This is a genomic window from Pantoea sp. PSNIH1, assembly GCF_007680655.1.
GTDB lineage: Bacteria > Pseudomonadota > Gammaproteobacteria > Enterobacterales > Enterobacteriaceae > Pantoea > Pantoea eucrina.
The window spans coordinates 342,922-568,094 of record NZ_VEIP01000001.1 but is presented as its reverse complement, the minus strand read 5'-3'; the positions used below and the strand labels follow the sequence as shown (position 1 = coordinate 568,094).

The following is a 225,173-nucleotide window of genomic DNA, read 5'->3' as shown; positions in this document are numbered from 1 at the left end:
ATCAAATACCTCTCTTAATAGGCCGCTCAAGTTAATACTTGATATGTCGGTTTAAAAAACGAAATGAGTATATCAGTTAGTATCAGGCGGAATTATCCTGGATAAAGTTAATCCATGGAATTTAAGACTTTTACCCAAGTGTAAAGGATAGGTCTGGCGCTGTCGCTTAACTGATTTAACCCGCTGTTTAACTGCTTATTCTTCACCCGATAACATCAGACGTAGCCTGCCGCCGGCACCCCAGACGTGGCACTGCCAGGCACCGGTATGCTGAGAAATCTGATTAAGATGGGTCCCCCCCATCGTACCCAGCGGTACACCGCTGTTTAACTGCAGCTGCTGCGTTTCCAGGTGCAGCGTGGCATTAAGCCCTGCTGAAACCAGAATCAATTTACGCAATTCGCGATGATAATATCCCACCAGAAGCGGGAACTGCCCGGTAAGGTTTGCCTGACGCAGCAGCATATTCACCTGACGCAGCAGACCGTTGAGCTCCGGCAGCCGATGATGCTGTCCGGACAGCTGCTCCTGCAGTAAACCGTTGAATAGCGCCCGCAGCAGCAGCGCGGCCAGCACGCCGTTGTCGCCCGCCCGGGTAACATCGAGACAGTAAAAGGCGAGATCTTTATCGGAGAGCGCAGCGATATCCAGAACCAGCCCTGGCTGTTCCGCCATGGTGAGCTGTCGGTAATTGATGCGGCAGTGCGCAATGGTTTGCTGCACCGGCGGCTGCAGCTGCTTCAGCAGTTTTGCCGCGGCGATCGGATCGCGGGCCAGCGCATCCCAGTCCTGAAACAGCTGCTCATCCTCTTCCACTTTCGAGGTGAACATCGAGGGATAAAGACACTCAAAAACAGCCTCGCGGAAGCGTTCGATATTTTTCAGGGGTTTCAGTAATACATCCTGCACGCCAAGCCGCAGCACATGCGCGATATCAGCCATATTCTGGGTAGCAGATATGACCAGTACAGGCACCGTATTCCCCTGACTGCGCAGATGCTCAACAAACGCAATACCGCCCATCCGGGGCATTTCCAGATCGCAAATCACCAGATCGGCGCTGTGCGACGACAGAATGTCGAGGCCTTCCAGCCCATCGCCGGCCTGCAGGGCTGTTGCCCCCAGACTGGTCAGTACATTTTCCAGCAATGAACGGAAAACGACCTCATCTTCGACAATGAGTATCTTTTTGCCGAGTAGTGGTTTTTCCATTCTCTCCCCCTGCGTACCAGATATTGCAATAGTGGTTCATAAAATGCAGTTGCGCCTTTAATTATTGTCATCAGCGACAACCCCCCTGAATGAACAACTGACTATCTGCTACGGACCAGTGGTAATAGTTCATCCATTTTTTTCTCTACGGCCGCCTTACCGGCAGCCATCGCCTCTTCAGCACGATGAAAATCCAGCGTTGAAATCTGCGGACAAAACGGCTGAATCAGCACATCCGGCGGATCGCCCGCCATACGGTTACGTTTCAGGCGGTTTTCCAGCACCTGAATTGAGGTCGACATGATCTCCATTGCGCCAGGTGAATGCGCCGCGCGCTGGCGGGAAAATCCCATCAGACGCTGACGTAATTTTTTACCCCACGAGAGCGCCTCTGCCGCGTCATCGCCGTTTTCCGGCGTTACCGACAGCAGATCCTGCTGCATCAGATGCGCATCATGCTGAAGATCGACCGCAATAACAATGTCGGCGCCAAGTGCGCGCGTCAGGGAGATGGGCACCGGGTTTACCACCGCGCCATCCACCAGCCAGTATCCATTGTAGCCAACAGGTGGTAATAAGCCTGGCATACTACAGGAAGCGCGCACGGCCTGATGCAGATCGCCTTCAGTCAGCCAGAGCTCACGGCCGGTACTCAGGTTGGTGGCAACCACGCCAAACGGTTTCAGGCCGCCGTCAATCTGGTCATGCGGGATCAGCTGGCGAATATGACTGAAAACGCGATCGCCGCGCAACAGTCCCCCGCGCTGCCAGGAGAGATCCATCAGGCGTATAACATCCCAGTAGCGAAACGCGCTGACCCACTTCTCCATCTTTGCCAGGTGACCATTGGTGTAAGCGGCACCAACAAGCGCGCCGACTGAGCAGCCCGCTACCACATCAATTTCAATACCGGCACGCTCCAGCGCATTGATGACGCCGATATGCGCCCAGCCCTTCGCGGCGCCCGACCCCAGAGCCAGTCCAATCTTGACCTTTCTCATCTTACCTCGTGATGCTGCTGGTACGTAGCATCATGCCACGCAGTCGGCTACCATAGCGCACGCCTATGATAACGTTAACCACTCTCAGGAGATGATGTGTCCGAAAAGTGCCCCTGCTGCAGCGGGAAGCAGTATAGCGTATGTTGTCAGCCCTTTTTAAACGGCGAGGCCATCCCGCTAAGTGCTGAACAGCTGATGCGATCTCGCTATACGGCCTACGCCACGGGTAATGCAGTTTATCTGACAGAAACCTGGCACGCCAGCCAGCGCAGCGTCGATCTGACGGCGCGTTTATCTGAAAGTTTTGCCGGTACAACGTGGCTCGGACTAAATGTAACCTGTTGTAATCATGGCATCCATGAGAACGAAGCCTTTGTGACCTTTTTTGCGCGCTACCGCGAAAAAGAGCGCGAGTCAGCGATCGCTGAACGTTCACGCTTTCTTCGGGAGGAGGGTCGCTGGTACTATGTGGATGGAACAGCGCCAGCAATCGGGCGTAACGATCGCTGCCCCTGCGGCTCTGGCAAAAAATACAAAAAATGTTGTGGCTGATATCCGCTTCGCCGCAATGGTAATACCCTTATCGCTTTGACAGGACCTTGACTGAGATGCAAGCGCAAACACTGCAACGAAAAGTTTTACGGACCATTTGCCCTGATGCTAAAGGTCTGATCGCCAAGATCACCAACATTTGCTACAAGCATGAACTCAACATTGTGCAAAACAATGAGTTTGTCGATCACCGCACCGGCCGCTTTTTTATGCGCACCGAGCTGGAAGGCATTTTTAACGACAATACGCTGCTGGCCGATCTGGATAGCGCTCTGCCGACCGGTTCGGTGCGTGAGCTGCACACTGCCGGTCGCCGCCGCGTCGTTATTCTGGTCACAAAAGAGGCGCACTGCCTGGGTGACCTGCTGATGAAAAGCGCGTTTGGCGGTCTGGATATGGAGATCGCTGCGGTGATCGGCAATCACGATACGCTGCGCTCGCTGGTAGAACGTTTTGATATTCCTTTTGTGCTGGTCAGCCATGAAGGCAAAACGCGCGAAGAGCATGACAACCGCATGGCGGAAGAGATCGATCGCTATCAGCCTGATTACGTGGTGCTGGCAAAATATATGCGCGTGCTGACGCCTGCTTTTGTGCAGCGCTACCCTAACCAGATCATCAATATTCACCACTCGTTCCTGCCAGCTTTTATCGGCGCGCGTCCTTATCATCAGGCGTATGAACGCGGCGTTAAAATCATTGGCGCAACGGCGCATTACGTCAATGACAACCTGGACGAAGGTCCAATCATTATGCAGGATGTCATTAACGTGGATCACAGCTATACCGCTGAAGAGATGATGCGCGCCGGACGCGATGTGGAAAAAAACGTGCTGAGTCGCGCGCTCTATAAAGTGCTCGGCCAGCGCGTGTTTGTTTATGGCAACCGCACGATTATTCTTTAAGCGCGGCGTTTTGGCGCCAGGGCGCTGAATTGTCTAACTCTTCAGCGCTACGCGTAAAAAACGGGCAAACAGGTTTTATTTTTACATCCGGTGCTTTACAGGCGGAACGCATTTGATATGATGCGCCCCGCCTTCAGGCACAAAGATTCAGGCAAGTGGCGGGATTCCCGAGCGGCCAAAGGGAGCAGACTGTAAATCTGCCGTCATCGACTTCGAAGGTTCGAATCCTTCTCCCGCCACCATCTGAATCACTCTGCAGTGCCTGAATCTGAGCTTTATATCCCAGGCGGGATTCCCGAGCGGCCAAAGGGAGCAGACTGTAAATCTGCCGTCATCGACTTCGAAGGTTCGAATCCTTCTCCCGCCACCATCTCCTGTTCCGTTCGCTACATCCTGAAAAAACTCAGTTTGCTCTTCCCCTCTGATACTGTGCTGCCTGCTCCGCTTCGGGCATGACTTTTTGCCAAAAAGCCGTTACCATCGCGCCGCATACAGGTTATTAAAATGGCAGCGATATGAAATTTGTTTCATTCAACATCAACGGGTTGCGCGCCCGCCCTCATCAGCTGGCCGCGCTGGTGGAACAGCATCAGCCTGAGGTTATCGGCCTGCAGGAAACCAAGGTTCACGATGAGATGTTCCCACTGGAAGAGGTCAGCCAGCTCGGCTACCACGTCTTCTATCATGGGCAAAAAGGTCACTACGGCGTCGCGCTACTTACCAAAAACGCACCGGTACGGGTCATGCGCGGTTTTCCGGGCGATGACGCTGACGCCCAGCGACGCCTGATTATGGCGGAGATACCGAGCCCGGCAGGTAACATCACCGTTATCAACGGCTATTTCCCGCAGGGTGAAAGCCGCGACCACCCGCTTAAATTCCCGGCTAAAGAGAAATTCTACCGCGATCTGCAGAGCTATCTGATGGAGCACGCTGCCGCTGACAAGCCGGTGCTGATCATGGGCGACATGAATATCAGCGCCACTGACCTGGATATCGGGATTGGTGAGGAGAGCCGCAAGCGCTGGCTGCGTACCGGAAAATGCTCGTTTCTGCCGGAAGAGCGTGAGTGGATGGATCGGCTGCTGCAGTGGGGTCTTACCGATACCTGGCGCGCCAGAAACCCGACGACAAACGATCGCTTTTCCTGGTTCGACTACCGCTCGCGCGGATTTGATGACAACCGCGGACTGCGCATCGATCTGCTGCTGGCCAGTCAGCCGCTGGCCGCGCGCTGCGTCGATGCCGGTATCGATTACGCCATTCGCGGCATGGAAAAACCTTCTGACCATGCTCCCGTCTGGGCGACGTTCGATCTGTAAACGTCAGGCGTGGCGCCGGCGCGCCACGCTTAACTATTTAATGATTTTCCACAGCAGCGGATTGGTCCCCAGCACCTTTTCATCCCGCGAGCACTGCAGCAGTACCCCTTCGGCCTTAACCACTGCGCCTTCTGAATAGCTGCGGTTTTCATAAATGCAGCACTGAAGGCAGCTGTTTTGCTGACGATTCTGGCCCTGCGTCCAGACTTCCGCCGGCATATCCACCACCACATCCGTATTACCCGTCCGCCCCGGCTCCGGCATCCGGTTTGCCAGCGCCGTAGTGCTGCAGACCAGCAGTGCCAGCGCCACTCCTGTTGTATACCCGCTCATTGCGTCTCCTTTGGCTTTCGCCGCTGTTTTTTGGCTTTCGCGCGCGCTGGCGAAGCGGCCGCCAGCCCTTTGAACGCCTGCAAAGAAGGCCGCTGCCGCGCCTCGCCAATCAGCGTGGTCAGCGTTGACACCAGCGGCTGCATAAACTCATCATAGCGGCAGCTTTTTTCGCTGATGCGCGTCAGGGTTGACTCCCACTGCGCCGTCATATCCGGCCGCGCCGCCATTTCCGGCAGCGCATGGATCAGGGCTCTGCCCGCCTCCGTTGAGTGGATATAGCGCCCTTTTTTAACCAGGAAGGTGCGGCGAAACAGCAGTTCAATAATGCCGGCCCGCGTCGCCTCCGTTCCTAAACCATCGGTCGCACGCAGCACTTTCTTTAATTCTTTATCCTGCACAAAGCGCGCAATGCCGGTCATGGCGGATAACAGCGTGGCATCAGTAAACGGCCGCGGCGGCTGGGTCTGCTTCTCCAGCAGTTCACCGCGCTCGCACAGCAGGGTATCGCCTTTAGCGACGACCGGCAGCGGCGTGCCGTCATTCTCTTCGTCACGCTCTTTATTCCCGAGCAGCGCGCGCCACCCCGCTTCCGCCAGAAACCGCGCTTTTGCAACAAACCGGCCACCACCGATCTCCAGATCGATAACGCATTTGCGGAACTGCGCATCCGGGCAGAACTGCATCAGATATTGCCGGGCAATCAGCGCATAGATCCGGGCCTCATTGTCGCTGAGTGCGACTTTGCCGGTACGCGCGGTGGGAATGATAGCGTGATGCGCATCGACCTTTTTATCGTCCCAGCAGCGGTTTTTCTGTTCCGTATTGAAGTCAGCAGGTGGCGTGAGATCGGGCTGATGCACAGCGATCGCTTTCAGCACGGCATGACGACCGGCGTAGTGCTCATCAGGGAGATAGCGGCTATCCGAACGCGGATAAGTAATAAGCTTATGCGTCTCATAGAGGCGCTGACAGCAGTCCAGCACGCTCTGCGCGCTCAGCCCGTAACGCTTTGCGGCTTCAATCTGCAGGCTGGAGAGCGAAAACGGCAGCGGTGCGGTTTCCGATTCACGCCTGTCGTTATAGCCGGTCACCTGTGCGGGCTGTCCCTGAATACGCGCCAGCACATGCTCTGCCAGCGGCCGGTGCAGGACGCGCCCCTCTTCATCCTGCCAGGGCTCACAGGCGTCGCTTGGCACCCAGCTGGCAACGAAGCGCTCCTCTTTTGGCGTGACGACATGCGCTTTCACTTCAAAATAGTCTTTGGGCACAAAGTGCTCAATCTCTTCATCCCGCCGCACAACCAGCCCGAGCACCGGCGTCTGCACGCGTCCCACCGACAGAACGCCATCATAGCCGGCGTTACGCCCCAGCAGGGTCCAGGCGCGCGTCATATTGATGCCATACAGCCAGTCAGCGCGTGAACGCGCCAGCGCTGAGACGCAAAGCGGGATGAATTCGCGGTTTTCGCGCAGCCGGCTCACCGCACGCTCAACGGCCGCCGGATTAAGATCGTTGATCAGGCAGCGCTGCACCCGCTGGCGCTTACCAGCCGGCAGCTGCAGATATTCCAGCACCTCATCCACCAGCAGCTGACCTTCGCGATCCGGATCGCCGGCGTGCACAATTTCGCTGGCCTGCTGCAGTAAGCCTTCTATGGCTTTCAGCTGTTTCGCTACCGAGGGGCGCGGCTGCAGACGCCACTTTTCAGGAATAATAGGCAGATCGGCCAGGTTCCAGCGGGCATAGCGGCTGTCGTAGCTATCAGGCTGCGCCTGCTCCAGCAAATGCCCGACGCACCAGGTCACCACCTGATCGTTGCCGCAGGCGATATAGCCCTCTCCGCGGCGATGCGGCTTTGGCAAAACATCTGCGATGGCGCGCGCCAGGCTCGGTTTTTCAGCAATAAATAGACGCATGGAAGGCGCAAATCCTTTCTTTTAGCTTTAACGAAAACAGTGAAACGATGGTAGCCTGGCGGCCTGCTGGAGGTAAGCTTTCTCTGCACGGATGCGGCGCTTTTGCGCACGACGCCTGCAATTCTGCCAGATTGCAGGCGAGAGAATCAAAACCAGGAGACAAACTCTGTGGTATCCGGTGCGACAACCGTGGTGCTGGCTTTAAGCTGCGGCGTGCCGAGATAGAGAAAGCCCACAATGGCATCTTTTTCTTTGCAGTTGAACGCCGCCCGCACGTGAGGATGGTCGGTCCAGGGGCCACTGCGCCAGATGCCGTTATACCCCTGAGCCAGCGCGGCCATCTGCATCGCCATAACGGCACAGCCCGCAGAGACAACCTGCTCCCACTGCGGCACTTTTTCAGAGGGCTTGTAGTCTGCAATTACCGTTATCACCATGGGCGCACGAAACGGCGCCGCCGCCGCTTTCGCGATGGCTTTTTCATCCAGCGCGCTCTCGCGGGCGGCCTGCTCCAGCACGCGGCTTAGCCGGTCCCGTCCCTCATTCTCCGCAATAACGAAACGCCACGGGCGCAGCGTACCGTGGTCGGGTGCCCGCATACCGGCATGCAGAATATTTTGCAGCACCTCACCTGCCGGAGCGGGTTCAGTCAGTCGCGAAGCTGAGCGGCGATTGGTTAATAACTCCAGTGCATCCATAAGGGTTCTCCTGTGCCTTTTGATGATGTGCTAATCCTGGCACAGCGCGATCTTTTGTAACAGTCTGGTGCGAATTCCTGCTGACTTTTCAGCCGCTGCTCTTTAGGATGATGCCGATATCGGGGTCCGCACGCCTGCTGCCGGCCCTGGCTACGTGAATATGGAGAGTTTATGCGCACATTGTGGCGAATGATTACCGGTCTGTTCCGCTGGAGCTGGCGGGTTCTGAATTTTATCCGGGAATTTATCCTTAACCTGTTTCTCATTGTCCTGATCCTGGCCGGTGTCGGCATCTGGCTGCAGCTGTCGAGCGCCGGCAACAGTGAACCTGTCCAGCAGGGAGCATTAAAAGTCGATCTTAGCGGTATGCTGGTGGATAAACCTTCAGTGAGTAACCGTCTGAGCCGCATCAGCCGTCAGCTGCTGGGCGCGAACAGCGATCGCCTGCAGGAAAACTCCTTGTTTGATGTGGTTGATGCGATTCGTCAGGCTAAAACTGACAGCAATATCACCGGTATCGTGCTGGATCTGCGCGATTTTGCCGGTGGCGATCAGCCCTCTCTGCAGTATGTCGGTAAAGCGCTGCGGGAGTTTCGCGACAGCGGTAAACCGGTTTATGCGCTGGGTGACAGCTACAGTCAGGCGCAGTATTACCTGGCCAGCTTCGCGAATAAAATCTGGCTCTCCCCTCAGGGTACGGTTGACCTGCACGGCTTTGCGACCAACGGCCTCTATTACAAAACGCTGCTGGAAAAGCTGAAGGTCTCTTCCCACGTTTTCCGCGTAGGCACCTATAAGTCAGCCGTTGAACCGTTCCTGCGCGACAATATGTCACCGGATGCACGCGATGCGGACAGCCGCTGGATCACTCAGCTATGGCAAAATTATCTCAATACGGTGTCGGCCAACCGTCAGATTACGCCAGAGCAGCTCTTTCCCGGTGCGGCAGGCGTGATCAGCGGACTGGAGGCGGTACAGGGTGACACCGCTAAATATGCGCTGAATAACAAACTGGTGGATACGCTGAGCTCACGCGCGGCGGCTGACCAGGCGCTGGCGAAAACCTTTGGCTGGGACAAAGCGAATAATGACTACCGCTATGTCAGCATCTATGACTACCGTCTGAAACAGCCAGCGCAGCAAAAAGGCAACATCGCGGTGATCCTCGCCAGCGGTGCGATCATGGATGGAGAAGAGAGCGCAGGCAATGTCGGCGGTGATACGACGGCCGCACAGATCCGTGAAGCACGCCTCGACCCCGCCATTAAAGCTATCGTGCTGCGGGTAAACAGCCCGGGCGGCAGCGTCACCGCATCGGAAGCGATTCGTGAAGAGCTGGCCGCCGCGCATGAAGCCGGTAAGCCGGTGGTGGTCTCCATGGGAGGCATGGCCGCATCGGGAGGTTACTGGATTTCAACGCCGGCAGATTACATCATCGCCGCGCCTTCTACGCTGACCGGTTCAATTGGCATTTTTGGCGTGATTAATACGGTCGAAAACAGCCTGGACGCAATCGGTGTACATACGGATGGCGTAGCCACCTCACCGCTCGCTGATGTGGCTACCACCAAAACGCTGCCTGCAGAGGTACAGCAGCTGATGCAGCTGACGATTGAGAATGGCTATCGCAATTTCATCGGTCTGGTTGCTGCGTCGCGCCATAAGACGCCTGAGCAGATTGATGCGATTGCACAGGGCCATGTCTGGACCGGCAGCGATGCCAAAGGCAATGGTCTGGTTGACGCGCTGGGTGATTTTGATGACGCCGTGGCGAAAGCTGCCTCGCTGGCCAGCGTGAAACAGCCTGTGCTGAACTGGTATCAGGATGAACCCGGTATGCTTGATCTGCTGCTTAATCAGATGAACGCCTCGGCGCAGGCGGTACTGCCCGACGCGCTGAAAATCTGGCTGCCCGCACCGGTGCAGGATGTTGTCAGCGCCATGCAGTCGCAGCCGGGCCTGCTCGGTAAGCTTGACGATCCGCAAAATCGTTACGCCTTTTGTCTGAATTGCGGCAGCGTTCGCTAATTTTACAGCCCGGCCGCTGGTCGGGCTGCTTTTCCCTGTCAATCCCCTTATACTGCGCGTTTTACGGCAAGTCTGAGTACACTCATGCAAAAGAAAAATATCTATGTAGCCTACACGGGCGGTACTATCGGGATGCAGCGCTCTGCGCAGGGCTATGTACCGGTATCAGGCCACCTTCAGCAGCAGCTGGCCAATATGCCTGAGTTTCACCGGCCGGAGATGCCGGATTTTACGATTCATGAATACGCCCCGCTTATCGACTCCTCTGATATGACGCCGCAGGACTGGCAGGCAATCGCAGATGATATCCGCCAGAATTATGACGCCTATGACGGTTTTGTTATTCTGCATGGAACCGATACCATGGCTTTCACCGCATCGGCTCTCTCCTTCATGCTGGAAAATCTGGCAAAACCGGTCATCGTCACCGGATCGCAGATCCCGCTGGCGGAACTGCGCTCTGACGGTCAGCAAAATCTGCTGAACTCCCTCTACGTGGCGGCTAACTATCCGATCAATGAAGTGGCACTGTTTTTCAATAACACCCTGTTCCGCGGCAACCGTACCACCAAAGCGCACGCCGACGGCTTTAACGCCTTCGCCTCGCCAAATCTGTCGCCGCTGCTGGAAGCGGGTATCCATATCCGCCGTCTGAACACCTCTCCCGCGCCACAGCAGACGGGCGAGCTGGTGGTTCATCCCATTACCCCGCAGCCTATTGGCGTGGTCACCATTTATCCGGGCATCTCTGCAGACGTGGTGCGCAACTTCCTGCGCCAGCCGGTTAAGGCGCTGATTCTGCGCTCTTATGGCGTGGGCAATGCGCCGCAAAATGCGGAGTTCCTGCATGAGCTGCAGCAGGCGAGCGAACGCGGGATTATCGTGGTTAACCTGACGCAGTGCATGTCCGGCAAAGTGAATATGGGCGGCTATGCCACTGGCAATGCGCTGGAGCATGCTGGCGTGATCAGCGGTTTTGACCTCACCGTTGAGGCCACGTTAACAAAACTGCACTATTTATTGAGTCAGGACCTTAGCCCCGATGAAATTCGTGCCAGAATGCAGCAGAACTTACGTGGCGAACTGACTGAAGATTGAACGGAGCAAAATGATATGAAGCGGGCATTGGTAATTATCGATATCCAGAATGACTTTTGCCCCGGCGGTCCGATGGCCGTGCGCGAAGGTGATCAGACTGTGGCGGTAGCGAATCGCTATGCGCGTGAGTTTCGCCAGCGCGGCGAATGTGTTGTGGCCCTGCAGGACTGGCATCCGGCAAATCATGGCAGCTTTGCCTCAGTGTCCGGTGAGCCTGTCTACACGCTGGGTGAGCTTAACGGGCTGGCGCAAATCTGGTGGCCGGACCACGGTATCGAAAACAGCCCGGGCGCAGATTTTCATCCCGACCTCGATCGCTCCCTGATTGACGCCGTATTTCACAAAGGTGGAGACGTTGATGTCGACAGTTACAGCGCCTTTTTCGATAACGGACACCGGCGCAAAACTGAACTGGATAACTGGCTGCGCGAACGCGATATTACGCATCTGGTTATGCTGGGAATTGCGACTGACTACTGTGTGAAATATAGCGTGCTGGATGCGCTGGAGCTCGGGTATCACGTTCAGGTCGTTAAAGAGGGCTGCCGCGGCGTGAATCTCAATCCGGAAGACAGTGACATTGCGCTGACGCAAATGCAGGCGCAGGGTGCGGAAATAATCTGAAAAACAGGCTGGGTATTCCAGCCTGTTTTCTTAGTGCAGATTGATGCGCGTGACATCCGGCTCGATGCCAAACTCTTCTTTCAGCTGCTTTTTAGATTTCGTCACAATATCTCCCCCTTTGGCAATGCTCATATGCTGAGGTGAGTCGTTATGACGCGCCTGCCACAGCATGACCAGCTGCAGACAGTGCTCGCGCTGCTCCTGCGTTAATGCAACACCATCAGGCCATTTACCCGTCTCAACGGCGGTTGCCAGACGTGCATAGATCTCAGGCGTCATCGCATCCAGCATCGCATTCAGTTCCTGATTCATTCTATCCCTCCTGCTGTTTGCCCTGTTCGTCAGTAAAGCTCAGCGAGGCGGAGTTAACGCAATAGCGCTCACCGGTAGGCTGCGGGCCATCCGGAAAAACATGCCCCAGATGCGCGTCACAGCTGCCGCAGCGGATCTCAACCCGGTGCATGCCGTGCGAGTCGTCTTCAAGGTAGCGTATCGCCTCATCGCTGACCGGCTGGTAGAAACTGGGCCAGCCACAGCCTGAATCATATTTGCTTTCTGACAGAAACAGCGGTGCCTGACAGACCAGACAGTGATAAATGCCATCCTGCTTGTTGTGCAACAGCGCGCCGGTAAAGGGTGGTTCGGTACCCCGATGCTGCGTGACGTAGCGCTGCATTTCCGACAGCTGGCCGATTTTTGCTTCAGATGCGGTATCTTTTGCCATTTTTGCTTCCAGAGTATCTTTCTGTAGAAATCAGCTACTATTCTAACAAACGGACAACATTGCCCGACGTTTTTTTTGTGCGAACTTTTCTGCCCTGGTCGCTGCAACGTGGTTTTGTGATGACGATCACTCTTTGTGACAAACTTCCCTTTTCACACGCTAATCAGCGTAAGATAGACGCGCTGTAAAATCGGCGCGCAAGCGGTTGCAATACAGATTATTCCTGGCGTTGGAATTGACCTGTCGCAACAATTGACACGATTCCGCTTGACGCCTGGTAAGGTTTTTGTAATTTTACAGCCAACCTTTTATTCACTAACAAATAGCTGGTGGAATATATGACTATCAAAGTAGGTATCAACGGTTTTGGCCGTATCGGTCGCATCGTTTTCCGTGCTGCTCAGCAGCGTTCAGACATCGAAATCGTCGCGATCAACGATCTGCTCGACGCCGATTACATGGCTTACATGCTGAAGTACGATTCTACCCATGGTCGTTTTGACGGCACCGTAGAAGTACAGGATGGCGCGCTGATTGTTAACGGCAAAAAAATCCGTGTTACCGCTGAGAGAGACCCGGCTAACCTCAAGTGGGACGAAGCAGGCGTTGACGTTGTTGCTGAAGCAACCGGGATCTTCCTGACTGACGAAACCGCACGTAAGCATATCTCTGCCGGTGCAAAGAAAGTGGTTCTGACCGGTCCATCTAAAGATGACACCCCGATGTTTGTACGCGGTGCCAACTTTGATAAATATGCTGGCCAGGATATCGTGTCTAACGCATCCTGCACCACCAACTGCCTGGCACCGCTGGCAAAAGTCATCAACGATAAATTCGGTATCGTTGAAGGCCTGATGACCACCGTTCACGCCACCACTGCTACCCAGAAAACCGTTGATGGTCCGTCACATAAAGACTGGCGCGGCGGCCGTGGTGCAGCACAGAACATCATCCCATCGTCTACTGGCGCAGCAAAAGCGGTTGGTAAAGTACTGCCAGAGCTGAACGGTAAACTGACCGGTATGGCTTTCCGCGTTCCTACGCCTAACGTCTCTGTGGTTGACCTGACCGTTCGTCTGGAAAAAGCAGCGACCTACAAAGAGATCTGTGAAGCTATCAAAGCGGCTTCAGAAGGCGAAATGAAAGATGTACTGGGCTATGTTGAAGATGACGTGGTTTCTACTGACTTCAACGGCGAAGTACTGACTTCAGTATTCGATGCCAAAGCAGGTATCGCGCTGAATGATAACTTTGTGAAACTGGTTTCCTGGTACGATAACGAAACCGGTTATTCCAACAAGGTTCTCGACCTGATTGCTCTGGTTGCTGCTAAATAAGCGACCAGGCTATATCAATAAGGGTGACTTCGGTCGCCCTTTTTTTTCGACCAGATAAACAGAGGCTGAACGATGCCAAATACGCTTTTTACACTGCCTGTGACAGAGCAGATAACCCCTTACCTGTCGCTGCGTCAGCAGGATGACCTGCCGGTCGTGATTATCAGTCATCCGAAAGTTCGTGCGGCTATCGCGCTTCAGGGCGCGCATCTGCTCGCCTGGCAGCCCAGCGGTCAGCAGCCTGTTCTCTGGCTGAGTGATAAAAGTGCGTTTAAAGCAGGTAAAGCGATTCGCGGCGGCGTGCCGATCTGCTGGCCGTGGTTTGGCCCTGCCGGTGAACCGGCTCACGGATTTGCCCGCACCCAGCCATGGACGCTGACAGCACACGATGAAAATGACGATGCCGTCATGCTGACCTTTACGCTGGAAAGTAACAGCCAGACGAAAAAGCTCTGGCCTCACGACTTTACGCTGCTGGCCCGTTTCCGGCTGGCCGATCAGTGCGAGATTGAACTTGAAGCCTGGGGCGATTTCGACGCGACAGCCGCGCTGCATGCTTATTTTAGCGTAGCGGATATCGCTGAGACCGCAGTCAGCGGGCTGGGTAAGACGTTTATCGATAAAGTGGCGGATGACTCACCGGGTGAAAACAGTAGCGGCGTACAGCGCTACCCGGGACGGATTGACCGTATTTATACTGCGCCTGACGAGTGCAGCGTGATCAAAGACAGCAGCGGCGGCAGGCAGATTGAAGTTTATCATCACTATCAAAGTGACGTTGTCACCTGGAACCCGGGTCCTGAACTCTCCTGCAGCATGGCGGATATGCCGAATGATGGCTACAAGCGCATGGTCTGCGTCGAGACGGCGCGCATCACTAAGCCGCTAAAAAGCGCGGGCGAAACACCTGCCCGCCTGGGGACAACCTTACGCGTGCGCAGCGCTAAGCCAGCTTAAACCACATCCAGCGGCACGCGCTGCTGCGGAGCAGGAAACAGCTGGTCGAGCAACGCGATCTCTTCGGCGCTGAGCGTGATGTTCAGCGCCGCAGCGTTTTCCTGAACGTGCGCGACGCTGCCTGCTTTAGGTATCGCTATGAGACCCTCATGCCGGATCGCCCAGCTCAGCAGCAGCTGCGCCACACTAATCTGCTTATCCCGTGCCAGCGCCAGCAGCTGCGCATTATCAAACAGCGCCTGTCGCAGCCGCCCCGCCTGGGCCAGCGGGCAATAAGCCATTACCGGCATGGCGCGCTGCTGGCAGAGCGGCAGCAGCGTATGCTCAATGCCGCGGGATGCAAGATGATACAGCACCTGGTTCGTCGCGCAGGAGAAGCCGCCCTCTTCTGCCCACAGCTCTTCCATATCATCGCTGTCAAAATTTGATACGCCCCAGCTGCGTATCTTTCCCTGCGCCACCAGTTTCTCCATGCCGCGAAGGGTCTCCTCCAGCGGGATATTACCGCGCCAGTGCAGCAGATAAAGATCGAGGTAGTCGGTTTTAAGTCGCTGCAGGCTGCGCTCACAGGCTCCGGTGATATCAGCTTCGCTGGCGTTCCACGGATAGACTTTGGAAACCAGCCAGGCGCTATCACGTCGTCCCTGCAGCGCTTCACCCACCACTCTCTCAGCTTCCCCGTCAGCGTACATTTCGGCCGTATCTATCACCTGTAATCCGGCAGCAAGCCCCGCCTGCAGCGCAGCGATCTCCTGAGCACGCAGCGCGGGGTTTTCCCCCATATACCAGGTTCCCTGCCCGATAGCGGGCAGCGAAGCACCATTGATCCAGACGTTTTGCATCATCCCTCCTGCGCGGTACGGCTATAAAAAAACAACGCCTGATATCAGGCGTTGCGATAGTGCATCAGAAGCTGTAGCTGAGGCCGGTCCAGAGCGTGACCTGGCCGTTTTTATCGACCATCGGGCTGTCTTTAACCTCATCATCAAAGCGGGTGTAGCGCCCGGAAAAACTGGCGTTCCAGTTTTGGGTAAGCTGGTAGCTGGCGTTCAGCTCGACATAGGGCGACCAGCTGTCATCGGGCCGGTAGGTGGCGATACCGCTACGGGCACTCTCATGCGAAGAGACGCCGTAGTAGTAACGGTTTTGATTTGCGCTGTTCCACAGGGCCCCGATACCGGGCGTCAGGCTGAATGCGCCAAACTCAAAGCGGTAGAGATACGTCAGATCCCAGATGATGCCATTACTGTTATTCAGCACATCACCCAGTAATGCCGTGCGCAGGATGCCCCACTCTGCAACATGACGATAAGTGCCACCCGCCATTAGCGTCATCCGGCGCTTATCCAGAGATTTCATATCGCCAAGATCGTTATCATCCGGGTCATACTGCTGTGGCGAACCGAGCAGCGTCAGCGACAGCTGATTCTGCGGGTCTTTCCACAGGTAATAGCCGCCCTGCAGGCTGCGAAACCAGAAGTTTTCGCCTTCATAGTTGATAACCGGTACGGGCAGATAGCGATCCTGTCCGCCACGATAAGGCGATTGAGCATAGATAACAGAGGCGCCCAGCGACAGCGGGTCAGCATGAGCAGTAAATGCGGTCACCAGCGCGGGAGACAGCAGCATAAACGCAGAAAGTTTAAAGGTGTTCACTATATATTTTGCCTGTTAAGTCACTAATTGCTTTTGCAGTCTAGCGAATATTTTGCAACAGAGGCAATCTGCTGTTAACCGTAATGGCTAATTCTGCCGCTCTTCACATCTTGCAGAAATTTACGCAGCTTATACCGAACAGAGTTGTTGGCATCTTTACAGGCCGTCTCCCATCCTCACAGGCGAATATTTCGCAAAACGATCGTGGCTTAAAACAATATGCGGAAATTTGCGCGTTTTTTGTGCGCTAATCGTTTAATCCTGCGCCACTTACTACTTGATCTTTATCCGATACACGCTCATAACAATAGAGAAGCAGAGAGATTTATATCCTTAAAATTGAGAGGTTGGCACCACTGTTTGTAAGGTTACGCTTATTGTTCCCAACAATTCTAACAGGACGGGCATCGCTATGAATATATTCGATCACTATCGTCAGCGTTATGAAGCTGCCAAGGACGAAGAGTTCACACTGCAGGAATTTCTTACTATCTGTAAGCAGGATCGCAGTGCATACGCCAATGCGGCAGAACGACTGTTAACGGCTATTGGTGAGCCCGTTATGGTTGATACCGCTCAGGAGCCACGCCTTTCCCGTATCTTCTCGAATCGTGTTATTGGCCGTTACCCGGCGTTTGAAGAGTTCTACGGTATGGAGGAAGCGATTGAACAGATCGTCTCCTACCTGAAACATGCGGCGCAGGGGCTGGAGGAGAAGAAGCAGATCCTCTATTTACTCGGTCCGGTGGGCGGCGGTAAATCCTCTCTCGCTGAACGTTTAAAAGCGCTAATGCAGCGCGTGCCTATTTATGTACTGAGTGCCGATGGCGAACGCAGCCCGGTTAACGATCATCCGCTGTGCCTGTTTAATCCGCAGGAAGATGCCAATATTCTGGAGAAAGAGTATGGCGTACCTCGGCGTTACCTTGGCACCATTATGTCGCCGTGGGCAGCAAAACGTCTGCATGAGTTTGGTGGCGATATCACCCGCTTTAAAGTGGTAAAAGTGTGGCCATCAATTCTGGAACAGCTGGCTATCGCTAAAACTGAACCCGGTGATGAAAACAACCAGGATATCTCCGCGCTGGTAGGTAAGGTTGATATTCGCAAGCTTGAGAATCATGCGCAAAACGATCCGGATGCCTATGGTTACTCTGGTGCGCTCTGCCGCGCGAACCAGGGCATCATGGAATTCGTAGAGATGTTCAAAGCGCCGATTAAGGTGCTGCACCCGCTGCTGACTGCTACGCAGGAAGGCAACTACAACGGTACTGAAGGCATTTCCGCTCTGCCTTTTAACGGCATTATTCTGGCGCACTCCAACGAATCGGAGTGGGTCACCTTCCGCAACAATAAGAATAATGAAGCCTTCCTCGACCGTGTCTATATCGTTAAGGTGCCCTACTGCCTGCGCGTTTCAGAAGAGATCAAGATTTACGAGAAGCTGCTTAACCATAGCGATCTCACCACTGCGCCCTGCGCCCCTGGCACACTTGAAACGCTGGCCCGTTTCACTATCCTGTCGCGCATGAAAGAGCCGGAAAACTCCAGCATCTACTCGAAAATGCGGGTGTATGACGGTGAAAGCCTGAAGGATACCGATCCCAAAGCAAAATCCTGGCAGGAGTATCACGACTACGCGGGCGTCGACGAAGGGATGAATGGCCTCTCAACCCGTTTTGCCTTCAAAATTCTGTCGCGCGTGTTCAACTTTGATCACACTGAAGTGGCGGCTAACCCGGTTCATCTTTTTTACGTGCTGGAGCAGCAGATTGAGCGGGAGCAGTTTCCGCAGGATCAGGCAGAGAAATATCTGGAGCATCTGAAGGGTTATTTAATTCCGAAATATGCGGAGTTTATCGGTAAAGAGATCCAGACCGCTTATCTGGAGTCCTATTCAGAATATGGTCAGAATATCTTTGACCGCTATGTCACTTATGCCGACTTCTGGATCCAGGATCAGGAGTATCGCGATCCGGATACCGGACAACTGTTTGACCGTGAGTCGCTTAATGCGGAACTGGAGAAGATAGAGAAACCAGCCGGCATCAGTAATCCAAAAGATTTCCGTAATGAAATCGTCAACTTTGTTCTTCGCGCCCGGGCGCAAAATAGCGGCCGTAATCCAAACTGGACCAGCTATGAGAAACTGCGCACGGTCATTGAGAAAAAAATGTTCTCCAATACTGAGGAGCTGCTGCCGGTTATCTCGTTCAATACTAAAACGTCTACCGATGAGCAGAAAAAACATGATGATTTTGTCGACCGTATGATGGAGAAAGGCTATACCCGCAAACAGGTGCGTCTGCTCTGCGAGTGGTATCTCCGCGTGCGTAAATCGTCATAATCGATCCGTAAGCCCGGCGCCTTGCGTGCCGTTAATCAGGCCGGAGAACCCTTTCCGGCCTGGCTTACACTGCAGTTGAGGGGAAACCATGGCCTATTTTATCGATCGGCGTCTCAACGGTAAAAACAAGAGTGCGGTCAACCGGCAGCGCTTTCTGCGCCGTTATAAGTCGCAAATCAAGCAGTCGATTTCCGAGGCCATCAACAAGCGTTCGGTAACCGATACAGAGAGTGGTGAGTCGGTGTCGATCCCGATTGATGACATCAATGAACCCGTATTTCATCAGGGTCGCGGCGGAAGCCGCCATCGTGTTCATCCCGGCAACGATCACTTTGTACAAAATGACCGTGTCGAGCGGCCTCAGGGCGGCGCGGGCGGCAGCGGCAGTGGTCAGGGCAACGCCAGCCAGGATGGTGAGGGGCAGGATGAGTTTGTTTTTCAGATATCGAAAGATGAGTATCTCGACTTACTGTTTGAAGACCTGGCGCTGCCGAACCTGCGCAAAAATCAGCATCGCCAGCTCAATGAGTTTAAAACGCACCGTGCCGGGTTTACCTCAAACGGCGTCCCGGCCAATATCAGCGTGGTACGCTCATTACAGAACTCGCTCGCCCGGCGTACGGCTATGACAGCAGGCAAGCGCCGTATGCTGCATGAGCTGGAAGCTGCCCTGCATGAAGTTGAAAACAGCGAGCCGGCCCAGCTGCTTGAAGAGGATCGACTGCGTCATGAGATTGCTGAACTGCGCGCGCGTATCGAACGGGTGCCGTTTATTGACACCTTCGATCTGCGCTACAAAAACTTTGAAAAACGTCCTGAACCCTCCAGTCAGGCGGTGATGTTCTGCCTGATGGACGTCTCAGGCTCTATGGATCAGGCCACCAAAGATATGGCCAAACGGTTCTATATTCTGCTTTACCTGTTCCTGAGTCGTACCTATAAAAACGTTGAAGTGGTGTATATCCGTCACCATACGCAGGCAAAAGAGGTGGATGAACAGGAGTTCTTCTACTCACAGGAAACCGGCGGCACCATTGTTTCCAGCGCGCTGAAGCTGATGGATGAGGTGGTCAAAGAACGTTATGACCCGTCCCAGTGGAATATTTATGCGGCGCAGGCATCAGACGGAGATAACTGGGCAGATGATTCGCCGTTATGCCACGAGATCCTGGCGAAGCATATTTTGCCGGTGGTACGCTATTACAGCTATATCGAGATCACCCGGCGGGCCCACCAGACTCTGTGGCGCGAATATGAACACTTACAGGCTATGTTTGACAATTTTGCTATCCAGCATATTCGTGAACCTGAAGATATCTACCCGGTATTCCGGGAGCTTTTCCACAAGCAGGCTGCCGAGGCCTGAATCGTAAGCCGGTCACTGACCGGCTTTTTTATATCTGATTACGACCTGTTTACCCGCAAAACGACCCGCCTGTTGCAGGATTTTCCTGTTTAATGTCATCATAGCTCGCATAAACAAAAAACAGGAAATTAAGCGCTGACAAGCCGTTGATAAGGCATTATCTTTTGAACTTATTTGTACGAATTGTTCGTGCTTGTCAGTTTTGCCCCGGTTGCAGGAGAATGCTATTGAATACCAGCATGATTTACAGTCTTTTTATTATTGGTTCCGTGCTGGTCGCTGCAAGCATTTTACTGAGCTCATTTTCCTCGCGTCTTGGCATCCCCATTCTGGTGATCTTTCTCGCGCTCGGTATGCTGACCGGTGTGGATGGCATCGGCGGTATCGCCTTCGATAACTACCCGGTAGCCTATCTGGTCTCCAACCTTGCGCTGGCGGTTATTCTGCTGGACGGCGGCATGCGCACGAAAGCCAGCTCGCTGAAAGTCGCGCTCGGTCCGGCGCTGTCGCTGGCAACAGTCGGCGTCATGATCACCGCCGGCCTGACCGGTTTGATTGCAGCCTGGCTGTTTAAACTCGACCTGATGCAGGGATTTTTGATTGGCGCCATTATCGGCTCAACGGACGCAGCAGCGGTTTTTTCTCTGCTGGGTGATAAAGGCCTCAACGAACGCGTCAGCTCTACGCTGGAGATTGAATCGGGCAGCAACGACCCGATGGCGGTATTTCTGACTATCACGCTGATTGATATGATCCAGCAGGGTCAGAGCGGCCTGAGCTGGATGTTTGTGGTACATCTGGTACAGCAGTTTGGTCTGGGCATCGTCTTTGGCCTCGGCGGCGGGTGGGCGCTGCAGCAGCTGGTTAACCGTATCAGCCTGGCTCAGGGGCTTTATCCGCTGCTGGCGCTTAGCGGTGGCATTATCGTATTCGCGCTGACCACGGTGATGGAGGGCAGCGGGATCCTCGCGGTCTATCTGTGTGGCTTTTTACTGGGCAACAGCCCTATCCGCAATCGCCACGGCATTCTGCAAACGTTTGATGGCATGGCCTGGCTCAGCCAGATCGGCATGTTTATTGTGCTGGGGCTGCTGGTGACGCCATCCGATTTGTGGCACATCGCCCTGCCGGCCATGATCCTCTCACTCTGGCTGATTCTGGTGGCCCGCCCGCTTTCGGTACTGGTCGGACTGCTGCCTTTCAAAGGATTCACCGGTCGGGAACGTATTTTTATCAGCTGGGTCGGCCTGCGCGGCGCCGTGCCGATCATCCTGGCCGTGTTTCCGATGATGGCGGGACTGGAGAATGCCAGACTCTATTTTAATATCGCTTTCTTTGTGGTGCTGGTATCACTGATGCTGCAGGGAACGTCGCTGGGTTACGCAGCGAAACGCGCCAGAGTGGTTGTTCCGCCGCTCGCCTCGCCTGTCAGCCGTATCGGGCTTGATATCCATCCGGAAAATCCGTGGGAGCAGTTTGTCTACCAGCTCAATGCCGACAAATGGTGTGTGGGCGCGGCGCTGCGCGATCTCAAAATGCCGCGTGAAACGCGCATTGCGGCGCTGTTCCGCGATAACACGCTGATGCATCCCAGCGGCGCTACCCGGCTAAAAGAGGGTGATGTACTGTGCGTCATAGGCCGCGAGCGCGATTTACCGGCGCTGGGTAAAATGTTCAGTCAGACGCCGCCGGTGGCCCTTGACCAGCGCTTTTTCGGCGACTTTATTCTCGACGCTGATGCACGCCTGCGGGACGTGGCACAGATTTATGGCCTGGAGCTGGATGATGAAACCAGCGATCAACAGTCGCTGGGGCAGCTGGTGATGAGCCTGCTCGGCAGCACGCCGGTGGTAGGTGACCAGGTGGAGTGGAAGCAGCTGACCTGGACCGTCGCGGAAAAAGAGGATAATAAAATCATGAAAGTCGGCGTGCGCGTCAGCGAAGAGCGAGAATAATCTGAGGTTTTAGCGCCCCTGAAGCGGTCAGCAGCGACTATGATTTTACTTATCAGTCAGCAAACGGGAGCAAAAAATGGGAACGGTAGTCAAAATTGGTCGCTATGAAATTGTTGATGCGGAGATGGGAGGCGATAAACCTGATACCGTCTCTATCCCCTGCCAGACTAACCCGGGCCTGAGCTATCAGCTTGATGGCTGGGATCATGAGACCAGCGTGCCGGCGTGGATTGATGGCGAGCCTGTCGATTTGAAAATTGGCCACTACGATAAAGAGCAGGATCGCTGGGTACTCAATCGCCCCGCCTGATCTCACTACACCGTCATGCCTGCGTATGGCGGTGATTCCTAAAAATTGCTGAAAAAAAACGCTGTTTTTGTCCTCTTTTTCATCACCATCTCTCTGTTTTCAATAACATAGCTGATAGTCCCTCAGGTCAATAATTTCCTTTTAAGAGTAATTCCATATTAACTCCGTCAGATTCCTCTTGCATACTCGTAAACGTTGCTGCTGTTTTCGTGACTTGTATCACGTCTTATCCGGCCCTTGCCGTGCAGCGCTTGAGTGATCACTAATGGTTAGTGTGCTGATAACAAACGTTATTTTTCCTGTCAGCCATTAACCCTGAGCGCGTACTTGATTCTGGTCAGGCCATCTTTTACTTAAGAAAAGAGAGCGGGTGTTATGGCAAGTACAATTGTAATGAATGACGCAAGCCGCTCATGGAGCGGCCTGCGCAAAAATCTCATTGCTAAAGTCGCATTAAGTCTTTCCGATCTTATTGCACTTAATCTGGCGCTGTTTTTATCCGCGGCTACCGTCCAGGGGATTTGGGGAGAGCTGGACAGCTTTATTCCGCCGCAGCAGATTGAGTACCGGTTTATCGCGCAGCTTGGCCTCTCGGTACTCTGCACCGCCTGGTTCTGGGTCCGGATGCGGCACTACACCTACCGCAAACCTTTCTGGTTTGAGCTGAAAGAAGTGGTTAAAACGCTGTTTGTTTTTTCACTGCTGGATCTGGCGCTGATTGCCTTTTCAAAATGGGACTTTTCACGCATGGTCTGGGTGTTCAGCTGGAGCTGGGCGCTGCTGCTGCTGCCGCTGATGCGCGCAATGGTAAAACGGGCGATCAGCCGTGCAGGACAGTGGCAGAAAGAGACCATTATCATCGGCTCAGGCAAAAATGCCCTGGAAGCCTATGCCGCGCTGCAGAGTGAAGAGATCCTTGGTTATAACGTGCAGGCGTTTATCTCACTGGATGATGAAAACACCCCGGATAAACTCAACGGCGTGCCGGTTATCACCCGCAAGGATATTAACTGGCAGACCATGGATCGCGATAACACGCAGTTTATCGTGGCGACCGAATATGAACAGCAGGCGGTGCGCGATCACTGGCTGAAGTTTCTCTCCAGAATGAAATGCCGCTCTGTCTCAGTGATCCCGACGCTGCGTGGCGTACCGCTTTACGGTACCGATATGTCATTTATCTTCAGTCACGAAGTGATGATTCTGCGCGTCAGCAATAATCTGGCCAAGCGCTCATCGCGCTTCCTGAAGCGCACCTTTGATATTGTGGTAGCGTCGCTGCTGCTGCTGTTTCTCGCACCGATATTTGGCCTGCTCTGCTGGATGGTGAAACGCGATGGCGGTAACGCTATCTACGGTCATGAGCGCGTAGGTCAGGATGGCGCAAAGTTTAAATGCCTGAAGTTTCGCTCTATGGTTACCAATTCGCAGGACGTCCTGCAGGCGCTGCTGGCCACCAGCGAAGAGGCGCGGGCCGAATGGGATCGTGACTTTAAGCTGAAAAACGATCCGCGCGTTACCCGCATCGGCGGCTTCCTGCGTAAAACCAGCCTCGATGAGCTGCCGCAGCTCTGGAACGTGATCCGCGGAGAGATGAGCCTGGTGGGGCCGCGTCCGGTTATCGAAGCTGAACTGGAGCGCTATGCCGGTGACGTTGATTACTACCTGATGGCCAAACCGGGTATGACCGGTTTATGGCAGGTAAGCGGTCGTAATGATATCGATTATGACACCCGCGTCTATTTTGATTCCTGGTATGTAAAAAACTGGGCGCTGTGGACCGATATTGCCATTCTGTTTAAAACCGCCGGCGTGGTACTGCGCCGCGACGGTGCCTACTGACCGCTCTCTGTGCGATGCCTGCCGTCCGGCAGGCATCGCCTTTTCACTTTAGCGCTTTCTTTTTATCCGCAGACTCATTACCCTTCTCGCCTGTTTAACAGGACGTTTCTGGTTCTTCATGCAAAAATTTACGCTTATTCTGCTGAGTCTGGTGCTGCTGGCTCCGCTCGGTATTGATCTCTACCTGCCTGTTCTGCCGCAGATTGCCGATGGCCTTAACGCCCCGGTGAGCCTGATCCAGCTTACCATCCCGCTGTTCCTGCTGGTGATGGGCATAGGTCAGCTGGTGACGGGTCCGCTGGTGGACAACTTTGGCCGCAAGCCCGTGGCGCTGGCTGGCCTGCTGCTCTATATCGTGGGCAGCGCCGTTGCGGCAACCGCCACGCTCTGGCCGGTATTTTTCCTGGCCCGCATTATTCAGGGCTGCGGCGTCTGCTGCAGCGCGGTGGTGGCATTCAGCGGCGTACGCGATCGCCTGAGCGGCGATGAGGCGGCACGCGCTTACGGATTTCTGAATGGCGCGCTAAACATCGTTCCGGCTCTGGCACCGCTGCTGGGCGGCCTTCTGGCGGAAGCCTATGGCTGGCGTGCACCTTTCTGGTTCCTGTGCAGCTATGCGCTGGCGATTGGCCTGCTGGTGATCGTGGCCTTACCGGAAACCCGGCCGGCGGATACGCTGCGGGTGAAGGGATTGCCGCTGGCGCAATATGGCGCGATTCTGCGCCAGCCGCGCTTTCTCGCTTTTGCGTTTGCCAATGCAGGCGCGCTGGGCATGGTGCTGACCTACGTCTCTCTGGCTCCGCATGTGCTGATGACTGAAGGCGGCCTGACGCCGCTGCAATTCTCATTTGCCTTTGGGGCCAACGGCTTCTGGATCATGCTGGTCAGCGCCTTTGTGAATAAAACGATCCGCAAAGCGGGCCGGCCATTTTGTCTGGCGATGGGCTTTATTACGATGCTGCTGGGGGCAATACTGCTGCTGGCGGGCGCTCACCTTCTGCCTGCTGAATGGCAGCCTCACTGGGCGCTCTATATGATCCCTGTGGCGGTCTCGGTGGCAGGCCTTGCCTTTACCGTTGGCCCGGCCACCAGCTATGCGCTGGAACCCTATCAGCAGCAGGCGGGCGTAGCCGCAGCGCTGCAGGGCTTTATTCAGATGGCGGGAGGCGCTGGCGGCAGCATGCTGATTGTTGCCCTGCCGGTCGCGGAAAAATCGTCACTGGCCCTGATGATGCTGACTGGCGCAGCGCTGGCACTGATTGCCTGGCGCTGCAGCCGTAAAATACGCGGCAGCGTGACCGCGCTTAAATAACCTCAACCGGCACGCGCGGGGCAAGCGCGCACATCAGCTCGTACCCGACCGTGCCGGCCGCTGCAGCAACGTCATCAATCTTCACGTCATTACCCCACAGCTCAACGGCGGTGCCGATACCCGCCTGCGGACAGGGTTCGAGATCGATCATCATCATATCCATCGACACCGTTCCCAGGGTGCGGGTGCGTACGCCGCCAACGGATACCGGTGTGCCGGTAGGTGCATGGCGCGGATAACCATCTGCATAGCCGCAGGCCACAATACCAATCCGCTGCGCTCCGCTGGCCCGGTAGCGATAGCCGTAGCCGACGCCGTCGCCCGCTGTCAGCTGCTGCACGCCGATAATTTCACTGCTCAGCGTCATAGCCGGCTGCAGCCCGGTACCGGCGATATCCTGCCAGCGACCGCTGGGTGAGGCGCCATACAGCACGATGCCGGGGCGAACCCAGTCATAATGCGTAAGCGGGTGCCACAACGTGGCGGCGGAGTTAGCGAGCGAACGCGGACAGTTCAGGCCTTCAGCTGCCTGCTCAATGCGCTGAAGTGGCCCGGCTACCCCCTCGGGATTATCGGCATCAGCGAAATGTGCCATCAGCGTGATCTCACCTACCCCCGGCAGCGCACGCAGTTTTTGCCAGGCGTTATGCACCTGTTCAGGGCGAAAACCGAGCCGGTTCATACCGCTGTTCATTTTCAGGTAAACATCCACGGGAGCAGAGAGCTGTGCGGTCGCCAGCGCTTTGATTTGCCAGTTACTGTGCACGCTGGTGGTCAGCCGGTAGCGATCGATAAGCTTCAGATCGTCTGCGTGGAAAAAACCTTCCAGCAGCAGAATCGGTTTTTTCCATCCCTGCTCGCGCAGCAGAATAGCCTCTTCGAGATTGAGTAACGCAAAACCGTCGGTGCTCTCCAGCGCCTGCCAGACGCGGGCAATGCCGTGTCCGTAGGCGTTAGCTTTGACCACTGACCATACGTGTGACTGCGGCGCGGCCTGACGCACCACAGACAGATTATGACGCAGCGCCTGTCGGTTAACCGACGCGCGCACAGGACGTGACATAGTGTTAACTCTCCGTGAGTGTTAGCGTGCGATATCCGCGCGGCGTAAAGGCGATGCGTGCGAGGCAAAACCCGGCAGATAGCGCAATACAGAGAGATCGTCTGCGGCAATCGCGGGTTTCTGACCCGATACAATATCAGCCAGTAGCTGGCCGGAACCACAGGCCATGGTCCATCCCAGCGTACCGTGTCCGGTATTGAGATAGAGATTTGTCAGCGGGGTACGTCCCACAATTGGCGTACCGTCTGGCGTCATCGGACGCAGCCCCGTCCAGAAAGAGGCCTGTTCGATAAACCCGCCTTCAGGATAGAGATCGCGCACCACCATCTCCAGCGTTTCCCGCCGTGCCGGCAACAGTTTGGTGTTAAAACCAACAATTTCAGCCATGCCGCCTACCCGGATACGGTTATCAAAGCGGGTCACAGCGACTTTATAGGTCTCATCAAGGATCGTAGAGCGTGGCGCAGCGTCAGCATCTTTTACCGGAATAGTCAGCGAATAGCCTTTCAGCGGATAAACCGGAATGGCGAGGATATCTTTCAGCAGCGCGGTCGAATAGGAGCCAAATGCCACGACGTAAGCATCCGCTTTAATCACTTCATCTCCGCACTTCACACCATAGATGCGGTTGCCTTCACGCAGTAACCGATCAACCGGCGTATTGAAGCGAAACGTGACGCCTGCCGCCATAGCCATTTCTGCCAGGCGTTGGGTAAAGAGCTGACAATCACCGGTTTCATCATTAGGCAACCGCAGGCCACCGGTCAGCTTGTGCGCGGTAGCTGCCAGCGCCGGCTCGGCACGCTGCAGCTCATGAGCCTGCAGCAGCTCATAGGGCACGCCCGCCTCTTTCAACACGGCGATATCTTTACTGGCGCTGTCGAACTGCTGCTGAGTACGAAACAGCTGCAGCGTTCCGCCCTGCCGCTCTTCATAGGCAATTCCGGTTTCCGCCCGCAGCGTTTTCAGGCAGTCGCGACTGTATTCAGCGATACGTACCATGCGGGCTTTGTTTTCCTGATAGTGGCGCATATCGCAATTACGCAGCATCTGCCACATCCACTCAAGCTGAAACCGGCTGCCGTCTGGCCGCATCGCCAGCGGTGCGTGGCGCTGAAACATCCATTTAATCGCTTTCAGCGGCACGCCAGGCGCGGCCCACGGCGCCGCATAGCCAGGCGAGATCTGACCGGCGTTACCGGCACTGGTTTCCAGCGCGGCGGCAGGCTGTCGATCGATGACGGTAACCTCATGTCCGGCCTGCGCCAGATACCAGGCACTTGCCACTCCCACCACCCCACTACCCAGAATCACGACACGCATAGGCCCCTCGAGACAAAAGCATAATTAACTGGTATGAGCACCTGAGTCAGAATAATCAGGCTGCTCTGTTTATCTTAGAATTGACCCGGCTATTTCACATCTTTTTTAACATTCTGCACACTTAAATCCTTCCTGATAGCAAAGATCAGAGTTTTACCGCTTCTGAAGCGCTGACCGGAGCGCTTTGTCAGAAAAAAATCAGGGCTTTTTCCCTTTTTCAGCAGAATCACCCGCTGCTGCCTGACTGCGGTTTTCCCAGTTTATTATTCTGCCTTTTGATTTGCAGCCGGATTAATATCTCATAGCATGGTGTAATCGCGCTATCCGGATGATTTTCTGCCAAAAGAATTCGTTTGAGTTCCGTTATCGGATGCGAGACAGTGAACTATCCTTGATCTGTTCGCTCAGTTTTTGGGCGCTCTTTCTCAGGACGAAGCCTTCACCCGTGTGGCAGGGTCTTCCTGCCGCCTGCAAAACAGAGGTGCGCTATGACGACAATGTTTGACGAGCCAACCCGCAGCAGTAAACGACTCAGTGACGGGCCCGACTGGACATTTGAACTGCTTGATGTCTACCTGGCTGAAATCGACCGCGTGGCGAAAAGCTACGGGCTTGATACCTACCCGCATCAGATTGAAGTTATTACCTCCGAACAGATGATGGATGCCTACTCCAGCGTGGGGATGCCGATCAATTATGCGCACTGGTCGTTCGGTAAAAAGTTTATCGAAACCGAGCAGCGCTATAAGCATGGGCAGCAGGGGCTCGCCTATGAGATCGTCATCAACTCTAACCCCTGTATCGCCTATCTGATGGAAGAGAATACGATGACCATGCAGGCGCTGGTGATGGCCCACGCCTGCTACGGACACAACTCTTTCTTTAAAAATAATTATCTGTTCCGCAGCTGGACGGATGCGAGTTCAATCGTCGATTACCTGCTGTTTGCCCGTAACTATATTGCCGACTGTGAGGAGCGCTTTGGTGTCGAAGAGGTTGAGCGTCTGGTTGACTCCTGCCACGCCCTGATGAACTACGGCGTTGACCGCTATAAGCGCCCGCAGAAAATTTCACTGCAGGAGGAGAAAGCGCGGCAAAAGAGCCGCGAAGAGTATCTGCAGAGTCAGGTAAATACGCTATGGCGTACGCTGCCGCGTAAAGAGAAAGAGGCGTCACACATAGAAGCCGCGCGCTATCCCTCTGAACCGCAGGAGAATCTGCTCTACTTTATGGAAAAAAATGCCCCTTTACTGGAGCCGTGGCAGCGCGAAGTGCTGCGCATCGTGCGTAAAGTAAGCCAGTATTTCTATCCGCAGAAACAGACGCAGGTGATGAATGAGGGCTGGGCAACCTTCTGGCACTACACGATCCTCAATCATCTCTATGACGAGGGCAAAGTATCAGAACGCTTTATGATGGAGTTTTTGCACAGTCATACCAACGTTATCTATCAGCCGCCTTATAACAGCCAGTGGTATAACGGTATTAACCCCTATGCCCTGGGGTTCGCTATGTTCCAGGATATCAAACGCATCTGTCAGGCGCCGACAGAAGAAGATCGCCACTGGTTCCCCGATATTGCCGGCTCCGACTGGCTTAAAACGCTGCATTTTGCGATGCGCGAGTTTAAAGATGAGAGCTTTATCAGCCAGTTCCTGTCGCCGAAAGTGATGCGCGATTTCCGTCTGTTCACCGTGATGGATGACGATCGCAATAACTATCTGGAAATTGCGGCGATTCATGATGAGGCTGGCTATCGCGCCATTCGCCAGCAGCTCTCTGCCCAGTATAATCTCAGCAATCTGGAACCCAATATTCAGGTCTATAACGTGGATCTGCGCGGCGACCGCTCGCTGACGCTGCGCTATGTTCCTCAGCAGCGTGCGCCGCTGGATAAAAGCCGGCGCGATGTGCTGAAACATGTTCACCGGCTCTGGGGATTTGATATTCATCTGGAGCAGCAAAACGAAGATGGCAGCATAGAACTGCTCGACCGATGTCCGCCGCGTGCGCCCGGACTCTGAGCATAAAAAACCGGACTGAAGAGTCCGGTTTTCTTTAGCGCTTATTACCGAGATCGTCCGGCAGATTTTTCTGCATACTGTGCCAGATCTCCCCGCTGCGGCGTCCATACACCCGCACGCACTCAACCACCCGCTCCTGCGTCGGCTGCTGCGAACACATATCCGCCAGCTGCTGATAAAAGCTGCGTGCCAGCTCGCGCGCTTCGGAATCAGAGAAATAGTGGCGTCCGACCCGCGTATAGAGCCCTTTCAGTCCGTTGAGGATCAGACCGTAAATCGGATTACCGGAAGCAAACGCCAGACCGCGGAATACCCGGTAATCAAGCTCAGCATAGGCATCAGCCTGATCCTGCTCATTCAGCGCGCTCTCCAGCACTTCGCGGGCTTTTTCCGGATGGTGACGCAGCGCACGGCTGATAAAAATAGAGGCGATGTTGCTGCGTACTGAGAGCAAATTATCAATCAGCTGCGGCACGCTGTCGTGATCGAGCCGGGCCAGCGTCTCAAGGATGTTGAGACCTGAGGTTTCCCAGAAATCATTTACGCGCGTCGGCTTGCCGTGCTGAATAGTGAGCCAGCCATCACGCGCCAGACGCTGCAGCACTTCGCGCAGGGTGGTGCGGGTAACGCCAATCAGTTCAGACAATTCACGTTCAGCAGGCAGAATCGACCCGGGGGGGAAACGACTGTTCCAGATACTCTCAATTATGTACTCTTCTGCGAATCCTGCAGGGCTCTGCGCCTTGATAACCATAGCGTTACGTTCTCATTGCGTTCTTAATCGTCATTACACTCATCATACCAGAGGGGCTATAGCGGAAATAGTCTGCCGGCGGATTAAAAGCATGGCCTGGCGCAAATTTCAGCATGCGGGCTGAATGCTTTCACCTGGCCCGGGCCGGGCAAGTGGCTATCGGGTCAGACAACCTGCCACATAAACGATCTGCGTCATTTTTATCGCTGAATTCCTGTTTGCAGGCTGGCAGCGTCAGGCTTTTGGTTTACACTGCCAGGCACTGATAGCTAAGGGAAATCCACTATGTTGCGATATCTGAATCTCTGCTCGCGCGGGCGTGGCGCCTGGCTGCTGCTGGCATTGACCGCGCTGGCGCTGGAGCTGGTGGCGCTGTTCTTCCAGCACGGTATGGGGCTTAAGCCCTGCGTGATGTGTATCTACGAGCGGTGTGCGCTGTTTGGCGTAATGGCGGCAGGCGTGGTGGGCGCTATTGCGCCGCAGACCCCGCTGCGCTGGGCCAGCCTGGCCATCTGGATCTACAGCGCCGCTGAGGGCCTGCGCTTATCCTGGGAGCATACCATGCTGCAGCTGCACCCTAACCCGTTTGTCACCTGCGACTTTGCCGCACGCTTTCCGGCATGGCTGCCGCTGGACAAATGGCTGCCCGCGGTATTTGTTGCCAGCGGCGACTGCGCTGAGCGCGGCTGGACGCTCCTCGGCTGGAGCATGCCGCAGTGGATGATCGCCATTTTTGCCGCCTACCTGCTGGTGGCGATAGTGGTACTTGTTGCTCAGATATTCAGGCCGCGTCAGCGCAACCTGTTTGGCCGCTGAGGGACGCAGAATCAGCCATTCCGATCGGGTCGGTCAATAATGTGATCTTCCCAGTCGCGTACTTCACTTTCGCGTACAGCGATGTAGCGCACCGAGATCCGCTGGGCATGCATCGCTTTTTTTGATCCCGCCAGCAGCGGATGCCAGGCGGGCAGCGCTTTGCCTTCGCCAAGCAGCCGGTAGGCGCAGGTGCGCGGCAGCCAGTTAAAAGTTGTGAGGTTTTCACGCGTGAGCTTGATACAATCTTCTTCATACTCAAACCGGCGTTCGTAGTTGCGGCACTGGCAGGTTTTAATATTCAGCTGGTTGCAGGCGACATTGGTGAAATAGATCTCATCCGTATCGGCGTCCTGCAGCTTATTCAGACAGCACTGTCCGCAGCCGTCACACAGCGATTCCCACTCAGCGTCGTCCATTTGTTCCAGACGTTTGGTCTGCCAGAAAGGTTGGTCACTCATCATTGCGGTCCGGGTTGTTCAGCAAAACCGCACCTTATAAAGGTTAAGATGCGGTGATGCAAGTATTACAGCACGCGCGTGCTGATACCGTGACCCGCCAGCGATATCTCAAGTTTATCCCCTGAGCGCAGCGGGCCTACGCCCTGTGGCGTGCCGGTCAGGATCACATCGCCCGCGCGCAGCGTAAAAAACTGGCTCATATAGGCGATGAGCGGCTTGATTTTGTGGATCATATCGGACGTAGAACCATGCTGACGCCGCTCTCCGTTCACCACCAGCTGCAGCTCGCTGTTTTGCGGATCGCCCGTGTACTCACCGACCGGAATAAAGCCGGAAAGCGGACAGGCGTTGTCGAACCCTTTCGCGCGCTCCCAGGGCTGACCCGCTTTTTTGAACCCCGCCTGCAGATCGCGCAGCGTAAGGTCCAGCGCTACGCCGTAACCCGCAATCGCTTTTGCCACATGCTCTTCGCTGGCCTGCTTTAACGTGGCGCCGATCAGGACAGCGAGTTCCACTTCATGATGTACGTCGCCTGACGCGGTCGGGATAGAGAGCGGCTGCCGCAAATCGCATAAGGCTGTCTCAGGTTTGATAAACAGCACCGGCTCATCCGGCGTTGCGCTTCCCATTTCTTTAATATGTTTTGCATAATTACTGCCTACGCATACCACTTTGCTGACCGGAAAATCCAGCAGAGCACCCTGCCAGTTACGATGCTGATACATATTTTTCACCTGCCTGAGTTATGTCTGCGCTCTGTCGGGATGACAGAGGCTCTGTGAGTAGCGGCCGGAACGGGGCGCCAGTAAAGATAATATTAACGGTTATCGCGACAGGTGTAACAGAAATTGTCAAAAGAGATTTATCTTTCTTACGACGGCGGGCAAACAAATTAATTGCCCACGACAGAATGGAACATGGGCAATTAATTAATCAATGAACACTGAATATATTTACAGGCTATATTTTTTACAGATGAATCTGAATTAAACTTCTTTACCCTGCTCAAGATGGACGTTGAGCAAACTTTCTACAGGCGGGGGGATCTGCAAATAAAAACCCTGCTCACGCAGCCCCTGCTTTACCTTTTCAATGTCGGCGTTAGCCAGTCTCTCACGCTTGTCCAGCGACAGCACCATCGCTAACTGCGGCTTGCCAAAACCTTTAAGCAGCGCTTCCGGCACGCGGGAGAAATCGTCCTTTTTTTCTACATAAAGATAAGTCTGGTCGCGTTGCGGGCTTCTATAGATCACACAAAACATATTTTTTACTCGAATTAACTGTTAGCGTCACTTGCCTGAATATTACAGTAACTATAACATGCTTGCAGAACTTCGAATATTGACCCGACGATGTTAATGGCGATTTTATCGACGTTCATCTCCGGGTCAAAAAAAACAGGACTGAGCCAGGACAGATGCCGCAATCGCCAATCGAATTCAAGGGAAGCAGTTTTACCCTGTCAGTTGTTCATCTGCACCATTCACAACCCGACGTGATTCGTCAGGCGCTGCAGGAGAAGATCGATCAGGCGCCGGCCTTTTTACAGAACGCTCCGGTCGTCCTGAACATCTCAGCGCTATCCGGCGATATTAACTGGAAGCAGATGCAGCAGGCGATCAGCGCGACCGGGCTGCGTATCGTTGGCGTCAGTGGTTGCAAAGATGACGTCCAGAAAAAAATGGTGGCCCGCGCGGGCTTACCGGTGCTGTCAGAAGGCAAAGAGAACCGCAAACCGGCTGAAGCGCCGCCTGCGGAAGAAGCGACTGCACCCGCTGTTGTTACCGAGAGCATCAACAAAACGCGCGTGGTGAATACGCCCGTGCGTTCCGGCCAGCAGATTTATGCCCGTAACGCCGACCTGATTGTGACCAGCAGCGTTAGCGCCGGAGCAGAACTGGTTGCCGATGGCAATATACATATTTACGGCATGATGCGCGGCCGGGCGCTGGCAGGCGCCAGTGGCGATCGTGACTGCCAGATTTTTTGTACTCACCTTGCCGCTGAGCTGGTCTCAATCGCCGGTGAGTACTGGATCATGGATCAGATTCCGGCGGAATTTTTTGGTAAAGCGGCGCGCCTCTGTCTGAAAGAGGGCGCGCTTACCATCCAGACACTTAATTAGGCCCCTTTTCTTTCGTTAAGGAAATCAACATTTATGGCACGCATTATTGTAGTAACATCGGGCAAAGGGGGCGTTGGCAAGACCACGTCAAGCGCGGCCATCGCGACAGGGTTAGCGCAAAAGGGCAAAAAAACCGTTGTTATCGACTTCGATATCGGTCTGCGTAATCTCGATTTGATTATGGGCTGTGAACGTCGCGTCGTGTATGACTTTGTGAATGTTATTCAGGGTGATGCCACCCTGAATCAGGCGCTGATCCGCGATAAACGCACCGAGCAGCTCTACATTCTGCCGGCATCACAGACGCGTGATAAAGACGCTCTGACGCGCGAAGGCGTAGAGAAAGTGCTGAACGATTTAGCCGCTATGGAGTTCGATTTTATCGTCTGTGACTCCCCGGCGGGTATCGAAACCGGCGCGCTGATGGCGCTTTACTTCGCTGATGAAGCGATCATCACAACCAATCCGGAAGTCTCATCCGTACGCGACTCTGACCGTATTCTGGGCATTATCTCCTCTAAATCGCGCCGTGCTGAAAACAGCCAGGACCCGGTCAAAGAGCATCTGCTGCTGACCCGTTACAACCCAGGCCGTGTGACCCGTGGCGATATGCTCAGCATGGAAGATGTGCTGGAAATCCTGCGTATTCCGCTGGTCGGTGTTATTCCGGAAGATCAGTCTGTGCTGCGCGCCTCAAACCAGGGCGAACCGGTGATCCTCGACATCAATTCTGACGCCGGTAAAGCTTATGCTGATACCGTAGAACGCCTGCTTGGCGAAGAACGCCCCTTCCGCTTTATTGAAGAAGAGAAGAAGGGTTTCCTGAAACGCCTGTTCGGGGGATAACCAATGGCCTTACTCGATTTCTTTTTATCCCGTAAAAAGAGCACAGCCAATATAGCCAAGGAGCGGCTGCAGATCATCGTTGCTGAACGCAGGAGGGGCGACAGTGAGCCCCACTATTTGCCTCAGCTTAAACGCGATATCCTGGAAGTGATCTGCAAATATGTCAAAATCGATCCCGATATGGTGACAGTACAGCTCGATCAGAAAGGCGACGATATTTCGATTCTGGAGCTGAACGTGACGCTGCCGGAAACGGAAGACGCGCCGAAATGAGTGTAGCGGATCGCAGCGTTTCCCCTGCGTAATAGCGCAGGGGAAAACAGCGCGCTTAAAGTGCCTGCAGAATCTTGTCGATTCCCGGCTTCAGCAGCTCGCCACGCCAGCCGTTCAGCAGTTCGGGTGGACGGTTTGCTGATTTCAGCCCCCAGAACACGCTGAGAACCTGATTAATCTGACGGCGTGAAGCCAGCAGTTCCTGACCATATCCCGTTTCTTCGCTTACCTGCTGTACCAGCGCTTTAATCGCTTTAAAAACCTGCTTATAGTGCGGATGCTCAATAAGATTGGGCAGCGGTGCCGGTAGCGTTGCCTCATCCTGTGCCTGCGCCTCAGCGACCTGATCAATCATCGCTTTACCGTGAAAACGGATTTCATGGCCGTTGAGTCCCAGGTGATCCAGTTCACCGAGGCTGCCGGGCAGATAGCGAGCGACCTTCCACAAATTTTCTTCACGTACCACAAAATTAACCGCCATATCTTTCTGACGCGCGACCTTCAGGCGCCAGGCCGCCAGGCGCTGCAGTGCGGCCAGCTGGCGCGGACGCAGCTGCCAGGCGTTGGTAATATCGCGCCACGCCTCTTCAGGCTGCAATATATCGAGCCGGCGCTGACACAGCATGTCGCACTCGCTCAGGGCGGCTTTTATGTTGCCGGCGGCTTCAGTCTGCGCCATCAGCTCACGGGCAATAGGCAGCAGGTAGGCGACATCCGCTGCGGCATACTGGCACTGACGCTCGGTCAGCGGGCGCGCAAGCCAGTCGGTGCGGGCCTCACTTTTATCCAGTTCAATCTGGTTAAAGTGATTAACCATCGCTGCAAATCCCCAGGAGAGCGGCTGGCCGGAAAAGGCGGCCAGAATCTGCGTATCGATCATCGGCTGCGGCAGGCAACCAAAGCGATGCAGAAAGACTTCCAGATCTTCGCCTCCGGCGTGCAGGAATTTAGTCACCTGCGTATCCTGCAGCAGGGCGATAAACGGCGTCCAGTCACCAATCGGCAGTGGATCGATCAGAACCAGCTGTTCGCCATCAAACAGCTGAATCAGCCCGAGCTGAGGATAGTAGGTCCGGGTACGTACAAATTCAGTATCCAGAGCAACAGCATCATGCTGGCGAGCCAGGCGGCACACGTCAGCCAGCTGGTGGTCTTGGTCGATCAGGGTGTAATTCACGTATTTATTCCCGCTGCGCAAACCCCGCGCAGCGCTCCATGTTAAAAACAATAAAAACGCCGGTCGTAGCCGGCGTTAACCTGGGGAAGCATGGCGACACTACTGCCCTTCCCGCTTCGCCTCATCGCGCAGTTCGCGGCGTAAAATTTTGCCCACGTTTGTCTTTGGCAGCTCTTCACGAAACTCGATAATTTTCGGCACCTTGTAGCCGGTCAGCTGACGACGGCAGTGATCCAGCACCTCTTCTTTAGTCAGCCCGGGATCCTTTTTAACGATACAGACCTTCACCGCTTCACCCGAGAGTTCGCTTGGCACGCCAATCGCTGCAGCTTCACGAATTTTTGGATGCTGCATCAGCACATCTTCAATTTCGTTAGGATAGACGTTGAAGCCGGATACCAGAATCATATCTTTTTTACGATCGACAATCCGGATAAACCCTTCACTGTCCACGGTAACAATATCGCCGGTATGCAGCCAGCCATTTTTCAGCACTTCCAGCGTGGCATCAGGACGCTGCCAGTAGCCCGCCATCACCTGCGGGCCGCGGATACAGAGCTCACCCGGCTCACCCGGCGTCACATCATTATCCTGATCGTCAATAACCCGGATATCAGTAGAGGGCACCGGCAGGCCGATACTGCCGGTATGGCAGGTAATATCGTAAGGGTTAACCGATACCAGCGGGGAGCATTCGGTGAGGCCGTAGCCTTCAAGCAGGTAATGCCCGGTAAGCTTTTCCCAGCGCTCCGCTACCGCTTTCTGAACCGACATGCCTCCGCCAGCGGAGAGCCGCAGCGTGGAGAAATCGAGTTTATTAAAGTTTTCATCATTCAGCAGCGCATTGAACAGCGTGTTTACGCCGGTAATGGCGGTAAAAGGAAACTTAGCCAGCTCTTTAACGAATCCGGGTATGTCGCGCGGATTGGTAATCAGCAGATTAGTGCCGCCCAGATCGAGGAACAGCAGACAGTTAACCGTCAGCGCAAAAATATGGTAGAGCGGCAGCGCCGTTACCACCTGCTCCTGCCCGGCGCGCAGCAGTTTGCCGTAGGTGGCTTTTGTCTGCTCCAGGTTTGCCTGCATGTTGCCATGGGTGAGCATCGCGCCTTTGGCAACGCCAGTGGTGCCACCGGTATACTGCAGAAATGCCAGATCGTCATTGCTGAGCGCCGGACGCTGATAAGCCATGCGTGCGCCCTGCTGCAGCGCATGCCGCAGCGGTACAGCTCCGGGCAAATGGTATTTCGGCACCAGCTTTTTGACATATTTGACCACAAAGTTCACCAGCGTCGCTTTGACCGGTGCCAGGTGATCGCCCATCCGCGTCAGCATCACGTGCTTTACCGCCGTCTCTGCCACAACTTTTTCCAGCGTGTGAGCAAAATTGGAAACGATAACAATGGCGCTGGCACCGCTGTCATTGAGCTGATGTTTCAGCTCGCGCGGGGTATAGAGCGGGTTAACATTTACCACCACCATACCGGCACGCAGTACGCCAAACAGCGCCACCGGATACTGCAGCAGATTAGGCATCATCAGCGCCACGCGATCGCCCTGCTGCAGTCCCAGCCCCTGCTGCAGCCAGGCGGCAAAGTCGCGGCTCTGCGCGTCGAGCTGGCGATAGGTCAGCGGCTGCCCCATATTGATAAAGGCAACGTTGTCGGCATAGTGCAACACCGCATGTTCAAAGAGATCGACCAGAGAGGGATAACGGTCGGCATTTATTTCTGCTGGCACATCTGGCGGATAGCGTTTCAGCCAAACTTTGGTCAAAGAGTCACCCCGATATTCTTGTTGCGTAGCCATCGCCGCCTCTGCAATCAGTGTTATTAACAATACTTTAACTGATTGTACCAGTTTGCCGGTTACGGCATTTTCAGGTTGCGAAGCCCATCACTAAATTTCGCGCGCCGGTTACGCGCCCAATAAAAAAGCCCGGCTGCGTGCACCGCAACCGGGCCGGAAAAGTATGTGGCGGCTACTCGGTCAGAATAGTCTGTACCTGAGCCGGCCCCCCCAGGTTCATCCCCCAGTAAGGGTTTGGCCCCCAGTAACCCGGATGATGCCGCGTCGGGCCATATCCGATCCAGGGATCGATTGGCTGCGGCGGCGTCATTACCTGCTGAGTCAGATGCCAGCGCTGATAGCCGCGCACATCAATCACAACAAAGTTATAACTGGCCTTGCCAATTTCACCTTTTTCGGTGCCTTTGATGGTACCCAGCACCGTAACATATTGGTTATTCACATCAACCGGATCGACAAATCCTTTGAGATCGGCATATATCCGTCCGATTGAGGCAGCCCCCAGCCGGGGCCGTGCGCTCTCATCCAGCGGCTGCGTGGCTATCTCCAGCCGCGTCAGTCCGTTGAGGTTTGTAACGTGAACCACTTTACCGCCAAAGCGTGACTCCTGCCCGGTATAGAGCTGAGGAGCATTCATCACGCGCAATAAATCCTGCTGCGGAAGCGCCGAGCTTCCTTTAATAGAATCGGGTACGCTGACGCAGCCGCTCAGCAGCCATACACACGCCAGTACGCCACCAGCGATTCCAGCACGATAACCTGGCATAAGCACATCTCCTGTAATTTTTAATTTAGACTGGAGGTGCAAAAATAAGTTGCGTGGCGACTCAGCGTCCGGGCAACTTTTTCCACGCCACTTCGTTGCGCAGATAAACCGGCTCTGCATGCTCCACCGCTACGGTATCGCCTCGCTGCCACGCCTGCAGCGCCAGCGGCAGCATATCTTCAGCCGCGGGCAGCGTAACCGGGGTGGCCAGTAGCGTTGCGCCCGGCGTGGTCATCAGCTCAGGCCATGCCTGCCAGCCGGTACCTGCGGTCGCCCATTCGCCGCTCAGCGCCGCGATGCGAGCGGCGGCAGCCTCAGGCTTCAGCACCGCTTCGCTGTCGGCGCCGTGCCAGTGACCCGCATCATCGCGCTGATATTCAGCCCAGTAGACTTCACCCATGCGTGCATCAATCGCCACCAGCACACGAGTGGCACCGGTCAGCCGCCAGGCCCCCTGCGCCATCGTTGCCAGCGAAGAGACGCCAATCATGGGTAAGTTTGCGCCCAGCGCCAGCCCCTGCGCAATGCCAATACCAATGCGAACGCCGGTAAAACTGCCCGGCCCGCGCCCAAACGCCAGCGCATCAAGCGCGGTCAGGTCCAGCTGCTGCGCCTGCAGCAGCGACTGCACCAGCGGCAGAATGCGCTGCGTGTGATCGCGCGGAGCAATTTCAAAACGGGCATCGATCTGCTGCTGATTCAGCAGCGCGGCAGAACAGGCTTCTGTCGCCGTGTCCAGTGCTAAAATTCGGGCGGACATAACAACCTCAGAGAATCAAAATGGCGCGCATCTTATCACAAAGCGGCATAAATTAGTGTTCCTCAGCCTGCCGGACAAAGTCGATCGCACGCGCCAGATCGCGGGTCCGCGGCGTGGGTGGCAGGCTGTTGAGAAAGAGTTCGCCGTAGGGGCGGGAGACCAGACGCTGATCGCAAATCACCAGTACGCCGCGATCGGCGGTGTCGCGGATCAAACGCCCCACCCCCTGTTTGAGGGTGATTACTGCATCCGGCAGCTGCACATCACTGAACGGATCGCCGCCGCGCAGCCGGCAATCCTCCATGCGCGCCTTCAGCAGCGGATCGTCTGGCGAGGTAAACGGCAGTTTATCAATAATGACCAGCGACAGGGCATTGCCGCGCACGTCGACACCTTCCCAGAAGCTGTTGGTGGCAACCAGCAGCGCATTACCCGCCTCCAGGAACTGCTTCAGCAGCTGCCCTTTGCTGGTCTCGCCCTGCAGCAGCACCGGCAGAGTCATTGATGCACGAAACTCGGCCGCCAGCTCACGCATCATCTTGTGTGAGGTGCAGAGAAAAAAGCAGCGTCCTTTATTGGCATCAATCAGCGGCTTCATCATCCGCGCCAGCTGCCGGGCCCCGCCAGGCGCATTTGGCTCCGGCATATTGCGCGGCACGCACAGGAGCGCCTGCCGGGCGTAGTCAAACGGACTGTCGAGGATCAGCGTCTGCGCCTGCTCAACCCCGAGCCGACTGGCGAAATGCCCGACCTGTTCATTCACCGCCAGCGTGGCGGACGTAAACACCCAGGCCGCTTTACGCGTATCCATCACTTCGCGAAAGCGCTCCGCAACTGAAAGCGGCGTCAGCGCCAGCGTAAAGTGCCGGCTGGTACATTCATACCAGTAGCTGAAACCGGGTTCGCTGATGGCACGTAAACGCTTCAGGCGGGTGCGATAGAGCGCCGCGCGCTCAAAGGCCGCGTCAAGCAGCGCTGAGCGTCCCAGGGAGAGTTTAATGACGTCGTAACAGAGTTCCAGCGCATCATCCAGCAGAGTAAACATGCGCATGACGTTGTTATCACTGAGCAGATCGCGCAGATTACCGCGAAAGCCGGGTTCGCCAAGCGTCAGGCGAAAATCCTGCGCACACTGCGCCAGACGATCGGCAGATTTCTGCAGCTGCTGCACATCACGCACCTCGGTGCGATAGGCAAGAATGATATCTTTGGCGAGATCCTGCAGCTGACGGCTGGAGAGCTGCTGGCCAAAATACTGGCTGGCAATATCGGGCAGCTGATGTGCCTCATCGAAGATCATTACGTCCGCTTCCGGGATCAGCTCGCCAAACCCGCCCTCTTTGACCACCAGGTCAGCCAGAAACAGATGATGGTTGACCACCACAACGTCAGCATCCATCGCTTTTTTACGCGCTTTTACGACAAAACACTCTTTATAGAGCGGGCAGTCGCTGCCAAGACAGTTGTCATTGGTGCTGGTGACGTAAGGCCAGACAGGGCTATCTTCAGCGACGCCGGCGCAGTTGCTGATATCGCCATCTTTGGTTTCCGATGACCAGCTGCGCACGTGGATAAGATCGCCCAGCGCCTGTACGGTAAGATCGCCGCCGCTCTGGTTTTGCTGCTCCATACGTTCGAGACAAAGATAGTTAGAGCGGCCTTTCAGCAGCGCAGTTTTTCCGCTGAATTTGAGCGCCCGGGCAATGGTGGGCAAATCGCGATTGTAGAGCTGATCCTGCAGCGCTTTGGAGCCGGTAGAGACAATGACTTTCTTTTTTGCGCGCAGTGCAGGCGCCAGATAGGCGTAGGTTTTACCGGTTCCGGTGCCCGCCTCCACCACCAGCTCACCGCCGTGCGTTACCGCTGCCGTGACCGCCTGTGCCATCTCATGCTGGGCCGCACGCGGTTTAAAACCCGGAATTGCCTGCGCTAACGCGCCATCTGCTGCAAAATCGTCTGCCACACATCCTCACCTGTAACCTGAAAAACACTGTAATTATGTCAGGATTCCGCAGACGCGACCACAACAGATGACATCGCAGCCCGGTTATGGCAGGCTGGCGCAGCAAAAAACAGAGGAGAACAGCATGTCTATTACGCGTATCGATCCCGAACATCGTATGTCCGAAGCCGTAATACACGACAATACGATCTACTACACCAGCGTCCCGGAAAATCTGGATGCCGATGCGGAGGCGCAGACGGCCGACGCGCTGGCAGTTATCGATCGTATTCTGACGCGTGCCGGATCGGACAAGAGCAATATTCTCGACGCCACGATTTTTTTGGTGGATAAAGCGGATTTTGCGGCGATGAATCGCGCCTGGGACGCATGGGTATCACCGGGCAACGCGCCGGTACGCTGCACCGTACAGGCCGGACTGATGAACCCGAAATATAAAGTAGAAATAAAAATTATCGCCGCACGTTAAGCGGCACGGGCACTATTCGTTTTCATCTTCATCTTCGAAGCGTGCCCGAATCGCCTCTCCGGTAAAGGTTTCACGAATTTCCTGCGCCACCTGCGCAATCGCCTGGCCGCTGGCCATGCCGCCCGCCATCAGTTCCTGAATTCGCTCAACCGCCTGCTGCTGCTGCTCATGAGATAGTGCCGGAAGCCCTGTAAACATACGTTACTCCAGATTAAATCGGACGGGCATTATCCCACGCGGAACAAACAGGTGCCAGTGGCAAAAAAATATGCCAGGCTACGTCTCTGCCTGTTGAATGCTGCTGAACCCATGATCGCGAAAACCCTCACGCTTACCTATAGTCCCGATGCACTGCTGAACCGCTTTGCCACGCTGGCGCATCGCCCGTGGGCCATGCTGCTGACCTCAGGTCAGGCCGATCACGCCGATAACCGCTTTGATATTCTGACCGCCGATCCGCGCATCACGCTCATCACGCGCGGCGGGTATACCGAAACCGATGATGGCACCGGCATTCAGCGCTCTGAGGAGGATCCGCTACAGCTGCTGCAGCGACAGATTGACCGGCTGGGCCTGCAGCCCGCCTCCCATCCCGACCTGCCTTTTCAGGGCGGTGCGCTGGGGCTGTTTGGCTACGATCTCGGCCGCCGGTTTGAACAGCTGCCGGCGGTGGCGCAGCAGGATCTGCAGACGCCTGACATGGCGGTGGGCCTTTATGACTGGGCGCTGATTGCCGATCATCACCTGCAGCGGCTTACGCTGGTCTCTCTCAGCGATGCTGATGCGCGCTGGCGCTGGCTGCAGGCGCAGGCGGTTCCGCTGCCGCGTGCGTTTCACTTAACCAGCGCGTGGCGCTCTGACCTGACGCGCGAAGCCTATGCAGCACGCTTCAATGCTGTACAGGCGTATATTCAGGCAGGTGACTGCTATCAGGTCAATCTTGCTCAGCGTTTCGAGGCGCGCTATAGCGGGGATGAGTGGCAGGCGTTTCTGCGCCTTACGCGCGCCAATCGCGCGCCCTTTAGCGCCTTTCTGCGTCTGCCGGACAGCGCGCTGCTCAGCCTGTCGCCGGAACGTTTTCTCTCTCTGCAGCAAAACGTTATTGAAACGCGTCCGATCAAAGGCACGCTGCCGCGTCTGGCCGATGCAGAGGCCGATCGTCTGCAGGCGGAAAAGCTGGCGCACTCCGCGAAAGATCGTGCGGAGAATCTGATGATTGTTGATCTGATGCGTAATGATATTGGTCGGGTGGCTGAACCCGGCAGCGTGAGCGTGCCTGAGCTGTTTGTGGTTGAACCCTTTCCGGCAGTGCATCATCTGGTGAGCACCGTGCGGGCCCGTCTGCCCGACAGGCTGCGCGCCACCGATCTGCTGCGCGCCTGCTTTCCGGGCGGCTCAATCACCGGAGCGCCAAAAATCCGTGCGATGGAGATTATCGAAGAGCTGGAGCCGCATCGTCGCAACGCCTGGTGCGGCAGCATAGGCTATATCAGCCTGTGTGGCCGTATGGACAGCAGTATTACCATTCGTACGCTGATCGCTGAAAACAATACCCTCTACTGCGCCGCCGGTGGCGGACTGGTGGCTGACAGCGATCTGCAATCTGAATATGAAGAGACCTTCCATAAGGTTAACCGCATTCTGCCCTGCCTCAGCGATGAGAAGTAATATGACTGCCGAACTCAGCCAGTTTCTGACGCGTTTTATGCTGCAGCCTCCGCCACCCGCACGCCTGCCGGCCCCTGCCGGACGTCATGCGGCAGTGCTGGTGCCGATTATCAACAGCGCCGAGCCGGCACTGCTGCTGACGCGGCGATCGGCGCTGCTGCGTAAACATGCCGGCCAGGTCGCTTTTCCGGGCGGCATGCAGGATGCCAGCGATACGTCATTGATCGATACCGCGCTGCGTGAAGCGCAGGAAGAGATCGGGATCGATCCCCGTCAGGTGCAGATAGCCGGTGTACTGCCGGCGGTCACCAGCAGTACCGGTTTTGCCGTCACGCCGGTGGTGGGGATCCTGCCAGCCATGCCGCTCCGTCTGAACCCGGATGAAGTGGAAAGCGCGTTTACCATGCCGCTGCGTGAAGCACTGCATCTGGCCCGCTATCATCCGCTGACGTTATATCGCGGCCAGCGTCAGCACCGGATATGGCTCTCCTGGTATAACGATTATTTTATCTGGGGCATGACGGCCGGAATTATTCGTGCGCTTGGTCAGCAGATCGCGCTGCCCTGAATGCCGTGTGTAAACTCATAGCTGAAAAATCGATCCACTTCACAAAGGTATGGATTGATAACTATTTCTGCGGTTTATAATTAGATTATTTCATGCGAAAAGCTGTTCTTTCGCCCGCCGTGGCGATTACTATTAGCCGCAATTACGGCTCAGGCCGCAGAACCCCGTATTTGTGAGGAGCGTTACCGTTGATTAGTGTTTTTGACATGTTCAAAGTGGGCATCGGCCCATCCAGTTCACATACCGTAGGTCCGATGAAAGCGGGCAAACAGTTTGTGGATCTGCTGGCTGAGCAGGGCAAACTGCAGGATGTCACGCGCGTAGCGGTGGATGTGTATGGCTCTCTCTCGCTGACCGGCAAAGGTCACCATACGGATATCGCTATCATTATGGGTCTGGCGGGTTATGAACCTGCCACCGTGGATATTGATGCGATCCCGGCATTTATTAAAGATACGGAAACGCGTGAGCGCCTGCTGCTGGCTAAAAGCGCGCATGAGGTCGACTTTCCACGCGAAGGCGGCATGGTGTTCCGCAGTGAGAATCTTTCGCTGCATGAAAACGGTATGACGCTGTATGCGTTTGCCGGCGATCTGCTGATTCTGACGAAAACCTACTACTCAATTGGCGGCGGGTTTATCGTGGATGAAGCGCATTTTGGCCAGCCGGTGCTGGATGAAGTCGCGGTACCTTATGCGTTTCACTCGGCAAAAGAGCTGCTCAGCCACTGCAGCGAGACCGGCATGTCGCTTTCAGGACTGGTGATGCAAAATGAGCTGGCGCTGCACAGCCGTGAAGAGATCACCCGCTATTTTACCGATGTCTGGCAGACCATGCAGGCGTGTATTGACCGCGGTCTGAACACCGAAGGCGTGCTGCCGGGGCCGCTGCGCGTTCCGCGCCGTGCCGCCTCTTTGCGTCGCCTGCTGGTCTCATCGACCAAGCACTCCAATGATCCAATGAACGTTATCGACTGGGTCAATATGTTTGCCCTGGCGGTAAACGAAGAGAATGCGGCAGGCGGACGCGTGGTAACGGCCCCGACTAACGGAGCCTGCGGCATCGTGCCGGCGGTGCTTGCCTATTACGATCACTTTATCGAAAGCGTCACGCCCGATATCTTTATCCGTTATTTTCTCGCGTCAGGCGCTATCGGTATTCTCTATAAAATGAACGCCTCTATCTCCGGTGCCGAAGTAGGCTGTCAGGGTGAAGTGGGCGTGGCCTGCTCTATGGCGGCGGCGGGTCTGGCGGAGCTGCTGGGCGCCAGCCCGGAGCAGGTCTGCGTGGCCGCGGAAATTGGTATGGAGCATAACCTGGGTCTGACCTGCGATCCGGTTGCCGGTCAGGTGCAGGTGCCCTGCATTGAGCGCAATGCTATTGCATCGGTCAAAGCCATCAACTCAGCGCGCATGGCGCTGCGCCGGACCAGCGCCCCGCGCGTCTCGCTGGATAAAGTCATTGAGACCATGTATGAGACCGGTAAAGATATGAACGCTAAATATCGCGAAACCTCGCGTGGCGGTCTGGCCATCAAAGTTCAGTGTGACTGATACCTGTCCGGAGTGCGCTGGTTAAAATCAGCGCACTCATACTGATTTCTGCTTTTTTACCTACCTCGGCGTTGCCAAACCAGATATTGTAATTTTCCTGCGCGGATCCGGCAGGACGCAATTTTTATTGCCTGCTTTTTTAACGGGCAGCGCTAAACCTGGCCGTCCCGATGCCGATAACCTTCACGTTAATTTGCTCCTGGTCTGTGTCTTAACAAGGTGGTTACTGATGCTCATTCCCCAGCAATTTGTGGGTCAATTTCGCCGTAAGCGGCTGCTTATTGCGTTAGTGATCGCGACGCTGGTTTTGATCCTTACCCTGACTTTTCGTTATATCGAAGAGAAGTCACGTATTGAGCAGCAGTCTCTTAACTTTGCCAGCCGCGCCATTGAGCGCTTTGACCGTATGTTCTCGCCGCTGGACGTCTCCGCCAATAACACGCTGGGCCTGGTGGGCCTGCCCTGTTCGCTGGTGCGTTATCCGCTGATTGAAAAGATCGCTGCGCTGCAGACGGTACGCACCGTGCTGCTGGTGCAAAATGACACTATCTACTGCTCCAGCATCTATGGCGCCCGCGATATCTCTTTTAGTCAGACCTATCCGGAGCTGGCGCTCAATAATCAGCGCATGCTGCTGACCACAGATGATTATCTGCTTAAAGGCTCGCCGGTGCTGCTGCTCTGGACGCCAAAGTCGCTGGATAATCGCGATGGCTTGCTGCAGGTGGTGAATGTTGAACTGATGAGCAATTATCTGCTTGAGCCTCAGCTGCCGTGGGTAGAGCGGGCTATTTTCAACGTGGGCGGTCAGAGCCTTGAGTATGGTAATCCGATGATTGAACACACGGTGCCCTCGGATGACGAGGTCGCTTACGATCAGGCATCTTTACGCTACCCGTTCACCATTACGCTCTACGGCCCTTCTCCGGCGCGCCTGGCGTTAAATACGCTGCCTTCCCAGCTGCCGCTGGCGGTGATGCTGAGCCTGCTGATTGGCTATATTGTCTGGCTGGCAACGGCCAATCGCATGAGCCTCAGCTGGCAGATCAGCTACGGCATCACCGCCAGTGAGTTTATGGTTTATTGTCAGCCGCTGATCAATGCCCGCAGCGAACAGTGTGAGGGTATTGAGCTTCTGCTGCGCTGGCATAATCCGCGTCAGGGATGGATTGCACCTGACGTCTTTATCCCTCTGGCGGAACGGCAAAACCTGATCGCTCCCCTTACCCGCTTCGTGATTGCCCGGGCCGTAGAAGCGCTGCCGCAGCTGCCGCAAAGCAGCGCGTTCCATATTGCGATTAACGTCGCCGCCAGCCATTTTCACGATCGCGCCATTGTGGAAGATCTGCAGCAGATCTGGTGGCCTGCTAACCCCCATCCGCAGCTGGTTGTGGAGCTGACAGAGCGTGACGCCTTGCCGGTTATCGATCAGTCGGTCGTGGCGCAGCTGCATAACATTGGCGTACGCCTGGCGATAGACGATTTCGGCACCGGGCACAGTTCGCTGGCCTACCTGAAAGATCTGCAGCCGGATGTGCTGAAAATTGACAAGATTTTTACCGCGGCGATCGGCACTGACGCGATCAACGCCACGGTAACCGATATGGTGATTTCACTGGCGCAGCGGCTGAAGATTGCGCTGGTGGCCGAAGGCGTGGAGACCGCTGAACAGGCCTCCTATCTGCGCGAGCGCGGGGTAGATCATTTGCAGGGTTACTTCTATGCGCGCCCCATGCCGATCGAAGATTTTCCGGCATGGCTGGCTCAGCATCAGGAAACAGCGGGTTAAAAAAAGGGCCGTCTTCACGACGGCCCTGATTGAACAGCTACGCGCGATTACGCGTTTTCTTCATCTTCATCGTGAGGCGCATCTTTGGTCACCCGTACCAGGTCGATACGGTAATCTGTCGCCTCAACAATTTCAAAGTGCAGCGGCGGCAGATCGATTACCTCACCAGGCTGCGGCAGCTGACCTTTCTGCTCAATCAGCAGGCCCGCCAGCGAAGCGTGATCGTCCTCCTGTTTAACCAGTTCATGGTAGTCGAGCAGCTGCTGAAGCGAATGCAGGTCGGTGCCGCCTTTGACCAGCCAGCCATCACCATCGGCGATCACATCCGGCGTCTCATCTTCATCCGGGAACTCACCGGCAATCGCTTCCAGCACGTCCAGCGGCGTAATCAGACCCTGCACCATACCAAATTCGTTGGTTACGATAACAAAGCTGCCTTTCGCCCGGCGCAGCACGCCCAGCAGATTAATAGGATCCAGCGTCTCAGGGACAACAATCGCCGGCGAGCCTGATGCGAACGTGGTCACATCCATACCGTGCTCCAGCGCCACCAGCAGCTCTTTTGCGCGCACCACGCCAATAATCTCATCCAGCTCACCGCGGCACACCGGAAACAGACTGTGTGGCGTATCCAGCAGCTGCATACGGATCTCATCCAGCGGACGCGTCACATCAACCCATGAGATATCGCCACGCGGCGTCATGATGCTGCGAATAGAGCGCTGCGACAGCGTCAGTACGCCGTTAATCATATAGCGCTCTTCATCCTTAAACGCTTCCTGCGGCATAGCGTTATTCAGCGTATGCTCATCCGTTGAAGGCTGCTGCTGACGATTGCGCCCGCCCATCAGGCGTAAAATAGCTTCTGCCGTGCGCTCACGCATTGGCCGGCGCGCCTGATGGCGCATAAAATTACGGCGCGCGATCTGATTAAACAGCTCAATCAAAATTGAGAAGCCGATCGCCGCATAGAGATAACCTTTCGGAATATGGAAACCGAACCCTTCCGCTACCAGCGACAAACCGATCATCAGCAGGAAGCTCAGGCAGAGCACGACAACCGTCGGATGAGCGTTGACAAAATTAGTCAGCGGCTTCGATGCCAGCAGCATTACGCCCATTGCGATCACTACCGCAGTCATCATCACCGGCAGGTGGTTAACCATACCCACTGCGGTAATCACGGCATCCAGTGAGAAGACGGCATCCAGCACCACGATTTGTGCGACCACTGCCCAGAAGCTGGCATAGTTGCGATTACCCTGCTGCTCCATGCCTTTATTTTCCAGACGCTCATGCAGCTCCATCGTGGCCTTGAAAAGCAGGAACAGGCCACCAAACAGCAGGATCAGATCGCGACCGGAAAAGCTGAAATCCATCACGCTGAACAGCGGACGGGTCAGCGTGACCATCCACGAGATCAGGGAGAGCAGGCCGAGGCGCATCACCAGCGCCAGCGACAGACCGATCAGTCGCGCTTTATCGCGCTGCTTTGGCGGCAGTTTGTCAGCAAGAATGGCGATAAAGACCAGGTTATCGATACCCAGCACAATTTCCAGCACGATCAGCGTTAACAGCCCCGCCCAGATCGAGGGATCCAAGAGAAACTCCATTAGTGACTCCTTGCTAAAAAAGTAGACGCACGAAAATCAGCCTGCACCGGTAAGTGAGACAGCTGAAGAGTCGAAGGCGAAATAACGCTGAACGGCGTGGCGATCTGCGCCGGCTGGCACAGTAAGGATAAGAAGCGACGTCGGTGACGGTCCATAAAGGTGAGCTTGAGCCCGGTACTCCTGAGTAATAAACAGAAAGTTAATGTATCAGTTACCTCAACAAGATCAAAAAATTTTCTTACATTTACACATAGCTGCGCTGGCGCATAAAAACGGCATAAAAAAGTCCGCTGAACCGCCGTTACACCAGATAACCGACAGGCGTCACACTCTTTCTTCTTTCGCTAACTAAAATAAACGGCGACCTTAACGCAAACCGATGGGGGCTCCATCGTAGCGGCTCAGGCTTATATTGCCTGACGGGCCCGGCCGTATCCTTTATTCCTGTCAACGTCCTTTAATGACAGGGTTTCGTCATAAACGGAGGTAGCAGGTGACCATCGCATTAGTCATTGGTACACACGGCTGGGCAGCAGAGCCGCTCCTGAAAACAGCAGAGATGCTGCTGGGCGAACAGCACAATGTCGCCTGTATCGATTTTGCACCCGGTGAAAACGCCGAAACCCTGATGGATAAGTATCGTGCCCGGCTGGCAGAGCTTGATACCGCTCAGGGAGTCCTGTTTCTGGTCGATACATGGGGAGGCAGCCCGTTTAATGCCGCCAGCCGTCTCGTCACGGATCGCCCGGATCAGGAGGTCATTGCTGGCGTGAATATTCCGATGCTGGTCGAAACGCTGATGGCCCGCGATGACAATCCTGAACTGGCGGCGCTGGTGCAGGTCGCAACCGATGCCGGCCGTGAGGGCATTAAAGCGCTAAAGGCGAACCCGGTTTCCGCTGCCGCAGCGTCGGCTAAATCTGCTGCGCCGCCGCCACCGCTGGCGCCGGGCCAGCATATGAAAATCGGGCTGGCGCGCATAGACGATCGTCTGATCCATGGCCAGGTAGCGACCCGCTGGACTAAAGAGACCGGCGTCAGTCGCATTATTGTGATCAGTGATGAAGTGGCAAACGATCACGTGCGTAAAACCCTGCTGACCCAGGTGGCGCCGCCGGGCGTAACCGCACACGTGGTCGATATCGCAAAAATGATCCGCGTCTGGAATAACCCCAAATATGCGGGCGAACGCGTCATGCTGCTGTTTACTAATCCCACCGACGTTGAGCGCGTGGTTGCGCAGGGCGTCAATATTACCTCTGTGAATATCGGCGGCATGGCGTTTCGTCAGGGTAAGACGCAGGTCAATAATGCGGTTTCAGTAGATGAAAAAGATATTGCCGCTTTTCGTCAGCTTAACGCCCACGGGATTGAGCTTGAGGTACGCAAAGTCTCCACCGATCAAAAGCTTAATATGATGGACCTGATTGCGAAGGCCACCGCCTGACTTGTTGCCGCCCGGCAATAATGGCGGGCGTGCTGAGGAGATGCAAAATGGAAATAACCACGTTACAGATTGTGCTGATATTTATCGTGGCCTGTATTGCCGGTATGGGTTCTATCCTGGATGAATTTCAGTTTCACCGTCCGCTGGTGGCCTGTACCCTGATTGGTGCCGTGCTGGGTGACATGAAAACCGGCATTATTATCGGCGGCACGCTGGAGATGATCGCGCTGGGCTGGATGAATATCGGGGCGGCGGTAGCACCCGATGCGGCTCTCGCCTCCATTATATCCACCATCCTGGTGATTGCCGGCGGACAGAGCGTCGGTGCCGGTATCGCTCTGGCGATCCCGCTGGCCGCAGCGGGTCAGGTGCTGACCATTATCGTGCGAACGCTGACCGTGGCGTTTCAGCATGCGGCAGATAACGCGGCCGCGAAAGGTAACCTCACCGCTATCTCCTGGATCCATGTCTCTGCCCTGCTGCTGCAGGCGATGCGCATTGCCATCCCGGCGCTGATTGTCGCTATCTCTGTCGGCACCAGCGCCGTGCATACGCTACTGAGTTCCATTCCGGAGGTAGTCACCAACGGCCTTAACATCGCCGGCGGCATGATTGTGGTAGTGGGATACGCAATGGTCATCAATATGATGCGCGCCGGTTATCTGATGCCGTTCTTCTATCTCGGGTTTGTCACCGCCGCGTTTACTGACTTCAATCTGGTTGCGCTGGGCGTTATCGGCGTCGTGATGGCGATTCTCTATATCCAGCTCGCCCCGAAATATAACCGGGTCGCAGGCGCAGCGCCGGCAGGTGCCTCGCAAAACGACCTTGATAATGAACTTGACTAGGAGCAGGTGCCACTATGGTTGACAGCACGCGAATGGCTAAAAAGCTCACCTCCGGTGATGTCCGCGCCGTGTTCATACGATCTAACCTGCTTCAGGGGTCATGGAACTTTGAACGTATGCAGGCGCTCGGTTTCTGTTTTTCCATGGTGCCGGTGATCCGTCGCCTCTACCCGGAAAACGACGACGCACGTAAACAGGCGATCCGGCGTCATCTGGAGTTTTTCAACACGCAGCCCTATGTCGCCGCGCCGGTACTGGGCGTCACTATGGCGATGGAGGAGCAGCGGGCAAACGGCGCCGCCATTGATGATGGTGCTATTAACGGCATTAAAGTGGGTCTGATGGGGCCGCTGGCAGGCGTAGGCGATCCCATCTTCTGGGGCACCGTACGGCCGGTGTTTGCCGCGCTTGGTGCAGGGATTGCCATGAGCGGCAGCCTGCTGGGCCCGCTGCTGTTTTTTGTGCTGTTTAACGTTGTGCGCCTGCTGACCCGCTATTACGGCGTTGCTTACGGCTATCGCAAAGGCGTTGATATCGTCAGCGATATGGGCGGCGGTTTTCTGCAGAAGCTCACCGAAGGCGCCTCGATCCTCGGCCTGTTTGTGATGGGCGCACTGGTCAATAAATGGACCCACGTTAACGTGCCGCTGGTGGTATCGAGTATTACCGACCAGACCGGTAAAACCACGGTAACCACCGTTCAGTCTATTCTTGACCAGCTTATGCCCGGCCTGATCCCGCTGCTGCTGACATTTGGCTGTATGTGGCTGCTGCGTCGTAAAGTTAACGCGCTGTGGATCATCATCGGTTTCTTTGCGATCGGGATTATTGGTTACTCGATTGGCCTGCTGGGACTGTAAGCCGCTTTCCGGCCGGACGCGTAATATGGGCAGAGTGTAAAAAGGAGCGATAATGGCGCTGACCGATCTGCTGCTGATGTTCTGCATCGCCGCTCTGCTGCTGTTTGCTATTTACCATGATGTAGTGTTGCCGCGCCGTAAAGGCGTCACCCTGCTGCGGGTCGCACTGCGACGACGTCACCTGCCCGATAGCGCGATTTTTATCGGACTGCTGCTGATTCTGCTGTGGAAAAATATCAGCAATGCAGGGCCGGTGCTGACGACAACGCTTATCATGGTGCTGTGCGCCCTGACGCTCTGGGTATTCTGGCTGCGCCGTCCGGTGCTGCTGATGAAGCAGGAGGGCCTGTTTGATAACGGGATCTGGATCCGCTATGCGCGCATTGCCGCGATTAACCTCTCGCCGGAGGGGGTTTTAATGATGCAGCTGGAGCGGCGCCGGCTGCTTATTGCTGTTCATACGCTGGATGACCTGGAGCGTATCTGGCATACGCTCCTCACCGCTCGCTAATCGCGCTGCCACAGAGAGAGGGTAAAGTCCGCGTCACAGCGGAACTGCTCTGCCGCTGCCAGCGTCTGCCATACCGCTTCCGATGCACGCCAGGCAAAGGGTGTCATCTGCAGCAGGCTTACCGCTTCAGCGCCGCTTAGCGTCAGGTCATAGCTGAGAGACTGCGACTCGCAGAGCGTAAAGCCGGTATAGGTTTTCTCTTCTGCAGCATGCAGCTGCACCTGCGAATAGATTAGCGCCTTGAACTGCTGCAGATGGTGCGGACCCGGCGTAACGGTCAGCAGATAACCGCCTGACTTTACCACCCGGCTAAGCTCCTCTTCATTACAGGGCGCATAGATGCGTACCACCGCATCCAGCACCGCGCTGGCAAACGGCAGCCGCTGGCTGGAGGCAACGCAAAAGCGTACCTGCGTATAGCGTTTTGCCGCCATCCGGATAGCCGGTTTGGCAACATCAAGCCCATAGATTTCGGCGTCAGGCAGCGCGCTGGTCAGGGCGCTGGTGTAATACCCCTCACCGCAGCCGATATCCAGAACCTGAGCCGCAGGCTGCGTCAGGCGTTGCGCCAGTATCGCCGCCACGCGATCGCGCAGCGGCTGATAGTGCCCGGCATCCAGGAAAGCACGGCGCGCCTGCAGCATCTCCAGGCTGTCACCCGGCTCTCGCGACCCCTTGTGCTGCACCGGCAGAAGATTGACATACCCTTCTCTGGCCCGATCAAACTGATGACCAGCGTCACAGCGAAACACGCCCGGCTGCTGGGTTAATGGCTGGCGGCACAGGGGACAGATCAGGGACATAGCGGACTCCGGTTCAACGATAAGCGGCGCAGTTTACCCTGAAGCAGGAGTAACAAAAAGCATAAAGAAAAGCCCCGCTCAGAGAGCAGGGCTTACGATTCGTTTCAGCAGGTACAGTGACCCGGGCTGAGCGGAAAATCAGATAGCGGTAACGTTAACCGCTGCAGGACCTTTCTGGCCATCCTGAATTTCAAACTCAACCTGCTGGCCTTCAGCCAGAGTTTTGAAGCCGTTACCCTGGATAGCAGAGAAGTGTACGAACACATCTTTGCTGCCGTCAGCAGGAGTAATGAAACCAAAACCTTTAGACTCGTTGAACCACTTAACCTGACCTTTAATCTTTGCCATTTTGCAAATTCCTTTAAATGTTTATTTTGCCCGAAGGCAGTATTGCAGAGAAACAGAGACGTTACTGAATGAGGCACTAATTTAAGGTTCGGCAAGGAAGCGGTATTCAACGTCAACGTCTTTACTCAAAACTTCTTTACTGAAGATGCCATGCATAAACAGAACTGTACCTCGTTTGACCCGCTGATGGTTATCACATATCCGCTAAATAATGGCAAGCCATTTTTAAACAGTGGTCGACTTGTCGCACATTATTATCCGGGACCCCTGCTCCTTCGTGGTGAAACAGGAACCGCAAACACCTGATGGCGCACAAAATCCTTGATGACCAGCGTTTTTCTGCAGCAACGTCAAGCGCAGCGGCAGGACATGAATTTGCGTTAAGTGCCAGACGCTACGTTAAACGTGTTGCACTATTATGGCAGACAAAGATTATTTCTCTCTGCAGTGTAAAATAACAGCGCCTGCTTCTCTTAATGCACAAGGTGTACAATTAAACCCGCGGAGTACAGGTTATAAAACGCTTTTGCACCAAAACCGGGAAAATTATTATCCGGCTGCTCCGGATATAATCATTAACCTGCTGAACTTATCTGTTATTTTTATAAGCACGCTAATCCGGACAGGTTAAGAAAACTGTACACCTTATTCATTACCGGTGAGAAAAATCTCATTCAATATCCGCCAGCGTCCGGCTCTCCCCTATCCGCCACGGGCTGAACCGTCCGGCCAGAGGCGTCCCGGCTGCGTCCAGCACACGCTGCAGTTCAGCAGGAGGCGCATCCAGCGACTCATCAGCCAGTTCATAAACACCCCAGTGTATAGGTATTGTTAATGGATGCCCGGCATACTGCCATAAGTCTGCGGCGTGCTGCGGGTTCATGTGCTGGCTGCCCATGAACCATTCTGGTGCATACGCGCCAACCGGCAGGGCGGCCAGATTAAACGGCCCCAGCCGTTGCACAATCTGCAGCAGGTTATCGCTGTAACCGCTGTCGCCGGAAAACCAGAAGTTGAGCGTGCCGCAGCGCACTACCCAGCCACACCATAGCGAGCGATTGCGATCCCACAGCGTGCGCATACTCCAGTGGCGCGCCGGCACAGCGGTAATGCTCAAATCCTGACTATCCGCTGACTCCCACCAGTCCATCTCGGTGACGTTGCGGACCCCCCGCTTCCGGCACCATGCGCCCAGGCCAAGCGGTACTATCATCTTTACCTCCGGAAAACAGCGCAGCAGGCGCTTTATCGTGCCCCGGTCAAGATGATCGTAGTGGTTATGTGAAATCAGTACATAGTCGAGCTGCGGCAGCCGGGTCACATCAAGCGGTGAGGGTACCCGGCGTTCAGGACCGGCAAAGGGCAGCGGCGAAGCGCGCGGTGATAAAGCCGGGTCAATCAGGATATAGCGCTGCTTAAGGCGCAGCAGCAGCGCGGCGTGACCCAGCCACCAGATGCGATCGTCACTGCCGCTCAGGTCGGCGGGCTGATACCAGCGAGCGCTGAAATCAGCATAGCCGCTGGCAGGCGGCAGCGGGAGATGCTGCGCTTTACGTTCACGACGCCAGCGCTGTAAATCACCCGGCTTGCGCTGTTCCCCTTCAGGATTGCAAAACCCGTCAGGGGTATGGTGTGCTTTTGAAGCGTCGTACCAGGGATTTCTGCGGCTCATTCCCTCTCCATTTTACTCTCAGCGCTCCGGGATCAGCCGGATAAAATCGCGTGAAGCCGTGCCTTCGTCATCCTGCACAGCGGACGACGTTTCTCCCTGCGCCTCCGCAATACGGCGCAGCAGCGCGGTCTGTTTTTTCTGCTCTTCCACCAGCATTTCCAGCAGCTGCAGATGCTCGCTGGCACGCACGCTGGCGCGATTAACAAAAAACCAGACGATAAAGGCCACAAGAATAATGAGCGCCACGATACCATAGTGCAGCAGCGGGCTGGAGTTTGCGGCTAATTCGTTCATAACTGCCTCGGGTAACTATCAGTAAGGATTTAACGGCGCTAATTCTACCTGTTGCGCCAGGAAAAGATATCTTCTGCAACCAAAGCAGTTGCCTGCCGCAGCGCTTTCAGCTATCTCCGATCGTATTAACGTGTAAAGCACGGCATGGTACGCCTGTCGCGCTTATTGCCAAACGGATGCGGCGCGTTTTCAATTTCGGGAGATAATAATGAAATATTTTATTCGTCTGGTGATGCTGTTCGCCCTGCTGTGGCTGGCGCTGCTCTTCACCGGCTATGGTGTTCTGACCGGCAGCGCTAAGAAAGCAGCCGGTCTTGGCCTGGAGTGTAACTACCTGACCGCACGCGGCATGATGACCGCCCGTTATCTGCATAGCGACAGCGGAATTGTCGGTGTAATGGCCTGTCCGCTGCTGAAAAAAAGCGGCGATGTCATTGATAACCAGTAACCCTTCCGGGCTCAGCGTGAGCCCATTTTGATTTTCGCTATGCCGGCATCAGCGAAATAGAGGTTTTTCACGCCTGCGGCGATGCTTTCCGGCGCTAAATTGATTAGCATGATGATATTTACTCCCTTTACTTACCACTATTATGCCTTCAATTGCCCCTCAGGATGGACTTCCGCTACCGCAGCGCTATGGCGCAATCATCACGATTGCGCTGGGTATTATGATGGCGGTACTCGATGGCGCTATCGCTAACGTAGCGCTGCCGACGATAGCCCGCGATCTCAGCGCCAGCCCGGCTGAATCAATCTGGATAGTTAACGCGTATCAGATCGCAATCGTGATCTCGCTGCTGTCGCTCTCCTTTCTGGGAGATATGCTGGGATACCGCCGTATCTTTCAGGCCGGCCTGATCCTGTTTATCGCGACATCGCTGTTCTGCGCCCTCTCCTCCACGCTGACGACGCTAATCGTGGCGCGCGTACTGCAGGGATTTGGCGGCGCCGCGCTGATGAGCGTCAACACCGCGCTAATCCGGATTATTTATCCGCAGCGCTTTCTTGGACGCGGCATGGCAATCAACTCACTCATTGTGGCGGTCTCCAGCGCCGCCGGCCCCACTATTGCCGCGGCTATTCTGGCCGTGGCCAGCTGGCAGTGGCTCTTTTTAATCAATATCCCGTTTGGCCTTGCCGCACTCTGGCTGGCACTGCGCTTCCTGCCTGACAATCCGCAAAAAGCGCGCCAGCAGAAGTTTGATATTCCAAGTGCGGTGATGAACGCGCTCTTTTTTGGGTTACTCATCACTGCACTGAGCGGCTTTTCGCAGGGGCAGCCAGCCAGCCTTATCGTGGCCGAACTGGCGGCGCTGATCGTTACCGGTATTATCTTTGTGCGGCGTCAGCTAACCCTGCCGGTACCCTTGTTACCGGTTGATCTGCTACGTCTGCCGCTGTTCTCGCTCTCCATTGGCACCTCCGTCTGCTCTTTCTGCGCGCAGATGCTGGCGATGGTATCGCTGCCGTTTTACCTGCAGAACGTGCTTGGCCGGGATGAAGTGGCAACCGGGCTGCTGCTGACGCCGTGGCCGCTGGCAACAATGGTGATGGCGCCGATTGCCGGACGTCTGATTGAGAAGTATCACGCCGGCCTGCTGGGTGGACTGGGGCTGGCGCTGTTTGCCGCCGGGCTGTTTCTGCTGGCCATGCTCCCGGCGCAGCCTGCTGATGCAGATATCATCTGGCGTATGATGCTGTGCGGTGCCGGTTTTGGCCTGTTTCAGTCACCCAATAATCACACCATTATCTCTGCTGCCCCGCGCAACCGCAGCGGCGGAGCCAGCGGCATGCTGGGCACCGCCCGGCTGACAGGACAGAGTGCCGGTGCCGCGCTGGTGGCTCTGATGTTTAACCTGTTCAGCGACAGCGGCACGCACGCTTCTTTGATCCTTGCCGGTGGCTTTGCTTCCGCTGCTGCTGCGATAAGTCTGGTGCGGATGACCCAGTCACGCGCGCCAGCCTGACGCTATCCGCACGCAAATAAAAAAGGCATCACCAGGGTGATGCCTTTTTTTTTTCGTCGCCTGAGCGGATTATTTCAGATACTGCCCGCTGCGCAGCGCTTCGATGCGCTTATCAAGCGGCGGGTGAGACATAAACAGCTCGCTGAACGACTTGTTTTTACCGTTGATGCAGAACGCCATCATGCTGCCTGGCTCCTGCGGCTCGTAGCTGGTTTTCAGACGTTGCAGCGCGGCGATCATTTTTTCACGGCCAACCAGTTTTGCCGATCCTGCATCAGCGTGAAACTCACGGTGGCGTGAGAACCACATGGTAATGATGCTGGCGAGGATACCAAAAAGCAGTTCCAGCACCGTTGCAACCGCAAAATAGACCAGCGGATTACCGTTGCTGCTCTCTTCACCATCGCGGTTGCCGGACAGAAAGCCCGACGCAACCTGCGCAATAATGCGCGAGATAAAGATAACAAAGGTGTTCACAATGCCCTGAATCAGGGTCATGGTGACCATATCTCCGTTGGCGATATGCGCGATCTCATGCGCCAGCACGGCTTCAGCCTCATCGCGGCTCATGTTTTGCAGCAGACCGGTTGAGACAGCGACAAGGGACGCATCACGGCGCGCACCGGTCGCAAAGGCATTGATATCGGGCGCATGATAAATCGCGACCTGCGGCATCGCAATGCCAGCCTGCTGCGCCTGGCGACCCACGGTCTCCATCAGCCAGCGCTCGGTCTCATTACGGGGCTGTGCAATCACCTCCCCGCCAACGGAGCGTAGCGCCATCCATTTGGACATCAGCAGTGAAACGAACGCACCGCCAAAGCCAAACAGACCCGCCATAATCATCAGGCCCTGAACACTGCTTGACTGGATTCCTGTCAGACTCAGAATGAGTCCGAATACCAACATCACCGCCAGGTTGGTGATCAGGAAAAGAGCAATACGCATCATAAATGTTAATCTTCCTCAGTTGTTCACGCGCTTGTACGCGGATATATATCCTATGTTCATTGCGCGGCTTTTCAAGCGACCTTAATCTTTAAGTGCCTAAAAAAACAAAACTTTACATTCCACTCTGGCGATCGATTGCAAACTGCTCAGACCACTTATTTAGCGAGTATAGTGTAAAAAAAAACACCGCCGTAGCGGTGTTTTGTGACCGGCTTCAGGATTACTTCGCCGGAGTGGCAGCGGGCTGAGAGGAGGCCAGCTGAGCCAGATCGTTAGCGATCTTCACCGTCTCATCCAGATAGGGATCGGGCTCTTTATAATCTTTTGGCAGCGCCTCAAGATTCTTAAGCGGCTTTTTACCTTCCATCTGATAACGCGCGTTAATACGCTCCAGACGCAGCGCGTCCTCTTCGTGACTCTCTTTCTCACGCTGGGCAAGATTGAGCGACACGATATTGCGTTTATCTTTCATCGCATTGAAACGCGCAATATCTTTCATGATGTACTGAAACTCACGATCCTGCGCAATGCGATCGGCATGAGACTGCGTCAGCTTCGGCACCAGCGCGGTGATATCACCGGTTTTGGTATAGGTTGCCGCATTAATGCTGTCCCACGGCAGCGCGTTATCTTCAAATTTTTCGCCGGTCTCTGCCGCTTCAACGCCGGTTGGCATCAGCAGATCGGGGGTTACCCCTTTACGCTGCGTGCTGCCGCCGTTGATACGATAAAATTTCTGAATGGTATATTGTACGGAACCCAGCGCAGGCCACTCCGGACGCAGCATCTGATCGTAAATGCGGTTCAGAGAACGATACTGCTGTACGGTTCCCTTGCCGAAGGTCGGTTCGCCAACAATCAGAGCCCGGCCATAGTCCTGCATCGCCGCGGCAAAGATTTCCGAAGCTGACGCGCTGAACCGGTCGACCAGCACTACCAGCGGACCTTTGTAGTAAACAATGCCGTCGGTATCGCTGTCTTCACGCACCCGTCCATTGTTATCCCTGACTTGAACCACCGGGCCACCCGGAATAAAGAGTCCGGAGAGAGAGACCGCTTCAGTCAGTGCACCGCCGCCGTTGGTTCGAAGGTCGATAACGACGCTGTCCACATTTTGCTTTTGCAGTTTCTGCAGCTGCACTTTGACATCGTCAGTCAGACCGACATAGAAGCCCGGAATATCCAGCACGCCCACTTTTTCTTTGCCGACGTTATGCACCGTGCCTTTAACTGCCCGATCTTCCAGACGGATCTTTTCACGCGTGAGCGTTACGGTCCGGGTTTTGGTGCCTTTACCGGCAGGCAGGATCTCAAGACGCACTTTGCTGCCTTTAGGTCCTTTGATTTTCGATACCACATCATCCAGCCGCCAGCCGATAACATCCTCAACAGGCTTGCCTGGCTGACCGACGCCGACAATGCGATCGCCAACGGTAATCGATTTGCTTTTTGCTGCCGGACCGCCAGCGACCATAGAGTTGATGACCGTGTAGTCATCATCCATCTGCAGCACGGCACCAATCCCCTCAAGCGACAGGCTCATCTCGGTATTGAACTGCTCAGTATTGCGCGGGGAAAGGTAGTTGGTATGGGGATCGATCTCATGAGCGAAGGCGGTCATTGCCAGCTGGAAGACATCTTCACTGTTGCTCTGAGCCAGGCGACGGATGGCAAAGTTGTAGCGCTTGGTCAGCGTTTCACGGATCTCTTTGTCATCTTTGCCCGCCAGCTTCAGGCTGAGCTCATCATATTTAACTTTGGCGTCCCAGAGCGCGTTCAGCTCTGCGGTGCTCTTTGGCCATGGTGCTTTCGCCCGGTCAATATCAATGGTGTCATTGCCACTGAAATCCATCGGACGATCCAGCACCGTCAGCGCATATTGATAGCGCTCAAAACGGCGTTTTTGTGCCAGGTTATAGAGCGCGTAAAACAGATCCAGCTTGCCGCTGCGCAGCTCGTCGCCGAGCGTGGTTTTTTTGTCCGCATATTGCGCAACGTCTGATGCCAGCAGCACGTTATGGCTGTAATCCAGCAGGTTCAGATAGCGATCAAAAATCTTTGCTGAGAAATCCTGATTCAGATCGAACTGACGGTAGTGAGAGCGGGTAAAGCGCGATGTAACCCGCTCACTGACCGTGGGATGCTGCGCTTCTTCATGTAACTGCGGGATCTGGTCTGCACGCGTGATATTGTCTGCGGCAACGGAGGGGCCTGCCAGCAGCAGGCCCGCGATCATACCGATCTTAAAAAAGCTGTTCATGCCAGGGTCGGGCCTCCGTTTCAGAACTGCAAGTGTTCTGCGCGCACAATCATTGCCAGGCCTGAAGCAAGCTGTACCCGAACGCCATCTTTAGTGATTTCAAGAATGGTGGCGTCCATAGCACTTTTGCCTGCTTTGACTTTAATATTCTGGCCTGGCTGCAAAGCTGAGGTGTCGGTAACGGGTTTTGCCCGCGGCGGACGTGGTGCGGCGTTGCGTTCTGCAGCACCGGTGCGTGGCGTCTGAGGGCGCGGCTTGCGCGGCGTATCACCTTCAGCCGCTTTACGCGGTGCTGGCTTACGCGGACGACGCTCTGCACTCTCCTCTCCTGCCTCGCGCTTCTTCGCCCGCTGCTGCTCACGCTGCGCCTGAACGCGTGCCTTTGCCTCTTCCAGCTGCTTCCGCGCATGCTCTACGTGCTGCTCATCCAGTACGCCACAGGCGTTGCCATCGAGATCGACACGCGTTGCGCCGGCTTTGATACCGTAAAGATAACGCCAGCTGGAGGTATAAAGACGCAGAGCTGAACGCAGCTGCGTTTTGCTCGGACTATTTTCGCCCTGAACGCGCTCGACCAGATCCTGAAAGATACCGATTTTGAGCGGACGCGCTTCACCTTCGGCGCTAAAGCAGTGCGGAAAACGTTCCGCCAGAAAGGCGATGACTTCTTTACTGCTATTCAACTTAGGTTGATTTTCCATGAAATTTCCTGATTACAACGGATTTGCCGACCAGAGCGGGCATGAACAGGCGACATTATAATGACAACATCGCCAAATGCCATGCAATCCAGACGATTAGCTATGCGACAGCGCAATAAATTTTTCGATGTTGCTGTTCGCCAGCACCTCACAAAGCCCGTCGGCAAGGGCTACCAGCCCTGCTTCATCCTCACTGTCAAAGCGGGAATAAAGCGTACTGTCGATATCAAGAACGCCTGCCAGCAGGCCGTTCACTTTCAGAGGAATCACGATTTCTGCGTTACTGGCGGCGTCGCAGGCGATATGACCGGGAAACGCATGAACGTCATCCACGCGCTGCACGCGCTCTTCAGCCACTGCCGTACCGCAAACGCCTTTACCTGCCGGAATACGCACGCAGGCAATCTTGCCCTGGAACGGACCCAGGACCAGCGTATTCTCTTCAGTCAGCAGATAGAAGCCTGCCCAGTTAACCCCCTCCAGACGCTCAAACAGCAGCGCACTGCAGTTAGCCAGCGCGGCAAGAAAAGAGGTTTCGCCCGCCAGCAGCGCCCGGGCATCACGATTTAATTCCTCGTAAAAGGCTTTTTTGTTCATTGATCAACCATAATTCATCACTGAGAGGTATCAGTTTTCCCTCAGTTGTTAAAATAAGCACTAATAATCCAGCCCAACAAGGTGAATCATTGAATAAGTTGCTATACCCTTAGCACGCTATGATTGAGACTGATCTCGTCCCACAAGATAGTGCAGGCTGCACGTTCTGTTCAGACTGCCGGCAACCGTAACGAATGATGGGCCACTCGCGTCACTTATGAAAATTCACGCTATCAGCCAGAGCTTGCCCCACGCACGTTATCAGCGTTGCCCCCAATGCGATACCCTTTTTTCCTTACCGGATGTGAAATCGCATCAAACGGCTTATTGCCCGCGCTGTCATGCCAAAATCCAGAATGGCCGTGACTGGTCAATGCGTCGTCTGACCGCGATGGCAGTGACAATGCTGGTGCTGATGCCCTTTGCTTTCAGCCTGCCACTGGTTGAAATTCGCTTACTTGGCATGCGCATAAACGCCAGTCTGCTGGAAGGCGTATTGCAGATGGCGCAGCAGGGCAACGTGCTGACGGCCGCCATGGTCGCGTTTTGTACAATCGGGGCTCCGGTGACGCTGGTTGCCGGCATCAGCTATCTGTGGATTGGCAACCGGCTGGGCATGAATCTGCGACCGGTGCTGCTAATGCTTGAGCGGCTGAAAGAGTGGGTGATGCTGGATATCTACCTGGTAGGTATTGGCGTCGCCTCTATCAAAGTTCAGGATTACGCCTCGCTGGCGTTGGGTTATGGTCTGGTCGCTTACGTAGCTCTGACCCTGTTAAGCCTGCTCACTATTATTCATCTTAATGTGGAAGAGCTCTGGGAGCATTACTATCCCCAGTCCATCCCAACCGCGCCGCCAGAGCGCTGGCAGGTGTGCCTCAACTGTCATCACACCGGCATGCCCGATGAGCGTGGTCGCTGTACCCGCTGCCACACGCCGCTTGATTTTCGCCGTCGCCACAGCCTGCAAAAATCCTGGGCGGCGTTAATTGCGTCGATCGTGATGCTGATACCCGCCAACCTGCTGCCGATTTCCGTGGTGTTTGTAAACGGTTCGCGGCGTGAAGACACTATCTTTTCCGGTATCCTCGGGCTGGGCTCAGGCAATATTCCCATTGCTGCGGTGGTGTTTATCGCCAGTATCCTGGTGCCTTTCACTAAAGTGCTGGTGATGCTGACGCTGCTGCTCAGTATTCACTTCAAATGTGAACAGGGGCTGAAAACCCGCATCCGGCTGCTGCGCGTGGTGACCTGGGTGGGACGCTGGTCGATGCTGGATCTGTTTGTTATTGCTTTAACCATGTCGCTGGTCAATCGCGATCAGCTGCTGGCTTTTACCATGGGACCTGCCGCGCTTTACTTCGGCGCAGCGGTAATCCTGACTATTATGGCTGTTGAGTGGCTGGATAGCCGCCTGATCTGGGATGCACATGCAACAGGAAACGCCGACTACACCGACTAGCGCAACCGTGCGTAACAAACGCAAGTTGTCGCCATTCTGGCTTTTGCCCATTATCGCCCTGCTGATTGCCGGCTGGCTTTTATGGACCAATTATCAGGAGCGCGGTACCACCATTACCATCAACTTCCAGACGGCGGACGGCATAGTGCCGGGCCGCACGCCGATTCGTTATCAGGGCGTGGAGGTCGGTACTGTGCAGGGTATTGAGCTGAGTGATGATTATCGCAGCATTCGTATCAAAGCGAGCATCAAAAGCGATATGCGCGACGCCCTGCGCGAGAATACGCAATTCTGGCTGGTGACGCCAAAAGCCTCCCTGGCCGGCGTCTCCGGGCTTGATGCGCTCGTGGGCGGTAACTACATCGGTATGATGCCTGGCGATGGTAAAGAGCGCGACCATTTCACCGCGCTTGATACGCAGCCTAAATACCGGGTCAATACCGGCGAGCTGCTCATCCATCTGCATGCGCCCGATCTCGGCTCGCTTAATACCGGCTCGCTGGTCTACTACCGGAAAATTCCGGTGGGTCACGTCTATGACTACAGCCTTAATAGCAATACTGATGGCGTCACCATTGATGTGCTGATCGAGCGGCGCTTTATCAATCTCATCAAAAAGCAGAGCCGCTTCTGGAATGTTTCCGGTATTGATGCAGATGTCAGCCTGAGCGGCGCGAAAGTGAAGCTGGAGAGTCTGGCCGCGCTGGTAAACGGCGCTATCGCGTTTGATTCACCCGATAAAGGCGAACCGGCTGAGAGCGAGCAGAACTATCAGCTCTATCCGGATCTGGCACACAGCCAGCGCGGCGTGCTGATTAACCTCGATCTGCCTGATGGTAACAACCTCAAAGCCAACAGTACGCCTCTGATGTATCAGGGGCTGGAAGTAGGCACCCTGACAAAACTTACGCTGCTGCCTGACGGCAAAGTCTCTGGCGAACTGACGATTGATCCCTCAGTGACCGGCCTGATGCGCAGCGGAACACGTATTGAGATGCGCGCACCGAAACTCAGCCTCACTGACACCAGCCTGAGCAGCCTGCTCACCGGTAACACGCTGGAGCTGGTGCCCGGTGAGGGCGAACCGCAGGACCATTTCAGCGTGCTGCCCGCCAGCGAAACGCTGCTGCAGAAACCGGATGTCCTGACGGTACAGCTTAGCGCGCCGGAAACCTACGGTATCGATGCCGGCCAGCCCCTGGTGATCTATGGCATGAAGATTGGTCAGGTGATCTCGCGCAAACTGGATGAGAACGGCATCAATTTCGTGGTCGCGATTAACCCTGAATATCGTCAGCTGGTGCACGCTGACAGCAAGTTTATCGTCAACAGTCGCCTGAACGTAAAATTTGGCCTTGATGGTATGCAGGTGCTGGGTGCCAGCGCACGTGAATGGGTGGATGGCGGTATTCGTCTCGATCCCGGCGCAAAAGGGAAAGCCTCCAGCCGCTACCCGCTCTATGCAGACGCCGAGCGTGCTGCTGAAGGGATCACCGGCGATCAGCCGCCTGCCACGCTGACGCTGACGGCAACCAGCCTGCCGGACGTACAGGCAGGTTCCGTAGTGCTCTACCGTAAGTTTGAAGTCGGTGAAGTGGTCGACGTGGTGCCGCGTGCGGATGCGTTTGATATCTCAGTGCATATCCAGCCGCAGTATCGCAAGCTGCTGACCAGCGAAAGCGTATTCTGGGCCGAAGGTGGCGCAAAAGTGCAGCTCAACGGCAGCGGTCTGACCGTGCAGGCGTCGCCGATTAACCGGGCGCTGAAAGGCGCCATCAGCTTTGACAATCTGACCGGTGCACAGGCGAAAAAAGGCGTTAAGCGCGTGCTCTATGCGTCAGAAACCGCAGCGCGCGCCGTCGGCAGCCAGATCACCCTGCACACCTACGACGGCAGCAAGCTGGCGGCAGGCATGCCGGTGCGCTATCTCGGTATTAATGTCGGTCAGGTGGAGTCGCTGGCGCTGAGTAAGGATAACAATCAGGTGGTCGCTAAAGCCGTGCTCTATCCGGAGTATGTGCAGGACTTTGCCCGCACGGGCAGCCGTTTCTCAGTGGTATCGCCGGAAATTTCTGCGGCAGGCGTTAACCATCTGGAGACGATTCTGCAGCCCTATGTCAACGTCGATCCCGGCAAAGGTGCGATGGCGCGCAGCTTTGAGCTGCAGGAAAGCACAATCACCGACTCGCGTTACCTGAACGGCCTGAACATTTATGTCGATGCCGCCGAGGCGGGATCGCTCTCCCTGGGTACGCCGGTTCTGTTCCGCGGCGTTGAGGTCGGTACGGTCACCGGCACCTCGCTGGGTAATATGGCCGATCGGGTGCAGATTGCGCTGCGCATCAGTAAAAAGTATCAGCATCTGGTGCGGAATAACTCAGTATTCTGGCTGGCATCCGGCTATAACCTCGATTTTGGCCTGATTGGCGGCGTGGTGAAAACCGGCACCTTCCAGCAGTTTATTCGCGGCGGCATTCAGTTCGCTACGCCACCAACCGTGCCGCTGGCACCGCAGGCAGGCGCCAACAAACATTTCCTGCTGCAGGATGAAGCGCCGAAAGCGTGGCGTGACTGGGGTACCGCTATCCCTGCTCCGCGCTAAACAACCGGGCAGCCAGCAGGCTGCCCGTTCTCTTTGCGCGTGTTACACTGCGCCCATCATTTGTCAGCGCGGTAAATTGTTGTGTCCAGTCGTTTTCCTGAAGAGTTCATTACCCTCATGCGTGCCAGCCTCCCTGATGAGGCTGAACTGCAACGCTTTCTTGCTATCAGCCAGCAGCCGCTGCGCAAAAGTGTACGCGTCAACACGCTGAAGATCAGCGTGGCTGATTTTCTTACCCGCACGGCGCAGTATGGCTGGCGGCTGACGCCGGTTCCCTGGTGCGCAGAGGGATTCTGGATCGAGCGCGATGATGAGAGCCTGCCGCTTGGCAGCGTGGCTGAACATCTCAGCGGTCTGTTCTACATTCAGGAAGCGAGCTCGATGCTGCCGGTGACGGCGCTGTTTGCCGCCACGCCGGACGCACAGCAGGTTATGGATATGGCGGCGGCACCGGGATCCAAAACCACGCAGCTGGCGGCGCTGATGCATAATCGCGGCGCGATCCTCGCCAATGAATACTCCGCCAGCCGGGTCAAAGTCCTTCATGCCAATATCAGCCGCTGCGGCGTCAGCAACGTGGCGCTGACGCATTTCGATGGCCGGGTGTTTGGCGCAGCGCTGCCGGAACAGTTCGACGCCATCCTGCTTGATGCCCCCTGCTCAGGCGAAGGCGTGGTGCGTAAAGATGCAGATGCGCTGCGCAACTGGACGCTGGCCAGCACCGAGGCGATTGCGGCCACCCAGCGCGATCTTATCGACAGCGCTTTTCACGCGCTCAGGCCCGGTGGCGTGCTGATCTACTCAACCTGTACCCTTAACACCATCGAGAATCAGCAGGTCATAGCCTGGTTGCTGACACGCTATCCCGACGCCATTGAGATCCTGTCGCTGCAGGATTTGTTTGCCGGCGCAGAGGCTGCCCTGACGCCGGAAGGCTATCTGCACGTGTTTCCTCACTGCTTCGACAGCGAAGGATTTTTCGTCGCGCGTCTGCGTAAAACCGCCAGCGTGCCGGCACTGCCGGCGCCGGGCTATAAACTCGGGAAACTGCCGTTTGCGCCCGCCAGCCGAAAACTCAGCGCGGAGGTGATGCAGGCAGCGGCTAAGGTGGGCCTGCAGTGGGATGAGAGCCTGACGCTCTGGCAGCGCGATAAAGAGCTGTGGCTGTTTCCGGCCAGCGCAGAGCAGTGGCTGAATAAGGTACGCTTCTCACGCATTGGTCTGAAACTGGCTGAAACCTTTCCCAAAGGCTACCGCTGGCAGCATGAGGCGGTGATGGCACTGGCCAGGCCTGATGCATCGCTGGCGTTTGCGCTGAATGAAGCGGAAGCGGAAAGCTGGTATCGCGGACAGGATATCCATCCGGAGACACTGCCTGACCGGGATGAAGTCATCGTCACCTGGCAGCAGCAGCCGCTTGGACTGGCTAAAAAAGTGGGCAACCGCATTAAAAACAGCTATCCGCGCGAGCTGGTGCGTGACGGCCGGCTGTTTCGCTAGCAGGCTGCGGCTCATAATCTGATGGTTGAGCGTTAGTTTAACCCAACCGGCATAGTGTAATGCCGGTATGGCGTCGCCATGGAGAGCACAGCATGAAAGGCCGTAAGCAGTTTATCATTGTGTTGATTATGCTGGTGACCGGCAGCCTGCTGCTGCTGGAATCGCTGGCCCGGCTGGTGCATCTGCTGATAGTGGGTTAGCGGGTTATCAAAAATATTGCCAGCATAAAAAATGCCCAGAGACCGGTAAAGGTCATCATACCCAGCCGGCGGGTTTTTGCCTGTCCGACAATTGCACCAATAAACAGGCTGAGGATGGTCAGCGTCCCTGTCATTACCCAAAGTAAATAGTGTGTATCTGCCATTAATGATCTGTCCTGAAATATACGAAACCAGGGCATTTTATACCATTTCAGGCAGTATAACGCTGCTTTACTCTTTCCCGATCTCAGGTACAGCCAGAGAAGCGCTCATTAAAAAACCCGTATAGCGTCAGGCCATACGGGTTAACTGAGTGGTAAATACATCCCGATCAGATTCTGCGCGTGTCATCCACAGGAAGCGCGTCATCATTGGGCACAGCACCGTCATCCATGGGCAAATCTTCATCTGCACCGGGTGCCTGTCCATCATCGGGGATAGGCTGAATATCTTCTGGACGTTCTGACATATTTACCTCCTGACCCTGGGTTGGGTATTTTCAGTATAGGCACTGCTGTCTGACGCTCTGCGGCAGCCTGAGGGATATGTGCGCCAGCCGCAGAAAAAAAGATAAATGTCACACCACTCTTATTTAGCGTCTACGCGTTATTTCCCTTTATCTTCCCAGGGATCTTTCTTTTCATCTTCACTGCTGTCACGCGTACGAGGAATTTCGCCATGCTCATCCGGCGCGTCCTGAACCGGATGGTCATCCTCTTCATACGCATTTCCGGCAGAGGGGGCCGCTTCAGGCAATCCTTTGGCTACATCGCCCTCATGTTTACGCTCTTCATTACTGTTATGTTTGAACATGTTCGCCTCCTGTCATCAAGAACCTAAGTATAGGCAACAGAAGCAATGACGCCATGAATGGCGACGTCTGAGATAAAAATCTGGCCTTACAGCTGTTTTAATCAGGACGATAAAATTAAGCCAGCCGCTGCCGTCAGCGCACAGATTTATCAGCTAGGGTTAATGTGCAACGCCGGGTTGCCTGTTAATCAAGGAGTCTCTGATGAAGCTGTTTTTTAGTGGATTAATTATCTCTGCCAGCCTGCTGATGCTGGCCGGTTGTCAGCAGCCGGAACGCCCGCTGGGTCCGGATGGCCGCCCTGCTCCGCCGATGGAGCATCCGGTGCCCGGCGGGCCGATGAGTAAAGGCCCGGCAGGCCAGCCTGAAGCCTGAGCGCCTGCCAGGCGCTGGATTATTCTGTAGCCATCGGGGTAGATGCTGTCGTCCGCAACAAGTAAAAAGGCCACCCTGAGGTGGCCTTTTGCGTGGCAGAGATCGGTTATCTGTGAAGCATATCGTTATTCATTTTAAGCTTAGCTAACGTATTCATCGCCGCAGGGTTAAGAGCAACCATCGCTGTTTTACAGAATATGCACTTAGCACCCGCCGGATTCTTCTCAGAAACGTCAAATGCGGATTTGCGATACTGCGAGCCCAGACAGTGAGGGCAACGCATAGAAATTGAAACTGAAATAATTTTTATATCCTTTGGTTTAAAACGGCCTTTCGCGGCCTGTCTGTTTATTGTTAAGGGTACAGCATGACTCTTTTTTACAAAACTCACCCTTTGCTATAACAATATAGTACAAAAAAAGAGTTTTGCTGTGTTTTTAAGATCGATACGGACTAAAACATCTGTAACTGAGACAGCGCAACCTGAAGTTAGTGCGGCAGGTAAACCACTTTATTCTCTGAACTTAATCAGTTAGCGGTCTGTCAGCGTCACCGCCGTCACGCTGAATTCAGACAAAACGCAGGGCGATAATGCTGTTTCAGAATAATCACCCGGCATGATTAAATTTGACGAAGTGTGATATCCGTCCTTGACTTTGTCTGTACATATCCGGGAGGGCGAACCATGACTGAGCTACTGCACATTATTTCTGTAGGCACACTCGTTGCAGGTATTTATCTGCTGGAGTGAGCGCTTTACCCGCTGCTGCGCGCGCTTTGCGGGCAGCAGCGGGCAAAGGAAAGGCCCTGCCGAAGCAGAGCCCTGAATTGGTGCGCCTGTTGATCATCATTGATTAGCAAACAGTCCGTCGTTAGATGCGGCGCATTGAGTTGTCACCCTTTAAGCGTAGCCTGTTTCAGCAATAAGGCAAACTTTTAACCTGTTTTGTCCGGCTTACAACCTGCAGAACGCAGCCTGTTACCAACTGAGGCCATATACTCAGCAAGATTGTTTATATGATAATATCTGCATTATTCAGGTCAGGAATGTAAAGGAACCGCACATCGCGCACGGCAGATAATGAAAATTTTTATTGTAAACTTAAAAAGATCGGTCGAAAGACGGAATAAAATTGCATCCCAGCTTGATGCACTTAATCTTGATTATGAATTTGTCGAAGCGGTCGATGGCACGCTCATGACAGCCGATGAACGAGCTGCCGCAAGCGCAACCATTAATTATGCGTTTTTACCCGGAGAGATTGGGTGTGCATTAAGTCATCAAAAAATTTACCAGAAAATCGTCGACAGCAATATTGAAGCGGCAATGATTCTGGAAGATGACATTATTTTCACTCGCGAAGCCAGGGACGTACTGGAAAAAATAAAGCCCGCCAGCCACAGACCAGAAGTGATCCTTTTTAGCCGTGCAAACAGTTATTTATTATCGCCTGTCTCTCATTTAACCCATAAACATACTCTGCATAAAACGCTGCAGGCCACCACCACTCACTCATACGTAATTAACCACAAAGCCGCGCAATCTCTCTTAAAAAACCTGCATCCTGTCTGGATCACTGCAGATAAGTGGACGCTTTTTGAAGAGCACGCTTTTGTAAGCGTTTTTTCAGTGATTCCGCATCCGGTTCAACTCTCTGAAGAAGCCAGCCAGTCTACAATAAACGGTAATAATGATATGAGTGAGATTGCCCGGCAAAAAAAGGCTATCTGGAATCAACTTATGTCATCACGACCGCTAAAAGCCAGGTTAAAACACCGTTACCGGCGAGCGCTCGTTCCACTGTTTTATAAAATAGTGGATCAGGGAAAGGGATAACGCTTCACTCCTGTCAGGTAGCTTACTGGCTATCTGATAGCGCCTTGACTTACGTATTCAGAATAGGTGAGAGTGCCGTCCGGAGTGAGATGTCGGGTAAATGCTGGGAAACCCCTGAGTTATCTTTCAATAACAACCAGTTAAAAAAAGACCCAATACGATTCCTGTATCGGGTCCAGGGAAATGGCTCGTAGTGAGCCGTGCGCTAAAAGTTGGCATTTTTGAAGGCGAGGTGCCTTGCCTTTTAAAGGTAGTCCAACGGCGAACATTGTCCAGCAAGCAGCCTGAGGCGAGCCGGAAAGCTGCCAACTCTGTGATCGCGCTGGCACTACCAGACGCCTGCAACGCTTTTTGACGGCGGCGTCTGCCGGCTTTTACTTAACGCACAGCTGCTGCGCGCGATCGATAATCGGCTGTAGCGACATTTTACTGCCGTGATGCGCCTTATCATCTGCCAGGATAGTATTAATCGACTGCAGCGTGCCCTGCCCCGCATCGGCACGCGCCAGCGCTTTTTCATTCAGCGGGTACTGCAGTAGCGTGCTGGGGTTAATGGCAAACAGTGCGCCATCCTTTTCACAGGTCAGCATCACCTCTTCACGCGTGAAGGGCCACTTTGCCTTACCGATTTCAAAACGACTGACCGTAATAATTTCGCCCGCCAGCGCCTGGCTGCAGAGCGCCAGCAGCAGGCAGGCAGGAATCACTTTTTTCAGCAAAATATTGACCTCATTTCATCTTCACTGACACGGCAGGCAGACAGATTACCCGGCGGGTTTTCCGGCGCTGCCGCTGATGTGGCAGCAGGATACGCCGCCCGATTCAGCGTGTCGAGACCTGCAGTGCGATCCGGTTGCCCTTGATCCTGCTGCATGAAACCATTATTTTTGCCGCTGATTATCAGGAGAAAAGCATGCGTTATAATCTTGCACAGCTGTCGCAGGAAGAGAAAGACAAGGTCAACGTTGAGCTGGCGGCGGCAGGCGTCGCGTTCAAAGAGCGCTACAATATGCCGGTCGTGGCGGAGATGGTTGAACGCGAGCAGCCGGAAGCGCTGCGCGACTGGTTCCGTCAGCGCCTGATGCACTATCGCCAGGCTTCGCTCAGCCTCTCCCGCCTGCCCTACGAACCTAAGCAGAAATAACCTATGTTACGCGTGATAGATACAGAAACCTGCGGCCTGCAGGGCGGCGTGGTAGAGATCGCCTCGGTGGATGTCATTGACGGGCAGATTGTCAATCCGATGAGCGATCTGGTCTGCCCGGATCGCCCTATCAGTCGTCAGGCAATGATGGTGCATCGCATCACAGAAGCGATGGTGGCGGATAAACCTCCGATAGAAGCGATCATCAGCCGCTATCACGGCAGCCCGCACTATGTGGCTCATAACGCCAGCTTTGACCGCCGCATGCTGCCCGCCATGCCGGGTGAATGGATCTGTACCATGACGCTGGCGCGCAAACTGTGGCCCGGCATTAAATATGGTAATCAGGCGCTGCGGCACAGCCTGAAACTTGAGGTGACGCCGCCTGCAGACCTGCATGCACACCGCGCGCTTTATGACTGCTACGTTACCGCCGCGCTGCTGATCCGTATTATGGAGATCTCCGGCTGGAGTCCGGCGGAGATGGTAAGCCGGACTGAACCGGCTGCGCTCTCCGGCGATATCTTTCCGTTTGGCAAATATCGCGGACAGAGTATCAGCGCTATTGCGCGCCGCGATCCGGGTTATCTGCGCTGGGTACTGGACAATGTCCGCGATCTGCGCCCGCCGCTGCGGCAGGCGCTGCGTAAATATGTCAAAGACGATCAGTAATCCACCCGATCCGGCAGGCTGCCCTGCGCCAGCGCAATCAGGAACGTAAACTCCTGCGCAACGCCCTCATAGGATTTGAAGCGTCCCGACTTGCCACCGTGGCCGGAATCCATGTCGGTACAGAGCAGCAGCAGCGCGTCACTGGTTTTATATTCGCGCAGCTTTGCCACCCACTTGGCGGGCTCCCAGTACTGCACCTGTGAATCGTGCAACCCCGTGGTGATCAGCAGATGCGGATACGCCTGCGCGGTCACATTATCATAGGGGCTGTAACGGCTGATGTAGTGATAGGCGTCGGGCTGTTCCGGATTGCCCCACTCATCATACTCGCCGGTGGTTAACGGGATAGTGGGATCGAGCATGGTTGTCACCACATCCACAAACGGCACCTGCGCTACCACGCCGTGGAACAGGGTCGGTGCCATATTGACAACCGCGCCCATCAGCAGCCCGCCCGCGCTACCGCCCATGGCGTAGAGACGCTGCGGATCGCCATAGCCTTTGGCCACCAGTCCCTGCGTCACGTCGATAAAATCGGTGAAGCTGTTCATCTTATGCATCAGACGGCCGCTGTCATACCACTGCTGGCCCAGCTCGCCCCCGCCGCGGACGTGCACAATGGCATAGATAAAACCGCGCTGCAGCAGGCTGACGCGGCTGGCGCTAAAGTTCGCCTCCATTGTGCTGCCGTAGGCGCCATAGCCATAGACCAGCAGCGGATTTTTACCGCGCTGAAAATATTTCCGATGATAAACCAGCGATACCGGCACTTCGGTACCGTCGCGCGTTTTGATCCACTGGTGCTCACTTCTGTACTCATCCGGATCAAAGCCTGGTATCGGCGTCTGTTTGAGGATGCGCCGCTCCCCGGTCTCCATATTCAGTTCAAACAGCGTATCGGGCGTGGTCATCGAGGAGTAGCCGTAGCGCAGCGTATCGCTCTCCGGCGTGGGGTTAAACGCCAGCCAGGTCACATAGGCGGGATCGTCAAACGCGATACCATAGCTCTCGCCGCTGGCGCGGTTAATCTGCCGCAAAGTACTGACGCCGCGCTGGCGCTCTTCTACTACCAGCCAGCTGCGAAACAGCTGGAAATCCTCCAGAACGACGTGCTCGCGCGCCGGTATCAGCGTCTCCCAGCGCTGCTCCGCCAGCCAGGCGCTGCGGTAGAGACCGAAGTTCTTGCCGTCGCGGTTCGAGCGGATATAAAAATTGTGGTTATAGTGGTCGATGCTGTATTCGTGATCGCGCCGGCGCGGGCAGAATACCTGCGGCTGCGCGTCAGGATACTCCGCGTCCAGCAGCAGGATCTCGCTGGTGGTGGTGCTGAAGAGCGCAATCAGAATAAAGTGCTCTGACGTGGTTTTATGCACGCTAAGATGAAAGCTCTCATCCTTCTCTTCATATACCAGCTGGTCATCACTCTGCGGATGGCCCAGCTCATGGCGCCATATCTGATACGCCAGCAGCGTTTTCGGATGTTTGCGCACATAGTAAAGCGTACGCGAGTCGTTTGCCCAGGCTACGCTGGATGAGGCGTTATGTAATACTTCAGGATACCAGCTGCCGCTCTGCAGGTTACGAAAGCGGATACCATACTGACGGCGCGATAAAAAATCTTCCGCCAGTGCCATAACCTGATTGTCCGGGCTGATATCCAGCGCTCCCATGGTGTAGAAGTCGCTGTGCGCAGCGCGCCGGTTGCCGTCAAGCAGCAGCTGCCAGGGTGCGTCCGCTCCGCCCTCAACCGGCTGCCGATAAAACGCTGCATATTCGTTGCCAGCCTCATAGCGGCGCTGATAGCGAAAGCCGTTTTTCGTATAGGGCACGGAATAGTCCTGACCCGGAATACGATCGACAATCTCTTTCAGCACCTTCTCCTGCAGCGCATTCTGCGACGCCATCATCGCCCTGCCGTAGCGGTTCTCCTCCTGCAGATAGGCGAGCACGCTGGGGTCTTCACGATCGTCATCGCGCAGCCAGAAATAATCATCGGTGCGCGTATCGCCATGCAAAGTCATGACTTGCGGAATTTTTTTTGCCTGCGGCTGTTTCATAACGCGGTTTCTCCCGGAGAAATCGTTTTATGCAAGCGTGGCACCAATCAGGCGGGAATGCCAGAACTGCCGCAGGCGCAGCTGTTTCCGACCTCTCAGCCAGCAGATTCTGCGGCGATGTCTCGCTGGATCCCGTCACGAACATCCTCCGGAATATTCAGCGCATCGCCCAGCGCGGTGAGATAACTGCGCTCCATAAAGTGGTCGATATCGACAGCTGCACAGCTGAGCACGTATAGCTCCAGCGCCTCCTCTTCATTTTTTACTCCAGCCGCCAGCCACTGCGGATCGAGCGGACGCGCCATCGCCTGCTTAATCAGGCTTTCCGCCTGCGCGCCATAGCCCGCCTGCTGAATCTGTTTCTCAATTGCAGCCTGTTCAGCCTCATCGATATGACCATCACTTTTGGCAGCAAATACCAGCGCAGCGATCAGCCGTTCTGCGCGCTGGTCAGGCGGCGTTTGCTGCCCGTCAGTGCCGGATGCGGACGAATACGCTGTGCGGATACGATCTTTATATTTATTCCATAACAGCGCACCGGCTGCCGCACCGCCGCCCAGCAGCAGCGCCTTGCCGCCAAATTTTGTCAGCAGTTTACGTGACGATTTGCTGCCCGCCAGCACGCCTGCCAGTCCACCCAGTGCCCCGGGCCCCAGGAGGTCACCCAACCCGGAAGTCCCGCCCTTTTTCTTTGCCAGAACCGTCTGAAGCTGCTGCAGCCACTGATTCATTGTTTAACTCCCGTTTAAGTTAGCCCGCTTTATCCTGGCGCAACCTGCGTCAGAAAATGTCAGAGCGGGCAAAGTACGGAAAATCTTTACCGGCGTAAAACGTGAGCGCGCAAACGTTTTCGTATATACTGCCGGCGCTTTTTTGACTGCTAAGGTGACAGGTATGACAACTCTCGGAACGGCACTGCGACCCGGTGCCACGCGCGTTATGCTGCTGGGCTCAGGCGAGCTGGGTAAAGAGGTCGCGCTGGAGTGCCAGCGTTTAGGTGTGGAAGTGATCGCTGTTGATCGCTATGCCGATGCGCCGGCGATGCAGGTTGCGCATCGCAGCCACGTAATCAATATGCTGGATGGCGAGGCGCTGGCTGCACTGATCGCCCGTGAACAGCCGCACTTTGTGGTGCCGGAAATTGAGGCGATTGCCACCGATACGCTGGTTGAGCTTGAAGCCCGGGGGCAGAAAGTGGTGCCGACTGCTCGCGCTGCACGCCTGACCATGAACCGGGAGGGGATCCGTCGTCTGGCCGCCGAAGAACTGAACCTGCCCACCTCACGCTATCAGTTTGCCGACAGCCAGGCGCACTTTTTTACCGCAGCGGAAGCGATAGGGTTTCCCTGCATCGTGAAGCCGGTGATGAGTTCATCCGGCAAAGGTCAGAGCTTTATTCGCAGCGCGGACGCGCTGCAGCAGGCGTGGGATTATGCCCAGCAGGGTGGCCGTGCCGGTGCGGGCCGGGTGATTGTTGAAGGCGTGGTCAGATTCGATTTCGAAATTACGCTGCTGACGGTCAGCGCCGTTGACGGCATCCACTTCTGCGCCCCGATCGGCCATCGCCAGGAGGAGGGAGATTACCGCGAATCCTGGCAGCCGCAGCAGATGAGCGCCGCTGCCCTCGCACGGGCGCAGGAGATTGCGGCCAGCGTGGTAAACGCGCTGGGTGGATATGGCCTGTTTGGCGTTGAGCTGTTCGTTTGTGGTGATGAGGTGGTGTTCAGCGAAGTGTCGCCCCGCCCGCATGATACCGGCATGGTGACGCTGATTTCTCAGGATCTCTCTGAGTTCGCTCTGCACGTGCGGGCGTTTCTCGGGCTGCCGATCGGCAGTATTCGCCAGTATGGACCGGCGGCGTCAGCCGTGATCCTGCCGCAGCTGGAGAGTCAGGATGTGCGCTTTGCGCACGTTGATGCCGCGCTGGGCGCGGGTCTGCAGCTGCGTCTGTTTGGTAAACCGGAGATCAGCGGACAGCGGCGCCTGGGCGTGGCGCTGGCAACCGGAGAGAACACGGAAGAAGCGGTGGCGCGCGCCGTCGCCAGCGCGGCCGCGATAACTGCCGAAGGCTGACAGCGCTGGCAGCAGGTCAACGCGCCTGCTGCCAGATATCTGCTTCCCGGGCTACCGCGCGCCCGCTATCGCCTCACGCGCCAGCTGCGTGATCCGCTCCCAGTCGCCCTGCTGCAGCGCCTCATCCGGTACCAGCCACGAGCCGCCGATACACAGCACGCTTTTCAGCGCCAGATAGTCACGATAGTTTGCCGGTGAAATGCCGCCGGTCGGGCAAAACCGTACCTGCGGAAAAGGTCCGGCAAGCGCGGAAAGCGCCTTTACGCCGCCGCTGGCTTCAGCCGGGAAGAACTTGAATTCGCGCAGGCCATGATCCATACCCATCATCAGCTCTGATACGGTGCTTATCCCCGGGATCAGCGGTACCGGCCCCTCTGTTGCGGCCCGCAGCAGCGATTCGGTCAGTCCCGGGCTTATCACAAACTGCGCGCCTGCATCCGTGACCTCTTTCAGCTGTTGCGTGTTGATAACCGTACCGGCGCCCACAATCGCTTCCGGCACCTCACGAATAATGGCGCGCAGCGCATCCATCGCAACCGGCGTACGCAGCGTCACCTCCAGCACCCGGATACCGCCTGCGACCAGCGCTTTTGCCATCGGCACAGCGTGCTCAGGCTGCTTTACTACAATAACCGGCACGACCGGCCCGGTGCTCAGCACCTGCTCTGCACTTATCTTCCAGTTCTTCATGAGGTTTCCCTGGTCACCGCAGCCCCGACGGCTGCGTTCTCATCATTAGCGCTTTACCATACAAGATAAAACGGCTTTGCGTCTATGCAACACCACGTGGTGATGCTGCTGTGGACTCTCTCTGCTATGGGCGTTGGCACGCGCTGCGCAAAAAAATACCCCTGCATGGCAGAGGTATTGGTTGAGTCTGAATAGCGCATCCATACGACGGGCGATTACTCGCTAAATTCGTTCCATGAACGGCCGTCGCGGGTGATCATCGCAACGGAAGCCACCGGGCCCCAGGTGCCTGCCTGATACGGTTTAGAGGCATCGCCATCCGCATTCCAGGCCTCGATAATCGAATCCACCCAGCCCCATGCCGCTTCTACCTCATCGCGACGGACAAACAGCGCCTGAATGCCGCGCATCGATTCCAGCAGCAGACGCTCATAGGCATCCGCCAGATGTGACTGATTAAAGGTTTCTGAATAGCTCAGATCCAGCTTAGTGGTCTGCAGCTTATGCTTGTGATCCAGCCCTGGTACTTTGTTAAGGATCTCGATATCCACACCTTCATCCGGCTGCAGACGAATAGTGAGTTTGTTCTGCGGCAGTTCAGAATAGGAGTCTTTGAACAGGTTCATCTCCGGGTTCTTGAAATAGACGACGACCTCAGAGCATTTGGAAGGCAGACGTTTGCCGGTGCGCAGGTAGAAAGGTACACCCGCCCAGCGCCAGTTATCAATATCAACGCGAATAGCCACGAAAGTCTCGGTTGCGCTCTGCTTGTTAGCGCCCTCCTCTTCCAGATAGCCCGGTACTTTTTTACCCTGTACAAATCCTGCCGTGTACTGACCGCGTACGGTTTTTTCACGCACGTTGGTTTGATCGATCCGGCGCAGTGAACGCAGTACTTTTACTTTCTCATCGCGGATTGCATCTGCACTGAGATCGGAGGGCGGTGACATAGCAATCATGGTCAGTACCTGCAGCAGGTGGTTCTGAATCATGTCGCGCATCTGGCCCGCTTTATCAAAATAACCCCAGCGGCCTTCAATCCCCACCTCCTCTGCCACGGTGATCTGCACGTGGTCGATGGTGCGGTTGTCCCAGTTATTCACAAAGATTGAGTTAGCAAAGCGCAGCGCCAGCAGATTCAGCACCGTCTCTTTGCCCAGATAGTGGTCAATACGGAACACCTGGCTCTCGTCAAAGAATTTACCCACGCTGTCGTTGATTTCACGCGAGGTTTCCAGAGAGGTACCCAGCGGCTTTTCCATTACCACGCGGGCAGGTTTTGCGTTCAGCTTCGCTGCGCCAAGCCCTTCACAAATGGCACCGAACGTGCTCGGTGGCATAGCAAAGTAGTTAATGGTTACGCGCTCTTTTTGATCGAGCATTTTACCCAGTTTGGTAAAATGCGTTGTATCGTTCACATCGAGGTTACAGAAGTCGAGACGGCCGCTGAGCTTATCCCACAGCGCTTCATCAATCTTCTCTTTCATGAAGGTTTCCAGCGCCTCGCGTACCACTTTGGTATAAGCCGCTTTATCCCACTCCGCACGCCCTACTCCGATAATACGGGTGGTTTCGTGGATCTGACCAGCTTTCTCCAGCTGATACAGCGAAGGCAACAGTTTACGGCGTGCAAGATCGCCTTTGGCACCGAAAATCACCAGATCGCATGCCTGGGCTGTTTGTGTTACCGCCATTTTCCTCTCCTCGTTGCAGGATCTCCCGGATGTGCATCCTCACCATCCCGGACCTTTATTGTCATGTTCTTACGGCACAATGTACTTTTTTCGCCGCGCCAGGACAAGCGAGCGTCCCGCTGTTCATCGCGACGTCGCGTAACCAACAGGCCGGCGTCCCTGACCAGGGTTTACGTCAGTCATTACAGACGGGGCCTGCAGAAGTATGACAAAGAATTCAGCTTCGCATTTATCTGCCGCTGCGCGAAGGCGTGCTTCACAGAGCAAATTTTTACTAAATCATGGTGATGTAAGCGCTTTCATGTCTGTGCGGTGCCGTTCGGGCGCATTTTAGCTCTGCTATGCAGCCGTGTTATACCGATGCTAAAAATGCGCAAGCAAAACCGGGGTTATCCTGTGCCGCGTTTTAGCGTGATAGATCGCTCCGCACTTTGACAAAGCAGACCCATCTTAACAGGGTCAGACATTTGGTGTACCTTAGGTGTAAGCGTTTACCTGGCGTTAATACTTCAAGCCCTTTTGCGTCAACACCCTGGAAGCAGTATCAATAGCCAAACAGAGACACGCGCATTGTAAATTTAATGCCAATCAATCAGATAGAATAAAAGGATCACCGAATGACCAGCCCTACAGCTTTCATCTCAAAATCCCCGTCACGTCGTCTCAGAAGAACCAAGATTGTTACTACCCTCGGCCCGGCAACCGACCGCGACAATAACCTTGAAAAAATCATCGCGGCAGGCGCTAACGTAGTACGCCTTAATTTCTCCCACGGCACGCCCGAAGATCACCAGCAGCGCGCCGATCGCGTACGTCAGATAGCCGCCAAGCTGGGGCGTCACGTGGCGATTCTCGGCGACCTGCAGGGGCCAAAAATCCGCGTCTCTACGTTTAAAGAAGGGAAAGTATTTCTCAGCGTCGGCGATCGTTTTCTGCTTGATGCGAACCTGAGCAAAGGTGAAGGCGACAAAGAAAAAGTCGGCATCGATTACAAAGGATTGCCGGAAGATGTCGTGCCGGGCGATATTCTGCTGCTCGATGATGGCCGCGTACAGCTGAAGGTGCTGGAGGTGCAGGATGTGAAAGTCTTCACTGAAGTTACCGTCGGTGGTCCGCTCTCTAATAACAAAGGTATCAACAAGCTGGGCGGCGGCCTCTCTGCCGAAGCGCTGACTGAAAAAGATAAGCTGGATATCGTCACGGCGGCAAAAATCGGCGTTGATTATCTGGCGGTGTCATTCCCGCGCAATGGCGAAGATATGAACTACGCCCGTCGTCTGGCTCGCGACGCCGGCTGTGATGCAAAGCTGGTGGCCAAAGTGGAGCGCGCAGAAGCGGTTGCGACACAGGAAGCAATGGATGATATTATCCTCGCGTCTGACGTTGTTATGGTGGCGCGCGGCGATCTGGGCGTTGAAATCGGCGATCCGGAACTGGTTGGTATTCAGAAAGCGCTGATCCGTCGCGCCCGTCAGCTGAACCGCACCATCATTACCGCCACGCAGATGATGGAATCGATGATCACCAATCCCATGCCAACCCGTGCGGAAGTGATGGATGTGGCCAACGCCGTACTGGATGGTACTGACGCCGTGATGCTGTCAGCGGAAACCGCAGCCGGGCAATATCCGGCGGAAACCGTTTCTGCGATGGCGAAAGTCTGCCTCGGCGCTGAAAAGATCCCAAGCGTAAACGTCTCCAAACATCGCCTGGACGTACAGTTTGATAACGTCGAAGAAGCGATCGCGATGTCAGCTATGTATGCGGCAAACCATCTGCAGGGTGTTTCTGCCATTATTACCATGACCGAATCAGGCCGTACCGCGCTAATGACGTCACGTATCACGTCAGGTTTGCCGATTTTTGCGATGTCGCGCCATGAGCGTACGCTGAACCTGACCGCTCTCTATCGCGGCGTGACGCCGGTCTATTTTGACAGCAACAACGACGGTGTGGCTGCCGCCCACGACGCGGTAAATCTGCTGCGCGATAAAGGTTTCCTCGTCTCCGGCGACCTGGTGATTGTCACCCAGGGCGATGTGATGGGCGCAACCGGTACCACCAACACCAGCCGCGTGCTGCGCGTCGACTAACGCCGACGCGTTACGCGTAGCGGCTGTAAAAATGGACAAACGCGACTGCTCTGGCGGTCGCGTTTTATTTTGCATTTTCAGGGAGGCTTGATGGCCCGCTACCAACCTATTGCCCGCTTAACCGGACGTACGCTGCTGTTTCCACTGGCGCTGGTCCTGTTTGAGTTCGCTACTTATATCGCTCATGACATGATCCAGCCCGGCATGCTGCTGGTCACGCAGGAGTTTGCCGTCGGCCCGCAGTGGGTCTCCACCTCTCTGACTGCCTATCTGATGGGCGGCGTGGTGCTGCAGTGGCTGCTGGGCCCGCTATCAGATAAGTATGGCCGGCGTCCGGTATTGCTTTCCGGCATCCTGTTTTTTGTGCTGGCCTGCATCCTTACCACCTGGGTCAGCACAATTGAGCAGTTTGTCACGCTGCGCTTTGTTCAGGGCATCAGCCTCTGCTTTATTGGCGCCGTCAGCTATGCGGCGGTGCAGGAAGCGTTTGAAGAGGCGCTCGCGGTGCGGGTAATGGCTCTGATGGCGAATGTGGCGCTGCTGGCGCCGCTGGCCGGTCCGCTGGCCGGGGCGGCATGGCTTACCGCAGGCAGCTGGCGCAGTATGTTCTGGCTGTTTGCGATCTGCAGCGTGATAGCGTTTATTTTACTGTGGCGCATCATGCCGGAAACGGCAGGCGATCGCAGTCGCTCCGTAGCGCTGCCGGTGCTGGCGCGCGGCTATGGCCGGCTGGCACGTGACAAACAGGTGATGTACGGTTCCTTTGCTATCGGCCTGGTGTTTATTCCCATTCTAACGTGGGTGGCGCTGTCTCCGGTGATCCTTATGCACGATGAGGGCCTGTCGCGCATGCATTATGCCCTGCTCCAGCTGCCGGTGTTTCTGGCTATGATTGCCGGCAATCTGACGCTGGGCAAACTGGCAGGCCGCGTACCGATTGAACAGCCGGTAAAACTGGCCGCCTGGCCCATCTTAATCGGACTCGGCATTGCGCTGATTGCCAACCTGATGAACAGTCATACTTACCTGCTGTTAACCGCCGGACTCAGTCTCTACGCGTTCGGGGCTGGCATGGTGAATGCCGGTCTCTATCGCCTGACGCTTTACGCCAGCAGTGAAGGCAAAGGCAGTATTGCCGCTATGCTGGGAATGATCAGCATCCTGACGCTGGCAGCGGGCATTGAGCTGGCTAAAGCGGGCTATTTTCACGGGGGGACGCCGTGGTTCAGTACGCTGAATTTTGCTGCGGGTCTGCTGTGGTTTGTGCTGGTTACGCTGTTTCTGCGTGAGCGCAGACGACTGAGCAGGGTCGAAGAGGTCGTATAACCGTGCGCTGCCGCTACGCACTGCGGGTAGCGGCAGCATACAGAATCACTTACGCGGATAGAGATCTTTACGCCGGTAAGGCTCGATATCCCCCTCTTTACGCGTTTTCAGCAGCTTCAGGATCCAGGTGTATTGCTCCGGATGCGGCCGCACAAAAATCTCCACTTCTTCATTCATACGGCGTGCCAGCCTGGTGTCATCCGCATCCACCAGATCGTCCATCGGCGGCCGCACGTAGATCTCCAGGCGGTGCGTTTTACTGTTGTATACCGGAAACAGCGGCACTACCCGCGCCCGGCAGACTTTCATCAGTCGTCCCACTGCCGGCAGCGTAGCCTTGTAGGTTGCAAAGAAATCGACAAACTCGCTGTGCTCAGCACCGTGATCCTGATCCGGCAGATAGTAGCCGTAGTAGCCCTGACGCACTGAGGCGATAAAGGGCTTAATCCCGTCGTTGCGCGCATGCATACGGCCACCAAACCGGCGGCGTACGGTGTTCCACAGATAATCCATTAGCGGATCGCTCTGATTGTGAAACATCGCTGCCATCTTCTGCCCTTCCGACGCCAGCAGCATGGCGGGGATATCCACGCCCCAGCCGTGCGGCACCAGGAAGATCACATTCTCATTGTTATTCTGTAAGTCAGTAATAATTTCACGGCCGTGCCACTCTACCCGCTGGCGCACCCGCTCCGGGTTGCGCATGCCGAGTTCTGCCATCATCGCCATCGCCTGCGGCGCGGTAGCAAACATGCGGTCAGCAATCTCTTCGCGCTGCGCTTCACTCAGTTCCGGCAAGCAGTAATAGAGATTGATCAGCGCACGACGCCGCGCACTTTTTGCCAGCTTACCGGCAAAGGTGCCTAAGCTACCCAGTAAAGGATCGCGCAGGCGTGGCGGCAGCATTGCCATGCCCGCCAGCGCACCAACCGCCAGCCAGCTTCCCCAGTATTTAGGTTTTAAAAAAGAACGTTGAAAAACGGGAATAAACTCGCTGTTATTTTTTTTTCGGGTTTCCATGCACTCGCCTCTGACAATGACGGCTCAATAATAGTGACGGCAGCTATTTTTGCAATCTTCACGCGCCTGAAAGCAAAAAACCGACGAATTAATCGTCGGTTTAACGTTTATTCGCCGCCGGACTTTTACAGCGCCAGCTGCGGCAGCCAGGTTTTAACCTGTGCAAGGTAGGTACTGCGATCTTTCCCGGTCAGCCCTTCCATACGCGGCATTTTCGCCGTCAGCGGGTTAACAGCCTGATTATTAATCCACACCTCGTAATGCAGGTGAGGACCGGTTGAGCGCCCGGTATTACCCGAGAGCGCGATGCGATCGCCGCGTTTAACTTTCTGCCCCGGCTTTACCAGCGCACGGCTCAGGTGCATATAGCGGGTCATATACTGACGGCCGTGACGAATCGCCACGTAGTTGCCCGCAGCCCCGCCGTTTTTAGCCACCACCACTTCGCCATCGCCGACGGCCAGCACCGGCGTCCCCACCGGCAGCGCAAAGTCGACGCCTTTATGCGGTGAGATGCGCCCGGTTACCGGGTTGAGGCGGCGCGGGTTAAAGTTTGAAGAGACGCGATACTGCTTAACCGTTGGAAAGCGCATAAAGCCTCGCGCCAGACCCGAACCGCTGCGATCGTAGAACTTGCCATCTTCCGCGCGGAAGGCGTAGTAATCTTTGCCGCCGCTGCGCACGCGCACGCCCAGCAGCTGGCTCTGGGCACTTTTGCCATCCAGCATCTCGCGCGACATCAGCACGCTGAACTCATCGCCCGAACGCAGTTTGCGAAAATCCATCTGCCACTGCATCGCTTTAATGACGTTGCTGGTTTCAGCGCTGCTCAGACCGGCACGCTGCGCACTGGCAGCAAAGCTGCCGCGCACTTCCCCTTTCAGCACGCTGTTTTGCCATTCGCCTTTTTGCATCTCCTGCTGCATGCTGAAGCTGCCATTTGGCTGACGCGCATAGGTACGGGTTTCACGGCGGTTGATTTCCCAGCTAAACGCCTGCAGCTGCCCTTCTGTATCCAGCGTCCAGCTCAGCTGCTGGCCCACCTGCAGATTGCGCAGCGCTTTATCACTGGCGACCAGCGCATTGATGTCGCTGAGATCGATGCCATACTGATTCAGCGCGCTGCTTAATGTATCGCCAGATGAAATGGTGTAGTCATGCTGATCGGGATTGTCAGGCACATCTTTGTCGATATCGTCCGCCGGCAAATCCTCTTCAGGTTCGGCCGTGGTTTGATCGATAGGCTCGCTGGCTTCCGGCAGCAGAGTGCGCAATGCGTTTTTATCCAGCGCAATCTCTTTGACAATCGGCGCAACGTCATGGGGATGATAGACATACGGCCGCCAGACAGCGACGGCCAGTGTGACAACGGTTAATGACCCCAGCATAACGCGGTGGGGGCGCGGCAAATTATTAAATGCGAGGGCGACAGAGCGGGCTATCTGCTGCACTTTTATCTTTTCCTCTATGCTCCATTCAGGCAGCTCGCATACTGGCTCGACAGCTGTGAGAGGAATTTCACATAACTGTCTTTGGTTAAGCTGATCCCCATGCCTAATGGATCCAGCGTGCCTTTGCGTACGCTGGTGCCACGTGACACGGCATCGATGACCGCCGGCCTGAATTGTGGCTCAGCAAAAACGCATACGGCTTTTTGCTCAACCAACTGTGTTCGTATTTGATGTAAACGCTGAGCGCCAGGCTGGATTTCAGGATTGACGGTAAAATGCCCCGCGGGGGACAAACCGTAGTGTTTCTCAAAATAGCTATACGCGTCGTGAAAAACGAAATAACCCTTGTTCCGCACCGGCGCAAGCTGCGCGCCAATGTGTTTGTCCGTCTCGGCCAGTGCTGCTTCAAACTGCTGCAGATTGGCGTCAAGTTTGGCTTTGCTTTCGGGCATAAGTTCCAATAATTTTCCGTGGATTGCAACAGCGGATTCTTGTGCAATCTTCGGTGACATCCACAGATGCATGTTATATTCACCATGATGATGGTGAGTATGAGAGGAGTCCTGATCTTCGGACTTATCTGAGGCGTGCCCTTCTTCGTGCTCATCCTCATCTTCTCCGCCCCGAATCAGCTGAGATTTCACCGCCGGCAGCGCGGCGATTTCCAGGTTCCTGCTGGCGGGCAGAGCGGCGGCAGGTTTGGTCAGGAAAGCCTCCATTTCAGGCCCGACCCAGATGACTAAGTCCGCGTTTTTAATGCGTTTTACATCAGAAGGACGGAGTGCGTAATCGTGTTCCGAGGCGCCATCCGGCAGCAATACTTCAACCGGCGTAATGCCTTCTGAAATCGCAGCTGCGATAAATCCTAACGGTTTGATTGACGTGACGACCGCTGAGTGGGCCGGAAGCGCAAGCGCGGCTAAAATGGCAGTGGCAGAAAGGTTAAAAAACAGGCGCTGCTTATTGTGTAACATAATGCGTCATTCCATCGTGACTGGGTGATGGAATGTGATATTATAACATTCTAATTTCAATGCAACCCGTAAATTATATGTCTTCACTTGTTACACTTGACGATATTTCAGTGACCTTTGCCCAGCGCCGTGTGCTGGCAGGTATCTCGCTGACGCTTCAGCCTGGTAAAATTCTGACCCTGCTGGGCCCTAACGGCGCCGGCAAGTCAACGCTGGTGCGAACGGTTTTAGGTCTGCTGACGCCGGACCGCGGCAGCGTACAGCGCGCGCCGGGTCTGCGTATTGGCTACGTGCCGCAAAAATTGCATATCGATCCCACGCTGCCGGTTACCGTAGAACGCTTTATGCGTCTGACAGGCGGCAGCAGGCGTGCCGATATCCTGCCGGCGCTGAAGCGCGTACAGGCCGGGCATCTGCTGCAGGCGCCGCTGCAGAAACTCTCCGGTGGTGAAACGCAGCGCGTATTGCTGGCGCGCGCCCTGCTGAACCAGCCGCAGCTGCTGGTGCTGGATGAACCGACCCAGGGCGTTGATGTAAACGGTCAGGTGGCGCTTTACGATTTAATCGATCAGCTGCGACGCGAACTTAACTGCGGCGTGCTGATGGTCTCACACGATCTGCATCTGGTGATGGCGAAAACCGACGAAGTGCTGTGCCTTAACCACCATATTTGCTGTTCCGGTACGCCGGAAGCGGTGTCGCAGCATCCTGAGTTTATCGCCATGTTTGGTCCGCGCGGCGCACAGCAGCTGGCCATTTACCGGCATCAGCATAACCATCGTCACGACCTACAGGGACGTATCGTTTTACGCAAAGGAAACAGCCCGTCATGATTGAATTATTACTTCCCGGCTGGCTCGGCGGCGCGCTGCTGGCGCTGGCGGCCGGACCGCTCGGCTCATTTGTGGTCTGGCGCCGCATGTCCTACTTTGGCGATACCCTGGCGCACGCCTCGCTGCTGGGCGTGGCTTTTGGCCTGCTGCTGAACGTTAACCCTTACTACGCGGTTATCCTGGTGACAATCTGTCTGGCGCTCGGCCTGGTATGGCTGGAACGTCGCCCGCATCTGGCCATTGATACGCTGTTAGGGATTATGGCGCACAGCGCGCTTTCACTTGGTCTGGTGGTGGTCAGCCTGATGCAGGGAGTCCGCGTTGATCTTATGGCCTACCTGTTTGGTGACCTGCTGGCGATTACGCCAGACGATCTCTGGCTGATGGGCGGCGGCGTTGCCATTGTACTGGTGGTAATGGCGTGGCAGTGGCGCGCCCTGCTCTCTATGACCATCAGTCCGGAGCTGGCGCAGGTTGACGGCGTGAATATTCAGCGTACCCGGCTGATGCTGATGCTGGTGACCGCCCTGACGATTGGCGTCGCAATGAAGTTTGTCGGCGCGCTGATTATTACCTCACTGCTGATTATCCCTGCCGCAACGGCGCGCCGCTTTTCGCGCTCTCCGGAACAGATGGCGGGCTGTGCAACGCTCGCCGGACTGATCGCCGTGACCGGTGGCCTGACGTTCTCCGCCACCTATGATACCCCTGCCGGACCTTCTGTGGTGCTCTGCGCCGCCGTGCTGTTTATACTCAGCATGATAAAAAAACCGGCTGTCTGAGTTATCCGTTCAGCCATGCAAAACGGGCACCTGAGGTGCCCGTTTTTTGTCTGCCTGCGTGCTGCACCCTATTCTTCGCGCACGATATCAAAGTGCCGGTAAGCGTGCTGCGTTGCCATACGGCCGCGCGGCGTACGCTGAATAAATCCCTGCTGGATCAGGAAAGGCTCTATAACATCCTCGATCGTTTCGCGCTCTTCGCCTATTGCTGCCGCCAGGTTATCCAGCCCTACCGGGCCACCCATAAACTTATCGATAATCGCCAGTAGCAGCTTGCGGTCCATGTAATCAAAACCCTGCGTATCGACATTCAGCATATCCAGCGCGCTGGCCGCCACGTCACCGCTCATGTTGCCTGCGGCACGGACATCGGCAAAATCACGCACGCGGCGCAGCAGGCGATTAGCGATACGCGGGGTGCCGCGTGCGCGACGGGCCACTTCCAGCGCGCCCTCTTCACTCAGCGTCAGACCGAGACAGGCCGCGCTGCGGCTGACAATATGCTGCAGATCCGGCACGTTATAGAACTCAAGCCGCTGGACAATGCCGAAACGATCGCGCAGCGGGGAGGTCAGCGACCCGGCGCGCGTCGTCGCGCCAATCAGGGTAAACGGCGGCAGATCGAGCTTGATTGAGCGGGCGGCCGGCCCCTCACCGATCATGATATCCAGCTGATAATCTTCCATTGCCGGATAGAGCACCTCTTCCACTACCGGGGAGAGACGGTGGATCTCATCAATAAACAGGACGTCGTGCGGTTCGAGATTGGTGAGCATCGCCGCCAGATCGCCCGCTTTCTCCAGCACCGGCCCTGACGTCGTGCGCAGATTGACGCCCATCTCATTCGCCACGATATTCGCCAGTGTGGTTTTCCCCAGCCCAGGCGGGCCGAAAATCAGCAGATGGTCAAGTGCATCGCCGCGCAGCTTTGCCGCCTGGATAAAGATCTCCATCTGTTCGCGCACCTGCGGCTGACCGACATACTCCGCGAGCAGCTTCGGGCGAATAGCACGATCCAGGCTCTCTTCTTCATTATATGAACTGCCCGAGACCAGGCGATCGGCTTCAATCATGTGTTACCTCAGATAGCTGCACGCAGCGCTTCGCGGATCAGGGTTTCGCAGTCTGCGTCAGGTTTGCCCACTTTGCTGATCATGCGGCTGGCTTCCTGCGGTTTATATCCCAGCGCCACCAGCGCAGCAGCCGCTTCTGCTTCAGCGTCGTTGTTCTCCGGCGCGGCCGCTGGCGTTGTCAGCGTAAAGGCTGAGTCGCCGCCAAAGAGATCGCCATGCATGCCTTTAAAGCGATCTTTCATCTCAACCACCAGGCGCTCAGCGGTTTTTTTGCCGACACCCGGCAGCTTCACCAGCGAGGCGACCTCTTCACGCTCAACAGCGGTCACAAACTGCTGCGCTGACATGCCCGATAGGATCGCCAGCGCCAGCTTGGGGCCAACGCCGTTGACTTTGATCAGCTCGCGAAAGAGCGCGCGCTCCTGTTTGCTGTTGAAACCAAACAGCAGCTGGGCATCTTCACGCACCACGAAATGGGTGAAAATGACCGCCTCCTGGGCGATCTCCGGCAGCTCGTAGAAGCAGGTCATTGGCATATGCACTTCATAACCGACGCCGTGCGCTTCAAGCAGCACCAGCGGCGGCTGTTTTTCCAGAATGTTGCCTCGTAAACGACCAATCACCTGAGCAATTCCTTAATCTGTGAGTAAGCGGTGCAGGGTATTCCCTGTGACCAGCGCAGCCGCTGGCGGTGTGATAGCGGCTATGTATAACATAAAAAAGGCTGGATGCATATCCAGCCTGTTAGCGCGTCTGATGGCAGCTTAACCCGAGCGCAGCCGCCCGCGCGTCATCACCAGTTTGCTGTCGCTCATGCGCGCCGCATTCTGGCTAACGTGGCAGTGGGTGATGGCGATAGCCAGCGCATCTGCCGCATCCGCCTGCGGGTTGGCCGGCAGTTTCAGCAGCGTGCGGACCATATGCTGCACCTGGCTCTTCTCCGCCCCGCCGGTTCCGGTAACCGTCTGTTTGACCTGCCGCGCCGCATATTCAAACACCGGCAAATCGGCATTGACCGCGGCCACAATCGCTGCGCCGCGAGCCTGGCCAAGTTTCAGTGCCGAATCCGCATTTTTCGCCATAAACACCTGCTCAATCGCAAAGTAGTCAGGCGAAAACTGCGTGATGATTTCGCAGACGCCGGCATAAATCAGCTTCAGGCGTCCCGGTAAATCGGTCACGTTGGTGCGGATACAGCCGCTGCCCAGGTAGCTCAGCTGACGGCCGGTCTGACGGATAACGCCGTAGCCGGTAATGCGCGAGCCGGGGTCAATCCCGAGAATAATCGCCACAGCACGCCTCCGGTTGCCGGAAAAATAACCACGCCATTACAGCGTTTCCGCCACCTCGTCAGAGATCTCACCGTTGTGATAAACCTCCTGCACGTCGTCGCAATCTTCCAGCATATCGATCAGCCGCAGCAGTTTTGGTGCCGTTTCTGCATCCAGTTCCGCTTTGGTTGACGGGATCATGGAGACTTCAGCGCTGTCAGCTTTCAGACCGCCCGCTTCCAGCGTATCACGCACGTTGCCCAGCTCTTCCCACGCTGTGAAGACATCGATGGCACCGTCATCATAGCTCACCACATCTTCCGCACCCGCTTCCAGTGCTGCTTCCATCACCGCATCTTCATCCTGACCCGGAGCAAAGGAGATCACTCCTTTTTTGCTGAAGAGATAGGAGACAGAGCCGTCAGTGCCCAGATTACCGCCGGTTTTGGTGAAGGCGTGGCGCACTTCTCCGACGGTACGGTTACGGTTGTCACTCAGGCATTCGATCATTACCGCAGAGCCGCCCGGACCGTAGCCTTCATAAATGATGGTTTCCATATTGGAATCATCTTCGCCGCCGACGCCGCGTGCAATGGCGCGGTTCATTGTGTCGCGCGTCATGTTATTTGAGAGCGCTTTATCCATCGCTGCGCGCAGACGCGGGTTAGAACCTGCATCGCCGCCGCCCAGCTTCGCGGCAGTGACCAGCTCGCGAATGATTTTAGTAAAGATCTTGCCGCGCTTGGCGTCCTGCGCCGCCTTACGATGTTTTGTGTTCGCCCATTTACTGTGACCAGCCATCTTACATTTTCTCCGATCTTTTACAGGGTGCAGGCTATCTTGCCTGCGCTCTTATCCCCGGCAGCATCCACGCCATCCGCACGCAGAGATCTGCGCGGCGGTGGTGGCGCTGACGATGAACAATTGCGCTGCGCCGATAACGCCTGACTGCTCAATGTTAGCGGTGCGGTTTGATAAAACAGCACACGATAGTTGGACGAAGGGAATACGCTTCGTCGAATGTGTGGAATTTACCCTGGTTGCCACCGGAAAACACGCGGCGGCGCTCGCTCAGATAAACTCTTCAATCGCCTGGCGATTGCTCCAGGATTTGGTTAACGCCGCAGCCTCTTCAGCGATCAGCCAGCGGGCAGCCAGGTGCTCACTCAGCAGCGGCATCCGTTCAGCCGGCAGCGCCAGCCGGAACCAGTGCTCGCGATTGTGCGTTATGCCTGGCGCATAGCGGTGACGAAAATGAGGGAAGATCTCAAATTCAATCTGCCGCTGGCAATCTTCAAGCTGCAGCCCTTCGCCACAGATATCGATCGCCAGCTCTTCCGCCACTTCGCGTGCTGCAGCCTGAGCCGGCGTTTCACCCGGCTCCAGACTGCCGGTGACCGACTGCCAGAAGCCGTGATCATCGCGCCGCTGCAGCATCAACACCCGGCCGGTATCTCGCGCAAAGATCACCACCAGCACCGATACCGGATGTTTAAAGCCCATTACTGCTGCTCTGGCTTTTCTTTCTTCGCGACAATCTGAATGCCCAGATCGCTCAGCGCAGCTGGATTTGCCAGGCTTGGTGCTTCCGTCATCATACAGGCTGCCGCCGTGGTTTTCGGGAAAGCGATCACGTCACGAATATTATCGGTGCCGGTGAGCAGCATAGTCAGACGATCAAGGCCAAACGCCAGACCGGCGTGCGGCGGCGTACCATATTTGAGCGCGTTCAGCAGGAAGCCAAACTTCTCCTGCTGTTCTTCAGCCGTAATGCCGAGAATGCTGAACACAGTCTGCTGCATCGTCCCGTTGTGGATACGCACAGAGCCGCCGCCCACTTCGTAGCCGTTGATCACCATATCGTAGGCATTAGCCACTGCCTGCGTCGGCTCGGCTGCCAGCTGCTCCGCCGTAAGCGACTTAGGTGAGGTAAACGGATGGTGCATCGCTGCCAGACCGCCTTCGTCATCCTCTTCAAACATCGGAAAGTCGATGACCCAGAGCGGTGCCCAGGCTTTCTCGTCGGTGATCTTCAGGTCGCGGCCAGCTTTCAGGCGCAGTGCACCCAGCGCATCCGCCACAACTTTAGCGCGATCGGCGCCAAAAAAGATCAGATCGCCATCCTGCGCGCCGGTGCGATCCAGAATCGCTTCCACGATCTCAGGCGTCAGGAATTTGGCCACCGGACTTTGCACGCCTTCAGCGCCACTGGCGCGGGCGTTGATTTTCATCCATGCCAGGCCACGTGCACCATAAATCTCAACAAACTTCGTATATTCATCAATCTGCTTACGCGTCAGCGTCGCACCGCCCGGCACGCGCAGCGCAGCAACCCGTCCTTTGGCGTCGTTCGCCGGACCAGAGAACACCTTAAACTCTACGTCTTTCAGCAGATCGGCAACGTCCACCAGTTCCATCGGATTACGCAGATCGGGTTTATCAGAGCCGTAGCGGTTCATCGCTTCTGCAAACGTCATCAGCGGGAAATCACCCAGATCAACGCCTTTGATCTCAAGCCAGAGCTCGCGGATCAGGCGCTCCATCTTCTCCCGCACCTCTTCCGCGCTCATAAAGGAGGTTTCAACGTCGATTTGCGTAAATTCAGGCTGGCGATCGGCCCGCAGATCTTCATCGCGGAAGCATTTTACAATCTGATAGTAGCGATCGAAGCCGGACATCATCAGCAGCTGCTTAAACAGCTGTGGCGACTGCGGCAGCGCATAGAACTTGCCTTTATGCACGCGGCTTGGCACCAGATAGTCGCGCGCGCCTTCCGGCGTTGCTTTGGTCAGCATCGGCGTTTCAATATCCAGGAAACCTTCACTGTCCATAAAGCGGCGAACAAAGCTGGTAATTCTGGCGCGCGTTTTCAGGCGCTGTGCCATCTCCGGGCGACGCAGATCGAGGTAACGATAGGTCAGACGCGCTTCTTCGCTATTGACCTGGTTGGAGTCCAGCGGCAGCGGCTCCGCGCGATTAATGATGGTCAGCGCGTGGGCAAACACTTCGATATCGCCGGTCGCCATATCGCTGTTGCGGTTTTTCTCTTCACGCGCGCGCACCGTACCGGTGATCTGGATGCAGAATTCGTTGCGCAGCTCAGACGCCAGCTGGAAAGCCTCCTGATAATCGGCATCAAAAAACACCTGAGCGATCCCTTCGCGGTCACGCATATCGATAAAAATCAGGCTGCCGAGATCGCGACGGCGATTAACCCAGCCGCAGAGAGTAACTTGCTGACCCACATGAGACAGGTTGAGCTGTCCGCAATATTCTGTACGCATAACGTATCCTTTTAACTTCGACGCTGCTGCCAGGCAGCATCAGGGCGCGTAACCTCTGAAGATGCTGCCGCAAAAAAGGCAGCTATTATAATGGAAAAAGCCAGGCAGGATAAGTAGAGCTGCTGCAAAGCAGCTAATTCATCGGCATTTATGCGTTATCCTCTGCCCGCTTTCTCTTACAACCGGCATCCGGAGTCCGTTTTGACGCTTCGTATTGGTCTACCACAATGGCATCACCCGCAGTGGAAACAGTTTGGTCTGCATACGCTGGAGGATTATGCGCGTCTGTTTAGCTGCGTAGAAGGGAATACAACGCTGTATGCGCTGCCAAAACCTGAGGTGGTGCAGCGCTGGCGCGACATGACGCATGACGATTTCCGCTTCTGCTTTAAATTTCCCGCAACCATCTCTCATCAGGCTGCTCTGCGTAATTGTGATGATTTAGTCAGCGATTTTTTTCGCCTGCTGGATCCGCTCAGCACGCGCCTGGGGCAATACTGGCTGCAGCTGCCCGCCAGTTTTTCACCGGCACAGCTTGACGATCTGTGGCGCTTTCTGGATAGCCTGCCGCGCAGCTTCAGCTATGGCGTTGAAGTGCGTCATCAGGCATTTTTTGCCCGTGGCGAGGCGGAGCGCCAGCTAAACCGTGGCCTGCACGCGCGCGGCGTTAACCGGGTGGTACTCGACAGCCGGCCGGTGCACGCTTCTGCCTCACAATCGGCTGCCGCTATCGACGCGCGGGCGAAAAAACCGCGCGTGCCGCCACATGCGGTGCGCACCGGCACTCAGCCGATGGTCCGGTTTATCGGCAGCGATAGCGTGGCAGAGAGCGAAGCCCTCTTTCCGCCGTGGCGCAGCAAGCTGGCAGCGTGGCAGACAGAGAGCGATCCGCTGCTGTTTATTCATACGCCGGATATGGGAGAGGTGTTTCCGCTGGTACAGGCGCTCTGGCCACAGCTGCAGGCGCTGGAACCCGGCCTGCGCGACCTGCCAGCGTGGCCGCAGCAGAGCGCGCTGTTCTGAGCAGGGAAACGGGTGCAGCAGAGGCGACTTTCTGCCAGAATAGCGCCCTTTCCGTTTTTCTCTTCGGATTTTCCATTATGTCTGACCGCGATACGCTATTTTCCGCACCTATCGATAAGCTGGGTGACTGGACCTTTGACGAGCGCGTGGCTGAAGTCTTCCCCGATATGATTCAGCGCTCGGTGCCCGGCTACTCCAACATCATTTCAATGATTGGTATGCTGGCAGAACGCTTTGTACAGCCCGACAGCCAGGTGTATGACCTCGGGTGTTCACTGGGGGCCGCCACTCTTTCGGTGCGCCGCAATATCCGCGTACCCGGCTGCCAGATTATTGCCGTGGATAATTCGCCGGCGATGGTTGAGCGCTGCCGCCGCCATATCGACGCCTTTCGTGCCGATACGCCGGTACAGGTGCTGGAGGCTGATATCCGCGATATCGAAATTGAGAACGCTTCGCTGGTGGTGCTCAACTTTACGCTGCAGTTTCTGGCGCCTGACGCCCGCATTGCGCTGCTGGAAAAAATTGCCCGCGGCCTGAATCCCGGCGGCGCCCTGGTGCTGTCAGAAAAGTTCAGCTTTGAAGATGCTGAGGTGGGCGAACTGCTGTTTAACATGCATCACGATTTCAAGCGTGCCAACGGCTACAGCGAACTGGAGATTAGCCAGAAGCGCAGCATGCTGGAGAATGTCATGCTGACCGACAGCGTGGAAACGCACAAAGCCCGCCTTAAAGCGGCGGGCTTTGCTCATGCAGAACTCTGGTTCCAGTGCTTCAACTTTGGTTCACTGGTGGCGCTGAAATGATCGACTTTGGCCGTTTTTATCAGCAAATCGCCACCGGCCCGCTGGCGAGCTGGCTGGAAGTTCTGCCGGCGCAAATCGCGGCCTGGCAGCGTGACAATCTGCACGGACATTTTCGCAACTGGGAAAAAGCGGTGGAGTATCTGCCGCTGCTGACGCCGCAAACGCTGGATCTGGTGCACAGCGTCAGCGCGCAGCGTGACGATCTGACCGATCGCCAGCGCGCCGGTATTGAAAAGCTGCTGCGTAATCTGATGCCGTGGCGTAAAGGCCCCTATGCGCTTTACGGCACGGAGATCGACACGGAATGGCGCTCTGACTGGAAATGGGATCGGGTGTTACCCCATATCTCTCCGCTCGCCGGGCGGACGATTCTGGACGTTGGCTGCGGCAGCGGCTATCACATGTGGCGTATGCTGGGCGCTGGCGCGCAGATGGTGGTGGGCATCGACCCGATGCAGCTGTTTCTCTGCCAGTTCGAAGCGGTACGTAAACTGCTGGGTGACGATCGCCGCGCGCATCTGCTGCCGCTCGGCATTGAACAGCTGCCCGCGCTGCAGGCGTTTGATACCGTATTCTCAATGGGCGTGCTCTACCACCGCCGTTCACCGCTCGATCATCTGCTGCAGCTGAAAAATCAGCTGGTGAGCGAGGGTGAGCTGGTGCTGGAAACGCTGGTGATTGAGGGCGATGAACATGCCGTCCTGGTACCGGGTGAGCGCTATGCGCAAATGCGCAACGTCTACTTTATTCCGTCAGCGGCAGCGCTGAAAGGCTGGCTGGAGAAGTGCGGTTTTGTTGATGTACGCATTGCCGACTATGCGGTCACGTCCGTGGAAGAGCAGCGTCGCACCAGCTGGATGACCAGCGAGTCGCTGGCAGAGTTTCTCGATCCGGCCGATAGCAGCAAAACGGTTGAGGGTTACCCCGCGCCGCTGCGCGCCGTACTGGTTGCCCGCAAGCCCTGAAAATACGCGCCGCGACGGCATCGCGGCGCGTCAGGTATTATCCTGCTACTGCTCATCTGCTGACCGATCCCAGTACTGATATTTATAGGCGGAAGTAAGATGACGCTCGATAGTGCCTTTGGCAAACACCTCTTTTTCGTGCAGAAAACTCAGCGTACAGTTGCCGGCTTCATCCCAGAGCTGACAGGTGTCCGTAGAGTGCAGCGTGCTGACCGGCGTGGTCGCCAGCCCGCTTAATCCCAGCTCGCGCCACTGCTTATCGTAACGCCAGATCTCCCGGCTGCGCGCGCTTTGCGTCTCAACCACCCGATCCTGCGCATTCCAGCGCCAGCGGTTTTCACCGTTATTTTGTTTATCGCTGCCGCGCGTGACGCTCTTCTGCACCCGTAATCGCGGGTCGTAATGATAGGCGATCGCTGCAGAACCCTCACTGCCCATATTCACGAATTTATCGGTGGCGCTGATGATGTTTCCCTGCGGCCCTTTGCGCCAGCTCAGCGTACCCTGTCGCTGATCCACCACTTCTTCACGCCCCGCCTTAATCGCGGTAACCCGCCAGGCGTACTCCGCTACCCAGCCGCGCTGTACGCGGGCAATATGCTGCTCCATGCTCAGCACAATATTCCCTTCGCGCTTATCGTAGCTGATATCAGCCACCATCAGGTCGCCGCAGCGGTCAAACTGGCCCAGCACGCGTTTCTGGGAGTCAACGTCTTTACCAAACTCCCCGGCAATAACCTGCCGCACCGCGCCTTTTGCCGCGCCGCCCAGCAGGATCCAGAGATTGCTGCTGCTGATGTTATGGCTGAGCGGCGGACAGGGAGCGGTGGCCGCCTGCGTCGGGCAGGCAGCTAAATATGTCAGCAACAGCGTGGCACAAAGGTGGCATTTCATAGGGTTATCCGCATGGAGCCATCTGTTAAGCAAAGCACCTTTTCCGCCAGATCGCTATGGTAATGGCGGGCGGAGGAGAAAATTATGCCGGGTGTAGCAAATATAAAGGGAGTGAATCAACCGCAGAACAGGCTATATTTGCCGGCAGCCGGCTCACCTGCGCGTTCTTAACGGCATAAAAAAAACCCCAGCAAATGACTGGGGCGTGGTACTTGCAAACATCACGTCAGGGTTGGTGGCGTGCTGTGCGGCAAAATCGATAGCGGATCAGGCGACCCGGTTAACGTTCATCTGCATCATACTTTTCATGGCTTCTATTACGTCACCATCAACGCAGGAACGGCTGAATTCATCGGTTTCTGCTTCGGCGCACATCGAAACACCCGCTTTGCGATAGCGCATAGAGGAAGCGATGGCGCGACTGGCTGAGCTGTGCACCTCCTGCAAGCCGCAATCCAGAAACTTCTGCAGATTGCTCAGGCGTACACCAGCACCGGCCATAATGATTGGACCCGTGCTTAATTGATTAAGTTCCCTGAGTAGTGCAATTCCTGTTTCTGCACTCTGCTGCTGGCCTGACGTCAGGATGCGCGCGACACCCAGATCGGTCAGCACCTCCAGCGCCCGCCTGGGACTGTGGCACAGATCAAACGCCCGGTGAAAGGTCACGGCCAGGCCATCGCACAGTTGCATAATCTGCTGCATACGCGGCACATCGATATGCGCATCTTCATCCAGAACGCCCACGACGACGCCGGGAAAGCCCCATTCGCGTATCTGCGCGATATCCGATTTCATAATGTCAAACTCCAGACGGGAGTAGCAAAAATCGCCGCCGCGCGGCCGGATGATGGGATGCACCGGAATAGTCAGCTCGCGCAGTGCGGCCTGCAGCATGCCCGCTGACGGTGTCAGCCCGCCCTCGCGCGGGGCGCTGCAAAGCTCTACGCGATCGGCACCGGCGCGCTGGGCGGTCACTGCGCAATCAATGCCGTAGCAACAAATTTCCAGTTTCGTCATCGGTTTCTCCTTATCACGACTGCTGGCTCAGAGGGGGTAGCTTCGGTTAGTCTGTTACTCACTCATTTTACGTGGAAAGCGCACTATGGTATTCGATTTTGATCAACGGATAGACCGCGGTCACAGTGATAGTCTTAAATGGCACAAATATCGTGACCGTGATGTGCTGCCACTCTGGATTGCAGATACCGATTTTCGCTCGCCACCCTGTATTATTGAGGCCATTCAAAAGCGAGTCGCACACGGTGTATTCGGTTACGGTGTCACGCCTGCCGGACTGACAGAGATTATCGTGCAGCGCATGGCGGAGCGCTATAACTGGAGTATCAGGCCAGAATGGATAGTGATATTGCCGGGGGTTGTAAGCGGGCTCAACATTGCCGTGCGTGCTTTTACCGCAGCCGGGGAGCGTACCGTGGCGCCTGCGCCCATCTATCCGCCGTTTCGCGGCGCTTCCCGGCTGGCCGATTGCGCGCAGCTCAGTCTGCCGCTGCAGCGCACAAAAGATCGCTGGGTCATGGACATCGATCGGGCGGAGATGACGGGCAACGAGCGACTGCTGATGCTGTGCAACCCGCAAAACCCCGGCGGCACGGTGTACCGGCGCGATGAACTCTCCCGCCAGCTGGCGTTTGCGCAGCGCCACGATCTTATCGTCTGTTCAGATGAGATCCACGCCGATCTGGTGCTTACGCCGGGCGTGCAGCATACGCCGTTTGCCGCGCTGAGTGAGGATGCCGCACAGCGCAGCATAACACTTATCTCCCCCTCTAAAAGTTTCAACATCGCCGGTCTGGGAGCCTCTATGGCCATTATTCCCGATGATACGTTACGCCGGCGTTTTAAGCAGGTGCGTGAGGGGATCGTGCCGGGCGTGGATATTCTGGCACTGGTTGCCGCCGAGGCGGCGTGGCGCGAGGGTGATGCGTGGCTACAGGCGCAAATTGCCTATCTGCGCGCAAACCGCGACTGGCTGGCGAGCCGCATTGATGCCCTACCCGGCCTCGATATGGTTGTGCCGGACGCGACCTATCTCGGCTGGATTGACGCCAGCGGCCTGCAGAGTGAAAACCCGGCGCGCTATTTTGAGCAGTACGGGCTCGGCTTCTCGCCCGGAGGCGATTTTGGCGATGACCGCTTTGTCCGCTTCAATTTTGGCTGCACGCGCGCCACCCTGCAGGAAGCGGCAGCGCGCCTGAAGCAGGCGGTGGAAGCCCGGCGTTAATCGCGCTCGCTGGCGACAATCTCTTCAAGTCGCCAGGGGTGAAATTTAATCGTGGTTTCACCATCGGTGACGGCCAGCACAGGATTAGGCAGGCGTTCATTCTCGCCCTGCGGCGCGCTGGTTTTAAAAGAGATGCCGGGCTGCGTCAACGCCGCATCAGAGAGCAGCGCCATGGCGCGCATGCCCAGCGTTTCCGGCTCACCGCGCAGGACGATCTCAATATGTTCCCAGCCCTCGTGCCGGTACAGCTTCGCGCCCGGCCAGGGCAGCTCAATCACATCAATCTGCTGCCCTGCCAGCGTGACCGGCTGCCGGAGTTTAAACAGACAGATCGGTCGACCGTTAATCATCGCTTCTGAAAAGAGCTCACCAATTTGCAAAAAGCCGCGCTTCCAGCGTTCGGCGGTAGCAAACTGGTGACAGCGCACGGCCAGATGATCAATCTCGTGTGCCTGCGGTGAAAGTCCGAGTCGCGCAGCAAAAGCCTGCAGCGCCTGCTCAAAACGGCAAAAATCTTCTGTTAAATCGTCTAACTCCGGGGGAAAGTCCAGCTTCATTACCTGAAACCTCAACGTCTGTTCAGTGAAATTAATCATTAAAATCAATATGCCAGCTTTTTCAGCCAGACAAAACCTTCGGATTCATCCGATTTAGTCAATAAAAACCGCCAAAACCAGATAAAAACAGGCTTACATTCAGATTATTCGCCTAATCAGGGCCAGGCTTAACTTTATAAAAACAAGCTAAGCTTATGATTAAATTGACGAATCTTTACACAATGAGATAACTCTTATTTGGGCACCAATGAATTGCAGATAACCCCCCTTTCTTATAAATTTGAGTTTCTACCTCACAAGGAACGGCTCTATGTCTATGCTCATTGTTGTCGCGGTTCTCATTGCATTAACGGGATTCGCCATTTCCCGTCACTGGAAGGTGCGTGAAGACAAAAGCGTCAAAAATCCTCGTCGTCACCCGCGCCGCCGTTAATCGGCGCGCGGTTTTGCCGTCAGCTGACCAGTCCGGGCCGACTGCTGTTGCTGACGCATCCTAACATTTCACGTATACTTCCCCTCTCTTTTTTTCCGTCCCGACACAAGCGCGGGATGATGGTATCGGCTCGTCCTCTGCTGACGGGCCTTTTCAGCATATGAAGGTAACGCGGTGAATATTCAGGCTCTTCTTTCCGATAAAGTCAGTCAGGCGATGCGTGCAGCGGGTGCGCCCGACGATTGCGAACCGCTGGTTCGTCAGTCAGCTAAAGTCCAGTTTGGTGATTATCAGGCGAACGGCATCATGGGCGCGGCAAAACGGCTGGGCCAGGCACCGCGTCAGCTGGCTGAACAGGTGGTGAAGCATCTGGATCTGACCGGCATTGCCAGTCATACCGAGATTGCAGGGCCTGGCTTTATCAATATTTTCCTCGATCGCCAGTGGCTGGCACAGCAGGCCGCGCAGGCGCTGCAGCAGCCCGATCTCGGCGTCAGCAAACCTGAACCGCAAACCATTGTTATCGACTACTCGGCACCTAACGTGGCGAAAGAGATGCACGTGGGCCACGTGCGCTCCACCATCATCGGCGATGCGGCAGTGCGGACGCTGGAGTTTCTGGGTCACAATGTGATCCGGGCTAACCACGTCGGCGACTGGGGTACGCAGTTTGGCATGCTTATCGCCTATCTGGAAAAGCAGCAGAATGAAGATCATGCTGATATTGCTCTCGCCGATCTGGAAGCATTTTATCGCGAAGCAAAGCGTACTTACGATGAAGATGAAGCGTTCGCCGCGCGCGCGCGCAGTTATGTCGTCAAGCTGCAGGGCGGCGATGAGTATTGTCGCACCATGTGGAAAAAGCTGGTGGATATCACCATGAGCCAGAATCAGCTGGTCTATGACCGTCTGAATGTCACTCTGACGCGTAATGATGTCATGGGAGAGAGCCTCTACAACGATATGCTGCCAGGCATTGTCGCTGACCTGCGTGAAAAGGGTCTGGCGGTCACCAGCGAAGGCGCGACGGTGGTTTTCCTTGATGAGTATAAAAACAAGGAAGGCGAGCCGATGGGCGTTATCATCCAGAAAAAGGATGGCGGCTATCTCTATACCACTACCGATATCGCCTGCGCAAAATATCGCTATGAAACGCTGCACGCCGATCGCGTGCTCTACTATATCGACTCACGCCAGCATCAGCACCTGCAGCAGGCATGGACCATCGTACGTAAAGCGGGCTACGTGCCAGCCTCCGTGCCGCTTGAGCACCACGCCTTCGGCATGATGCTGGGCAAAGATGGCCGTCCGTTTAAAACCCGCAGCGGTGGCACCATTAAGCTGGCGGATCTGCTGGATGAAGCCGTTGAACGTGCCCACACGCTGGTCAGCGCTAAAAATCCGGAGATGTCGCCGCAGGAACTGGCCGATCTGGCGGAAATTGTTGGCATCGGCGCGGTTAAATATGCCGATCTCTCCAAGAGCCGTACCACAGATTACATTTTCGACTGGGACAACATGCTGGCATTTGAGGGCAATACCGCGCCTTATATGCAGTATGCCTATACCCGCGTCCTGTCGGTGTTCCGTAAAGCGGGTCTGGATGCAGAGACCCTGAGCGGTGAAATTACGCTAACGGATGAGCGCGAAGCGCTGCTGGCCACGCGCCTGCTGCAGTTTGAAGAGGTGATCACGCAGGTTGCGCGTGATGGCACGCCGCATGTTATGTGTGCTTATCTGTATGACCTGGCCGGACTCTTCTCCGGCTTCTATGAGCACTGCCCGATTCTGGCGGCTGAAGAGGCGTCTGTACGCAACAGCCGCCTGCAGCTGGCGGCTCTCACCGCGAAGACCCTGAAACAGGGGCTGGATACGCTGGGGATTAAAACCGTCGAACGGATGTAATGACAGCAGCTGATAAAAAACCCGCCTTGTGCGGGTTTTTTGTTATTACCGATAGTTTACGGTCACTTCACTGCTGAGCACCCGCAGACCCGGCGGCAGCGCTCCCTGCCCCTGAAAGCCAAACGCCAGATAGAGCGGCTCTTCGGCCGGGATCAGCGCCAGACCGCGCGTGGATCCGCTGGCCCCATCCAGCTCCACGCAGCGCTGGCTGGCGCAGAGGCGCACTACCAGCCCGGATGGTGCCGGACGGCTGAGCTGATAGCGCCAGTTCACCACGGCGATGTTGCCGGGTGCCGCAGAAGGCGCCCTGAGCGCTGGCGATAACAGCCAGCTGCCGCGTGCCCCAAGTCCGGGACCGCTGACGCTGGCGCTCCACGCACCGGTAGCGGCTATGCCCGCCAGCGGTGTGAACAGCAGCAGCAACATTAACGGATAGCAGCGCCGCATTATTTGCCTCCAATCGTGGCGGTCATGCGGATCTGGCGATTGTCACTCAGCTCCAGATTGGAAAGTACCACCAGCTGCGGCAGGTTACGCCGCAGGAAGCGCGCCAGCAGCGCACGCAGCGGATGGTTCACCAGCAGGACCGGCGGCGCACCGCTCATCTCCTGCTGCTGCAGCGCCGCCTGTGCCTGCATCAGCAGACGATCGGCCAGCCCTGGCTCCAGGCCACCGCCGCCCTGCAGCGCCTGCAGCAGCAGACGCTCCAGCATGGCATCCAGGCCAATAACCTGCACCTCTCCGCTGCCCGGGAACCACTGCTGGGTGATCGCCCGCCCCAGCGCCACGCGTACTACGCTGGTCAGCTCCTGTGGGTCGCTCTGCACCGGCGCGTGCTCCGCCAGCGTTTCGATGATGGTGCGCATATCCCTGATTGATACCCGCTCGGTAAGCAGGTTCTGCAGCACTTTATGCAGCGTGGTCAGGCTGATTACCCCCGGCACCAGATCTTCCGTCAGCTTCGGCATCTCCTGAGTAACGCGATCCAGCAGCTGCTGCGCCTCCTGCCGGCCAAACAGCTCGCTGGCGTACTGTCCAATCAGGTGGTTGAGGTGCGTTGCCACCACGGTGCTTGCCTCGACCACGGTATAACCCTGAATCTGCGCCTGCTCTTTCAGGGCGCTGTCGATCCAGATCGCCGCCAGGCCAAACGCCGGATCAACGGTAGGCTCGCCCGGCAGGCTGCCGGCTGCGGTGCCGGGATTAATGGCCATCCAGCGGCCAGGGTAGGCGTCACCGCTGCCAATCTCCACGCCTTTCATCAGAATGCGATAGCGTGCGGGCGGCAGCTCCATGTTGTCGCGGATATGTACCACCGGCGGCAGAAAACCAACCTCCTGTGCCACTTTCTTACGGATGCTGCGGATACGGCCCAGCAGCTCGCCATTCTGGGTATGGTCAACCATCGGAATGAGGCGATAGCCCACTTCCATTCCCAGCGAATCCTCCAGCTGAACGTCGGTCCAGGAGGCCTCAACCGTGGCGGGCGTCTCCTGGGTTTTCATCAGGCTGGCTGATTCAGGCTGCTTCTTCGGCTGCATCTCACGGCCGCGCAGCCACCAGGCAAGCCCGAGCAGCGCGCCGGTAAACAGCAGAAAGACAAAGTTAGGCATGCCGGGCACCAGACCAAGCAGGCCGATTACCCCGGCGCTGAGCATCAGCACGCGTGGATTATTAAACAGCTGCCCGACCATCTGCTCACCGACATCCTGGTCAGTGGCGACGCGGGTGACGATGACGCCTGCTGCCGTGGAGATCACCAGCGCCGGGATCTGCGCCACCAGGCCATCACCGATAGTCAGCAGCGTATAGGTCTCACCGGCGTGGCCAACATCCATCCCATGCTGCACAACGCCCACCAGCAGGCCGCCAATGACGTTGATCACCATGATGAGAATACCGGCGACGGCATCCCCGCGCACAAACTTGCTGGCACCATCCATTGAACCGTAGAAATCGGCCTCCTGCGTCACTTCGGAACGGCGACGCTTGGCCTCATCTTCGCCAATCAGACCGGCGTTAAGATCGGCATCAATCGCCATCTGCTTGCCGGGCATTCCGTCCAGTACAAAGCGGGCGCCAACTTCCGCAATACGTCCGGCGCCTTTGGTGATGACCATGAAGTTGATGATCACCAGAATGATAAACACCACAATACCGATGGCAAAGTTACCACCGACCAGAAAGTGGCCAAACGCTTCTACGACGCGGCCCGCTGCGTCGGCCCCGGTATGTCCTTCCAGCAGAATGATACGGGTGGAGGCGACGTTCAGCGCCAGGCGTAATAGCGTTGAGAACAGCAGTATGGTGGGGAACGCCGCAAACTCCAGGGTGCGCTGGGTGAACATCGCCACCAGCAGCACCATGATCGATAGCGCGATATTAAAGGTAAACAGCAGATCGAGAATGAAGGCGGGCAGCGGCAGCACCATCATCGACAGGATCAACATTATCAGCACCGGTCCTGCCAGCACCTGCCATTGCGTCTCTTTAAAACTGCCCGGTAAACGCAGCTTTTCGGCCAGATTAGCCATCGTCTCTGTTCTCTCCTGCAAAGTCCATCTCTGCCGGGACCGGCAGATGCTTAGGTTTGGTCGGGATCAGGCCGCCTTCGCGCTTCCAGCGCCGCAGCTGCCAGACCCAGGCCAGCACTTCCGCTACGGCAGCGTACAGCGCACCGGGGATAAACTGACCAATTTCAGTATGCCGATAGAGCGCTCGCGCCAGCGGCGGCGCTTCAAGGATCGGCACGCGGTGCTCTTTTGCCACTTCACGAATGCGCAGCGCGATGTCACCTGCGCCTTTCGCCACCACTTTTGGCGCATTCATCTTGCCTTCCTGATACTGCAGCGCCACCGAGTAGTGCGTCGGGTTCGTCACAATCACGTCAGCTTTCGGTACATCAGCCATCATGCGGCGGCGGGCCGCCGCGCGCATCGCCTGACGGATCCGCCCCTTCACGTGCGGATCGCCCTCATTCTGTTTATGTTCGTCGCGGATCTCCTGACGCGTCATGCGCAGCTTTTTGAAATAGCTGTAGAGCTGCCAGAACACATCAAAACCGACCATCGGAAACAGACCCAGCATCACCAGCCCGCAGCTGGTGGCGACCATACTCAGGCCATGGTGCAGCGCGTTAACCGGCGATTCCGCGATCAGCCGCAGCATCTCCTGCCAGTGGCTCCAGAGATACCAGCCCGCTACCACCCCTACCAGCACCGCCTTGAGGATCGCCTTCACCAGTTCAGCCGCGCTCTGGCCGGAAAAGAGGCGTTTTATGCCTGGCAGCGGGTTGAGCTTCTTAAAATCGAGTTTGATCGACTTACCGCTGATATGAATGCCGCCCAGCGCCATCGGGGCCGCCATGGCAACAATTACCAGCCCGCCCATCAGCGGCAGCAGCGCCACCACTGCCTGCATGACCAGATTGCCGATATGCGCCACAATAATTTTGTCATCGTTCACCATACCGTGATCGAAGCGAAAACCGGTTGCCACCATACGGGCAAGCTGCGTGGCCATGTGGGAACCGCCAAGCCAGAGGATCATCAGCCCGGTCAGCAGCATCAGCACCGATGTCAGCTCGCGCGATCGCGGGATCTGCCCCTCTTCCCGCGCTTTCTCAAGTCGGTGGGGGGTGGGCGATTCTGTTTTGTCCTCGCTGCTACTCTCTTCAGACACAGCACACCTCAGCTGGCAGAAATTCTGAGTACAGGATGACAAACTTACCCGGGAGTGAAGCGCGGATTAAACGACGAAATAACCTGCTTATTGCGTCATAAGTAAAATCGTTGTCGTGCCCTGTCCGTTTTCTCAGCAGAAACAGCGCACAAAAGACGTGACGCGATCGGGGTTTTAGGGATCTGAACAGGCGCGGAAAATCTTAAAATGAGAATTTTCTGCAAAGAGATCACATTATTAATTTCACTGTAAAACATAAATTTTTATAATGTTTTATCCCGGACAGACGTTTGCCTGAAAAGATTCTTCGCTACCCGGCCTGCCCGATGCCGGGTGAACCGTAAAAGTCGCTTAACTGTTGCAGCCTTCTGCAGACCTCCTCTGCGGCTTCAGGCGTGATGTTATGGCGCTAACACGCAATTTACCGCGATGCAATAGTTTGAATTCTCAAAAGTCTTAGGTAGACTGAGACGCACGTTGTCCTGAAGAGATCTGGCTGTTTTTCGTGGTTTTTTCGCAACACACTATGTTCATACTCGCCGGGTACGCCCACTGTTACTCTGCAATTAATCTGATGGAATGATAAGGATGATGGTGAAAAAAACGCTTATGCTTACGCTGCTGGCGACCCTGACGCTGGCCGGGTGCAAAACCCCGCCGCCGGCAGTGACAGAGGATACGCTGGTAACCAGTACGGTTAACGGCGTTACCCTGACGCATCGTTATGCGGTTGCCGCACCGGCAGAGTTCACCCCCGTCAACGCATCCTGGCGCGCACTCTACGCCGCTTCCGTTATGACCACCCCTGACTACGGCGGTAAAGTCGTGCGCTACCTTGATAATGCCCAGCGCTTTGAAGTGCTTGGCCGGGTGGAGCATAACTGGCTGGCGATTGCTGAAGAGCCTGAAGGCCAGCTGATAGGCTATATCCCCCCTAAAGCGGCCGTTGAGACCAGCCGCTATGACGCCACGTTGCGCAGCGATCGCCCGAAACCGCGTCGCGCTAAACAGGTGTGCGTGGCAGTAGGCGGTGCCAGTAAGGCGTGCCGCACCACTGATACCGCGACCTGGATCCTGGATTGAGTCAACAATCTGGCGCATATTGGCGACAGTCATACCGCAGTTTATGGCAAAATAGCGCCGTCATCGCCAGGAAAAACGAGAGTTAATGATGCAGGATCCCATTGCCCGCGAGGATATCAGCGCGGGCAACGATAACCTTTTGCTGAACGCCGCCGCCCCGGTGCTGAATGCTGTTGTCCGCATCCGGCAGGCTGCCACGCATGACGATCCGGCCGGGTTGCGCCAGCTGCTGATTGATGAAATCCGGCTGTTTGAACAGCGCTGCAAGCAGGCTGGCCTGCCGTTTGAGATGATCATCGGCGCACGCTACTGTCTTTGCAGCGTGCTGGATGAGGCGGCGGCACAGACGCCGTGGGGGACGCGCGGCGTCTGGTCAGGCAACGGCATGCTGGTGAGTTTTCACAATGAGAGCTGGGGGGGTGAAAAATTCTTTCAGCTTCTCTCCCGCGTATCACAAAGTCCGCAGCAGCATCTGTGGCTGCTTGAAGTCATCCATTACTGTCTGCTGCTGGGATATGAAGGTCGCTACCGCGGCAGCGAAAGCGGCCGCACACAGTGTGAAGGGATCCGTAAACGTCTGGCGCAGCTGATCCACGACGCGCGCGCTGCAGAGAGTAGCACCGCAACGCCGCTGGTCGAGGTGCATCCGTTAGTGAACAGCCTGACGCGGCCGATGGTCCCGCTCTGGGCCTGTGCCACCGTGGCGGCGCTTATCGCCTGCATGGTCTACAGCATGCTGAACTGGCGGCTCGGCAATGCGGCTGAACCGCTGCTGCGCGATATCTATCAGACTCCCCTGCCGCAGATCATGCCCGGACGACGCCCCGCTTCACCGCAGGCGCTGCTCGATCTGCGCCAGCGTCTGAATGATGTGATTGCCGCCGGTCAGCTGGAAGTCAGCGATGGCGCGTTTGGCAGCAAAGTCATTATTCCCGCCGATAAACTTTTTGTTCCGGACGGCACCGTTGTAAACCCGGTCGGCCGCGCGCTGCTGGCGCACGTCGCCAGCGCTATGAAAAGCGTTAAAGGAACCGTTCTGGTCTCGGTCTATACCGATAACCGCGCCGTCGATGGCCGTTTCGCCTCCAGCTATGAATTTTCACTGGCCCGCGCGCGCGCTATTACGCAGCTGCTGACGACGCAGCTGGCGTCGGGGCAGAGCGTTAAAGCTGAGGGGCGCGGCGACAGTAATCCGCTGCTGCCTAACGACAGCAATGAAAACCGCGCCCGCAACCGCCGGGTTGAGATCACACTCTTCGCTGCGCCGGAAGCAGCGGCTACCCCGGAGGGCCAACGCTGATGCGCACATCTGTTCGTCACCTGCTGACTCATCGCCTGCTCTGGAGTCTGATTGGTGTTACCGCCCTCAGCTGCCTGGTGTGGATGCTTGGCCCGCTCTGGGTATGGGGTGAGACCCGACCGCTGGAGCCGGTTTTCTCCCGGCAGCTGGCCGTGGCCCTGCTCTTTTTTTGCTGGACGCTGTTTCAGCTTATTCCGGCAATATGGCGCGGCTGGTTCAATAGCAAGCTGCTGAATCGTCTCCAGAGCATGAGTCAGGAAGAGCTCTCCGATCGTCACTCCACCGAACAGGTGCTGGCACAGCGCTTTAGCGAAGCCGCGCTGCGTCTGAAACGCACGCAGTTTGGTCGCCATCATCAAAAAAGCTGGCTGGCGCGTTTTCAGAGTCACTATCTTTATGAGCTTCCGTGGTATCTGATTGTCGGCGCACCGGGCGCGGGCAAAACCACCGCGCTGCTGAACGCCGGCCTCTCTTTTCCCCTTACGGATACGCACGGCAATAGCGCAGTGCGTGGCGTAGGCGGCACCCGTCACTGCGACTGGTGGTTTACCGACAGCGCCGTGCTGATCGACACCGCCGGGCGCTATGCGCTGCAGGAGAGCCAGCGCGCGCGCGACAGCGCCGAGTGGCAGAGCTTTATCAACCTGCTCAAGCGCTACCGCACGCGTCAGCCAATTAATGGCGTGATCCTCACCATCAGCGTGGCCGACCTGCTGACCGACACCGCAGAGGCGCGGCATGCGCAGGCCACGGCGCTGCGCTGCCGTATGGCTGAGCTGCATCAGCAAACCGGTATCCATTTTCCGGTCTATATCATGGTAACCAAAACGGATCTGCTGAAGGGATTTCTGAGCTTTCATGCGGGCCTCAGCAAGCCGCAGCGGGATGCCATCTGGGGATTTACCTTTCCCTGGGAGCCGGGCAAACCTCACAAAGACGAGTGGCAGAGCAGTTTTACGGCACGTTTTCAGCGGCTTGAGCAGCAGCTTAAGCAGCAGCTGTCGGAGCGCATGGCTGCCGACCGCGATCTGATGCAGCGCGCTGACAGCTTTCTCTTTCCGCAGGAGTTTGGTTCCCTGCGCCCGCTGCTTAATGAGTATCTGGACGTGATCTTCTCCCGTCATGAGGAGGATATTGCCTGGTCTGCCCGCGGGCTGTTTTTTACCAGCGGGACCCAGGAAGGCCTGCCGTTTGACCGCATTATGGGCGCCCTTAATCGCAAGCTGCAGCTGCCGCAGAGCGGTGACCACACCCTGGCAGCCTGGGACAGCGTTAACCGCAGTAATCCTATTCCGGGCAATAAAGGCCAGAGCTACTTTATCCGCGATCTGCTCAGCGAACTGGTGTTTCGCGAAAGCGGCCTTGCCGGCAGCAACCGCCACTGGGAATACCGCAACCGTCTGCTGCACTGGATCGGCTATGGCGCGCTGGCGGGTGCGCTGATCCTGCTGTGCGGCTTATGGCTTACCAGCTATGTGCAAAACCAGCGCTATCTTGATCAGGTGGCGAGCCGTATTGCGCCCCTGACGCAGCAGAGTCAGCAGGTCACACATCAGCCCGTCGATAATATTTTTGATCTGCTACCCTTCTTAAATAACCTGGTAAAGCTGCCGCTGTCCGAGCGCTTTTCGCTGGATAATCCGCCGCTTACTATGCGCGCCGGACTCTATCGCGGCACACAGGTCAGCGACGCGGCCTGGGTGCTTTATCAAAATGCGCTTAAGTCTCTGCTGCTGCCGCGGGTGGCGCAGCAGATCACGCATTTGCTGCGCGACGATCCTGGCACCGATAACGCTTACAGCCGCAACGCGCTGCGCGCCTATCAGATGCTTTATCAGCCGCGAAATTACGACGGCACGTTTCTGCGCAGCTGGCTGATCGAAAATCTGCAGCGCACGCTGCCAGCCGATGTCAGCGTGCGCGATCTGCAGCAGCTCGACTGGCATCTCAGTCAGCTGCTCGATCAGCAGATACAATCTTCACCCTATGCACGTGATAACGCGCTGATGATGCGCAAGCTTGCAGAAAACCTGAAACGGGCGGGTCAGGAGAGCAGCGTGCTGGCGACCGCGCCAGAGGCCTCTGCCGGACAGCTGACCCGCTATAGTGAGTGACGGTGAGGTAAACATGGCGAACCACAGCGTGCCGGGCTGGTATGGCAAACTCCCCGCTACCGGTGATTTTTTGCGGCAGCGCCTGAGCGAGGCCACGGTCTCCCCCTGGAGTCACTGGTTTCAGCAGGGACTCACCCACTGGCATCAGCAGCAGCACGCCAGCACGCAGCTCTTTTTGCGCGCGCCGGTGTGGAACTTTGTTCTGCCGCTGTCGCCGCTGCGTCAGCAGGTGCAGATGGGCTGCCTGCTGCCCTCGTGCGATCGCGTGGGACGCGCCTGGCCGCTGCTGGCTCTGCGCACGTTTACGCTGAATGAGTGGCACCCGGCGCAGCTGACTATCTCCGGCGACTGGTTTCGCGAGCTGGGCGGGCTGCTCTGGTCAGCGGTGCGCGAGCGCACCCTGCCGGAGAGCCTGGAAGCAGAGATGCAGCAGCTCTCACCCCTGCTGGTGCCCGGCAATCAGCGCAGCGATATTATGGATGTCATCGGTTTCGCGGATCTTCCCTGCACCCTGAGCTGGCAGGAAGTGGCAGAACGGTTTGAACCGCAGCAGCATATCAGCTACTGGTGGAGCAATCGCAGTGACGGCTTTGCCCACGCCACCCATAAACACAGCGGCCCGCTGACCGCAGAGCTTTTTTCACTGTTATTTAACCCGGCGGCGGGTGCGCAGCCGGGACGTAATGGCCTCTATCCACCCATGTTTGAATAAGCCGGCACGTTTGCCTTGTTAACGGGATGACTCATGCAATTTACCTTTGTGCAGTGCGATACGGATGTGCCCGCCAGAAGCGTCACCTTTATGCCGCCTGGCGGCACCATTGGCCGCAGTCAGGATAACGATCTGATCCTGCCTGATGAGACGCGCGCCATCTCACGCCTGCAGGCGCTTGTCCATCTCTCTGCCGAAGGGGAATGCCGTCTGACCGCACAGGGCAGCGTGACGGCGATTGAGCTCAATGGTCAGGTGGTGCAGCGGGGTGCCCAGGCCCTGCTGCAGCATGGCGATCGGCTGCAGATTGGTCAATATATGCTGGAAATTACCGATCCTGCGCACCAGCCTGCGCTAAAGGACGATCCGCTGTCGTTTTTTAGCGAGGACGCCAGCGATCCACTTGGCATGCAGCAGGAGGCCGTCCTGAGTGCTGAGCTGATGCCGGAACCCCCAGCCCCGGTACGTCAGGAGCGGCGGCCCGATCCGCGGCTGGCCATCGATCCCGCCCGAGACAGCGCACCGCAAACCCGCCAGCCTGCAGAAGCCGGCGAGGAGAAGCTTATCGCCGCTCTGCTGGAGGGAATGGGACTCAATAATGGTCATCAGACATCGCTTGGTGAAGAGCAGATGCGCGTTACCGGTCGTATGCTCAGCCTGTTTTCTCAGGGAACCGTTGCCCTGCTCTCCTCGCGTTCAATTCTTAAGCGCGGCGTGAAAGCGGATATGACCATGATTCTGAACGAAGCCAACAATCCGTTTAAGATCCTGCCTTCCGGCAAAACCGTGCTGATGCAGATGTATCAGAGCCAGATGCCGGGTTTTATGCCGCCTGAAGCCGCAGTGCGCGATGCGCTGGTAGATTTGCAGGCGCATCAGCTGGGTATGATTGCCGGTATCCGGGCGATCATTGCTGCCATGTTGCAATCGTTTAATCCGCAGCGGCTGGAAGATCGCGCGCGCGAGGATGGCGCTCTGCCTAAAATCGCCTTCAGCAGCGGGCGCAAGGCCGCCCTGTGGGACGCCTTTACGCGACACTATCAGCGCACTGCCGGCGAGATTGAAGATGACTTCCATACGCTGTTTGGCGAAGCGTTTCTCAACGCGTATGACATGGAAGTTAATCAGTATAAAGATTCACAGACGCGGACGGATGAGACATGAAAATGATGTTTGCCAGCCGCTGTCAGCAGGGCCGGCGTGACGAAAATCAGGATCGCACCGGTGCGCAACTCGACGACGAGCGCGCCTGCTTTCTGGTGTGTGATGGCGTAGCCGGATTACCCGGTGGCGACTACGCAGCGCAGCTGGTGCGCGATACGCTCCTCAGCGCGGTGCAAAACAGCAGCAGCTTTACGCCTGCCACTACCCAGGCGGCTATCACTCTTTGTCAGCAAACGCTGGCGGCTGAGCAGGGGAAGAATCCGAAATTTTCCCGCATGAGCACCACGCTCGCGGCTCTGTTTATTGACCGTGAAAAACAGCGTGCATGGTGGGCGCACGCCGGTGATAGCCGGGTTTATCACTTTCGTCATGGTACGCTATGTGAGGTAACCCGGGACCATAGTCTGGCCCAACATCTGCAAGAGGCAGGCTATGAAAATTCCGGCATTAACAGTAATTTACTTTATAATGCCCTCGGCACTGAGCCGGTACGCCCGGTGACCTTCAGCAGCGCGATTGACCTCCAGGACGGCGATGCGTTTCTGGTCTGCACGGATGGCTTCTGGCTCAATCTGACCACGCAGGAGATGGAACAGGCGTTACGCATGGTTAACGCCTGTGAAGAGTGGCTGACGCTGATGGAACAGGCGGTCAATCGCAGCGACAAGCGGGACAACCTGAGCGCGCTGGCAATCTGGATTGGCGAACCGCAGGATGCCACGCTGCTCTATTCTCAGGCTGATGCGGCGCGCTTTGTGCCGCCTCACTATTGATTTGCAAGGATCCCTATGAAAGTGTGGTTGTCGGGCATTGCCGCCCTGCTGCTGGCCCAGAATGCACAGGCAGAAGATTATCGTGTGGTCTATTCGCCCAGCCTGGCGCTCGAGGTCTGGATCGACAACGTTGCCAGTAAAGCGCCCGACGACTGGTGCAAAGAGACGCTGCCGTTACGTATTGTCTCCGGTAAAAGCAGCGACACGCGCATTCTCACCAGCTTCCTGCCCCGGGTAGGCACGCTGCTGGCGAACCAGTGCGGCAGCCTTGACGAGCTGCCGTGGCAGATGATGACCAAAGAAGGCAGCGTGCTGGCTAACGGCAGCGCAGCAAAACTGCAGAACTGGCGCCCGATTATCCTGAATGATGCAACCGCCAGCGCCAGCGCCACCACCGCCGCACCGCTGGATCTCTCCCGTCCGGCGGACAACACGCCGCTGCAGCACTTTGCGCTGCCGGGCGGCTGTCATTTCCGCACCTGGTGGGACGACAAAGGTGCTTCGCTGTTTATTCCTGATGCGCCGGCGCAGCGCTGCTCAACGGAAGGCTGGCTGGAAGGCGCAGCCAGCATAACGCTGCTGAGTAAAGGTGAACCTGCAACGCTGCCGGTGACCTTTTATCAGGGGTATCCGGTCGCCAGCCTCGCGACCGGCAGCAAACCGCTGGAGATTGTCGCGGTCAATAAACAGCGAATGATTGTGACCCGGCCGGACGCTGCCGGGAGCTGGCTGGTGTTGCCGTTTGATGCGCGGGAGCATGTCTGGCGCTTTGGCGGTACCCTGCTGATTCAGATGGATAAAAAAGCTGGCAGTGACAGCAGCACGGTGAAAGCGCAGGTCGATCGTTTACGCGGCATCTGGTCGCCGCAGTTTATGCCACAGCAAAAAGTGACAGTGTTACTGATTGACACCCTGCATGCGGATCTCGCCGATCCGGCTATCGGTGCCTGGCGTAACATTAATTAATCAGCGATCGCTGCCTGCTGCCCCGCGGCAACAGGCACTACAGGATGTGTTCAGAGAACTCACTATGTCGGCAAACGAAAATCATATCCCTAATGCCCTGCCTGCGGGCTACCGGTTTAACGAGTTTGAAATCAGGGACGTCGTGGGCGGGGGCGGCTTTGGCATCGTCTACCGCGCCTGGGATCACCAGCTGGAACGGTTTATCGCCATCAAGGAGTATATGCCGCAGTCGCTGGCCGTGCGCGCTGCCGACATGTCGCTTGAACTGCGTGGTGAGCGCTTTCAGAAACTCTTCAACGCGGGCCGCAACAGCTTTATTCAGGAAGCACGCCTGCTGGCACGCTTTAATCATCCGGGGCTGCTGCACGTGCTGCGCTTCTGGGAAGAGAACGGCACCGCCTATATGGGCACGCTGTTCTATAGCGGTATGACGCTGAAAGCGTGGCAGGCGAGCCAGTCTGACGCCGTTGATGAAGCCTGGATCCGTCGCCTGCTTCCGCCGCTGTTTGGTGCCATCAACACCATTCATACTGCCGGCTATCTGCATCGCGACATCTCGCTGGATAATATTCAGATTCAGGATAACCAGCTGCCGGTACTGCTCGATTTTGGTTCAGCGCGTAAAGAGATCGGCAATCTGTCAGATGAAACTGAAATCATGCTGAAGCCGGGCTTTGCGCCGATCGAGCAATATAGCGAAGAGGGTGAGGTTGAACAGGGTCCGTGGACCGATATCTACGCGCTGGGGGCGGTATTACACACGCTGATTACCGGCCATGCGCCGCCGGTCAGCGTAGTGCGCTGCATTGAGGATAATTACCAGCCGCTTGCCGTCACCCGGCCTGAAGGCTATTCCCTGCCGCTGCTGCACGCCATCGACTGTGCGCTGGCGATGAAGCCTCAGGATCGTCCGCAGACCATCGACGCCTTTGCGCAGCTTATCGATCTGCCGGTGAGCGATGCCGAAGCGCTCAGCACGCCGCTGCCGGTTGTTGCCCTGCCCGCCGGGCTGCCGGAGACCGCCGCTGAACCGGAACCTCCGCTGGTGGCGGTGAATCCCGCCGCCGCTGCTGAGCCGATCGCTGGCAGTGCAGCAGGCCGGCGCGTCTCGCCGGGTATAGTGGCGCTGGCTGCTGTGGCGCTGCTGGCTGTGGGTCTGGTCGTGTGGCAGACGGTGCGTCACAGTGAGACGCCGCCGGTCGCAGCCGCGCCGGAAGCCGCTGCGCCGGCAGCAACGAAGGTACCGGCGGCGGCGGCCAGTACGCCTGCCATTGCCACCCTCTATCTGCAGCTGCAGTCAGGCGAAAGCGTCGTGCTGAATGGTGAAGTGCAGGATGTGAAAGCCGCCAGCAGCGGTTTTGCGTCACTCAATCTCGCTGCCGGCAGCTATCGTCTTGAAGTGCGGCATGGTGACCAGGTGCGCAGCCAGGCCCTGACGATTAAGCAGCCTGGTACCTGGCTCATTAACCCCGCTAATTAAGCCTGAGGTGCGCTGCGCTGCTGCAGCGCCCTTACCTCAGCGGCGAGGCGCGTCAGCGCGGCTTCCTGCATGCCGCGCCTGACCAGCTCCTGCTCAAGCGAGAAAAGGTACTGCGCATTGGTTCCGAGCGGCCCGCTCGCCTGCGCAATCAGCGGTGCAATGGTGCTGCGGCAGGAGTCATCCTCATACAGCGGATGACGCGGATCCATGATGAACACCAGCGCGGTAACGCGGCGTCCATCCTCCAGCTGCAGCTCACACCAGGTGGGCAGATAGCAGCCGGTGATCATCTCGCGCTTCCAGAGCAGCTCCAGTTCTTCATGCAGGCGCGCCTCCGGCAGACGAAAGGCTAGGCCGCTGGTGCTGCCGCCCTCTTTCAGCGCCAGCATGCGTCCGGGTGCGGCCTCGGTGCCCCGTCCGGCGGTGAGCCGCAGACAGAACGCACGATGCCACCCTTCCAGGCGCCCCGAAGCCACCTCCTCCGCGTCAAACACCGGGTTCCACATCAGCGAACCATAACCAAAGATCCACACCGGACTTTGATCGGGCCGACAGGCGAGCGTGGCAGAAAGCGAAGCGGCGCGCTTTTCACAGCTCCACAGCAGTGCTTCATCGATATCACCAAAGGATGTTTTGCAATCGGCTTTAAGTAAGAATTCCCGGGTTAACACTGCGATCTCCTCTACTGCCCTGGCATCCCGCACGCCTGGATCCCGAACCGGTATCCTGAAAACGACGCGCGTCGGCACAGTCAGAAACAGTAATGCATTCATTGCTGCGGTTTCAAGATTGTCCTGACGCTTTTCACATAAACAACTGTTTCAGAGTATCGGCGGGCGGGAAAAAATAATGAGAGGATTAAAACCGGGGATGATGCGGGCTCTTCAGGCCCGCAGCAGCAACTACTTTTTCGGATGCCACTTGTCGTCGTCACCTTTCACGTAGTCATGCTTTACTGCCGCCCAGGCGACCTTGTGTGCGACCTCTTCCCGTGATGCGTCGCCCCGCCGATCCTCTTTATCCTTGTACTGATCCCAGGCGCTGTTAAACGCGTTCTGGTAAATGGTTTGTGCATGAGCCGGCAGCACATGACGCACCCTGTCCGGCAGTTCGCTGGTTGATGAATAAGGCATAGCTCCTCCGGTATCAGGTATCACTTAAAGTCTGGAACAGCTTAGCTAAAATGCAAATGCTGTCTTTTGCCGCTCATAGCTGAAGTGGCCTGCATAAGGCAAAAAAAAGCCTGTCATTGCAGCCGTTAAACAACATTTTCTGTGCTCTGTCTGCTTAACTGCAGTTTATATTTAGCTGAATTGAAATATAAATATGAAAATAACTTCCTGTTTAAGCCACCAGGAGCAATAAAGTGAAAAAAGTAAAGTCGCGTAAAAAAACTGTTCAGCGAGTGATGAAAAGCTACACTGCGCCAGTGTAATTAATGCGTATAGTTAACAGGCAATGACGCCGGTTTTTAAACATTTTGCTAATGGGGATGGTGAATGCCTGGACATGAGAAAACACGACACAGCGAGTTTTCGCTGATTCTTCCCGTTGCTGCGCTGACGGTGCTGACCTTTTTTGGCGATCAGACAGCGCTTCTGCCGGTTATCGGTATCAACCTGCTGGCACTGGTGGCTATTCTGAGCAGCGCTTTCAGCGTTGTGCGCCATGCTGACGTGCTGGCTCACCGGCTGGGCGAACCTTACGGCTCGCTGATCCTCAGCCTCTCCGTGGTGATTCTGGAGGTCAGCCTGATCTCTGCGCTGATGGCAACGGGTGACGCCGCACCGGCACTGATGCGTGATACGCTCTATTCCATCATTATGATCGTCACATCCGGGCTGGTAGGCTGCGCGCTGCTGCTTGGAGGCAGAAAATTCGCTACTCAGTACGTCAATCTGGCTGGCGTTAAACAGTATATGATTGCCATCTTCCCGCTTGCCATTCTGGTACTGGTATTCCCCAACGCCCTGCCGGGCGGCAATTTCACCACCGCACAGGCGCTGATTATCGCGGCTATCTCTGCGGCGATGTATGGCGTTTTCCTGCTGATTCAAACCAAAACGCACCAGAGCCTGTTTGTCTATGAGCATGAGGATGAGGGGGACGATCCGCATCACGGTAAGCCTTCAGCACACAGCTCGCTGTGGCATACAATCTGGCTGATCGTCCATCTGATTGCGGTTATCAGCGTGACTAAAATGAACGCTAACCCGCTTGAGCTGCTGCTCACAGAGCTTAACGCTCCGGAACAGTTTACCGGCTTCCTCGTCGCGCTGCTGATCCTTTCACCGGAAGGGCTGGGTGCCATCCGGGCGGTACTGACCAACCAGGTGCAGCGCGCCATGAACCTGTTTTTCGGCTCCGTGCTGGCGACAATCTCACTTACCGTGCCCGCGGTCAGTATCATCGCCACGCTGACGGGTCAGACGCTGATTTTTGGCCTGGAGCCACCGCATATGGTCATGCTCATCGCCGTTCTGATCCTGTGCCATATTTCGTTTTCAACCGGCCGAACGAATGTGCTTAACGGTGCGGCACATCTGGCGCTGTTCGCCGGTTATCTGCTGACAATAATGCTCTGACCGGATACACCGCGAAAACAAAAAAGGCACCCTTACGGGTGCCTTTTTATTTGCCAGAGGCTGTCAGCTGCTGGTGTCCAGCGCCGGGAAGCTCTTGACCAGATCGTCAATCGCTTTCATCTGAGCCAGGAACGGCTCCAGTTTATCCAGCGGCAGCGCGGAAGGACCGTCGCATTTTGCGCTGTTTGGCTCCGGATGCGCTTCGATGAAGAGGCCGGCAATACCCACGGCCATACCGGCACGCGCCAGCTCAGCAACCTGAGCACGGCGACCGCCCGATGCGGCACCAAACGGATCGCGCGTCTGCAGCGCATGCGTCACGTCGAAAATGACCGGGCTGTTGTTGGTGACTTTCTTCATCACGTTAAAGCCCAGCATATCCACAACCAGGTTGTCATAACCGAAGTTGCTGCCGCGATCGCACAGGATAACTTTATCGTTACCGCCTTCCGCAAACTTATCCACGATATTACCCATCTGGCCCGGGCTGACAAACTGCGGTTTTTTAACGTTAATTACCGCGCCGGTTTTTGCCATCGCCTCTACCAGGTCCGTCTGGCGTGCCAGAAACGCTGGCAGCTGAATAACATCAACCACATCGGCAACCGGCTGCGCCTGCCAGGATTCATGGACGTCGGTGATGATTTTCACGCCGAACGTCTGCTTCAGCTCCTGAAAAATCTTCATCCCCTCGTCCAGACCCGGACCGCGATACGATTTAATCGAGGAGCGGTTTGCCTTGTCAAAAGAGGCTTTGAAAACGTAAGGGATACCCAGCTTGTCGGTAACCGTCACGTAGTGCTCACAGATGCGCATCGCCAGCTCGCGTGATTCCAGTACGTTCATGCCGCCAAACAGCACAAACGGCAGATCGTTTGCGACATCGATATCGCCAATTTTAACTACTTTCTCTGTCATGACCTTTCCTTATGCCGGCAACGCTTAGTGTAGCGTGACCTGTTTCTGTTCGATTGCGTGGATCTGTACTTTAATCATTTCACTCACCGGATCTTCCGGGCACTGCTCAACAAAATAGGTTAAGTCAGTGAGCGCAATATGTTCGCACTCCAGCTGGGCGTAGATGAGACCGCGATCGCGGATTTCATAGGGGTCGTCAGGATCGATCTCCAGCAGTACTTTACTGACATTCAGCGCCAGCTCCATCTGCTTCTCTTCCATCAGCGCCGCTTTCAGCGTGTCGAGCATTTTCCGCATTACGCTGAGCGTTTTGGCTTCGTCCAGATCGTCGGTATAGAGTTTGGCCGTGGGGCTGATATTGCCCTTCAGCCACACCTCAAGCGTATGGGTGTCGAGCGTTTCACCGTTGAACGGATTGATCAGCCACATTTCGCCATCCAGCCAGTCTGCGCGCAGAATCAGCTGAGTCGGAAAAATCACCGGCATCAGCGGCAGCTCCAGCTGCTCGGCGATATGCAGCAGTATCACGCCGAGCGACACCGCCGTGCCCTGACGGCTTTTCAGCACCTTATCAATCCAGAGCGCATCTGACAGGTTGTAGACACCGCTGGCGCCGCCAAAGCCCCATTCGCGATAGAACAGCTCCAGCAGCTTTTCCAGCCGCAGATCGGCATCTGTGGCGCTGCTGATATAGTCGCGCGCTTCATCCACCAGTTTTGACAGCTGCTGCTGAACCGAAGGCGCGGAAAAATCGTCGCGGATGGCGCAGGTTGCGCCGATGACCGCTTCACTTAACGGTGATGCATTAAAATCAAATTCTACTGATGAGGTCATACTATCCCCAAAATCGGCATTTTGGTCATCGCCAGTTTGCCTGCAAACAGCAGAGCAACCAGCGCAAGCAGGCAGGCGATCCAGCGCGTGCTCAGCTTCCGCGGACGACGACTCAGTGCCACAAAACCCAAGGCGACGTAGATAATAACCGCTAACAGCTTCTCCGTCAGCCAGCTTCCTTGTGGTGTGAAGGGATAAAAGTGAGTAATTATCACCAGCAGCGCGCCGCTCAGCAGTAAAAACGTGTCGCACAGGTGTGGCACAATCCGCACCCAGCGCTGCTGCAGCAGGCCTGAAGCGGTCGTCAGCCAGTAAAAGCGCAGCAGAAACAGGCTGACGCTGACTATCACGATAAAAATATGAAACTGCTTAATCTGCGGATACCAGCTGGCCATCCAGTGCCCCTTTATGCATATTGCCCAAGCGTCACGCGCGGATTGCCGCCGTAGTCGTTGAGAGTGGTAACCTGCTGATAGCCCTGCTCAAGCATCAGGGTGCGCACGTCGGCATCCTGCTGCCAGCCATGTTCCAGCAGCAGCCAGCCCTGCGGCTGCAGCCACGCCGGGGCGCTGTGAATGATAAAACGAATATCAGCCAGTCCGGCGTCATCGGCTACCAGCGCGCTGCGCGGCTCAAAACGCACGTCGCCCTGCAGCAGATGCGCATCGTCCATGTCGATATAAGGTGGGTTGCTGGCGATGAGGTGATAACGGGTCGCAGGCAGGCTGTCAAACCAGTGGCTGAGCTGAAAGCGGGCGTTGGTGAGACCCAGCCGTGCCGCATTCTCCTGCGCCAGCGCAACGGCAGCGGGAATGCGATCGCAGCCGGTGATCTGCGCGTCAGGTCGTTCACTGGCGAGCGCCAGCGCAATAGCACCGGTGCCGGTGCCCAGATCAAGCACGTGACAGGGTCCCGCAGGCAGACGCAGCAGCGCCTGTTCCACCAGCACTTCAGTATCCGGACGCGGGATCAGCGTGGCGTCACTGACGCGCAGCGGCAGCGACCAGAACTCCCGCTCGCCCGTCAGGTGAGCGATCGGTTCACCCCGCTGACGGCGCGCCAGCAGCTGCTCCAGCTGTGCCAGCTGTGCGTCGCTCAGCGGGTGCTCATCAAAGGCCAGCAGCCAGCTGCGCGTTTTGCCGGTCACAAAGCTGAGCAGGATCTCGGCGTCCCGCTTCGGACTTTCGCCTCCGCTCAGCGCCGTCATAGCCAGCTGACGCCAGCAGCGGATCTCCATCAATCCTGTCCGGCCAGCGCGGCGAGCTGATCGGCCTGATACTCCTGAACGATCGGCTCGATCAGCGTATCCAGCTTGCCTTCCATGGTTTCATCCAGCCGGTAAAGCGTGAGGTTAATGCGGTGATCGGTCACGCGTCCCTGCGGGAAATTATAGGTGCGGATACGGTCGGAGCGATCGCCGCTGCCAAGCAGGTTGCGCCGGGTTGATGCCTCAGCCGCATGGCGTTTTGCCATCTCAGCTGCGTGAATACGCGCACCCAGCACCGCCAGCGCTTTGGCTTTGTTTTTATGCTGTGAACGCTCATCCTGACACTCAACCACAATGCCGGTAGGCAGGTGGGTGATGCGGATAGCCGAGTCGGTGGTGTTGACGTGCTGCCCGCCCGCGCCTGAGGAGCGGAAGGTATCGATTTTCAGATCGGACGGATTAATGTCCGGCAGTTCCGCTTCCGGCAGCTCCGGCATAACGGCCACGGTACAGGCCGAGGTGTGGATACGCCCCTGCGATTCAGTTTCCGGCACGCGCTGAACGCGATGACCACCCGACTCAAACTTCATCCGCCCGTAAGCGCCCTCGCCCGTCACCCGCGCGATCACCTCTTTATAGCCGCCATGCTCGCCTTCATTGGCGCTCATGATCTCTACCTGCCAGCGCCGCCCTTCAGCGTAACGGCTGTACATCCGGAACAGATCGCCGGCAAAAATCGCCGCTTCGTCGCCGCCGGTTCCGGCACGCACTTCAATAAAGCAGGGGCGTTCGTCATCCGGATCTTTCGGCAGCAGCAGCACCTGCAGCTGCTGCTCAAGCACCTCGCGTTTGTCGCGCGCCACTCTGAGTTCGTCCTGCGCCATTTCGCGCATTTCCGGGTCCTCAAGCAGCATTTCAGCGGTATCCACATCATCCTGCACCTGCTGCCAGTCGCGGAAGCAGCGGGTCACATCGCTCAGCTGGGCATATTCGCGTGACAGCGCGCGGAAACGTTCCTGATTGCCAATCACGCCGGCATCGCCCAGTAACGCTTCCACTTCTTCATGGCGTTCCTGTAACGCTTCCAGCTTGGCAATAATCGAGCTTTTCATCTAATTGTAGGTATCCCGGTGATAGGTCGTGACAGCGGAGATTACTCTAAACCGAGGCTGTCGCGTAAGATCTGCAGGCGTTCGCCATCGCCATCGCGGGCGGCCTGCTGAAGTGATTTGGTTGGCGCATGGATCAGGCGGTTGGTGAGTTTATGTGCCAGCTCCTGCAGCACTTTTTCTGCGTCTGCTCCCTGCCGCAGCGCAGCCAGCGCGCGCTCATGCAGTTCAGCGCGCACCTGCTCGGCCTGCATGCGGTATTCACGGATCGATTCGCCGGCGCTTTGCGCGCGCAGCCACGCCATAAACTCTCCGCTCTCCTGCACGACAATGCTTTCCGCCTGCAGGGCTGCCGCTTTACGCTGCGCCATATTCTGCTCAATGATCGCCTGCAGATCGTCGACGCTGTAGAGGTAGGCGTTGGGCAGCTTGCCCACTTCAGGCTCAACGTCGCGCGGTACGGCGATATCCACCAGCAGCATCGGCTGATTACGTCGCGCTTTCAGCGCACGCTCCACCATGCCTTTACCAATAATTGGCAGCTGGCTGGCGGTAGAGGAGATAATGATATCAGCTTCAGAAAGACGGGTTTCAATCTCAGCGAGGTTGATCACCTCGGCACCCACCTCGTCAGCCAGCAGCTGAGCACGTTCGCGGGTGCGGTTCGCGATCATCAGTTTTTTTACGCTGTGCTCGCGCAAATGGCGTGCGACCAGCTCAATGGTTTCGCCCGCCCCGACCAGCAGCACATTAACGGTGCTGAGCGACTCAAATATCTGCCGCGCCAGCGAGCAGGCGGCAAACGCAACAGAGACCGCGCTGGCGCCGATTTCGGTTTCGGTCCGCACGCGCTTGGCCACTGAGAAGGTTTTCTGGAACATACGCTCCAGCTCGCTGGTCAGCGCCCGGTCGCGTGAGGAGTCAGCATGCGCCTTTTTCACCTGGCCGAGGATTTGCGGCTCACCCAGTACCAGCGAATCGAGGCCGCTGGCTACGCGCATCAGATGGCTGACCGCAGCGTTATCCTGATGCCAGTAAAGGCTGTTGCGCACGTCCGCTTCCGGCAAATTATGATAATCACATAGCCAGCGTACCAGCTTCTCCTGCAAATCCGCCTGCTGCTCTACACTGAGGTAGAGTTCGGTGCGGTTACAGGTAGAGAGTACCACTCCGCTCTGTACCATTGGCTGCGACAGCAGGCTGTTCAGCGCCTGGTCAAGCGTGTCCGGCGTAAACGACACGCGTTCACGCAGAGCGACAGGAGCAGTTTTGTGATTGATTCCGAGTGCCAGGAGCGTCATGTGATTGCGGCTGGGAAGTCCCATTGATTGTCTGGTTTTGTGAAGCGCATTCTACAAGATGCGGCAGATCATGGAAAGCCATACAAAGGCTATGACAGTGATAAGATTAAACTGATCGTGCGCAATTTTCCGCTGGCCGGCATTGACGGTTCTCAGGCGGGCAGTTAGCGTTATCGGTTACGAATTAAAAACGTGTCTGAGGAGATGACCACGTGATGCCATTGCCCACGCGCAAACTGTTGCGCCTTTTACCCCTTGCCAGCGTTCTGCTGACGGCCTGCAGCATCAACAAACCGCAGCAGGGCGCGGGGCCCGCTACCACCGCACCGCAGTGGCAACAGCACCAGCAGCAGGTAGCCGGTATCAGCCATTATCAGACGCGCGGCGCCTTTGCTTATCTGTCCGATAAACAGAAGGTCTACGCCCGCTTCAACTGGCAGCAGACCGCCCCTGACCGCTATCGTCTGCTGCTGACCAACCCGCTGGGCAGCACCGAACTGCAGCTGGATGCGCAGGGCTCCGTGGTGCAGATTGTTGACAACAAGGGCAAGCGCTACACCAGCAACGATGCTGAGAAAATGATTTCGCAGCTCACCGGCATGGATATTCCGCTGGCCAACCTGCGGCAGTGGATGATGGGTCTGCCGGGCGATGCCACCGATTATCAGCTCAATAATAGCTACCAGCTGAAAAGCCTGAGCTACAGCCGCAACGGCCAGCAGTGGCACGTCGCTATCGGCGACTACGACACGAAAGTCACGCCCTCTCTGCCCGCTAATCTGGAGCTGACCGAAGGTGACCAGCGTATCAAACTGCGTATGGATAGCTGGACCCTGCAATGATGACCACCTGGCCCGCTCCGGCAAAACTTAATCTGTTTCTCTACATTACCGGCCAGCGCGCTGACGGCTACCACAATCTGCAAACGCTGTTTCAGTTTCTTGATGCCGGCGATACGCTGGAGATGACGCCGGACTGCAGCGGGCGCATCAGCCTGCTGACGCCGCTGGCCGGTGTGGCGGACGCTGACAATCTGATTGTACGCGCGGCGCTGGCGCTGAAGCAGGCGGCGGTGGCAAAAGGCACGCTTGACGATCGCGCGGGCGCGCAGATTGCGCTGGAAAAAAAACTGCCGATGGGCGGCGGGCTGGGCGGCGGCTCCTCGGATGCCGCCACGGTGCTGGTGGCGCTGAACCACCTGTGGCAGTGCAGGCTGAGCACAGATGAACTGTCTGCGCTGGGCGTCACGCTGGGTGCTGATGTGCCAGTGTTTGTGCGCGGCCACGCTGCGTTTGCCGAAGGCGTCGGGGAGCTGCTGCAGCCCGCCTCGCCGCCAGAAAAGTGGTATCTGGTGGCGCATCCGGGCGTGAGTATCGCCACGCCCGATATCTTCCGCCATCCCGATCTGACGCGCAATTCACCGATACGCACATTAGATGAACTGTTGAGCCTGCCTTTTCACAATGATTGTGAAGCTGTGGCAAGAAAACGTTTTCGTGAGGTTGATGCGCTGCTTTCCTGGCTGCTAGAATACGCGCCGTCGCGCCTGACCGGGACCGGCGCTTGCGTGTTTGCTGAATTTGACACCGAGTCCGACGCTCGTCAGGTGCTGGAGCTTGCCCCGAAATGGATTCGCGGATTTGTGGCGCGCGGGCTTAACCTCTCGCCGTTGCAGCAAACCCTTTCCGGGCTTTAAGCGTTTACGTGACCGTATTACCCGTTCCAGATACGGCACGTTGCGCATTAACACACCGTATGAACAGGCTCAAACATATTCGCCGGTTATGTTTGAGCGGTTCATTCTCTGGACGTCCAAGCCTGAGGTTCTTCTCGTGCCTGATATGAAGCTATTTGCTGGTAACGCCACCCCGGAACTAGCACAACGTATTGCCAACCGCCTTTACACCAGCCTCGGAGACGCCGCTGTCGGTCGTTTCAGCGACGGCGAAGTAAGTGTACAGATTAACGAAAATGTACGCGGTGGCGATATTTTCATCATCCAGTCCACCTGTGCCCCCACCAACGATAATCTGATGGAGCTGGTTGTGATGGTCGACGCGCTGCGTCGGGCTTCTGCTGGTCGAATTACCGCTGTTATCCCCTATTTCGGTTATGCCCGTCAGGATCGCCGCGTGCGCTCAGCGCGTGTACCGATCACCGCTAAAGTGGTGGCTGACTTCCTCTCCAGCGTCGGCGTGGATCGCGTGCTGACCGTTGATCTGCATGCCGAACAGATTCAGGGCTTCTTTGATGTGCCGGTAGACAACGTCTTTGGCAGCCCGATTCTGCTGGAAGATATGCTGCAGCTTGGCCTGGAAAACCCTATCGTGGTTTCCCCGGATATTGGTGGTGTGGTGCGCGCCCGCGCAATTGCCAAACTGCTTAATGACACGGATATGGCTATCATCGACAAACGTCGCCCGCGCGCGAATGTTTCTCAGGTTATGCATATTATTGGTGATGTCGCAGGCCGTGACTGCGTGCTGGTCGACGATATGATCGACACCGGCGGTACGCTGTGCAAAGCGGCTGAAGCACTGAAAGAGCGTGGTGCCAAGCGCGTATTCGCGTATGCCACCCACCCTATCTTCTCAGGCAACGCGGTTGAAAATCTGCGCAAGTCCGTCATTGATGAAGTAATTGTTTGCGATACCATCCCGCTCTCGGAAGAGATGAAAGCGCTGCCAAACGTGCGCACGCTGACGCTTTCCGGCATGCTGGCTGAAGCTATTCGTCGTATCAGTAACGAAGAATCTATCTCTGCTATGTTTGAACATTAATTGTTCACGCTTAACCGGGCCTCGCGCCCGGTTTTTTATGCTTATCCGCTTCCTCCTGCCTTGCTGAAGCTGCTTTTTCCCGCGCGCTTCGCCCTATAAATTTTCAGTCTGTGCACTATTTCCCCTGCCTTCTGCTCTTTTTCACTTTCGCGCTGTCCGGCACTTCAGCAGCCCCGGAAATAGTGCTATTTTCAGCGCCACTTTTTTCCGGGAACGCCCACTGCCATGATGCTCGATATTTATACGCTGTTTGTTTGCGAGCTTTATGTGCTGGGGTTTCTGAGCATCATTATGATATTTGCCTGGGTCGGCGCTCAGTACGATCGCGTGCTGGGCTTTACCACGCTGACCCTGATCCTGACGCTGTGCGCGGTGTTTCTCAGCAGCCTGCGCAGTGCCGGCCTGCAGTTTCTTCCGGTTGCGCTGGGCAATGTCATAGTTATGCTGGCTTATGGTACGCTGCTGTGCGCATTTCGTACTTTCTGTAAACGACCCGCTGGCCTGCTGTGGCCCGGTGGCGCGCTGCTCTGGGCGCTGCTTTGCCTGCTGCCCGATTTCTATCACAGTCAGCCACTGCGGGTGCTGGTGCTCTGCCTGCTCTGCATACTCTACACCGCAGCCTTTATCACCCTGCTGTGGCGCGCGCGCAGCATGCTGAAAGTGACGTTCTGGCCTGCGCAGACGCTGCTGTGGATCCATCTCGGCTTTCATCTTGCGCGGATTTTTCTCGATGACGCCGTGGCCAGCCGCCTGCCGGGCGCCATTGGCGGCTCGGGTTTCTCGATTTACGTGATCCTTGAGTCGATTCTGTTTGTGATTGGCCTGACCTTTACCCTGCTGGCCATGGTTAATGAACGGTCGCAGGTGGCGCACAGGCTGGCGTCACTGCGCGATCCGCTGACTGGCACATGGAACCGGCGCGCGCTGTTTGAGCAGGCGGATAATGTGCTGCGGCGGCGGGTCAGAATCTCCTCTGCCGCCGGGTTTAGCGCGGTGCTGTTCGATCTTGACCATTTTAAGAGTATTAACGACCGCTACGGCCACCTGCAGGGTGACCGGGTGTTAATCGACTTTTGTCAGATAGCTGAGGCGCAAATGCCGGCAGAAAGCTATTTCGCCCGGCTCGGCGGCGAGGAGTTTGCCGCGCTGGTAACCGGTGACAGTGCGCAGGTGCAGCGCGTATGTGAAGCTATTCGCGTGGCAACGCAGCGGTCGCAGCCGGCCGGCATCGGTTATACCGTCAGCATTGGCTATGCCCCGGCCGATCCGGCCGTCAGCCAGTTTCCGGCACTGCTGGCGCTGGCTGATGAAGCGCTCTATCGCGCCAAAGCCCACGGCCGCAACCGGACAGAGTGCTACATTGCCCGGCCACAGCCGGTTACTGAAGTGGCGATTTAATGTGGCGTATGGTTACGGCGACAGCGGACGTCACCATGGTGACGATGCCAGTAGTAACGATCTTCAATCTTCTCGCGGCCACTGACGCGGGCGCCCGCCAGCCACAACAGCGCCCCGATAAAGATGCCAAACATGGCTCCACTGGCCAGCAGAGGCGGCATATTCACTGACGGCAGCTGATTGACCACGGATGAGGCGACGCCTGCAACCATGGTCAGCAGTCCCAGACACATCAGGCTATTGCCTATAACGCGGCATTGATGACGTTTCATGAATCACCTCCATCCTTATGAGCAAAGTAAAAAACCGCACATAACGTTAACCTGTCATAAGTTTAGGCAATGATAGCGGGACATTTTGCGCCCAGGATCACACAACACAATGTGCAAATGACAAAAATTTACCTGCAGCATCTTGTTTTATATAGAAATTGACTAATCACACTCTGACACTACTTTTGCCTGACAATCTTTGTCATCCCTCTCAGCAGACAGTAAACTAGCCACCTTTCTGCAGGAGAACAGGATAACTATTGTGAGCAGCATTAAACTGATTGTGGGACTGGCAAATCCCGGTGCCGAATATGCGGCGACGCGTCATAACGCCGGCGCGTGGTATCTGGATCTGCTGGCCAGCCGCCATAATCAGGCGCTAAAAGAGGAGCCTAAATTCTTTGGCTATACGGCGCGCCTGGCTCTGGCCGGGAATGATGTGCGACTGCTGGTGCCGACCACCTATATGAATCTCAGTGGTAAAGCGGTGGCGGCAATGGCGACGTTTTACCGCATTACGCCTGAAGAGATTCTGGTGGCGCATGATGAGATGGATCTGCCGCCGGGCGTTGCCAAATTTAAACAGGGCGGCGGGCACGGCGGGCATAACGGCCTGAAAGACATTATCAGCAAGCTGGGTAACAACAATAATTTTCACCGTTTACGCGTAGGTATCGGTCATCCTGGCGATCGCAACAAGGTGACCGGATTTGTGCTGGGGAAACCGCCGGCCAGCGAGCAGAAGCTGATTGATGACGCGGTTGATGAAGCGGTGCGCTGCACGGAGCTATGGCTGAAAGAGGATAAGATTAAAGCGATGAATCGTCTGCACGCTTTCAAAGCGGGCTAAGGCAATTCCCGCGCCGCGCCGGGCAATTCTGTGTATAATGCGCGAAATTTTTTGAATCAGGCGTACCGCCCGGCGGTGTGCCACCCTCAGTGAGAAAGGTAATCAGATCATGGGATTTAAATGCGGTATCGTGGGCCTGCCAAACGTTGGTAAATCTACCCTGTTTAACGCGCTGACCAAAGCGGGTATCGAAGCAGCGAACTTTCCGTTCTGCACCATCGAGCCAAACACTGGCGTAGTACCGATGCCCGATCTGCGCCTCGATCAGCTGAGCGAGATTGTTAAACCCCAGCGCGTGGTGCCTACCACCATGGAGTTCGTGGATATTGCCGGACTGGTAAAAGGCGCATCGAAAGGCGAAGGCCTCGGCAACCAGTTCCTGACCAACATCCGTGAAACTGAAGCGATTGGTCACGTAGTGCGCTGCTTTGAGAATGAGAACATTATTCACGTCTCAGGCAAAGTTAACCCGGCGGAGGATATTGATATCATCAATACTGAGCTGGCGCTTTCTGACCTTGATACCTGTGAGCGCGCCATCCAGCGCTGCCAGAAAAAAGCCAAAGGCGGTGATAAAGACGCGAAAGCGGAGCTGGCTGCGCTGGAGAAGTGCCTGCCACACCTGGAAAACGCCGGCATGCTGCGTGCCCTGAAGCTGGACGCTGATGAAAAAGCCGCTATTCGCTACCTGAGCTTCCTGACGCTGAAGCCCACCATGTACATCGCCAACGTCAATGAAGATGGCTTTGAGAACAACCCGTACCTTGACCAGGTACGCGCTATTGCTGAAGCAGAAGGCTCGGTAGTGGTGCCGGTGTGTGCTGCCGTTGAATCTGACATCGCTGAGCTGGATGATGAAGAGCGCGATGAGTTTATGGCTGAGCTGGGTCTGGAAGAGCCAGGTCTGAACCGCGTGATCCGCGCCGGTTACGCGCTGCTGAACCTGCAGACTTACTTCACCGCTGGCGTTAAAGAAGTGCGCGCCTGGACCATCCCGGTAGGCGCCACTGCCCCACAGGCCGCCGGTAAAATTCACACCGATTTTGAAAAAGGTTTTATCCGTGCGCAAACCATCGCCTTTGATGACTTCATCACCTATAAAGGTGAGCAGGGTGCCAAAGAAGCGGGCAAAATGCGTTCCGAAGGCAAAGAGTACATCGTTAAAGATGGCGATGTGATGAACTTCCTGTTCAACGTCTGATGACCCCGGCTGGTTCGCGGGATCACCGTTAATCTCGCGAAGCTAAGCAACTGCTTTCAAATCCACGCTCCGGCGTGGATTTTTTTATGGCGGCTTATGCCATTACCGTCAGGCAGTCACCGGCGATAGCCAACCATTGATAATGTAATTCATTATCATTATTATCGCGGGCATAAACTTTACGGATCAGCGTTTTTAAACGAGAAAGGGTTAGATGAAAAACGTCATTTGTGCATTTGCTTTACTGTTTACTGCCGCCAGTCAAGTCGCTGCTGCCCCCTACCCGCTGACCATTGAAAACTGTGGCTATAAAGAGACGTTTACCAAGGCGCCGGAGCGCGTGGTTGCGCTGGGACAGAACACCACGGAGATCCTGCTGCTGCTCGGGCTGCAGGATAAGATTGTTGCCAGCGCTTTCTGGCCGACAAAAGTGCTGCCGCAGCTGGCGAAGCAGAACGCCGGAATCAAAACGCTGACCGTGGAGATCCCGACGCTGGAATCGATTCTGGCGCAGAACCCGGACTTTGTACCGGCGCAGGCGCCGCTGCTGCTCGGTCCGGAAAGCAAGGTCGCAAAGCGTGAAGATTTTGCCACGCTGGGGCTGAACAGCTATATGTCGCCCGGCATGTGCGCCACCAAAAAAGGCGCGGGTGATATGTACGGCAGTCGTCAGAAATTGTGGGACATGACTTATCTGTATCAAGAGATTGACGATTTCTCACGTATCTTCAATGTGGAAGATCGCGGTCAGGCGCTGATTGCGGATTTCAGACAGCGTGAAGCCGCACTGCGTGAAACCTTCAGTAAAAACAAGCGTAACCTCTCTTTTGTCTTCTGGTTCTCTAGCTCCTCCCCTGCGGCAGACGCCTATGTGGGCGGCAAAAACAGCGCTTCCGGTTTCATTGCCAGCGTGCTGGGCGGGCATAACGCCATTACTACCGAGACCGAGTGGCCTACCGTGGGCTGGGAGAGCATTATTGCTGCCAACCCGGATGTGATTGTTGTCTCCAGCCTCGATCGTAACCGCTGGACGCTGGACAGCGCCGAAGAGAAGATTAAATTCCTTAAAAGCGACCCGGCGGTAAGCCAGCTGGATGCGGTGAAAAAAGGGCATATCGTGGTCATGGATGGCCAGGCGATGAACCCGACTATCCGCACCATCTACGGCGCGGAGCAGGTGGCAGAGCAGCTGCGTAAGCTGGGGCTGAATTAATGCCCTCCGCTGTTACCGCCGTGCGGCAGACGCTGATGCTCAGCGTGACCACAGCAGCGGCGCTGCTGCTTCTGACCCTGGTCATTGCCCTGGGGATCAGCGTGGGCGAACTCCCGGTGCCGCTCAGAAGCGTGTTTTACGCATTCAGCAATCGTCTGGGCCTGACGGCAGAGCCGCTCAATCGAATTTATGAGAGCGTGATCTGGGACTTCCGGCTTAGCCGGGCGCTGGTTGCCGCCTGCTGCGGCGCGGGTCTCGCCATCTGCGGCGCGGTGCTGCAGAGCCTGCTGAAAAACGCGCTGGCGGAGCCTTACGTGCTGGGCGTATCGGCGGGCGCCTCTACCGGCGCGGTGGCCATTGTTATTCTGGGTCTCGGCACCGGCGCTGTTTCGCTCTCGGCGGGGGCGTTTGCCGGCGCCTTTGCCGCGTTTGCGTTTGTCGCTTTTCTCACTAAGGGCGCGCGCAGCGGCAATGAACGCACCATCCTCGCCGGCGTCGCGGCTTCTCAGCTGTTTAATGCCGTGACCGCCTACACCATCAGCACGTCAGCCAGCGCCCAGCAGGCGCGTGACGTGATGTTCTGGTTACTGGGCAGTTTTAGCGGCGTGCGCTGGCCGGAATTTCAGCTGGTGCTGATTGTGGTGCTGCTGGGGCTGGCGATCTGTCTCTGGTACGCGCGCGCGCTGGATGCGTTTACCTTTGGTGATGATGCCGCCGCGTCGCTGGGTATCGCCGTACCGCGGGTGCGCCTGATCCTGTTTACCACTACCGCACTGATCACCGCCACCATTGTCAGCATGGCCGGCTCGATCGGCTTTGTCGGCCTGGTTGTGCCGCACGTGATGCGCTTTTTCTTCGGCCCGCTGCATCGCACCCTGCTGCTCGCGTGCGCGCTGGCGGGAGCGATTCTGATGGTGCTGGCGGATATCGCCTCGCGCCTGCTGATTGCGCCGCAAAGCCTGCCGGTAGGCGTGGTTACTGCGCTGGTCGGCGTTCCTTTCTTCGCCATCATCATTTACCGCTCAGGAAATAAACCATGAGTATTTGCGCTGAAAATATTACGTGGAAAGTGGGCAGGAAAGTCATTGTTAATGATGTCTCGCTGAACGTAGCGCGCGGAGAGACCGTGGGCCTGCTGGGGCCAAACGGCTCCGGTAAATCGTCGCTGCTGCGCGTGCTGGCGGGCCTGCGGCGTCCGCATGCAGGACAGGTCACGCTGGATGGCAACGATATCCGCTTTATCGCCAAAAAAGCGCTGGCGCGCCGGGTGGCCTTTGTTGAGCAGCACGGGATGACGGAGGCCAATATGCGCGTGCGCGACGTGGTGAAACTGGGACGTATTCCGCATCACTCCCCTTTCTCCAGCTGGAGTGCACAGGATGACGCCGCGGTGCTGGCGGCGCTGCAGCGCGTGGATATGGTAGAGAAAAGTGAACAGGGCTGGCAGAGCCTCTCCGGGGGTGAGCGGCAGCGGGTGCATATTGCGCGGGCGCTGGCGCAGATGCCGAGCGAAATTCTGCTGGACGAGCCGACCAACCACCTCGATATTCATCACCAGATGCAGTTAATGAAACTGATCAGCGAACTGCCGGTGACCAGCATCGTCGCAATACACGATCTCAATCACGCCTCGATGTTTTGCGATACGCTGATTGTGATGCAGCAGGGAGAGATTGTTGCCACCGGCACGCCGCAGGCGATTCTGAATGAGGATCTGCTGTGGGATGTTTTCCGCGTGCGGGCAAAAATTGAAAACTCCCCTTACCACAGCGGTAAACACATTCACTATATCGCCTGACGGAAACCTTCATGTCTGTGCCCCGGCCCGCCACGCGGCTCTGGCTGCCTCTGCTGCCGGGCTGCCAGTTTATTTTCAACCTTGGCTTTTACGCCGTGGTGCCTTTCCTGGCCATTTTTTTGCGCGACGATCTGGCGCTCTCCGGCACGCTTGTCGGGCTGATACTGGGACTGCGCACCTTCTGTCAGCAGGGTATGTTTCTGCTCGGCGGCGCGCTCTCCGATCGCTTTGGTGCCCGGCATGTGGTGCTGGCAGGCTGCATGGTGCGTATCAGCGGCTATCTGCTGCTGGCAGGCGGTGAATCTTTAACGCCGGTTATCATGGGTGCCTGTCTGACCGGTATTGGCGGCGCGCTGTTTTCGCCCTCTATTGAAGCGCTGCTGGCGAAAGCGGGTACGCAGAGTGAAGCTGAAGGTAAACGCAGCCGGGCAGAGTGGTTCGCCCTGTATGCCGTCTGCGGTGAACTGGGTGCCGTTATCGGTCCGGCCGCGGGCGCGCTGCTGACCGGCTACGGTTTTCGCCAGATCGCCTATGCCGGCGCGGCGGTATTTATGCTGGCGATGATTGTGCTCTTTTTCACCCTGCCCGCCGCGCCAGTACGCCGCGCTTCGCTGCAGATCGTGCCGTGGTGGCGCACCTTTCACCAGCCGCGCTTTGTAGCATTTATTATCGCTTACAGCAGCTGGCTGCTGAGCTATAACCAGCTCTATCTGGCCTTGCCGGTGGAGATCCAGCGCGCCGGCGGTCAGGAGAGCGATCTGGCGCCGCTGTTTATGCTGGCCTCGCTGCTGATCATTACGCTGCAGCTGCCGCTGGCGCGTCTCGCCCGCCACACCGGCGCGGCGCGGGTTGTGCCGTGGGGCTTTGCGCTGATTACCGTGGCATTTCTCAGCGTAGCGCTGTGTGCTGATGCTACTCCCGCCGCGGGCTGGCTACGCCTGCTGCCCGCAGCAGCTTTTGTCACGCTGCTGACGCTGGGACAGATGCTGCTGGTGCCGGCGGCAAAAGACCTGGTGCCGTGGTTTGCGGAGCCGTCATCGCTAGGCGCGCACTATGGCGCCCTGGCCACTGCCGGTGGCGTGGCGGTGTTGCTGGGTAACGTCCTGCTGGGAGGCGTGCTGGAACAGGCGCGCGAACCCTCAGAGGCGGCACGGCTGCCGTGGCTACTGCTGGCGCTGTTTCCTCTCGCCAGCGCGATTGCCATGCGCATTATCTGTGCGCCATTGCGCAAAGCGTGACCTGCGGCCGGACGCGCTGCTCTCCTGCGTTCCGCACTGTGCCACAACGGGCGGATGCCCCCCTTCACGCTTTGATGAATATTGTCCTCAGCGCTGACTATTCCGCTTGCCAGAGCATGCAGCAATGTGTATTTTTATGCATTAAATTTGCATAAATTACGCATCTTGTCCCTTCTCCAGGAGAATCACTATGTTTACCCGTTCAGCCCTGCTGGGCTTAGTGCTGGCACTGTCAGCCACGGCGGCGCAGGCCGTTACCTATGTTGTCGGCTCTGGCGGCACTTACCGTCCGTTCGAATTTGAAAACGCGCAGAAGCAGCTGGAAGGGTTTGATATCGACATTATCAAGGCCGTCGCCAAAGCGGAAAATTTTGATATTAAGCTGGTCAATACCCCGTGGGAAGGCATCTTTGCCACACTCAATTCGGGCGATCGCGACATCATTATCTCTGGCATTACCATCACCGATAAGCGCAAACAGATGGTGGATTTCTCCGCGCCCTACTTCCCGGCTGAACAGGCTATTGTGGTACCGGAAACCGCCAGCGTATCGTCACTGGCGTCGCTGAAGAACCTGAACGTAGGCGTGGTGAACTCCAGTACCGGCGATATCGTGGTCTCCGATGTGCTGGGCAAAAACAGCACGGCGATTAAACGTTTTGATAATACGCCGCTGATGCTGCAGGAGCTGTATGAAGATGGTATTGGCGCGGCCGTGGGGGATGTTGGCGTGGTGAAATACTACATAAAAACGCATCCGGAAAAGCAGTTCAAACTGGTTTCAGATAACAAGTTTGAGCGCCAGTATTTCGGCATCGCGGTAGCAAAAGGCAACGATGAATTACGCAGCAAGATCAACGCCGGCCTGCAAAAAATCATTGCCGACGGCACCTATGCGAAAATTTACGCGACCTGGTTCGACAGCAACGTTCCTGCTCTTCCCGCGCAGTAATTTTCCCGTCGCCGCGCGCTCGCGCGGCACAATAAGGACGTTTTTATGACTGGCTTCCGCTGGGAAATCATCGGGGAATATATGCCGCTTTTTATCGACGGCGCGATGATGACCCTCAAATGCACGCTTATCTGTGTGATCACGGGTACCCTGTGGGGCCTGACGCTCGGCTTAGGCCGCCTGGCGTCGGCGCCGCACGGCCCGTGGAAATATATACTGCATTACGGCATTCAGTGGCCGGTGCGCATCTATATCAGCGCTTTTCGCGGCACGCCGCTGTTCGTGCAGATTATGGTCGTGCACTTTGCGCTGATCCCGCTATTTATCAATCCGCGCGACGGCGTGCTGGTGGCGAACGGCATTATGCCGGCAGAGTTTGCCCGCGAGCTGCGCGCTAACTATGGCGCTTTTCTTTCCTGCGTTGTGGCCATCACTCTTAATGCAGGCGCTTACGTATCAGAGATTTTTCGCGCCGGGATCCAGTCGATCGATCGCGGCCAGATGGAAGCGTCGCGATCGCTCGGCATGCCATATGGTCGCACTATGCGCAGAGTGATCCTGCCGCAGGCGTTTCGCCGCATGCTGCCGCCGCTCGGCAACAACGCGATCGCTATTGTTAAGGATTCATCGCTGGCGTCAGCGATCGGCCTCGCCGATCTGGCGTATGCTGCCCGTACGGTTTCAGGCGCCTATGCGACTTACTGGGAGCCCTATCTGGTGATTTCGCTGGTGTACTGGGTATTCACCTTCCTGCTGTCGCTGCTGGTTCGTTACATGGAAAAGAGGTTTGGCAAAAGTGATCCACGTTGAAAACTTGCAGAAAAACTTTGGTGAAAACCAGGTGCTGAACGGCATCAGCTGTGACATTCCGGCGCAGGAAGTATTGTGCGTTATCGGTCCGTCCGGCTCCGGTAAAAGCACCTTCCTGCGCTGCCTGAACGGGCTTGAAAGCATTGACGGCGGTCGCGTGGTGGTGAACGGGTTTGAGGTACAGGATCCCAAAACCCGCATCAATACGCTGCGTCAACACGTGGGTATGGTGTTTCAGCGCTTCAATCTGTTCCCGCACATGACCGTGCTGGAAAACCTGATTATGGCGCCGATGGATGTGCGCAAACTGTCGCGCCAGCAGGCCACAGAGCAGGCTAAAGCGCTGCTGGAGAAGGTGGGCTTAACCGATAAAATGCACGCCTGGCCAAACAGCTTATCCGGCGGCCAGCAGCAGCGCGTTGCTATTGCACGGGCGCTGGCGATGGAGCCGGAGATCATGCTGTTCGATGAGCCGACTTCCGCGCTCGACCCTGAGCTGGTCGGCGAGGTGCTGAGCGTCATGAAAATGCTGGCGCAGGAAGGCATGACCATGGTGATTGTCACGCATGAAATGGGGTTTGCGCGCGAAGTGGCAGATCGCGTGATGTTTATGGATCAGGGGATCATTCAGGAGCTGGACACGCCGGATGTGCTGTTCACCCGGCCGCAAAATCCGCGTACTCAGGCGTTTCTCAGCAAAGTGCTGGGGTGATACTGCTCCGGTAATAACAAAAATCCACGCCGCAGCGTGGATTTTTTCTGTCTGCTATCCGCTTATTTAAGCGCCAGCGCATTTTTTAGTGTGAAGAACAGATCGGTCTGATCGGTCAGCCCCACCACGTTTGCCGCGTGCGGTCCGTAAGCAGCAATGCGCAGCTGAGCACCGGTATGCTCCTGCGAATCCTCTTCCGAGTTGCCGTAGCTGATGGTCATTACCGCACCATCTTTTGTGTTCAGCGCCTGGGTCAGGCCCGGCGCTTTGGTGCCGTTCTCAACAATCTGACTGCTGTGCGCGTGGTCGGCGGTGACCACCACCAGCGTATCGCCATGTTCGCGGGCATAGGCCAGCGCCACCTGGACCGCTTCGTCGAGATCGACCGTTTCGCCAATCTGGCCGCACGGATTAGCCGCGTGATCCTGTTTATCGATTGAAGCGCCCTCGACCTGCAGGAAGAACCCTTTCTCATTTTTGCTCAGCAGGTCGATCGCTTTTGTTGTCATCTGCGCCAGCGTCGGCACCGATGCCAGACGATCCTGATTAACCTCACAGGTCACCACCGGTTTATCGATGTTGCCATGATAACTGGCTTTGGGACCCTGCCAGCGCACCGGCATATTGCCCGGCGCAAACAGCCCCAGCAGAGGCTGCTGCTGGGTGGCCTGCTGTACCGCGTTCATTGCGTCCAGGTTTTCTACCAGCTGATAGCCGCGCGCCTGCGCCTGCTCATACAGCGTTTTTCCTTTATAGTCGCCTGCTTTAGCCACCTCGTTAAAGCTCTTTGCACCGCCGCCCAGGACCACATCCGGCCGGGTCAGCAGCATTTGCTCGGTAATTGAGCCGCGGCCGCCCTGTTCTAAGGCGTTGCCCGGGCAGAGTTCGCTGGTTTTCTCCGGGCCGTAGCATTTGCGTGAGGTAACATGCGCCATCAGTGCCGCTGGCGTAGCATCCTGCAGTTCGGCAGTAGAGACATTACCCGTTGCTTTGCCGGCCGCTTTAGCCAGCTCAAGCAGCGTGATTTGATCCTTGCCATTGACGTCGACGCCAATCGCCCCGTTATAGGATTTGGTGCCTGTAGCCCACGCGGTGGCGGACGCGGCAGAGTCAGTGACGTAAGAGGGTTTATGCGTTTTTTTATCCAGCGAATAGTGCGTGTACTGCCCGGTAAGCGGAAGCGCATCAATACCGGCAAAAAAGCCGCCTGCTCCCACTGCAAGGTTACGTGCCGCGGTGATCTCAGAGTCACCCATGCCGTCGCCGATCAGTAAAATGACATTTTTCGCCGTCTGATTACTCAGCGAGGCTTTCAGCGCCTCAGTCTGATCGCTGCTCAGCCGACGCGCGCCACCATGCTGCGTCAAATCGCCAGTTGCTGCTCTATTGTATGTTGTAACATCTGCCACCGCGGAGGTGGCAATCAGCGAAGCCAGCAGTGAAACCGTCAGCAGAGGTAAGTGTTTCATTCTTCAGCATCCTTATCAGTGAGACAACCCGGTTATTTTCGCTGCCAAGTCTGCGTCAGCGGGATGACATTTTTGTGTCAGACGCGCAACGTTTCTATGACAATCGCCGCGAAGCGAACAGGGTTAATACAATCTGCGCAGAGCTTAAGCAGATAGAAAAAAAGGAGAAAATAGCGCTTGACCCTTTTCAGCTAACTCCCTATAGTAGCGCCCCGTTGACCCAGTGCGGTTAGCAAAAAAATATGTGGTGAGGTGTCCGAGTGGCTGAAGGAGCACGCCTGGAAAGTGTGTATACGGCAACGTATCGGGGGTTCGAATCCCCCTCTCACCGCCACAAATTTGAAGAAGAGCCTGAACTTACGTTCAGGCTTTTTTTTTGCATATTGCACAGTGAGAGGGGTATGAGAACCTCCGGCCGGGTTCGACGGTGAACTCTGTTCACCGGACAGCGGAGCCTGCGACGCTGCCCGCAGGGTGAGCGAAGCGAATCAATCCCCCTCTCACCGCCACAAATTTGAAGAAGAGCCTGAACTCACGTTCAGGCTTTTTTTTTGCATATTGCACAGGGAGACGGGTATGAGAACCTCCGACCAGGTTCGACGGTGACATCATGACCTTCAGACATGAGCTCACATACAGCTTTTGAGATGGCGCAAGCGACCAACTCAGCCCTTCCGTGATCATTTTCCCTATATCTTCATGCTTCGTGACTGCCTGCGCTAACACATGGTACGGCTAATTGATGTGATTACTATTTGCTCAGGCAATGTCAGGCTTAATGGCGCCTTCATACAGGAGGCCATAAGCGACAGTACAAAATGAATTTTCCATGCTGGATCGCTATCATTCTAATGATTGCATTCGCCGGCGCAGGTAGTGTCGCGCTGGTTAAGATTGCCTCACAGGTTTCTAACAATAATGATGAGAAGGAACCATAACAGGAATGGTTGTTTTTATAGTCGGGCGCTATATCCCCTGTCATGTGATATACTGCCCGTCCCTGAGAAATTTGATATGAAATCTGAAGACACGCTGGACTGGTACCCTGCCCAGCTTCCTCCTGTAAAAACCATACTCGGTGATGCTGTGATCGAAGTCGGCAGAACCGGACGGCCAGTCAATACACGCACACTTCTTGAATACCTCCAGATACAGCAAAACAAACAGAAGTTACGCGATAATAAAATAGCAATGCAGACCGCTATTGATGTTCTGAGAGATAACCAGCGCGTTAACGGAAGGTTATAGCCTCGCGGTTATCGATAGCCTGGCAAAGTTAAGCCGCGGCTCTGTGTAGTCCTGCGCCGGTGAAGGGAACCCCTCAGAGGCCACCGTTAAGGTTGAACCGGAACCACGTCATGTTCTCGCCCTCCTGCGTTGAAGCGTCGCGGAAGGTGGTTGTATGGCTCCGGATCCAGTCATTGGCTGCCTTGAGCGTTAAAGTGCCAGTTAACGCGCTCCAGCTCCTCTACGAAGTCAGAAGTGGCAACGTTGCTGCGGCCTGATGGCTCGCGCATGATGAAGCTGATGAATGACAGACAAGCCTCAGCAAACAGGCATGTCTAACCCTGCCTCAGTTTATTGTGAAAAAATGGGGGGTAAACCGGACATAGTTAAAGGTCCTGATGGTGATTCAGGTTACTGCACCCTTCCGGGTGGGAAGCGTATCGAGGAGTGGGCACTGTACCGCCAAGATAACCAATAAGCTGTGGTGCCGGTTAACGGTAACTAAAATGTAAGGTGCCGGGCCTGGCGATCGGTACGAAAATGCGTCTGGTTTACTGTTTGATAGCAGGAAGAAAATTTTAGCTAAGGAGATGGCATGTCAGTTTTTGCGAAGATATCAATTCCGATGTTTTGCATTGCGTTCGCAATGTTCTATTTGGCGCGCAATAAGCGGGACAAAAATTACCTCGTTCCGGGCTTTGTTCTGTTAGCTGCTGGCTTTGTGAATGTCGTGATAGCGTTTACTACGGGTTAGTAGCCGGAAAGAGCGTTTAGATAAGATAAGGCCGCAGAAATGCGGCATTGCACACGCTAAGGCATTTACATCGATACAGCTTATCGATCAATAAGTTACACTTGTTTCTTTCCGAAATCGGCGTCAAATCTTTCAGGCAGCACATCGTTAAGCTCCCGGGCGTGGCGGCCATGAGTGATAACAAAGAAGAATATGAAGCTGATATTGAGAAAGTATTTGGGAAAATGAAGCCTGAACTGTAAAAAATATCCGGATCGCATCCTGGTTTTTCATGCTCCCTCACCCATAAGCCTGCCACTGAGCGGGCTTTTTATGCCTATAACTTGCCTTTTTTGATGATCACTATGGCATCGCGGTATACATCTGCCATGAAGACATCATTGGTTGCTCGCCGGTAGGCCTCAAGCCTGCCCAGCAACTCTTCGATTGTGGTTTCAGCCCCGGTGTCAGCGAGTTCGAGTGCTGCTTTCAAAATGGCATTAGCTATCAATTCCACTCTGTCATTGTCATTTTCCATAATCCCCCATCTGTAACTGCTAACCACATTAACACTTGCGGGGTCGGGATGTCGGTTTATCGGGCTTTTTCTTCTATTGAGCTACTATGCTTCCTCTTAAAGCCGGCGCTAAGAGGGCTTTTTTATGCAATGCGTGCCACGCAGAGTAATTTGTCGAATGGTTGTTTCCTTAAGTAACACTGAACGCATATCCTTACTGTCGTCAGCTAACGCTGACAAATGATTTGCCCTTATTGAACGAATTTACGCCCGTGTAACGCGGGTTTTTTTACGTCTGAAAAAAAATAAAATCACATATCAGATGCATTTAATCTCATCAGCAGCACGCTGAAGCAACGCAGGGGCACGGAACTGAGTCCCGCCGCGCCTTAACATCAGGCGCTGAAAAAGCGCAAACATACAAAGCAGTAAGCTTTGGTGCGCGGCAACGCTCAATCAAAGCTAACTGACAGGAGAATAACTATAAACGCACAAGAACGCCGCCGTGCTGCCCACGCTGATACGATGGGCACCTGTCGAGACCTGGGATCAAAACAGAGAGTGAAAAGAGCCTGAACTCTCGTTCAGGCTCTTTTTTACCTGCCGCAATACTCTCTCAGGCGGTTAAAAATAGGCGAGCTTGCGGTTAACGCCGTTAATCCTGACGGTAATGTAACCCGCCGCCGTGGCTGATGCGGCCGGTGCCGATGCCGGATCGGACGTCAGCGTAACCACTTTGCCGTCATAACCCACGCCGGCGGTGCCGTTGTGATAGTTCATCACCGTTGACAGGTTAACGCGGTTATCCGTATTCAGATTGGTCACTTCAGACAAATCAGGATTAAACAGTGAACATTCACCGCCATCGAACCGCGACGGGCCATCAGTAGTAAGGTTGATGACTACATCACCACACTGTGCTTTAAGCTTGATCCAGACTTCAGCATATTTTCCTTTATCATCAGTGGTGCGAACAATGCAGTCGATGACACCGGAATCACCTTCATAATGCAGATTGCCGCCGACCGAACTTTCTCCGCGATAAATATTGAGCAATGTTTTACCGCAGACGTTGGTAAGCAGTGGTGCGGTAGCTGGCTGTGTCTGAGTATCACGCAGCGCTTTGCCCAACATGTCGATGTTCCAGTGCTGATTAGCACGAGGGAAAAAGAACTTGCCGAGGCGGAACCACTTATCTTCCGTGCTGGTATTGGAGACGCGATATCCCGAGTACCAGCCCGCCTTCATTGAACCCGTCATCTGGGTGCCAAAGTTCTCATCGCGGCGCCAGCCCTGTTCATAGTTTGAAAGCAGCGCAAAGCCGGTGCGCTCGGTATCGATGCTGGAGCCGGACTGCAGGCTCAGCTGGCGCATCAGAACGCGTGAGTAGTTGAGCTTCAGCGGGTTAATGGAAGATTCGATGCTCAGGGCATCGATGATCCACTGACCATTACTCAGATCGCCCGGGAAGCGCGTATGTTCAATCCATACATTACGGATCAGGCCCTGCCCCACGCGCGGCATAAACAGTGTGGCATCACCATAGCCGTGCTGGAAATTGGAGTTGGTTAGCTCCACGGCCGTTGAGTGGTCCCAGTTACCCTGAGGTGAATCGGACCAGGTAATATCAAATACCCGGCCATAGGTATTGCTGGAGTAAATCTGATCCAGTCGCGTATCGAGCGTATCGATAAACCTGAACACCGAGTTACCATTGTTTTCCACACGGAAACAGGTGACGTTGATGTACTGGCCTTCAATAGTAATATTTTCAAAAAATGGCTGCTGGTTACTTACCATTGCAGTGGTAATCGCGCCGGTGTTGACCGTGGTATCGGCGGTCGCCTGACCATCCCAGAAAATACCGCGAATAGCCGTCCGGCGCGCTTTAATTTTGAAAACGGTGTTAGCTGACTTATCCGAGGTAATAATCGTTCTGGGTGCAACACCATATTCGCAGTCGTCGCCATAAAGATTGAAGAATGGCAGCTCGCCCTCACCGGTTAAATCGACAGGATTAATAATAAATTTACCGGCGGGAAAACGTATTCCGATATCGCGGATAGGGTTTTTGTTCGGATCATCAACCGGTGATACAAAGCCTCTGGCCCAGCGGTACATGTTGATACAGGCATCGTGGTTAACTGAGCCGTTATCAGCATCAAATGAAACCGAGCCGCGTAAGCGCTTGCCGCCAAAATGGAAAATATTAATAGCGGATACATCATCAATAATACGCTGCCAGTAATAATCGCCGGCAGAAGAGACCGCAACGGTGCCACTGTCATCCGCAGGCGCTTTACCCTTTGTGTCGACAAAGCCTACAAAGCGGCCACCACCATTAAAGGTTGAGTCCCTGTCGTAATAGCGCTTAAGAAATGCAATTTCACCTGATGCAGAAGGTTTGGTGGTGCGGAGTTCAGCAAATGAATTTACTTCAATCATGATATTTCCTTTTAGGGTTTATTGAGCCTGTTTGCTCGTGAGAAGTTTTATTTTTTGGTTAAGGTAAATAACCTGCAAAATGCAGATAGTGAGAAAATCGCCTGATGAGTTACCGGAGCGATTCAATTTTTCTTATGGCGCGCTTATCCCGGTTGCAGTTTTCAACCGACGTCATAAGCCTTTCGTTAAGTTCGAGGCTGTCGCCCCAGGTCATAGGATCGGGTACGGAGGGGATTTCGCAGTCAGCCAGCAGCTCTGCCGGAACGGGCATTGCCGGAAGCTGAACGTATTCTTTCTCTGTGTCTGCGCAGGCTGTCAGCCACATCAGCAGGAACAGAGTGAGCGGAACACGCATCCTCTTTAACCGCCTGCCTGATGTAGACAACGCGCCTCTCGCTTTCAGCGTCGTTTTGATATCGATCATGATGAGCAGCCTTTGCGATATCGTTAAAGAGCATTACTGCGGTGATAAGGTTGCTGGTTACTGACTCCGCCTTTTTCCGGGCCTGGACTGCCCGGGAGATCTCCTCCTGCGCCTGCAACATTCGCGAGTGATAGTGACCGGCAACGGCGGCAGATATCACAACCGTCGCCATAAGGAAGAGCCTGAGTACCAGATGCCCGTTATTTATCAGCCAAATCATCACTACTCTCCGCCAGGCACAAAGCGCGTTCCATGTCGCGACGATGCATCAGCCCGCGCCATTTTATGCCACCGGCATAGACCCAGCGGCGCAGCTCTTCGCAGGCCTGAGCCCGATCGCCAGCGTTGAGTTTTTTGAGCAGAGTGGAGCGGGTGAAAGCAGACGGGCCGATGTTATAAGCAAAGCTGTATAGCGATGCGCGCTGGTATTCACTCAGGGGAACCTTTACCACGCCATCGACCACCTTTTTAACGGACCGGAGATCGTTTTGCAGCAGCCGATCGCAGTCGCTATCGCTATACTGCCTGCCACTGATGATATCGCTGCCGGTATGCCCGTCACAGACGGTCCGGACGCCGGCCACATCCTGATAAGCTTTATAAGTACGCCCTTCCGCTCCCTCCTTTCCGCCAAGAAACAGGGTGGCAATCAGCATGGAGCCGCCACCTGCGGCGGCGATCAGTTTTCTGCGCACGCTGCCGGACATAGTCATATCAATCCTCCTCCACTTTTACGGCCGGACCATATTTCTCAAGTGCTTTTACCTGAGCGTTGGCGACCTTGCGTTTGAAGTACCAGTTGATGAGCCCTGTAATGATGATGCCGGCAATACCTGCCAGTACGCCGATGGCAGACCACTCATCAGGACTCAGGCTGGTGAGTACACCGTTAAGAATGGTGCCCCCGGACGTGCCCAGGGCAACACCAGTAACAAGTTTGCTCATAGTTTGAGTGCTCGCAGACGCCGTCCGATCGGACAGGTGCTGTTGATCAACAGAAGAAAAGAGGCCCTCCGCCACAACGGATAGCATTGATGTCGCATTGAGTGGCGGGGGCGGAAACGAAAAAGGCACCGCCGAAGCAGTGCCTTTAGAAAAGGAAATAAACTATTCAGGATTATTTTTTAAGCGTTTCCAGAACGTTTTTGATACACAGCGGCATCATTCTTCCCCGCAAAAAATCTCTTGTATCTGCATAGGGATAGCTGACACCCTTAGCCATCTTTCTGTAGGTTTCTGCGCCTTTTACAGAGACGCTTATGAAGTCATCTTTTTCAATAGCGTAGTCGGAAAGAGCGTGCCCATCCGCTTCAAACGCCTGAACTTCTTCTGACACTATTTGCCTGGTGCTGAGATGGGTCGACATTGTTCGGTCAGTTATACGCCATTCCATTTCGCACAGATCGTTAGCTGCGCGTTGCGCATCCGATATCACAGCAAAAGATGGCGCGCACAGCACGATTAAAAGGGCGCACAGAATTCTCATTATTCCTCCCTGAAACCGGCATCATATATTTCAGATGCCCATAAAAAAAGCCCTCGCAGCGTGTGAATCTGCAGGGCTCTTTTATTATCACAGAGTGATGAAAGCTGATTTAGTTTGCGGGCTGAACATCATCACGCAACTTCAACTGTTGAAAAGTATACCCCCGGGTTCGGGAAAAGTAAATAGCCTGCGATAATTTAATACACTATTTTTTAGGGTGCTATGCAGTGGCGCTTTTCAGCGCGGCATCTGCGCGGGTTTCCTCAGCTTCCAGCTTAGTAATAAGCCGATCGTAAAATGGCTTACCGCTCTTCTTCCATGTGTCCAGGCTGATAGCGCCGGTGAATTCTGAAATTGCCTTATACGCCCCGGTTGAGGGTATGCGCTCGTAGCCGCGCCCGCAGCAGCGCCTGCACTCACCCTTCACCGGCACCCCCTGCTTTTCCGTTGCCGCTTTTAGCACTGCCTGTCCGCGTCCGTTACAGTCGCGGCATGCAGTTGATACGACGCCCTTGCCTTTGCACGCCCTGCAGAGCACGCGTACGGCCTCTTTGACGTTTCTGGTGAGGCCGCCGTGCAGAGGCGATTTCATTGAAAACACCTCTGCCTCGATGAATCCGGTGGCCTGACAGCATTCGCACGGCTTCACGCTGGCGGCGCTGCGGCAGTAATCGAGCCAGGCATAAGCGGCGAGCGTTTGCATAACTGCCGTTCTGACACCGGCATCAAGCTTGCGAAAGGCGGCAACTTTATCGCAGCTCTGCAGTGCAAAATCAGTTAGCAGGGAGACGGCCCGTGCTGCGTCGATTTCACTGACGCCCATCTTCCCCATGAAAGCGCTGTAACCGAGCTGAACGCGGCTCTGCGTCATACCTATGGCGGCGATATAGTCGATGCCGGTAAGCGTATCAGGCGACGTCTGCGGTGCTGTTCCGCTAAAGTTCTGCCCCTTCGGAAAATGATACTTAACCGTTGCTTCTAAGCTCATACTGCCTCTCTTTGCTTAATCAGTTCGCCTGTTTTATCCCGGCGGTACATCTGCCGCCACAGCGGGATATCGATGTCGTGCTGAATCCTTTGCATCATGCTGTAGTGCGTTTTGCTTTCAGCGTAGCGCGCAGCAGGGCCACGCCCTCCCTCGCCTTTTCCGGGGTGGAGGGCATTGCAGCCTTCAGCAGCTGCCTGCGCGGCTCAGGAATTGTTTCACCGGCCTCGATCCGCGCAGACATTTTGCGCAGCTCTGAGCGGCATTTAATGCGCAGCTCAGACTCGCTCAGGTTGTTCGCGCGCATCAGGCTGCAGAGGCTGGTAACCATCCAGTAATCGGCGTTGCTCTTCCACGGATAGTGCTCCGGAGAGGCATAGTCGCCACGCTGCGCGCAGTAGGTCATCACCCTGCTATAGAGCGTCTCTTCATCCGGCAGGCCCGCAGCGGCGAAAGCGTCCTGTTTACACCAGCTGATGAACTGGCCTGGTGATGGAAGAAACGGCGAGCCGCTGGCGCGCGCCTGGCGCATGCCGGCTGAAAGCTGCTGTTTGCTGGTCACGCCGTTCTCCGCTAAGGCGGCTATCCACTGACGTTTAGCGGCGGCTTCGTCTGCCGGATCCCGCCAGACCGTGCTGACTGAGTCGGGGAAAACCTGCTTCAGCCCGCTGAAGAACTCATCTATCACTTTTTCGATCGCCTGATGCAGGCGTCGATCCGCCGGCTGCGGGACGTCACCGGCCATGCGCGCCAGCGCGCTGCTGTCACGATGATTAACTGCCGTGACGAGATTTCTCATATGAAGTTCTCCCATGCTTCCTGGCTGTTCCAGTGGACGGCAGGCTGCTGCCCCGCTGGTGCCGCCCGGTTACGGTCTGGCTGGTTCATCTGAATTTTCAGGGTGTCCCACTTTTCCCGCAGCTTCGCAGGGCTGAGCACGTTTGACTGCCAGAAGCGATCGCGGCTGGCCCAGAGAAATACCTCACAGATATCGCGGTGCGTAACCTGCAGGGCCGAGCGCAGTAGTCTGATGTCGTTTGACCAGGCGGGCCAGGCGGGCTGCCGGGCATGCGGAGCGACAATCTGCACCCTGCTGAACATCCACCTGGCTGTTTTGAGATCCTCTTCGGTTCCCCACTTGTCCCCCCTGGGAGTCCGCACCGCGGCTTCAGGACGCGATGCAGAAAGCGTTGCAGAGGATGTGTCAGGGGATTCACCAGGATTCTCTGACGCAGAATTATTATCTTTTGTCACAGTGTCTTTTGTATGCCTCTGTTTTGGTGACAGCGCTGTCGCGGATTTGGTGACAGTGATACCCTCCCGGTGACACCCCGGTATTTGCCACTGTGAAAGGTGTTTATTTGGGCCGATCATCGTCCCTTCCCGGATAAGCACACCCATCTGAATCAGCTCATTTTTTGCCTTGTTAACCTTCTGTCTTGGCAGCCCGGTTAACTGGCTTATCTGGCTGTCAGCAATACGGTCCATGCTTTTATTAAAGCCGCAGGTTTTCCGGCAAACGGCGTGTGCGACTTTGGCCTGATTTCGCGTCAGGCTGGCCCCTATCAGCTCCTCATACAGCGCGTTTGCCAGACGTGTAAATCCCTCTTCGGTATCTGCCATACTTGTCTCCACGGCCCGCAGTCCGGGCCTGATTAGCGTCATAAATTTTCACTTTTTTCTATACACGCACTTTCCGCGATGGCATTGTGGCAATGCATTTAAATAATGCGTATCACGCATATTATGAGTATAATCAAATATGCGCAAGGCGCTTTGCGTGTAACGCATAAAAAAGGTTAACTATCCGCTATGAAAATAGGCGATAAAATCAGACAGATTCGTAAAGCGAATAAGATGACCCTGAGTGAACTTGCCCTGCGTACAGATAGCGATGTGGGCAATCTGTCACGCCTGGAACGCGGCATACAGGGATACAGTGATGGTCTGCTACACAAAATTGCAGCAGCCCTGTCAGTTCCTGTTTCTGAGCTATTCTCTTCTAATGAGGCTAATGATACTGTAGATTCATACAGTGTAAGTTCCATTATAAAAAAGGGGAGAAAAGATGTGTACAGGATTGATGTTCTTGACGTTTCTGCAAGTGCCGGAGACGGGTCGCCGTCTAAAGATGTGGTTGAAGTCATAAGGTCTATTGAATATGTTCCGGATCAGGCGCGCGTGATATTCGGCAACCGGCCGGAAACCTCTGTTAAGCTGATCAACGTCCGCGGTGACAGCATGGAGGGAACCATTGAGCCCGGTGATCTCATCTTTGTAGACGTAGCTGTCAGCACGTTTGATGGGGATGGAATTTACGTCTTTGACTTCAACGGCGATATGTTTGTTAAGCGCCTGCAAAAAGTTAAGCGCGAAATTATCGTTATCTCTGACAATCCCCGTTATCGTGAATGGTCTATCTCAGAAGAAGAACTCTCTATGCTCCATGTTGCTGGCAGGGTAATGCTCAGTCAGTCCCAGCAGTTCCGACGTCACGGATAACCGCCCTCTTTTCAACCAGGCCCGCGTTATGCGGGCTTTTTTGTACCTGCCGCATTATTTTCATAAAATCTAATGTGAAAACATTAGCCTGGTTTGGTTTACCTGAAGCTGTTTTGTGCCATGCTATGCGTTTTGCGCATAATGCCAGGGCGCCATAAATGGCGCCCCTACGTGGTTGCGTCGAATGACAGGTGCCGCCCGTAGGGGACGCATTTATGCGTCCCTGGCGTCGTTTATGCCCCATACCCGGTTGCCAGGGCGCCATAAATGGTGCCCCTACGTGGTTGCGTCGAATGACAGGTGCCGCTGTAGGGGACGCATTTATGCGTCCCTGGCGTCATTTATGCCCCGCACCCGGTTGCCAGGGCGCCATAAATGGCGCCCCTACGTGGTTGCGTCGAATGACAGGTGCCGCTGTAGGGGACGCATTTATGCGTCCCTGGCGTCGTTTATGCACCGTACCCGATTGTCAGGGCGCCATAAATGGTGCCCCTACGTGGTTGCGTCGAATGACAGGTGCCGCTGTAGGGGACGCATTTATGCGTCCCTGGCGTCATTTATGCCCCATACCCGGTTGCCAGGGCGCCATGAATGGCGCCCCTACGTGGTTGCGTCGAATGACAGGTGCCGCCCGTAGGGGACGCATTTATGCGTCCCTGGCGTCATTTATGCCCCATACCCGGTTGCCAGGGCGCCATGAATGGCGCCCCTACGTGGTTGCGTCGAATGACAGGTGCCGCTGTAGGGGACGCATTCATGCGTCCCCTGCCAATTTGTGCAATGCATATTATCGGATTCAGGTGCCCACTCCTGACCGCAATGCGCCATCATCAGCAAACTCAGACCGCAGCTCTGCTCCACCTCTGCTAAACTGACCCGGCAGCAACATTCAGCAGGCATAAACCGGATGCGGGTATCAGCTACCTCTTTCGCTCAAACCTGCTGAAGGAGACGCCATGTTGCAGACACCTCCTGGATTGTCATCAACGTGGTCAGGGCCGTGGGGCCTGAAGAAACATATGTTTTATTAAGGAAAAAGTTATGGATGATGTAGATCTGGCACAGGAACGAGAAGCCGCTCATCTGGAGAGCGCCCTGTTTGCGCGTAAACCACGTCTGGTGAGCGCAACGGGCAACTGTATCTGGTGCAGAGATGAACGCGTTGTCGCCGATACTGCATTTTGCTCTGCAGAGTGCGGAGAGGACTATCACAAGCACCAGCGTGAAATGAAACAGCGTATTAACGGCGAATAAGCCAGCCGCGGCATGAATTTATGCCTGAAAAAAGCCTGAACGCGCGTTCAGGCTTGATTATCTGCTGTGTCTGGTCAGCTTACTTTTTAGCGGGTAAAGCGGGTTCAGCAGCCGCAACGCCGGTCAGCTCGCTCAGTCCTGCATGGTTAATTTCACCATCGGCTTTATCCACGGCCTGAGAGATAGTCAGCAGATTCTGCAATTCGCTTAGCAGAATAGCGGCATCGGACCTCAGCACCTCATCGCTTTCAGCGGAGTCGATAACCGTATTGATCGCTTTATTAGCCGCATCGATCATCTCCGTCACTCCACCCTGCCTGCTGACGGCTAGTACCAGCGCGCTAATCAGCAGCGACTGTGCTTCAACCCGGGCGGTCAGCTGTTTCATGTCCGCATCGATGTGCGATATTTTTGCCAGCATACTCAGGACGACGTTTTTCATTGGTTGTGCTCCCTGAAAAAAGATCAATCTTACCGCGTTAGCGAACCGCTGCAACTCTCATCACTCTGAAAGGTCGTCATGCTTTGCCGGTGAAATTAGGGACAGAAAAAAACCCGGCCGGGGCCGGGTTTATCAACGGGATGGGATGCTATCAGCCGTAGGCGTGCAGCGTGCGCTGGCAGAGTGCTGAGCGAACGCAGTCCTCTTTCGCAAAGCGCACCACGCCCACCATCTCATCCTCTTCAAAGCGCGCCAGCGCATCGGCAAGACCGGACTGGACGCTGGCGGGCAGATCGCACTGAGTAATATCACCGTTAACGATAACCGTGACGTTTTCCCCCAGGCGGGTCAGAAACATCTTCATCTGTGCAGCGGTGACGTTTTGTGCCTCGTCGAGGATAACCACTGCGTTCTCAAAAGTACGTCCACGCATATAGGCGAAGGGCGCAATCTCTACCTTGGCGATTTCAGGCCGCAGGCAGTACTGCATAAAGGAAGCGCCGAGACGTTTAACCAGAACGTCATAAACCGGACGAAAATAGGGGGCGAATTTCTCGGAAATGTCTCCGGGCAGGAAACCGAGATCTTCATCCGCCTGCAGTACCGGGCGCGTCACGATAATCCTTTCGATATCCTTATTGATCAGGGCCTCAGCTGCTTTTGCAGCGCTAATCCAGGTTTTACCGCAGCCAGCTTCACCGGTTGCAAATATCAGCTGTTTCGTTTCTATGGCGTTAAGATAGTGCGCCTGAGCTTCATTCCGGGCTGCAATTGGTGCCCGGTCGCGCACATCGCGCGCCATGCCAATAGCATCTAACCCGCCCATCTGCACCAGCGAAGTGACCGATTCTTCTTCGCGCTGACGATGACTCCGGGAGTCACTACGAAGCACACGACGAGCTTCACGACGCGCTTTGATCACTGCTTTCTGTCTTCCCATAGTGGCACCTTACAGTTGGTTTCATGAATCGCGACGGATCACCCGCGGCGATGACTTGAACGCTTTAGAGGTTACGTTGGCTTCCTTTTAGCCGTACTGATACACAAAACGGGGTGTACAACAGCGCCGAAACGCCGCAGCGCACCGGATAAAAACAAACGGGATGATGAAGATAGTGGATGAAAGATGAGTAAAACGTTGACAGGAGGCTCTCTCCCGCAGAGAACTGCGCTTGCTGTGTTACACCTGCTGGTTCCGGAATGGAACGCCTCATGCGCGAACTCCAGTGGCTGATGCCACAAAACTGACAACGCTTATGAGTAAAGTGAAACATAGCGCCGAAAATTTGCAACACTATTTTTACTTTTAGATGCAAATTAAGATTTGTTGTGGCGATGGCATCAGGCGCTTACCATAAAAAATTCAATTAAAATAATGCGTTATATAAAATGTTAAAAGGATCCTTTGCGGATCCTTTTGCAGAGCATAACGCTAATCTGCCGCAACACGCATTGCCGGAAGCAGGGTTCAGGCCTCAATCAGCGATTGACCAAGATAGCGCGTGGCATCGGCGACGCCCGGCAGCGCAAAAAAGTAGCCGCCGCCGGTGGGTCGGACATACTCTTCCAGCGCCTCGCCGTTAAGCCGCTGCTGCACTGTGATAAAGCCTTTAGTGAGATCGTGCTGATAGCAGATAAACAGCAGCCCCATATCAAGCTGCCCTGCCCCGGTGATCCCGGCGGAGTAGCTGTAGCCGCGCCGCAGTATCAGGCTGTCCGCCGTCTCTGGCGTACGCGGGTTAGCGAGCCGGATATGAGCATTCAGCGCGATCACCTCCCCATCCGGATCGCTGGCATAATCCGGCTCATCATGCTCATGATGCCCGCCAAGCGGCGCTCCGCTGAGCTTTTCCCGGCCAAAAATAGTCTGCTGCTCACCCAGCGGCGTGCGATCCCACTGCTCAACGCGGAAACGAATAATCCGCACCGCCTGATAGCTGCCGCCGTATGTCCAGGCGGGCTCCTGCTGATCGGCCGTAACCCACAACATTTTATTCATCAGCGCGCCGTTTTGCGCATCCGGATTCGCCGTACCGTCTTTAAAACCCAGCAGATTAATCGGGGTTTCCTGCCCGTGACTGCGCGCTGCGTGCTCAGGAATAAAGCCTTCGCGCCGCCAGCGTACCGCCAGCAGATCGGGAGCGTGTTTGATGATATCGCGCAGCGCGTGGATCACGGTGTCCTGACTATTGGCGCAGATCTGAATCAGTAAATCCCCGTGGCACTGGCTGGCGTCAAGCGAATCATTGGGGAAGCGTGTCATGGCCTGCAGCTGTGCAGGCTTGTGCGCGCCCAGCCCAAAGCGTTCGTCAAACAGCGAACTGCCCACGGAGAGCGTCAGCGTCAGGTTATCCGGTGCAATAGTGGCACCGAGAATGCCGGAATCAGCCGGCGGCAGCTGCGCATTTGTCACCGCTGGTGCGGGTCCGCCCTGCGTCAGAAAGGCGAACCTCTCCGTCAGCAGCCGCAACAGACGCGTCAGCTCCGCTTTACCGTCGGCCAGCACGTCAAAGGCCACCAGCATCATGGCGGCCTGCTGCGGCGTCAGGATACCCGCCTGGTGCGCCCCGTAAAATGGTTGCACCTGCTGACGCGCATCAGGTGCAACCGTGCCCGGAGAAAAATGCTCTGCTGCTGCGCCAGCGTGGAACGGACAGCTGCCCCCGAGCGCAGCCGCACCGCCCAGCACACCCAGCCCCTGCAGTAACCGGCGACGTGCCGGCTGCATGGCATCATGCTGTTTAGCCATGGTTAATCGAGGCCCAGCGTGCCGCGCAGCAGCGAGAGATCTTCAGCCAGCACGGTAATCGGTGCTTTTAACGCATTGCGATCGGCCGCGGTCAGCTTCTCATAGGATGCGTAACCCTCAGCCGTACGGTATTTATCCAGTATTACGTCAACTTTGCTGAAGTTAGTATCGATTTTTGCCAGAAGCTGCGGATTCCGCTGCTGCAACAGCGGGCGCAGCAGCGACACAATTTTCTGCGCGCCGTCGACGTTTGCCCGGAAATCAGACAGGTCAGTGCGGCTGTAACGATCCTCCTCTCCGGAGATTTTGCTCGAAGCCACCTCTTCGATCAGACCCGCTGCGCCGCCCACGACTTTAACCGGCGCAAATGCCAGCGCGCTGATGCGCGCCTGCAGCGCTTTAACATCGTCATTGAGCTGACTGGCGAAAGGCGCGGCACCGGTCGTTGTGCGATCGGCAAACAGCAGCTTCTCCAGGCGGTGGAAACCGGTAAATTTAGGATCTGCCGCTTTCTGCTCAAAATCATCTTCGCGTGCGTCGATACTGCCATCCAGATCGGAGAAGAGTTCAGCAACAGGCTCAATACGCTCATAGTGGGCGCGGGTCGGCGCATAGAGCGTTCTCGCCTTGTCACCGTCGCCTGCATTAATGGCTGCCGTAAACGCTTTGGTACTGCTTACCAGTGCGTTAACTTCATTCAGGACGTACGCTTTATAGTCGGCGATAGGCTGAGCCAGCTGCAGCAGCTCTTTCTGCTCTGGCGTTGATGACTGCCCCGATCCGGCCACCGTCAGTTTGCCTTTCGGATTACTCAGCAGGCCGCAGGTCATCTCGTACTCACCCGCTTCCAGATTTGCCGTCAGCTTCTGCGTAAAGCCCGGCGCGATATTTTCCCGCTCCTCGACCACCATGACCCCTTTCAGGATCTCCCACTCCAGCGCTTTCTGGCTATGGTTTTTGATAATGAACTGGCTTTTACCCGCTGGCACGTTCATCGTCATGGGCTCACACTGTTTATCCGTAACGGTGACGGTGAACTGCGGGATCTCTGCAGCGGATGCAGCCCCGGAAAGCAGCAGCGCGACGACAGAGGCGGTAGCGCGTAACGTGGTATTCATGATGGTATCCGTGTTAAAGAGTCAGGTTAAAACAATCGGGATTAGCGCAGGCTGCGTGCGGCAACCGGAGCAGAAGGCGCCGGGAAAAAAAACAGCAGCAGCGCCGGCACCAGATAGAGCAGCCAGGCTGCAACCTCACTGACGCTGGGCGCTTCCTGATAGCCGAGCAGGCCTTCAAGCAGCGTACCGGCCAGAGAGTGCACAGAGAGCACGCTGCTTATATCAAACGCCGTTGCCTGGAAGTGGTTCCACAATCCCGCCTCATGGAAAGCGCGGATTGCGCCGGCCGCAAGCCCGGCGGCTACAAACAGAATGAACAGGCTGCTCCAGCGGAAAAAATGGGCCAGATTAAGCCGGACGCCGCCGTAGTAGATCAGCGTACCGAGCAGCGCTGCGGTCAGCAGGCCGAGCAGCGCGCCCGCAGGTGGGGCATAGCCCACATCCTGCGTAAAGGCCGCCAGCAGAAAGAACACCGACTCCAGCCCTTCGCGCGCTACGGCGAGAAACACCATAATCACCAGCGGCAGGCCGCTGCCGCCCCGCTTTGCCAGCGCCTGATCCACTGACTTCTCCAGCGTCAGGCGCATGCTGCGCGCAACTTTGCGCATCCAGAACACCATGGTGGTCAGCATCACGACCGCAATCAGCGCTACCACGCCTTCAAACAGCTCCTGCTGCTTCTGCGGAAACTCACCGGTAGTGGCATTGATGGCGATACCCAGTCCCGCGCAGAGCACAATGGCCGCTATCACCCCGCCCCACATCGCCGGGAACCACCGGGTGCGTCCGGTGCGCTTCAGATAGCTGGCGATCAGGCTGACAATCAGCGCCGCTTCCAGACCTTCACGGAGCATAATGAGAAACGGAACAAACATCGTTTGCCTCTTAAGTGTTTAGCAGGGTAAATCTGTCGTAAAAAAACGTAAAGCGCGAACGATATCGATTATCATTATCGCTGCAGAAAAAACAAGTCACTGCGGGAAATTATTTTGCTGCACAGGGGGGAGAAGTCAGGGGATGACTGTTCAGAAAGGTCGGCAGAATCACGTTGCCTGACGCCTCAACGTAAAAAGGAGGCACATTACTGTGCCTCCTTTTTGATGGCGGTGCCGCAACGCACCGCGCGAATACCTTAATCTGCCTGGTATTCCGCTTCCGCAGCGGCAAAACGCTGCTGCGCGGCGGCGGAAGGTGCTTTGCCCGTCAGGCTGAAGACCACAATCGCGATGCTGGCAAAGATGAAGCCTGGAATGATTTCATACAGCTCAGCGTAACCGTACTGTTTCCACAGCAGCACCGTCGCGGCACCAATTACCATTCCCGCCAGCGCGCCGTTACGCGTCATGCGCTTCCAGCAGACACCAAACAGCACCACCGGACCAAACGCCGCGCCAAAGCCAGCCCATGCATAGCTCACCAGGCCCAGCACCCGGTTATCCGGATTGGATGCCAGGGCAATAGCAATCAGTGCAATCAGCAGCACCATGGCACGTCCGACCCATACCAGCTCCTGCTGGCTGGCATTTTTACGCAGGAAGCCCTTATAGAGATCTTCCGTCAGCGCACTTGAACAGACCAGCAGCTGGCAGCTCAGAGTGGACATGACCGCAGCAAGAATGGCCGAAAGCAGAATACCGGCGATCCACGGGTTAAACAGAATACGCGTCAGCTCAATAAAGATACGTTCTCCATTCTGCGTGACGCCCGCGGCCTGCGCCGGGTTATTCTGGAAGTAGGCGATACCAAAGAAGCCTACGGCAACCGCGCCCGCCAGGCAGAAGATCATCCACGCCATGCCGATGCGACGCGCGGTACGGATGGAGCGATGGGAGTCTGCCGCCATAAAGCGTGCCAGGATATGCGGCTGCCCGAAATAGCCCAGCCCCCAGCCCAGCAGCGAGATGACCGCGACAAAATTGAGCCCCTTGAGCATATCGAGGTTCTCGATGCTCTTCTCGCGGATCACCGTCAGGGAATCATCAAAGCCGCCTACGGCAATGATTACAATCACCGGCGTCAGGATCAGCGCAAAAATCATCAGCGTCGCCTGCACCGTATCGGTCCAGCTCACGGCCAGGAAGCCGCCCACCAGCGTATAGAGAATGGTGGCCGCTGCGCCCGCCCAGATAGCAGTCTGGTAATCCATACCAAAGGTGCTTTCGAACAGGCGCGCACCGGCAACCACGCCTGAAGCGCAGTAAATGGTGAAGAAAATCAGGATAACTACCGCGGAGATCACGCGCAGCAGCTTGCTTTTGTCTTCGAAGCGGCTGGTAAAGAAGTCAGGCAGCGTCAACGCATTATCGTGATGCTCGGTCTGCACGCGCAGACGACCCGCCACAATTTTCCAGTTCAGCCAGGCGCCAATTGTCAGGCCGATAGCGATCCAGCTTTCAGATATGCCGGACAGGAAGATGGCACCGGGCAGACCCATCAGCAGCCAGCCGCTCATGTCGGAGGCACCGGCTGAGAGAGCCGTAACAAAACTGCCCAGGCTGCGGCCGCCCAGAATATAATCATCAAAGTTTTTGGTTGACCGGTAAGCGATAAACCCTATCAGCACCATCCCAAGGATATAGACAACAAAGGTCACCAGCATTGGTGTACTTGTACTCATACTCTCTCCACTTATTATGTAATTGCTTAAGAGAAATTCTTTGCCCGCCCTGCCTCAGCAGCATTAGCCGGACGTCTCCCTGGCGCGACGTATCACTTACCCTCTTTGTCACGGCAATCGAATCACACGGCAGCACCGGAACGGGGTGGCCACTGCGCGTTACCGCCGCCAGAGAAGCGAATTTCTCTTAAGGCGCGGTATCCTGCCGCAAAGGTGCGATGCGCACAATGGATTTAACACAGCTGTTACCTGAGTTTCACCTCTCTTTCTCATTTCTTTGCTCAAAGGTTGCGCCCGTTCAAACTTTTGGTTGCACCAGAAACGCGACTTTTTGCGGTTTAGTGAACCCGGTTGCAACTCTGGCGAGATTCTTGCAGCAAGAAACGTGCCGTTTCTTTACAGTTAACAAACAAACGGCTTTCAGGCATGCAATCTGGGTCACATTTAACACGGTTGCACAAAGTTGCAACATGAGTGATAGTGCAGCCCACGCTGATGTTGATTTATTTTTTCAAGACGAGGAATTCATGGGAACAACTACCATGGGGGTGAAGCTGGATGAAGCCACCCGCGAGCGCATTAAGCTGGCAGCACAGAAGGTCGATCGCACATCTCACTGGCTGATTAAGCAGGCTATTTTCAATTACTTAACCCAGCTTGAAGCGGGCGAGACCCTGCCGGAAATTCCCCTGCAGGCCAGTGAAACCACGGCAGAAGAGAACCTGCCCGAAGAGAGCCTGCAGCCGTTCCTCGACTTTGCTGAACACATTCTGCCGCAGTCGGTTACCCGCTCCGCAATTACCGCCGCATGGCGCCGGCCCGAGACGGAAGCGGTGCCGATGCTGCTGGAGCAGGCGCGCCTGCCCGCTCCGCTGGCAGAGAAAACCCATCAGCTGGCCTATAGCCTTGCCGACAAGCTGCGGCACCAGAAAGGTGCAACCGGACGCGCCGGAATGGTGCAAAGCCTGCTGCAGGAGTTCTCCCTCTCCTCGCAGGAGGGCGTGGCGCTGATGTGCCTGGCAGAAGCGCTGCTGCGTATTCCGGATAAACCCACCCGCGACGCGCTGATCCGCGACAAAATCAGCAACGGCAACTGGCAGTCGCACCTGGGCCGCAGCTCATCCATGTTTGTTAACGCCGCGACCTGGGGCCTGCTGTTTACCGGACGCCTGGTCTCAACCCATAACGAAGCGAGCATGTCCCGCTCGCTGAACCGTATTATCGGTAAAAGCGGCGAGCCGCTGGTGCGCAAAGGCGTGGATATGGCCATGCGCCTGATGGGCGAGCAGTTCGTTACCGGCGAGACCATCGCTGAGGCGCTGGCCAACGCCCGCAAGCTGGAAGAGAAAGGCTTCCGCTACTCCTACGATATGCTCGGTGAAGCGGCCCTGACCGCCGCCGATGCGAAAGCCTATCTGCTCTCTTATCAGCAGGCGATCCATGCGATTGGTAAAGCCTCCAACGGCCGCGGCATTTATGAAGGCCCGGGCATCTCGATCAAACTCTCTGCGCTGCATCCGCGCTACAGCCGCGCCCAGTACGATCGCGTTATGGAAGAGCTCTATCCGATCCTGAAATCGCTGACGCTGCTGGCGCGTTCATATGACATCGGCATCAATATCGATGCCGAAGAGGCCGATCGCCTTGAACTGTCGCTGGATCTGCTGGAAAAACTCTGCTTTGAGCCTGAGCTGGAAGGCTGGAACGGGATTGGCTTCGTAATTCAGGCTTACCAGAAACGCTGCCCGATGCTGATCGACTCGCTGGTCGATCTGGCACAGCGCAGCCGTCGCCGCCTGATGATCCGTCTGGTGAAAGGCGCCTACTGGGACAGCGAAATCAAGCGCGCGCAGATGGAAGGTCTTGAAGGCTATCCGGTTTATACGCGTAAGGTATATACCGATATCTCCTATCTCGCCTGCGCCCGCAAACTGCTGGCGGTACCGAGTCAGATCTACCCGCAGTTTGCCACGCACAACGCCCACACGCTGGCCGCTATCTATAATCTGGCGGGTAATAACTACTATCCGGGCCAGTATGAGTTCCAGTGCCTGCACGGCATGGGCGAGCCGCTCTATGAACAGGTGGTGGGCAAAGTGGCCGATGGCAAACTCAGCCGTCCCTGCCGTATTTACGCGCCGGTGGGCACGCACGAAACGCTGCTGGCTTACCTGGTACGTCGCCTGCTGGAAAACGGTGCCAACACCTCCTTTGTTAACCGGATCGCCGATAAGAGCCTGCCGATAGATGAGCTGGTTGCTGACCCGGTGGTAGCGGTAGAAAAAATGGGCGCAGCCGAAGGCGCCGTGGGTCTGCCGCATCCGAAGATCCCGCTGCCGCGCGATCTCTATGGCGACAAGCGTCCGAACTCAGCGGGTCTCGACCTCGCAAATGAACATCGCCTCGCCTCACTCTCCAGCGCCCTGCTGAACAGCGCCAGCCAGCCGTGGGTGGCCCAGCCGATGATCGAGGGTTCCCTGGAAACGGGTGTCAGCCAGCCGGTACTGAACCCGGCGGCGCCGGCTGACGTGGTCGGCAGCGTGCGCGAAGCCACCGAAACCGAAGTCTCTGCCGCGCTGGATGCGGCGGTCGGCGCCGGACCGATCTGGTTTGCCACTCCGCCAGCCGAGCGCGCGGCGATCCTTGAGCGTGCCGGTCAGGCGATGGAAGCGCAGATGCAGCAGCTGATTGGTCTGCTGGTGCGCGAAGCGGGCAAAACGTACAACAATGCCATCGCCGAAGTGCGCGAAGCGGTCGACTTCCTCTACTACTACGCCGGCATGGTACGCGATGATTTTGACAACGAAACGCATCGTCCGCTGGGTCCGGTAGTCTGTATCAGCCCGTGGAACTTCCCGCTGGCGATCTTTACCGGTCAGATTGCCGCCGCGCTCGCCGCAGGCAACAGCGTGCTGGCAAAACCGGCCGAGCAGACGCCACTTATCGCGGCGCAGGCGGTGCAGATCCTGCTGGATGCAGGCGTGCCCGCCGGCGTGCTGCAGCTGCTGCCCGGTCAGGGTGAAACCGTGGGCGCACAGCTCACCGGCGATGAGCGCGTGCGCGGCGTTATGTTCACCGGCTCAACCGCCGTGGCGACGCTGCTGCAGCGTAATCTTGCCGGTCGTCTCGATCCGCAGGGGCGTCCGACGCCGCTGATCGCAGAAACCGGCGGCATGAACGCTATGATCGTTGACTCCTCTGCCCTCACCGAACAGGTGGTGGTGGATATCGTTGCCTCCGCGTTTGACAGCGCCGGCCAGCGCTGCTCGGCGCTGCGTCTGCTCTGTATTCAGGAAGATGCCGCCGATCACACCATTAAGATGCTGCGCGGCGCGATGGCGGAGTGCCGCATGGGCAACCCGGAGCGTCTTTCAACTGATATCGGTCCGGTTATCGACCAGGAAGCGAAAGCGGGCATCGAGCGTCACATTCAGGCGATGCGCAACAAAGGCTTTACCGTTTATCAGGCGGTGCAGGAGAATGCGCAGGACCGTAAAGAGTGGGAGAGCGGCACCTTTATCAAACCCACGCTGATTGAGCTGGATCAGGTCAGCGATCTCGATAAAGAGATCTTCGGACCGGTGCTGCACGTGGTGCGCTTCTCACGCAGCAGCCTGCCGCAGCTGATTGAGCAGATCAATGCCACCGGCTATGGCCTGACGCTTGGCGTACATACGCGTATTGATGAAACCATCGCTCAGGTTACTGCAAACGCGCACGTCGGCAACCTCTATGTGAACCGTAATATGGTCGGTGCCGTAGTTGGCGTGCAGCCGTTTGGCGGCGAAGGCCTCTCCGGTACCGGCCCGAAAGCGGGTGGCCCGCTCTATCTCTACCGCCTGCTGGCACATCGTCCGGATGGCGCGCTGCGCCTGACCTTCGATCGTCAGGATGCTGAGCAGCCGGTTGACAGCAGCGTGCGTACAACGCTGATGGGTGCGCACCAGGCGCTGCAGAACTGGGCGCAGGATAAGCCAGCATTGCAGGCGCTGTGCCAGCGCTATGATGAGCTGTCGCAGGCGGGCACGGTGCGTCTGCTGCCGGGCCCGACGGGCGAACGCAACACCTTCAGCCTGCTGCCGCGTGAACGTGTGCTCTGCCTGGCCGATAATGAGCAGGATGCGCTGATCCAGCTGGCCGCGGTAACCAGCGTCGGCAGTCAGGCGCTATGGCAGGATGATGAGCTGCATCGCGCCCTGCTGAAAGCGCTGCCGCCGGCCGTACAGCAGCGCATCCGTCTGGCAAAAGATGCCCTGTCCGGTGAGTTCGATGCGGTGATCTATCACGGTGATGCCGATCAGCTGCGTACGCTGTGTGCCGATATCGCTGCCCGCGAGGGCGCTATTGTTTCCGTCCAGGGCTTTGCCCGCGGAGAAACCAATCTGCTGCTGGAGCGGTTGCTGATTGAACGCTCGCTGAGCGTCAACACCGCGGCGGCAGGCGGCAACGCCAGCCTGATGACCATCGGTTAAACGTCAGGTTATGACAGTAAAGGGCCCCCTGCGGGCCCTTTTTTATTGCGGGTTTGCCAGGGACGCATGAATGTAGCCAGGGACGCATTAATGCGTCCCCTACGGTGGGAATTATTGTACCCACAGGAGCGCCATTAATGGCGCCCGGAAACCAGCATCGACGCATCAATGCGTCCCCTACGACGGGAATTACTGTACCCACAGGGGCGCCATTAATGGCGCCCGGAAACCAGCATCGACGCATCAATGCGTCCCCTACGGTTGGAATTACTGTACCCACAGGGGCGCCATTAATGGCGCCCGGAAACCAGCATCGACGCATCAATGCGTCCCCTACGACGGGAATTACTGTACCCGTAGGGGCGCCATTAATGGCGCCCGGAAACCAGCATCGACGCATCAATGCGTCCCCTACGGTGGGAATTATTGTACCCACAGGGGCGCCATTAATGGCGCCCGAACATCACCAGGGACGCATTAATGCGTCCCCTACGGTGGGAATTATTGTATCCACAGGGGCGCCATTAATGGCGCCCAAACACCACCGTCGGCGTATAAATAAGCAGGGGACGCATGAATGCGTCCCCTGCGGTTGGAATTGTTGCGCCTGTATTTACCTACGCTGCTTTGCGACGCTTCATGCCGATTAGCGTCGGGAACAGGAACAGCGACTGGCCCAGGCCGCGGTTGGTCAGTGACCAGACCGCTACTGAACAGAGCGAACAGATCCCGACGATTGCCAGCGGATAGAAACAGGCCCACAGCACGGAGAACCACGCCTGCTCAAACAGGTGATGGCGCTGGGCAAACAGAATCGCCGACATCCCGAAAAACTCAATAAAGATGCGGTGAATAACGTAGATTTGCAGCGTATTGCGCCCTACCCAGTTGAAAAAACGCATACTGAAATGCTGGTTAAGCCAGCGGCAGGCCGCCACGCTCACCAGCACGGCGATGACGCACATAAACAGGCTTTTATCCAGGCCCATAATCACGTGAAGTCCCGTCAGCGCGGCCAGTGCCGCCCACGGCAGCAGGTTTTCACGGCGCAGCTCGCTCAGGCGCAGCATCACCGGGCTCCAGAATGCGCCCAGCAGGAAGAACAGGAAATATTGCGCGACGCTCTGCGGCCCCCAGTAGGGAATGATTTTTTCCACCGCCAGATAATTCAGTACCACCGCCACAACCAGCAGCGCGATTTTCTGCTGATGAAAAATTTTTGCACACAGGAAGTAGATCGCCAGACCATACAGATACCAGGAGGTACTCATCGCCATAAACGTCAGCTTGAGAAACTCCAGCAGTGAACCGGCATAGGCCGCATTAAGATTTTGCGAAATGCGTTGCCCGGTGATTTCTGTGGAAATCCCGACAATTGACCACCACTGAATAAAGCCCCACAAAATATAGAGATAGAACAGATTGGTAATACGGCTGGTAAATACCTGTTTCCATGAACGATTCAAAATGCCATTGGTCGCCAGCAGGCCGGAAACAAAAAAGAATGCCGGCATACGTAATGGCGACAGTACCGTATTAAACTGTACCCATATTTCCGCCGGAAACCATCCGGCACTCAAATATTTTATCGTTGTTTCAAATCCCGGTAATACGGTGTGATAGAGCACCACCAGCAAAATACAGGCACCTTTCAGTGTATTTATCCAGCCTATATCATTTTTCCCGTTATCTTTCATCAGGTTGACTCCTAAAGCTGTGTAGGTCTGTAAGAGGTAAACGCATTAATAATCAGTTCGTGAGTTATGGTTATTAAACGATTATTCAACAGCACTGCGGGGAGTGTATCTGGCGAAAGTCCTAAATTGTCTTTGCTGGCCCTGATGTAACAAGACTTTACGTTAATCAAAATGCATTTACATCTGCCTGAAGCGGCACAGAGAGTTATAAACTGTGATTCAGGAAAAATAATCAGTAAGAAAAGCTGCTGTTTAATTAAGAGCAATCTGCAAACAGAGAAGCCAGTTAATAATTTAGCAATAAGACAATTATATGACTATGCACCAAAAGGATAAGAGAAACGCGAAGGGATATGATAGCAGCGAAATAAATAAGGGCCAGCGAACCGGCCCTGAATATTACTGATTAAGAAATTTATCCAGGAATTGTCGGGTACGAGCCTGCTGCGGATTACTGAACAGGGTTCTGGCCTCCCCCTGCTCCACAATGCGCCCCTGGTCCATGAAGATAGCGCGGTCAGCCACATCACGCGCAAAACTCATCTCATGCGTGACGATCACCATCGTCCGTTTCTCCTGCGCCAGGGCGCGAATGGTGTTCAGCACCTCGCCGACCAGCTCCGGGTCAAGCGCGGACGTCGGCTCATCAAACAGAATCACCTCCGGACGCATCGCCAGCGCGCGGGCAATTGCCACCCGCTGCTGCTGCCCGCCGGAAAGCCGGCGCGGAAAGCTCGCCTCTTTACCCGTCAGCCCGACCTTCTCCAGCAGCTGACGTGCCCGCGCCTGCGCTTCTGCTTTCGGCTCACCTTTAACGATCACCGGCCCTTCAATAATGTTTTCCAGCACCGAACGATGCGGGAACAGATTGAAGTTCTGAAACACAAACCCGACCTGCTGGCGCAGCTGACGCACCTTCTCTTTCTGTTTGTTAAGACTCAGGCTGGCGTCAATGGTGATGCCGCCTACCGTCACGCTACCCTGATCCGGCACCTCCAGCAGATTGATACTGCGCAGCAGCGTGGTTTTTCCCGAGCCGCTGGGGCCGATAATCGCCACTACCTCCCCGGCAGCCACGTCGAGATCGATGCCGTGCAGCACCGTCTGCCCGTGAAATTTTTTCACCAGCTGGCGGACTTCAATTGCACTCATTTATCCTCCCGATCCTGACGATTAACATGCGCTTCAAGACGGTTCTGCAGCGCGGAGAGCACGGTCGCCATGATCCAGTAGATCAGCGAGGCGGCCAGATACATGGTAAACACCTCAAGCGTGCGTGAGGTGATTAACTGCGCCTGACGAAACAGCTCCGGCACCTGGATAGTGGCCGCCAGCGAGGTATCCTTGACCAGGCTGATAAAGCTGTTACCGAGCGGCGGCAGCGCAGTCCTCGCCGCCTGCGGCAGGATCACCCGGCGCAGCGTCTGCCACGGGGTCATACCAATGCTGGCCGCCGCTTCCCACTGCCCGCGCTCGATAGAGGCGATAGCACCGCGCAGCGACTCTGACGCATAGGCCGCCGTGTTCAGCGACAGGCCAATCATCGCGGAGGGAATGGGATCGAGTTCAATGCCAAACTGCGGCAGGCCGTAGTAGATCATAAACAGCTGGGCGATCAGCGGCGTGCCGCGGAACACTGAGACATAGATGCGCGCCAGCCAGTTCACCGGCCAGAAGCGCGACAGGCGCATCAGGGCAAGAATAAAGCCCAGCAGCAGGCCAAAGAACATCCCGCCGATGCTGAGCTGCAGCGTAAACAGTGCCCCTTTAAGTAAAAAAGGTGCTGAATCCAGCACCAGATGTACGCTCTCCAGCATTATTTCGTCACGTCCGTGCCAAACCATTTATCAGAGAGTTTTTTCAGCGAGCCATCTTTCTGCATCTCTGCCATCGCCTGATCGATCGCTTTCAGCAGATCGTCGTTACCCTTACGCACCGCCACGCCAGCCTCCAGGCGCGAGAACGCCGGGCCCGCTACGGCCATGGTGTCACCGGTTTTCTTCACCAGATCGAGCGCGGCCAGGCGATCGACCAGAATGGCGTTCAGGCGGCCGGAGCGCAGATCCTGATATTTTGTCGGGTCATCATCATAGGTGCGGATATCGACGCCTTTGACGTTATCACGCAGCCACTGCTCATAGTTGGAGCCGAGGCCCACGCCCACTTTTTTCCCTGCCAGGTCCTCAGGTTTGGTGATGGTGCCGGCGTTTTTCTTCAGCGTCAGCGCCTGCACGCCCGAGATGGTGTACGGCGTGGAGAAGTCATACTTCTTTTTACGCTCATCGGAGATAGTGACCTGATTTATCACCACGTCGATACGTTTTGAATCCAGAGACGCCAGCATACCGTCCCATTTGGTCGGCTTCAGCGCCGCTTTTACGCCGAGATGCTGTGCCAGCTCCTGCGCAAACTCCACCTCAAAGCCGGTCAGTTTGCCGCGCTCATCCTGGAAACTGAACGGCGGATAGGTGCCTTCAAGGCCCACGCGCAGCTCGCCTTTATTTTTAATCTGTGCCAGCAAATCTTCAGCGGCAAAGGTTTTTGCGTTGATGCCTGCGAGCAGCGCCACCGCCATCATTCCCATCGCCAGCGGGCGACGAATCAGAGAGAAAGCCATGTTTACCCCGTTATTATCTGTTGTGTGTGTCAGTGCAGGTGCGTCGCGTGACGCACCCTGTAACAGATAGCGTAGTCTTATTATGAACGCCACAGAAATTGCATCTCCGTGGTGACGTTACGCCTGTCTGTGGCAGCGATTATAGAGCGTTTCGTCAGCCTGTCTCATACCGAAGGATGATAAGCAAATAACGCCGGTGCGCCGCCGGTATGTACAAACAGCAGCGGCCCTTCGCGCCGGAAGCGCTTCTGGCTGATACCGTCAATCAGACCGGCCATCGCTTTGCCGGTATAGACCGGATCCAGCATGATACCTTCCAGCCGTGCCAGCAGGCGCACTGCCTCCATGCCCTCTTCGCTGGGTTCGCCATAGCGCGGCGCGTAGTACTCATCCCAGAGCGTGATCGCCGCCTGCGGCTTCAGCTCAAGCTGCTCTGCCAGCGCGCTGCGCAGCCGCTCTACCACCGGCAGCTGCGCGGCCACGCTACGTGACACTGTCACGCCAACCAGCTCGCTTTCCGGCAGCAGCTGCTCCAGCCCTACCGCCAGACCGGCATGGGTACCGGCGCTGCCGGATGCCACCACCACCGCCGCGAAATCCACTACGCCCTCGCTCTGATGGGCGATCTCCTGGGCGCACTCTACGTATCCCAGCGCGCCCAGCGCATTCGAGCCGCCGACCGGCACGATATAGGGGCGATACCCCTGCGCTTCGAGACGCTCTGCGTAGTCGCTGAGCTGCTGCGGCGGATTATCCAGCGCCGCCACCATCTCCGTCTCCACGTCCATCAGATCAAGCAGCAGGCGGTTGCCGTTGGAGAGATAATTTTCTGCCGTGGTGCCAATCGGGTTTTCCAGCAGCGCCACGCACTTCAGGCCGAGTCGCGCCGCCACTGCGGCCGTCTGGCGTACATGATTGGACTGGATCGCACCGGCGGTCAGCAGCACATCCGCGCCCTGGCGGAGCGCGTCCGCGGCCAGAAACTCCAGCTTGCGCAGCTTGTTGCCGCCCAGCGCGACCGGCGTAACGTCATCGCGTTTAATAAAAATATCGCGGCCAAGGTAATCGGACAGACGCGGCAGATGCTCCAGCGGCGTAGGTGCGCCAAGCAGCTCAAGACGCGGAAACTGGTGCAGAAGATGTAGGGACAATGCAGGCCTCCAGGGCAGTGTGAAGATATCCCTGTAGTGTTGCAGAAGATGCGCTGAGGCGCATCCGGAATTGCGGGGTAGCAGCAGCCCGCTGCGGCACAGATCGCCGCAGCGGACATTAATCATTGATCAGCCGCGCTGCCAGCCGAGGAACTGATCGTATTTACGCAGCGCAATACGGTAGTTGTTATTACCGGCATCGGGCAGATCGTGCTGCAGACACTCATGCCAGCTGTTGCCGGATAGATTTTCTGCCGGGAAATTTCTCGCTTTCAGCATGTCATCAAGTCGACGCAGGCGCACCACATACTCCCGAATCGTACTGTGGTTCATCTCGGTCTGTTCAAACAGATACTGTTTAAACGCCATGATGTCGAAGTAGTTCGGATGGGTATTACAAAAAATATCGCTGCAGAAACGGCATAGCGCTGTCAGTTCGGGCTGCAGCTTCGTCCAGACCTGATCGTCAATCATCTGGTCCATGCGGGCTATCGCCTCTTTATTGATGATCTGGCCACGAAACACCAGCGCCATACGATCTAATACTTTGCCACAGTGTGAACAGTTGCTTTGGCTATGTTTATAGTCTTTAAGATAACGACTTAATGGCCTGACTTTAATTTTGGCTCCCATCGCTGAGTCCCCGGTTTTTTTATTTTTGTTTCCCCAGGACTGAGTCTGTCAGCGCGCTCCCGCTAACCGGGCACGCAGGCGTTTAATCGCCTGACTGTGCAGCTGACTGACGCGGGATTCTCCCACCTCCAGCACCGCGCCAATCTCTTTCAGGTTCAGTTCTTCCTGGTAGTACAGTGTGAGCACGAGCTTTTCGCGTTCGGGCAGCGCCTCGATTGCGTCAATCACGCGTTCACGCAGATTCCCTTCCATCAGCTGATGCAGCGGATTCGCCTCTTCATGGCCCTCTGTCACCAGCTCTGCGCTGTCACCGTGCTCTTCCCGATACTCGTCATAGGAGAAGAGCTGGCTATTGTTGGTATCCAGCAGGATCTGCCGGTACTCCTCCAGCGACACGTTCAGCTGCTGCGCCACCTCCTGCTCCGAGGCTGAGCGGCCGAGCGCCTGCTCCACCTGGTGCATGGCACCGGCTACTTCGCGCGCGTTGCGCCGCACGCTGCGCGGTGCCCAGTCGCGGCTGCGCAGTTCGTCCAGCATGGCGCCGCGAATACGCTGCACGGCGTAGGTGGTAAAGGCGGTGCCCTGCAGCGCGTCGTAGCGCTCCACGGCATTCAGCAGTCCGATGCCCCCAGCCTGCAACAGATCGTCAAGCTCCACGCTGGCCGGCAGGCGCACCTGCAGACGCAGCGCTTCATGCCGCACGAGGGGAACGTAGCGCTGCCAGAGCGAATGTTTATCCATCACGCCGCCGGCGGTATAGAGATCGTTCACGTTGACTACCCTGCGTTAATTAAGTTATCGGCATGATTATCCAATTCTGTAGCGGTTTCGATTGGCAGAATAGGCGGGCAAAAGCGAGGTTATTTCAAATTAGTGATGGATGGCGGTGGCGGGCACCGCCGTTGCGAACGCTATCTGTTGCGCTGCTGCAACCGCTGCCTTGTGGCAGGCGGCACCGCGGGCCACAGCGCGCAGATTTTGCCCGCCAGCGGCTGATAAGCGAAACCGTCCGCCGCTTCACTCTCCAGCGCCGCGCTGAGCATCACCTGCCCGGTTTCACCATCAATGCTAATCAGTTTATTGCGGAACAGGCGCTGCAGATCGCTGCGTAAAAACAGGCCGTTATCGACGCTGTTATCCGCCAGCAGCCCCGCATCGCTCTCGTCGGTGTTGATATGGCACGCCTCCACCCACGGCCAGCCGTGTGGTTCAGTGAGCGGCGTGCCGGTGATGACGCAGGCGCCGTAGCGCGCTTTCACCGCCGCCAGAAACGCCGCCTGGCTGGCGTGCTGCAGCACGCGGGTTTTCACCCGCCGCCCGACTTCGGTGCCGGGTATCACGGCGGCGGGTGCCGGCTGCTGCGGCGTGCTCAGCACCACGATAAACTGCACCGCGCGCGACAGCGGGAAACAGGGGTGCGCCTGCGCGTCAAACAGCTGCCAGTACGCCTCCTCCTCCTGCTGACGCATCAGCACCAGCCGGTAGCCCCGGCTGGTGAGCAGGTTCTGCGCCGCCGCCGAGTGCGGATCGAGCATCGCATAGACCCGGCTCTCGCCCATCACTTTCCAGCGCCCGGCCTGGCTCACGTCATCGCTGCGGCGAAAATAGAGAAACGCCTGCTGCGTTTTCAGGTAGTGCTCAAAGCGGCGCAGATAATTTTTGTGCTCGTTGTCATCGCTGATAAACAGCAGTTCCTCAAGCGGGCTGTTCAGCGCCTGCTGCGCAAACAGCGCGCGGATCGCCAGCTGCCGATAGCTCACCGGGGGACTCAGCAGGCCGCGTGCGGTAAGCGCCTTCTCGCCGGGATGCTGCTGCGCATAACGCAGCGCGATCTCCTCAAACGAGAGCAGCTCACCCGGTAACAGATCGTAGTTGAAGCGCATCGCCCCTCCCTGAGTGGAAAACGTGACCTATAGCGGAATGGTTCTAACAGATTATCGGCCGCGCGGCGGCAGGCTGTAGCAGACAGCTGCGGTTTTACAGGCAAAAAAAACCCCGCCGGAGCGGGGTTTTGATGCTTACGCGGAGAGCGATTAGCCCTGCAGCAGAGAGAGAACCTGCTGTGGAACCTGGTTCGCTTTCGCCAGCACGGAGTTACCCGCCTGCTGAACGATCTGCGCTTTAGACATGTTTGACACTTCAGTTGCGTAGTCCGCATCCTGGATACGGGACTGAGCAGCAGTCAGGTTAGTGGTGGTGTTGCTCAGGTTAGTTACCGCTGAGTTAAGACGGTTCTGTACTGCACCCAGTGAAGAACGGAACTTGTCGATATCAGCAATGGCAGAATCCAGTTTAGCCAATGGATTAGCATTAAAATTAGCAGGTGTAGCAACAGATGCGCCAGCAGTTACTGCGCCTGTAGTTGCATTAATTGTTGCTGCTTCGTACGTTGAATCTCCATTAGCATCAGTGGTCTGGACCAGATAATTGTCATTACCTGCTTCATCTTTATAAGTAACCAATGATTTATTGGCAGCATCAACAGCAGAAGTATCAAGGGTCAGATCTTTACCAACAGTGGTAACCGCAGTAGTACCGGTTGGAGTTAATTTAGTGCCAGTTGAATCGAAGCTGATAGTACCGGTTTTATTATCTACGGTTGCTGCGTAAGTACCTGAGCTGGTAGTTGCGAAATAATCACCGTTAGAATTTTTTGCCAAACCGGTTACAGTTTCTGGAGTACCATTCGAATCGTTAGCTGTGGCACTTGCAACCGCGATCTGTACATTTCCAGTGGAACCATTCTTAACGGTAGTTGCCATGTTAGTCACGTTGAAGTTGTCTAATTTCAGCGTGTTTGAGTCAATTTTCTTCAGGTCGATTGAGATAGTCTGGCCATCGTTAGCGCCCACCTGAATTTTCATGTTGCCATCTTTAGCCAGCACGTTTACGCCGTTGAACTGGGTCTGCTGCGATACGCGGTCAATTTCATCCAGACGCGATTTAATTTCGTCCTGGATAGATGATTTATCAGAATCGGAGTTGGTGCCGTTCTGCGCCTGCACGGTCAGCTCACGGATACGCTGTAAGTTGTTGTTGATTTCAGACAGCGCGCCTTCAGTGGTCTGCGCGGCTGAGATACCGTCGTTGGCGTTACGGGCTGCCTGAGTCAGACCTTTGATGTTGGACTGAAAACGGTTAGCGATAGCCTGGCCTGCTGCGTCATCTTTCGCGCTGTTAATACGCAGACCAGATGACAGACGCTCCATAGAAGAAGAGAGAGCAGACTGGTTTTTGTTGATGTTGTTCTGAGTGATCAGCGAGAGGCTGTTAGTGTTAATGACCTGGGCCATGATAAAGTTTCCTGTTTAATCAAGTCTTTCGGTTAAGGTGTGGGCTTCAACCCGTCGGCTTCATCGCCGTCAAAGTTGTTATCGTCTGCCCCTGAACAACCTTTAGATTTTTTTTAGGACCGGATGAATTTTTTTCGCTTCACCTGCCATGCTTCTGGTTATCGCCAGCCGCCTGCGCTTCTTTAGCCCCGCTTAACTTTTTTTACCGTCCGAATTACCTCCGTTACGCCCCTCTATTCCATTTATCACTCACTGGTTATTAATTCTAAACTTTGCCGCGTTGACGCCGATAATTGCGCTATTCACTCTTTGCAGCGACAGGAAAAGGAAACTATATGGCCAGCATCTCTTCTCTCGGCGTCGGCTCAGGCCTAAAGCTTAGCGATATTCTCGATAGCTTAACCACTGCAGAAAAAGCGAGCTTAAAGCCGATTAGCACCCAGCAGAGCGCCTATACCGCGAAGCTCAGCGCCTACGGCACGCTCTCAGGCGCGCTGACCGCGTTCCAGACCGCTAACAGCGCGCTCAACAGCGCCGATGTCTTCAGCGCCACCACCGCAACCAGCAGCAGCACGGCGTTCAGCGCCACCACCTCCGGCAGCGTAGTGGCGGGTAAATACAGTATCAACGTGACGCAGCTGGCGCAGGCGCAGACGCTGACGTCATCGGCGCAGAGCAGCAACAGCAGCGCGCTCGGCGACAGCGCCGCCAGCCGCACCCTGACCATCAAACTTGCCGACGGCAGCAGCAAAGGTATTGCGCTCACCAGCGACCAGACCTCGCTCACCGGCATGCGCGATGCGATTAATAAAGCGAACGCCGGCGTCTCTGCCAGCATTATTAAGAGCAACGAGGGCGAATACCGCCTGTCGCTGACCGCGACCAAAACCGGTGAGGCAAACGCCGTGTCGGCGGTCAGCGTCAGCGGCGACGACACGCTGCAGGCAATTGTCGGCTTTGATCACAATGATATCGCAGCGAATAACAAGCTCAGCGTCAGCGTCGCGGCGCAGAATGCGCAGCTCACCGTGAACAATATTCCGATCACCAGCAGCAGCAACAGCATCAGCGACGCGCTGGAGGGGATCTCGCTGAATCTGACCGCGACCACCAGCGGCAGCCAGACGCTCACCGTGGCGCAGGACACGTCCAAAGCCACCACTGCAGTGACTAACTTTGTTAACGCCTATAACACGCTGCTCGATCAGTTCAGTACCCTGACCAAATATACCGCGGTGGAGAAAGGCGCTGACGCGCAGGACGCCAGCAACGGCGCGCTGGTCGGCGACAGCACCCTGCGCAGCATTCAGACGCAGATTAAGGGACTGCTGACTAACTCCGCCAGCTCCTCCGCCTATAAAACGCTGGCGCAGATTGGTATTACCTCCGATCCCACCTCCGGCAAGCTGACGCTGGATGACAGCAAGCTGAAAACTGAGCTGGCGAAAGATCCGGACGGTATCAAAGAGATGATCGTTGGCGACGGGAAAAAAACCGGCATTACCACGCGCCTGGCCGGTAATCTTACGACCTGGCTCTCAAGTAAAGGGCCAATCCAGAGCGCCAAAGATGGCGTCAGCAAAACGCTGAATGAGCTGACGCAGAAATATAACGACATGAACACACGTATTGACGATTTAGTAGCGCGCTACAAAACCCAGTTTACCCAGCTGGATCTCGCCGTCAGCAAGCTCAACAGCACCAGCGACTACCTGACGCAGCAGTTTGACAACATGACCAGCAGCTCGAACAAATAAGGAGTGACCATGTACGGGGCAAATGGCACGCAGGCCTATGCAAAAATTGGCGTTGAGAGCGCCGTAATGAGCGCCACCTCACCGCAGCTGATGACGCTGCTGTTTGATGGCGCCATCAGCGCCGTGGTGCGCGCGCGTCTGTTTATGCAGGATGGCAACATCCCGGGCAAAGGCAGCGCTATCTCGAAAGCGATCAATATTATCGAAGCGGGCCTGAAACAGGGTCTGGATGAAGCCTCAGGCGATGAGCTGACGCTGAACCTTATCGGCCTTTACTCCTATATGGTCCGCCGTCTGGTTGAGGCAAACATCCGTAATGACGTGGCAGCGCTGGAAGAGGTTGAAACGCTGCTGCGCAATATCGCTGATGCCTGGAAAGAAGTCGCTTAATCTTAATTCTTAGGACGCTATGTTATGAATACTGCACCGCACCTGATGCTGGCTTATCAGCAGATCCTCACCCTCAGCCACGGCATGCTGCGCCACGCCAGCCGCGGCGAGTGGGACGATTTAATTACTCACGAAATGGATTACGTCAGTGCGGTGGAGCGTCTGGCGCAGAGTACGGAAACCACGCCGCCGTCAGGCCAGCTGCAGGAGCAGCTGCGTCCGGTCCTGCGTCATATTCTGGATAATGAGAGCGAAGTTAAACGCCTGCTGCAGGCGCGGATGGATGAGCTGACGCGGCTGGTCAGCCAGTCCTCAGTACAGAAGTCGGTGATGCGCGCTTACGGTCAGCAGGGTGACGTCTGGCTGCCGCAGGCCTGAATACCTGCCCTCTCCCGCCGGGAGAGGGTCTCTTACTGCATTACTGCGCGGTATGCGCCGCAACCGGTTTCATCAGCTCTGGCTCAATATCCTGAATCACCGCCTCATCGGGCCGCTTCGCTACCTCTTCCAGCGCCTGCTGGCACTCCACGGTAGGCTGTTCCACTTTGCGCAGGCGCAGGCCATCATACTGCAGCTCACCGTTTTCCAGCACCAGCGGCATCACGCGCGACTGGCGATTGACGTTGACCCAGTTGTCGCTCAGGCGGGTCAGCTTGCCCGGTTTGGCAATGACGCGCTGCCACTGGCGGCAATCGAGCGTATCGCCGTCGGCGGTGATAATCAGACTGCCCAGCGCCTGGCCGCTGATCAGCTTGCTCTGCGGCCCGACGGTCTGCCAGTTGCCCTGCAGCGCGGCCGGCGCCGGGGTTTTTACCGCATCACTGTAGCTGTTAATCTGCGCACACCCGCTGAGTGCGACGGCGGCCAGCACGATCCACTTTTTCATTTTGATTCCCTGTCCTCGCGTTAATGGCGGCTACGGTATAATTTTTCTCAGGCGTAAGGCAAGCAGTCTGCAGCAAAACCCGGCGCGCCTGACAACGCGGCAGGTTGCAGTTACACTATGCGCCGAGTTAACGACCCGGAACCGAGCATGAAAACCCCTGAAGAGTACTATAGCCTGGCGCGCAGCCTGTTTTTCACCGCCCACCCCACCTTTCAGGCCGCGCTGGATGAGCTGAGCGAAAGCGACGCCCGCGCGGCGAATATGTCACTGCGTGAACTGCGCGACTGGCATGCCGAACGGATTTACGCGGCCTTTATCCGGCAGAAAAAACTGGATGGTATTCTGTTCTCTATTCAGCTCGCCGAGCCGGATAAAGCGGTTGCCGCAGAGGCGATTGAAGCCTATCTGAAGACGCACGCTGAGGCGCTGGGTATGACGTGGGAAGAGTTTTGTATAAAGAATGAGCTATAGCGCTGCACGGCAGCGCGCAAAGTTGTACAACACACAGAAAATAGTTGTACAAAGGATTTTTTTTGTATAAGTTACGCAGCATGACAACCGTCAAGGATTGTCCCTTAACGAATGGTGCGTGTGCGCCACCTCTGGAAGTGGTGCTGGTTTTCCACTTCCAGAGGTTCATTTTTTTCCCTACTTTTTCCGGCACCTCTTTCTGATTCACCGGCGCGTACACTTTTTTCCCTTCTGTGCCGCCTGCGCCCCTTGCTACTGTTTTTATTTACAGTAATATAATGCCCTGACCTTATTTGATGGATGGTTCTGATGTTTGTAGAGCTGATTTATGACAAGCGTAATGTCGCTGGCCTGCCCGGCGCGCGCGAGATGATTCAGGCTGAGCTCGAAAAGCGGGTACAGCGCGTGTTTCCGGAGGCTGAAGTGCGGGTAAAACCGATGGAGCGCAACGGAATCGATACCGATTTAAGCAAAAACGATAAAGCGACCGTTGCGCGCATTGTCGAAGAGATGTTTGATGAGGCGGATATGTGGCTGGTGGCCGACTAGGCCACCCTGCCGTGTGCGGTTAGCTCTCCTGCTCAATATGGTTAACCGCAATCTCTAAATCCTGAATAGTCTGGTCAATATTCTCCAGCAGTTTACTCTGCTCATTGATCAGCTGCTCAAATCGCCCTGCATACTCTTTATCTTTGTACTCGCCGGCATCAAACGCCAGCCAGTGTGCAGAGAGCGTTTCAGTGTTGGTCTGCGCGTAGTGACGCATCTCTTTAAGCTGTGAGGTAACATCGCGCAGGTACTCAGGTTTGGTTTTAATCGCTTCTGAATCGCTCATGCTATTTTCCTTTTTGCTTGTTTTGCCCGTTAAAATAACGTCTGAGTGATTAAAGATAGTCGATAATAGCGAAGCCGCATTAAGAATAGTCGGAAGTGGGTTTCAGGCCGGGGCTGACATCCCTGTCAGTACAGATGGCTGCGCATCAGAGGTATTTGCGCGCCAGCGTCATCAGTTCCGCTTTGGCTGCCTCCCCCAGCTGGCTCACGCCGTGTTCAACAAACGTAAACGCCTGGACAAAATCTTTCACCCCGGCATCCAGCGCCGCCGCGGCCGGTGACGCACCCGCTGTCTGAGCAGGTGCTGCCACCTCTGCCGGTGCAGCATCAGCGCTGGCGGATGCCGTTGTCAGGGGATCGTCTGCCACAGGCTGTGGTGTTGCATCAGCCGGTACGCTCTCCTCTGGTGTCGCGGCCGCCTCTGCGCTCGTCGCCACATCTTCCGTTACCGCCGGGCTGGCCGGTGCCGTCTCGTTAGCAAAGTTCTCCAGCGGAGAAACATCGTGTGGATCCGCTGCTGCTGCCGGGTTAACGCTCTGTTGTTCGCTCATGGTACTCTCCTTCTTTCGGGTTAACGATCGCCGCTGCCGTAGCCATACCGCGATCTGACGGGTAATACTCATCACTGCCTCCCTGCTGCTAGCTGCTGCGTTTAGCCGGTCTGGCCTTTTCACGCACCACTATTCCGTCAATTTTTAGCTGCAGGTCTGCCAGCTGTTCTGTCAGTTCGGCCACCCGCGCTTCGCGGCGGTCAGAGATTTGCCGGTACTCTTCCCGGATATTTTCGACGCGCTGGTTGGCTTCATTGCTGACGTAGATAAACATCGCGGTCATGGCAATGCATATCAGCGATAACAGCAGCATCATTCCCCCCAGCAGCAGCTGACGCCGGTGATTTCTGATCGTGAATTCACTGTTTATCTGCACCATCACGGTTCTCCTCAAGCGTGGTAATCAGTTGATTGATCTGACTGCGAAATTTATCGCTGTGATCGGTCTCAGTAGTTGCCAGCAAAATGCTCAGCGCATTTTTTATCAGGCGCAGATCGGTCTCCAGCGAAGAGATGCGACGCAAATTGCGATCGTGACGAATGCGCAACTCATCATTCTCTTGCCGCATCAGCGCATGACTCTCTTTCAGTAACATCACCTGCTCTTTGTAACTGGTGATAATCTCCCCGCCTGCACGATTGCTGGTTACGATGGTTGCAATCCCGGCCAGTAATGGTTTCCAGAACACCGCTGCTGCACCACCGCCGAGAAGCAGTGCGCCAACGCTGGTGATGAGACTACTCTCCATGCCTTACCTCTCAGTACTGGCAAGGGCTCCGCCCGGAATACACTGACCTCCCCTTGCCAGTCATACGATCAGTGTATTTTAAGTTTACTTTAATCATTTAATTTAAGTATACTTAAGTAAACCTTTCAGGAGTTGTCAAGATGAAAAATCAGGAAACGCCAGGCCAGCGCATTCGCGAACGCCGTAAAATGCTGAAACTGACCCAGCAGCAGCTGGCGGCAGACGTCGGCGTCTCGCACGTGGCTATTTCACAATGGGAAAAAAATGAGACGCTGCCGCGTGGCGAGCATCTGCTCCGGCTGGCAGAGCTGCTGCAGTGCCCGGCGGCATGGCTGTTTGATGGTGAGGGGGAACCCTTTGCGGTTGTCAGCAGCCACAGCAGCGTGCGGGCTGTGCCGCTGCTGACACTGCAGCAGGTTACCGGCTGGCTGGATGAAACCCGCCTGCAGCTGCAGCGGGAAGCCGATCGCTTTCTCTACTGTGACAGTGCGGTAAGCGACAGCGCCGTCGCCGTTCAGCTGGACGATCGTTCCATGCAGCCAGCTTTTCTGCCCGGCGATCTGCTGATATTCGAACCACAACGCTCTGCAGCGCCCGGTGAGGTGGTGCTGGCGCTGTATGCCGGGCAGGCGCTGGTCAGAACGCTGCGCGTGCGTTCCCCTTCGCAGAATGAAGAGAATTTTTTATTGCGCCCGGTGAATGAAGATTATCCCGTACTCAGCACGGACAAACATGAGGTGCAGATTATCGGCGTACTGGCTGAAATGCGCCGGCACTATCACGCTGGCGGCCAGTAAAACCCCGCACCGGCCCGCTACAGCGTATCGGTCAGGCGATCGATAACGATGCGGCCGGATGCATCCATCTGGGTAATACGGTAGTTCACGTTCCATGAGCGGCGGGTGTTGAATTTGTCGCTCAGCACGACGCTCCCTTTTGCCCTGCCCTGGCTGTCTGTGATCTGCCAGCGGGTAATGGCTTCCCGATCGCCCCGGGCTGCCTGTTTATCCTGCTCAACAAGACGATCTTCTGCTTCCAGTTTCAGGTAATCACGTAACATTTTATTCCTCCGGCTAAAGCGGCTTAAGATACGCCTTTTGTTAATCCATTCAATCGAAAAAATTTATCGTTAATGCAGATTCATTTCGACCGATTGATAAATTGAATTGACCCCCTGCTTTACCGCTACGCTTATCAGATAAATCGGTAAATATTATGCTGATTTAGCCTCTGTGTGCTGGACATCCCGGCCCGTTCGACGGTTAATGTAAGAGCTTAAATAACGTTCCGGCAGGACAATTGCATGCTGACCACTATTCTTTACCGCAGCCATCTCGATGAACACGTTCCCGTCAGAGTTCTTGAAGATATCGTGGCCCGCGCAAACACCAAAAATGCGCTGTCGGACATCACCGGCATTCTGTTATTTGACGGCCGGCATTTCTTTCAGCTTCTGGAAGGACCCGATCGCGCTGTCAGACATATTTACGATCGTATTCGCCAGGATGCCCGTCATCATAATCTGGTCGAGCTGATGCATGATTTCGCGCCGGCGCGCCGCTTTGGTAATACCGGTATGGAGCTGTTTGATCTGCGTCAGCATGAGAGAAGCCGCGTGCTGCAGGCCGTACTGGATAAAGGCACCTCGCGTCACCAGCTGACCTACGACGATCGTGCGCTGCAGTTTTTACGCACCTTTGTTGAGGCGCGTGAAAAAGAGAACTATTTTGAAATTCCACCGGCGAACACGTGGGAGTTTGTCGCGGATGAGTCGACGCTGTGTGAGCTGAACGATTTTCAGCACTCGATTCAGGATTGCCGCTTTGCTTTCCAGCCTATTGTTGATCCCTTTTCACGCCGTATTGCTGCCTATGAAGCGCTAATCCGCACGCCTACCGGCGGTGCGCCGGAAGAGTATTTTGCTGCTTTCGGCGGTGATGCTATTTACCGGGCAGATATTCAGTCAAAAAGCCTGGCCTTCAATCTCGCCAGCAAACTCGGCCTGGGGCAGCATACGCTCACCATCAATCTGCTGCCGATGTCGCTGGTCACCGTGCCTGATGCCGTAGATTTTCTGCTCGCAGAGATCCACGCCAGCGGCCTTATTCCTGAACAGATCGTGGTTGAAGTCACGGAGAATGAAATTATTTCGCGCGCTGATGCGTTCACGGCAGAAGTGCGGAAGTTAAAAGCTGCCGGTATCAGTCTGGCACTGGATGATTTCGGTGCCGGCTTTGCCGGCCTCTCCCTGCTGGCAAAGTTTCAGCCTGATAAAATAAAAATCGATCGTGAAATTATCTGCGACGTCCATAAAAGCGGACCAAAACAGGCAATCGTCCACGCGATTATTAAATGCTGCGCCTCACTGGAAATTGCCGTGGTTGCCGAGGGCGTGGAAAAAGCGGAAGAGTGGATGTGGCTTGAGGCAGCCGGTATTAATCAGTTCCAGGGCTACCTGTTTGCGCGACCGGCGCTGAATGGATTCCCGTCAATTGCGTGGCCTGAAATCAGATAGCCTCAGTCTGAAGTGCATCTCTGGCAACAATTCACTGCGCCTGCAGCTGCTTTGCAGGCGCATCAAGCGGCTCGCTCAGAATGACATATTTCATCATTTCAAAGGTGCGCTGCGTCATCGGCACCGCGCTGCAGGGACGAAACCAGCCAAACTGCCGCTGATAGAACCATACCTCCGGATAGCGCTCGCCATCTTTCACCCAGTAATATCCATCTTTCATAAGCCTGCTCGCCTCTGTTGCAGAACTGACATTCACTGCCGCCGTTCGCGACATCGTTAAGTGTAGCAGCTGTCACTCCGGACGGGATATATTGATACTCTGCTCGTCGTCCTGCCAGCTATCTGCAAAATAGATTTAATTTTAAAGCGCAGAGGATAATCTGCTGCGGTAATAGGCTGTTATAAATTACCTTCAACCCTGCAACGTTTTATTCCTGCAGCTCTTCGTAAATTATTACGCTGTTAATTATTTATCTTCATCGCTTATTTACTGGTTCAGCGCCCTGCTCAGGCTGAGCCCGCACGATAACAAGGCGTCTGAGATAGCGTCACGCCTGACCCTCTAACTTATACAGTCATCTTCTATCTGTATAAGTTATATTTTGACATTTTATGTGGTCGGATGAGACCCTGTATTTTTATTTTAAACCCATCTGTTTTCAAAAAGCCCGAATTTGTTCTGCCCGTCATGAGCTTACTCTGCGCAGAGCATTCTCTTTTGTATAAAAATAAGACGAAAGGCAATACATTTTTGCTGAGAGAAGCAGGATGCCAGACGCTTCTATACAGCCAGTGCAAACCTGTACAACTTTGAAAAACTGTACAACTTAGCCTGACTTTGTGTAAAGTGTGAAATCGATTTCGGCCGTTAAATTCAGGTCTGCCAGATAACGTTCGCGCTGTTCTGGTGCTGCGTTGCCGTTAATCGGGCAGCCTATGCAAGTGGCCATAAAAGCCGGATGACAGGTTTCTGCTGTGCCGTGCCTGATAAATGAAATTCAGATTTATAATGAACAGGAGCCCGGTTTCGATTAATGCAGATACGTATGTTGCGCAGAGGCAGAGGATATTCGGCGCCTCAAAAGGTAAGTTGTAAAATAAGCGAAGCGGTAAACAAGATTGATTATCGACTTTACCTGATACATCATTTTGCGGAAATTTAAGAAGGCGTGCCTTCATTCATTTCTGGAGAGCACTAATGGAAACGGGTTTTTACTGGGTGGGTAGCAGAACAACTGAGCCAGAAGTATGGTTCTGGGATGCGGGGCGCGGCTTTTACCGGCCGATGGAGCCGATACCTCTCTCTCTGGCGCGCTTTAAATCCGCGGGCTTTGTTCTTCTCAGCGAGAAACTGACGCCTCCTGAAGAGCGCTGACGGCACATTTTTCTGTGCAGAACGGCGCGCAATGCTGTTAAGCGCAGCGCAGCTGGACTATATTCCTCGCAGGAGGATAAGACGATGCAGGAAGGCTATTACTGGGTGGAGTCAGCCACAACGGAACCGGAAGTGTGGTATTACGCGGGAGAGCATAAACGGCAATGGTTTGGGCCAGGCAAAAATGAGCCGCTCGATGCTGATGCATTTGCCAGTTCAGGTTATCGGGTTATCAGTAACCGGCTCTCGCTGACCTGAACGCTCTGAGCATAACCAGACGGCTGCTCAGCGCCATAAAAAAGCCAGCACCCGGTCTGGCTTTTTTATGGCCGCGCAAAAGCAGCCCTATAACGCTTCCCCCTCTGCTGTATACCTTTTGTTCTGCTGCTCTATTAATTTCACTGCGCCCCTGCTCCCTGGCGAAACCTGTGCCAGGCTTAACGGGTCGATTGACTTCAAGGAGAGTGACATGAACAAAACTACATGGGCTGCTGTAATGCTGTGTCTGAGCTTTGGCGCTTACGCTGAAAAAGGGGGATTTGAAGCGGGTGAAACGCCACCGCCGCAGCATAAAGAAGATGCAGGCTATAAAGGATCGGAAGATACCGGTCAGACGCGCGTGTCGCTGATCCGCGATTTCCGTCAGGGCGGGTATGTAACGCTTGAAGGTTACATTATCAAAAAAGTGGGCGATCACAGCTATCAGTTCCGCGACAGCTCAGGCACCGTACGTATCGATGCTCCTGCTGAAACCTTCAAAGGTAAAACCTATGACGCCACGGACAAAATCCGCGTCAGCGGCAAAGTTTATGGCAAAGGCGACAGCGCGCACCTGAAAGTCGCCCGCATTGATGAACCCTGATACCAGGCTGAAAAGTAACTGCCGATCGTCGCGATCGGCAGTGTTTTATCAGGCGCTGATTTGCCGGTAATACTGTACTGCGGTGTTTTTTCTGCTCTTGACCCGGTAACGCGCGTGGTTGATAACCGTGATCCACGAAGGATGAGCCGTATTGCGGCTGCAGCTATCGAGGATCGTCAGCAGCTCACCCCACATTTCGATTTGCACCATTTTATCAACGGCCATCTCCTCTTTCATCGCCTGAATAACTGCATCGACCTGATGTTTTACGTCGCTAAGATCTTCCCCTGTCTGGTGAGCGGCAGCAAGTTTACGGATTGCCAAAGCGTACACGTTGATACTGACCTGTTGTGAGTGCATGCGCACCTCTGTTGATTATTGGTCTGAGCATTAAAAGTAGCCTGACTTGCAGATTTCGCGCTGCGTTTAGCAAAATAAAATGGGCGCATAATCGTTGCCTGCTCCTGCCTGGTGACCAGCTCGTAAAATTTTTCTTTCAGCCCGGCTCGCGTGAAGGCTGCGCGTTTTGCTTCGCCCCCGGCTAACCTGCTGCTTATAAAGGAAATGATCGTTCTAAAAAATAGCGCAACTGTTTTGATGCATATCATCTACACGTACGACCACACAAAAGAGCGGCGAGATAGTTGTACAACTACAGAAATCTTGTATAACTTTATTGCAACGCGGCGGTCATGCATGGCTGCCACTGTCAGACAATAACACAGGCGATTTCCCCTTTTTTGTGAGGCTTAATATGAAACAGCTTGCTACCCCGGAGTCTCAGCTCAGCGACTATTTTAAAACTACCGGTGAACAGTATCTGAGTGAACGCGTCATCATCTCTGAAATCCGACTTGAGCTGACCACGCGCAAAATCCGCGTGACTAACAAAGATATCATTCTGGCACTGATCATGCGGCTTGAGGCGGAACAGGATATTGTGAAGCAGGATATCTACCGCAACGCGCTGGAGATTGTGATCCAGCGTACGCCCGAAGATATGGGCAACTGAAAGCCAGCGCAGGATAAATGAACAGGGACGTTATTTCGCGACCGGCAGATCGCCATAGCGCGTCGTGTAAAACGGAGACAGCATTTCCCGCTTCATCGCCCAGGGTTTCGCGATTCCCTGCCCTGCAAACCACAGCTGCCCCCTGCCTTCCTGGTTTACCTTATCCATCACCTGCATCAGGGCTGCGCTATTTGCACGCGGCTGAAACTCATCAAACAGGTTGAGCTGCGCCACGCCCTGACTGAAAAAATCGCCCAGCATCACGCCCGCTTTCATATATCTCCGGCCATCCAGCCAGATACGATCCAGGGCGTCTGTCGCGACACGGATAATATCCCGGCTGTCGCTGGTCGGGATCGCCAGCCTGCCGAGCGCCTGATTGCCGTAAAATATCTCATCGCTGGCGTGCGGACTGGTACGGATAAACACCGCTATCTGCCGGCAGTACTGGCGCTCTGTTCTCAGCTTCTCTGCGGCCCGCACCGCAAAGTTGCAGACAGCCTCGCGCATATCGCGATAATCAGTGATGCGTGAGCCGAAAGAGCGCGAGCACACTATTTGCTGTTTGCCAGGCGCTAACGCTTCCAGCTCCAGACAAGATTCACCGCGCAGCTCCCTGACTGTGCGCTCCAGAACCACGCTGAAGTGCCTGCGGATAACCCAGGGACTCTGGTCAGCCAGATCTTTAGCCGTCATCACGCCCATGGCGTTCAGCTTTTTACTGAGCCGGCCGCCTACGCCCCACACCTCCTCTACCGGCACCAGCGCCATAAGCTTGCGCTGTCGCTCTGCATCTGAAAGATCCACCACCCCGCCGGTTTTGGTCCACTTTTTGGCCGCATAGTTAGCCAGTTTTGCCAGCGTTTTAGTCTGGGCAATACCCACCCCGGTCAGCAGATGCATTTCCCGGTATATCCGCTGCTGGATCTCTCTGCCATACGCTTCCAGCGACTTATAACGTCCAAAACCGGTCAGGTCCATGAACGCTTCATCGATTGAGTAGATTTCAACAGCGGTTGCCATCTCCTCAAGCGTGGTCATGACCCGGTCACTCATATCGGCATAGAGCGCATAGTTCGAGCTGAACACCCGCACATTGTGCCGCGTCAGTTCATCTTTCATTTTAAAATAGGGCGCGCCCATTTTGATGCCCAGCTTTCTGGCCTCAGCCGACCGGGCGATCACGCAACCATCGTTGTTACTCAGCACCACAACCGGCTCGCCTTTCAAATCTGGCCGGAATATCTTTTCACACGACGCATAGAACGCGTTAACGTCCACCAGCGCAAACATTTACGGGCCTATCGTCTTGATGGCGTGTCTGACCACACCAAAAATCTCAAACTGATCGGCGTCCTCAATCACAATGATCGCGTGCGCCGCATTCATGGGCCTGAGATGCAGGAACGGGCGCAGCATAAGCTGCTTAACCGTAAATTCACCACAGACCGAAGCGACTACCACATCACCGTGTCCGGCTTTGATTGAGCTGTCTACTACCAGCATATCGCCGTCGTTGATGCCCCCTTCAATCATTGAGTCACCGCTGACCTTAATGAAATATGTCGCGCTGGGATGCTGCACCAGCAGCCGGTTCAGGTCGATTCGCTGCTCAACGTAATCCTGAGCCGGTGAAGGAAAACCGCACGGAACGCGGCTGACGTAAAGCGGTAATTCAAGGATGGCGCGGATGTCCGCCGGGTGTAAAAGCTCCATATCCATGGTCTCAAAATGATTACTGTATATAAATACAGTAATAGCAGATCCCGTAAACGATCAAGCAAATACGCCTGATGTTTTTGTAAAGCCTGAGCGGATAAGACAAATTGAGTGAATTACAGGCGTTAATCGATGAATGTTCACGCAGCTGGCTATCTGGCGCGCAGGCAGAATCATAAAATAAGCGTAGTGCTGAAAAAATTATTAACGTATTCACAATTTGCATAATCGAATATTTTTTCCAGGCTTAACAGGTAACCCTGATGACTAAGGAGAAGATATGCCGGATCAATACAAACAGTGCATCGAAGCCTGCTACCTGTGTGCAGCCGCCTGTGATAACTGTGCCGCTTCATGCCTTGAAGAGGAACACCTGGAGATGATGAGCGAGTGCATCCGCATGGATATGGAGTGCGCGAATATCTGTCGTCTCGCGGCACAATTTATGACGCTAAAGAGCGAATTTGCACCCGCGCTCTGCCAGCTTTGTGCAGAGATCTGCCAGAAATGCGGCGATGAGTGCGGCCAGCATCAGCACGATCACTGCCAGGCATGCGCAAAAGCGTGTCATCACTGTGCAGAGCTGTGCCGTCAGATGGCCGCGTAATCGCAAAGCCTGAAAACCCGCTTACCGGCGGGTTTTGGGAACGTTTTCGATATAGAGTGTATTCTGTTTTCCTGAAGCAACAGCTGTAACGTTAGGCTTTTTATTATGCAATCAGAAAGAAAGTGTCTCTCAGCTTTAAAATCCATGTCCAGCACAGGCTATTGGCTTTAAGATGTGCAGACATTATTTTTTAATTGTTCGCTATCCTGCTTTCCACAAAAGTCACATCACGCTGTTCTATACATCGAAAGAATAGACACTGTTTATCTTATATACGTATCATATCCCGCTGATTGTTTTCTGCAGTGCAACGGCCAGATTTACTGGCGCACTCTCCTTCGCTTTTCTGTTGTCAGGCTGCGGTGATTCATGCTGCCCGGCCTGAGTAGCTGTTTCACCGTTCTGGATGCGAAGTGTCAGTTAACGCGCTTCAACGCTTCTGTGCAGCAGGCAGTAGCCACGGGGCAGGCCTGATGGTTCGCGCTTAGTGGCGCTGTTGTGATTACCCTGTTACCAAAGCTTTTTTTATGCGATTGTTCCTAAAGGGTTGCAGTCTGTTTCACGATGTATAAGATCGTGCAACTCTTAACTTAAGCTAAACGTTATGCTCAAACTATTTTCGCGCTATCTCAGTATCGGCGTACTGAACACCGCTATCCACTGGGCAGTCTTTTATCTGATCCTCTGCACCTCTGATGCTACTCAGTCGCTTGCTAACTTTGGCGCCTTTTGCGTGGCAGTAACGTTCTCATTTTTTGCGAATGCCCGCTGGACGTTCAACTCTGAGACAACAACCCTTCGCTATATGATTTATGTCGCCTTTATGGGCTCTCTGGCCTCTGCTGTCGGCTGGGCGGCAGATAAGTCGGGATTGTCGCCGCTGGTTACCCTGGTAGTTTTCTCCGCCATAAGCCTGTTCTGTGGCTTCATCTATTCACGATACATCGTTTTCAGGGAAGCAAAATGAAGATATCCCTTGTAGTCCCCGTTTTTAATGAAGAAGACGCGATACCCATTTTCTATCAGGAAGTACGCCGGGAACTCACCGCGCATGAGATAGAAATCGTGTTTATTAATGACGGGAGCAAAGACGGAACTGAGGCAATTATCAATGCCCTGGCGGTGTCAGATCCTCTGGTTAAAGCGCTGTCATTTACGCGCAACTTTGGCAAGGAACCAGCACTGTTCGCAGGCCTTGAGCACGCTACCGGTGATGCAGTAGTGCCAATCGACGTTGACCTGCAAGACCCGATCAATGTCATTCCGCAGCTGATTGAGCGCTGGCAGGCAGGAGCTGATGTGGTACTGGCGAAGCGTGCAGATCGCAGTACAGACGGGCATATGAAGCGGAAAACAGCGGAGTGGTTCTATCGCCTGCATAACAAAATCAGCTCGCCAACGATTGAAGAGAATGTTGGTGACTTCCGCCTCATGTCGCGTGAAACGGTCGAGCACATCAAACTCCTTCCGGAGCGCAACCTGTTTATGAAAGGTATCCTGTCCTGGGTAGGCGGCCGTGTAGATGTGGTTGAATACACCCGGGCTGAGCGCGTGGCCGGCACATCAAAGTTTAATGGCTGGAAGCTGTGGAATCTGGCTCTGGAGGGCATTACAAGCTTTTCAACCTTCCCGCTGCGTATGTGGACTTATATCGGATTGTTTGTTGCAGCAGTATCATTTCTGTATGGCGCATGGATGATATTTGACACTATCGTATTTGGTAATCCGGTTAGAGGTTATCCATCAATTCTGGTCTCAATACTTTTCCTTGGCGGCGTGCAGCTTATTGGGATAGGAGTTCTCGGTGAATATATCGGGCGAATTTATATAGAGACCAAGGCCAGACCTAAATACATTATGAAGGACAAGGCAATAAAATGAGTAAATTTATGAATGAGCATTTAAATACACGTCACTCATACATTGTTGCGTTAATTATATGCTTGTTATATGCGTCGCCATTTGTATTTTCATCAATCTATTATGTTGATGATACCTTTAGAAGCATGACCGGGAGGAATGGCTGGTCTCAGCTGGGAAGGCCGCTATCAGATTGGATATTCTATACGTTCTCTCAATCAACAAGCATGGTAGTAAATGCAGGAAGGCTTCCATTAATAATTTCTTGCTTATTTATGGCTCACTCAATTTTACATTTAAGTAAAACTACCTTTAAAAAAACAACATATATAACCTTAACAATTTGCTCACTATGTTATGTAACACCTTTTTTCGTGCAAAACATGGCATATACTTACGATAGTCTATCTATGGTTATGTCGCTTTATTTTTGCATAATGGGAGCTTGCATTTGTTATCAGTCGCAAAAGAGGTGGTACATTTACTCTTTATTGATGACAATAGCCTCTTTATGTTTATATCAGACTAGCATAATGGCTTTCCCAACTATACTCGCATCTATTTATTTATATAAAAAAATGAAAGAAAATAGTGTTTGCGAATGGGTTCTTTTCAGAGGCTTTGCTATATTTATAGTGTCAATGGCATTATATATAACAATAATTACAAAGTTAACTATAAAAACAAATCGCGGGGAGAGTATTTTTTCAACAGGCGATCCAGCTTCTTCTCTATTAAAAAATCTTAACCTATATTTTGATTTATTTAACAAATCATACGGCAATCTTACTAACTTAATTTTTGTAGGTATACTAGTTGCTACACTGGTTTCGTTAGCTACGTATTTCATAACCCATAAAGGGAAAGAAAAAGCATTTTTATTACGAGTCACAATAACTATCCTATTAGTCACAATATTTGTGGTGTCACCATTAATTCCAAACGTTTTATTAGCTGAGTCATTGATTCTCCCTAGAGTTTTGACTGCATTTGGCTGCTCTATTTTTGCACTTTTTTTGATAATATATGCAAGATTTAAAAGCAGTTACATTATGGCTTTTATCATGATAATGATATCTGTAACAACGTCTTTTGTTGTGGCTAGCACAATAAAAATGCAAAACGAAAGGGATGAAAAAATAGCAGACTTGATATATTTAGAGATAAGTAAAGCTCCAATACTGCAATTATCCGATACAACATTTATTGGAGCCATGGCTGATAGCAGATCAACTATTGTAAATATCAAATCTTATCCAATTATAAGATACATATCGAATAAAATGTACGACTGGACAACTTCTATGTATTTGGCAAATATTGGCCTTGATAAAGTAAACTTCTCCTTTGCTCGAGCAAGTGATATTAAAATGGCGAAAAAATCAAGTGAAGACAGCAATGCAACCATTATTAAAAGAAAGGAGTTCTGCATAATAAATAGCTCAATGCAAAATTACGTTATACTTCATTCCAATCTATCAATTTGCGATGACTAAGATTTAAAAAACCAAAAACATGGCGTTACTTACGCCATGTTTTTTTAAAATCTACAGGTTGATATTAATAGATAGTCACCTGTTGATAGAGCTAATTGATAACCCTCCAGGCAGAGAATAAAAACCAATGATAGCTGCTTTGTTATAGCGCGATACAATTATAGCAAGCGCCATACCTGCCTATTTAGCACTTGTACTATTAACAGCTGAACGAGTGATGTATCTTTTAAATGAAATGGATTTTTCAAATTGGCACCCACGAAATCAAAAGGGTTATTATCTGGAATTGCAACCATCCTTTAGTTAATAACTATTTTTGACACGATTAGGGAACATATCGTCAAGTCAATAAAAGCACCAATGAAGATAAGAATTTTCTTTGCCGTTTTAATTACTTTTAAGAAATTTCACACCCGCCTTCAAAATTTATTAAAAAATATATTTAACCAGAAAATAAATTAAGGGTGCCAGAAATTAAAATATTAGTTACTTCCACTCTTACTATAAAAAAGGCGGCATCCGCTGGGATATCAACCATAAATTGCCAACTACATGGTTTAACTCAATAGCTTCGCAAGCAAAGTAACTTTTGCCAGATGTTCTAGCTTCATAAATGACAGTTATGCTGCTAATGGCTTTTATATTTCCCGATGTATAGAATCTATTTTTGTATTGATCCGGCTAAATCTACACTTTGTTGCTAGATATCAGACGTCTGGATAACAATACCCACCTGAATACTGTCGTCCTCAAATACTTTGGTATTCATTTGGGCGCGGCAGTACATCAGGCACTTTGTCTCACGCAGCGCGCGCTCACGTGCCTAAAACTCATTGCGGAACCCGACAATTTCCATCTTGTTCGGCTTCTCTGACCTCTGCTGTGTGATAGCGCCGTTAGAATGCGGTAATTGATACATGTTTTGTTGTTCGTGGTGGGATGCACATAGGAGACCTGCACACCGTCAATCCGCCAGGAAGCGTTTCTTCATTTACTAAATTGTTGGCTGGTATGAATATTTATTTGCTGCAGCCGACGTGAATGATTACTGTTTAGATGTCCATCCCGTAGTCTGCTCAGATCGGCGCGGTACAGGATTGCCCCGTTGCAGAGCTTTTGCCAAAATTAATTCTTAGTCATGATAGATGCACGGCTGTGTTTCTGGGCTAAGAGACTCATATAACTATCATCCCGTACCTTGCAAGCATGCCGCTCTCACTCAAGCCGCCGGGAAAATATCTTTGCAGCCTTACTGGCTTCTTCATTTAAATCGCTAATTTTTGATCAAAGCACAACGCTATAAGATATGGAGACACAGTCTCTGCGTACGAGCTAAAGGAAAAAAATCAATGTTTGCCACGAAAAGTAGTTTGTACATTGCCTTGTAACCTTGAGGCATCACAGTGCCGGTATAACACACTTAGCCAGCAGTAATGTTTTCACTAAATACTCCTTAGACAGCTATTGCCATATATTTCACTTTGTATAAGATCGGGTAAGTTCATAACTTAAGCTGGACCTTATGCTCAAATTTTTTTCTCGCTCACCTACCCCTGAAGAGAATGCTGTCAGATTTCTGCTAATGTCTCTTGAACAGTTGAGCACATCAAGTTCCTTCTGGAACGAAACCTGTTCATGAAAAACATCCTGTCATTGGTAGACGGTCACGTGGATGTAATTGAATACTCACGTGCTGCGCCCATGGCCGGAACATCAAACTTTAATGACTTGAAGCTGTGTAATCTAGCATCAGAAGGTATTATCAGCTCCTTTACCTCCCCCTTGTGCATGTGGACATGCATTTCCTGTTTGGATAACAATGATGAATGAAATAAAAAATGATCGGTGGCCTATTGTCATAGCGTTAGCAATAGCAATGGCATTTGTTATGCCGTTTTCCATCCACAATATAGATTTTGTAGATGACTGGATTCGGGTTGACACTGGAAACACCGGGTGGGAGGGAAATGGAAGACCCGTCTCATCAATTGTAATGGCCCTTCTTTCCCTGTCTTTAAGCAACTTTTTTGGTGATGGCGTTCTAAAAGATACTTTCCCATTCAACCTATATTTATCGTCAATTTTAATGGTTTCTTCAGGTTACATAATCTGCAAAATGCTTAAAATCAGAAGCAAAGGAATTATGACATTGATGATGATATGTCCTGTTGTAAATCCTTACTGGATAGGAAATATATCTTTCAGGTTCGACTCTCTTGTTATGTCTATGGCATTTATTTTTGCTGTAATGTCAGTAATACTTGTCAATTATAATACCAAACGAAATTTTTTTCTTGCAGTAACCTCAGCTATTATAATGCTGTGCCTATATCAAGCTGCAATTAATGTAATAATTGCATTAGCAACAGTTATTTCTTTGTCTAAAGTTCTTCAAAATGGAACTTTTAGATTAAAAGATACTATCATTTTTCCTTCTATGGCTGTCGTAGTAATCTCCTACGCAATATATAGCATATTAATATACAAATACCTTGAAATATCAGATTACACGAAACTTTCTGGGGAAGTGGTTGGTTTAGGCGCAAATGTATTTAAATCCATATTTTCAAATATATATGAATTATCTAAAGCGATATTCACCATTACTGGTAGCCTTATAGCCTTATCAGTATACGCAATTATTTTTTCATCAATTTATTGTTCGTTTAGACTTCCCACAGAAAATTTCTCAGTAAAAGCTGCATTTTTTATAGGCATTGTACTTGTATTTTTATTTAGCTTTGGCTTTCTATCTTTTTTGAAGCATCCAACCCTATCCTCTAGAGTTTTCCTTTCTTTCTGTTTTGTTCCTTTACTATTATTATTTATATCAGACAGGTGCAACTGCAAGTCGTATTTGATAGTCATACCTTTCTTAGTTGCTTCATTTTCTCTTTCCTCAATAGTATCTAACGCAATGGGTGATGTCCAAAGGTACGACAGATTTGTTGCTGAGAGAATAGCAAACAAATTATATGACTATGGCTATAAGAGTGGTGATAACCTGTTCATATCAGGAAAGCCCGGCACTCCACTCATGGTTTCAAGAAAATTTGATTCTCTCCCAATCGTTAGCGAAATGTCGGTTTCTGCTTATGCAAACACAAGGTTTAAGTACAGCTTAATGAGGCAGTACAATATAAATTCGCCTACACCAAACCTTGACATAGCAATAAGAGAAACAAATAATTGCTCAGCTGATAATTTCGTCTTCCATGATAACTTAATATCCATATGCAAGTCATACAAAGGATTTTCTGTTTTGATTGGAGAGATATAATCTATCTGTTTAAAGTAATGAGCGTGTTAATTACAGCTGGAGGGGTATTAATGATACCCTGCCACTTATAGAGCAGAGCTCTATAATCAACTGCTTATTACTTCTCAATGTAACAATCGGAATAGATAGCGTCGATGGCTTTGATGGCATAAACACCGCTGAATCAAAAGCTGCTTGTGTGACATGGCTGTTAAATGAAACCCTAGTATTAGTGGTTCCTACCGACACAAAGGCCGTTACCGTTGTCAGTAGATACACCTGATACTGATTGCACAGATATTATTGTATCAGCTATAATACTGCTTTTAACATTATTCCCTGGCACTGAGTCATGAAACGCTATCTCATACACTGGGGAGCTACCAAGTTTTTTTTCCTACCTCAGCATTTTATATTATTTTTATGATATATCCCCACCCTCAGGTATACCTGAGATACGAACATTATAAAAATAATATTTTAACATGCAGTCATATTATTATGCCGATTATTTTTCGTACTTGGTGAGCCTTTGGTATTATACATGCACCCTGTAATATTAACTTTGAATATATCATTTATATCTCCCGTTCCATAAAGCACGGAATGGTAAACACCACGCCTGCCTTTACGCTCCTTTGATGATATTTATATGCCTGCAATAAACTGCAGATTTTTAATTATGCTATCAACCACACCTTGCAGTAAAAACATATCCACCCGCATCCAAAGATGTGTAAAACCACATTTTCTCGGCTTTAATTCTGTTTATAACAGCCCTGTTTTCCCCTGTAAGTTCAATATTATCAGTGTAGCTGCTTAGGGAAGCCCCATTTGACATTAAAATCTTTCGATGTTGGGCTTATCGCAAAAGCTGCAGGCGTATTAGAAAGAACAGAGCCATCAGCAGTTATTTGGCTGACTGTTACGCCCTCAGCAGCCAAGGCCCTGACTGCTGTAATGGGGAAATATGTATTGATCTTGCTCACGGTGATTGCTGCGCCATTGCTGGTAGTTAACGCGCTAACTGGCACAGAGCTATTTATGGCGCCATCGTTTTGAGCAATCACGTTCTGGAGCACATTTGCCTTGCAGTAAGCGATTTACCCCTTTCATCCACGTGCTGCACCCATCCTTGCTAATGCCGCCAAACTTGCAGCCAGAGCTGAGTCTGCATTGTTTGTATAGAATTCTTCAGAAATGTGGTAGAAAGAGTTTTCAACACTCCTCTCGCCGTAATCGATAATTCCTGCACCATCAGAGCCTGAAAACATTCCTAGCAGAACATCCGAGTCTTATTTCGGCATGTTATCCAAATAGACTTTAACGCGCCATAGGCATCATAAATCGCCATGCTGAAGTTGCCTTCAGTGGTAGGCTTGAGAATTGGTTGCCCTGCGTAAACGGCATGACCCCCGGCATTTGCCGAGGCTGAATTTGTTTTCTACTCAGGACTCATCTGTCCGTCATAGGCATTTAATAAGGCTCAATTGATAGTTGGCACAGACTGGAGACATTTATGAAAGAAAACCTCATTTCAATAATCAAAGCAGTAATCTTTTGTGCGATGATGCTTCTGCTTGGCCATTTCACGAGCGATGGAACCGATGGTGGTATGAGGGGAATAGTGTTTCTATGCGCAGCGATAATATGCATCATTGTATGGACTGAAATTCTAAAACTGACCAAAAGTTATAAGAAGCCCTGATTTACCCCCTTAGTCCATTTATTGAGATTTTCCCCCGCTTAAGGTTGCTACTACACCGGCAGACATTAGGGTTAAAATCCTCAATACCTACTGCGTCCTTGGTTGCTGCCACTGCTTTCCTGTCTGCCAGGAGGCGCCGTTCTGCAGCTTCTCTTGCCGCCTGGCCATATCCGGACCGTGCCGCTTTGGTAGTTTCATTAATTGCCTTTTTGATCGCATACCGCCGCTTCTTATGAAGGATATCTTTGCCACCGCGCTCTTAAGGCCTGCGACAGCAACAGCGCCTGCCATTGTGCCCAAAACCTCGCCACCTGCGCCGTCAACCACTGTGCCTACTGTTGAGTTGGCTACCGCATTTAAAGCGTTTTGCGTTATGCCGGAGGTTCCTGAATCAAAGTCTTTCAGGACGTTTGCTGATCTGCCAGTACGTTCAACATACTGCTGTAGCCTGACGGCAGCATCTATCCAACCATTGAAGCCTGCGAGCAGATAAAGGCTCGGCTGCGTGGGCGCCGGCCACTGGTGCAATTAGAGTGCATCGAGGTGCTCCGGTAAGCGTGCAGGCTTAACTTACCGTAAGCCAGATCAGTCCAGACACACATACGCCTGCTGGTCACTTTCTGCAAGGGCAAACCCCAACTTTATCGCCAGTCAGATGGGACACGCTAACGCACAGATGGTTTATCAGGTGTACGGTTCCTGAATAAAAGAAAATGATGAGGCCCAAAGGAGTCTTCTGAACGAAAAACTGAATGATTTTGTCCCATCACTGTCCCACATTAAAGCTATCTGACCAATAACTATATTTACATCATATAGTTAACCTACCTAAACCTGCATATTCATAATATCGCTGTACGCGCTCACCAGCTTGTTGCGTACCTGAATGCCCATCTGCATAGAGATAGAGGACTTCTGCAGATCGACCATGACGTCGTTGAGCTGCACGCCAGGTTTACCGAGCTCAAAATCCTGCGCCTGCGCGCGGGCGGTGGTCTGGGTTTCGCTGATCTTATCGAGTGCCGCTTTCATGGTGGCACCAAAATCGAGTTGGCTGGAGGAGTGAGTATCCTTGCCGGCCGCCTGCAGTGAGGTCATCTGCAGCTGCTGCAGTACGCCATCTATAGCCTGAATTGACATCTTTATACCTCGCAGAGAAAAGGAAGATTTTTTTTCGACTGCAAAGTTAGCATAGTGTCAATAGGACAAAGGCGCTAAATAGCCCCTAAAACCCCGGCTTATTCAGCCATCGAAGTGATGCAATTCATCAATAATGCCTGCCATAAGATTGGAATTTCATTTTTACCCTAAAGTTTTTGCGCCGCGGTCCGAAGGGGAACGCCCGTGCGGGGAGCTCACTCCGTCAGCTACCGCCGGCACTCTGCAGGCCAGCAGCGCAAATACCGGGTAGACGTATCAGGGAGTCTGTTTTGTTACCACAACTTACCCGGTCAATTATGTCAGGCAGGAATCGGTCATGAATGCGAGTGCAGCCGCTACACAGGAATCAGCAAAGAAAGGCATGTCAGACCTTTTCGCCCGCCTGCGCGCTAATCCGCGAATTCCCTTAATCATCGCCGCGGCCGCAGCCATTGCGGTCGTGCTGGCGCTGGTGCTCTGGGCCAAAGCGCCCGACTACCGCGTGCTCTATAACAACCTCTCTGATGAAGATGGTGGCGCCATTGTCACCCAGCTGACGCAGATGAACATCCCCTACCAGTTCGCCGAAAACGGCGGTGCCCTGATGGTGCCGGCCGATAAAGTGCATGAACTGCGCCTGCGCCTCGCGCAGCAGGGTCTGCCGAAAGGCGGCTCGGTAGGCTTTGAGCTGATGGATAAAGAGAAGTTCGGTATCAGCCAGTTCAGCGAGCAGATCAACTACCAGCGTGCGCTGGAAGGTGAGCTGGCACGCACTATCGAAACGCTGGGTCCGGTCAAGGGCGTGCGCGTGCATCTGGCGATGCCGAAACCTACCCTCTTCGTCCGCGAACAGAAAGCGCCGTCGGCTTCAGTGACGCTGACGCTGCAGCCTGGCCGGGCACTTGATGAAGGTCAGATCCAGGCGATTCAGCATATGGTCTCCAGCAGCGTGGCGGGCCTGCCGCCAGGCAACGTCACCGTGGTCGATCAGACCGGTCGCCTGCTGACCCGCTCCGACAGCGAAGGACGCGATCTCAACGACGCCCAGCTGAAATATGCCGCTGAAGTTGAAGCGCGTTATCAGCAGCGTATTGAAGCGATCCTGAACCCGATTGTTGGCCAGGGTAACGTGCATGCACAGGTTACCGCGCAGATTAACTTCGACCGCAGCGAACAGACGGATGAGAAGTATCAGCCAAACGCCAATCCAGACAACTCGGCGGTGCGCTCGCGTCAGACCAGCACCAGCGATCAGAACGGCAGCGCCTATCCGGGTGGCGTGCCTGGTGCGCTCTCTAATCAGCCGGCGCCCGCTAACAACGCACCGGTGACGAATCCACCGCAGCAGAATGCGGCTAATGCCCAGAACAATGCGGCGCAGAATGCCGGTACCACTACCAGCACCGCTGGCCAGAGCAGTGGCCCGAGCAGCTCCAGCCGTAATGATACGGTGAACTATGAGCTCGATCGCTCAATCCGCCACACCAAACTCAACGTTGGCGACGTGCAGCGTCTGTCGGTCGCCGTGGTCGTGAACTACCGCGATGACGGTAAAGGCAAAGCGGTCGCGCTGAACGATCAGCAGATCAAACAGATTGAAGATTTAACCCGCGAAGCGATGGGCTATTCACAGACGCGCGGCGACAGCATCAATGTGGTGAACTCGGTCTTCAATACCACCGAGCCTGCGGGTGGCGACCTGCCGTTCTGGCAGCAGCAGTCGTTCTTCGATCAGCTAATGAGTGCCGGTCGCTGGCTGCTGGTGGCGCTGGTCGCATTCATCCTCTACCGCAAGCTGGTGCGTCCGCAGCTGCTGCGCAAACGCGAAGCGGAACAGGCCGCTGCAGAAGCCGTTGCCGCCCGCGCCGCTGCGCAGGAAGAGCAAGCCGCTTACAGCGTGCAGATTAATAAAGATGAGCTGGATCAGGAGCGGAAGTCTTCTAACCGCATGAGTGCCGAAGTGATGAGCCAGCGCATCCGCGATATGTCTGAAAACGATCCGCGCGTCGTGGCGCTGGTTATCCGTGAATGGATGAGTAACGAACTATGAGTCTGACCGGTACAGAAAAAAGCGCCATCCTGATGATGACTATCGGTGAAGAGCGCGCAGCTGAAGTGTTCAAACACCTGAACCAGCGCGAAGTGCAGCACCTCAGCGCGGCGATGGCCAATATGAAGCAGATATCGCACAAGCAGCTGACGGAAGTCCTGCGCGAATTCGAGGCCGACGCTGAGCAGTTTGCGGCGCTGAGCCTGAACTCCAACGATTACCTGCGCTCGGTACTGGTCAAAGCGCTGGGCGAGGAGCGTGCCTCCAGCCTGCTGGAAGATATTCTGGAAACGCGCGAAACCACCAGCGGTATGGAGACGCTCAACTTTATGGAGCCGCAGGCGGCCGCCGATCTTATCCGCGACGAACATCCGCAGATTATCGCCACTATCCTGGTGCACCTGAAGCGTGGTCAGGCGGCCGATATTCTGGCGCTGTTTGATGAACGCCTGCGTCACGATGTGATGCTGCGTATCGCCACCTTTGGCGGCGTTCAGCCAGCGGCGCTGGCGGAGCTGACCGAAGTGCTGAACAGCCTGCTGGATGGCACCAACCTCAAGCGCGCGAAGATGGGCGGCGTGAGAACCGCGGCCGAGATTATCAACCTGATGAAAACGCAGCAGGAAGAGGCGGTCATCGAAGCCGTACGCGACTTCGACGGCGAGCTGGCGCAGAAAATCATCGACGAGATGTTCCTGTTCGAGAACCTGGTGGAAGTGGACGACCGCAGCATCCAGCGTCTGCTGCAGGAAGTGGAGTCCGAGCAGCTGCTGATTGCGCTGAAAGGTTCCGAGCAGCCGCTGCGCGAGAAGTTCCTCAAGAACATGTCTGCGCGTGCAGCCGATATTCTGCGCGACGACCTGGCCAACCGCGGTCCGGTACGTATGTCTGCGGTAGAGAACGAACAGAAAGCGATTCTGCTGGTAGTGCGCCGTCTGGCAGAAGCGGGCGAAATGGTCATCGGTGGCGGCGAGGAAACCTATGTCTGATGCATTTTCTGCCCGCCCGTGGCAGCGCTGGCTGCCTGACGATCTGGCTGCGCCGCTGAGCAGCGTGCCCGACCTGCCGCCTGCTGAACATGACGCTGACGCCGTGGCGTTCAGCGAAGAGGATGAGCAGCGGCAGCAGCTGGAGCGGATGCAGCAGCAGATGCGCAAAGATGCGCAGACGCAGGGCTACAGCGAAGGCTATCAGAAAGGATTTGCGGAAGCGCAGCAGAATGGCTACGACGCCGGCTTTCAGCAGGGTCTGGCTGACGCACAGCAGCAGCAGGCGCCGCTGCAGGCGCGCATGCAGCAGCTGGTGACGGAGTTCCACCATACGCTGGAAGCGCTGGATAGCGTCATCGCCTCACGGCTGATGCAGCTGGCGCTGGAGGCCGCCCGTACCGTTATCGGTCAGGCGACGCAGGTGGATGGCAGCGCCCTGCTGCGGCAAATCCAGCAGCTGATCCAGCAGGAGCCGATGTTCAGCGGCAAACCGCAGCTGCGCGTGCATCCGGACGATCTGCAGCGCGTGGAGCAGACGCTCGGCCCCACGCTGGATCTGCATGGCTGGCGGCTGCTGGCTGACAGCACGCTGCACCCCGGCGGCTGCAAGCTCAGCGCTGAGGATGGTGATCTCGACGCCAGCGTGGCCACCCGCTGGCAGGAGCTGTGCCGCCTGGCGGCACCGGGAGCACTCTGATGACGTCTCGCCTGTCGCGCTGGCTTGGCGCACTCGACTCTTTTGAACAGCGTATTAGCCAGGTGCAGTCCGTACGGCGCTATGGGCGCCTGACGCGGGCCACCGGCCTGGTGCTGGAAGCGACCGGGCTGCAGCTGCCGCTGGGCGCAACCTGCATTATCGAACGCCATGATAATGGCCATATCACTGAAGTAGAGAGTGAAGTGGTGGGTTTTAACGGACAAAAGCTGTTTCTGATGCCGCTGGAAGAAGTTGACGGCATTTTACCCGGCGCTCGCGTCTATGCGCGAATGAACGGCGATCACAGCGGCAAACAGCTGCTGCTGGGACCGGAGCTGCTGGGTCGCGTGCTGGACGGCAGCGGCAAGCCGCTGGATGGACTGCCCGCACCGGAAACCGGCTATCGCGCACCGCTGATCACCCCGCACTTTAACCCGCTGCAGCGCACGCCTATTCATGACGTGCTCGACACCGGGGTGCGTGCCATTAACGCCCTGCTGACGGTGGGACGCGGTCAGCGTATGGGCCTGTTTGCCGGTTCCGGCGTGGGCAAATCGGTGCTGCTCGGCATGATGGCGCGCTATACCAAAGCCGATGTCATTGTGGTTGGCCTGATTGGCGAGCGCGGCCGCGAAGTTAAAGAGTTTATCGAAAACATTCTGGGTGCCGAAGGCCGCGCCCGCTCGGTGGTGATCGCCGCGCCGGCCGATGTCTCTCCGCTGCTGCGCATGCAGGGTGCCGCCTACGCCACGCGCATTGCGGAAGATTTCCGCGATCGCGGTCAGCACGTGCTGCTGATCATGGACTCGCTGACGCGCTATGCGATGGCGCAGCGTGAAATTGCGCTGGCCATTGGTGAGCCACCGGCAACCAAAGGCTATCCCCCTTCCGTATTCGCCAAGCTGCCGGCGCTGGTGGAACGGGCGGGTAACGGCATCGACGGCGGCGGTTCAATCACGGCGTTTTACACCGTACTGACCGAGGGTGACGACCAGCAGGATCCGATCGCTGACTCCGCGCGCGCCATTCTGGACGGCCACATCGTTCTGTCGCGCCGGCTGGCGGAAGCGGGCCACTACCCGGCAATCGATATCGAAGCGTCAATCAGTCGCGTAATGACGTCGCTGATTGATGAAACGCATTACGCCCGGGTGCGGCAGTTTAAGCAGCTGCTGTCGAGCTATCAGCGTAACCGCGATCTGGTGAGCGTCGGCGCCTATGCCGCCGGCAGCGATCCGATGCTGGATCGGGCCATTACGCTCTATCCGCAGATGGAAGCGTTTCTGCATCAGGGAATTTTTGAACGCAGTGAATACGATGACGCCTGCCTGCACCTGCAGACGCTGTTTGGTTAACGTGGTTATCAGACGAGGCTAGCCGATGAAAACCGCCAGTGCAATTGACACCCTGCGCGACCTGGCCGAACAGGATCTGGATGACGCTGTGCTCCATCTGGGCAACATGCGGCGCGGCCAGCAGCAGGCCAATGAGCAGCTCAGCATGCTGCTGGACTATCTGGATGAGTATCGCAACAAGCTCAATCAGGATATGTCCGGCGGTATTACCAGCATGCGCTGGAGTAACTATCACCAGTTTATCCAGACGCTGGAAAAAGCGATTGACCAGCATCGCCAGCAGCTGAGCCAGTGGGATCAGCGTACTGAACAGGCGCTGGGCAGCTGGCGGGAAAAGCACAAGAAACTCAATGCCTATCAGATGCTGATTACCCGCGCTGAGGAGAGTGCATTGCGTCAGGAAAACCGTCTCGATCAGAAACGAATGGATGAATTTGCCCAACGGGCCGCACTGAGGAAAAGCGAATGACTACGCTGCAAGCCCTGCTTACGCATACTGCAAAAGTCGCTAAAACAGCTGCCGCAACTGATGCAGCGCCAGAGAGCCAGGCAACGGGTGACGGCCTGCCGTCCCACTTTATCACCGAGCTGGGAAATCAGCTGCTGGCGCTGGCTAAACAGCAGGGAAAACTGCAGCCGGGTGAAACCCGTGACGCAGGCGACGTTGCCGGTAATGACGATAAAGCGTCACTGAGTAACCTGCTGCAGGCACTGGACAAACCAGACGCTTTAAATGCACTTTTCCAGCCGGCGGGATCTAAAGCCGGGCTTAAATCCGCCGATGATAGTGATGAACATGCCGTAACGCCGTTAAGCGCCAGCGACTTACAGAATGTGCAGGCGCTGTTTGCCATGCTGCCGGCGATGGTGGAAAACCGGCCGCTGCTGGCTTCGGCCACGCCGCCACAGGCAGCAACTGATGCAGCCGCAGGCACGCCGTTGAACGCGGCGCTGAGCGGTGCGCTGCTGACGGGCACCGAACCGGCTACTGAGCAGGCGGAGACGGCGACACCACACATCCGCAGTCAGGATACGTCAGCGCTTACCACGCGCGCTGATGGCCTGGCCGCCGGCAGCCACGGCAGCACGGCGCCCGCCAGCAGCGCTGCACTGACGCTGGATGAGAGTTTCCGGCAGATGCTGGGGGGACTCAGTAAAAGCGATGAGCGGCAGGCGCTGTCAGCCGGGCAGGAACAGCCAGCAGCCCATCTCAGCGCTATGTTCAGCAGCAGCGCGCCGGTTAATACCGCCAGCGCCAGCCTGCAGGGCACCCCGTCAACGCCGATGCTGAATGCGCAGCTTGGCAGTCAGGAGTGGCAGCAGGCGCTGGGGCAGCAGATTGTGATGTTCAGCCGCAACGGGCAGCAGAACGCTGAACTGCGGCTGCATCCGGAGGATTTAGGCGCGCTGCAGATCAGCCTCACCATGGATAAGGACCAGGCGCAGCTGACGCTGGTCTCAGGCCACAGCCATGTCAGGGCGGCGCTGGAAGCTGCCCTGCCGCAGTTGCGCAGTGCCCTGGCGGAGAGCGGCATCAACCTGGGCCAGAGCCAGGTGAGCAGCGACGCATTTGCCCAGAGCCAGCAGCAGCACGCCGGACAACAGGAGAATCAGCGCGATGGTCAGTATGGCCGCTTTACTCAGGCGCTGGAGAGTGACAGTGAGATAACGCCTGTGGCCGTTCCGGCGGCCCTGCAGGCGCGCGCCGCCGGCAGCGGTGGCGTCGATATTTTTGCCTGACAGCAGCTAAACGCTGAAGGTAAGCGTAAAACCCGCGTCTTTTCTTCCCATTGTTTGACTTAAGACGCGGGATAATCTGTTCAGGCAAGCCGAGAGGCTTGCCCATAATTCACAGGAAGTACTGCAAACATGTCTGATAACGCGAAAGCAAAAGGCCGCAAACGTTCATTACTGATTCCGGTGTTACTGATTGTAACGCTGGCCGCTTGCAGCGTAGCAGGCTATGCAGTCTGGCGAATGATGAATAAACACGAGGGTGACAAACCGGAAGCCGCGAAAGTTGAGCCACCGCCCGCCCCCGTCTTTTTTGCAATGGATACGTTTACGGTTAACCTGGTCAATCCTGACAACGATCCCGATCGCGTGCTGTACGTAGGCTTTACCCTGCGTCTGCCGGATGAGGATACCCGTCGCCGGTTGAACGATTACCTGCCGGAAGTGCGCAGCCGTCTGCTGCTGCTGCTGTCGCGTCAGAACGCGGCGCAGCTGGCAACCGAACAGGGCAAACAGGCCCTGGTCGGACAGATTAAACAGGTGATGGCGCCGCCGCTGGTAACCGGACAACCTGCACAGGTGGTCAGTGATGTGCTGTTTACCGCCTTCATTTTGAGGTGATTTAATGGGCGATAGCATTCTCTCCCAGGCTGAAATTGACGCGCTGCTTAACGGCGACAGTGACAGCGCGGAAGTAGAGAAAATTTCCACCGGGAGCGATGGCGACATTCGCCCTTACGACCCCAATACCCAGCGTCGTGTGGTACGTGAGCGGCTGCAGGCGCTGGAGATCATCAATGAACGTTTTGCGCGCCATTTTCGTATGGCGCTGTTTAACCTGCTGCGCCGCAGCCCGGATATCAGCGTAGGGGCGATAAAAATTCAGCCCTACCACGAGTTTGCCCGCAATCTGCCGGTGCCAACCAACCTGAACCTGATCCATCTGCAGCCGCTGCGCGGCACGGCGCTGGTCGTGTTCTCGCCAAGCCTGGTGTTTATCGCCGTGGATAACCTGTTTGGTGGCGACGGGCGCTTTCCGACCAAAGTTGAGGGGCGCGAGTTTACCCATACTGAACAGCGCGTGATCCGCCGCATGCTGAAGCTGGCGCTGGATGGCTACAGCGACGCGTGGAAAGCGATCTACCCGCTGGAAGTGGAGTATGTCCGTTCAGAGATGCAGGTGAAGTTTACCAACATCACCACCTCACCTAACGATATTGTCGTTAACACCCCTTTTCAGGTGGAGATTGGCAACCTGGTCGGTGAGTTTAACATCTGTATTCCGTTTTCCATGATTGAGCCGCTGCGCGAGCTGCTGGTCAATCCACCGCTGGAGAACTCCCGCCAGGAGGATACGCACTGGCGCGACAATCTGGTGAAGCAGGTGCAGCACTCTGAGCTGGAGCTGATTGCACATTTTGCCGAAACCTCAATGCGCCTGTCGCGCATTTTGCAGCTTAAACCCGGCGATGTACTGCCAATTGAAAAGCCGGATCGCATCATTGCCCATGTGGATGGCGTTCCGGTGCTGACCAGCCAGTACGGCATGCTGAATGGCCAGTATGCGCTGCGCGTTGAACATCTGATTAACCCGATTTTGAATTCGCTGAATGAGGAACAGCCCAATGAGTGACAGCAAAAACCCGTCCGACGATATCTCCGCGGACGATCTGTGGGCTGAAGCAATGAACGAGCAGACCAGCAGCGGCAGCGCACCGGCCGCCAGTGAAAACGTGTTTAAAGCGTTTGAGAGTGCTGGCGCCAGCGGTGCCATGCAGGATATCGATCTGATCATGGATATCCCGGTCAAACTCACCGTTGAACTGGGCCGTACCAAAATGACAATCAAAGAGCTGCTGCGTCTGACGCAGGGTTCTGTGGTGTCGCTGGATGGTCTCGCCGGTGAACCGCTGGATATTCTGATCAACGGCTATCTGATTGCGCAGGGTGAAGTCGTGGTCGTGAATGATAAATATGGCGTGCGTATCACCGATATCATTACCCCTTCTGAACGCATGCGTCGTCTGAGCCGCTGATCATGCAAAACAGCGCACAAACCCTGCAGCCAGCGCACGCGCAGCCGGTGGTCTCCACCGGCTCCGTAGTGAGTCAGGTCGGCACTATGCTGGCGGTGATTGTTCTGCTGATTCTGGCCTGCGGCTGGCTGGCGAAGCGCATGGGCTTTGCGCCAAAAACAGTTAATGCACAGGCGCTGAAAGTCAGCGCCAGCGTACAGGTCGGGCGTCAGGAGCGGGTGGTGATCGTTGAAACCGCCGATGCGCGCCTGGTGCTGGGGGTAACAGCGCAGCAGATCACCCATCTGCACTCGCTGCCGCCGCTGCCGCCTGAAGAACACCCGCAGGCTCAGCCTGTACCGCAGGATTTTCGTCAGATCCTCCACAACCTGGTTAAACGTCCCGGAAAACCTTAATGATGCGTCGATTACTCTCTCTGCTGCCGCTGCTGATGCTGCTGGCACCGGCTGCGCACGCGCAGTTGCCTGGTCTGGTCAGCCAGCCGCTGGCTAATGGCGGGCAGAGCTGGTCGCTGCCGGTACAGACGCTGGTGTTTATCACCTCGCTGACCTTTATACCGGCCGTACTGCTGATGATGACCAGCTTTACACGCATCATTATTGTATTTGGCCTGCTGCGTAACGCGCTGGGTACCCCTTCGGCCCCGCCTAATCAGGTGATGCTCGGCCTGGCGCTGTTCCTGACCTTTTTCATCATGGCGCCCACGTTCGATAAAATCTACGCGGATGCCTACCTTCCCTTCAGTCAGGACAAAATCAGTATGGAAGTGGCGCTGGATAAAGGTGCCCAGCCGCTGCGTGAGTTTATGCTGCGCCAGACGCGCGAAGCCGATCTGGCCCTGTTTGCCCGCCTGGCCAATACCGCGCCTATCGACGGCCCGGAAGCGGTACCGATGCGTATTCTGCTGCCGGCGTACGTGACCAGCGAGCTGAAAACCGCATTCCAGATTGGCTTTACGGTCTTTATCCCTTTTCTGATTATCGACCTGGTGGTCGCCAGTGTACTGATGGCATTAGGTATGATGATGGTACCGCCGGCGACGATTGCGCTGCCGTTTAAACTGATGCTGTTTGTGCTGGTCGACGGCTGGCAGCTGCTGGTGGGGTCGCTGGCCCAAAGCTTTTATTCCTGACCCTTCATTAATCTTTCCCTGACAGGAGCACAGTATGACCCCCGAATCGGTAATGGTAATGGGCCAGGAGGCGATGCGCGTCGCGCTGATGATGGCGGCTCCGCTACTGCTGGTCGCGATGGTAAGCGGGCTTATCATCAGTATTCTGCAGGCGGCAACGCAGATTAACGAACAGACGCTCTCTTTTATTCCCAAGATTCTGGCGGTGGCGGCTACCGGCGTAATCGCAGGACCCTGGATGCTGAATCTGATGCTGGATTACATTCGCACTCTGTTCAGCAACCTGCCTTATATCATTGGCTGATGGTTACCCTCGACAGCAGTCAGCTTATCCACTGGGTGGCGCAGTTTTTCTGGCCGATGGCGCGCCTGCTGGCGCTGTTTGCCAGCGCGCCGGTGCTGAACGAGCGCAATATACCCAAGCGGGTAAAGGTGGCGCTTGCGTTTGTGATCACCTGGATTTTGCTGCCGCTGTTGCCACCGGTGGACGTTACCCTGTTCTCACCTGCCGGTTTCTGGATGCTGATCCAGCAGCTGCTGATTGGTGCCGGTATCGGTCTGACCATGCAACTGGCGTTTTCAGCCGTAAAGCTGGCGGGTGAAATCATTGGTTTACAGATGGGATTATCTTTCGCTACGCTGCTGGACCCGAACACGCGGGTTAACATGCCGCTGCTGGCGCGTTTTCTCGATATGCTGGCGATGCTGCTGTTTCTGACCTTTAACGGACATCTGTGGCTGATCTCGCTGCTGGCAGACAGTTTTCAGACCTTGCCCGTCAGTGCAGAGCCGCTGAGTGCTGATGCCTTTATGGGACTGGTCAAAGGCGCCGGGCTAATTTTCCTTAATGGCATGATGTTAGCGCTGCCCTTAATCATTTTGCTCCTCACGCTAAACCTGGCACTGGGTTTGTTAAACCGTGTTTCACCTCAACTGTCGGTTTTCGCTATCGGCTTTCCTGTGACCTTAACGGTCGGCATCCTCTCTATGGGTATGCTGATGCCGCTTCTTGCCCCATTCTGCGAACATCTGTTCAGCGAAGTCTTTGATTTACTCGCCCGATTTGTCTCAGAACTTTCCCCTGCACGTTAGTTAACGATACTGTTACCATTCTGAAGTGATAGTTAAGCAATAAAAATCATTCCGTATACTTTTCAAACCATTTTTTTCAGAAATCAACTGAGGAAAATCTGATAAATCGATATTTATTGTGAAAAACATTCTTATTAAACGGCCCGTGGAGTATTTTAGTCAGACGATTCTTAAGGTGGTTTCCCTGACGGATCGGTTGGCAAAATGCTCAAGGGTATGTTTTTAAACAAAAAAAATTTAAAAGCGATTTTTCTTGTCTAATTTCCCTTTTTCCGGCATTGTCAACACTCGCTGAAGCGTCACACTTTCGCGAAACAAATGTTTTTAAGATTTGTCCTATCAGAATTGCCTGTAACATGCGCGATAGTGACACAGCTCTCAAAAACAGGGCGGAAGGTATACTTAAAGCAAATTCCTGGTGATTCCCGCTATCGCCGGGGAAAGAATGACGTGGATGGAACACAAAAAACTTCGCAGAACGGGTCAGGGAAGAGTCATGATGGCGCAGGGATATAATTTGCCAGACTGCAAAGCAGAATAAAAAAGTGTCTTTGAAAATTTCTCTCGTACCGCAAACGCGTATTCATCGTTGATTTAAACGGATAACAAATTGGTGAGGGTCGCTATAATGCCAACGATTATTATGGATTCATGTAACTACACACGCCTGGGACTGTCGGACTATATGTCGGCAAAAGGAGTTAAAAAGAAAAACATTACTGCAGCCACGGATATCGAACAGCTACAACAAAAATGCGAGCAATTAAAACCTGGCGTAGTATTTATTAACGAAGATTGCTTTATTCACGAAGCCGATTCCAGCGATCGCATTCGTGCTATTATCACACAGCACCCGGATACTCTTTTCTTTATCTTTATGGCGATCTCAAATATCCATTTTGAGGAATATCTCTACGTTCGTAAGAACCTGATTATTACATCAAAATCGATTAAGACATCGACTCTGGATTCACTGCTGGGTACTTACCTGCAAAAGAAACTCAATGCGTCACCGCGTATTTCCGCCGGGATGGACATTCATCCACTGACGCTGAGCCAGACCGAATCAAATATGCTGAAAATGTGGATGTCAGGCCATGACACCATTCAGATTTCAGACAAAATGCAGATTAAGGCTAAAACCGTTTCGTCACATAAAGGCAATATTAAGCGTAAAATCAAAACGCATAATAAACAGGTTATCTATCATGTAGTACGTCTGACAGATAATGTAACCTCCGGCATTTATGTTAACGTGCGATAAGCTGTCTGCTACATAATTTATGCTGCCACAGGGCTGGTCTGATGACCAGCCCTGTTGTTTTTTAACGCTTTTGCGATCGCGATCCCATATTCTCACCTAAGCCTTTCCCCTGCCCTGCCGATGTTTGCTTTCAGAACCCTTACCACTATGAGAGCAAGGAAATGAAAACAGCATCGATCGATGTAGATAATAAGCTCAGCCTCTGGCAAAACCTGCGCCTGATGCCGCTATTCAGCGTAATATTCGGCGGCATCCTGCTGCTTTTTGCCCTGTGTATTGGTCTCGCCAGCTATTTTCTCATTCAGAGTAATAATTCGCTGAACGATGCCACCGAAGAGATTCAGGTGCGCATGGGCATTTCCAACAGCTCTAACCATCTGCGCACTGCCCGCCTTAATATACTGCAGGCGGGCGCGGCGACGCGTATTGGCGAGATGGATAGCTATCGCGCCGATCTGGCGCGGACAGAAACGCGCATTAAACAGGCGCGTGAAGGATTTACGCTTTATATGGCGCGCGATGTTAAAACGCCCGCCGATCTGGCCCTGGATGCGCCGCTGACCGCCAGCTTCAATCAATATATCGATAAAGGCGTGAAGCCGATGATTGAGTCAGCGCGTCAGGGTAGCTTCGAAGGCATTGTGGCACAGGAGACCGATGTCACCCGTAAACTGGATGACGCCTATAACGCGCTGCTGCTGAAGGCCATTAAAATCCGTACCGAGCGGGCCGAGGCGATTAACGCCGGGGCAGCGCACCAGGCGCGCCTCGGCTTTATCGCCATGGCAGCGGCGTTTGCGGCTGCATTAGTGCTGGTCGGGCTGACCTTTATTTTTCTGCGGCGGATCATTATTAATCCTCTGCGCCAGTCGGTCGTCCGCATTGAGCGAATTGCCCGGGGTGATTTGACCGCCGCCGATGTGCCGTGCGGGCGTAACGAAATCGGCATGCTGTTGCATAATCTGCAGCTGATGCAGGCGGCGCTGGTACGCACCGTGGGCAGCGTGCGCGAAGGGGCGGAGGCTATTTATCAGGGAACCAGCGAAATCTCCGCCGGGAACACCGACCTCTCTTCCCGCACCGAGCAGCAGGCATCAGCACTGGAACAGACCGCGGCCAGTATGGAGCAGCTCACCGCGACGGTGAAGCAGAATGCGGAAAATGCCCATCACGCCAGTCAGCTGGCGGCTGACGCCTCTGACAAAGCGCGCAATGGTGGCGATCTGGTCAGCGGCGTAGTGAAAACCATGAACAACATCTCCGGCAGCTCGAAAAAAATTGCTGAAATCACCAACGTGATTAACAGCATCGCTTTTCAGACAAATATTCTGGCGCTGAACGCTGCGGTAGAAGCTGCCCGGGCGGGAGAACAGGGCCGCGGTTTCGCCGTTGTCGCCAGCGAAGTACGCAGCCTGGCACAGCGCAGCGCTCAGGCGGCGAAAGAGATCGAAACGCTGATTGCCGAGTCGGTCGCGCTGATTGGTGACGGATCGCATCAGGTGGGCGAAGCGGGAACCACCATGAGTGACATCGTTGAAGCCGTACGGCGCGTTACCGATATTATGGCAGAGATCGCCGCAGCCTCAGATGAGCAGAGCCGCGGTATCCAGCAGGTCAGCCTGGCGGTGACGGAGATGGATAACGTGACGCAGCAAAACGCCTCGCTGGTTGAAGAAGCCTCTTCTGCAGCGGCCTCGCTGGAAGATCAGGCGGGTAAACTGACGCAGGCGGTGGCGGCATTCCGCCTCAGCGACAGCGCTTACGCCACAACGAAAGTTGCGGCGCCGGTCAACGCGGCGCCAGCGGCTCAGCGCACGGTGCGTCCGGCACTGGCGGTATCAGGCAGCGATAACTGGGAGACCTTCTGACAGCACGCGCCCCGCTGAATCGTCAGACGGGGCGCGCGGTTTGGTTTGCTCAGCCGGTGCTTTCAGGCTCAACAAATACGCCTTCGGCGTGGTCGCTTTCGTTAAAAAACCAGATGCCCAGCGGATAATCCTCCAGCGCCACCAGATACATGGTCCCTTCGTTAAACGGCTCCACCGCCAGCAGTTTACCTGCGCGGCGCGGGCCGCCGTCTGTTTTCACCGTTACGCGTTCACCTGCCTGCATTGCGACCTCTCAGCGACTGTTTTGCGCCAGTGTACCGTAAACAGGCGGCGAAATAGTGATCGCGATCAGCGACGGGCGATAACCCAGACAGCGTGGACGATGCCGGGAATATAGCCACACAGCGTCAGCAGAATGTTCAGCCAGAACGCTCCGCCAAAACCTACCTGCATGAATACGCCCAGCGGTGGCAGCAAAATAGCGATAATAATGCGCAGCAAATCCATACTAACTCCTTGTTATCAATAATAATCAAACAGCGTTAAGCATAGCTGCTTCTGGTAAAAACAGGAGCGACGTCAGGTAAAGAACTGTCAAAAGCCGCTTTTTCACTCTCTTAACGTTTTGCAGCGAGAACCCTGACGGAGAAAACGCCTATCATCATTTCGCTGCATCAACCCCAAAGAAGCAGCCAACCTAAAAGTAACAAGGATTTTTGCCCGCGCAGCGCGGGCTTTTTTTTGCCTGTCGCGCTGCGCGCGTATGCGCGTGCCGCACTATACTCAAGACTCACCCTGGCTTTACGGAGTCCCCGTATGCGTGCAGAAGAAACCCGCCCTCGCTCCCTTCCGGCAGGCAATCCGGAACAGGAAAAAGAGCGCGACCCGGAGTGGTTTGATTCATCGGGTAAAACCGTGGATCAGGCGCGCTGCCTTTCTGAACAGTGCGAAGTGGATATTCACGATTGCAGCTTTTGCGAAGCGAATCGCTGAGAGTGATTTAAAAAAAACCCGGCTCAGGCCGGGTTAAATTTATCAATGGATTCGTTACACCAGGAAACGGTAATGCCGTTTCAGATTACGCTCACTATGTATGAAGGCAACCGGCATTTGTGCATATAAAGTGCAGAAATATGCATATCTTCTGGCGTTAAACCGGCCAGAGAGCCGCGCCGTCTGCGCTTCACCCTGCACGCTTCATGCACCGGCAGCCAGCGTCGCGCTGCCTTTTAAGATTATTCCTGGTTGTCGCGTTCGGTACGCCGGAAAAACGTGCAATCGTCATAACGCTATTATACTGATTACTCTCTGCTTTACTCACCTCTGTGGTGTAAGGAGTATGACGATGATTGATCCCGATTCCCCCCTGCTGGTGGTAACCGACCTGGACGGCTCGCTGCTGGATCACCACGATTACAACTGGGAAGCTGCCCGCCCGTGGCTGGACTATTTTGCCGCACGCCAGATCCCGGTAGTGCTCTGCTCCAGTAAAACCGCTGCAGAGATTATCCCGCTGCAGAAGCGCCTGGGTTTAGGCGGAGCGCCGTTTATCGCTGAAAATGGTGCCCGCATCAGCTTTGGCGACGACGTTACGGTTAATGATGAGCCAGGCGCTGACTATCTGGCGCTGTGCGACACGCTGGCCGCGCTGAAAACGGAATTTCGCTTTACCGGTTTTCACGATCTCAGTGACAGCGACGTGGCGAGCTTTACCGGTCTGGCGCTGAGTGACGCCCGGCTAAGCCGCCTGCGGGACGCCTCGGAGGTGATTTTGTGGCGCGACGAGAGCGATAAGCTGGAGGCATTTCGCGCCGCGCTGGCCCGGCATCAGCTTGCGCTGACGCAGGGCGGACGCTTCTGGCACGTGATGCCGGAAAACTGCGGCAAAGGTATCGCGCTGACGCAGCTGCAGCAGCAGCTGATGCAGCAGGATGGCGTAAGCCGGATAACGCTGGGTCTGGGTGACGGCCCCAATGATATCCCGATGCTGGAGCAGGCGGACTACGCGGTCATAATCAAAGGTTTCAGCAAGTCGCCGGTTACACTCAGCCGTACCGATAGCGACCATATCTATCGCACAGCGCAAACCGGACCGGAAGGCTGGAGCGAAGGCATAGAACACTTTCTGGCCCCCCATAAGCCGTAATCAGAGGATGAGACGATGAGTGATTTTTATCAGAATGGCGTGATTACGAATTTCCATAACCTCACCCATCGCCGCGTGGAGTCGCTGGAAAAAGAGATGGTGCAGTTTGCCCGCCGGCGCAAGATGGGCCTGATCCTGCCCTCGCTGTTCTCCGAGCTGGAGGGCCCGGCGCTGGATAATATTGTTAATGAGCTGGCGCAGGTGCCCTATCTGGAAGAGATTGTGATTGGCCTCGATCGCGCCGATCGCGATCAGTTCCTGTTTGCCCGCGACTTCTTCTCGCGCCTGCCCCAGCGGCACCGCATTCTGTGGAATGACGGACCGCGTCTGAAAGCGATTGATGCTGAGCTGGATAAAGAGGGTCTCTCGCCCAGCCAGCCGGGCAAAGGGCGCAATGTCTGGTTCTGTACCGGTTACACCCTGGCGTCCGATCGCACCCAGTGCGTGGCGCTACACGACTGCGACATTGTGACCTATGAGCGCGGCATGCTGGCGCGTCTGCTCTATCCGCTGGCCAACCCGGCGTTTCAGTATGAGTTTTGCAAAGGGTTTTATGCGCGCGTCGCGGATGGCAAGCTCAATGGCCGCGTCGGCCGTCTGCTGGTCGGACCGATGCTGCGTTCGCTGCAGCAGGTGTATGGCCACTCCGAATATCTCGACTACCTCAGCAGCTTTCGCTATCCCCTCTCCGGCGAGTTTGCCATGCGCACCCATGTGCTTAACGGCATTAAAATCCCTGGCGACTGGGGGCTGGAGATCGGCGTGCTGTCTGAGATCTATCGCAACTATACGACCCGACAGAGCTGTCAGGTCGAGATCGCCGATCACTATGACCACAAGCATCAGCCGCTGGCCGAAGAGGATGGTACCGGGGGGCTGAAGCGCATGAGCAGCGATATTGTCCAGTCGCTGCTGCGCAAGCTGGCGACCATGGGCGTGCCGCTGACCAGCGATTCGTTTCGCGTGCTGAAGGCGACTTATTACCGTAACGCGCTGGATATGATGGAGATCTACCGGCATGAAGCAACCATGAACGGCCTGTCGTTCGATCAGCACAAAGAGGAAGCGGCGGTGGAGATGTTTACCCAGGCCATTCTCGACGCCGGTCAGTCGTTTATTGAACGCCCCAACGATAAGCCCTTTATTCCGAGCTGGAGTCGCGTTCAGTCGGCGTTTCCGGATATTCTGCAGCGGATTTATCAGGCGGTGGAAGAAGATAACGAGGGAAAAGTGTAACGGGATACGGGACGGCGAAACCGTCCCGATCAGATTCAGCTGGCGAGCCGGGATTCCGTAGTCATGTGACTCAGTTCATCACTATGGAATGCCTCACGGCGCACGCTATAGCCATCATACCAACGACACTCAACCATTCCGCTGGCATAGCCGGTTACCACCATCGTGGGTCCGCCCTGTTTGTGCTGAACTTCATCACTCACTGCAAAGGTCATACCGCGCCCTCCCTTTTACCGTTGATTGAACGCTTAAAGGTATAGCAGCCGGACAGACAATTTGCCTATAGGATAATGTTATTAGTGTGATAAAAGAGGAATAAGCAGTGCAAAATCTGGTTCATAAACAAAGCCGGTAATGTTTATTACCGGCTTTGAAATTTTTAGCTGCGACCGTCAGATTTTGCAGCCTTCGCACTCAGCATCATCACTGAGTTCAGCCGGCACTTCGCTGGCTTTTTCCGCCGCTTTCGCTTCAGCCTGTTCCAGCTGGGCATCGATATCAAATTCAAACATATCGTCGTTCATCATCACTCTCCTGAAAATTAGTGTGCCGCGCGTTATATCGCATTGCCAGAGATAAGCGGTAAGCGGCTTGTGCGCCGCTCGCCGCGCTGGCCTGTTATGCCGACTTACCGCGAACTTTAGCGATCAGGTTAACCACCAGCAGCACAATCGCGCCGACAATAAACCCAAGCACCAGATTGGCCCCGTTACTCAGCAGGCCGGAAACCAGACCGTTAAAGCCGCTGCTGTATTCGCTGATAGCGTGATGCAGCGGCGTGATACCATGCACAATAATGCCGCCGCCCACCAGAAACATCGCCAGCGTGCCGACGACGGTAAGAATTTTCATCAGCCACGGCGCCATCGCCAGCAGAAAACCGCCCACCGCCTGCGCCAGTGAAGAGGACTTTTCCCGCAGCCAGTAGCCGAGGTCATCGATTTTCACAATCATCGCCACAATGCCATAGACACCGATGGTCACCAGAATGGCGATACCGGCGAGGATCAGCACCTGGTTAAGCAGCGGCGCCTCTGACACGATGCCCAGCGTAATCGCCACGATCTCCGCTGAAAGAATAAAGTCAGTGCGTACCGCACCTTTGACCTTGCTCTTTTCATACGCGCGCGGATCCTGCTGTGCCAGGCTGTCGAGCCGCTGCTGACGCGCTTCCGGGCTCTTTTCCTCTTTATCGTGCTGCAGGCTGTGTAACACCTTTTCCACCCCTTCATAGCAGAGGTAGGCGCCCCCCAGCATCAGCAACGGCGTGATAAGCCAGGGAGCAAACGCCGAAATCACCAGCGCCAGCGGCACCAGGATCAGCTTATTCAGAAATGAGCCTTTCGCAACGCCCCAGACCACCGGCAATTCGCGATTGGCTTTGACGCCCGTGACCTGCTGCGCATTAAGCGACAAATCGTCGCCCAGCACGCCAGCGGTTTTTTTTGCCGCAACCTTGCCCATGACTGAAATGTCATCCAGCAGCGTTGCAATATCATCCAGAAGCGTAAGTAAACTGGTTCCTGCCAAAATGGTAATCCTTATTCCGGTTAGTGTTCCTGACAACAGGGGCAGCGCTCAACCCACGTCACCGACATGTCGGCGATGCCCTCACAGTCCCATTCAACGCGTAACGTTTTTCCCTGCGTATCCGCTGCGTGCAGATATTTACTCACCGGACTTTCGGTCATGCCGCTGATCTCCTCTGTGGCAATCAGCCGATCGTCGAGCCAGATGCGTGCCGTGGCCTGTGTCGCCACCAGCCGCTCGTCACGCAGCTGATAGAGCCGTCTGACCGTCAGTTTAATACTGCTCATGGTAGTGCTCCGCGTCCCAGAGAAAAACGTGATCTAAACGATTATTGCCGCGAAAAGCAATCATCGCCGGCTAGAGCGGATGGTAATGATGCAATCCCTGATGATCCAGCTCCGCGCTCTGCCCGGCGGCCAGTAGCCACTCCTCAAGGCGCTCAATCAGCTGATTGTCATTCAGCCGCAGCTTACCGCGCAGCGCGCACTCCCAGACAATCAGAACCTTCCAGCCGGTCTCCTGCAGCTGCTGCACATAGCGCCGGTCACGCTCAACGTTACTGTTGATTTTGCCGTTCCAGAAACTGGTGCGCGTGGCGGGCATTTTAAACAGATAGCAGTGATGACGATGCCAGAAACAGCCGTGCACAAAGATAATGGCCTGCTGCTCAGGCAGCACGAAATCGGGCCGCCCCGGCAGCGCTTTATCCTGCACGCGAAAGCTGAAGCCGCGATCTTTCAATATCGCGGCCACGCGCTGTTCAATCGCCGTATCCTGATTGCGGATCGCGCGCATATTTTTACTGCGGATCTCTTGTGAGTGAACGTCAGCCATGCCGTTTCCTTTTCCTGCGGGCCTATTCAACTTTAGCGTTTTACGGCAAAAGCGAAAGCGGCGGCGTAAAAGAGTGCGGCACGGCGCGCAGCGCCACACGACGCGCTAATTTCAACCCTGACAGATGAGTGGTAGCATAGCCGCTCAACTGTTAAGGAAAAACGCATGCTCGCTCCCGATCCCGCCGCACCGGCTACCCCCTCTTCATTAACTGCTGCGCAGGATGATTTAGCGCTGTTACTGCAGGTACTGGATATCTACGCGGCGCGCGATGTGATGCAGACCCTCAACGCCGCCGGCACAGGCCACTGGAGCGTGGCGAAGCTGAACCGTCTGCGCAGTGGCAAAGCCGCGTCGGCAATGCTTCTGCCGTCTGAGATCGCCAGCCTGCGTGCCCTGCTGCCATCGCGACCGGCCCACTATGAGAGGCCCGCCTTTCAGTTTATCGATCTCTTTGCCGGTATCGGCGGCATCCGGCGCGGCTTTGAGCAGGCCGGCGGCGAATGCGTTTTTACCAGCGAATGGAATAAAGAGGCGGTCCGCACCTATAAAGCGAACCACTACTGCGATCCGCTGCGCCACCGGTTCAATACCGATATTCGTCTCGTCACGCAGCCAGCCGGCCTCACTGAGGAGGCGGCTATCTATCAGCATATCGATCGCGCTATCCCCGATCACCAGGTGCTGCTGGCCGGCTTTCCCTGTCAGCCTTTTTCACTGGCGGGCGTCAGTAAAAAGAACGCGCTCGGCCGGGCGCACGGCTTTGAGTGTGAGGCGCAGGGCACGCTGTTTTTTGACGTGGCGCGCATTCTCGCGGCTAAAAAGCCCGCGTTTTTTGTGCTGGAAAATGTCAAGAATCTGAAGAGCCACGATAAGGGCCGCACCTTCGCCATTATTATGGCAACGCTGGATGAGCTGGGTTATGACGTGGCGGATGCGGATGATAAAGGCACACCGGACGCCAAAGTGATCGACGCGCGCTATTTTCTGCCGCAGCACCGTGAGCGCATTGTGCTGGTGGGCATCCGGCGCGATAGCGGCGTTAAGCAGCCCTTTTCACTGCGCGCGTTGCCGGCGCTCTATCCGCCGCAGGTGCCGCCACTGCAGAGTTTGCTGGACGCAGATCCGGGTGAAAAATATACCCTGTCGCCAACGCTCTGGCACTATCTCTATCGCTATGCGCAAAAGCACAAGGCGAAAGGCAACGGCTTTGGCTTTGGCCTGAACGATCCGCAGAATCCGCACTGCTGCGTGCGCACGCTTTCAGCGCGCTACTACAAAGATGGCTCGGAGATCCTGATCGATCGCGGCTGGGATCGCGCGCTGGGTGAACAGAACTTTACCGCTGCTGAGAACATGGCGCGGCGACCGCGCCGGCTGAGCCCGCGCGAGTGCGCGCGCCTGATGGGGTTTGAAGCGCCGGGTGAAGCGCGGTTCCGCATCCCGGTCTCCGATACCCAGGCCTATCGTCAGTTTGGCAATTCCGTGGTGGTGCCGGTATTTGCTGCGGTAGCGAAATTACTGCTGCCGCTGATTGAATACTACAGGCTGAACGCGCCAGAGCAGGCTGATAGCTGATCGCGCATAAGAAATAGCTCACCCGCCGGGCGGCGGGTGGCAGAGATTACTTCTTCTTCTTGCTCTTTTTCAGTAGCGCACGGATCTGGCGCAGTTCCGTAGCGCTTAACCGGTCGTCCGGCGTCTCATCGGAGTGCAGATTATCTACCGCCGTCTCCTGCTGCGGGGCACTCTGCAGGCTCGCCTGCAGCCGGTTAACAATCTCCTGACTCATTGAAAGCTGATTGTCAGCAGCCAGCTGCTTAATCTCCTCTTTCAGTGCCGGATCAATTTTAATCGTAATGTTCACGGTTTCAGTCATTTCCACACTCCCTGCTATTTTTTTCACAAACGTAGCGGAAGATGAGGTCAGTTAACAGTCTGTCATAAAAATTTAATATTCCTGTAACGTGCAGCAGAAGTCGCGCAGCACGGATTCATCAACCCCCGCCAGGTTCCCCTGCAGCTCCGCACAGAGTTTGGCCATATAGTGCACCAGAAAATCGGCGTTATATTCAGCCAGACGACGTCCCGCTGCCGTTTGCATGGTTTCAGGCAGGCGCAGCAGCTTTTTCTGAAAGTGATCCAGCGTCCACTTCACATCGTCGAGCTCGCGATCGCGCCCCAGCGGATCGTCACTGTCAAACAGCGGCCGGCCCAGTGCGCCAGCCGTATAGAATACGCGTGCCAGTCCGATAGCCCCCAGCGACTCCAGACGATCGGCATCCTGCACAATTTTTGCTTCTGCGGTCAGCGGCGTAATGGCAGCACTAAAACTGTGCGCCTGCACCGCGTGCGCCACGCTATCTATAAGTTCAGCGGGAAAATCGGGAAAATCCTGTTGCAGAATACGGCGCGTCTCTTCAGCGGCAAACGTAGAGGCAAGATGACGCTGCGGATGGTTCTTCGGCAGATTCACCACGTCGTGAAAGTAGCTGGCGGTCAGTACCACCATGGCATCGGCAGGCGTCTCCTGCATGATACGCGCCGCGCTCATCCAGACCCGACGCAGATGCCCTGTGTCGTGCGCCTTATCGTCATGCTGCCAGTTCAGCCGCAGCCAGTGTTCATAACGTTGTTGCCAGTGTGTAATGGACATGATGCTTCTCCTGTTATGACATGTGGTGCGCGGCGGGAGCTCTTCAGACTCAGCCCTATCTTAGCGGGCAGGTCATGACACTTTTCTTACAGCATTTTTGGGGTAAGAGGGAAAAATCTGCGATCCTGATCATGTTATAGCGTTGTTAAGCCCGCTTGCCCAGTAGCCTTTTTGTTTTCAGCTTTTCCTTATGACGTTTCACTATCGTCAGATTTAGTTAACATAGTTTATGTGTCGCGCTTAACCGCGATGCCAGTGCGCGGGGAATTTAAGCGGTCACTCCTCGCTGACAGATAGCCAGTTATTAGCGGAGAAAAAGGTGAAATAGTCTGAAAATATTTCTATTTTGGCCGTTATAACGTACTGTATAGGGGAAATTTCCGCATTTCGCCGGTACGTTAAGCGATCTGCACCCCACTTTTTGCCTGGATGTTTTTTTAATACCGGAACAGGAAGGGAACGCCTGATTATCAGGTGACAAATTATTAAGCAAATTTGTTTGAAACCTTTATGCTAAGGGTCTCGTCCTGTACAGGATGTAACGTCAACGCTTTCCGGGTTCGTGATATAACAAGAGGTAAAAAATGAAAGAACGGCCGATTCTTTTTTCCGAACAGCGGGTTCGCGCCCTGCTGGTTGGCCAGCAAACACAGACCCGACGCATTATGAAAACGCAGGCATTTGGTCCAGGACAGGACCACCATGAAGGCGTTCATGCGTTTGATGTCAGTGCGAATCATCTTCACGGCTACAAACTGATGTCGATGTCCGATATCAGCGCGCACTGTCCCTTCGGGCAGGTTGGCGATCGCCTGTGGGTACGCGAAACCTGGCGCGGCCCGATTGTGCCGGAAGCGCAGCTGGCAGAGTACGATCGCGATCCCCAGCTGTTTCGCCATCCCGACTTCTGCCAGTATCGTGCTGACAGCAACGAGTTTGGTCAGCTGGAGGACGATCTGCAGGACGCGGAGCAGTTTGGCTGGCAGACGGCCATTCACATGCCGCGCTGGGCAAGCCGCATCGATCTGACCATCACCGCGATCCGGGCTGAAAAAATCCAGGATATCAGCGAGGATGACATCATGGCGGAGGGCGTTCAGACGGACTCGCACTTCCTGAACAACTTCTTTACCATGAATATGAATTCAGAGTCGCCCAAAGAGGCCTACCGCAAAGCGTGGCAAAAACAGTATGGCGCGACCAGCTGGGAGGTTAACCCCTGGGTCTGGGTCATTGAATTTGAGCGCGTTCTGCGCGAAAGCCGATCGCTCTGAGCATGCGCCCTGCGCCTCTTCTGCCCACCGGAAGAGGCGCTTACGCCCCGCCCCGCTTTTTTTGCTTTTCACTTTGCAAGCGCAATCACAGACACCGTCCCGGCTAACAGGTTGAATAACGGGTTTGACGTCTGGCACATTCTGTCCCGTCGGCACTCCTTCTCTCCTTTTACAGGCGCTGCGATGTTTAAATGGTCCCGGAACGCGCATAAATCCGATGCTGTCGCTGAACTGCCCTGGACGCAGGCGCTGCGGCAGCCTGTGTTTTCACTGCTTAATCATGACGAGCACGCCGTTCTGATCGGCATGGCGCAGCGCTTTCTGCAGCAGAAAAAATTTGTCCTGCTGCAGGGCGCTGAACTGGATGCGCTGCACAGCGCCCGTCTGGCGCTGCTGTTTTGCCTGCCGGTGCTGAAGCTGGGCGTGGAGTGGCTGGATGGCTTTCACGACGTGCTTATCTATCCTGAACCCTTTACGGTTGATGACCGCTGGGAAGATGAGAGCGGGCTGGTGCATCAGGCGCCCGCTGTACACGCCGGGCAGAGCTGGACGCAGGGGCCGGTGGTGCTCAACGCGCTGGATATTTCCGACGCGTTCGATCTCTCAGGCTATAACCTGGTGATCCATGAAGTGGCGCATAAGCTGGACGCGCGCGGCAGCGGCTACACCAGCGGCATCCCCGCTATTCCGCTGCGCGAGGTCGCTGGCTGGGAGAAAGATTTGCTGCAGGTGATGCAGGAAATTGACGATGAAGTGGCGCTCGCGGGTGAAGAGGCCGCGACCTTTGATCCCTACGCAGCCAGCGATCCGGCCGAATGTTTTGCTGTGCTGTCAGAATATTTCTTCACTGCGCCCGACCTGCTCCTTCAGCGCTTTCCGGCGATGTATCGACACCTGCAGCTGTTTTACCGTCAGGATCCTGCTGCCCGGCTTGCGACGCTGGCGGCGGAATCTGCCTGATCCCTGCGCGGGCTGTATCTTTGCTAGCCAGTTGAATGCAATTGTGTTTTAAGCTGTTGACAGGCTCGTCCGGGGCCACTACTATTCGCCTCGTTCACACGATTCCTCTGTAGTTCAGTCGGTAGAACGGCGGACTGTTAATCCGTATGTCACTGGTTCGAGTCCAGTCAGAGGAGCCAGAATTAGAAAAGCCCGCTCAGGGAAACCTGAGCGGGCTTTTTGCTGTCTGCGCCGGCGTTAAATCACCGCTACCCCGCCGGTTACGGCAATGGTTGCCCCTGAGATATAGCTGGCTTCGTCGCTGGCCAGCATGACATAAGAAGAGGCCAGCTCAGCGGGCTGCCCCATACGCTGCAGCGGCACCTGGCTGCCAAAACTTTCGACCTGCTGCGGCGGCATAGTGGCCGGGATCAGCGGCGTCCAGATAGGTCCCGGTGCGACCGCGTTGGCACGAATGCCCTTATCCGCCAGCAGCGCGGCAAGGCTGCCGGAAAAGTTAATGATGGCGGCTTTGGTGGCCGAGTAGGCAATCAGTTTTGGTTTTGGCTGATCGGCGTTGACTGACGCGGTGTTAATAATGGAGCTGCCGGCTGGCATATGCGGTACCGCGGCTTTACAGATGTAGAACATCGCATAGAGATTGGTTTTCATCGTGCGGTCAAACTCATCATCATCAATCTCATCCAGCGAGTCGCGCGTCATCTGGAAAGCGGCGTTGTTGACCACAATATCAATTTTGCCAAAACGGTCCGCCGTCTGCGCCACGATGCTGCGGCAGTGTTCCGCCTGCATAATATCACCGGCGATCAGCAGCGCCTGCTGCCCGGCGGCTTCCACCAGCTGCGCGGTATCTTTTGCATCTTCGTGTTCATCCAGGTAGGAGATGACCACGTCGGCGCCTTCACGGGCGTAAGCGATGGCCACTGCGCGGCCAATACCGGAGTCGCCGCCGGTGATAATCGCGGTTTTGCCTTTCAGCCGGCCGCTGCCCTGATAGCTGGTTTCGCCGTGATCGGGCACCGGCTGCATCTCGCGAAAGCTGCCGGGCCACTGCTGCTGCTGCGCCTGCTGCGGATTTTCTGGACGATCGGTCATAACGCGCTCCTTTTTCAGCGAAGGGGTAATCTGGCTCAGGTGAACAGCATCAAGTGTAGCAGCCATAACCAGAATGCAAGGCGGAGTGATAAGCGTAACGGCTTGAGAGATAAGTCTATTTCTGCAAAAAACGGCCTTTTCGCAGGGTGTCAGGCAGCGGCAGATGCTGACAAAATCAGCAGGTTGCTGCAGGAAGCAGCAAACAACCGGCGGGCGCTAAATCACGTTTTGACAGCCGCCGGAGAGTTGATTATTATGCGCGCCGAAACACAATTCCTCTGTAGTTCAGTCGGTAGAACGGCGGACTGTTAATCCGTATGTCACTGGTTCGAGTCCAGTCAGAGGAGCCAGATTAAAAAAGCCAGATGTCAGCTGACATCTGGCTTTTTGCTTTCCGGCGGTGCGCGGCGGGTCAGAATTCCACGACCACATTGCCTTTCGGCACGCTGCAGCAGGAGAGGATATAGCCCTCTTCGGCATCCTCGTCGGTAATGCCGCCGTTGTGGTTCATCTCAACCTCACCTTCCAGGCACTTCACCTTGCAGGTGCCGCAGATCCCCATGCCGCACGCTTTCGGGATATGCAGGCCCAGCTTGGCAGCGGCGGCGTGAACGGTTTCACCCGGCGCAATTTTCACGCTCTTATCACTCTGCGTAAACGCCACGGTCAGCAGCTCGGAACTGCAGAGTGCGTCGGCCAGTTCGGCCGCCTCTTCCGCCTCCTGCACCACCTGCTCCTGTACCACCTCCGGCGTGGCACCAAACGACTCTTCATGGTAGTGCGCCATATCGTAGCCGACGTTTTCCAGAATCGCTTTCACCGCGCGCATATAGGGCGTCGGTCCGCAGCAGAAGATCTCCCGCTCCATAAAATCAGGCGCGATCATCTGCAGCATGGCGTGGTTCAGAAAGCCGCGAAAGCCTGCCCAGTATTGTCCTGATTCATAGCGTTCGCAGATGATGCTCAGTTTGAAGTTAGGAATACGCGCCGTCATATTCTCCAGATCGCGGCGGAAAATAATATCTTCCGGCGTGCGGGCGCTGTGCACAAACACCATGTCTACATCAGCGTTAGTGTCAAAATACCAGCGCGCCATCGACATCATCGGCGTAATGCCAACGCCGCCGGAGAGAAACAGCGCCTTATCGCCGGGATAATCGATGCAGTTAAACTGCCCTACCGGGCCGTGCACCGCCAGATCCATGCCTTCGCGCATATTCGCGTGCAGCCAGTTAGATACCACGCCGCCCGGCACCTGTTTTACCGTGATCGAAAAGCTATACGGCACCGAGGGAGAGCTGGAGATGGTGTAGGAGCGAAACACGGTCTGCTCCTCAATCATCAGCTCCAGCGTGACAAACTGCCCCGGCTTAAAGAAGAACATCACCGGCTGCTCCGCCATAAAGCAGAAGGTTTTCACGTCCCAGGTTTCCTGTATGACCTTAACGCACCGCACCGCATGACGGCCATTGGTCCAGGTCTGCGTGGTGACAGGCTCAAAAGCATTGGTATTCAGTACCGTGATATTTCTCTCTGTCATACATTTCATTCCCGTCAGGATTGGAGTGATCAATTGCCTGTATCGACGCATGGATAACCACAGGCTTTTGAGCCAGAAACTGCGATTCTCCGTGTAACCCCGCCACAGCATTTAGTTATGCGCGACACGGAAATGCCTGAAAAAACCACATCCGCAGGAAATTCTGCACGCGCGTCTTTAATAGAGGGGATTTATGTCGCTGGCAGAACATTGACGGGCGCCGGACCGGTGCAGCATGTCTGTAATCCGTAGCGATCTTATGGGCTTCCGGTAACGCGGAAGTCCGGTTTTGTTGATATCCGGCTGCGCCTGTCGGGCGCGAACCACTCCCTTTTCAACTGCGCGAGAAGAGCAACATTATGAGCCACAACGATCTGCTGAATATCACCTGTACAAGCCTTGTCGATGCGAGCGACCGCATGCAGGATCTGCTCGAAAAACGCCAGCCCAACTATTCGCTGCCGCAGGCGCTCTATAATGACCCGACTCTGTTTCGCATTGATATGGAGGAGGTGTTTCAGAAAGAGTGGCTGTTTGCCGGCATGAGCAGCGAAATCCCGAAAAAGGGTGACTACTTTACGCTTGAGGTCGGACAGAACCCGGTGCTGGTTCTGCGCGATGCAGAGGGCAACATCAACGCGTTTCACAACACCTGTCGCCATCGCGGCTCGCGCCTCTGCTCAAAGGAGCGCGGCAAGGTGGCCAATCTGGTCTGTCCCTACCACCAGTGGACGTACGATTTAAAGGGCAACCTGCTCTTCGCCGGTTCAGAGATGAATCAGTCATTTGACATGAAGCAGCACGGCCTGAAAAAAGCGCACTGTAAAACCGCCGGCGGGTTTATCTTTATCTGCCTCGCAGAGACGTCGCCGGAGTCTGACTTCGATGAGTTTCTGGCCACGCTGGCGGAGTATATGGAACCCTATGATGTGGACAACACCAAGCTGGCGGCAGAGTCCCATATGTATGAAAAAGCCAACTGGAAACTGGTGCTGGAGAATAACCGCGAGTGCTACCACTGCGCCGGCAGCCATCCGGAACTGCTGAACAGCCTGCTGGAGTGGGACGACACCAACGATCCGCGCGCGCCGCAGAGTTTCCATGACTACTACAACAAGCAGGCGGCGCTGTGGGATGAGCAGGGTATTCCGCATCGCCATCAGAGCTTTGGTCTGCGCAACCGGATTGTGCGTATGCCGCTGAAAGAGGGCACCAAAGTCATGACCATTGATGGTCGTGAGGGCTGCACCCGGCTGCTGGGCCGTTTTACCAGCCACTATCAGGGATCGATGCGTATTCTGCACCTGCCCAACTCGTGGAACCATATGCAAAGCGATCACTTTATCGTGTTCCGCGTGCTGCCAATCTCCGCGCAGGAGACGATGGTAACGACAAAATGGTTTGTGCATAAAGACGCGGTGGCCGGTATCGATTACGATCCGGAGCGTCTGCGCACCGTCTGGGACGCCACCAACGAGCAGGATCGCGTTCTGGGCGAAGAGAATCAGCGCGGCATCAACTCCATTGGCTATCAGCCAGGCCCCTATTCTGAAACCTATGAGTTTGGCGTGATTAATTTTATCGACTGGTACAGTGAAACCGTGCTTAAAAACGTAAAAGGCTGACCTGATAACAGAAAACCCGGCTGGCGTCGTTAACCGCCAGCCGGGTTTTTTATCGTTCAGGCACGCAGCTAGCGGATCACGCCCTCCTCCAGCAGCAGATCAAAGACCGCCTGCGCCATCTCATTCACCGGTTTATTCTGCAGCACTTTGCCACCTTCATTCTGTGACTTCGCCGTGGCCGCTTTAAAGCGATCCGCCGCCGTTTTCGCTTTTACTTTTTTCAGGCGCTTCGGCCGCTTACGCGCCGGCGCTATCTCCCAGGCTGCCATCGCTGTATCCGGCACGTCCACGCCCGCAGCGGTGGTGATCTCTGCCCGGTTTGCCGGGCCAAACGCGCTCTGGCGCGGCGCGGCGGCGGCCATGTCCACGCTGGCGATAAACGGCAGCGCCACACGCAGCAGACGCCGCTGACCGCGCGGCAGCGCCTGCAGCACTTCAGCATCGGTGCCGTTCAGGCTGACAATCTCCGCCACGCCGACCACAACCGGGATCTCCAGCGCTTCTGCCAGCAGAAAAGGCAGCATACCGGATGACTCGCCGCGCTCCGCCCGGCCGCCGGTGAGGATCACATCCGGGTGATCCTGCTTAAGATAGTGACTCAGCACCGCCACCGCATCGCCCTGCTCCGTCATCGGCAGCACGCGCAGCGTCTCAACGCCCATGCCCGCATAGCTGCGCAGCGCCGCGTTGTGCGGATCGCCGGCGTGAAGAAGCTCCAGATCGCCGGAAGCCAGCGCCAGCCCCATCTCTACCGCACGCGCATCCTGCCCGGCGCGGCGTGCCCTGCCCGACTCGGGATGGAGTCCGACGGATATCAGCGCCGTAATGCGGCAGCCGCTGTGGTGTGCTTTATGCTGCATGGTTAAGCTCCTTATTACGCCAGGCGCGCGCCAGACGCGCCAGTTCAGCCAGGATCGCATCGCTGTCGCCAATCACGCTCAGCGACGCGCGGCTGACCATATCGCAGCCGGGATCGGTATTAATGGCGATCACCCGGTCGCACTGCGCAATCCCCTGCAGATGCTGCACCGCGCCGGAGATGCCCACCGCCAGATAGACCCGCGCCGTCACCCAGGTGCCGGTAGCACCCACCTGCCGGAAACGCGGCATATGGCCATTATCCACGGCCACGCGGCTGGCGCCTTCGGTCGCTCCCAGACTCTCTGCGGTAGCGTGAAACTGCGCCCAGTCGCTGACGCCGTTACCGGCAGACAAAATAAACTCCGCCTCGCCCAGCGGCACCGCTGCCGGATCGACCGGCATCAGTCCGCAGTCGGTAATGCGCGCAGCGCCAATGCTTCGCAGCCCGACGCTCACCGGCAGCGCTTCATGGCGGGTCTCATCCACCGGATCGGCGCACTCTGCGGTCAGCAGCATGACGCGCGCAACCGGACGCGTAATATCGGCGCTGCCGCCCGCCGCCCGGCTGATACAGCTGTCGCCCTCTATGCGCCACACCTGCGTGGCGGGTCGCTCCCCACAGCGTGCGGCAAAGCGACAGCCCAGCTCAAAGCCTCCGGCAACACTGTCCGGAAACAGCCAGAAGCGCGGTGCCAGTTCGTTTTCTGCCGCCATCAGCGCATGGATGCGCTGCTCCGGGCTGTAACCCTCATAGCGTTCGCCGCTGAAGTGGAGCAGCCGGTCAGCGCCCGCGGTGGCAAAGCTCTCTTCACGATGCTCACCAAATACCACGGCCACGACCACGCCTGCACCGCCAGCATCACGCACCAGCTGGTGCGCCTGCCCCAGCACGTCGCGATCGTGGCTGGTCAGGCGGCCGCCGGTCATATCCAGCACCGCCGCCACGCAGTAATCCGGCTGCGCCACGCGGTGCAGCGGCAGCTCAGCGACGTGCGGCGTGCCGGCGCTGCGCCGGCCGGAGAGCTGGGAAAACGCGTTAACGTTCTCGCGATCGATGCGCTTCAGTCCGTTGGGTCCGGTAAAGCCGACGGCGTGCGGATTTTTACGCAGCAGCCCGGACGGGCCGCGGCTCTCCTGCACCG

General features: G+C 55.4%; 226 protein-coding genes, 5 tRNA genes, 1 other RNA gene and 2 pseudogenes (2 of these 234 only partly in view). 121 read left to right on the top strand and 113 right to left on the bottom strand.

The features are described from left to right. The 3 genes from galU to rssA form a co-directional block, all read right to left on the bottom strand. Positions 1-2, bottom strand: partial view of a UTP--glucose-1-phosphate uridylyltransferase GalU gene (gene galU, locus FS690_RS02645; protein WP_039384664.1) — a 2-nt sliver only. The gene continues 907 nt to the left of window position 1, outside the view; a 2-nt sliver of its 909-nt coding sequence is all that appears in the window; the start codon is cut by the window's left edge — 2 of its three bases fall inside, at positions 1-2; its stop codon lies beyond the left edge, outside the window. A 193-nt stretch (positions 3-195) separates the two neighbouring features. Further along, on the bottom strand, positions 196-1,212 hold the full coding sequence (gene rssB / locus FS690_RS02640) for a two-component system response regulator RssB (RefSeq protein WP_071668865.1): 1,017 nt from the start codon (positions 1,210-1,212) through the stop codon (positions 196-198). A 101-nt stretch (positions 1,213-1,313) separates the two neighbouring features. Continuing rightward, positions 1,314-2,213: a patatin-like phospholipase RssA gene (gene rssA, locus FS690_RS02635; RefSeq protein ID WP_108569368.1), complete on the bottom strand. Its 900-nt coding sequence runs from the start codon at positions 2,211-2,213 to the stop codon at positions 1,314-1,316. A 96-nt stretch (positions 2,214-2,309) separates the two neighbouring features. Between rssA and FS690_RS02630 the strand changes: the two genes are divergently transcribed. From FS690_RS02630 to xthA, 5 genes are all read left to right on the top strand, one after another. Then, positions 2,310-2,765: a YchJ family protein gene (locus FS690_RS02630; RefSeq protein ID WP_039384671.1), complete on the top strand. Its 456-nt coding sequence runs from the start codon at positions 2,310-2,312 to the stop codon at positions 2,763-2,765. A gap of 56 nt (positions 2,766-2,821) precedes the next feature. Next, positions 2,822-3,670: a formyltetrahydrofolate deformylase gene (gene purU / locus FS690_RS02625; RefSeq protein WP_039384674.1), complete on the top strand. Its 849-nt coding sequence runs from the start codon at positions 2,822-2,824 to the stop codon at positions 3,668-3,670. A gap of 157 nt (positions 3,671-3,827) precedes the next feature. Further along, positions 3,828-3,912: transfer RNA gene (locus FS690_RS02620), tRNA-Tyr, on the top strand. 43 nt (positions 3,913-3,955) lie between these two features. Further along, positions 3,956-4,040: transfer RNA gene (locus tag FS690_RS02615), tRNA-Tyr, on the top strand. 145 nt (positions 4,041-4,185) lie between these two features. Continuing rightward, on the top strand, positions 4,186-4,992 hold the full coding sequence (xthA, locus tag FS690_RS02610) for an exodeoxyribonuclease III (RefSeq protein WP_108569369.1): 807 nt from the start codon (positions 4,186-4,188) through the stop codon (positions 4,990-4,992). A 33-nt stretch (positions 4,993-5,025) separates the two neighbouring features. Here the strand turns inward: xthA and FS690_RS02605 are convergent, their stop codons facing one another. From FS690_RS02605 to FS690_RS02595, 3 genes are all read right to left on the bottom strand, one after another. Further along, positions 5,026-5,325 (bottom strand): YnjH family protein, encoded by a 300-nt coding sequence (locus FS690_RS02605; protein ID WP_094111095.1) that lies wholly within the window; start codon positions 5,323-5,325, stop codon positions 5,026-5,028. Further along, positions 5,322-7,241, bottom strand: coding sequence for a DNA topoisomerase III (locus FS690_RS02600; protein WP_145339036.1), 1,920 nt, complete (start codon positions 7,239-7,241; stop codon positions 5,322-5,324). The genes FS690_RS02605 and FS690_RS02600 overlap by 4 nt, the downstream gene beginning before the upstream one ends. 146 nt (positions 7,242-7,387) lie before the next feature. Then, the gene (locus FS690_RS02595) at positions 7,388-7,939 is read right to left on the bottom strand and encodes an NAD(P)H nitroreductase (RefSeq protein ID WP_039384682.1); all 552 of its coding nucleotides are present in this window, start codon (positions 7,937-7,939) and stop codon (positions 7,388-7,390) included. A gap of 171 nt (positions 7,940-8,110) precedes the next feature. On the opposite strand from FS690_RS02595, the gene sppA reads away from it, so the two are divergent. The 3 genes from sppA (at position 8,111) to pncA (ending at position 11,689) form a co-directional block, all read left to right on the top strand. Then, on the top strand, positions 8,111-9,967 hold the full coding sequence (gene sppA / locus FS690_RS02590; protein WP_145339035.1) for a signal peptide peptidase SppA: 1,857 nt from the start codon (positions 8,111-8,113) through the stop codon (positions 9,965-9,967). Between the two features lie 84 nt (positions 9,968-10,051). Then, the gene (ansA, locus tag FS690_RS02585) at positions 10,052-11,065 is read left to right on the top strand and encodes an asparaginase (RefSeq protein WP_039384688.1); all 1,014 of its coding nucleotides are present in this window, start codon (positions 10,052-10,054) and stop codon (positions 11,063-11,065) included. A gap of 15 nt (positions 11,066-11,080) precedes the next feature. After that, on the top strand, positions 11,081-11,689 hold the full coding sequence (gene pncA / locus FS690_RS02580) for a bifunctional nicotinamidase/pyrazinamidase (RefSeq protein WP_145339034.1): 609 nt from the start codon (positions 11,081-11,083) through the stop codon (positions 11,687-11,689). A gap of 30 nt (positions 11,690-11,719) precedes the next feature. Here pncA and FS690_RS02575 read toward each other — a convergent pair whose 3' ends face one another. After that, positions 11,720-12,001, bottom strand: coding sequence for a YeaC family protein (locus FS690_RS02575; protein WP_039384691.1), 282 nt, complete (start codon positions 11,999-12,001; stop codon positions 11,720-11,722). A 1-nt stretch (position 12,002) separates the two neighbouring features. After that, positions 12,003-12,413, bottom strand: a complete 411-nt coding sequence (gene msrB, locus FS690_RS02570) for a peptide-methionine (R)-S-oxide reductase MsrB (protein ID WP_039384692.1) — start codon at positions 12,411-12,413, stop codon at positions 12,003-12,005. A 338-nt stretch (positions 12,414-12,751) separates the two neighbouring features. Here msrB and gapA point away from each other — a divergent pair, with 338 nt between their 5' ends. Both gapA and FS690_RS02560 read left to right on the top strand, forming a co-directional pair. After that, complete coding sequence (gene gapA / locus FS690_RS02565) at positions 12,752-13,750, top strand: glyceraldehyde-3-phosphate dehydrogenase (protein ID WP_039384694.1); 999 nt, start codon at positions 12,752-12,754, stop codon at positions 13,748-13,750. 72 nt (positions 13,751-13,822) lie between these two features. After that, entirely contained in the window at positions 13,823-14,707 is an 885-nt protein-coding gene (locus tag FS690_RS02560; protein ID WP_145339033.1) for a D-hexose-6-phosphate mutarotase, read from the top strand. Here FS690_RS02560 and FS690_RS02555 read toward each other — a convergent pair. Next, positions 14,704-15,552 carry an aldo/keto reductase gene (locus FS690_RS02555; protein ID WP_369826775.1) on the bottom strand — a complete coding sequence of 283 codons (849 nt, stop codon included), beginning with the start codon at positions 15,550-15,552 and terminating at the stop codon, positions 14,704-14,706. The two genes, FS690_RS02560 and FS690_RS02555, sit on opposite strands and share 4 nt — an antisense overlap. A 61-nt stretch (positions 15,553-15,613) precedes the next feature. After that, positions 15,614-16,363 (bottom strand): MipA/OmpV family protein, encoded by a 750-nt coding sequence (locus FS690_RS02550; protein WP_039384700.1) that lies wholly within the window; start codon positions 16,361-16,363, stop codon positions 15,614-15,616. Positions 16,364-16,775: 412 nt separating this feature from the next. On the opposite strand from FS690_RS02550, the gene yeaG reads away from it, so the two are divergent. The 6 genes from yeaG to FS690_RS02520 all read left to right on the top strand — a co-directional run bounded on the left by yeaG (position 16,776) and on the right by FS690_RS02520 (position 25,495). Beyond that, the gene (gene yeaG, locus FS690_RS02545) at positions 16,776-18,710 is read left to right on the top strand and encodes a protein kinase YeaG (protein WP_065649162.1); all 1,935 of its coding nucleotides are present in this window, start codon (positions 16,776-16,778) and stop codon (positions 18,708-18,710) included. An 88-nt stretch (positions 18,711-18,798) separates the two neighbouring features. After that, complete coding sequence (locus FS690_RS02540) at positions 18,799-20,076, top strand: YeaH/YhbH family protein (protein WP_039384703.1); 1,278 nt, start codon at positions 18,799-18,801, stop codon at positions 20,074-20,076. A gap of 227 nt (positions 20,077-20,303) precedes the next feature. After that, a complete protein-coding gene (locus FS690_RS02535) occupies positions 20,304-22,031 on the top strand; it encodes a potassium/proton antiporter (protein ID WP_039384705.1) in 1,728 nt (575 codons plus the stop codon). 76 nt (positions 22,032-22,107) lie between these two features. After that, positions 22,108-22,341, top strand: a complete 234-nt coding sequence (locus FS690_RS02530) for a DUF1480 family protein (RefSeq protein WP_039384706.1) — start codon at positions 22,108-22,110, stop codon at positions 22,339-22,341. Positions 22,342-22,716: 375 nt separating this feature from the next. Continuing rightward, a complete protein-coding gene (gene wbaP, locus FS690_RS02525) occupies positions 22,717-24,183 on the top strand; it encodes an undecaprenyl-phosphate galactose phosphotransferase WbaP (protein ID WP_039384708.1) in 1,467 nt (488 codons plus the stop codon). Between the two features lie 118 nt (positions 24,184-24,301). Further along, complete coding sequence (locus FS690_RS02520) at positions 24,302-25,495, top strand: multidrug effflux MFS transporter (RefSeq protein ID WP_039384710.1); 1,194 nt, start codon at positions 24,302-24,304, stop codon at positions 25,493-25,495. On the opposite strand, the gene dadX is transcribed toward FS690_RS02520, so the two are convergent. Together dadX and FS690_RS02510 are read right to left on the bottom strand one after the other, a co-directional pair. Further along, positions 25,488-26,558, bottom strand: a complete 1,071-nt coding sequence (gene dadX, locus FS690_RS02515) for a catabolic alanine racemase DadX (RefSeq protein ID WP_039384712.1) — start codon at positions 26,556-26,558, stop codon at positions 25,488-25,490. The genes FS690_RS02520 and dadX overlap by 8 nt on opposite strands. 21 nt (positions 26,559-26,579) lie before the next feature. Further along, positions 26,580-27,881 carry a D-amino acid dehydrogenase gene (locus tag FS690_RS02510; RefSeq protein WP_104085079.1) on the bottom strand — a complete coding sequence of 434 codons (1,302 nt, stop codon included), beginning with the start codon at positions 27,879-27,881 and terminating at the stop codon, positions 26,580-26,582. 488 nt (positions 27,882-28,369) lie between these two features. Between FS690_RS02510 and FS690_RS02505 the strand changes: the two genes are divergently transcribed. Then, positions 28,370-29,905, top strand: a complete 1,536-nt coding sequence (locus FS690_RS02505) for a SpoVR family protein (RefSeq protein ID WP_039384715.1) — start codon at positions 28,370-28,372, stop codon at positions 29,903-29,905. 34 nt (positions 29,906-29,939) lie between these two features. On the opposite strand, the gene fadR is transcribed toward FS690_RS02505, so the two are convergent. Next, a complete protein-coding gene (fadR, locus tag FS690_RS02500; RefSeq protein WP_145339032.1) occupies positions 29,940-30,659 on the bottom strand; it encodes a fatty acid metabolism transcriptional regulator FadR in 720 nt (239 codons plus the stop codon). Between the two features lie 285 nt (positions 30,660-30,944). On the opposite strand from fadR, the gene dsbB reads away from it, so the two are divergent. After that, complete coding sequence (gene dsbB, locus FS690_RS02495) at positions 30,945-31,475, top strand: disulfide bond formation protein DsbB (protein ID WP_039384717.1); 531 nt, start codon at positions 30,945-30,947, stop codon at positions 31,473-31,475. A gap of 11 nt (positions 31,476-31,486) precedes the next feature. Here the strand turns inward: dsbB and FS690_RS02490 are convergent, their stop codons facing one another. The 3 genes from FS690_RS02490 to FS690_RS02480 form a co-directional block, all read right to left on the bottom strand. After that, a complete protein-coding gene (locus FS690_RS02490; RefSeq protein ID WP_039384718.1) occupies positions 31,487-31,933 on the bottom strand; it encodes a YcgN family cysteine cluster protein in 447 nt (148 codons plus the stop codon). A 65-nt stretch (positions 31,934-31,998) separates the two neighbouring features. Next, a complete protein-coding gene (locus FS690_RS02485) occupies positions 31,999-32,658 on the bottom strand; it encodes a fumarylacetoacetate hydrolase family protein (RefSeq protein WP_145339031.1) in 660 nt (219 codons plus the stop codon). A 261-nt stretch (positions 32,659-32,919) separates the two neighbouring features. Then, positions 32,920-33,195: a YcgL domain-containing protein gene (locus tag FS690_RS02480; protein WP_039384721.1), complete on the bottom strand. Its 276-nt coding sequence runs from the start codon at positions 33,193-33,195 to the stop codon at positions 32,920-32,922. Between the two features lie 155 nt (positions 33,196-33,350). Here FS690_RS02480 and minC point away from each other — a divergent pair, with 155 nt between their 5' ends. From minC to minE, 3 genes are read left to right on the top strand one after another with little or no spacing between them, the layout of a single operon-like run. Next, on the top strand, positions 33,351-34,058 hold the full coding sequence (minC, locus tag FS690_RS02475; protein WP_145339030.1) for a septum site-determining protein MinC: 708 nt from the start codon (positions 33,351-33,353) through the stop codon (positions 34,056-34,058). 33 nt (positions 34,059-34,091) lie between these two features. After that, positions 34,092-34,904 carry a septum site-determining protein MinD gene (minD, locus tag FS690_RS02470; RefSeq protein ID WP_039384727.1) on the top strand — a complete coding sequence of 271 codons (813 nt, stop codon included), beginning with the start codon at positions 34,092-34,094 and terminating at the stop codon, positions 34,902-34,904. Positions 34,905-34,907: 3 nt separating this feature from the next. Continuing rightward, the gene (gene minE / locus FS690_RS02465; RefSeq protein ID WP_039384731.1) at positions 34,908-35,177 is read left to right on the top strand and encodes a cell division topological specificity factor MinE; all 270 of its coding nucleotides are present in this window, start codon (positions 34,908-34,910) and stop codon (positions 35,175-35,177) included. 55 nt (positions 35,178-35,232) lie between these two features. On the opposite strand, the gene rnd is transcribed toward minE, so the two are convergent. From rnd to FS690_RS02440, 5 genes are all read right to left on the bottom strand, one after another. After that, positions 35,233-36,354, bottom strand: coding sequence for a ribonuclease D (rnd, locus tag FS690_RS02460; RefSeq protein ID WP_145339029.1), 1,122 nt, complete (start codon positions 36,352-36,354; stop codon positions 35,233-35,235). A gap of 99 nt (positions 36,355-36,453) precedes the next feature. Continuing rightward, on the bottom strand, positions 36,454-38,130 hold the full coding sequence (gene fadD, locus FS690_RS02455; protein ID WP_139239674.1) for a long-chain-fatty-acid--CoA ligase FadD: 1,677 nt from the start codon (positions 38,128-38,130) through the stop codon (positions 36,454-36,456). A gap of 205 nt (positions 38,131-38,335) precedes the next feature. Continuing rightward, positions 38,336-38,929: a Slp family lipoprotein gene (locus tag FS690_RS02450; RefSeq protein WP_145339028.1), complete on the bottom strand. Its 594-nt coding sequence runs from the start codon at positions 38,927-38,929 to the stop codon at positions 38,336-38,338. Positions 38,930-38,990: 61 nt separating this feature from the next. Continuing rightward, positions 38,991-39,689 (bottom strand): tRNA (adenosine(37)-N6)-threonylcarbamoyltransferase complex dimerization subunit type 1 TsaB, encoded by a 699-nt coding sequence (gene tsaB, locus FS690_RS02445; RefSeq protein ID WP_039384741.1) that lies wholly within the window; start codon positions 39,687-39,689, stop codon positions 38,991-38,993. Positions 39,690-39,741: 52 nt separating this feature from the next. Next, positions 39,742-41,652, bottom strand: a complete 1,911-nt coding sequence (locus tag FS690_RS02440; protein WP_145339027.1) for an ATP-dependent DNA helicase — start codon at positions 41,650-41,652, stop codon at positions 39,742-39,744. A gap of 124 nt (positions 41,653-41,776) precedes the next feature. Between FS690_RS02440 and FS690_RS02435 the strand changes: the two genes are divergently transcribed. Next, positions 41,777-42,121 (top strand): RidA family protein, encoded by a 345-nt coding sequence (locus FS690_RS02435; RefSeq protein WP_108569422.1) that lies wholly within the window; start codon positions 41,777-41,779, stop codon positions 42,119-42,121. A 12-nt stretch (positions 42,122-42,133) separates the two neighbouring features. Here the strand turns inward: FS690_RS02435 and FS690_RS02430 are convergent, their stop codons facing one another. Beyond that, complete coding sequence (locus FS690_RS02430) at positions 42,134-42,319, bottom strand: YoaH family protein (protein WP_039384746.1); 186 nt, start codon at positions 42,317-42,319, stop codon at positions 42,134-42,136. A gap of 111 nt (positions 42,320-42,430) precedes the next feature. On the opposite strand from FS690_RS02430, the gene pabB reads away from it, so the two are divergent. The 4 genes from pabB to FS690_RS02410 all read left to right on the top strand — a co-directional run bounded on the left by pabB (position 42,431) and on the right by FS690_RS02410 (position 47,699). Beyond that, positions 42,431-43,789: an aminodeoxychorismate synthase component 1 gene (gene pabB, locus FS690_RS02425; protein WP_108569378.1), complete on the top strand. Its 1,359-nt coding sequence runs from the start codon at positions 42,431-42,433 to the stop codon at positions 43,787-43,789. Between the two features lies 1 nt (position 43,790). Beyond that, positions 43,791-44,357 (top strand): CoA pyrophosphatase, encoded by a 567-nt coding sequence (locus FS690_RS02420; RefSeq protein ID WP_039384751.1) that lies wholly within the window; start codon positions 43,791-43,793, stop codon positions 44,355-44,357. A gap of 188 nt (positions 44,358-44,545) precedes the next feature. Further along, entirely contained in the window at positions 44,546-45,910 is a 1,365-nt protein-coding gene (locus FS690_RS02415; protein WP_145339026.1) for an L-serine ammonia-lyase, read from the top strand. A 229-nt stretch (positions 45,911-46,139) separates the two neighbouring features. After that, positions 46,140-47,699 carry an EAL domain-containing protein gene (locus FS690_RS02410; protein WP_039384755.1) on the top strand — a complete coding sequence of 520 codons (1,560 nt, stop codon included), beginning with the start codon at positions 46,140-46,142 and terminating at the stop codon, positions 47,697-47,699. Positions 47,700-47,746: 47 nt separating this feature from the next. Here the strand turns inward: FS690_RS02410 and FS690_RS02405 are convergent, their stop codons facing one another. Beyond that, entirely contained in the window at positions 47,747-49,312 is a 1,566-nt protein-coding gene (locus tag FS690_RS02405) for a TerC family protein (RefSeq protein WP_039384757.1), read from the bottom strand. Between the two features lie 493 nt (positions 49,313-49,805). Here FS690_RS02405 and manX point away from each other — a divergent pair, with 493 nt between their 5' ends. Genes manX through FS690_RS02385 form a run of 4 tightly spaced genes read left to right on the top strand, consistent with a single transcriptional unit; the run spans position 49,806 to position 52,978 of the window. Next, entirely contained in the window at positions 49,806-50,759 is a 954-nt protein-coding gene (gene manX / locus FS690_RS02400) for a PTS mannose transporter subunit IIAB (protein ID WP_145339025.1), read from the top strand. 47 nt (positions 50,760-50,806) lie between these two features. Beyond that, entirely contained in the window at positions 50,807-51,607 is an 801-nt protein-coding gene (locus FS690_RS02395; RefSeq protein ID WP_104085085.1) for a PTS mannose/fructose/sorbose transporter subunit IIC, read from the top strand. A 14-nt stretch (positions 51,608-51,621) separates the two neighbouring features. Further along, positions 51,622-52,467 carry a PTS mannose transporter subunit IID gene (locus tag FS690_RS02390; protein ID WP_071668873.1) on the top strand — a complete coding sequence of 282 codons (846 nt, stop codon included), beginning with the start codon at positions 51,622-51,624 and terminating at the stop codon, positions 52,465-52,467. A gap of 52 nt (positions 52,468-52,519) precedes the next feature. Then, positions 52,520-52,978 (top strand): DUF986 family protein, encoded by a 459-nt coding sequence (locus FS690_RS02385; RefSeq protein WP_039384768.1) that lies wholly within the window; start codon positions 52,520-52,522, stop codon positions 52,976-52,978. Here the strand turns inward: FS690_RS02385 and rlmA are convergent. The 5 genes and pseudogenes from rlmA to FS690_RS02360 form a co-directional block, all read right to left on the bottom strand. Then, positions 52,975-53,781 carry a 23S rRNA (guanine(745)-N(1))-methyltransferase gene (rlmA, locus tag FS690_RS02380; protein WP_071668874.1) on the bottom strand — a complete coding sequence of 269 codons (807 nt, stop codon included), beginning with the start codon at positions 53,779-53,781 and terminating at the stop codon, positions 52,975-52,977. The genes FS690_RS02385 and rlmA overlap by 4 nt on opposite strands. 138 nt (positions 53,782-53,919) lie before the next feature. After that, positions 53,920-54,129 carry a transcription antiterminator/RNA stability regulator CspE gene (gene cspE, locus FS690_RS02375; RefSeq protein ID WP_021510024.1) on the bottom strand — a complete coding sequence of 70 codons (210 nt, stop codon included), beginning with the start codon at positions 54,127-54,129 and terminating at the stop codon, positions 53,920-53,922. Between the two features lie 84 nt (positions 54,130-54,213). Continuing rightward, a pseudogene (locus FS690_RS18630) lies at positions 54,214-54,285 on the bottom strand (DUF2627 domain-containing protein); the annotation flags it as partial. Between the two features lie 514 nt (positions 54,286-54,799). Further along, the gene (locus FS690_RS02365) at positions 54,800-55,801 is read right to left on the bottom strand and encodes an MBL fold metallo-hydrolase (protein WP_145339024.1); all 1,002 of its coding nucleotides are present in this window, start codon (positions 55,799-55,801) and stop codon (positions 54,800-54,802) included. A gap of 18 nt (positions 55,802-55,819) precedes the next feature. Then, a complete protein-coding gene (locus FS690_RS02360) occupies positions 55,820-56,095 on the bottom strand; it encodes a YebO family protein (RefSeq protein WP_094111077.1) in 276 nt (91 codons plus the stop codon). Positions 56,096-56,303: 208 nt separating this feature from the next. Between FS690_RS02360 and FS690_RS02355 the strand changes: the two genes are divergently transcribed. Together FS690_RS02355 and FS690_RS02350 are read left to right on the top strand one after the other, a co-directional pair. After that, positions 56,304-56,543, top strand: a complete 240-nt coding sequence (locus FS690_RS02355) for a YobH family protein (RefSeq protein WP_145339023.1) — start codon at positions 56,304-56,306, stop codon at positions 56,541-56,543. Between the two features lie 142 nt (positions 56,544-56,685). Next, complete coding sequence (locus FS690_RS02350) at positions 56,686-58,062, top strand: MFS transporter (RefSeq protein WP_145339022.1); 1,377 nt, start codon at positions 56,686-56,688, stop codon at positions 58,060-58,062. Between the two features lie 69 nt (positions 58,063-58,131). Here FS690_RS02350 and htpX read toward each other — a convergent pair whose 3' ends face one another. The 4 genes from htpX to FS690_RS02330 all read right to left on the bottom strand — a co-directional run bounded on the left by htpX (position 58,132) and on the right by FS690_RS02330 (position 62,571). After that, positions 58,132-59,013: a protease HtpX gene (htpX, locus tag FS690_RS02345; RefSeq protein ID WP_039384837.1), complete on the bottom strand. Its 882-nt coding sequence runs from the start codon at positions 59,011-59,013 to the stop codon at positions 58,132-58,134. Between the two features lie 220 nt (positions 59,014-59,233). After that, the gene (gene prc, locus FS690_RS02340; RefSeq protein ID WP_039384838.1) at positions 59,234-61,273 is read right to left on the bottom strand and encodes a carboxy terminal-processing peptidase; all 2,040 of its coding nucleotides are present in this window, start codon (positions 61,271-61,273) and stop codon (positions 59,234-59,236) included. A gap of 20 nt (positions 61,274-61,293) precedes the next feature. Then, complete coding sequence (gene proQ / locus FS690_RS02335; RefSeq protein WP_039384840.1) at positions 61,294-61,974, bottom strand: RNA chaperone ProQ; 681 nt, start codon at positions 61,972-61,974, stop codon at positions 61,294-61,296. A 96-nt stretch (positions 61,975-62,070) separates the two neighbouring features. After that, entirely contained in the window at positions 62,071-62,571 is a 501-nt protein-coding gene (locus FS690_RS02330) for a GAF domain-containing protein (protein WP_071668877.1), read from the bottom strand. Between the two features lie 217 nt (positions 62,572-62,788). Between FS690_RS02330 and yebS the strand changes: the two genes are divergently transcribed. The 3 genes from yebS (at position 62,789) to rsmF (ending at position 68,135) form a co-directional block, all read left to right on the top strand. Further along, positions 62,789-64,033 carry a membrane integrity lipid transport subunit YebS gene (gene yebS / locus FS690_RS02325; protein WP_071668878.1) on the top strand — a complete coding sequence of 415 codons (1,245 nt, stop codon included), beginning with the start codon at positions 62,789-62,791 and terminating at the stop codon, positions 64,031-64,033. Continuing rightward, a complete protein-coding gene (locus FS690_RS02320) occupies positions 64,002-66,635 on the top strand; it encodes a PqiB family protein (RefSeq protein ID WP_145339021.1) in 2,634 nt (877 codons plus the stop codon). Before yebS ends, FS690_RS02320 begins: the two co-directional genes overlap by 32 nt. A gap of 75 nt (positions 66,636-66,710) precedes the next feature. After that, a complete protein-coding gene (gene rsmF / locus FS690_RS02315; protein ID WP_145339020.1) occupies positions 66,711-68,135 on the top strand; it encodes a 16S rRNA (cytosine(1407)-C(5))-methyltransferase RsmF in 1,425 nt (474 codons plus the stop codon). A 196-nt stretch (positions 68,136-68,331) separates the two neighbouring features. Here rsmF and FS690_RS18315 read toward each other — a convergent pair whose 3' ends face one another. The 3 genes from FS690_RS18315 to FS690_RS02310 all read right to left on the bottom strand — a co-directional run bounded on the left by FS690_RS18315 (position 68,332) and on the right by FS690_RS02310 (position 69,148). Then, a complete protein-coding gene (locus tag FS690_RS18315) occupies positions 68,332-68,499 on the bottom strand; it encodes a hypothetical protein (protein WP_166713891.1) in 168 nt (55 codons plus the stop codon). Between the two features lie 167 nt (positions 68,500-68,666). Further along, positions 68,667-68,804, bottom strand: coding sequence for a hypothetical protein (locus tag FS690_RS18310; RefSeq protein ID WP_158086430.1), 138 nt, complete (start codon positions 68,802-68,804; stop codon positions 68,667-68,669). 137 nt (positions 68,805-68,941) lie between these two features. Next, the gene (locus FS690_RS02310) at positions 68,942-69,148 is read right to left on the bottom strand and encodes a hypothetical protein (RefSeq protein WP_039384852.1); all 207 of its coding nucleotides are present in this window, start codon (positions 69,146-69,148) and stop codon (positions 68,942-68,944) included. A gap of 202 nt (positions 69,149-69,350) precedes the next feature. Here FS690_RS02310 and FS690_RS18305 point away from each other — a divergent pair, with 202 nt between their 5' ends. Together FS690_RS18305 and FS690_RS02300 are read left to right on the top strand one after the other, a co-directional pair. Beyond that, positions 69,351-69,521, top strand: coding sequence for a hypothetical protein (locus FS690_RS18305; protein ID WP_039384855.1), 171 nt, complete (start codon positions 69,351-69,353; stop codon positions 69,519-69,521). Positions 69,522-70,602: 1,081 nt separating this feature from the next. Next, complete coding sequence (locus FS690_RS02300; RefSeq protein WP_145339019.1) at positions 70,603-71,358, top strand: glycosyltransferase family 25 protein; 756 nt, start codon at positions 70,603-70,605, stop codon at positions 71,356-71,358. Positions 71,359-71,732: 374 nt separating this feature from the next. Here FS690_RS02300 and FS690_RS02295 read toward each other — a convergent pair whose 3' ends face one another. Then, on the bottom strand, positions 71,733-72,080 hold the full coding sequence (locus FS690_RS02295) for a YebY family protein (protein WP_233499556.1): 348 nt from the start codon (positions 72,078-72,080) through the stop codon (positions 71,733-71,735). Between the two features lie 191 nt (positions 72,081-72,271). Here FS690_RS02295 and FS690_RS02290 point away from each other — a divergent pair, with 191 nt between their 5' ends. Further along, on the top strand, positions 72,272-72,502 hold the full coding sequence (locus tag FS690_RS02290) for a DNA polymerase III subunit theta (protein WP_039385974.1): 231 nt from the start codon (positions 72,272-72,274) through the stop codon (positions 72,500-72,502). A 3-nt stretch (positions 72,503-72,505) separates the two neighbouring features. Beyond that, positions 72,506-73,174: an exodeoxyribonuclease X gene (gene exoX, locus FS690_RS02285; protein WP_071668880.1), complete on the top strand. Its 669-nt coding sequence runs from the start codon at positions 72,506-72,508 to the stop codon at positions 73,172-73,174. On the opposite strand, the gene FS690_RS02280 is transcribed toward exoX, so the two are convergent. After that, the gene (locus tag FS690_RS02280) at positions 73,168-75,231 is read right to left on the bottom strand and encodes a prolyl oligopeptidase family serine peptidase (protein WP_145339018.1); all 2,064 of its coding nucleotides are present in this window, start codon (positions 75,229-75,231) and stop codon (positions 73,168-73,170) included. The genes exoX and FS690_RS02280 overlap by 7 nt on opposite strands. A 95-nt stretch (positions 75,232-75,326) precedes the next feature. Further along, a complete protein-coding gene (locus tag FS690_RS02275; RefSeq protein ID WP_108569389.1) occupies positions 75,327-75,962 on the bottom strand; it encodes a tellurite resistance TerB family protein in 636 nt (211 codons plus the stop codon). A 163-nt stretch (positions 75,963-76,125) separates the two neighbouring features. On the opposite strand from FS690_RS02275, the gene purT reads away from it, so the two are divergent. Further along, the gene (gene purT, locus FS690_RS02270) at positions 76,126-77,304 is read left to right on the top strand and encodes a formate-dependent phosphoribosylglycinamide formyltransferase (RefSeq protein ID WP_071668882.1); all 1,179 of its coding nucleotides are present in this window, start codon (positions 76,126-76,128) and stop codon (positions 77,302-77,304) included. Between the two features lie 51 nt (positions 77,305-77,355). Here the strand turns inward: purT and FS690_RS02265 are convergent, their stop codons facing one another. Further along, the gene (locus FS690_RS02265) at positions 77,356-77,994 is read right to left on the bottom strand and encodes a bifunctional 4-hydroxy-2-oxoglutarate aldolase/2-dehydro-3-deoxy-phosphogluconate aldolase (protein WP_094111070.1); all 639 of its coding nucleotides are present in this window, start codon (positions 77,992-77,994) and stop codon (positions 77,356-77,358) included. Between the two features lie 215 nt (positions 77,995-78,209). Continuing rightward, positions 78,210-79,688 carry a glucose-6-phosphate dehydrogenase gene (zwf, locus tag FS690_RS02260; RefSeq protein WP_071668883.1) on the bottom strand — a complete coding sequence of 493 codons (1,479 nt, stop codon included), beginning with the start codon at positions 79,686-79,688 and terminating at the stop codon, positions 78,210-78,212. A gap of 617 nt (positions 79,689-80,305) precedes the next feature. Here zwf and pyk point away from each other — a divergent pair. Both pyk and FS690_RS02250 read left to right on the top strand, forming a co-directional pair. Next, entirely contained in the window at positions 80,306-81,781 is a 1,476-nt protein-coding gene (gene pyk, locus FS690_RS02255; RefSeq protein WP_052246499.1) for a pyruvate kinase, read from the top strand. Between the two features lie 90 nt (positions 81,782-81,871). Then, a complete protein-coding gene (locus FS690_RS02250) occupies positions 81,872-83,107 on the top strand; it encodes an MFS transporter (protein WP_039384873.1) in 1,236 nt (411 codons plus the stop codon). 45 nt (positions 83,108-83,152) lie between these two features. Here the strand turns inward: FS690_RS02250 and lpxM are convergent, their stop codons facing one another. The 3 genes from lpxM to znuA all read right to left on the bottom strand — a co-directional run bounded on the left by lpxM (position 83,153) and on the right by znuA (position 86,552). Continuing rightward, on the bottom strand, positions 83,153-84,127 hold the full coding sequence (lpxM, locus tag FS690_RS02245; RefSeq protein ID WP_108569391.1) for a lauroyl-Kdo(2)-lipid IV(A) myristoyltransferase: 975 nt from the start codon (positions 84,125-84,127) through the stop codon (positions 83,153-83,155). A 125-nt stretch (positions 84,128-84,252) separates the two neighbouring features. Further along, positions 84,253-85,578, bottom strand: a complete 1,326-nt coding sequence (gene mepM, locus FS690_RS02240; protein ID WP_145339017.1) for a murein DD-endopeptidase MepM — start codon at positions 85,576-85,578, stop codon at positions 84,253-84,255. 14 nt (positions 85,579-85,592) lie between these two features. After that, complete coding sequence (gene znuA / locus FS690_RS02235) at positions 85,593-86,552, bottom strand: zinc ABC transporter substrate-binding protein ZnuA (protein WP_108569392.1); 960 nt, start codon at positions 86,550-86,552, stop codon at positions 85,593-85,595. Positions 86,553-86,629: 77 nt separating this feature from the next. Between znuA and znuC the strand changes: the two genes are divergently transcribed. Both znuC and znuB read left to right on the top strand, forming a co-directional pair. After that, positions 86,630-87,385 carry a zinc ABC transporter ATP-binding protein ZnuC gene (gene znuC / locus FS690_RS02230; RefSeq protein ID WP_039385977.1) on the top strand — a complete coding sequence of 252 codons (756 nt, stop codon included), beginning with the start codon at positions 86,630-86,632 and terminating at the stop codon, positions 87,383-87,385. Next, entirely contained in the window at positions 87,382-88,167 is a 786-nt protein-coding gene (znuB, locus tag FS690_RS02225) for a zinc ABC transporter permease subunit ZnuB (RefSeq protein WP_039384882.1), read from the top strand. The genes znuC and znuB overlap by 4 nt, the downstream gene beginning before the upstream one ends. Before the next feature lie 68 nt (positions 88,168-88,235). Here the strand turns inward: znuB and ruvB are convergent, their stop codons facing one another. The 6 genes from ruvB to aspS form a co-directional block, all read right to left on the bottom strand. Next, on the bottom strand, positions 88,236-89,240 hold the full coding sequence (gene ruvB, locus FS690_RS02220) for a Holliday junction branch migration DNA helicase RuvB (protein WP_065649104.1): 1,005 nt from the start codon (positions 89,238-89,240) through the stop codon (positions 88,236-88,238). Between the two features lie 8 nt (positions 89,241-89,248). Beyond that, entirely contained in the window at positions 89,249-89,863 is a 615-nt protein-coding gene (gene ruvA / locus FS690_RS02215) for a Holliday junction branch migration protein RuvA (protein WP_145339016.1), read from the bottom strand. Positions 89,864-90,004: 141 nt separating this feature from the next. Continuing rightward, positions 90,005-90,532, bottom strand: a complete 528-nt coding sequence (gene ruvC, locus FS690_RS02210; protein WP_039384890.1) for a crossover junction endodeoxyribonuclease RuvC — start codon at positions 90,530-90,532, stop codon at positions 90,005-90,007. Between the two features lie 36 nt (positions 90,533-90,568). Further along, entirely contained in the window at positions 90,569-91,312 is a 744-nt protein-coding gene (locus FS690_RS02205; RefSeq protein ID WP_039384891.1) for a YebC/PmpR family DNA-binding transcriptional regulator, read from the bottom strand. 270 nt (positions 91,313-91,582) lie between these two features. Continuing rightward, the gene (nudB, locus tag FS690_RS02200; RefSeq protein ID WP_039384893.1) at positions 91,583-92,014 is read right to left on the bottom strand and encodes a dihydroneopterin triphosphate diphosphatase; all 432 of its coding nucleotides are present in this window, start codon (positions 92,012-92,014) and stop codon (positions 91,583-91,585) included. Further along, on the bottom strand, positions 92,014-93,795 hold the full coding sequence (gene aspS / locus FS690_RS02195) for an aspartate--tRNA ligase (protein ID WP_039384894.1): 1,782 nt from the start codon (positions 93,793-93,795) through the stop codon (positions 92,014-92,016). Before aspS ends, nudB begins: the two co-directional genes overlap by 1 nt. 201 nt (positions 93,796-93,996) lie before the next feature. Here aspS and FS690_RS02190 point away from each other — a divergent pair, with 201 nt between their 5' ends. The 3 genes from FS690_RS02190 to cmoB all read left to right on the top strand — a co-directional run bounded on the left by FS690_RS02190 (position 93,997) and on the right by cmoB (position 96,589). Next, entirely contained in the window at positions 93,997-94,818 is an 822-nt protein-coding gene (locus tag FS690_RS02190) for a DUF72 domain-containing protein (RefSeq protein WP_071668892.1), read from the top strand. Positions 94,819-94,895: 77 nt separating this feature from the next. Next, the gene (gene cmoA, locus FS690_RS02185) at positions 94,896-95,624 is read left to right on the top strand and encodes a carboxy-S-adenosyl-L-methionine synthase CmoA (RefSeq protein WP_039385978.1); all 729 of its coding nucleotides are present in this window, start codon (positions 94,896-94,898) and stop codon (positions 95,622-95,624) included. Continuing rightward, the gene (gene cmoB / locus FS690_RS02180; protein ID WP_039384896.1) at positions 95,621-96,589 is read left to right on the top strand and encodes a tRNA 5-methoxyuridine(34)/uridine 5-oxyacetic acid(34) synthase CmoB; all 969 of its coding nucleotides are present in this window, start codon (positions 95,621-95,623) and stop codon (positions 96,587-96,589) included. The genes cmoA and cmoB overlap by 4 nt, the downstream gene beginning before the upstream one ends. Positions 96,590-96,634: 45 nt before the next feature. Here the strand turns inward: cmoB and FS690_RS02175 are convergent, their stop codons facing one another. Together FS690_RS02175 and cutC are read right to left on the bottom strand one after the other, a co-directional pair. Then, positions 96,635-97,483 carry a hypothetical protein gene (locus FS690_RS02175; RefSeq protein ID WP_145339015.1) on the bottom strand — a complete coding sequence of 283 codons (849 nt, stop codon included), beginning with the start codon at positions 97,481-97,483 and terminating at the stop codon, positions 96,635-96,637. A 267-nt stretch (positions 97,484-97,750) separates the two neighbouring features. Then, positions 97,751-98,503: a copper homeostasis protein CutC gene (gene cutC / locus FS690_RS02170; RefSeq protein WP_145339014.1), complete on the bottom strand. Its 753-nt coding sequence runs from the start codon at positions 98,501-98,503 to the stop codon at positions 97,751-97,753. 85 nt (positions 98,504-98,588) lie between these two features. On the opposite strand from cutC, the gene FS690_RS02165 reads away from it, so the two are divergent. Then, entirely contained in the window at positions 98,589-99,728 is a 1,140-nt protein-coding gene (locus FS690_RS02165) for a MalY/PatB family protein (protein WP_145339013.1), read from the top strand. Here the strand turns inward: FS690_RS02165 and FS690_RS02160 are convergent. Beyond that, positions 99,725-100,285, bottom strand: coding sequence for a VOC family protein (locus FS690_RS02160; RefSeq protein ID WP_094111062.1), 561 nt, complete (start codon positions 100,283-100,285; stop codon positions 99,725-99,727). The genes FS690_RS02165 and FS690_RS02160 overlap by 4 nt on opposite strands. A gap of 310 nt (positions 100,286-100,595) precedes the next feature. Between FS690_RS02160 and FS690_RS18490 the strand changes: the two genes are divergently transcribed. Both FS690_RS18490 and argS read left to right on the top strand, forming a co-directional pair. Then, positions 100,596-100,718 carry a hypothetical protein gene (locus tag FS690_RS18490; RefSeq protein ID WP_255402039.1) on the top strand — a complete coding sequence of 41 codons (123 nt, stop codon included), beginning with the start codon at positions 100,596-100,598 and terminating at the stop codon, positions 100,716-100,718. Between the two features lie 174 nt (positions 100,719-100,892). After that, on the top strand, positions 100,893-102,623 hold the full coding sequence (argS, locus tag FS690_RS02155; protein ID WP_104085103.1) for an arginine--tRNA ligase: 1,731 nt from the start codon (positions 100,893-100,895) through the stop codon (positions 102,621-102,623). A gap of 45 nt (positions 102,624-102,668) precedes the next feature. On the opposite strand, the gene FS690_RS02150 is transcribed toward argS, so the two are convergent. From FS690_RS02150 to flhB, 3 genes are read right to left on the bottom strand one after another with little or no spacing between them, the layout of a single operon-like run. Further along, positions 102,669-103,070 (bottom strand): flagellar protein FlhE, encoded by a 402-nt coding sequence (locus FS690_RS02150; protein ID WP_071668897.1) that lies wholly within the window; start codon positions 103,068-103,070, stop codon positions 102,669-102,671. After that, positions 103,070-105,157 carry a flagellar biosynthesis protein FlhA gene (gene flhA / locus FS690_RS02145; RefSeq protein WP_039384912.1) on the bottom strand — a complete coding sequence of 696 codons (2,088 nt, stop codon included), beginning with the start codon at positions 105,155-105,157 and terminating at the stop codon, positions 103,070-103,072. Before flhA ends, FS690_RS02150 begins: the two co-directional genes overlap by 1 nt. Beyond that, entirely contained in the window at positions 105,150-106,304 is a 1,155-nt protein-coding gene (gene flhB, locus FS690_RS02140) for a flagellar biosynthesis protein FlhB (protein ID WP_039384913.1), read from the bottom strand. Before flhB ends, flhA begins: the two co-directional genes overlap by 8 nt. A gap of 594 nt (positions 106,305-106,898) precedes the next feature. Here flhB and FS690_RS02135 point away from each other — a divergent pair. The 8 genes from FS690_RS02135 (at position 106,899) to FS690_RS02100 (ending at position 115,896) form a co-directional block, all read left to right on the top strand. Continuing rightward, entirely contained in the window at positions 106,899-107,387 is a 489-nt protein-coding gene (locus tag FS690_RS02135; protein ID WP_039385979.1) for a hypothetical protein, read from the top strand. 85 nt (positions 107,388-107,472) lie between these two features. Beyond that, a complete protein-coding gene (icmH, locus tag FS690_RS02130; RefSeq protein ID WP_071668898.1) occupies positions 107,473-108,687 on the top strand; it encodes a type IVB secretion system protein IcmH/DotU in 1,215 nt (404 codons plus the stop codon). After that, positions 108,687-110,801, top strand: coding sequence for a type VI secretion system membrane subunit TssM (gene tssM, locus FS690_RS02125; protein ID WP_094111059.1), 2,115 nt, complete (start codon positions 108,687-108,689; stop codon positions 110,799-110,801). The genes icmH and tssM overlap by 1 nt, the downstream gene beginning before the upstream one ends. 13 nt (positions 110,802-110,814) lie before the next feature. Beyond that, positions 110,815-111,513: a type VI secretion system-associated protein TagF gene (tagF, locus tag FS690_RS02120; protein WP_071668900.1), complete on the top strand. Its 699-nt coding sequence runs from the start codon at positions 110,815-110,817 to the stop codon at positions 111,511-111,513. 33 nt (positions 111,514-111,546) lie between these two features. Next, on the top strand, positions 111,547-112,677 hold the full coding sequence (gene tagH / locus FS690_RS02115; RefSeq protein WP_145339012.1) for a type VI secretion system-associated FHA domain protein TagH: 1,131 nt from the start codon (positions 111,547-111,549) through the stop codon (positions 112,675-112,677). Continuing rightward, positions 112,674-113,450, top strand: a complete 777-nt coding sequence (locus tag FS690_RS02110) for a PP2C family serine/threonine-protein phosphatase (protein ID WP_104085106.1) — start codon at positions 112,674-112,676, stop codon at positions 113,448-113,450. The genes tagH and FS690_RS02110 overlap by 4 nt, the downstream gene beginning before the upstream one ends. 15 nt (positions 113,451-113,465) lie before the next feature. Then, the gene (locus FS690_RS02105) at positions 113,466-114,416 is read left to right on the top strand and encodes a hypothetical protein (protein ID WP_071668903.1); all 951 of its coding nucleotides are present in this window, start codon (positions 113,466-113,468) and stop codon (positions 114,414-114,416) included. A gap of 64 nt (positions 114,417-114,480) precedes the next feature. After that, positions 114,481-115,896, top strand: a complete 1,416-nt coding sequence (locus FS690_RS02100; protein ID WP_145339011.1) for a serine/threonine-protein kinase — start codon at positions 114,481-114,483, stop codon at positions 115,894-115,896. Here FS690_RS02100 and FS690_RS02095 read toward each other — a convergent pair. Both FS690_RS02095 and chaB read right to left on the bottom strand, forming a co-directional pair. Continuing rightward, positions 115,893-116,567, bottom strand: coding sequence for a gamma-glutamylcyclotransferase (locus tag FS690_RS02095; protein ID WP_169713300.1), 675 nt, complete (start codon positions 116,565-116,567; stop codon positions 115,893-115,895). The genes FS690_RS02100 and FS690_RS02095 overlap by 4 nt on opposite strands. A gap of 231 nt (positions 116,568-116,798) precedes the next feature. Further along, positions 116,799-117,029 (bottom strand): putative cation transport regulator ChaB, encoded by a 231-nt coding sequence (gene chaB / locus FS690_RS02090; RefSeq protein WP_145339010.1) that lies wholly within the window; start codon positions 117,027-117,029, stop codon positions 116,799-116,801. 366 nt (positions 117,030-117,395) lie between these two features. Here chaB and chaA point away from each other — a divergent pair, with 366 nt between their 5' ends. Next, the gene (gene chaA, locus FS690_RS02085) at positions 117,396-118,481 is read left to right on the top strand and encodes a sodium-potassium/proton antiporter ChaA (protein ID WP_039384935.1); all 1,086 of its coding nucleotides are present in this window, start codon (positions 117,396-117,398) and stop codon (positions 118,479-118,481) included. A gap of 63 nt (positions 118,482-118,544) precedes the next feature. Here chaA and kdsA read toward each other — a convergent pair whose 3' ends face one another. Genes kdsA through hemA form a run of 6 tightly spaced genes read right to left on the bottom strand, consistent with a single transcriptional unit; the run spans position 118,545 to position 123,850 of the window. After that, positions 118,545-119,399: a 3-deoxy-8-phosphooctulonate synthase gene (kdsA, locus tag FS690_RS02080; RefSeq protein ID WP_039384940.1), complete on the bottom strand. Its 855-nt coding sequence runs from the start codon at positions 119,397-119,399 to the stop codon at positions 118,545-118,547. 24 nt (positions 119,400-119,423) lie between these two features. Next, positions 119,424-120,233 carry an invasion regulator SirB1 gene (gene sirB1, locus FS690_RS02075; RefSeq protein ID WP_145339009.1) on the bottom strand — a complete coding sequence of 270 codons (810 nt, stop codon included), beginning with the start codon at positions 120,231-120,233 and terminating at the stop codon, positions 119,424-119,426. Continuing rightward, positions 120,230-120,628: a SirB2 family protein gene (locus FS690_RS02070; protein WP_039384943.1), complete on the bottom strand. Its 399-nt coding sequence runs from the start codon at positions 120,626-120,628 to the stop codon at positions 120,230-120,232. The genes sirB1 and FS690_RS02070 overlap by 4 nt, the downstream gene beginning before the upstream one ends. 11 nt (positions 120,629-120,639) lie before the next feature. Beyond that, positions 120,640-121,470 carry a peptide chain release factor N(5)-glutamine methyltransferase gene (prmC, locus tag FS690_RS02065; protein ID WP_104085109.1) on the bottom strand — a complete coding sequence of 277 codons (831 nt, stop codon included), beginning with the start codon at positions 121,468-121,470 and terminating at the stop codon, positions 120,640-120,642. Beyond that, positions 121,470-122,552 carry a peptide chain release factor 1 gene (gene prfA / locus FS690_RS02060; RefSeq protein WP_071668904.1) on the bottom strand — a complete coding sequence of 361 codons (1,083 nt, stop codon included), beginning with the start codon at positions 122,550-122,552 and terminating at the stop codon, positions 121,470-121,472. Before prfA ends, prmC begins: the two co-directional genes overlap by 1 nt. A 41-nt stretch (positions 122,553-122,593) precedes the next feature. After that, on the bottom strand, positions 122,594-123,850 hold the full coding sequence (gene hemA, locus FS690_RS02055) for a glutamyl-tRNA reductase (RefSeq protein WP_108569401.1): 1,257 nt from the start codon (positions 123,848-123,850) through the stop codon (positions 122,594-122,596). Positions 123,851-124,065: 215 nt separating this feature from the next. Between hemA and lolB the strand changes: the two genes are divergently transcribed. From lolB to FS690_RS02035, 4 genes are all read left to right on the top strand, one after another. After that, a complete protein-coding gene (gene lolB, locus FS690_RS02050; RefSeq protein ID WP_145339008.1) occupies positions 124,066-124,692 on the top strand; it encodes a lipoprotein insertase outer membrane protein LolB in 627 nt (208 codons plus the stop codon). Next, complete coding sequence (gene ispE, locus FS690_RS02045) at positions 124,689-125,546, top strand: 4-(cytidine 5'-diphospho)-2-C-methyl-D-erythritol kinase (RefSeq protein WP_145339007.1); 858 nt, start codon at positions 124,689-124,691, stop codon at positions 125,544-125,546. Before lolB ends, ispE begins: the two co-directional genes overlap by 4 nt. Before the next feature lie 136 nt (positions 125,547-125,682). Then, entirely contained in the window at positions 125,683-126,630 is a 948-nt protein-coding gene (gene prs, locus FS690_RS02040; protein ID WP_104085358.1) for a ribose-phosphate diphosphokinase, read from the top strand. 225 nt (positions 126,631-126,855) lie between these two features. Then, complete coding sequence (locus FS690_RS02035; protein WP_071668906.1) at positions 126,856-128,028, top strand: GGDEF domain-containing protein; 1,173 nt, start codon at positions 126,856-126,858, stop codon at positions 128,026-128,028. On the opposite strand, the gene ychH is transcribed toward FS690_RS02035, so the two are convergent. Continuing rightward, positions 128,025-128,300 carry a stress-induced protein YchH gene (gene ychH, locus FS690_RS02030; protein ID WP_094111051.1) on the bottom strand — a complete coding sequence of 92 codons (276 nt, stop codon included), beginning with the start codon at positions 128,298-128,300 and terminating at the stop codon, positions 128,025-128,027. The two genes, FS690_RS02035 and ychH, sit on opposite strands and share 4 nt — an antisense overlap. Positions 128,301-128,562: 262 nt before the next feature. Here ychH and pth point away from each other — a divergent pair, with 262 nt between their 5' ends. The 9 genes from pth (at position 128,563) to FS690_RS01985 (ending at position 137,074) form a co-directional block, all read left to right on the top strand. After that, on the top strand, positions 128,563-129,150 hold the full coding sequence (gene pth, locus FS690_RS02025; RefSeq protein WP_039384967.1) for an aminoacyl-tRNA hydrolase: 588 nt from the start codon (positions 128,563-128,565) through the stop codon (positions 129,148-129,150). 109 nt (positions 129,151-129,259) lie between these two features. Beyond that, positions 129,260-130,351, top strand: a complete 1,092-nt coding sequence (gene ychF, locus FS690_RS02020) for a redox-regulated ATPase YchF (RefSeq protein ID WP_039384969.1) — start codon at positions 129,260-129,262, stop codon at positions 130,349-130,351. A gap of 214 nt (positions 130,352-130,565) precedes the next feature. Then, on the top strand, positions 130,566-131,564 hold the full coding sequence (locus tag FS690_RS02015; protein WP_039384973.1) for an ABC transporter substrate-binding protein: 999 nt from the start codon (positions 130,566-130,568) through the stop codon (positions 131,562-131,564). 35 nt (positions 131,565-131,599) lie between these two features. After that, complete coding sequence (locus tag FS690_RS02010) at positions 131,600-132,604, top strand: FecCD family ABC transporter permease (RefSeq protein WP_369826786.1); 1,005 nt, start codon at positions 131,600-131,602, stop codon at positions 132,602-132,604. Then, positions 132,601-133,362: an ABC transporter ATP-binding protein gene (locus tag FS690_RS02005; RefSeq protein ID WP_039384982.1), complete on the top strand. Its 762-nt coding sequence runs from the start codon at positions 132,601-132,603 to the stop codon at positions 133,360-133,362. Before FS690_RS02010 ends, FS690_RS02005 begins: the two co-directional genes overlap by 4 nt. An 11-nt stretch (positions 133,363-133,373) precedes the next feature. Then, positions 133,374-134,600 (top strand): MFS transporter, encoded by a 1,227-nt coding sequence (locus FS690_RS02000; protein WP_145339006.1) that lies wholly within the window; start codon positions 133,374-133,376, stop codon positions 134,598-134,600. A 190-nt stretch (positions 134,601-134,790) separates the two neighbouring features. Further along, on the top strand, positions 134,791-135,552 hold the full coding sequence (locus FS690_RS01995; RefSeq protein WP_071668910.1) for a basic amino acid ABC transporter substrate-binding protein: 762 nt from the start codon (positions 134,791-134,793) through the stop codon (positions 135,550-135,552). Positions 135,553-135,597: 45 nt separating this feature from the next. Next, entirely contained in the window at positions 135,598-136,362 is a 765-nt protein-coding gene (locus FS690_RS01990) for an amino acid ABC transporter permease (protein WP_039384993.1), read from the top strand. Then, a complete protein-coding gene (locus FS690_RS01985; RefSeq protein ID WP_094111097.1) occupies positions 136,349-137,074 on the top strand; it encodes an amino acid ABC transporter ATP-binding protein in 726 nt (241 codons plus the stop codon). Before FS690_RS01990 ends, FS690_RS01985 begins: the two co-directional genes overlap by 14 nt. Positions 137,075-137,136: 62 nt before the next feature. Here FS690_RS01985 and phoA read toward each other — a convergent pair whose 3' ends face one another. Next, entirely contained in the window at positions 137,137-138,543 is a 1,407-nt protein-coding gene (phoA, locus tag FS690_RS01980; RefSeq protein WP_145339005.1) for an alkaline phosphatase, read from the bottom strand. A 246-nt stretch (positions 138,544-138,789) separates the two neighbouring features. Here phoA and FS690_RS01975 point away from each other — a divergent pair. The 4 genes from FS690_RS01975 to FS690_RS01955 all read left to right on the top strand — a co-directional run bounded on the left by FS690_RS01975 (position 138,790) and on the right by FS690_RS01955 (position 140,248). Next, a tRNA-Ser gene (locus tag FS690_RS01975) sits at positions 138,790-138,877 on the top strand. A 46-nt stretch (positions 138,878-138,923) separates the two neighbouring features. Next, a non-coding RNA gene (locus FS690_RS01970) (RtT sRNA) lies at positions 138,924-139,052 on the top strand. 505 nt (positions 139,053-139,557) lie between these two features. Further along, the gene (locus tag FS690_RS01965; protein WP_039384996.1) at positions 139,558-139,791 is read left to right on the top strand and encodes a hypothetical protein; all 234 of its coding nucleotides are present in this window, start codon (positions 139,558-139,560) and stop codon (positions 139,789-139,791) included. A 283-nt stretch (positions 139,792-140,074) separates the two neighbouring features. After that, positions 140,075-140,248 (top strand): DUF333 domain-containing protein, encoded by a 174-nt coding sequence (locus FS690_RS01955; RefSeq protein WP_145339004.1) that lies wholly within the window; start codon positions 140,075-140,077, stop codon positions 140,246-140,248. Between the two features lie 592 nt (positions 140,249-140,840). Here FS690_RS01955 and FS690_RS01945 read toward each other — a convergent pair. The 9 genes from FS690_RS01945 to FS690_RS01905 form a co-directional block, all read right to left on the bottom strand. Further along, a complete protein-coding gene (locus tag FS690_RS01945) occupies positions 140,841-141,041 on the bottom strand; it encodes a hypothetical protein (RefSeq protein ID WP_039385001.1) in 201 nt (66 codons plus the stop codon). A 603-nt stretch (positions 141,042-141,644) separates the two neighbouring features. Continuing rightward, the gene (locus tag FS690_RS01940; protein ID WP_108569408.1) at positions 141,645-143,465 is read right to left on the bottom strand and encodes an amylovoran biosynthesis protein AmsF; all 1,821 of its coding nucleotides are present in this window, start codon (positions 143,463-143,465) and stop codon (positions 141,645-141,647) included. 109 nt (positions 143,466-143,574) lie between these two features. Next, positions 143,575-143,889: a hypothetical protein gene (locus tag FS690_RS01935; protein WP_255471470.1), complete on the bottom strand. Its 315-nt coding sequence runs from the start codon at positions 143,887-143,889 to the stop codon at positions 143,575-143,577. 200 nt (positions 143,890-144,089) lie between these two features. Beyond that, positions 144,090-144,602, bottom strand: a complete 513-nt coding sequence (locus FS690_RS01930; RefSeq protein WP_039385005.1) for a lysozyme — start codon at positions 144,600-144,602, stop codon at positions 144,090-144,092. A gap of 1 nt (position 144,603) precedes the next feature. After that, positions 144,604-144,834: a class II holin family protein gene (locus FS690_RS01925; protein WP_039385006.1), complete on the bottom strand. Its 231-nt coding sequence runs from the start codon at positions 144,832-144,834 to the stop codon at positions 144,604-144,606. Between the two features lie 172 nt (positions 144,835-145,006). Continuing rightward, entirely contained in the window at positions 145,007-145,375 is a 369-nt protein-coding gene (locus FS690_RS01920; RefSeq protein WP_145339002.1) for a hypothetical protein, read from the bottom strand. Positions 145,376-145,595: 220 nt separating this feature from the next. Then, complete coding sequence (locus tag FS690_RS01915; RefSeq protein WP_104085114.1) at positions 145,596-146,363, bottom strand: antitermination protein; 768 nt, start codon at positions 146,361-146,363, stop codon at positions 145,596-145,598. Positions 146,364-146,457: 94 nt separating this feature from the next. Further along, a complete protein-coding gene (locus FS690_RS01910) occupies positions 146,458-147,159 on the bottom strand; it encodes a replication protein P (protein ID WP_145339001.1) in 702 nt (233 codons plus the stop codon). Beyond that, a complete protein-coding gene (locus FS690_RS01905) occupies positions 147,156-147,983 on the bottom strand; it encodes a replication protein (RefSeq protein WP_052246501.1) in 828 nt (275 codons plus the stop codon). The genes FS690_RS01910 and FS690_RS01905 overlap by 4 nt, the downstream gene beginning before the upstream one ends. 189 nt (positions 147,984-148,172) lie before the next feature. Here FS690_RS01905 and FS690_RS01900 point away from each other — a divergent pair, with 189 nt between their 5' ends. Further along, entirely contained in the window at positions 148,173-148,862 is a 690-nt protein-coding gene (locus FS690_RS01900) for a helix-turn-helix transcriptional regulator (protein WP_039385017.1), read from the top strand. A gap of 1,041 nt (positions 148,863-149,903) precedes the next feature. Beyond that, the gene (locus tag FS690_RS01895; RefSeq protein ID WP_039385019.1) at positions 149,904-150,116 is read left to right on the top strand and encodes a hypothetical protein; all 213 of its coding nucleotides are present in this window, start codon (positions 149,904-149,906) and stop codon (positions 150,114-150,116) included. Positions 150,117-150,195: 79 nt separating this feature from the next. On the opposite strand, the gene iraP is transcribed toward FS690_RS01895, so the two are convergent. From iraP to putP, 6 genes are all read right to left on the bottom strand, one after another. Further along, positions 150,196-150,558 carry an anti-adapter protein IraP gene (iraP, locus tag FS690_RS01890; RefSeq protein ID WP_071667935.1) on the bottom strand — a complete coding sequence of 121 codons (363 nt, stop codon included), beginning with the start codon at positions 150,556-150,558 and terminating at the stop codon, positions 150,196-150,198. A gap of 151 nt (positions 150,559-150,709) precedes the next feature. Next, positions 150,710-151,498, bottom strand: coding sequence for a phosphate starvation-inducible protein PhoH (phoH, locus tag FS690_RS01885; RefSeq protein WP_039385023.1), 789 nt, complete (start codon positions 151,496-151,498; stop codon positions 150,710-150,712). A gap of 528 nt (positions 151,499-152,026) precedes the next feature. Next, positions 152,027-153,307, bottom strand: coding sequence for an iron uptake transporter deferrochelatase/peroxidase subunit (efeB, locus tag FS690_RS01880; protein WP_145339000.1), 1,281 nt, complete (start codon positions 153,305-153,307; stop codon positions 152,027-152,029). A gap of 2 nt (positions 153,308-153,309) precedes the next feature. Further along, entirely contained in the window at positions 153,310-154,425 is a 1,116-nt protein-coding gene (gene efeO, locus FS690_RS01875) for an iron uptake system protein EfeO (RefSeq protein WP_145338999.1), read from the bottom strand. Between the two features lie 41 nt (positions 154,426-154,466). After that, on the bottom strand, positions 154,467-155,300 hold the full coding sequence (efeU, locus tag FS690_RS01870) for an iron uptake transporter permease EfeU (protein ID WP_145338998.1): 834 nt from the start codon (positions 155,298-155,300) through the stop codon (positions 154,467-154,469). Between the two features lie 257 nt (positions 155,301-155,557). Further along, positions 155,558-157,042: a sodium/proline symporter PutP gene (gene putP, locus FS690_RS01865; RefSeq protein ID WP_145338997.1), complete on the bottom strand. Its 1,485-nt coding sequence runs from the start codon at positions 157,040-157,042 to the stop codon at positions 155,558-155,560. A gap of 527 nt (positions 157,043-157,569) precedes the next feature. Between putP and putA the strand changes: the two genes are divergently transcribed. Further along, on the top strand, positions 157,570-161,514 hold the full coding sequence (gene putA / locus FS690_RS01860; RefSeq protein WP_145338996.1) for a trifunctional transcriptional regulator/proline dehydrogenase/L-glutamate gamma-semialdehyde dehydrogenase: 3,945 nt from the start codon (positions 157,570-157,572) through the stop codon (positions 161,512-161,514). Positions 161,515-162,131: 617 nt separating this feature from the next. Here the strand turns inward: putA and FS690_RS01855 are convergent. The 9 genes from FS690_RS01855 to FS690_RS01815 all read right to left on the bottom strand — a co-directional run bounded on the left by FS690_RS01855 (position 162,132) and on the right by FS690_RS01815 (position 170,905). Continuing rightward, positions 162,132-163,211 (bottom strand): acyltransferase family protein, encoded by a 1,080-nt coding sequence (locus tag FS690_RS01855; RefSeq protein ID WP_071667939.1) that lies wholly within the window; start codon positions 163,209-163,211, stop codon positions 162,132-162,134. Positions 163,212-163,610: 399 nt separating this feature from the next. Then, positions 163,611-164,363, bottom strand: a complete 753-nt coding sequence (tcyN, locus tag FS690_RS01850) for an L-cystine ABC transporter ATP-binding protein TcyN (protein ID WP_071667940.1) — start codon at positions 164,361-164,363, stop codon at positions 163,611-163,613. Further along, on the bottom strand, positions 164,360-165,028 hold the full coding sequence (tcyL, locus tag FS690_RS01845) for a cystine ABC transporter permease (RefSeq protein ID WP_071667941.1): 669 nt from the start codon (positions 165,026-165,028) through the stop codon (positions 164,360-164,362). The genes tcyN and tcyL overlap by 4 nt, the downstream gene beginning before the upstream one ends. Then, a complete protein-coding gene (tcyJ, locus tag FS690_RS01840; protein WP_039385043.1) occupies positions 165,028-165,828 on the bottom strand; it encodes a cystine ABC transporter substrate-binding protein in 801 nt (266 codons plus the stop codon). Before tcyJ ends, tcyL begins: the two co-directional genes overlap by 1 nt. 164 nt (positions 165,829-165,992) lie before the next feature. After that, positions 165,993-166,979 carry a D-cysteine desulfhydrase gene (locus tag FS690_RS01835; protein ID WP_094111347.1) on the bottom strand — a complete coding sequence of 329 codons (987 nt, stop codon included), beginning with the start codon at positions 166,977-166,979 and terminating at the stop codon, positions 165,993-165,995. A 129-nt stretch (positions 166,980-167,108) separates the two neighbouring features. After that, a complete protein-coding gene (fliZ, locus tag FS690_RS01830; protein WP_039385047.1) occupies positions 167,109-167,612 on the bottom strand; it encodes a flagella biosynthesis regulatory protein FliZ in 504 nt (167 codons plus the stop codon). A gap of 48 nt (positions 167,613-167,660) precedes the next feature. Beyond that, positions 167,661-168,383: an RNA polymerase sigma factor FliA gene (locus FS690_RS01825; RefSeq protein WP_039385048.1), complete on the bottom strand. Its 723-nt coding sequence runs from the start codon at positions 168,381-168,383 to the stop codon at positions 167,661-167,663. A gap of 140 nt (positions 168,384-168,523) precedes the next feature. Next, positions 168,524-169,495, bottom strand: coding sequence for an HNH endonuclease signature motif containing protein (locus tag FS690_RS01820; protein WP_145338995.1), 972 nt, complete (start codon positions 169,493-169,495; stop codon positions 168,524-168,526). A gap of 150 nt (positions 169,496-169,645) precedes the next feature. Beyond that, complete coding sequence (locus tag FS690_RS01815) at positions 169,646-170,905, bottom strand: FliC/FljB family flagellin (RefSeq protein ID WP_145338994.1); 1,260 nt, start codon at positions 170,903-170,905, stop codon at positions 169,646-169,648. A gap of 335 nt (positions 170,906-171,240) precedes the next feature. Between FS690_RS01815 and fliD the strand changes: the two genes are divergently transcribed. Genes fliD through fliT form a run of 3 tightly spaced genes read left to right on the top strand, consistent with a single transcriptional unit; the run spans position 171,241 to position 173,430 of the window. Next, on the top strand, positions 171,241-172,662 hold the full coding sequence (gene fliD, locus FS690_RS01810) for a flagellar filament capping protein FliD (RefSeq protein ID WP_145338993.1): 1,422 nt from the start codon (positions 171,241-171,243) through the stop codon (positions 172,660-172,662). Between the two features lie 9 nt (positions 172,663-172,671). Further along, complete coding sequence (gene fliS / locus FS690_RS01805) at positions 172,672-173,052, top strand: flagellar export chaperone FliS (protein ID WP_145338992.1); 381 nt, start codon at positions 172,672-172,674, stop codon at positions 173,050-173,052. Positions 173,053-173,076: 24 nt separating this feature from the next. Then, the gene (gene fliT / locus FS690_RS01800; RefSeq protein ID WP_071667947.1) at positions 173,077-173,430 is read left to right on the top strand and encodes a flagella biosynthesis regulatory protein FliT; all 354 of its coding nucleotides are present in this window, start codon (positions 173,077-173,079) and stop codon (positions 173,428-173,430) included. Positions 173,431-173,470: 40 nt separating this feature from the next. Here fliT and yedD read toward each other — a convergent pair whose 3' ends face one another. After that, the gene (yedD, locus tag FS690_RS01795) at positions 173,471-173,938 is read right to left on the bottom strand and encodes a lipoprotein YedD (protein WP_071667948.1); all 468 of its coding nucleotides are present in this window, start codon (positions 173,936-173,938) and stop codon (positions 173,471-173,473) included. Between the two features lie 147 nt (positions 173,939-174,085). Here yedD and FS690_RS01790 point away from each other — a divergent pair, with 147 nt between their 5' ends. Then, a complete protein-coding gene (locus FS690_RS01790) occupies positions 174,086-174,409 on the top strand; it encodes a DUF6388 family protein (RefSeq protein ID WP_039385062.1) in 324 nt (107 codons plus the stop codon). A 309-nt stretch (positions 174,410-174,718) separates the two neighbouring features. Beyond that, on the top strand, positions 174,719-174,958 hold the full coding sequence (locus FS690_RS01785; protein WP_039385064.1) for a DinI-like family protein: 240 nt from the start codon (positions 174,719-174,721) through the stop codon (positions 174,956-174,958). Between the two features lie 19 nt (positions 174,959-174,977). Here FS690_RS01785 and FS690_RS01780 read toward each other — a convergent pair whose 3' ends face one another. The 4 genes from FS690_RS01780 to FS690_RS01765 all read right to left on the bottom strand — a co-directional run bounded on the left by FS690_RS01780 (position 174,978) and on the right by FS690_RS01765 (position 176,543). Further along, a complete protein-coding gene (locus tag FS690_RS01780) occupies positions 174,978-175,244 on the bottom strand; it encodes a hypothetical protein (RefSeq protein WP_039385065.1) in 267 nt (88 codons plus the stop codon). 145 nt (positions 175,245-175,389) lie between these two features. Then, positions 175,390-175,794, bottom strand: a complete 405-nt coding sequence (locus FS690_RS01775) for a hypothetical protein (RefSeq protein WP_104085128.1) — start codon at positions 175,792-175,794, stop codon at positions 175,390-175,392. 88 nt (positions 175,795-175,882) lie between these two features. Continuing rightward, positions 175,883-176,173 carry a hypothetical protein gene (locus FS690_RS01770; protein WP_052246503.1) on the bottom strand — a complete coding sequence of 97 codons (291 nt, stop codon included), beginning with the start codon at positions 176,171-176,173 and terminating at the stop codon, positions 175,883-175,885. Beyond that, positions 176,154-176,543 (bottom strand): hypothetical protein, encoded by a 390-nt coding sequence (locus FS690_RS01765; RefSeq protein WP_145338991.1) that lies wholly within the window; start codon positions 176,541-176,543, stop codon positions 176,154-176,156. Before FS690_RS01765 ends, FS690_RS01770 begins: the two co-directional genes overlap by 20 nt. A gap of 140 nt (positions 176,544-176,683) precedes the next feature. Here FS690_RS01765 and FS690_RS01760 point away from each other — a divergent pair, with 140 nt between their 5' ends. Next, positions 176,684-177,340 carry a helix-turn-helix domain-containing protein gene (locus FS690_RS01760; RefSeq protein WP_145338990.1) on the top strand — a complete coding sequence of 219 codons (657 nt, stop codon included), beginning with the start codon at positions 176,684-176,686 and terminating at the stop codon, positions 177,338-177,340. A gap of 17 nt (positions 177,341-177,357) precedes the next feature. Here the strand turns inward: FS690_RS01760 and FS690_RS01755 are convergent, their stop codons facing one another. Beyond that, the gene (locus FS690_RS01755; RefSeq protein ID WP_108569587.1) at positions 177,358-177,603 is read right to left on the bottom strand and encodes a hypothetical protein; all 246 of its coding nucleotides are present in this window, start codon (positions 177,601-177,603) and stop codon (positions 177,358-177,360) included. Between the two features lie 243 nt (positions 177,604-177,846). On the opposite strand from FS690_RS01755, the gene FS690_RS01750 reads away from it, so the two are divergent. Continuing rightward, positions 177,847-179,058, top strand: a complete 1,212-nt coding sequence (locus FS690_RS01750) for a diguanylate phosphodiesterase (RefSeq protein WP_071667952.1) — start codon at positions 177,847-177,849, stop codon at positions 179,056-179,058. 31 nt (positions 179,059-179,089) lie between these two features. Here FS690_RS01750 and FS690_RS01745 read toward each other — a convergent pair whose 3' ends face one another. Continuing rightward, positions 179,090-179,278 (bottom strand): hypothetical protein, encoded by a 189-nt coding sequence (locus FS690_RS01745; RefSeq protein ID WP_039385080.1) that lies wholly within the window; start codon positions 179,276-179,278, stop codon positions 179,090-179,092. Between the two features lie 978 nt (positions 179,279-180,256). On the opposite strand from FS690_RS01745, the gene FS690_RS18300 reads away from it, so the two are divergent. The 3 genes from FS690_RS18300 (at position 180,257) to FS690_RS01740 (ending at position 181,295) form a co-directional block, all read left to right on the top strand. Further along, positions 180,257-180,433: a hypothetical protein gene (locus FS690_RS18300; RefSeq protein ID WP_158086436.1), complete on the top strand. Its 177-nt coding sequence runs from the start codon at positions 180,257-180,259 to the stop codon at positions 180,431-180,433. 84 nt (positions 180,434-180,517) lie between these two features. After that, positions 180,518-180,691: a hypothetical protein gene (locus FS690_RS18295; protein ID WP_158086435.1), complete on the top strand. Its 174-nt coding sequence runs from the start codon at positions 180,518-180,520 to the stop codon at positions 180,689-180,691. A 211-nt stretch (positions 180,692-180,902) separates the two neighbouring features. Then, on the top strand, positions 180,903-181,295 hold the full coding sequence (locus tag FS690_RS01740; protein ID WP_094111339.1) for a YgiW/YdeI family stress tolerance OB fold protein: 393 nt from the start codon (positions 180,903-180,905) through the stop codon (positions 181,293-181,295). Between the two features lie 48 nt (positions 181,296-181,343). On the opposite strand, the gene FS690_RS01735 is transcribed toward FS690_RS01740, so the two are convergent. Then, on the bottom strand, positions 181,344-181,655 hold the full coding sequence (locus FS690_RS01735) for a hypothetical protein (RefSeq protein WP_039385086.1): 312 nt from the start codon (positions 181,653-181,655) through the stop codon (positions 181,344-181,346). Between the two features lie 394 nt (positions 181,656-182,049). On the opposite strand from FS690_RS01735, the gene FS690_RS01730 reads away from it, so the two are divergent. Then, positions 182,050-182,307, top strand: a complete 258-nt coding sequence (locus FS690_RS01730) for a biofilm development regulator YmgB/AriR family protein (protein WP_065649031.1) — start codon at positions 182,050-182,052, stop codon at positions 182,305-182,307. Between the two features lie 30 nt (positions 182,308-182,337). Here FS690_RS01730 and umuC read toward each other — a convergent pair whose 3' ends face one another. Together umuC and umuD are read right to left on the bottom strand one after the other, a co-directional pair. After that, complete coding sequence (gene umuC / locus FS690_RS01725; protein WP_104085131.1) at positions 182,338-183,600, bottom strand: translesion error-prone DNA polymerase V subunit UmuC; 1,263 nt, start codon at positions 183,598-183,600, stop codon at positions 182,338-182,340. Next, on the bottom strand, positions 183,601-184,023 hold the full coding sequence (gene umuD, locus FS690_RS01720) for a translesion error-prone DNA polymerase V autoproteolytic subunit (protein ID WP_071668089.1): 423 nt from the start codon (positions 184,021-184,023) through the stop codon (positions 183,601-183,603). A 283-nt stretch (positions 184,024-184,306) separates the two neighbouring features. Here umuD and FS690_RS01715 point away from each other — a divergent pair, with 283 nt between their 5' ends. From FS690_RS01715 to FS690_RS18625, 7 genes and pseudogenes are all read left to right on the top strand, one after another. Then, complete coding sequence (locus FS690_RS01715) at positions 184,307-184,633, top strand: four-helix bundle copper-binding protein (protein WP_145338989.1); 327 nt, start codon at positions 184,307-184,309, stop codon at positions 184,631-184,633. Between the two features lie 604 nt (positions 184,634-185,237). Continuing rightward, complete coding sequence (locus tag FS690_RS01710; protein ID WP_094111336.1) at positions 185,238-185,600, top strand: GtrA family protein; 363 nt, start codon at positions 185,238-185,240, stop codon at positions 185,598-185,600. Continuing rightward, positions 185,597-186,514, top strand: coding sequence for a glycosyltransferase family 2 protein (locus FS690_RS01705; RefSeq protein ID WP_145338988.1), 918 nt, complete (start codon positions 185,597-185,599; stop codon positions 186,512-186,514). The genes FS690_RS01710 and FS690_RS01705 overlap by 4 nt, the downstream gene beginning before the upstream one ends. Further along, positions 186,511-187,989: a glucosyltransferase domain-containing protein gene (locus tag FS690_RS01700; RefSeq protein ID WP_145338987.1), complete on the top strand. Its 1,479-nt coding sequence runs from the start codon at positions 186,511-186,513 to the stop codon at positions 187,987-187,989. The genes FS690_RS01705 and FS690_RS01700 overlap by 4 nt, the downstream gene beginning before the upstream one ends. 1,819 nt (positions 187,990-189,808) lie before the next feature. Continuing rightward, positions 189,809-191,269 carry a glucosyltransferase domain-containing protein gene (locus FS690_RS01690; protein ID WP_145338986.1) on the top strand — a complete coding sequence of 487 codons (1,461 nt, stop codon included), beginning with the start codon at positions 189,809-189,811 and terminating at the stop codon, positions 191,267-191,269. An 813-nt stretch (positions 191,270-192,082) separates the two neighbouring features. Further along, a complete protein-coding gene (locus tag FS690_RS01685; RefSeq protein WP_145338985.1) occupies positions 192,083-192,310 on the top strand; it encodes a hypothetical protein in 228 nt (75 codons plus the stop codon). A gap of 1,199 nt (positions 192,311-193,509) precedes the next feature. Continuing rightward, positions 193,510-193,656 (top strand): annotated as a pseudogene (locus FS690_RS18625) (integrase); the annotation flags it as partial. 128 nt (positions 193,657-193,784) lie between these two features. Here FS690_RS18625 and fliE read toward each other — a convergent pair. Beyond that, the gene (gene fliE / locus FS690_RS01670; RefSeq protein WP_039385118.1) at positions 193,785-194,096 is read right to left on the bottom strand and encodes a flagellar hook-basal body complex protein FliE; all 312 of its coding nucleotides are present in this window, start codon (positions 194,094-194,096) and stop codon (positions 193,785-193,787) included. Positions 194,097-194,433: 337 nt separating this feature from the next. Between fliE and fliF the strand changes: the two genes are divergently transcribed. From fliF to FS690_RS01595, 15 genes are all read left to right on the top strand, one after another. Beyond that, the gene (gene fliF / locus FS690_RS01665) at positions 194,434-196,146 is read left to right on the top strand and encodes a flagellar basal-body MS-ring/collar protein FliF (RefSeq protein ID WP_094111330.1); all 1,713 of its coding nucleotides are present in this window, start codon (positions 194,434-194,436) and stop codon (positions 196,144-196,146) included. Next, positions 196,143-197,135, top strand: a complete 993-nt coding sequence (gene fliG / locus FS690_RS01660; protein WP_104085141.1) for a flagellar motor switch protein FliG — start codon at positions 196,143-196,145, stop codon at positions 197,133-197,135. The genes fliF and fliG overlap by 4 nt, the downstream gene beginning before the upstream one ends. Beyond that, positions 197,128-197,832 carry a flagellar assembly protein FliH gene (gene fliH / locus FS690_RS01655; RefSeq protein WP_039385128.1) on the top strand — a complete coding sequence of 235 codons (705 nt, stop codon included), beginning with the start codon at positions 197,128-197,130 and terminating at the stop codon, positions 197,830-197,832. Before fliG ends, fliH begins: the two co-directional genes overlap by 8 nt. After that, positions 197,832-199,187 carry a flagellar protein export ATPase FliI gene (gene fliI, locus FS690_RS01650; protein ID WP_039385131.1) on the top strand — a complete coding sequence of 452 codons (1,356 nt, stop codon included), beginning with the start codon at positions 197,832-197,834 and terminating at the stop codon, positions 199,185-199,187. Before fliH ends, fliI begins: the two co-directional genes overlap by 1 nt. A 25-nt stretch (positions 199,188-199,212) precedes the next feature. Next, a complete protein-coding gene (gene fliJ / locus FS690_RS01645) occupies positions 199,213-199,656 on the top strand; it encodes a flagellar export protein FliJ (RefSeq protein WP_039385135.1) in 444 nt (147 codons plus the stop codon). Further along, on the top strand, positions 199,653-200,927 hold the full coding sequence (locus tag FS690_RS01640) for a flagellar hook-length control protein FliK (protein WP_145338984.1): 1,275 nt from the start codon (positions 199,653-199,655) through the stop codon (positions 200,925-200,927). Before fliJ ends, FS690_RS01640 begins: the two co-directional genes overlap by 4 nt. A gap of 129 nt (positions 200,928-201,056) precedes the next feature. Further along, a complete protein-coding gene (gene fliL, locus FS690_RS01635; RefSeq protein ID WP_039385141.1) occupies positions 201,057-201,542 on the top strand; it encodes a flagellar basal body-associated protein FliL in 486 nt (161 codons plus the stop codon). Positions 201,543-201,546: 4 nt separating this feature from the next. Further along, entirely contained in the window at positions 201,547-202,554 is a 1,008-nt protein-coding gene (fliM, locus tag FS690_RS01630) for a flagellar motor switch protein FliM (protein WP_039385143.1), read from the top strand. Continuing rightward, on the top strand, positions 202,547-202,957 hold the full coding sequence (fliN, locus tag FS690_RS01625; RefSeq protein WP_039385146.1) for a flagellar motor switch protein FliN: 411 nt from the start codon (positions 202,547-202,549) through the stop codon (positions 202,955-202,957). Before fliM ends, fliN begins: the two co-directional genes overlap by 8 nt. Positions 202,958-202,959: 2 nt before the next feature. Then, positions 202,960-203,352, top strand: coding sequence for a flagellar biosynthetic protein FliO (fliO, locus tag FS690_RS01620; RefSeq protein ID WP_039385149.1), 393 nt, complete (start codon positions 202,960-202,962; stop codon positions 203,350-203,352). Positions 203,353-203,354: 2 nt separating this feature from the next. Then, positions 203,355-204,089: a flagellar type III secretion system pore protein FliP gene (gene fliP, locus FS690_RS01615; protein WP_039385989.1), complete on the top strand. Its 735-nt coding sequence runs from the start codon at positions 203,355-203,357 to the stop codon at positions 204,087-204,089. Between the two features lie 34 nt (positions 204,090-204,123). Continuing rightward, entirely contained in the window at positions 204,124-204,393 is a 270-nt protein-coding gene (fliQ, locus tag FS690_RS01610) for a flagellar biosynthesis protein FliQ (RefSeq protein ID WP_039385151.1), read from the top strand. Next, complete coding sequence (gene fliR / locus FS690_RS01605) at positions 204,393-205,181, top strand: flagellar biosynthetic protein FliR (protein WP_071667960.1); 789 nt, start codon at positions 204,393-204,395, stop codon at positions 205,179-205,181. Before fliQ ends, fliR begins: the two co-directional genes overlap by 1 nt. A gap of 628 nt (positions 205,182-205,809) precedes the next feature. After that, positions 205,810-206,445 carry a transcriptional regulator RcsA gene (rcsA, locus tag FS690_RS01600; RefSeq protein ID WP_039385157.1) on the top strand — a complete coding sequence of 212 codons (636 nt, stop codon included), beginning with the start codon at positions 205,810-205,812 and terminating at the stop codon, positions 206,443-206,445. Between the two features lie 161 nt (positions 206,446-206,606). After that, the gene (locus FS690_RS01595; RefSeq protein WP_108569575.1) at positions 206,607-208,313 is read left to right on the top strand and encodes a methyl-accepting chemotaxis protein; all 1,707 of its coding nucleotides are present in this window, start codon (positions 206,607-206,609) and stop codon (positions 208,311-208,313) included. 49 nt (positions 208,314-208,362) lie between these two features. On the opposite strand, the gene dsrB is transcribed toward FS690_RS01595, so the two are convergent. Beyond that, positions 208,363-208,557: a protein DsrB gene (gene dsrB, locus FS690_RS01590; protein ID WP_039385162.1), complete on the bottom strand. Its 195-nt coding sequence runs from the start codon at positions 208,555-208,557 to the stop codon at positions 208,363-208,365. A gap of 65 nt (positions 208,558-208,622) precedes the next feature. Next, entirely contained in the window at positions 208,623-208,781 is a 159-nt protein-coding gene (locus tag FS690_RS01585) for a YqaE/Pmp3 family membrane protein (RefSeq protein WP_039385165.1), read from the bottom strand. A gap of 309 nt (positions 208,782-209,090) precedes the next feature. Here FS690_RS01585 and FS690_RS18290 point away from each other — a divergent pair, with 309 nt between their 5' ends. From FS690_RS18290 to FS690_RS01575, 3 genes are all read left to right on the top strand, one after another. Beyond that, a complete protein-coding gene (locus tag FS690_RS18290) occupies positions 209,091-209,267 on the top strand; it encodes a hypothetical protein (RefSeq protein ID WP_158086433.1) in 177 nt (58 codons plus the stop codon). A gap of 352 nt (positions 209,268-209,619) precedes the next feature. After that, entirely contained in the window at positions 209,620-210,420 is an 801-nt protein-coding gene (locus FS690_RS01580; RefSeq protein WP_094111327.1) for a mannosyl-3-phosphoglycerate phosphatase-related protein, read from the top strand. A 15-nt stretch (positions 210,421-210,435) separates the two neighbouring features. Beyond that, positions 210,436-211,656 (top strand): glycosyl transferase, encoded by a 1,221-nt coding sequence (locus FS690_RS01575; RefSeq protein ID WP_039385170.1) that lies wholly within the window; start codon positions 210,436-210,438, stop codon positions 211,654-211,656. A 35-nt stretch (positions 211,657-211,691) separates the two neighbouring features. Here the strand turns inward: FS690_RS01575 and FS690_RS01570 are convergent, their stop codons facing one another. The 5 genes from FS690_RS01570 to FS690_RS01555 form a co-directional block, all read right to left on the bottom strand. Beyond that, complete coding sequence (locus tag FS690_RS01570; RefSeq protein ID WP_039385173.1) at positions 211,692-211,871, bottom strand: YodC family protein; 180 nt, start codon at positions 211,869-211,871, stop codon at positions 211,692-211,694. Between the two features lie 177 nt (positions 211,872-212,048). Next, positions 212,049-212,183 (bottom strand): hypothetical protein, encoded by a 135-nt coding sequence (locus tag FS690_RS18475; protein WP_255402073.1) that lies wholly within the window; start codon positions 212,181-212,183, stop codon positions 212,049-212,051. Between the two features lie 91 nt (positions 212,184-212,274). After that, positions 212,275-213,186 (bottom strand): DUF808 domain-containing protein, encoded by a 912-nt coding sequence (locus FS690_RS01565; protein ID WP_039385175.1) that lies wholly within the window; start codon positions 213,184-213,186, stop codon positions 212,275-212,277. A 20-nt stretch (positions 213,187-213,206) separates the two neighbouring features. Next, positions 213,207-213,473 carry a hypothetical protein gene (locus tag FS690_RS01560; protein WP_039385177.1) on the bottom strand — a complete coding sequence of 89 codons (267 nt, stop codon included), beginning with the start codon at positions 213,471-213,473 and terminating at the stop codon, positions 213,207-213,209. 70 nt (positions 213,474-213,543) lie between these two features. Then, positions 213,544-214,020 (bottom strand): very short patch repair endonuclease, encoded by a 477-nt coding sequence (locus FS690_RS01555; RefSeq protein ID WP_039385180.1) that lies wholly within the window; start codon positions 214,018-214,020, stop codon positions 213,544-213,546. A gap of 165 nt (positions 214,021-214,185) precedes the next feature. On the opposite strand from FS690_RS01555, the gene dcm reads away from it, so the two are divergent. Then, the gene (gene dcm, locus FS690_RS01550; RefSeq protein WP_104085144.1) at positions 214,186-215,598 is read left to right on the top strand and encodes a DNA (cytosine-5-)-methyltransferase; all 1,413 of its coding nucleotides are present in this window, start codon (positions 214,186-214,188) and stop codon (positions 215,596-215,598) included. Positions 215,599-215,644: 46 nt separating this feature from the next. Here the strand turns inward: dcm and FS690_RS01545 are convergent, their stop codons facing one another. Further along, on the bottom strand, positions 215,645-215,899 hold the full coding sequence (locus tag FS690_RS01545; RefSeq protein WP_094111324.1) for a hypothetical protein: 255 nt from the start codon (positions 215,897-215,899) through the stop codon (positions 215,645-215,647). A 72-nt stretch (positions 215,900-215,971) separates the two neighbouring features. Further along, positions 215,972-216,676 carry a phosphohydrolase gene (locus FS690_RS01540; RefSeq protein ID WP_039385186.1) on the bottom strand — a complete coding sequence of 235 codons (705 nt, stop codon included), beginning with the start codon at positions 216,674-216,676 and terminating at the stop codon, positions 215,972-215,974. Positions 216,677-217,260: 584 nt separating this feature from the next. On the opposite strand from FS690_RS01540, the gene FS690_RS01535 reads away from it, so the two are divergent. The 3 genes from FS690_RS01535 to FS690_RS01525 all read left to right on the top strand — a co-directional run bounded on the left by FS690_RS01535 (position 217,261) and on the right by FS690_RS01525 (position 219,089). Then, positions 217,261-217,950 carry a hypothetical protein gene (locus FS690_RS01535; RefSeq protein WP_039385187.1) on the top strand — a complete coding sequence of 230 codons (690 nt, stop codon included), beginning with the start codon at positions 217,261-217,263 and terminating at the stop codon, positions 217,948-217,950. A gap of 183 nt (positions 217,951-218,133) precedes the next feature. Then, entirely contained in the window at positions 218,134-218,910 is a 777-nt protein-coding gene (gene mtfA / locus FS690_RS01530; RefSeq protein ID WP_145338983.1) for a DgsA anti-repressor MtfA, read from the top strand. A gap of 103 nt (positions 218,911-219,013) precedes the next feature. Continuing rightward, positions 219,014-219,089: transfer RNA gene (locus tag FS690_RS01525), tRNA-Asn, on the top strand. A 58-nt stretch (positions 219,090-219,147) separates the two neighbouring features. On the opposite strand, the gene FS690_RS01520 is transcribed toward FS690_RS01525, so the two are convergent. Beyond that, positions 219,148-220,005, bottom strand: a complete 858-nt coding sequence (locus tag FS690_RS01520; RefSeq protein ID WP_071667965.1) for a glucose 1-dehydrogenase — start codon at positions 220,003-220,005, stop codon at positions 219,148-219,150. Between the two features lie 274 nt (positions 220,006-220,279). On the opposite strand from FS690_RS01520, the gene FS690_RS01515 reads away from it, so the two are divergent. Further along, positions 220,280-220,355: transfer RNA gene (locus FS690_RS01515), tRNA-Asn, on the top strand. A gap of 62 nt (positions 220,356-220,417) precedes the next feature. Here FS690_RS01515 and FS690_RS01510 read toward each other — a convergent pair. Continuing rightward, positions 220,418-221,545, bottom strand: coding sequence for a hybrid-cluster NAD(P)-dependent oxidoreductase (locus FS690_RS01510; protein ID WP_276524728.1), 1,128 nt, complete (start codon positions 221,543-221,545; stop codon positions 220,418-220,420). 359 nt (positions 221,546-221,904) lie between these two features. Here FS690_RS01510 and FS690_RS01505 point away from each other — a divergent pair, with 359 nt between their 5' ends. Continuing rightward, entirely contained in the window at positions 221,905-223,170 is a 1,266-nt protein-coding gene (locus tag FS690_RS01505) for an aromatic ring-hydroxylating dioxygenase subunit alpha (RefSeq protein ID WP_145338982.1), read from the top strand. A gap of 68 nt (positions 223,171-223,238) precedes the next feature. Here FS690_RS01505 and FS690_RS01500 read toward each other — a convergent pair whose 3' ends face one another. Then, a complete protein-coding gene (locus FS690_RS01500; protein WP_104085146.1) occupies positions 223,239-224,030 on the bottom strand; it encodes an electron transfer flavoprotein subunit beta in 792 nt (263 codons plus the stop codon). Continuing rightward, on the bottom strand, positions 224,020-225,173 hold the 3' portion of the coding sequence (locus FS690_RS01495) for an electron transfer flavoprotein subunit alpha/FixB family protein (protein ID WP_104085147.1). The gene runs 85 nt beyond the window's last position; only the last 1,154 of its 1,239 coding nucleotides appear in the window; its start codon lies off the right edge, out of view; its stop codon occupies positions 224,020-224,022. Before FS690_RS01495 ends, FS690_RS01500 begins: the two co-directional genes overlap by 11 nt.

What these genes read in the sequence shown, in the direction of transcription:
- rssB (WP_071668865.1), bottom strand. Translation starts at nt 1,212, where the DNA reads ATGGAAAAACCACTACTCGGCAAAAAGATACTCATTGTCGAAGATGAG.
- rssA (WP_108569368.1), bottom strand. Translation starts at nt 2,213, where the DNA reads ATGAGAAAGGTCAAGATTGGACTGGCTCTGGGGTCGGGCGCCGCGAAG.
- purU (WP_039384674.1), top strand. Translation starts at nt 2,822, where the DNA reads ATGCAAGCGCAAACACTGCAACGAAAAGTTTTACGGACCATTTGCCCT.
- xthA (WP_108569369.1), top strand. Translation starts at nt 4,186, where the DNA reads ATGAAATTTGTTTCATTCAACATCAACGGGTTGCGCGCCCGCCCTCAT.
- FS690_RS02605 (WP_094111095.1), bottom strand. Translation starts at nt 5,325, where the DNA reads ATGAGCGGGTATACAACAGGAGTGGCGCTGGCACTGCTGGTCTGCAGC.
- FS690_RS02600 (WP_145339036.1), bottom strand. Translation starts at nt 7,241, where the DNA reads ATGCGTCTATTTATTGCTGAAAAACCGAGCCTGGCGCGCGCCATCGCA.
- FS690_RS02595 (WP_039384682.1), bottom strand. Translation starts at nt 7,939, where the DNA reads ATGGATGCACTGGAGTTATTAACCAATCGCCGCTCAGCTTCGCGACTG.
- sppA (WP_145339035.1), top strand. Translation starts at nt 8,111, where the DNA reads ATGCGCACATTGTGGCGAATGATTACCGGTCTGTTCCGCTGGAGCTGG.
- ansA (WP_039384688.1), top strand. Translation starts at nt 10,052, where the DNA reads ATGCAAAAGAAAAATATCTATGTAGCCTACACGGGCGGTACTATCGGG.
- pncA (WP_145339034.1), top strand. Translation starts at nt 11,081, where the DNA reads ATGAAGCGGGCATTGGTAATTATCGATATCCAGAATGACTTTTGCCCC.
- FS690_RS02575 (WP_039384691.1), bottom strand. Translation starts at nt 12,001, where the DNA reads ATGAATCAGGAACTGAATGCGATGCTGGATGCGATGACGCCTGAGATC.
- msrB (WP_039384692.1), bottom strand. Translation starts at nt 12,413, where the DNA reads ATGGCAAAAGATACCGCATCTGAAGCAAAAATCGGCCAGCTGTCGGAA.
- gapA (WP_039384694.1), top strand. Translation starts at nt 12,752, where the DNA reads ATGACTATCAAAGTAGGTATCAACGGTTTTGGCCGTATCGGTCGCATC.
- FS690_RS02560 (WP_145339033.1), top strand. Translation starts at nt 13,823, where the DNA reads ATGCCAAATACGCTTTTTACACTGCCTGTGACAGAGCAGATAACCCCT.
- FS690_RS02555 (WP_369826775.1), bottom strand. Translation starts at nt 15,552, where the DNA reads ATGATGCAAAACGTCTGGATCAATGGTGCTTCGCTGCCCGCTATCGGG.
- yeaG (WP_065649162.1), top strand. Translation starts at nt 16,776, where the DNA reads ATGAATATATTCGATCACTATCGTCAGCGTTATGAAGCTGCCAAGGAC.
- FS690_RS02540 (WP_039384703.1), top strand. Translation starts at nt 18,799, where the DNA reads ATGGCCTATTTTATCGATCGGCGTCTCAACGGTAAAAACAAGAGTGCG.
- FS690_RS02530 (WP_039384706.1), top strand. Translation starts at nt 22,108, where the DNA reads ATGGGAACGGTAGTCAAAATTGGTCGCTATGAAATTGTTGATGCGGAG.
- wbaP (WP_039384708.1), top strand. Translation starts at nt 22,717, where the DNA reads ATGGCAAGTACAATTGTAATGAATGACGCAAGCCGCTCATGGAGCGGC.
- FS690_RS02520 (WP_039384710.1), top strand. Translation starts at nt 24,302, where the DNA reads ATGCAAAAATTTACGCTTATTCTGCTGAGTCTGGTGCTGCTGGCTCCG.
- dadX (WP_039384712.1), bottom strand. Translation starts at nt 26,558, where the DNA reads ATGTCACGTCCTGTGCGCGCGTCGGTTAACCGACAGGCGCTGCGTCAT.
- FS690_RS02510 (WP_104085079.1), bottom strand. Translation starts at nt 27,881, where the DNA reads ATGCGTGTCGTGATTCTGGGTAGTGGGGTGGTGGGAGTGGCAAGTGCC.
- FS690_RS02505 (WP_039384715.1), top strand. Translation starts at nt 28,370, where the DNA reads ATGACGACAATGTTTGACGAGCCAACCCGCAGCAGTAAACGACTCAGT.
- fadR (WP_145339032.1), bottom strand. Translation starts at nt 30,659, where the DNA reads ATGGTTATCAAGGCGCAGAGCCCTGCAGGATTCGCAGAAGAGTACATA.
- dsbB (WP_039384717.1), top strand. Translation starts at nt 30,945, where the DNA reads ATGTTGCGATATCTGAATCTCTGCTCGCGCGGGCGTGGCGCCTGGCTG.
- FS690_RS02490 (WP_039384718.1), bottom strand. Translation starts at nt 31,933, where the DNA reads ATGAGTGACCAACCTTTCTGGCAGACCAAACGTCTGGAACAAATGGAC.
- FS690_RS02485 (WP_145339031.1), bottom strand. Translation starts at nt 32,658, where the DNA reads ATGTATCAGCATCGTAACTGGCAGGGTGCTCTGCTGGATTTTCCGGTC.
- FS690_RS02480 (WP_039384721.1), bottom strand. Translation starts at nt 33,195, where the DNA reads ATGTTTTGTGTGATCTATAGAAGCCCGCAACGCGACCAGACTTATCTT.
- minC (WP_145339030.1), top strand. Translation starts at nt 33,351, where the DNA reads ATGCCGCAATCGCCAATCGAATTCAAGGGAAGCAGTTTTACCCTGTCA.
- minD (WP_039384727.1), top strand. Translation starts at nt 34,092, where the DNA reads ATGGCACGCATTATTGTAGTAACATCGGGCAAAGGGGGCGTTGGCAAG.
- minE (WP_039384731.1), top strand. Translation starts at nt 34,908, where the DNA reads ATGGCCTTACTCGATTTCTTTTTATCCCGTAAAAAGAGCACAGCCAAT.
- FS690_RS02450 (WP_145339028.1), bottom strand. Translation starts at nt 38,929, where the DNA reads ATGCCAGGTTATCGTGCTGGAATCGCTGGTGGCGTACTGGCGTGTGTA.
- tsaB (WP_039384741.1), bottom strand. Translation starts at nt 39,689, where the DNA reads ATGTCCGCCCGAATTTTAGCACTGGACACGGCGACAGAAGCCTGTTCT.
- FS690_RS02435 (WP_108569422.1), top strand. Translation starts at nt 41,777, where the DNA reads ATGTCTATTACGCGTATCGATCCCGAACATCGTATGTCCGAAGCCGTA.
- FS690_RS02430 (WP_039384746.1), bottom strand. Translation starts at nt 42,319, where the DNA reads ATGTTTACAGGGCTTCCGGCACTATCTCATGAGCAGCAGCAGCAGGCG.
- pabB (WP_108569378.1), top strand. Translation starts at nt 42,431, where the DNA reads ATGATCGCGAAAACCCTCACGCTTACCTATAGTCCCGATGCACTGCTG.
- FS690_RS02420 (WP_039384751.1), top strand. Translation starts at nt 43,791, where the DNA reads ATGACTGCCGAACTCAGCCAGTTTCTGACGCGTTTTATGCTGCAGCCT.
- FS690_RS02410 (WP_039384755.1), top strand. Translation starts at nt 46,140, where the DNA reads ATGCTCATTCCCCAGCAATTTGTGGGTCAATTTCGCCGTAAGCGGCTG.
- FS690_RS02405 (WP_039384757.1), bottom strand. Translation starts at nt 49,312, where the DNA reads ATGGAGTTTCTCTTGGATCCCTCGATCTGGGCGGGGCTGTTAACGCTG.
- FS690_RS02395 (WP_104085085.1), top strand. Translation starts at nt 50,807, where the DNA reads ATGGAAATAACCACGTTACAGATTGTGCTGATATTTATCGTGGCCTGT.
- FS690_RS02390 (WP_071668873.1), top strand. Translation starts at nt 51,622, where the DNA reads ATGGTTGACAGCACGCGAATGGCTAAAAAGCTCACCTCCGGTGATGTC.
- FS690_RS02385 (WP_039384768.1), top strand. Translation starts at nt 52,520, where the DNA reads ATGGCGCTGACCGATCTGCTGCTGATGTTCTGCATCGCCGCTCTGCTG.
- rlmA (WP_071668874.1), bottom strand. Translation starts at nt 53,781, where the DNA reads ATGTCCCTGATCTGTCCCCTGTGCCGCCAGCCATTAACCCAGCAGCCG.
- cspE (WP_021510024.1), bottom strand. Translation starts at nt 54,129, where the DNA reads ATGGCAAAGATTAAAGGTCAGGTTAAGTGGTTCAACGAGTCTAAAGGT.
- FS690_RS02365 (WP_145339024.1), bottom strand. Translation starts at nt 55,801, where the DNA reads ATGAGCCGCAGAAATCCCTGGTACGACGCTTCAAAAGCACACCATACC.
- FS690_RS02360 (WP_094111077.1), bottom strand. Translation starts at nt 56,095, where the DNA reads ATGAACGAATTAGCCGCAAACTCCAGCCCGCTGCTGCACTATGGTATC.
- FS690_RS02355 (WP_145339023.1), top strand. Translation starts at nt 56,304, where the DNA reads ATGAAATATTTTATTCGTCTGGTGATGCTGTTCGCCCTGCTGTGGCTG.
- FS690_RS02350 (WP_145339022.1), top strand. Translation starts at nt 56,686, where the DNA reads ATGCCTTCAATTGCCCCTCAGGATGGACTTCCGCTACCGCAGCGCTAT.
- htpX (WP_039384837.1), bottom strand. Translation starts at nt 59,013, where the DNA reads ATGATGCGTATTGCTCTTTTCCTGATCACCAACCTGGCGGTGATGTTG.
- prc (WP_039384838.1), bottom strand. Translation starts at nt 61,273, where the DNA reads ATGAACAGCTTTTTTAAGATCGGTATGATCGCGGGCCTGCTGCTGGCA.
- proQ (WP_039384840.1), bottom strand. Translation starts at nt 61,974, where the DNA reads ATGGAAAATCAACCTAAGTTGAATAGCAGTAAAGAAGTCATCGCCTTT.
- FS690_RS02330 (WP_071668877.1), bottom strand. Translation starts at nt 62,571, where the DNA reads ATGAACAAAAAAGCCTTTTACGAGGAATTAAATCGTGATGCCCGGGCG.
- yebS (WP_071668878.1), top strand. Translation starts at nt 62,789, where the DNA reads ATGAAAATTCACGCTATCAGCCAGAGCTTGCCCCACGCACGTTATCAG.
- FS690_RS02320 (WP_145339021.1), top strand. Translation starts at nt 64,002, where the DNA reads ATGCAACAGGAAACGCCGACTACACCGACTAGCGCAACCGTGCGTAAC.
- FS690_RS18315 (WP_166713891.1), bottom strand. Translation starts at nt 68,499, where the DNA reads ATGGCAGATACACACTATTTACTTTGGGTAATGACAGGGACGCTGACC.
- FS690_RS18310 (WP_158086430.1), bottom strand. Translation starts at nt 68,804, where the DNA reads ATGTCAGAACGTCCAGAAGATATTCAGCCTATCCCCGATGATGGACAG.
- FS690_RS02310 (WP_039384852.1), bottom strand. Translation starts at nt 69,148, where the DNA reads ATGTTCAAACATAACAGTAATGAAGAGCGTAAACATGAGGGCGATGTA.
- FS690_RS18305 (WP_039384855.1), top strand. Translation starts at nt 69,351, where the DNA reads ATGAAGCTGTTTTTTAGTGGATTAATTATCTCTGCCAGCCTGCTGATG.
- FS690_RS02300 (WP_145339019.1), top strand. Translation starts at nt 70,603, where the DNA reads ATGAAAATTTTTATTGTAAACTTAAAAAGATCGGTCGAAAGACGGAAT.
- FS690_RS02290 (WP_039385974.1), top strand. Translation starts at nt 72,272, where the DNA reads ATGCGTTATAATCTTGCACAGCTGTCGCAGGAAGAGAAAGACAAGGTC.
- exoX (WP_071668880.1), top strand. Translation starts at nt 72,506, where the DNA reads ATGTTACGCGTGATAGATACAGAAACCTGCGGCCTGCAGGGCGGCGTG.
- FS690_RS02280 (WP_145339018.1), bottom strand. Translation starts at nt 75,231, where the DNA reads ATGAAACAGCCGCAGGCAAAAAAAATTCCGCAAGTCATGACTTTGCAT.
- FS690_RS02275 (WP_108569389.1), bottom strand. Translation starts at nt 75,962, where the DNA reads ATGAATCAGTGGCTGCAGCAGCTTCAGACGGTTCTGGCAAAGAAAAAG.
- purT (WP_071668882.1), top strand. Translation starts at nt 76,126, where the DNA reads ATGACAACTCTCGGAACGGCACTGCGACCCGGTGCCACGCGCGTTATG.
- FS690_RS02265 (WP_094111070.1), bottom strand. Translation starts at nt 77,994, where the DNA reads ATGAAGAACTGGAAGATAAGTGCAGAGCAGGTGCTGAGCACCGGGCCG.
- zwf (WP_071668883.1), bottom strand. Translation starts at nt 79,688, where the DNA reads ATGGCGGTAACACAAACAGCCCAGGCATGCGATCTGGTGATTTTCGGT.
- pyk (WP_052246499.1), top strand. Translation starts at nt 80,306, where the DNA reads ATGACCAGCCCTACAGCTTTCATCTCAAAATCCCCGTCACGTCGTCTC.
- FS690_RS02250 (WP_039384873.1), top strand. Translation starts at nt 81,872, where the DNA reads ATGGCCCGCTACCAACCTATTGCCCGCTTAACCGGACGTACGCTGCTG.
- lpxM (WP_108569391.1), bottom strand. Translation starts at nt 84,127, where the DNA reads ATGGAAACCCGAAAAAAAAATAACAGCGAGTTTATTCCCGTTTTTCAA.
- znuA (WP_108569392.1), bottom strand. Translation starts at nt 86,552, where the DNA reads ATGTTACACAATAAGCAGCGCCTGTTTTTTAACCTTTCTGCCACTGCC.
- znuC (WP_039385977.1), top strand. Translation starts at nt 86,630, where the DNA reads ATGTCTTCACTTGTTACACTTGACGATATTTCAGTGACCTTTGCCCAG.
- znuB (WP_039384882.1), top strand. Translation starts at nt 87,382, where the DNA reads ATGATTGAATTATTACTTCCCGGCTGGCTCGGCGGCGCGCTGCTGGCG.
- ruvB (WP_065649104.1), bottom strand. Translation starts at nt 89,240, where the DNA reads ATGATTGAAGCCGATCGCCTGGTCTCGGGCAGTTCATATAATGAAGAA.
- FS690_RS02205 (WP_039384891.1), bottom strand. Translation starts at nt 91,312, where the DNA reads ATGGCTGGTCACAGTAAATGGGCGAACACAAAACATCGTAAGGCGGCG.
- nudB (WP_039384893.1), bottom strand. Translation starts at nt 92,014, where the DNA reads ATGGGCTTTAAACATCCGGTATCGGTGCTGGTGGTGATCTTTGCGCGA.
- aspS (WP_039384894.1), bottom strand. Translation starts at nt 93,795, where the DNA reads ATGCGTACAGAATATTGCGGACAGCTCAACCTGTCTCATGTGGGTCAG.
- cmoA (WP_039385978.1), top strand. Translation starts at nt 94,896, where the DNA reads ATGTCTGACCGCGATACGCTATTTTCCGCACCTATCGATAAGCTGGGT.
- cmoB (WP_039384896.1), top strand. Translation starts at nt 95,621, where the DNA reads ATGATCGACTTTGGCCGTTTTTATCAGCAAATCGCCACCGGCCCGCTG.
- FS690_RS02175 (WP_145339015.1), bottom strand. Translation starts at nt 97,483, where the DNA reads ATGAAATGCCACCTTTGTGCCACGCTGTTGCTGACATATTTAGCTGCC.
- cutC (WP_145339014.1), bottom strand. Translation starts at nt 98,503, where the DNA reads ATGACGAAACTGGAAATTTGTTGCTACGGCATTGATTGCGCAGTGACC.
- FS690_RS02165 (WP_145339013.1), top strand. Translation starts at nt 98,589, where the DNA reads ATGGTATTCGATTTTGATCAACGGATAGACCGCGGTCACAGTGATAGT.
- FS690_RS02160 (WP_094111062.1), bottom strand. Translation starts at nt 100,285, where the DNA reads ATGAAGCTGGACTTTCCCCCGGAGTTAGACGATTTAACAGAAGATTTT.
- FS690_RS18490 (WP_255402039.1), top strand. Translation starts at nt 100,596, where the DNA reads ATGTCTATGCTCATTGTTGTCGCGGTTCTCATTGCATTAACGGGATTC.
- FS690_RS02150 (WP_071668897.1), bottom strand. Translation starts at nt 103,070, where the DNA reads ATGCGGCGCTGCTATCCGTTAATGTTGCTGCTGCTGTTCACACCGCTG.
- flhA (WP_039384912.1), bottom strand. Translation starts at nt 105,157, where the DNA reads ATGGCTAATCTGGCCGAAAAGCTGCGTTTACCGGGCAGTTTTAAAGAG.
- icmH (WP_071668898.1), top strand. Translation starts at nt 107,473, where the DNA reads ATGATGCAGGATCCCATTGCCCGCGAGGATATCAGCGCGGGCAACGAT.
- tssM (WP_094111059.1), top strand. Translation starts at nt 108,687, where the DNA reads ATGCGCACATCTGTTCGTCACCTGCTGACTCATCGCCTGCTCTGGAGT.
- tagF (WP_071668900.1), top strand. Translation starts at nt 110,815, where the DNA reads ATGGCGAACCACAGCGTGCCGGGCTGGTATGGCAAACTCCCCGCTACC.
- tagH (WP_145339012.1), top strand. Translation starts at nt 111,547, where the DNA reads ATGCAATTTACCTTTGTGCAGTGCGATACGGATGTGCCCGCCAGAAGC.
- FS690_RS02110 (WP_104085106.1), top strand. Translation starts at nt 112,674, where the DNA reads ATGAAAATGATGTTTGCCAGCCGCTGTCAGCAGGGCCGGCGTGACGAA.
- FS690_RS02105 (WP_071668903.1), top strand. Translation starts at nt 113,466, where the DNA reads ATGAAAGTGTGGTTGTCGGGCATTGCCGCCCTGCTGCTGGCCCAGAAT.
- FS690_RS02100 (WP_145339011.1), top strand. Translation starts at nt 114,481, where the DNA reads ATGTCGGCAAACGAAAATCATATCCCTAATGCCCTGCCTGCGGGCTAC.
- chaB (WP_145339010.1), bottom strand. Translation starts at nt 117,029, where the DNA reads ATGCCTTATTCATCAACCAGCGAACTGCCGGACAGGGTGCGTCATGTG.
- chaA (WP_039384935.1), top strand. Translation starts at nt 117,396, where the DNA reads ATGCCTGGACATGAGAAAACACGACACAGCGAGTTTTCGCTGATTCTT.
- kdsA (WP_039384940.1), bottom strand. Translation starts at nt 119,399, where the DNA reads ATGACAGAGAAAGTAGTTAAAATTGGCGATATCGATGTCGCAAACGAT.
- sirB1 (WP_145339009.1), bottom strand. Translation starts at nt 120,233, where the DNA reads ATGACCTCATCAGTAGAATTTGATTTTAATGCATCACCGTTAAGTGAA.
- FS690_RS02070 (WP_039384943.1), bottom strand. Translation starts at nt 120,628, where the DNA reads ATGGCCAGCTGGTATCCGCAGATTAAGCAGTTTCATATTTTTATCGTG.
- prmC (WP_104085109.1), bottom strand. Translation starts at nt 121,470, where the DNA reads ATGGAGATCCGCTGCTGGCGTCAGCTGGCTATGACGGCGCTGAGCGGA.
- prfA (WP_071668904.1), bottom strand. Translation starts at nt 122,552, where the DNA reads ATGAAAAGCTCGATTATTGCCAAGCTGGAAGCGTTACAGGAACGCCAT.
- hemA (WP_108569401.1), bottom strand. Translation starts at nt 123,850, where the DNA reads ATGACGCTCCTGGCACTCGGAATCAATCACAAAACTGCTCCTGTCGCT.
- lolB (WP_145339008.1), top strand. Translation starts at nt 124,066, where the DNA reads ATGCCATTGCCCACGCGCAAACTGTTGCGCCTTTTACCCCTTGCCAGC.
- ispE (WP_145339007.1), top strand. Translation starts at nt 124,689, where the DNA reads ATGATGACCACCTGGCCCGCTCCGGCAAAACTTAATCTGTTTCTCTAC.
- FS690_RS02035 (WP_071668906.1), top strand. Translation starts at nt 126,856, where the DNA reads ATGATGCTCGATATTTATACGCTGTTTGTTTGCGAGCTTTATGTGCTG.
- ychH (WP_094111051.1), bottom strand. Translation starts at nt 128,300, where the DNA reads ATGAAACGTCATCAATGCCGCGTTATAGGCAATAGCCTGATGTGTCTG.
- ychF (WP_039384969.1), top strand. Translation starts at nt 129,260, where the DNA reads ATGGGATTTAAATGCGGTATCGTGGGCCTGCCAAACGTTGGTAAATCT.
- FS690_RS02015 (WP_039384973.1), top strand. Translation starts at nt 130,566, where the DNA reads ATGAAAAACGTCATTTGTGCATTTGCTTTACTGTTTACTGCCGCCAGT.
- FS690_RS02010 (WP_369826786.1), top strand. Translation starts at nt 131,600, where the DNA reads ATGCTCAGCGTGACCACAGCAGCGGCGCTGCTGCTTCTGACCCTGGTC.
- FS690_RS02005 (WP_039384982.1), top strand. Translation starts at nt 132,601, where the DNA reads ATGAGTATTTGCGCTGAAAATATTACGTGGAAAGTGGGCAGGAAAGTC.
- FS690_RS02000 (WP_145339006.1), top strand. Translation starts at nt 133,374, where the DNA reads ATGTCTGTGCCCCGGCCCGCCACGCGGCTCTGGCTGCCTCTGCTGCCG.
- FS690_RS01995 (WP_071668910.1), top strand. Translation starts at nt 134,791, where the DNA reads ATGTTTACCCGTTCAGCCCTGCTGGGCTTAGTGCTGGCACTGTCAGCC.
- FS690_RS01990 (WP_039384993.1), top strand. Translation starts at nt 135,598, where the DNA reads ATGACTGGCTTCCGCTGGGAAATCATCGGGGAATATATGCCGCTTTTT.
- phoA (WP_145339005.1), bottom strand. Translation starts at nt 138,543, where the DNA reads ATGAAACACTTACCTCTGCTGACGGTTTCACTGCTGGCTTCGCTGATT.
- FS690_RS01965 (WP_039384996.1), top strand. Translation starts at nt 139,558, where the DNA reads ATGAAATCTGAAGACACGCTGGACTGGTACCCTGCCCAGCTTCCTCCT.
- FS690_RS01955 (WP_145339004.1), top strand. Translation starts at nt 140,075, where the DNA reads ATGACAGACAAGCCTCAGCAAACAGGCATGTCTAACCCTGCCTCAGTT.
- FS690_RS01945 (WP_039385001.1), bottom strand. Translation starts at nt 141,041, where the DNA reads ATGGAAAATGACAATGACAGAGTGGAATTGATAGCTAATGCCATTTTG.
- FS690_RS01940 (WP_108569408.1), bottom strand. Translation starts at nt 143,465, where the DNA reads ATGATTGAAGTAAATTCATTTGCTGAACTCCGCACCACCAAACCTTCT.
- FS690_RS01935 (WP_255471470.1), bottom strand. Translation starts at nt 143,889, where the DNA reads ATGATCGATATCAAAACGACGCTGAAAGCGAGAGGCGCGTTGTCTACA.
- FS690_RS01930 (WP_039385005.1), bottom strand. Translation starts at nt 144,602, where the DNA reads ATGACTATGTCCGGCAGCGTGCGCAGAAAACTGATCGCCGCCGCAGGT.
- FS690_RS01925 (WP_039385006.1), bottom strand. Translation starts at nt 144,834, where the DNA reads ATGAGCAAACTTGTTACTGGTGTTGCCCTGGGCACGTCCGGGGGCACC.
- FS690_RS01920 (WP_145339002.1), bottom strand. Translation starts at nt 145,375, where the DNA reads ATGAGAATTCTGTGCGCCCTTTTAATCGTGCTGTGCGCGCCATCTTTT.
- FS690_RS01915 (WP_104085114.1), bottom strand. Translation starts at nt 146,363, where the DNA reads ATGAGCTTAGAAGCAACGGTTAAGTATCATTTTCCGAAGGGGCAGAAC.
- FS690_RS01910 (WP_145339001.1), bottom strand. Translation starts at nt 147,159, where the DNA reads ATGAGAAATCTCGTCACGGCAGTTAATCATCGTGACAGCAGCGCGCTG.
- FS690_RS01905 (WP_052246501.1), bottom strand. Translation starts at nt 147,983, where the DNA reads ATGGCAGATACCGAAGAGGGATTTACACGTCTGGCAAACGCGCTGTAT.
- FS690_RS01900 (WP_039385017.1), top strand. Translation starts at nt 148,173, where the DNA reads ATGAAAATAGGCGATAAAATCAGACAGATTCGTAAAGCGAATAAGATG.
- FS690_RS01895 (WP_039385019.1), top strand. Translation starts at nt 149,904, where the DNA reads ATGGATGATGTAGATCTGGCACAGGAACGAGAAGCCGCTCATCTGGAG.
- iraP (WP_071667935.1), bottom strand. Translation starts at nt 150,558, where the DNA reads ATGAAAAACGTCGTCCTGAGTATGCTGGCAAAAATATCGCACATCGAT.
- phoH (WP_039385023.1), bottom strand. Translation starts at nt 151,498, where the DNA reads ATGGGAAGACAGAAAGCAGTGATCAAAGCGCGTCGTGAAGCTCGTCGT.
- efeB (WP_145339000.1), bottom strand. Translation starts at nt 153,307, where the DNA reads ATGGCTAAACAGCATGATGCCATGCAGCCGGCACGTCGCCGGTTACTG.
- efeO (WP_145338999.1), bottom strand. Translation starts at nt 154,425, where the DNA reads ATGAATACCACGTTACGCGCTACCGCCTCTGTCGTCGCGCTGCTGCTT.
- efeU (WP_145338998.1), bottom strand. Translation starts at nt 155,300, where the DNA reads ATGTTTGTTCCGTTTCTCATTATGCTCCGTGAAGGTCTGGAAGCGGCG.
- putP (WP_145338997.1), bottom strand. Translation starts at nt 157,042, where the DNA reads ATGAGTACAAGTACACCAATGCTGGTGACCTTTGTTGTCTATATCCTT.
- putA (WP_145338996.1), top strand. Translation starts at nt 157,570, where the DNA reads ATGGGAACAACTACCATGGGGGTGAAGCTGGATGAAGCCACCCGCGAG.
- FS690_RS01855 (WP_071667939.1), bottom strand. Translation starts at nt 163,211, where the DNA reads ATGAAAGATAACGGGAAAAATGATATAGGCTGGATAAATACACTGAAA.
- tcyN (WP_071667940.1), bottom strand. Translation starts at nt 164,363, where the DNA reads ATGAGTGCAATTGAAGTCCGCCAGCTGGTGAAAAAATTTCACGGGCAG.
- tcyL (WP_071667941.1), bottom strand. Translation starts at nt 165,028, where the DNA reads ATGCTGGAGAGCGTACATCTGGTGCTGGATTCAGCACCTTTTTTACTT.
- tcyJ (WP_039385043.1), bottom strand. Translation starts at nt 165,828, where the DNA reads ATGGCTTTCTCTCTGATTCGTCGCCCGCTGGCGATGGGAATGATGGCG.
- fliZ (WP_039385047.1), bottom strand. Translation starts at nt 167,612, where the DNA reads ATGGGAGCCAAAATTAAAGTCAGGCCATTAAGTCGTTATCTTAAAGAC.
- FS690_RS01820 (WP_145338995.1), bottom strand. Translation starts at nt 169,495, where the DNA reads ATGCGCTTCAACTACGATCTGTTACCGGGTGAGCTGCTCTCGTTTGAG.
- FS690_RS01815 (WP_145338994.1), bottom strand. Translation starts at nt 170,905, where the DNA reads ATGGCCCAGGTCATTAACACTAACAGCCTCTCGCTGATCACTCAGAAC.
- fliD (WP_145338993.1), top strand. Translation starts at nt 171,241, where the DNA reads ATGGCCAGCATCTCTTCTCTCGGCGTCGGCTCAGGCCTAAAGCTTAGC.
- fliS (WP_145338992.1), top strand. Translation starts at nt 172,672, where the DNA reads ATGTACGGGGCAAATGGCACGCAGGCCTATGCAAAAATTGGCGTTGAG.
- fliT (WP_071667947.1), top strand. Translation starts at nt 173,077, where the DNA reads ATGAATACTGCACCGCACCTGATGCTGGCTTATCAGCAGATCCTCACC.
- yedD (WP_071667948.1), bottom strand. Translation starts at nt 173,938, where the DNA reads ATGAAAAAGTGGATCGTGCTGGCCGCCGTCGCACTCAGCGGGTGTGCG.
- FS690_RS01790 (WP_039385062.1), top strand. Translation starts at nt 174,086, where the DNA reads ATGAAAACCCCTGAAGAGTACTATAGCCTGGCGCGCAGCCTGTTTTTC.
- FS690_RS01785 (WP_039385064.1), top strand. Translation starts at nt 174,719, where the DNA reads ATGTTTGTAGAGCTGATTTATGACAAGCGTAATGTCGCTGGCCTGCCC.
- FS690_RS01780 (WP_039385065.1), bottom strand. Translation starts at nt 175,244, where the DNA reads ATGAGCGATTCAGAAGCGATTAAAACCAAACCTGAGTACCTGCGCGAT.
- FS690_RS01775 (WP_104085128.1), bottom strand. Translation starts at nt 175,794, where the DNA reads ATGAGCGAACAACAGAGCGTTAACCCGGCAGCAGCAGCGGATCCACAC.
- FS690_RS01770 (WP_052246503.1), bottom strand. Translation starts at nt 176,173, where the DNA reads ATGGTGCAGATAAACAGTGAATTCACGATCAGAAATCACCGGCGTCAG.
- FS690_RS01765 (WP_145338991.1), bottom strand. Translation starts at nt 176,543, where the DNA reads ATGGAGAGTAGTCTCATCACCAGCGTTGGCGCACTGCTTCTCGGCGGT.
- FS690_RS01760 (WP_145338990.1), top strand. Translation starts at nt 176,684, where the DNA reads ATGAAAAATCAGGAAACGCCAGGCCAGCGCATTCGCGAACGCCGTAAA.
- FS690_RS01755 (WP_108569587.1), bottom strand. Translation starts at nt 177,603, where the DNA reads ATGTTACGTGATTACCTGAAACTGGAAGCAGAAGATCGTCTTGTTGAG.
- FS690_RS01750 (WP_071667952.1), top strand. Translation starts at nt 177,847, where the DNA reads ATGCTGACCACTATTCTTTACCGCAGCCATCTCGATGAACACGTTCCC.
- FS690_RS01745 (WP_039385080.1), bottom strand. Translation starts at nt 179,278, where the DNA reads ATGAAAGATGGATATTACTGGGTGAAAGATGGCGAGCGCTATCCGGAG.
- FS690_RS18300 (WP_158086436.1), top strand. Translation starts at nt 180,257, where the DNA reads ATGGAAACGGGTTTTTACTGGGTGGGTAGCAGAACAACTGAGCCAGAA.
- FS690_RS18295 (WP_158086435.1), top strand. Translation starts at nt 180,518, where the DNA reads ATGCAGGAAGGCTATTACTGGGTGGAGTCAGCCACAACGGAACCGGAA.
- FS690_RS01740 (WP_094111339.1), top strand. Translation starts at nt 180,903, where the DNA reads ATGAACAAAACTACATGGGCTGCTGTAATGCTGTGTCTGAGCTTTGGC.
- FS690_RS01735 (WP_039385086.1), bottom strand. Translation starts at nt 181,655, where the DNA reads ATGCACTCACAACAGGTCAGTATCAACGTGTACGCTTTGGCAATCCGT.
- FS690_RS01730 (WP_065649031.1), top strand. Translation starts at nt 182,050, where the DNA reads ATGAAACAGCTTGCTACCCCGGAGTCTCAGCTCAGCGACTATTTTAAA.
- umuC (WP_104085131.1), bottom strand. Translation starts at nt 183,600, where the DNA reads ATGTTTGCGCTGGTGGACGTTAACGCGTTCTATGCGTCGTGTGAAAAG.
- umuD (WP_071668089.1), bottom strand. Translation starts at nt 184,023, where the DNA reads ATGGAGCTTTTACACCCGGCGGACATCCGCGCCATCCTTGAATTACCG.
- FS690_RS01715 (WP_145338989.1), top strand. Translation starts at nt 184,307, where the DNA reads ATGCCGGATCAATACAAACAGTGCATCGAAGCCTGCTACCTGTGTGCA.
- FS690_RS01710 (WP_094111336.1), top strand. Translation starts at nt 185,238, where the DNA reads ATGCTCAAACTATTTTCGCGCTATCTCAGTATCGGCGTACTGAACACC.
- FS690_RS01705 (WP_145338988.1), top strand. Translation starts at nt 185,597, where the DNA reads ATGAAGATATCCCTTGTAGTCCCCGTTTTTAATGAAGAAGACGCGATA.
- FS690_RS01700 (WP_145338987.1), top strand. Translation starts at nt 186,511, where the DNA reads ATGAGTAAATTTATGAATGAGCATTTAAATACACGTCACTCATACATT.
- FS690_RS01690 (WP_145338986.1), top strand. Translation starts at nt 189,809, where the DNA reads ATGATGAATGAAATAAAAAATGATCGGTGGCCTATTGTCATAGCGTTA.
- fliE (WP_039385118.1), bottom strand. Translation starts at nt 194,096, where the DNA reads ATGTCAATTCAGGCTATAGATGGCGTACTGCAGCAGCTGCAGATGACC.
- fliF (WP_094111330.1), top strand. Translation starts at nt 194,434, where the DNA reads ATGAATGCGAGTGCAGCCGCTACACAGGAATCAGCAAAGAAAGGCATG.
- fliG (WP_104085141.1), top strand. Translation starts at nt 196,143, where the DNA reads ATGAGTCTGACCGGTACAGAAAAAAGCGCCATCCTGATGATGACTATC.
- fliH (WP_039385128.1), top strand. Translation starts at nt 197,128, where the DNA reads ATGTCTGATGCATTTTCTGCCCGCCCGTGGCAGCGCTGGCTGCCTGAC.
- fliI (WP_039385131.1), top strand. Translation starts at nt 197,832, where the DNA reads ATGACGTCTCGCCTGTCGCGCTGGCTTGGCGCACTCGACTCTTTTGAA.
- fliJ (WP_039385135.1), top strand. Translation starts at nt 199,213, where the DNA reads ATGAAAACCGCCAGTGCAATTGACACCCTGCGCGACCTGGCCGAACAG.
- FS690_RS01640 (WP_145338984.1), top strand. Translation starts at nt 199,653, where the DNA reads ATGACTACGCTGCAAGCCCTGCTTACGCATACTGCAAAAGTCGCTAAA.
- fliL (WP_039385141.1), top strand. Translation starts at nt 201,057, where the DNA reads ATGTCTGATAACGCGAAAGCAAAAGGCCGCAAACGTTCATTACTGATT.
- fliM (WP_039385143.1), top strand. Translation starts at nt 201,547, where the DNA reads ATGGGCGATAGCATTCTCTCCCAGGCTGAAATTGACGCGCTGCTTAAC.
- fliN (WP_039385146.1), top strand. Translation starts at nt 202,547, where the DNA reads ATGAGTGACAGCAAAAACCCGTCCGACGATATCTCCGCGGACGATCTG.
- fliO (WP_039385149.1), top strand. Translation starts at nt 202,960, where the DNA reads ATGCAAAACAGCGCACAAACCCTGCAGCCAGCGCACGCGCAGCCGGTG.
- fliP (WP_039385989.1), top strand. Translation starts at nt 203,355, where the DNA reads ATGCGTCGATTACTCTCTCTGCTGCCGCTGCTGATGCTGCTGGCACCG.
- fliQ (WP_039385151.1), top strand. Translation starts at nt 204,124, where the DNA reads ATGACCCCCGAATCGGTAATGGTAATGGGCCAGGAGGCGATGCGCGTC.
- fliR (WP_071667960.1), top strand. Translation starts at nt 204,393, where the DNA reads ATGGTTACCCTCGACAGCAGTCAGCTTATCCACTGGGTGGCGCAGTTT.
- rcsA (WP_039385157.1), top strand. Translation starts at nt 205,810, where the DNA reads ATGCCAACGATTATTATGGATTCATGTAACTACACACGCCTGGGACTG.
- FS690_RS01595 (WP_108569575.1), top strand. Translation starts at nt 206,607, where the DNA reads ATGAAAACAGCATCGATCGATGTAGATAATAAGCTCAGCCTCTGGCAA.
- dsrB (WP_039385162.1), bottom strand. Translation starts at nt 208,557, where the DNA reads ATGCAGGCAGGTGAACGCGTAACGGTGAAAACAGACGGCGGCCCGCGC.
- FS690_RS01585 (WP_039385165.1), bottom strand. Translation starts at nt 208,781, where the DNA reads ATGGATTTGCTGCGCATTATTATCGCTATTTTGCTGCCACCGCTGGGC.
- FS690_RS18290 (WP_158086433.1), top strand. Translation starts at nt 209,091, where the DNA reads ATGCGTGCAGAAGAAACCCGCCCTCGCTCCCTTCCGGCAGGCAATCCG.
- FS690_RS01580 (WP_094111327.1), top strand. Translation starts at nt 209,620, where the DNA reads ATGATTGATCCCGATTCCCCCCTGCTGGTGGTAACCGACCTGGACGGC.
- FS690_RS01575 (WP_039385170.1), top strand. Translation starts at nt 210,436, where the DNA reads ATGAGTGATTTTTATCAGAATGGCGTGATTACGAATTTCCATAACCTC.
- FS690_RS01570 (WP_039385173.1), bottom strand. Translation starts at nt 211,871, where the DNA reads ATGACCTTTGCAGTGAGTGATGAAGTTCAGCACAAACAGGGCGGACCC.
- FS690_RS18475 (WP_255402073.1), bottom strand. Translation starts at nt 212,183, where the DNA reads ATGATGAACGACGATATGTTTGAATTTGATATCGATGCCCAGCTGGAA.
- FS690_RS01560 (WP_039385177.1), bottom strand. Translation starts at nt 213,473, where the DNA reads ATGAGCAGTATTAAACTGACGGTCAGACGGCTCTATCAGCTGCGTGAC.
- FS690_RS01555 (WP_039385180.1), bottom strand. Translation starts at nt 214,020, where the DNA reads ATGGCTGACGTTCACTCACAAGAGATCCGCAGTAAAAATATGCGCGCG.
- dcm (WP_104085144.1), top strand. Translation starts at nt 214,186, where the DNA reads ATGCTCGCTCCCGATCCCGCCGCACCGGCTACCCCCTCTTCATTAACT.
- FS690_RS01545 (WP_094111324.1), bottom strand. Translation starts at nt 215,899, where the DNA reads ATGACTGAAACCGTGAACATTACGATTAAAATTGATCCGGCACTGAAA.
- FS690_RS01540 (WP_039385186.1), bottom strand. Translation starts at nt 216,676, where the DNA reads ATGTCCATTACACACTGGCAACAACGTTATGAACACTGGCTGCGGCTG.
- FS690_RS01535 (WP_039385187.1), top strand. Translation starts at nt 217,261, where the DNA reads ATGAAAGAACGGCCGATTCTTTTTTCCGAACAGCGGGTTCGCGCCCTG.
- mtfA (WP_145338983.1), top strand. Translation starts at nt 218,134, where the DNA reads ATGTTTAAATGGTCCCGGAACGCGCATAAATCCGATGCTGTCGCTGAA.
- FS690_RS01520 (WP_071667965.1), bottom strand. Translation starts at nt 220,005, where the DNA reads ATGACCGATCGTCCAGAAAATCCGCAGCAGGCGCAGCAGCAGCAGTGG.
- FS690_RS01510 (WP_276524728.1), bottom strand. Translation starts at nt 221,545, where the DNA reads ATGACAGAGAGAAATATCACGGTACTGAATACCAATGCTTTTGAGCCT.
- FS690_RS01505 (WP_145338982.1), top strand. Translation starts at nt 221,905, where the DNA reads ATGAGCCACAACGATCTGCTGAATATCACCTGTACAAGCCTTGTCGAT.
- FS690_RS01500 (WP_104085146.1), bottom strand. Translation starts at nt 224,030, where the DNA reads ATGCAGCATAAAGCACACCACAGCGGCTGCCGCATTACGGCGCTGATA.